Origin of the sequence: Bacillus sp. FSL L8-0199 (assembly GCF_038005705.1) — a bacterium.
Taxonomy (GTDB): domain Bacteria; phylum Bacillota; class Bacilli; order Bacillales; family Bacillaceae_G; genus Bacillus_A; species Bacillus_A cereus.
In genome coordinates, this window is sequence record NZ_JBBOTS010000001.1 from 1121449 (window position 1) to 1352134 (window position 230686).

Below are 230686 nucleotides of genomic sequence, written 5' to 3' on the forward strand. Positions count from 1 at the left end.
CAGTGTAGCAATTAATTCTATTAATAAGATTAAGCACGATACAGAGGTTGTAGTAGATGATTATCAATATTCTGCAATTTTATTAGAAGGAATGCTTCGTACACAAAATTCATTAGAATATAACTTACTAGAATTAATTACGGCATCACAAAATGAAGTGGCAAATAAAGAGGGGATAATTGATAATATTGAAAAGGATCTTAAAAAATATGATTCTTTATTAAAAGAATATGATGATGGTTTTAATTTAAGTAAGCAAGAGGATGAACTATTTCAGAAGATGAAGAAATCTTTGCCAAGTTATAAAGATACATATAAAAAATTATTTGAAAAGGCGAAGGTAACAAATGAGCCACAAATGGTAAATGAATTTCAGAAGGAATTAAAACCGAAGGGAATAGAGTTAGCTGGTTATGCAGTGGATCTAGAATCGTATGTTTCAAATTTAGCTGACCAAGTATTTAAAGATTCTCAAAAAATGATTGATCGTTCCGTTATTACCTTTATCATTCTTGTAGTAGTTACTACAATCGTTATATGTATAGTAAGTTATATTATTAGCAAGCTCATAGTTGCTCCTTTACAAACGGTTAGTCGTATGATGGAAAGAGCGAAAGAAGGAGATTTAACCGTACATGGTGATTATACTGCTAAGGATGAATTAGGTATATTAGTAAGTAATTTTAACGAGATGATTGCAGGGCTAAGAACAAATATGCAAGAAGTAGAGAATAATATTCAGCTTTTATTCCAACATGCAGACGGAGTAGTATCTGCATCAGAAGTATCTAGTAGTGCAGCGAAGAAAATCACTATGGATATTGAAGAAGTTGCAAATGGTGCAGAGAGTCAAATGCAAGCAATGGAACAAACTGCGGGTGCGATGGAAGAGTTGACGCAAGGAATGCAGAGTATAGTCAATACATCATCCTCTGTAAATGAATTATCTGCTCAATCAGCATTAGATGCAGAGAGTGGTAACAAATTAATGAAACAAATGATTCAACAGATGGATACAATCCAAAATTCGGTACATAGCGGTGTGAAACAAGTAGAGACTATGAAAGAACAATCAGAAGAAATTGTTAAAATCATTGATGTTATGCAAGGTATTACCTCCCAGATTAACTTATTAGCATTAAACGCCGCAATTGAGGCTGCACGTGCTGGTGAAAGTGGTAGAGGATTTGCAATTGTGGCAGATGAAGTGCGGAAATTAGCAGAACAATCTAGTGATTCTGCAAAACAAATTGAGAATCTTATTACTCAAGTTATGGGAACAACGAACCATACGGTACATATGATGGGGAAAGTAGATAATGAGGTACAGGCAGGTACACAAGTAGTAATGCATACAGAAAAAGTATTTGGAACAATTACAGAAAAAGTACAGCAAGTATCTGAGCAAATTCAAACGGTATCTATGTCTACAGATGAAATTGCAGCGAGTAGTGAGGAAATCTCGGCTTCTGCAGAAGACATGGCTCAAATTTCCCAAAGATCATCTGACCGAACTGATAGGGTAAAAGAGTCTATTCAACAGCAAGAAAAATCTGTTCAAGAGATTTCGGTTTCAATTGAACATATGCATAACGCAGCAGGAAAATTAAAACAAATAGTTGCCCAATTTACTCTTCAAAAGTAGTAGCATATTTGAGTGTTAATAAATATAAAAAAATCATCCTCTTTTAAGAAAAAAGGATGATTTTTTTATCCTGTTATTTGCTGGGCAGTAAGACCCCCACCTCAAAATTCAGTGAAAAATGCTACCTCTGAAATATAAACCATGAATATAGTAACCTCCATTAGGCATCTCCTTTAGGTGCCAATAAAGGGAAGTTATAAAGTGAAAAGGAGTTTATAAAGAGATTGTAGAATGTTTTAGTATATAACACCTTAGATGTGACAACTTCCTTTTTGAAAAAGAAAGAAGGGGGTATAAAGCAGAAAGGTAGTGGAAATATTTCTTCTAGAAGATTTGCATTTTATCTTACATTCACAAAAAATAGTACTCCTGAAACAATGAAGTTCATTTTATTTGAATGAAATAGGGAGAGAGGATAATGAAGAAAAAAATATTGGGTGTAATGATGATTGCGACAATGGCAGGAGGTATATTTGCAGGGGCGAATGTGACACCTGTAAAAGCGGAAGAGTATCCACAAATGATTGTGTTTGAAGATGTTCCATACGGATTTTGGGCATATGATGCTATTATGGATTTAGCGTATCATAAAATTATATTAGGGTATGGAAACGGGAAGTATGGTGTTGGCGATCTTATAACACGTGAACAAGTAGCTGGGACTATTTACAGAACACTTGAGATAAAAGAAGAAGGGCCAGTAGGGAATCCATATAAAGATGTTTCTGATAGTACAACCACTTTTAAAAAGGAAATTTTAGCGTTAACAAAACGTGGTGTTTTTACAGGGGATGGCCAAGGGAATTTTAGGCCGAAAGCACCAATCTCTAGAGCGGAAATGGCTGTCATTTTAAAACGAGCATTTAATTTTGAAACGAAACAAAAACATACATTTAAAGATATTCCAAAAGGTCACTGGGCAGAAGATGCAATTAGTGCGTTACAATCTAATAATGTTGTGAGAGGAACTGGGAATGGCATGTATGAATTAAATCGCCCTGTACCTAGAGAACAATATGCTCAGTTTATTAATAATGCGATTATTAATTATCATTTGAAAGAGGATTGGAAGTAGAGTGAAATATGAAAGCACAAATAGAAAAATTTGTGCTTTTTTGTTTGTTTAAAAAAGAATTATTATTCGTATTTATGTATTTTTATGGTTATAAACAAGCTTTATAATCAACCCGATGAAAAAGACATGATGTGTAATATGATTCACAAAACCGTCACGAAATGTGTCGGAAAATATATTGTCACTATACCATTTATTCTGTATATTTTTAAAAAAACATATACATATTGGGGAGATAATTTGATGAGCAAAAAATTATTAAAAACAGCTACAGCATTAACAATTATGGGTGGGGTGTTATTCTCAGCAGAGAGTAATAGTGTAAAAGCGGAAAGTGCACCGTTGCAAAAGGCAAATACAATTGTATTTAAAGATGTACCAAAAGGACATTGGGCATATGAGGCAATTCATGAATTAGCGGAACAAGAAATAATTTTGGGATATGGCGATGGAATATTCGGTTTTGGGGATAATGTAACACGTGAGCAAGTTGCAGCTTTAATTTACCGTGTGTTTGATATGGAAGAACAAGATGAATATGAAAACCCATATGGAGATATCGATGAAAATTCAACAAGCTTTATCGAGGAGATATTGGCTCTAACGGAAATCGGAATTTTCCAGGGAGACGAGAATGGAAACTTTAGACCGAAGGCGACGTTAACGCGTGCGGAAATGGCACAAGTTCTTACGAATGCTTTTGACCTACAGGCAAAGGGATCTCATAACTTTAATGATGTTTCAGCAAATTCATGGGCAACGAATGCAATTAGTGCAGTACAAACAAATGGTATTACAATGGGAATCGGAGAAGGTAAATTCGGTCCGTCTATGAAGGTAACGAGAGAACAATACGCACAGTTTTTACATAGAGCAATATTGCATGATATGGAACAAGGGCAGTAATAAAGTTTAACTAGTCAAAGTGAAATTCAAAAATAATACAAAAAGGTCGTTGTTGTATAACAGCGGCCTTTTTTGTATGAAATAAAGCGCGAAAGAATGGCGTTTTGAAAAAAAACGAAATGAATTTTCGAAAAAAACTTCCTTTTCTGAAGATTTGTTATATAATATAAAACATGAAATCAAATCTGTTATAAAACAGTTTAAGAAGGGGATGCTAATATGTCGACGCAAACTTCACGGGTTACACTCGTTGGAGAAATGTTACCAGCGTACAGCGAAATATTGACACCTGAGGTGCTTAGTTTTTTGAAGGAACTACATGAGAATTTTAATGAGCGCCGCATAGAACTTTTACAAAAACGTGTAGAAAAACAAAAGAGAATTGATGCAGGGGAGTTTCCGAAGTTTCTAGAAGAAACAAAACACATACGTGAAGCGGATTGGACAATTGCCAAGCTGCCAAAAGACTTAGAGGATCGCCGTGTAGAGATTACTGGACCGGTAGATAGAAAGATGGTCATTAACGCTTTAAATTCAGGAGCGCATCTTTTTATGGCGGATTTTGAAGATTCGAATTCACCAACTTGGGAAAATGCAGTGGAAGGCCAAATCAATTTACGAGATGCAGTAAAGGGAACGATTTCACATGAAAATGATAAAGGGAAAGAATATAGATTAAATGAGAAAACAGCTGTACTCATTGTACGTCCAAGAGGATGGCATTTAGAGGAAAAGCATATGCAAGTTGATGGGAAAAATATGTCGGGTAGCTTAGTAGACTTCGGCTTGTACTTTTTCCATAATGCGAAAGCTCTTTTAGCAAAAGGGAGCGGCCCATACTTTTACTTACCGAAAATGGAAAGTTATTTAGAAGCGAGATTATGGAATGATGTATTCGTATTTGCTCAAAAATATATCGGCATTCCAAATGGAACGATTAAAGCAACTGTGTTACTGGAAACGATTCACGCTTCGTTTGAAATGGATGAAATTTTGTATGAGCTAAAAGATCATTCTGCTGGCTTAAACTGCGGAAGATGGGATTATATTTTTAGCTTTTTAAAGAGTTTCCGTAATCATAATAAATTCTTACTACCAGATAGAGCACAAGTCACGATGACGGCGCCATTTATGCGTTCGTATTCTTTGAAAGTAATTCAAACATGTCACCGCCGTAATGCACCAGCAATTGGAGGAATGGCGGCACAAATTCCGATTAAAAATAATCCAGAAGCAAATGAAGCAGCTTTTGAAAAAGTGCGTGCTGATAAGGAACGCGAAGCTTTAGACGGTCATGACGGGACTTGGGTTGCCCACCCTGGACTTGTACCGGTTGCAATGGAAGTGTTTAATCACATTATGAAAACACCAAATCAAATTTTTAGAAAACGTGAAGAAATATGTGTAACAGAAAACGATTTACTAGAGGTACCGGTGGGAACGATTACAGAAGAGGGCCTTCGCATGAATATTAGCGTAGGTATTCAATATATTGCATCTTGGTTAAGCGGACGGGGAGCAGCACCCATTTATAACTTAATGGAAGATGCGGCAACAGCTGAAATTTCAAGAGCACAAGTATGGCAATGGATTCGTCATGAAGGTGGAAAACTAAATGATGGTCGTAATATTACGCTTGAATTAATGGAAGAATTAAAAGAAGAAGAATTAGCAAAAATAGAAAGAGAGATTGGTAAGGAAGCCTTTAAGAAAGGGAGATTCCAAGAGGCGACAACGTTGTTTACAAATCTCGTTCGAAATGATGAATTCGTACCATTTTTAACATTACCGGGTTATGAAATTTTATAAAAAATGAAAAGGGGATGGAACAAATGAAAAACGAAAGAATCGAGAAGTTACAAGAAAGCTGGGAATTAGATGAGCGTTGGAAAGGGATCACACGTCCATATTCGGCAGAAGATGTAATTCGCCTGCGCGGGTCAATTGATATTGAACATACGTTAGCGCGTCGTGGTGCTGAGAAGCTTTGGACATCGCTTCATACAGAAGACTATATTAACGCACTTGGCGCATTAACAGGAAACCAAGCGATGCAACAAGTAAAAGCTGGGTTAAAAGCGATTTACTTAAGTGGTTGGCAAGTAGCAGCTGATGCAAACCTTTCTGGGCATATGTATCCAGACCAAAGTTTATATCCAGCGAACAGCGTACCTGCTGTAGTAAAACGAATTAATCAAACGCTTCAACGTGCGGATCAAATTCAGCATATGGAAGGAAGCGATGATACAGACTATTTCGTACCGATTGTAGCAGATGCAGAAGCTGGATTTGGTGGGCAATTAAATGTATTCGAACTGATGAAAGGTATGATTGAAGCAGGTGCATCAGGTGTGCATTTTGAAGATCAATTATCTTCAGAGAAAAAATGTGGCCATTTAGGCGGAAAAGTACTACTACCAACGCAAACAGCAGTACGCAATTTAATTTCTGCACGCCTTGCAGCAGATGTAATGGGAGTGCCGACAATTATCGTTGCAAGAACAGATGCGGATGCAGCTGATTTAATTACGAGCGATATTGATCCTGTTGATAAAGCATTTATTACAGGAGAAAGAACACCAGAAGGGTTTTACCGTACGAATGCAGGTCTTGATCAAGCAATTGCGCGCGGTTTAGCGTATGCACCGTACGCAGACCTCGTTTGGTGTGAAACGTCAGAACCAAATTTAGAAGATGCAAAACGATTTGCGGACGCAATTCATAAGGAGCATCCAGGGAAGCTACTTGCATATAACTGCTCCCCTTCATTCAACTGGAAACAAAAACTAGATGAAAAAACAATTGCAAGCTTCCAAAAGGAAATCGCATCTTACGGTTACAAGTTCCAATTCGTAACACTTGCTGGATTCCATTCATTAAATTACGGTATGTTTGAACTAGCACGTGGCTATAAAGAGCGCGGCATGGCAGCATACTCTGAACTACAACAAGCAGAATTCGCAGCTGAAAAACATGGCTACTCTGCAACACGTCATCAACGCGAAGTAGGAACAGGTTACTTTGATGAAGTGGCACAAGTGATTACAGGCGGAACTTCATCAACGACAGCGTTAAAAGGATCTACGGAAGAAGCACAGTTTACGAAATAAAAGGAAGGGGCACCTTTTTGAAAGGTGCCCCTTGTTATTTTCTAAACGATTCGAAAAGAGAGATTGAGTTGTCGGCAAAAAACGATACTAACTTTTCTTTATTACTAAATCAACTCCACTCAGCCCTATGATCACGAATAAACTTCATATCTTTCTCATAATGCTCTAGATGTCCTTCATCGATCATTCTTTGGAAATTCAAGTCGCCTTCTTGAGCTTTTCGTTTCATATATGTACATAACCCTTCTAATCGAAGCAACACCATTCCTAAGTAATCTTCATCCATATTTTTATCATAGGACTGAACGAACAAATTCACTCTCTCTTTAATACGATCTGCATGTTGCGATGAGTCATAATGAACGGCTTCACCGGATTCAGTATAATACACTCTACTTAAAGGCACACAAGTATAGAGTGTATAAGCGATATCCCATAGTCTTGGACCAGGAGCAGCAACATCGAAATCAATAATCCCTACTGGCTTCTCATTATTAAAAATAATGTTATATATGGCAAAATCATTGTGACATAAAACCTCAATGTTATTTGGAGTATGATCCATCGGTTTCCAATCAGCTAATAACGGAAAATCACTTACAGCATCATGGTAAAGGCGGAGCATCTTTGCTATTTTTTTTAATACATCATTAGATCGCATATATTCTTTTAAAGGATAATTGCCAGCTTCTCCTTCAATAAAGGATAAAATCTCTCTATCCTTTTCATCTACACCTAAAAACTTTGGAGCATAATGAAATCCTTTGTTTTCTAAATGTTGCAATAGCTTATGAATCTTTTCACTGCCTGGCTTTAACTCTCGCCGAACAGTATTTTCAGAACGATATACGCTTGAGACGTTTCCCCCTGTTAGCCTTTCTTCTTTAGCGTAGTTTGACATGTGAAAATTCCCCCTGTGATTAAAAAATCCAATTCCAAATAGTGAATAGACCAACAACGGCAGAAAAGAGAAGGGAAGCAAGCAATGCTAGACAGCCAAAAGGAACTAGCTTATCTTTCCATGTTTCTTTATACTCATAAATTAACTCCTCTGCTACTTTCTTCTGCACTGAAGATAAAGGTTGATCTTTATACAAACCTTTTATATGGTTAGAATCGCCTTTAAACTTTAAAGCACGTGCAATATGATGAGGACTATTTCCCATTGATTTTTCAAATAATAAACATGATTCATGCATAATATCTGTTTTATGCTCTTCTAGATACCAGTAACGTCCAGCCATTTCTGGATATTGTAATTTATAATAAATATCTCCGAGTTGTTTTCGAAGATGTAATTCATTTGGGTATGTAAAGATGAGGCCATGCAACCTATCTCTTGCTTTTCCAAGATTATTATTTTCAATATCCTCTTCAATTCTTTTTAATGTTTTTCTAGGAATTTTATTGGTCATAAATTCCTCCTTATTTAGAATAGAGATAATTATATTTTATAAGAAATACTAAAAATTAGAAATTCTATTTTCGAAAAAGATTGTACATTTTATTTTAATGTGCTATGATGATGTCAGTTGAATAGTTAAATTAAGCAATCCATATGTTATCAAGTGCTGAAAACGAACGAGAAAAAGTATGTGAGAACTAGTTTATGTTTCGTATTTGATAATGTGTGGATTCTTTTTTTAGACAGGAAGACTAAAAAATTTAAAATTTGTATTTTCTTAGGAGGAAATAATTATGGCAGTAACAGGACAAGTAAAATGGTTTAACAACGAAAAAGGTTTCGGTTTCATCGAAGTTCCAGGCGAAAACGACGTATTCGTACACTTCTCAGCAATCGAAACTGACGGTTTCAAATCTTTAGAAGAAGGTCAAAAAGTTAGCTTCGAAATCGAAGACGGTAACCGTGGACCTCAAGCTAAAAACGTAATCAAACTATAATTTTATAGTTGATGATGGAAAAAAGGATGGCTAATGCCATCCTTTTTTTGTTGTGGAGAAAGTTTTTTTAGAGCCTGTTTTTATATCTAAATCTCTTTTTCGATGTTACAACTGGTAAAAAATTATCTGGAATGCGTATTAGTTTCTGTAGAAGAATTAGTTCAGCAAGAGCATTTGCTGCGTATGATAGTAAATAACTATAAATTTGTATTCTCTGTTGAAATGGGGAAATCTTTTCCAGATAGACCTTGAGTAACATCTTTTTTGTTAGCGTTGTTGTTGGAATTTTGTACGTTTTGAGATGATGTTTCTAACAGTTGTTCTTGTTCCTTACTAGGGGTATTCAGAGCATCTGAGGGAATGCTATTAACCTGCTGATTTAATGGATTTTCTTTATCCATAGTATACAACTCCTTTTTAGAATTCGATAAAAAGCAATGTAATTATAAATAGCTACTTATATATATTGTGTTTTTGAATGACATTATATACAAAACTTATATTGCAAAGTTAACTAATTAACGAATTGTTAGTGATGGATAAAGATGTACAAATTTTAATTTTTTAATAAAAATTAAAAGCGGGTAACAAGTACAAATACTCTTTCTCATGTTTTATATAAGGATCATATTACAAATCAAAAAAGATGTAGAGAACCTTGGAAGAAAATATAGTCGTTTTTTAGGGTGAAGAAGAATAAATAAAATGATACTACAAATGTAAAAAGGCATTCCATAAAGGAAGGCCTTTTATTGTTCTTGCCCTGATTTTTTCTTCTCACGTTTTTTACATTCTGGACATTTTGATTTACGAAACGGTTTGGCAAAGAATAGCAGAATGAAAAATAAACCGAATATAATACTAGCTGAGTTTTTCACGATAATGACGCTACTATTTTTCATTTGAATCGATGGTTGGATCTCTTTTTCTTCCATAGTGGCCCTCCATATATTGGATTTACATTTTAATTATAGCAAAGTTAGTTGTTGTAATGATGTGAAATGAGGAATGGATAATAAATATTTATAGGTAGTATAAATGCTGTTTTTATAACTTTAAAATTAATTAATTTCTATATTTTGATTTTGTTGTTTAACAAATGTTTGATAAATGATAAAAAATTGTAAAAAAGCGGAACTTGTAAGCTATTTCCTTTTCATAGATGCTAAAATTATATATGCAGCTGCTAATATAAATGGAAAAAAGGAGATAATGGAGTATGGAAAGTAAAGTGGAACGCTATGTCGAAAATTATGTTGTAACGAAAAATACGATGGCCTTACTTCCTGTTATTCTAAGTGAAAAGAAAATTGTTACGCGAGTCGTTGAAATGAATGATTCTTTTTTCGTATTTCAAAAACCTCTAGATATTATAGAAAGAAGTTGCCGCAAGCATGGCTCTAGTTTCTTGGGCAGAAAAGAAGGAACGAAAGAGTTAACTCATATTACACATAAAGCACCGATTGCGATTAGTCCAGCAGATCAACTTTATTTTTTCCCTACCTATTCTTACTCTAGAAAAGAGTGCGCTTGGTTGTCTCATTTTTATATTGAAAGTAATAAAGAATTAGAAGATGGAAATCTTATTATTAGATTTATAAATGGCTTTGCTGTGAAATTAGAAATATCAAAAACTAGTTTTGAAAATCAACAAAATCGTACAGCGAAATTACGTACTGAATATGAAGATCGTAGGAAAAAACAAGGGAATCCTTGTTTTAAAGAGGTCGATAAAAAAGAGGAATCAACATTAAGACCCGCTTATGAGAAGGTGTATTTTGTTAGAGAAGAAGAAGTGTAATATAGAAAAAGCTGCCTCTAGAATGTTGCTTTAAGCGGCATTCTAGGACAGCTTTTTTGCTATTTAAATATTAATAAGTTTCTTCCTTACGGGCAGCATCCATCATAATGAAGATAGCTGATAAAATATGCAAAATCATTCCTACAAACGGAATCCATGCAAGGCAAGAAGTTACAATTCCTAGCACATTACCGTTAGCGCTCATATTAGCTTTTTTAGCCAATACTAAAGTAACAATATGTAATACTAGCATGAAAAGAAGTGGTAACCAAAGTAAAGAAACAACAATAGTTCCTCCGAGTACAGGTATTCCCAGTAAAGCCTCTAAGGCACCAGTAACCCATTTTAATAATTTTACTGTGTCTTTCAAAGTATTTCCTCCTAAAAATATAAAATAAATATATTGCGATATTTAGTATAACAGATTTATGTTGTTTTTTTAATAAAAAATGTAAAAAATACTATTTTTTTATATTTAAATAAATTATTTGTAATATACTATTTTTGAAGGGATATAAGGATATTGTTGGATAGGGTGTTATTAATATGTAATATCTTGTCAAATATTGATAGATTATCATAGCTAAATAATGAAGGAATTCTTATGAAAGATATGGAAACTTTAATAAATACATCTCCGTATGTCGTATCTACCATTTCCTCTTTCATATAAGCAATGATACAGTAGGGATAGTATTTAGAGTAAAGGGGTAAAGTGTAGAATGGATTTTCAGACAATCAAAGAGTATTTTTCACCAGAAAATATGGATCATATTGTTGAGAGTTATAAAGCGTTCGGACCACTTCTTGGTATTGGTTTACCGATGATAGAGGCGTTGATTCCGGTATTACCGCTTATTGTATTTGTACTGGCGAATGCTGTTGCATTTGGCTTTTGGCTCGGTTTTCTTTATTCATGGCTTGGATCAGTAATGGGTGCATTACTTGTCTTTTTCATCATCCGCCATTTTGGTCGCAGTCGTTTCTTTTCGTTTGTAAATAAGCATGAGAGAGTACGAAAAGCAATGGGGTGGATTGAAAGGAAAGGATTCGCACCGATTTTTGTTATATTTTGTTTTCCGTTTACACCGTCAGCGCTAATAAATGTTGTCGCTGGTTTATCCCGAATTAGTGTAAAACAGTTTGGTCTAGCGTTAGCATTCGGAAAACTTGTGATGATTTTTATTTTAACGTATATCGGTCATGATTTAATGTCATTTATTCATAATCCAGTGAAATCAGTTATTGTAGGGATTGGTATTTTTATTTTATGGTATGTCGGTAAGAAAATCGAAGTAAAGTTAGAACTACATTAAGAATAGTCTTCTTTGTAAAGGAAAGCTTCAGTATTAAAGGATAAGGGGAGAAGCAGATGAAGAAAACTTTGAAAAAAGAAGGCATAGAGTGGATACGAACAATTTTAATTGGTGTATTATTAGCTGTATTTTTTCGAACGTTTTTCTTTTCAACGTATGTTGTAGAGGGGAAGTCAATGATGCCGACATTGCAAGATGGCAATATGCTAGTTGTAAATAAGGTGAGTTATCAAGTTGGGGACTTGAACAGATTTGACGTTGTGGTATTTCATGCGAATAAAAAAGAGGACTATGTAAAGCGGGTTATCGGTTTACCTGGAGATCATATTGAATATAAGCAGGATAAGTTATATATAAACGGTCAATTTATTGATGAGCCGTATTTAGAGAAGTATAAGAAAGAGATAAATGGAAGGCAACTAACAGGCGACTTTACATTAGAAGAGTTAACGAAAGAAAAGCTGGTGCCACCCGGGTTTATTTTTGTAGTAGGTGATAACCGGCTCGGGAGCTGGGATAGTAGACACTTTGGCTTTGTAAAAGCTGATACAGTTGTCGGTAAAGTTGATTTGCGATATTGGCCAATTCAAGAGGTGCAAACGAATTTTTCAAAAGGTTGATATAATGAAGTAGAAGTATAGAAAAGACAAACAACTCAGTTTGTCTTTTTTCGTGTACTATAATACAATTATAGTAGCAAACTAACGTTCGTTATGTAAGTGAAAGGTGGGGTTACATGTCACTTCGATTTGTAATTGGTAGAGCGGGAAGTGGAAAAAGTACACTTTGTTTACGCGAAGTGCAAGAAGAGTTAAAACAACGCCCGAGAGGGAAAACAATATTATATCTTGTGCCAGAACAGATGACATTCCAGACGCAGCAGGCGTTAATTGGAAGTGAGGATGTAAGAGGTTCTATTCGGGCACAAGTTTTTAGTTTTTCACGATTAGCGTGGAAGGTACTACAAGAAGTTGGCGGAGCGAGTCGTCTTCATATTGATGAAGCGGGTGTACATATGTTACTCCGTAAAATTGTAGAGTCTCGTAAAGATGGATTATCGGTGTTCCAAAAAGCAGCGGAGCAAAACGGTTTCTTTGAACATCTTGGCAGTATGATTGCAGAGTTTAAACGTTACAATGTAACGCCATCTAACGTATATGAAATGTGGCAACAATTGGATGCGCATAGTAGCAGTGCCGAACAAAAGTTACTAGCGAATAAAGTGTATGATTTACAGCTATTATACGATGATTTTGAACGTGCTTTAATTGGAAAATATTTAGATTCAGAAGACTACCTGCAATTGCTAGTGGAAAAGCTTCCGCAGTCTGAATATGTAAATGGTGCGGAAATTTATATAGATGGATTTCATTCATTCTCCCCGCAAGAGTTAGAGATTGTAAGACAGCTTATGATTTGCGGAGCGAGAGTTACGATCACGTTAACGATAGATGAAAAAACGTTAGCACAGCCAGTAAATGAACTCGATTTATTTTATGAAACGACGTTAACGTATGAAAAAATAAAACAAGTAGCGCGTGAAGAGAAAATAGAAATTGAAAAAACAATTCCACTTATGGAACAGCCGCGTTTTCATTCTCCCGCATTAGCGCATTTAGAAGCTCATTATGAAGCGCGTCCGAATGAAAAATTTAACGGTGAAGCGAGTGTAACGATTAGCACAGCTGCGAATTTACGAGCGGAGGTAGAAGGTGTTGCTCGTGAAATTCGTAAACTTGTTGCGAATGAAAAATATCGTTACCGAGATATTGCAGTGCTTCTTCGTAATGGGGAAAGTTATTACGATGTGATGCGCACGTTATTTACAGATTACAATATCCCGCACTTCATCGATGAAAAGCGCCCGATGTCACACCACCCATTAGTAGAATGTATTCGTTCTGCACTCGAGATTATTAGTGGGAATTGGCGTTATGATGCGGTGTTCCGCTGCGTGAAAACAGAGCTTTTATATCCATTAGACGTAAGAAAAGAAACGATGCGTGAAGAAATGGATGAATTTGAAAATTACTGTTTAGCGTACGGTGTACAAGGAAAGAGGTGGACTTCAGAGGATTCATGGATGTATCGCCGTTATCGTTCTCTTGATGATACGAACGGGATGATTACAGACAGTGAACGTGAAATGGAAGAGAAAATAAATAGGTTACGTGACGTTGTAAGAACACCTGTTATTCGCATGCAAAAAAGGTTAAAGCGTGCAGGAACAGTTATGCAAATGTGTGAAGCAGTTTACTTATTTCTAGAAGAGCTGGATGTTCCGAAAAAACTAGAAGAATTACGTATACGTGCAGAAGAAAGTGGAGATTTCTTATTTGCGACAGATCATGAACAAGTATGGGAAGAAGTAATGAGCCTTCTTGATACGTTTGTAGAGATGCTTGGTGAAGAGAAAATGTCTCTTTCTATGTTTACGGACGTTATGTCGACAGGTCTTGAGGCACTTCAATTTGCTAACATTCCGCCGTCATTAGACCAAGTGTTAATTGCTAATATTGATCACTCCAGGTTATCTGACGTGAAAGCAACGTTTATTATAGGTGTAAATGAGGGTGTTATTCCAGCAGCACCTATGGACGAAGGTATGCTTTCTGATGAAGAAAGAGAAGTTCTTGGTGCAGCAGGGATTGAATTAGCGCCAACGACGAGACAAACTTTGTTAGAAGAACAGTTCGTTATGTATCAAATGGTAACGAGAGCATCTGAGAAGTTATATATTTCATGCCCGCTTGCAGATGAAGAAGGAAAGACGTTACTTGCGTCTAGCTTTATTAAGAAAATAAAAAGAATGTTCCCTAATGTGAAAGATTTATTTATTACGAATGACGTAAACGATTTATCACGTTCAGAACAAATTTCATACGTAGCAACGCCAGAAGTAACGTTATCTTACGTTATGCAGCAACTACAAACGTGGAAGCGATACGGATTTGAAGGGAATTTAGACTTTTGGTGGGACGTATATAATTTCTACGTAACTTCAGATGAATGGAAACAAAAAAGTAGCCGCGTCTTATCAAGTTTATTCTATCGAAATCGTGCGAAGAAACTAAGTACAGCAGTAAGTAGAGATTTATACGGAGATATAATTAAAGGAAGCGTCTCTCGTATGGAACTATTTAACCGTTGTGCATACGCTCATTTTGCGCAGCACGGTTTATCGCTTAGAGAGCGTGATATTTTCAAGCTTGATGCGCCGGATATCGGCGAATTATTCCATGCGGCATTAAAGAAAATTGCGGACAAGTTATTGCGTGAAAACCGTACTTGGGCGGATTTATCCATAAAAGAGTGTGAGCATCTTTCTGTTTTAGTAATAGAAGAAATCGCACCGTTATTACAACGACAAATTTTATTAAGTTCAAACCGTCATTTCTATTTAAAACAAAAACTACAACAAATCATTTTCCGTACGTCAATCATTCTTCGTGAACATGCGAAGTCAAGCGGATTCGTACCAGTTGATTTAGAAGTGCCGTTCGGTATGGGTGGTACAGGCTCACTTCCGCCGATGGAATTCTCATTACCAAATGGTGTGAAGATGGAAGTTGTCGGCCGTATTGACCGTGTTGATAAGGCAGAAGATGAAAACGGGACGTTCCTACGTATTATTGATTATAAATCAAGTTCAAAAGCGTTAGATTTAACGGAAGTGTATTACGGATTAGCACTTCAAATGTTAACGTATTTAGATGTTGTTACTTCGAATGCGCAGACGTGGATGAAAAAAGGTCACGCAGCATCACCAGCTGGTGTATTGTATTTCCATATTCATAACCCAATCGTTGAGATGAAAGGTGACGCATCTGAAGCTGAAATTGAAAAAGAAATTTTAAAGAAATTTAAAATGAAAGGACTCGTATTAGGAGATGCTGACGTTGTTCGTTTAATGGATAACAAACTTTCAACAGGAAGTTCAGATATTATTTCTGCTGGCCTGAAAAAAGACGGTAGCTTTAGTGCGCGTTCAAGTATTGCAAGTGAGCAAGAGTTTAACGTACTGCAAAAATATGTACACCATACGTTTGAAAATATCGGAAAAGATATTACAGAAGGTGTTATCGATATTGCTCCTTATAAAATGGGAAATAAAGCAGCATGTACGTTCTGTAACTTCAAATCTGTTTGTCAATTTGATGAGTCACTTGAAGATAATCAGTTCCGATCGTTAAAAGATATGAAAGATAGCGAAGCGATGGAGAAAATAAGAGAGGAGGTTGGCGGAGAATGATAGAAAATTGGCCTAAAAAACCAGAAGATAGTCAATGGACAGATGACCAGTGGAAAGCTGTTGTAGCGAACGGGCGTGATATTTTAGTTGCGGCTGCAGCTGGATCAGGTAAAACAGCAGTATTAGTTGAACGTATTATTAAAAAGATTATTAATGAAGAGAATCCAGTCGATGTCGACCGCCTGCTCGTTGTAACATTTACGAATGCAGCGGCGCAAGAGATGAAAAACCGAATCGGGGAAGCGTTAGAAAAGGTATTAATTGATGAACCAGGCTCTCAACACGTAAGAAAGCAGCTGAGCCTATTAAATAAAGCTTCCATTTCAACAATTCACTCATTCTGTTTACAAGTAATTAGAGGATATTACTACATGCTTGATGTTGATCCTCGTTTCCGTATTGCGAATCAAACAGAAAATGAATTGTTAAAAGAAGAAGTGCTAGATGACATATTAGAAGAAGAGTACGGAATCGAAGATAATACAATCTTCTTTGAACTTGTTGATCGTTATACGAGTGACCGTAGTGATGATGACTTACAACGTATGATTTTAGCGCTTCATACAGAGTCAAGAGCGCATCCAAATCCGGAAAAATGGCTTGATAAATTAGTAGAAGCATATGACGTAGAAGGAAAGACAATTGAAGACTTAGTATATGCTTCTTATTTATTAGAAGATGTGAAATTCCAGCTTGAAACAGCGGAACAGCATATTCGTAAGGCAACTGAACTCGCAATGCTTCCTGACGGTCCAGCGCCTCGCATTGAAACCCTGCAAGCAGATCTAGCTTTACTTGGAACGCTATCATCAGCTGCTCATGAGTCGTGGACAAGTTTGTATGAAGCGATGCAAAACGTATCGTGGCAAACGTTAAAGCGTATTAAGAAAAGTGATTACAATGAAGATGTTGTAAAACAAGTAGACTCTCTTCGTAATAAAGCGAAAGATGAGGTGAAGAAATTACAAGAAGAGTTATTTAGCCGAAAACCTGAAAGTTTCTTACGAGATTTTCAAGATATGCACCCAGTATTAGAAAAGCTTGTTCAACTTGTAAAAGTATTTACAGAGCGTTTCCAAGCGATGAAGCGAGATAAAGGAATGGTCGATTTCACAGATTTAGAGCATTTTTGTTTACAAATTTTAAGTGAACAAAGTGAAAATGGTGAAATGAATCCGTCAGCAGTGGCGCTCCAATATCGTAACAAATTTGCTGAAGTATTAGTCGATGAATATCAAGATACGAACTTTGTACAGGAATCCATTATTAAATTCGTAACGAAAGATTCTGAGAGTGAAGGAAACTTGTTCATGGTTGGTGACGTAAAGCAATCGATTTATCGTTTCCGACTAGCCGAACCAGGACTATTCCTAGGAAAATATAAACGCTTCACACAAGAAGGATTGGGCGGCGGAATGAAGATCGACTTAGCGAAAAACTTCCGTAGTCGTCATGAAGTACTAGCAGGTACGAACTTTATCTTCAAACAAATTATGGGTGAAGAAGTCGGAGAAATCGACTACGATGCAGACGCTGAATTAAAGTTAGGTGCTACCTATCCAGAAGGTGAAGATGTAGCGGCAGAACTACTGTGCATTCAGCAAACGGAAGAAGAAGTAATAGACGGAGAAGAAGGTGCAGAAGTCGAAAAAGCACAGCTTGAAGCTCGTCTTATGGCGCAGCGCATTAAAGCGATGGTTGATTCAGGTTATGAAGTGTATGACCGTAAAAATGATAGTATGCGCCCAGTACAATACCGCGACTTCGTTATTTTACTTCGCTCCATGCCGTGGGCACCGCAAATTATGGAAGAGTTAAAATTACAAGGAATTCCAGTATATGCAGACCTTGCGACTGGTTACTTTGAAGCGACAGAAGTAAATATTATGATGAACGTATTCCGCGTTATTGATAATCCGATGCAAGATATCCCGCTTGCAGCAGTACTTCGTTCACCGATCGTTGGATTAAATGACGAAGAACTTGCGACGCTTCGTGCTCACGGAAAGAAAGGGTCATTTTATGAAGTAATGAGCTCATTCTTAAAAGGGGCACCACTTGAAGAGGAGCAAGAACTTCATGATAAATTAGAGTGGTTTTATAACTTACTGCAAGGATGGCGTGAATTCGCGCGCCAACAATCACTTTCTGATTTAATTTGGAAAGTGTACGGTGAGACAGGTTATTACGACTTCGTTGGCGGTTTACCAGCTGGAAAGCAAAGGCAGGCAAACTTACGCGTACTATATGACCGCGCAAGACAATATGAAGCAACATCATTTAGAGGATTATTCCGCTTCTTACGTTTTATTGAACGTATTTTAGAACGCGGTGATGATATGGGTACGGCGAGGGCCCTCGGTGAACAAGAAGACGTTGTTCGCATTATGACGATTCATAAAAGTAAAGGGTTAGAGTTCCCAGTTGTATTTGTAGCTGGACTCGGTCGTCGTTTTAATACACAAGACTTAATGAAACGTTTCTTATTGCATAAAGATTTCGGTTTCGGTTCGCAATTTATCGATCCGCGTAAACGAATTAAATATACAACATTATCACAGCTTGCGATTAAGCGTAAAATGAAAATGGAATTAATTGCGGAAGAAATGCGCGTACTATACGTAGCATTGACGCGTGCGAAAGAGAAGTTAATTTTAATTGGAACAGTTAAGGATGCAAATAAGGAAATGGAAAAATGGCTTGATGCGAGGGAACATAGTGAATGGTTATTACCAGATCATATACGTGCCGGGGCGTCTTGTTATTTAGACTGGATTGCACCTTCATTATATAGACACCGTGATAGTGAAATGCTTCTTGAATTAGGACAAGGAAGTATTCCGGATGAAATTTACGGGTATGACACGAGCTGGAAAGTAGAAGTTGTGGACGGTAATACGCTACTTGCACCAGAGCCAGTTCAAGAAGAGAAACAAGAATTATTAGAAGCGCTTCGTGAGAAAAAGGCTGTGCCATTACAAAGTGAACGGAAAGAAGAAGTGTACGACAGATTAATGTGGAAGTACGGATATGAGGATGCGACATCTCATCGTGCGAAGCAATCTGTTACAGAAATAAAGAGAAATTATCAATCTGAAGAAGGTAGCGATAACGCCTTTATTAAAAAACTACGTGCACCAATTAAAACACGTCCGCGCTTTATGGAGAAAAAAGGGTTAACGTACGCAGAGCGCGGAACAGCAGTCCATGCCGTTATGCAGCATGTTGATTTGAAGAAGCCGATTACGGTTGAAGTTCTTCAAGAGCAAATTGCTGGAATGGTAAATAAGGAATTATTAACATTCGAGCAGGCGGAAGAAATAGCGATTGAAAAAGTAATTTCATTCTTTGACAGTGACTTAGGCAAAAGGGTATTAGCGGCGAAAAGTGTTGAGCGTGAAGTACCATTTACGATGATGCTTGCAGCAGAAGAAGCATATCAAGATTGGAAAGGGAATAGCGGGGAATCAATCCTTGTCCAAGGGGTTATCGACTGCATGATTGAAGAGGAAGATGGCATTACGTTAATCGACTTCAAAACAGATACGATTGAAGGGAAATTCCCAGGCGGATTCGAACAAGCGAAACCAATTTTAGAAGATCGATATAAAGTGCAGCTTTCGTTATATGCAAAAGCACTGGAGAAAAGCTTACAACATCCTGTGAAAGAGAAATGTTTATATTTCTTTGATGGGAATCACGTTGTAAATATTGAAGAATAGAGGGGCTTGAAAATGGTAACGGAAAAAACGTTAAGAACTTGTGAACAGGGACACGAGTACTATAAAAGTAGCGATTGTCCAACTTGCCCAACCTGTGAGAAAGAGAGAAAACCAAAAGAAGGTTTTCTCTCTCTTCTTTCAGCGCCAGCAAGAAGGGCATTAGAACACCATGGAATTCAAACTGTAGAAGAACTCTCAAAATATAGTGAAAAAGAAATTTCAAAACTGCATGGTATGGGGCCTGCGTCTTTGCCGAAGCTTAGGAAGGCTTTGGAGGAGAGCGGGTTATCATTTAAATAAAATGAAATAGTGCCTCTTCACTACTTACTTGTTTATACCACTATTTGTGGACAGTAAAGCTCTTGCTTATTAAAATTTTATTTTAATAATTTTGAATTAGATAAAAGAAAAAAGTAGGAGATATTCTCCTACTTTTTTTACGCTGTTCCAATCTGATCTTGATCTGCCACATCAGAATCAAATGTATTCGTTGCACTAACACCGTTAAACGTATTCACGACAAACCCAACATTGGAAGCTCCAGATCCGTTATAGGCTTTCGTGTTTTCTTTCGGAGATACGTTATAAAAATCTCCTAAGTTGAAAGAGCCGTTACTGTTTTGCACGACGAGATTTCCTACAACCGAAGGCATACCATCCACCTACTTTACTAAGCTTTTTAATTACTATATGAATTATTGTGCGGAAGGTTCATCCGTAATATATTGGCGGATTTGTATAATACGAGAGTTATTAAAACCATAATCAACATTTCCAATTTGAAAGCAACCAGAATTTAAAAGTGTGCGTAATTCAACGTTATTAACTTCAATAAAAGGGCATTCATTTACAATGTTTAATTTTACATCTGTCGTTCGTTTTGGAATTGTAATGTGTTCATCTGTAAAGATTTCAAAAGCATCAAAGCGACCTTCTCCCCGTATATAAAAAGGAATTTCACGGTGGACGGCAATAGCTCTACTTTTTAATTCCATTTGGTTTGCATCTCCAACTTGAAATACAGCAGCAATCCCTAAAGAAATAATAGAAACATTTTGGACAATAGACACATGATGCAACATAATTTCTCAGTCTCCTTAACCTGGAGTAGGAGGGACATCTGTTACTAATGGTACAAATGGACCCTCTGTAACTGTTTCAAATGGTGTATCGAGAATAGAAGATAGAATGAGGAGATTTGCATCTCCAATTAAAAAGAGTGCGGACGACGATACACCGTTCATTTTAATCTGTCCGACTTTTAACTCACGGTTTACAACGTTAAGGTTCATACATACTTACTCCTTTCGGAAATTTCCCGGTATGTGCTGAATAAAGGAGAGAAAGGCTTTGTCAATATCTTGTTTCATTGCCTGAATAATGATATCTCGTAAATAATCTGGATCTGTTGAAATACCTTCATATGATTGCGCTTGTGATAAATAATAAGGGAGTCGATGCTCCATCTGTTTTTTTATGTCATCCACCATCATTTGTCGATACATTTCATCAAGCGGTGTTCGCTCTTCTTGTTCAAAATGGAGAATACGATTATATGCTTCTTCATCTAAGTATCGATGCATTTCTTGGAGGATACCTTGATAAAAGTCTGGGTTTGTTTCGGTTTCAGGGTTTACCTTCAATGTTTCTGTATCCACTTGAAGGTCTTCAATTTGTTGTCCTTTTGCTGAAAATGGGTTTAAACCAATATTTAAAGTACCATTTAAATTTTCGACTTTTAATTGATCGAATTTGTATTCCACTTTTCCTACAGAAGAGGAGGGGCGATTTTTTAATTCGTTAAGCTCTTCTTGGAGTTGGCGCACTTGATCTTCTAAATTCAGGATGGCTGCTTGTTGTGTTTGAAGAGCTTGTTGAAGTTGGTGTAAGTAAGTATATATATCTTGATTCATTTGTGAAACCTCCTTTTCAATAGGGAGGGTAAAAATATTCCTGCTATATATTTATGACAAGGATGTCTTAAGAAGAACTAGTTGATGGTTTGATAGAAATAATTTGTCCTTTCGCTTGTAATGGGCGAAGCGGCTCCGTAAATCCGCCCGTATTTGAAAATTTAGATAGGGCTTTAATACTTCCGGCAGTACCAATTTGGAACACAGAAGAGGTTGTAATGCTATCAATTTTAATGCTGTTAATGATGATGCTTTGGTTTACGTAAAAATTCAATACAATCGCCCCCTTTAAGTTGAACCAATTATCGCTTGATCGACGACATCTGAATCGTTGACAGTCGTTGCACTTTGATAATTGTAGACAGAAACGTTATCTCCAACATTAAAAGAGCCGGCCCCGGCGAAAGCACGTGAGTAACTAATAGGCCTAATCGCAAATACATCTCCAATATGAAAAATACCACTTGATCCAATATTGACGATACGAATATGTCCGACCATAGCTGGCATACAAAACACCCTTCGTTTTTAAAATTTTCTTTTCTACTATTGTATGGGCGTTTCCAATAAAATGTGTATTTTTTTGAAATAAAAGAAACACACGCATTATTGCGTGTGTGTTTTGAATGTTTGATTAGGGTGTAAATCCGTATGTACATGACAAATTACATTTAAGAGCCTGTCCAGTTCTTGGCTACAATCCACTGTTTTTTGAGAAGTCATTCCATAGCGTTCAGCAAAATAAATCATTTTTTCACGTTTTTTTTCAATCGCTTGCTCAAACATTGAAATCGGCTCCATCTCTAAATGAAATTTTTAGTATATATGTAGTACATATTATACAAAAACTTCATAAAAAAGAAATGCATTCGCTAAAAAAAGTAAAATTTCTACATTTTATGCCAAATGATAAAGGGTAACGAATAGGGTATGAGAAGAATATTGTAAAAATTAGCGTGCATGAGAAGGTTTTTTTCTTAAGGATGCGAATACAATTAAAGGGCATGAGTTTTAGGATGGAGAGTGGAAATATTGCGTTTTGTAACGGCGAAGAAAGAAGAAAAGGTATTTGTAGGTATTGTGGATGAAGAAGAAGAAAAGGTATTACACTTAAGAGAAGCGCAAAGACAAAAAGGGGAAAAGGTTACAATCCCTATTACAATGTTAGAGTGTATTGAAAGAGGGACTGAATGCTTTGAGAAAGTATGTGAAATTGTAAATTGGGCAAAAGAAAACGGGGAAGCGGCGTATTATCCGTTAACAGAGGTGAAAATATTAGCACCGATTCCAAGGCCAAGAAAGAATATTTTGTGCGTTGGAAAAAACTATCGTGAGCATGCGGTAGAAATGGGTGGAGTAGAGTCTATTCCAGAAAATATAATGATCTTTACGAAAGCACCAACAACAGTTATTGGCATAAATGAGCAAATTAATGGTCACCCTCATGCAACGGACGAACTAGATTACGAAGGAGAATTAGCTATCGTTATTGGTAAGCGAGGGAAACAAATTAAAAAAGAAAAAGCGCTTGAGCATGTTTTTGGTTATACGATTATCAATGATGTAACAGCTCGAGACATTCAAAGAAAACATAAACAGTTTTTCCTTGGGAAAAGCTTCGATACATTTTGTCCGATGGGACCGTATTTAATTCATAAATCGGTGGTTAATGCGCCGAATGCATTACACATTGAAACGGTAGTAAATGGAGAAGTAAGGCAAACTTCCAACACAAATAAAATGATTTTTTCAATAGAAGAAATTATTTCAACGATAAGTAAAGGAATGACTTTAGAACCAGGCGATATTATCGCAACAGGAACCCCGGCTGGTGTCGGAAAAGGTTTCACACCACCGAAGTTTTTACATGCTGGTGATGAAGTGGTTATTACAGTAGAAGGAATTGGTACTTTGCGAAATGTAGTGAAGTGAAGAAAAGAGCTATCTTGTTAAAAGATAGCTCTTTTTTATGGCCTTGGGTTATAGAGGTAATCAATAACGGAAAAAGTGTAAAGACCAATGAATGCAAGTGTGCAAATGCCAAATAGTATAACCGTAAGTGCGCTTTTTTCTCGTCCAAAACCAATGATAGTAAGAATAACAGCAGTCCAAAATGATGCTTTCAGTAGTGTGAATGTAGTAGGAGTTGAGTAGTGAGTAAGCCATGTTGTGGAAAGTAGGAAGCCAAAGAATGTAACTAAAATAAAAGATGTAGCTAAATAGTTAATATGTTTACCATATCTTAATAGCATATCGCACCTCCTTTACGATTTTAAAATACAGAAAATTAAAATTTCATCTTAATATAAATGAATATAAAAAGAAAGAGGTTGTCCCAACATGTCGGACAACCTCTCTATCATTACGATAATACAGCTTTAATTTTTTGGAATGCCCACTCTAAATCTTCTTCAGAGATTACTAGAGGTGGTGCGATACGAATTACGTTTTCATGTGTTTCTTTACATAGTAGACCAGCTGCTTTTAGTTGTTCACAGTAAGGACGAGCTGGCTCGTTTAATTCGATACCGATGAATAAACCTTTACCGCGAACTTCAGTGATCATTGGGTTGTCAATCTCTTTTAATTGCCCAACTAATTTTTCTCCTAATTGAAGAGAACGCTCTGTTAATTTTTCTTCTTCTAACACTTCAAGAGCTGCGATAGAAACAGCACATGCAAGTGGGTTACCACCGAATGTAGAACCGTGAGAACCTGGCTCAAATACACCTAAAATATCGCGGTTTGCTGCAACACAAGAGATCGGGAACACGCCGCCACCAAGTGCTTTACCAAGTATGTACATGTCAGGAGTTACATCGTCCCAGTCACAAGCAAATACTTTACCAGTACGGCCTAAGCCTGTTTGGATTTCATCTGCTACGAATAAAACGTTTTCTTTTTTACATACTTCAAAAGCTTCTTTTAAGTAACCAGCTGGCGGGATGTTAATTCCTGCTTCACCTTGAATTGGCTCTAAAATGAATGCTGCTGTATTTGGTGTAATTGCGGCTTTTAATGCTTCTAAATCACCGTAAGGAATTACAACGATGCCAGGAAGCATTGGACCGAATCCACGCTTGTACTCTTCGTTTGAAGACATAGAAACAGAACCCATTGTACGTCCGTGGAAGTTATCTTCACAAACGATGATTTCAGCGCGGTTTGCTTCTACTTTCTTCACATCATAAGCCCAGCGACGAACTGTTTTAATTGCAGTTTCAACAGCTTCAGCACCTGTATTCATTGGAAGTACCATTTCTTTATTAGTTAGTTTCGCAACTTTTTCGTACCAAGGACCTAATTGATCGCTATGGAAAGCACGAGAAGTTAACGTAACACGATTTGCTTGGTCAATTAAAGCGTTAATAATTTTTGGGTGACGATGACCTTGGTTTACTGCAGAATATGCACTTAATAAGTCCATATAGCGGTTTCCTTCAGGATCTTCTACCCAAACACCTTCTGCTTTAGAAATAACGATTGGAAGTGGGTGATAGTTATTTGCTCCATATGTGTCTGTAAGTTCGATAATATCCTTAGTTTGAATCATGATTGTTCCCCCTTTTGTTATTACAAGAAGTTTGTAAATACTCTAAATATTATATCATTTAAATGTAAAAAAGCGAAACATTTCCTGAAAATAAATGAACATGTTATCATATAGAGTGAAAAAGTGTGAAAAGAGGAGGTAAGGGATACGATGGTACATATGCATATTACAGCATGGGCGTTAGGTTTAATTTTATTCTTCGTTGCGTATTCACTTTATTCAGCAGGAAGAAAAGGTAAAGGTGTACATATGGGGCTTCGCCTAATGTATATCATCATTATTGTGACAGGCTTCATGTTGTACATGAGTATTGTGAAGACAGCAACAGGTAGCATGCACATGTGGTACGGCCTGAAAATGTTAGCTGGTATTTTAGTTATCGGCGGAATGGAAATGGTTCTTGTAAAAATGAGCAAAAACAAACCAACAGGGGCGGTTTGGGGCTTATTTATTGTTGCGCTAGTAGCAGTATTATACTTAGGACTGAAATTGCCACTTGGCTGGTACGTATTCAAATAAAAATAAAACCACCTTATAATCTCAAAGACTTGGGAGATAAGGTGGTTTTTATTTTTTATGTCGCATCGATATGCAACTCTTCTCCATTTACTTTCGTAAAACGGAACATATTTTTATTTGACGTAGTGTGACGGACGAAATGGTGTTGCAGTGTACAGATCATTTCTTCGTTATCAAACAAAAGAATATTTACTCCTTCGCGTGACTCCTCTTTCGGTAAGAAAGATAAATAATTATGACAATACATGCAATCATATAAAGAGTAGTGAAGTGATTGCAATGATTCAGTTAATAATGTGAAGACAGAGTCAGGTAATTCCTCGAGCCATTCATTATAGCTAAGAAGTAACTTTTTTCGAATACGTACCATTTCACCATTTTGCAAATGGTGTTGCTCGTTGGCGATTTGTAATACATCTTGTTCATAGAAACGGGCTGGTAACCAATTGTTATTATACAAAATTTCAAACCCATCTTCGGCAATATCTTCTAATAGAAACGCTTCATCATTTTCATCATCAAAGAATACCCATTCATTGTTTATATATTCTACATTACCGACTGTATGAGCACGGGGCTGGTTATATAAAATATGTTTACGTTGTATCATATACGATTTCTCCTTTATGAAAAGTAGTTATTCCTGTTATAGACAGTTCGTGCGTTCTTTATAACTAGACACATCTAGACATAGGTGGGCATACAATAAAACACGTTTTACTGAGTGAGAATGCTATTCCATATGTGGATAGTAGGTTATCGTCAAGTTTTTCATTTTTTGATCCGCACTCTTAGGGTGGGGATTACTGCACGTTCAAGAAAAGAAATAAGATGGAAGGATGATTTATATGTGCGGGATTACAGGATGGGTGGATTATAAACGCTCATTAGAAGGAGAAAGAGATGTCGTTACGAAGATGGCTGAGACGTTAGCGAAGCGGGGGCCGGATGATAATAAAGTTTGGATTAAAGGAAATGTCGCATTTGGGCATAAACGGTTAATCGTTGTAGACCCTGAGGGCGGTAAACAGCCGATGACTTGTTTAAAAGATGAAACGAATTACGCCATTTGCTATAACGGTGAACTTTATAACACAGAAGACATTCGAAAGGAATTATTAAGAAGAGGGTATACGTTCAAAGGTCATTCTGATACAGAAGTATTATTAGCTTCTTATATTGAATGGAAAGAAGAATGTGTCGATCATTTAAACGGTATATATGCGTTTGCAGTATGGGACGAACAGAAAGAACAAGTATTTATTGCGAGAGATCGATTAGGTGTAAAGCCACTTTTTTATAAATATGATAGCGGACGCTTACTATTTGGTTCGGAGTTAAAAGCGATATTGTCGCATCCAGATGTGAAGGCGGAAGTAACATTAGAAGGGTTATCAGAAATATTCGGACTCGGACCGTCAAGAACGCCTGGCCACGGTATTTATGCTGGTATAAAAGAATTACGTCCAGGTCATGCGATGACATTTTCAAAGAACGGTTTGTGTATATGGAGATATTGGAATGTAGAAAGTAAAAAACATGAAGACTCTTTTGAAGAAACAGTAGAGAAAACGCGCTTTTTACTACAAGATGCCATTACAAGACAGCTTGTTTCTGATGTACCACTATGTACCTTTTTATCAGGTGGTGTAGATTCGAGCGCTATTACAGCTATTGCGGCGAAAGAATACGAGAGATCAGGAAAAGGACAATTACACACGTATTCAATTGATTACGAAGATAATGACAAATACTTTAAAGCGAATGCGTTTCAGCCAAATTCAGATGCTCCGTTTATTAATTTGATGACAGAGACGTTTCAAACAACCCATCATCGTTGCGTCATTTCGAATGAAAAACTAGCAGAGTATTTAACGGAGGCGGTACTCGTTCGTGATTTGCCTGGTATGGCAGATATCGATTCGTCATTATTATGGTTTTGCCGCGAAATTAAACAAGATTTTGTCGTCGGCTTATCTGGAGAATGTGCAGATGAAATATTTGGTGGATATCCGTGGTTTTATAGAGAAGATGATCTACAATCGAGTGCATTTCCGTGGATGCGCTCTACAGAAGCGCGTGAACAACTTCTAAAAAAAGAATGGAGAAATAAATTAAATTTACAACAATATGTACAAAGGCGCTATGAAGAGTCGATTCAAGAAGTTCCTATTTTAGAGGGAGAAAGTCCGCTAGAAGCAAAAAGACGCCAATTATTTTATTTAAATATGGTATGGTTTATGACAACATTATTAGACAGAAAAGACCGCATGAGTATGGGGGCAAGCTTAGAAGTACGTGTTCCATTTGCGGATCATCGTCTTGTCGAATATGCGTGGAATATTCCTTGGGAAATGAAAATGTATAAAAACCGCGAAAAAGGTCTATTACGTAAAGCGTTAGAAGATGTGCTTCCACATGACATCTTATATAGAAAGAAGAGTCCTTATCCGAAAACGCATAATCCGCACTATACGAAAGCAGTCACAGTATGGCTACAAGATTTATTAACAGATAAAGGTTCAATTTTACACGAACTATTTGATAAAGAGCAGTTGAGCGGATTGATTCAGTCTGGCGGCAGTGCATTTCAATCACCTTGGTTCGGGCAATTAATGACAGGTCCTCAACTTTTAGCTCATTTAGCACAAATTCACGTTTGGTTTAAAGAGTATGGGGTAAATATTAGGGAATAAGGGAAAAGCGACTTACTTTTATGTAAGTCGCTTTTTATTAAAGAAATTGTCAAATGAAATTTAAAATCATATTAGAAAAAATACTTATTTAGAATAATTATCTTTACGTACTTATTATTGTTTGTTATAATTGGAAACAAACGTTCTTGAAAAAGATTCTCATTTATAAAATTGAGGTGTTATATAGATGACAAAGAAAAAAATAGGTTTACTCGTAATGGCGTATGGAACGCCAGAATCATTAGATGATGTAGAAGCGTACTACACACATATTCGCCACGGTCGTAAACCTTCCAAAGAGGCACTCCAAGATTTAATCGAGCGCTATAAAGCGATTGGTGGAATTTCGCCGCTTGCAAAAATTACGAAAGAACAGGCGCATAAATTAACAGATTCAATGAATAACATATTTACAGAGTATGAATTTACTTGTTACTTAGGTTTAAAACATATTGCACCATTTATAGAAGATGCGGTAGAAGAAATGAAGCGTGATGGGATTGAGCAAGCGATTAGTATCGTATTAGCGCCACATTACTCTACATTTAGCATTAAAGCGTATAATGACCGTGCTATTCGTCTTTCGCAAGAAATTGGTGGTCCTGTTATTGAACCAATTGAACAATGGTATGATGAACCGAAATTTATTTCGTATTGGGCAGACCAAATAAAAGAGACGTTTACAGAAATTGATAATAAAGAGAAAGCAGTCGTAATTTTTTCAGCGCATAGTTTGCCAGAAAAAATTATTGCAACAGGAGACCCATATGTAGAACAACTAAAGCATACGGCAGATTTAATTGCAGAAGCTGCAAATATTCAAAACTATACAATCGGTTGGCAAAGTGCTGGGAATACTCCAGATCCGTGGATTGGTCCAGATGTGCAAGATTTAACGAAAGATTTATATGAAGAGCATGGGTACGAATCTTTCGTATATTGCCCAGTTGGTTTTGTAGCGGAGCATTTAGAAGTTTTATATGACAACGATTATGAATGTAAAGTTGTAACGGATGAATTAAATGCCAAATATTTCAGACCAAATATGCCGAATGCACAATCTGCATTTATCGACTGTTTGGCTGAAATTGTTTCCAAAAAAGTGAAGGAAATAGTTGACAAAGATTTAGTTTTGAATAATAATTAATTTATAATAATTTTAAATAAATAATGATTACTACGAAAGAAAGAGGAGGATCCCCCTAGATGAATCCAAATAATCGCTTAACAACAAACCAAGGTGCTCCAGTTGGAGACAACCAAAATTCTCGTACAGCTGGTCGTCGTGGACCAGTATTATTAGAAGACTATCATTTAGTAGAAAAACTTGCGCACTTTGATCGTGAACGTATTCCGGAGCGTGTTGTGCATGCACGTGGTGCAGGTGCTCACGGTGTATTCGTAACGAAAAATAGTATGAAGCAATATACGAAAGCAGCATTTTTACAAAATGAAGGAACTGAAACGCCTGTATTTGTTCGTTTTTCAACGGTTATTCATGGTCAAGGTTCTCCTGAAACAGCACGTGACCCACGTGGGTTTGCTGTTAAATTTTATACAGAAGAAGGAAACTACGATATCGTAGGTAATCATTTACCAGTTTTCTTCATTCGTGATGCAATTAAATTCCCTGATATGGTACATTCCTTAAAACCAGCACCTGATACGAATATTCAAACGCCAGATCGTTATTGGGATTTCATGACGTTAAGTCCAGAATCTACACATATGATGACATGGGTATTTTCTGATTACGGTACACCAGCAAGCTATCGTGAAATGGAAGGTTTCGGCGTTCATTCATTTAAATGGATTAATGAAGAAGGTAAAATTGTTTATATTAAATACCACTGGAAACCACAGCAAGGTGTACGTAACTTAAATGCGAAAGAAGTGCAAGAAGTACAAGGGAAAGACTTCAATCATGCAACTCGTGACTTGTTCGATGCAATCGAGAAAGGAAATTACCCAAAATGGGATTTACACGTACAAGTTATGCAATTAGATGAAATGGACTCTTTAGACTTTGATCCACTAGATCCAACGAAAGTATGGCCAGAAGATCGCTTCCCATTAATGGAAGTAGGGACAATGACGTTAAATCGTAATCCGAAAAACTTCTTTGCAGAAGTAGAGCAAGTAGCGTTCTCTCCAAGTGCAACTGTAAATGGTATTGAGCCATCGGAAGATAAATTATTACAAGGTCGTTTATTCTCTTACCCAGATACACAGCGTTATCGTCTTGGTGCAAATTACTTACAAATTCCTGTAAACTGCCCATACGCAGCTGTTCAGAATCAACAACGTGATGGTGCGATGCAAGTGAATCAAAACCCATCTACAATCAACTACGAACCGAGTCGTCATGCAGAGAATCCAGTTGAAGACAAAGCTTACCGCGATTCAACTATGAAAGTAGAAGGCTATGTATCTCGTGAAAAAATTGAGAAACCAAATGACTTCAAACAAGCAGGTGAGCGTTACCGTTCATTCTCTAAAGAAGAGCAAGATAACTTAATTGCAAACTTAACAAATGATCTAAAAGACGTAAATGAACGCACAAAATTATTAGCTGTTTGTAACTTCTTCCGTGCAGATCAAGAATACGGTATGCGTTTAGCGCAGGCATTAAATGTTGATATTACGCAATATGTAGGAAATGCTCCGAAATAAATAGGAAAAGACGACCGGGCTTCGGTCGTCTTTTTTGTGTGTAAATTTATGCCGGGGTATTTTTCTTCTTCTTTATGTTGGAATTTGTTGGTAAATAGGTATCCTGTGTCGGAACGTCGATATATTCCTGACAGTATATTAAAAAGAGATGCAATCTACTATCGATAGATTGCATCTCTTTTTTAGTTTGCTCGCTCTGCATGTTCATAAGCCTTCTCACCATGCATTGAAATATCAAGACCCATGTGTTCTTCATGTTCATCTACTCGAACAGGGAGGAAGAAGTTGATCGCTTTAATAATGGCATACGTCATGATGATTGTGAATGCATATGTTGCGCCAATCGCTATAAGTTGTTTAAACAGTAACGCGGCGTTTCCGTAAAACAATCCGTTCGCACCATCCCCGTTTACGGTAGTAGTTGCAAATAGTCCTGTTGCAATACCGCCCCAAGTTCCTCCGATGCCGTGGCATCCAAAGGCATCAAGTGTATCGTCATACCCAAATTTTGTTTTTAAGAAGAAAACGGCGCCAAAGCATAATATGCCACCAATTGCTCCGATAAGAAGGGCGGAGAAAGGTGTAACGAACCCGCAAGCTGGTGTAATAGCGACTAGACCAGAAACAACTCCGCAAGCAGCTCCCATTGCGGTTGGTTTTGATTGGAAGAACCATTCAGAAAGCATCCAAGTTAGAGCGGCGGCAGCGGCGGCTATATTTGTATTAATAAATGCAGTTAACGCTACGTCGTTTAAGGATAATGCGCTGCCGACGTTAAAACCGAACCAGCCAAACCATAATAAACCTGCTCCTAACATTGTAAATGGCAAATGGTGAGGAGAAGAACCATTTATGTTTTTTCGTTTTCCAAGGAAAATAGCTAATACAAGACCGGCAACTCCAGAAGTGATGTGAACGACGTTTCCGCCAGCGAAGTCTAGTGCACCAAGTTCCCTTAGCCACCCGCCGACGCCCCATACCCAATGAGCGACAGGATTGTAAACGATCGTTGTCCATAGAAGGATAAAAATAAGAAAGGCAGAAAATCGCATTCTTTCAGCAAATGCACCTGAAATTAAAGCTGGAGTTAAAATGGCGAACATGAGTTGAAACATCATGAATAAATTGTGAGGAATAGTAGAGGAGTAGTCTGGATTTGGTGCGTAGGTAACTCCGTTTAGACCGAACCAATCAAGTGTACCGATAAGCCCGTGCCAATCTGGTCCGAATGATAAAGAATAGCCGATAACAATCCATTGAATCGAAACGATAGCCATTGCGCTATAACTATGCATCGTTGTGCTGAGTACATTTTTGCTGCGAACCATACCTCCATAAAAAAGTGCCAATCCTGGTGTCATCAACATGACCATTACTGTCGTTACAAACATAAAAACTGTATCTCCCATATCCATGATCTCTCCTCCTGTAATGTTAGAAAAAATATCATCTATTTGTTATGTTTCATATCATATTCGAAATTAAACTAAAAATCAACTAAAAATTCAGAAAATTATATGAATGATGTCATGAAACCTAACATGAATTATTTTGTGAGGATTAAAATCGACATATGCGTTTCATTCGGATAATTGGTATAATATTCTTACAATTAAAAAACTTGGGGGATGCGTGTGGGAAAAATACGGACTAGGAAACTATTCATTTGTTTTTGCTTAGCTATTGTTTTGTTTGTACCAATACATACTTTTGCAGACGAAAAAAGAGAGTGGCGAGATGAAGTTATATACTCCATTATGATTGATCGCTTCAATAATGGAGAACCGAAAAATGACAAACAGTTAGAAGTTGGTAATTTAGAAGGGTATCAAGGAGGGGATATAAGAGGAATTATAAAAAGGTTGGATTACATAAAAGAAATGGGTTTTACTACCGTTATGCTTTCACCACTTTTTGAAAGTGGAAAGTACGATGGATTAGACGTGCGAAATTTTAAAAAGGTAAATGAACATTTCGGGACAGACAATGATGTGAAAGAACTTGTAAAAGAAGTTCATGCAAAAGGGATGAAAGTTGTATTTCAATTTCCGCTTGGAGAAAACGAACAACAGGTAATTAACGCAATGAAATGGTGGATAAAAGAAGTTGATTTAGACGGAAGTTATGTTATACATAGTGAAAAAAAGCCGCGTTCCTTTTGGGATAACGCGCAAAAAGATATGCAAGTGATAAAGAAAGATTTTCGTATTATGACAAAGGAGGATAGCGAATACAACGAAAAAATAGTAGAGTCGTTTTCTAAAGCAGATGTATCGGTGAAATCGTTATACGATGTGAGTAAAAAAGAAGGAGAATTTGTTACGTTCTTAGATAATCAAGAAACAAAAAGATATGCGCGTATTGCAAAAGAACATATGTATTATCCGCCATCACGTTTAAAACTGGCGCTTACTTATTTGTTAACATCACCTGGAATTCCGAATTTTTATTACGGAACTGAAATTGCATTAGATGGAGGAAGTGTACCCGATAATAGACGATTAATGGATTTTAAGTCAGACGAAAAGTTTATGCAACACATAGCAAAACTAGGTGAACTTAGGCAGGCGAGACCGTCTTTACGACGCGGTACGTTTGAGCTTCTGTATGATAAGAGCGGGATGAGTATACTAAAACGAAAATATAAAGATGAAGTAACTTTAGTAGCAATTAATAATACGAAAGAAACACAAAAAGTCTCCTTACCTGCAAGTGCAATTGGTGAAAAACAAGAGTTAAGAGGATTGTTGCAGGATGAAATTATAAGAGAGGAAAACGGGAAATTTTATCTCGTTTTAAAGCGTGAAGAATCAAACGTGTATAAAGTTAAAGGAGAAACAGGTGTGAATTGGTTATTTATCTCCTTAATCGTTGGGGTGAATGTATTATTTATTGCGTTTTTAATTGCAGTTAAAAGGAAGCGTAGATGAGAAGTTGCTTTCTCTATGTTCATGTCTTCTTATTGTATTTGTAAGTTTGTTCGGCGGGGCAATAGTGTTTATTCTGTTGATATGAAATTTCTTAAGAGAAACGATGTGAGAATGAAAACGTCCCTAGTGAGAGGAGGGCTAGGTTAGGAAGGGGATTTTCTTCCTAACCTGTTTTTTGTGTTAGCACCGATGGGGAAGAATCTTTGAAACAATCAATAATTGCAACTATATTAATTTTACATTACATTAAAAGTTAGAGAATACTCTTATACTAATATAGTGCTAAATAGTAGGTGGAAAAATGGAGTTTTACGATTTGGGTATTACCATTAAAGAGCTTAGAATTAAAAAAAATATATCACAATCCGAATTATGTCATGGAATATGTTCGCAAAGTCAAATTAGCAAAATAGAAAAAGGTGTGATTTATCCATCTAGTATATTGTTATATCAATTATCAGAAAGACTTGGTATTGACCCAAATAATATATTTGCATTAACTCAAAACAAAAAACTAAAATATGTAGAAAATGTAAAATGCGTAATAAAAGATTGCTTAAAGCAAAAACAATATAATGAACTTTATGAAATCGTGAAAAAAGAGAAAGATGAAAAGAATTTCCAGGCAAAAGAAGATAAACAATTTCTCCTATGGCATGAAGCAATTGCTATATTTGAGGCGAACAGATCCATAAAAACTGCTTTAAAGCTTTTAAATGATGCATTAAAACTAACTTTAACCAATGTTGATTTTTTATCAGAAAGAGAAATAGATATTATGCAGACAATGTCTATATTTTATGCGGAAAATAAAGAATATGATAAAAGTATTACTATATTAAGAAGGTGTTTAACTAATTTTAATAAGTTAGATTTTCCGAGAGATAAAGCGATTAAATTAAAAATCATTTTTAATTTAGCGAAATGTTTAGGTATGACCTATCAATATGAAGAGGTGGTAAAATACATTGATAAAGGAATCAAATTAGCTATTAATCTAAATACTTTATACTTATTAGGTGAACTTTACTATTTAAAGGGATGGAATTTATTAAGATTTAAACAACAGAATGAAGAAGATATTGCAAATAACATGAAAAAAGCATTATTTATATTTGAACTAACAGAAAAAGAAAATCTGATAAAAATGGTTAAAGAAAAATATTTTGAAAACCAAAATGAAAAAAGCCACTCATAATTCATTTGGGGATTACTTGAAATATAATAGAACCTACAGGGAAAATCCCTGTAGGTTCTAAACTTATAAACTTTCTTCTAAAATATTAGTGTTTAATATAAATTTTTGAATAAGAGTTTACTTAGTGTACTTTTTATTTTGAAGTCTGCATCTTTATTAACGATGTATGCTTCTTTTTAAATCCATCCGAATATTATTGGTTCAAGTCGGAGGAAGGCACTTTGGGGTGTCTTTTCTTTAGACCTTTATCATTAACTATTTAATGTTTTTTTAAATGATTACATGACATAGTTTTTTTGTACCAAGCTTTGTTGATACAGTTAGACTTATCCGTTAGTGAATTCGCATTATTAGAACATCCTACAGTATTTAGGGAGAATGTGGCCAATAAAAACCAGAGTATTAATTTCTTCATATAACCACTTCTAACTCTTTTTTAATTAACATTTTTTAAGTTCCTTATTAATTTTACATTACATTAAAGGTTGGGAAATATTCTTATACTCATAAATTGTTACGTTTTGGCGGGGGAGGAATTATGAGTTACAGCGATTTTTAAGATGACTTTGGTCTAGGGTGTAGTTACTAAGAAAAGTAATTCAAATCGAAGGGGGAAACGTCTTGAGGTGTCTTTTTCTTATTTTCAATAAGGTCTGCTAAATACATGTATAAAACAAATTCTACAATAAGGCCTAGTTTAATCATACGGTCACTTGTAAAGTATGCGTATGGTTAGACCCTGTTCACTTAGCGATTTTCACCGCATATACCTTTTTCTATAGTTTGTTCTCGTAATATTGTCTCTACAAGACAAAAAAGAAAACTCCTCTAATTAAGAGGAGTTTTCTTTTTAGCGGTAGTTAATGAACTGTACGTCGATTGGTAAATCAGCGCTACGAACAGCTGCGATTACTGCTTGTAAGTCATCACGGCTTTTTGCTGTAACACGTACTTGATCATCTTGTACTTGTGTTTTTACTTTTAATTTCATTTCTTTAATGATGTTGTTAATTTTTTTCGCGTTATCTTTATCGATACCTTGTTGAAGTGTTGCGCGTTGGCGAACAGTGTTGCCAGTTGCAGCTTCAACTTTTCCGTAATCTAAGTTCTTAATTGGAACGTTACGTTTTACAAGTTTAGAAATTAGAACGTCTTTTACTTGCTCTAATTTAAACTCGTCATCAGAAGTCAAAACAAGTACTTCTTTTTCTAATTTAATATCACTTTTACTTCCTTTAAAGTCATATCGGTTTTGGATTTCTTTTAATGCGATGTTAATTGCGTTTGTTACTTCAGGTAATTCTACTTTCGAAACGATGTCAAAAGAACTATCTTTTGCCATAGTTAGCACCTCCAAATAAATTTCTAATCTTGTTATGTACTGTACATACTAAAGTATATCTGAAAACGAGTCTAGACTTAAGTGTTTTCGTACTTATATTCATGTAACCTCATTTTATTATAGTGAATTTTGGGCAGTTGGACAAATATAGGAAAAATCATGTTATAATTAACTTTTGTTTGGAATGATAAAAAAGATAATTTTATATATATAGAAGGGAATTAAAAAATATGTATTTGCAAATAGGATCGATTGAACAGGTAACTGTTTTACGCGAAACGGAAATCGGATATATGGTTGGGAATGAAGAAGAAGAAATTTTCCTACATAAAAACGAAGTAGCTGGAGAAATTGAAGAAGGCGATACGATTGATGTATTCTTATACCTTGATCACCAAAATCGTATTTCAGCAACAATGAAGGAACCAATTATTACAACTTATGATTGGAACTGGGTAAAGGTTGTAGAAGTTATTCCTAGTTTAGGTGTGTTTGTTGATATTGGTGTGTCAAAAGATATACTAATTCCAGCTGATGAGTTCCCGATTTATATGCCAGTATGGCCAGAAGTAGGCGACGAATTATATTGTACGTTAAAATTAACGAATCGTGATCGTTTAATTGCTCTTCCGGCAAGAGACAGTGATATGCAAGAAATTATCGTAGATGCAACGCCATCTATGCGTAATAAAAACGTAAATGGACGTGTATATCGTTCGCTTCAAGTAGGTTCATTCGTTTTAACAGATGAACATTTCCGTGCTTTCTTACACCATACAGAAAGAAAAGAACAAGTCCGCATCGGTCAGCGTGTAACAGGCCGTATTATTGACGTAAAAGATGACGGTACAATTAACATTTCACTTCTTCCTCGTAAAGAAGAAGGAATGGAAGACGATGCTGCAGTAATTTATGCATATATGAAAGAACGAGGCGGAGCAATGCCGTTTTGGGATAAGAGCCATCCAGAAGATATTAAAGAACGCTTTAACATGAGTAAAGCTGCATTTAAGCGTGCACTTGGTAAGTTGATGAAAGAAGAAAAGGTTTACCAAGAAGAAGGTTGGACTTACTTTAAGAAATAAGATAAAAGATTAAAAAGCACAACCTTATCTAAAAAAATAAGGTTGTGCTTTTTTAATTTCCTTGCGGAGAAACAAGAGTAAATGTATCTTTCAAATCACTATCATTTATTTTAATATTTGCCTTTTTTAATTCCTCTTGTAACAATTTTTTGCTGAATACAGGATCAGCAGTACGTTCTTCCTCTAAGTTTTTGCGAATAGAGTTTTTTACTTCATCGTAAGGTTTTAAATCTTTTTTATCAGTTAATTTAATAACGTGATAACCGTTTGATGATTTTACGGGGTTGCTAATTTGTCCAACATTTAGTTTGTAGGCAGCCGTTTCGAATTCAGGAGCCATTGTACCTGAATTGAAGTATCCAAGGTCTCCGCCTTTATCTTTTGATAGTAGATCTTGTGATTCTTGTTTTGCTAATTCTTCAAATGAAGCACCAGCATCTAGTTTACTCTTTATTTCTTTCGCTTCATTTTCGTCACTTACTAAAATGTGACTCGCTTTAATTTCTGGCTTATAGTGGTCTTTTACGTCTTTCTCTGTAATGCTTTTCTTAATCGCTTCATTCATAGCAAGTTTGAACTTAATTTGATTTTTAAAATCCTCTTCATCTTTTAAACCATTATTTTCTAATACTTTTTTGAATTGATCTCCATATTGTTTTTTTACTTTTTCTACTTCTTTATTTACCTCTTCATCAGGTACTTTATATTTTTTTGTGATGACGTCTTGTGCCATCATTTCGTATAGCATGTCTTTTCCGTAACGATCTTTCAATTGTTTTTCGAAGTTATCCTTTGTAATGGTCGAGTCTGTTGCTGTAGCGACTGTAGCTGAGCCATTTTTTTGTTCGCAAGCAGATAGCATCAATATACTTATTAGTGCAGTAATAATGAAAATATGTTTCCCTCTCATGCCAACACCTCATCCGAATATGTTATCGCTATTGTAGAATATAGAAGTGAACATGAAGTGAATTTTTAATGTTTTTTCCTTTAAAATGTAAAAAAGTACATCAACATAATTGTTGATGTACGATGGAATCAAAGGTGATCGGTCTTTTTAGAGTATGCACGTTTACCTTGCTGAATATTTTTTTGCTCTTGCTCATTTTTTTGTGTGCGTTTTGCGTTATTATCGCGTGCTTTTTTGTCGTTATCACTCGTATGTGGCATATGTATCAACTCCATTTCTAAACGTTGTACGTTTATCATTTCCTTTTTCGTAAAGACTATGTATAGCGGTGCATTTATGAAGGGTAAAGGTGGATTCGAAATGGATTTGAAGTTGAATTATACTGAACTTATAAAGAAGTTAATCGTTGTAATCATCGCAGGTTTATTAAACGCGATTGGGATGAATTTATTTTTAACGCCAGCAAAAGTGTATGCGAGCGGCTTTGCTGGATTGTCTCAATTATTATCACAAATATTAGGTGATTTTTTATCGATTCACATATCTACGGGAGTATTGTTTAGCTTATTTAATATTCCTGTCGTTATTTTAGCGTGGAAAAAGGTTGGAAAGGCCTTCACCTTTTTCAGTTTTCTTTGTGTTATATTTATGACTTTGTTTCTAGAGATCATCCCTGTTAGAGCGGTTTCGAATGATATCATATTAAATGCGATTTTTGGCGGGATTATTTCGGCAATTGGAGTAGGGATTGCTTTAAAGTGGGGTGCTTCTACAGGTGGATTAGATATTATCGCCATGATTTTATCAAAAATAAAAGATAAGCCTGTCGGTACATACTTTTTCTTTTTTAATGCAATTATCATTATTGCTGCTGGCTATGTATATGGATGGGAAAAAGCGTTGTATACGCTAGTGACTTTATATGTATCAACGAGAATTATTGATGCAATTCATACTCGTCATGTAAAGATTACAGCATTAATTGTTACGAAGAATGGGGCAGACGTAAGAAAGGCGATTCACTCGCGATTAGTAAGAGGGATTACAACGATACCAGCAACAGGTGCTTATACGAATGAAAATAAAGAAATGTTAATGATGGTTATTACCCGTTACGAGTTATACGAATTAGAGAGGATTATTAAACAAGTGGACCCAGGTGCATTTACAAATATACTGCAAACAGTTGGGGTGTTCGGATTGTTTCGGAAAGATTAAAGAGGACCAAAGTTGGTCCTCTTTTTTAATGTAAATTCGTGATGTTTTGCAATTGCTCTTGCATTTCACGGAGCTGAACTTTTTCAGCAGTTGAAGAGTTTGCGTAAGCGGATTGCAAAGCATTTTTTGCTCTATACACGAGATCTTGTTGCTCAGTACCGCTTGAACAAGATACGGCATTTTCAACAGCATCTCTAGCTTGTTGGAATAGTAAGTTCCCCATTTAAAACCCTCCAAAAGAAGAGTTACTTCTTGCTTTTTCTGCCTCAGCTAATGTACCTCTGTACGGGAATCTTGCATCATGCTTCATAACAGCATCGGCTCCTTGTTGGATAAAACGTTTTGATTTGTTCTTTTTACCCATTCGAAAAACCCCCTTTATTTAGCTGAAAACAATCGACGCAATGTCTCATGCGTCTACTTATAGTATGGACATTTGGCAGGAAACTATAAGTAGGGAATTTTTAGATTACAACCCAAGAACCTCTTCTAAATATAAAGCAATACCATCTTCTTCGTTCGTTAACGTCGTATGGTTTGCGAGTGATTTTAATTCAGGGATGGCATTTCCCATTGCGATGCCGTGACCAGCAAATTCAATCATTTCAAAATCATTATCTTCATCACCGAAAGCGATAATTCGCTCTTGTGGAATGTTGTAATGACTAGAAATTTTTTGTAATCCAACTGCTTTATTTAATCCGCTTTTCACAATTTCAATAATCGGCCAAGGTGCGCCCCATTTTCTATGGTCGATTACTTCCGCATGCATATCCGTTAAATGTTGACGAATTGCAGTAGAATGCTCGTCATGTGCGTCAATTAATAAGCAAGTTGGATGATCGTTTAAAATATTTAATAAGTCTCCGGTAAAAATCTTAGGAGAGCCGAATTCGAAAATATGTTTTTTATCTTCATCAATTTCACGAACATACACATCGTCCATTACTTCCGCGTATATATTTTTTACGCCAAAATCAAAGCAAGCTCGGACAATTTCTTGCGCTGTTGCTAGCTCAAGAGGAGAGTGATGTGTTCCCCAGTTTGAATCAAGAGGATGATGTACGTAAGCGCCGTTAAAGTTTACGATAGGTGTGTTAAGATCAAGTTCTTTATAGTAATCGTAACTAGCACGGAATGGACGTCCTGTTGAAATAACAACAATATGTCCCTGTTCCTTTGCTTTTGCAATTGTATGTTTCGTTCGAGTGGAAATTATTTTGTTGTCTGTTAATAAAGTGCCGTCTAAGTCTAATGCGATTAAATGTTGTTTGTTCATAATTTCACCTCTTATAATAATTTTTTTGTATCTATCTGTATTTCCGTTTTTAATATGCAGAAATAAGAGGTTAGACTTGGTGAAATCACCATAGATGGAAATTTCACTATATATCCATCTTACGTCTCAAAGTGCTGTGGTGTCTACTATTTATCGTTGGAAATTAAGAAAAGTCAACATCTTTTTAGAAAGTTCAAACAATGTTTCTTTCATTATGTACAAATTGTGAAAAGGGTTACATTGCTCGTGTGATGAGACATATAATGAACATGTAATCTTCTCGTATATGTTTGACTCTCCTTTGAAACTAGCCTAGGGTAGGTTGGTTTCTTTTTTTTTCTACAAGTAAGAAAGAAATCCCTGCTTACGCTTGTGTCATTCATATATATGTACAAGAATGAGATGTAGTACTGTTTCCTAAACATGACAGAAAAGCTTTCTTTTAAAATGGATATACTAATGAGGCAAGACGTCATGGAAGGAGAATGAAGATGGGACAAAATCGCAGGTTTCGTTCTGGACAAAAAGCGCCGAATGATGGCATTTACGTAGAAATTGGTGAAACGGGAAGTATGGTGAAAGATCCGCAAATGGTGAAATTAACTGCCGGTGAAAAGTTTCCGGATAACACGAATCATAACCGCCAGTGGACATATAAAAGAAAACCGTAACAGAAGCCGCAATCATTATTGCGGCTTTTTTGTCGTTACACATTGTAATTTCATTTACCGTATTTTTAGCAGTATAATGAATGCTCTCTTTTTCTTTTTCAAATAATAAGTTTGAAAATACATAGGCAAAATTATTGTATAAAAAAGTCAGTTGGCGTATAATCAAATAAAAGGTCAAAGAAAGTCAAACTTTTGGAGGGCTGTAAAGATGGACTTAAATCAAATGACAACAAAAACACAAGAGGCGATTATGAGTGCCCAATCTTTAGCGGTATCTCATCATCACCAAGAGGTGGATACTGTTCATCTATTACTTGCATTATTAGAAGAGCAAGATGGATTAGCAGTACGTATATTTCAAAAAATGAATGTTGATATAGAAGCATTAAAGCAAGGTGCTGAAAGTTTAATTAAAAAGAAACCTTCTGTAACGGGGAGCGGTGCAGAAGTTGGAAAATTGTATGTAACGAGCGCTCTGCAACAACTGCTTGTAAGAGCAGGGAAAGAAGCAGAAAAACTGCAGGATGATTACATTTCAGTAGAACATGTATTGCTTGCTTTTTCTGAAGAAAAAGGCGATATAAATCAATTATTTACAAGATTGTATATTACGAAAGATAACTTATTACAGTCTTTAATGACAGTTCGGGGGAATCAAAGAGTGACGAGTCAAAATCCAGAAGCAACTTATGAAGCGTTAGAAAAATATGGCCGTGATTTAGTGGCGGAAGTGAGAGCAGGGAAAATCGATCCTGTAATCGGCCGTGATAGTGAAATACGACGTGTAATTCGTATTCTTTCACGTAAAACGAAAAACAATCCTGTTTTAATTGGGGAGCCAGGTGTTGGTAAAACAGCAATCGTTGAAGGGCTAGCACAGCGTATTGTGAAAAAAGATGTACCTGAAGGATTGAAAGATAGAACGATTTTTGCGTTAGATATGAGTGCGCTCGTAGCAGGTGCGAAATTCCGTGGTGAGTTCGAAGAGCGTCTGCAAGCTGTATTAAATGAAATTAAAAAGAGTGAGGGCCGCATTTTATTATTCATTGATGAACTTCATACAATAGTTGGAGCTGGTAAAACAGAAGGAGCCATGGATGCAGGAAATATGTTAAAACCGATGCTTGCACGTGGTGAACTGCATTGTATTGGAGCCACAACACTAGATGAATATCGCAAATATATTGAAAAAGATCCAGCGCTAGAAAGACGTTTCCAACAAGTATTAGCAGAAGAACCAACTGTTGAAGATACAATCTCAATTTTACGTGGATTAAAAGAACGCTTTGAAATTTATCACGGTGTAAATATTCATGACCGTGCGATTGTAGCAGCGTCAGTTTTATCAGATCGATATATTTCAGATCGCTTCTTACCTGATAAAGCAATTGACCTTGTTGACGAAGCATGTGCAACAATTCGTACAGAAATTGATTCTATGCCGACAGAATTAGATGAAGTAACGCGCCGCATTATGCAGCTGGAAATTGAAGAAGCGGCTCTTGGAAAAGAAACGGATCGTGGTAGCCAAGAGCGTCTAAAAACATTGCAACGTGAATTATCGGATTTAAAAGAAGTTGCAAGTGGTATGAGAGCGAAATGGGAGAAAGAAAAAGAAGAAATTCACAAAGTTCGTGACTTACGTGAACATTTAGAACGTCTGCGTCGTGAATTAGAAGAAGCAGAAGGTAATTACGATTTAAATAAAGCAGCCGAACTTCGTCACGGGAAAATTCCAGCAATTGAAAAAGAGTTAAAAGAAGCGGAAGAAATGGGCGGGCATAATAAACAAGAAAATCGTTTATTACGTGAGGAAGTAAGTGAAGAAGAAATTGCAGATATTGTTTCACGCTGGACTGGTATTCCTGTTGCGAAACTCGTGGAAGGTGAACGCGAGAAATTATTACGCTTAGAGCAAATCTTATCAGAGCGTGTTATCGGACAAGAGGAAGCAGTAAGCCTAGTGTCAGACGCAGTTCTTCGTGCTCGCGCTGGTATTAAAGATCCGAACCGCCCGATTGGTTCTTTCATCTTCTTAGGACCAACAGGTGTTGGTAAAACAGAACTTGCAAAAACGTTAGCCCAGTCTTTATTTGATAGTGAAGAGCAAATGATTCGCATTGACATGTCTGAGTATATGGAGAAACACGCAGTGTCACGCTTAATTGGTGCACCTCCTGGATATGTAGGATATGAGGAAGGCGGTCAATTAACTGAAGCGGTAAGACGTAAACCATATTCCGTTGTTTTATTAGATGAAATTGAAAAAGCACATCCAGAAGTATTCAACATTTTATTACAAATGTTAGATGATGGACGCATTACAGATTCGCAAGGTCGTACAGTGGATTTTAAAAATACAGTTATTATTATGACTTCAAATATCGGATCTGCTCATTTACTAGATGGATTAGAAGAAGATGGTTCGATTAAAGAGGAATCAAGAGACCTTGTAATGGGGCAATTAAGAGGACATTTCCGCCCTGAATTTTTAAACCGTGTTGATGAAATTATTTTATTCAAACCTCTTACAACGAATGAAATTAAAGGCATTGTTGATAAAATTGTAAAAGAACTACAAGGTCGTCTAGCTGACCGTCACATTACAGTAGAATTATCAGATGCAGCAAAAGAATTTGTTGTAGAAGCTGGTTTCGACCCAATGTACGGAGCTCGTCCATTAAAACGATACGTACAGCGTCAAGTGGAAACGAAATTAGCACGAGAATTAATTGCAGGAACAATTACTGATAATAGTCACGTAGTTGTTGATGTAGAAAATAACGAATTAGTCGTTCATGTGAAATAAAAATAAAAAAGAGTTCGGATAAAATCCGGACTCTTTTTTTAGTGTTGTTCTACTGGCTCGTTTGGAATTGCAGCTGAAATTGCTAGTACTAACACAGCAAGAACAACTGAGAAAATAGACGCTTGGTTAAAGTCGTATGTACCGCCAGTCATAGAGCCGATTACATAGCTCATCATGTGTACAAGTAAGAACGACCAAATTAATGCCCAAATGAAACGCATATTTTACACCTCTATTCGTTCAATCTGTCCTTATTGTAACACAATTGAAAAAAGAATATAGAAAAATATTTGTAGATTTTTCAACGCAAATTTGCATTCCGTTCATACATTATAAAAGAGTACTTTTATATGTTTAGAAAATAAGGCGGGGGAAAAATGAGTATTACGGAACGTTTTTTTTACTTAGAAAAAGAACCATGTGTCATTTATTTACCGGAGAAGCCAAATGGATTTTCTGTTATGCTCCTCGGTGATTATAACTACTTTATTGAGAATGGTACAAGTTTATGGACACAACATGCGGGTAAATCTTATTTTTTACATGGTCTTATTGAACAAGGCTACACGGTCTTTTCCTCTAATTTATACGGAAGACATTGGGGAAACGATCAATCTGTTCGTCTGGCAAAACGTTTATATGATGTTGTTTTGAGAAAAGAGACGTTAAATGCGAAAATGCACATTATGGCAGATGGTATGGGAGCGCTTGTAGCACTTGAAATGATGAACAAATATCCTGAATGTATTCGTTCTGTTGTTATGCTAAATCCGTGTTTAGATTTACCGGAATATGTAAGTTTTGAGAAAGAGCATAAATTTTTTTACAAGAGACTCGTGAAGGAATTAAGTTTGGCGTATGATGCCAAAGAAGAAGAAGTAGAATCAAAAATAAATAAGAAATCATTTACGCTTCTTCCATCTTGTGTACCTGTTAAAATTTTCGTATCAACACAAGAAAAAAGAGGAAGAAAACAGCAGTTGCGTAGATATGAGAAAATGAGGCAACTAAATCAATGTGATACTTCTGTCTTGTTCCATCTGCAAGATGTGAAATATAAAATGGTTAGGCAAACGACTGATTTCTTTAAAAAATATGAAGAAGAATTATGAAGCTCCCATATACATAAATGAGGAGCTATTTGTTTCAGAGGGAAAGGGTTGGTGGTATGGAACGCGTGCTGATAATAGGTGCACTTACGTTTGTAGGTTATCACCTTGTAAATAAAATGATTGCAGAAGAAGTGGAAGTCTATGGTCTTGATTTTGATGAATTCGATAGTATGACCAAAATTAATGAAGAGAAGTTATTATTAATTGGGCGAAATGCGTTATTTACGTATTATTCGATAAGAGATGAAGATGGATGGAGATCGGTTGAGGAAGAGAGATTCGATACTGTTTATTTTTGCTTATATGAGCCAAATCAGCAAAGTGGATTTCGGAATGAAAGAGTCATATTACAATATTTAAAGCGAATTATAAGAATGTGTGAAGAACAAAAAGTGAAGTTAAATTTAATTTCTTCTATTGAAGTAGGCAGTACAGATGAATCCGAAAATAAGCGCCTATTTTTGAAAGTAGAAGAAGGATTGAAAAAAGGGAATTTACAATATAGTGTATTTCGAGTTCCAACATTATATGGACCGTGGCAACCGTCCTTTATGATGTTTCATCAGCTTATTTTATCAGAATTAGTTGAAAAAGAGTGGCGTTGTACGATTGAGGAAAAGGGGAATGATTTACTTTACGTTGAAGATGTATGTGAATACTTATGGGAACATGGAACGAACGGGGCGCATCTTGGTATATACAATTTACTTAGTGGTAAACAGTCATTATGGGAAAAAGGTATGAATCTTTTACGCGCGGATGATAAAGTAAATAAAAATAATAGCGAAGTAAGAGATGAGGCTATCGAAGTAATTTCGATAAAAAGAAATACTCCGTTAGAATACGGTTTAAATAAGCAACTGGCACACATGAAAAAATATAAAGAGTTATACGAAGGGTAGTACGCGTGTTACACTATTGTATGTGAAAGTTTTAATGGAGAGGAAGAGTATGATATGAACGAAAAAAGCATGCAGTTTTTACAAATCGCAATGAAGCATTTACCGGAAGCAAAGGCAATTTTAGATGATAATGGAATTGCACTTGATATGGAGAAGGCACAGCCGGTGTTAGAGTTGTTAATGAAAGTTATGAACGAAGCTTATGAGCTTGGGAAAGCAGATAAAGAATAAAAAACATCTTTTTAGATGGAAGAGAGGCTCGAACCGTGAACAGAAGGGTTTGAGTCTTTTTATATTTGAGAGGTATGTTTCTGTTTCTTTTAATGAAAAATAACGTGAATAATGCGTTAGCTTTCTGTTTTATGCGAAATATATTCTAGACAAAAATACATTTATGTTTTAAAATTAGTACCAAGTCATAATAATTGATATAAAACGGAGGGCTGCGATGTGAACGTGGGCATTTTAGGGATCGGAAGATATGTGCCGGAAAAAGTAGTCACAAATCACGATTTAGAAAAAATAATGGATACATCCGATGAATGGATTCGTACGAGAACGGGAATTGCAGAAAGACGCATTGCCGATGATACAATAGATACTTCATATATGGCCGTAGAGGCTGCAAAAAAAGCACTTGAAGATGCAGGGGTTAGCGGAGAAGATATCGATCTTATTTTAGTGGCGACAGTAACACCAGATCGTGCGTTTCCAGCAGTAGCTTGTGTCATTCAAGAAGCGATTGGAGCGAAACATGCAGCTGCAATGGATGTAGGTGCAGCATGCGCTGGTTTTATGTACGGAATGATTACAGCGCAGCAATTTATTCAAACGGGGACTTATAAAAACGTATTAGTAGTTGGTAGTGATAAGCTATCTAAAATTGTAGACTGGAATGATCGAAATACAGCGGTATTATTTGGAGACGGAGCCGGTGCTATCGTAATGGGAGCAGTTTCAGAAGGAAGAGGCGTTCTATCTTTCGAATTAGGAGCAGACGGAAGCGGCGGTAAGCATCTATATCAAGACGAGTATGTTATGATGAATGGCAGAGAAGTCTTTAAATTTGCCGTTCGTCAACTTGGTGAATCTTGTCTTCGCGTGCTGGATAAGGCTGGTCTTACAAAAGAGGATGTGGATTTCTTAGTACCGCATCAAGCGAATATTCGTATTATGGAATCTGCAAGAGAGAGATTAAATTTACCACAAGAAAAAATGAGTATGACAATTGAAAAGTTTGGTAATACATCAGCTTCTTCAATTCCAATTGCAATGGTAGAGGAATTGCAAAATGGACGTATTCAAGATGGTGATTTAATTATACTTGTTGGTTTTGGTGGCGGATTAACATGGGGAGCAGTCGCTCTTCGTTGGGGTAAATAAGGACTGAGAGAAAAAAAGGAGTGTATTTTGTATGGAAAAAAAGAGGGTCGTAATTACAGGACTAGGAGCTGTTACACCGGTCGGAACAGATGTTGAAACAGCATGGGAAAACATTAAAAAGGGTGTATCTGGAATCGGACGACTTACAAGAATTGATCCGGAACTATTTCCAGCAAAAGTAGCAGCAGAAATTAACGACTTTGAAGTCGAGAAATATATTGATAAAAAAGAAGCGCGCCGTATGGACCGCTTTACACAATATGCAGTAGCAGCAGCGAAAATGGCAGTTGCAGATGCAAAGCTTGAAATTACAGAAGAAAACGGACCTCGAATTGGTGTATGGATTGGATCAGGTATTGGCGGTATGGAAACATACGAAGAACAATTTAAGATTTTTACTGAGAAAGGCCCACGCCGCGTGAGCCCATTCTTCGTACCGATGATGATTCCGGATATGGCAGCAGGTCAAGTATCAATCGCAACAGGAGCAAAAGGAATTAACACTTGTTCTGTAACGGCTTGTGCATCTGGTGCAAACTCAATTGGTGATGCATTTAAAGCAATTCAGCGTGGTGATGCTGATGCAATGATTACAGGCGGAGCAGAAGCACCGCTAACAAGTATGGCATTCGCAGGATTTAGCTCAGCGAAAGCATTAACATTTAATGAAGACCCAGCAACGGCTTGCCGTCCATTTGATAAAAACCGTAGCGGTTTTGTAATGGGTGAAGGCTCAGGTATTCTAATTCTTGAAGAATTAGAGCACGCATTAGCGCGTGGTGCTCACATTTACGCGGAAATTGCTGGTTATGGTGCAACTGGAGATGCGTTCCATATTACAATGCCTGCTCCTGGTGGTGAAGGCGGAGTGCGTGCAATGCGTCAAGCTTTAGCTGATGCAGGCCTACAGCCAGAAGATATTGATTACATTAATGCGCATGGTACAAGTACGGATGCGAATGAAAAATATGAAACGATGGCAATTAAAGAAACTTTCGGTGAGCACGCGTATAAAGTAGCGATTAGCTCAACGAAATCAATGACAGGTCACTTATTAGGAGCAGCTGGTGCTGTTGAAGCGATTTTCTCTATTAAATCAATTACAGACGGAGTAATTCCGCCAACAATTAACTATGAGACACCAGATCCAGAATGTGACTTAGATTACGTACCGAATCAAGCGAGACACCAAGAAGTAAATGCAGTATTAAGTAACTCATTAGGATTCGGTGGTCATAACGCAGTGTTAGTATTTAAATCGTATAAATAATAGATGAAATAAGGAGTTTTTTCGCAATATATTGCGAAAAAACTCCTTATTTATTTTTACGCCTTTTTCTCCTGTAGCATATACATAAGAAAAAGGAGGGATAGAGATGGGGATTGTTGAAACAGCTGAATGGCTACATTTATATTATGGGCGGCCAGAAAAACTTTGTGAGAAATTTACGAAGTATATTCCGTTGCCAAAAGAAAGGTTGTATCGCTTTTTAATTTCAAAAGGGATGTATCGCCCGATCATGCGCGGAGAAAAGGAAATTAAAGAATTAGAGGAAAAGGAAATTTGGAAAGAATTGAGCCTGGAGTATGATAAACTGAAAAACTGGTTAAAAGGTCCAGATGTCCCTGTCTTTATTTTATTATCAGATTCCTATAATCGAACTGTACAAGAAGAGTATAACGGTAGGGCGGGATTATCTATGCGTCATGTTATTTTCTTATTCGTATGTGGACGGAATTCGGTAGAAGAATTAAAAGTGTTATTAGCGCATGAATATCATCACATATGCAGGTTACATCAAATTGAGACGAAAGAAACAGAATATACATTACTTGATACGATGATTATGGAAGGGCTAGCTGAACAAGCAGTAACAGAAAGGTATACAGAAAAAAACAATGCACCGTGGACGGCGTATCTTTCAAAAGAGGAGGCTATTTATTATTGGAAAAATATTGTACATGAAAGAATAAGTATAAAACGAGGAACAAGGGAACATGACATCTTATTAAATGGCTTTCACTCTTATCCGAAGATGCTTGGCTATGCGCTTGGATTTCATATTGTCAAAGATTGTGTAACTGTGGAAGGAGAAGATACACTTTCTTTATTATCTATAGATGCAAAAGAAATATTGAATAAAGCAAGTACATTTCATATATAAAAAAACAGGAGTTCTATTTCCTGTTTTTTTAGTATTAATAGAAGAAAAAATAATAATTAGAATATATTTCCTCAAGTGGAATAAAGTTAAGCAAAAATGAACATAATGATTGGTACAAACAGTAGTGAAGTGAGGGGTAGTGAATGTTATATCTACATGATGTATGGGTAAATTGGTTTGAAGGTGAAGAAAATGGGTATAACGTTTGTCATTTTTACGAATGGCGGAAAGATGATACGATTGAGCTATTAGATCAAGTGCCATTATTAAAAGTAGATGCCACATTATATCATTACATCGAGAACGAATTGTTAGAGCTTCCGCAAAAAATGCTGGAAGACGTACATCATAAGGCTTATATTCGTAAAAATCATGAACGTTTGCAGCAAGAGTATTGCTTTGTTGTTACAGATGGAAAAGGAATTATTGCGATTGACACAATTGGTTACAATGTACCAATTCGCAAAAGCAGACTTATACCACGCCAAGAGCAGATGGTATATGAGATGGTAGAAAACGTACAAGCAGAAAAGTATGAGTTCCAAGTAGAAGAAACAGAAAAAGAACATCACATTTTATCACCATCGCCTTTCGTTATGAATGGCTTGACTCGTAAAGAAAGACAGCTAAAACAATTATTATTTATGGCGTTAGATCAATTACATACAACGAAAAATACAGCAGAAATTCGCTATTGGTTCACAGAGTGGGATCCATCAGCATATGGAATGGTTCAACATATGGAATTTGAAGATATTTGGGTTAAGCTGTATGATGAAGCGAAAACAGGCTGGTCTGATAAGCATGAACAATTATGCGAGCGTCTCGTAAAAGGACAGCCATTTTTTGAAAAGTTATGGGAAATGGAAAATGAGCAAAAGGTAAATTAAAAAACCGCCAATTGGCGGTTTTTTAATTTTGTAGAAATCCAGCTCCGGCAGTAAGCTCTTCGTGTCTAAGAACCTTTCGCATAAGAAGACAAAAAGCGTCTTCTATGCGAAAGAACCTTAGCCAGTCAGAGCTGAACGAGCTACCTCCGCTTTATATGTTACCTACGTTTTCTGCTTAGTCCCATTGCGTTTTCTACTTTGCGTAGTTGTTTGAATGCAACGCGGTTTGCTTTTTCTGCACCTTTGTCTAGAATTTCGTCTAGTTCTGGTGAGTTGATTAGTTCGTTATATTTGTCTTGGATTGGACGAATTGCTTCTACGACTACTTGCGCTAGGTCGCCTTTGAAGTCGCCGTATCCTTTTCCTTCGTACATTGCTTCAATTTCTTCAACTGTTTTTCCAGAGAATGAAGAGTAGATTGTTAATAAGTTAGAGATACCAGGTTTGTTTTCTTTATCAAATTTCACAATACCTTCAGAGTCAGTAACAGCACTCTTAATTTTCTTTTCAATTGTTTTTGGTTCATCAAGCATACTGATCATTGATTTTGGATTCGGATCAGATTTACTCATTTTCTTCGTAGGTTCTGTTAATGACATAACGCGAGCGCCTACTTTTGGAATACGAATTTCAGGAATTGTGAACACTTCACGGAAGCGTTTGTTGAAACGCTCTGCTAGGTCGCGTGTTAATTCCATATGTTGCTTTTGATCATCACCAACTGGTACGATTTCAGTGTTGTAAAGTAAAATATCAGCAGCCATTAATGGTGGATACGTAAGTAATCCAGCTGGAACTGAATCTCTACCCGAAGCTTTATCTTTATATTGCGTCATACGTTCTAATTCTCCAACGTAAGCAACAGATTGCATGATCCATCCTAATTGAGCGTGTGCTGGTACTTCTGATTGTACAAATAAAGTAGCTTTTTCAGGATCGATGCCGCATGCTACATAAAGTGCAGCAAGACTGCGGATGTTTTTACGAAGTTCAACGGGATCTTGAGGTACTGTAATCGCATGTTGGTTTACAATACAGAAATAACAGTCGTGTTCATTTTGAAGCTCTGTAAACTGCTTCATTGCGCCTAAATAGTTTCCAAGTGTAATCGTTCCACTTGGCTGAATACCAGAAAAGATAACTGACATAAGTAATTCCTCCTAAAATTGAATGCGTGATGGGGGGGGAAGAGAAGGCAAACAAAAAAGCCCATTCATCCCAAAAACTATAGGGACGAATGGACCGCGGTACCACCCTAATTATTTCACTACTGTGAAATCTCTCTAATCCATAATAACGTTAGGATATAACGCCAAAGCCTACTACTTTCGGTTCGGTTTGGTGCTCAAAAGCCCATTCCATACTGTACAATTACTTGTTCACACCAACCACAAGCTCTCTGAAATTGCCTCAATATGTACTCTTCTTTATCATTGCATACATATAAATTTATTTATTGTTACTTGAGCTCTTTTAATATGAAAGAACTAAAGTTTTATAACAAAATGTTTTGCTGATTATTATATCATATGGGATAGTGTTTGCAAACTACATCAAAATAGTAAAGCTAATGAGGGTCGAGAACAACCCAAGGAAGATACCTGTAATACAAATTGGATATGTCCATTTGAATGAATATGTTTTATAAATACGTTCTTTCTTATCTGTAGGTTCCTCGACTTCTTCAATTAAAGAGTCAATCTTTTTGTTCGTACCAAATACTCTTTGGAATGCGTAAATGGTTACATTGAAAAAACCATTTTGAAATATGTATAAAAAACCGCCGATAAGAATAAAAAACAGTGCAATATAAAACAAAATGTTGACAAAGTTCAACAAAAATTGAGATGAAATGAGGAATGCACCAATACTAGAAGCAATCATCGCTATAAAAATTAGTATACAAGTATGAAAAAAAACTTTATTCAAAATATTCCCCTCCGTCAAAATATTACTAGAATTATTATACTATAAAAGCTATAATAAGTACTAGGATTAATTTTTTGAAAATTATACGCAATTAAAGGTCTGATTTTAAGATGATGGTAGCAATGTTAATGTATCCCTTTACGAAAAATTAAAAATATAAATATTTTATTAAAAATTTTAACAAAAAAACAAAAAACTATATTCACAATTGTTATATTATATGTATAATGAAAATTGTAGAAACTTGGAGATTATTCTTTCAATTCTACTTTTTAACAAGTGAGGGTACAGGAAGTGCAATTAGGGGAGGCAACACAACATGAAGAAAAAGATACCGTTATTACTTGCATCGACTTTAACTGCAAGTATGTTGCTGGGTGCGTGTAGCTACCAAAAAGATGACGCAAAAGCAAAAGGGAAAGAAAACGCTACGAGTAGTAGTAACGGAAAGCAGATTCTTAATTTAACAGAGTTATCTGAAATTCCGTCAATGGATGCATCATTAGCATCTGATTCTTCATCTTCTACAGCATTAAATAATACGATGGAAGGTTTATATCGTATTGGCAAAGATCAAAAGAGAATGCCTGGAGTTGCAGAAGATGTCGAAAAGCTAGATGATGGGAAGAAATACATATTTAAATTAAGAAGAGATGCGAAATGGTCGAATGGGGAACCTGTAACAGCTAAAGACTTTGTGTATTCATGGAAAAGAGCAGTAAATCCAGATACAAAAGCAACGTATTCATACATTATGTTCGATATTAAAAATGCAGAGAAAATTCATAAAAAAGAATTATCTGCTGACCAATTAGGTGTAAAAGCGATTGATGATTATACACTAGAAGTAGAATTAGACAATCCCGTTCCTTACTTTATCGATTTAACAGTTTATCCAGTATTTTACCCACTAAATGAAAACTTTGTAAAAGCACAAGGTGATAAATTTGGTTTAGAGGCAAATACAACATTATATAACGGTCCATTCGTTATGAGTGATTGGAAACATGAGCAAAGTTTCCAATTCAAGAAGAATCCTTCATATTGGGATAATAAAACGGTTAAAATCGAAGAAATCAACTTTAATATTGTAAAAAATACAGCAACTGATGTAAATTTATATGAGACAAACGCGATTGATCGAGCGGCTTTAACGTCTGAATTTGTTGATAAGTTTAGAAAAAGCCCAGAGTTCCAAACAAGAAAAGAGGCAGGGGTTGCTTACTTAAGATTTAATCAAAGTAATCAGTACTTAAGTAATAAAAACTTAAGAAAAGCAATTTCAATGTCCTTTGACCGTGATAACATTGCAAAAGTTATTTTAAATAACGGCGCAATTGGAGCTTACGGATTTGTTGGAAAAGATTTCGCTGAAGGTCCAAATAAAAAAGATTTCCGAGCTGAAAATGGAAAGCTAGTTGAAACAAATCCAAAAGAAGCAAAAAAGCTTTGGGAAACAGCGAAGAAAGAGCTTGGAACTGATAAAATCGAACTAGAATTCTTAAACTTTGATAATGAAGATGCTAAAAAAGTTGGGGAATTCTTAAAAGGTGAGATGGAAAAGAACTTACCAGGTTTATCAATTAAAATTAAACAGCAACCATTCGCACAAAAAAATAAATTAGAAGATTCTCAGCAATATGATATTGCGTTTGGTATTTGGGGACCAGATTTCCCAGATCCAATCTCATATTTAGATATGTTTGTTACGAATGGTTCTCAAAATAAAACAGGGTATTCTAATCAGAAATATGATGAGTTAATCCTAAAAGCTAAAACAGATACAAAAGATTTACAAGCTCGCTGGGACAACCTTCTAGAAGTAGAGAAGATGTTAATTAAAGAGGATGCAGTTATCACTCCAATCTTCCAAAAAGGTTCAGCGTATGTAGTAAAAGGTGCCGTAAAAGATATTATCCCAATTAACTATGGTGGTAAATTAACTTACAAATGGGCATCTGTTGAACAAAAATAATCTTTTTTTTCCATCGTTTACAAGGGTATATGCCTATGATGGGCATATGCTCTTATTTTAAAAAAATAAAAGTAAGAATATTTTAAACTATCTTATTGCTTTTGAGAAAAACGGGGAGGTGCTTGACTATGGGACGTTATGTATTAAAACGTTTCGTGTACATGGCTTTGACATTATTTTTAATTACTACAATGACTTTCTTTTTGATGAAATTACTTCCGGGTTCTCCGCTTAAAAACCAGGAGAAGCTATCACCGGCACAAAAAGAAATCATTCTTGAAAAATACGGATTGAATGATCCGGTACCAGTTCAATATGCACGTTACTTAGGTAACTTAGCAAAAGGTGATTTAGGGGTATCATTCCAATATGATAACCGCCCAGTAACAGACATGATTGTGGATCGTATTGGACCATCAGCCCAATTAGGTTTACAAGCGATTATATTAGGAACATTTATCGGTTTAATTTTAGGTATTGTTGCCGCACTTCGTAATAATACGTGGGTAGATTATAGTGCAACAGTTATTTCGGTACTCGGAATGTCGGTACCATCATTCGTATTCGCCGCATTACTGCAATATTTCGTAGGGGTAAAACTTGGCTGGTTCCCAGTAGCATTCTGGAAAGGACCAGAGTTTACTGTAATGCCTACAATTGCATTATCGATGGGAGTTATCGCAACAATCGCACGTTTCTCTCGTGCAGAATTAATTGAAGTTATGCAAGCCGATTACATTTTAACAGCGAAAGCGAAAGGAATTAGCCAAGGCGTTATCATTGTCAAACATGCACTTCGTAACGCGTTAATTCCAGTTGTAACAATTTTAGGACCAATGGTTGCGGCATTAATTACAGGAACACTTGTTATCGAGCAAATTTATGCTGTACCAGGACTTGGGGAACAATTCGTTAAATCGATTACTTTAAATGACTATACAGTTATTATGGGAACTACGATTTTCTATAGTGCGATCTTCATTTTAGTTATTTTCATTGTCGATATTTTATACGGAATTATTGATCCTCGTATTCGTTTAGCGGGAGGGAAAAAATGATGAAAGATGTACAAAAATTATCTCCAGATTTATTTCAACAAGCCAATCAAAATAATGTTGATAATGAAGTCATTGCCCGTCCAAGCTTAACGTTTTGGCAAGATGTAAGAAGACGTTTATTCCAACATAAAGGTGCGATGCTTGGCCTTGTATTGTTAGTTATCATTGCGCTATTAGCGATTTTTGGACCGATGGTAAGTAAACACTCGTATAAAGAGCAAGATTTAGGTCGTGCGAAATTACCACCAAAAATTCCAGTTATTGAAAATGTTCATTGGTTACCATTTGACGGTACAGATCAATATGGTGTTGACCAATATGAAAAACGTGATATTAAAGAGTACTTCTGGTTTGGTACAGATGACCTTGGCCGTGACTTATGGACAAGAACATGGGAAGGTACACGCGTATCATTATATATCGCTCTTTTAGCGGCAGCAATTGACTTAGTAATTGGGGTTGCATACGGAGGTATTTCAGCATTCTACGGCGGTAGAGTAGATAACATTATGCAACGTATTATGGAGATTATTAACGGTATTCCATACTTAATCATCGTTATTTTAATGGTAATCATTATGGGATCTGGTATTTGGTCAATTACACTTGCGATGGCGATTACAGGTTGGATAGGGATGTCGCGTATTGTTCGTGGACAAATCTTAAAGTTAAAAAACCAAGAATATGTATTAGCATCTCGTACATTAGGTGCAACAAATACACAATTAATTGTGAAACATTTAATTCCAAACGTAATGGGACCTATTATCGTAATGACAATGTTTACAATTCCATCAGCGGTGTTTGGTGAAGCGTTCTTAAGTTTCATCGGTTTAGGAATTCAGCCACCATTTGCGTCACTAGGTTCTCTTGTAAATGATGGTTATAAATCTATTCAAACGTATCCGCATATGATGTTCATCCCTGCGGTTGTCATCAGTATATTAATTTTAGCGTTTAACTTAATGGCAGACGGATTACGCGACGCGTTAGATCCAAAAATGCGTAAGTAAAAGAGGGGAGAGGCAAAGATGAAAACATTGTTAGAGGTAAAAGATTTACAAGTCTCCTTTGATACACATGCAGGTGAAGTTCAAGCTGTACGCGGCGTTACTTTTGATTTGAAAAAAGGAGAAACATTGGCGATTGTAGGAGAATCTGGTTCAGGGAAATCAGTTACTTCTAAAGCGTTAATGGGATTAATTCCGAATCCTCCTGGACGCATTAAAAATGGTGAAATCGTATTTGAAGGTCGTGACTTAACAAAATTAACAGAAAAAGAAATGCAGCAAGTACGGGGTAAAGATATTGCGATGATTTTCCAAGATCCAATGACATCATTAAACCCAACGATGACAATTGGAAATCAAATTATGGAAGGTCTAATTAAACACCAAGGGATGAGTAAAGCAGATGCACGTAAAGTTGCTTTAGAGTTAATTGACCTTGTAGGTATTCCAAATCCAGAAGCTCGTTTAAAACAATATCCTCACCAATTCTCAGGTGGTATGAGACAGCGTGTAGTTATTGCGATGGCGTTAGCTTGTAACCCGAAATTATTAATTGCCGATGAGCCGACAACAGCGCTAGACGTTACGATTCAGGCGCAAATTTTAGAACTTATGAAAGACATTCAGCAAAAAACAGAAGCAGCAATCATTTTCATTACGCATGACTTAGGTGTAGTAGCAAACGTTGCGGACCGAGTGGCAGTTATGTACGCTGGTAAAGTTGTTGAAATTGGAACTGTAGATGAAATTTTCTACAATCCGAAACATCCGTATACTTGGGGTTTAATCGCATCTATGCCAAGTTTAGATGGTTCAGAAGAAGAATTATATGCAATCCCTGGAACGCCTCCAGATTTATTGAAGCCGCCAAAGGGAGATGCTTTTGCACCACGTAATCCGCAGGCACTGAAAATTGATTTTGAAATGGACCCACCTTTATTTAAAGTAAGTGATACGCACTATGCGGCAACTTGGTTACTTCACGAGCAAGCTCCAGAAGTAAAACCGCCGGCAGTCGTTGAAAAACGCATTCTTCAAATGAAAGCAGGTGAACAACATGACTAAACAACGTGAGAAATTAATTGAAGTAAAAAATGTAAAGCAGCACTTCGACGTGAGTGGTGGTGTTGTCAAAGCGGTTAATGATATTTCATTTGATATTTACCGCGGAGAAACATTTGGTCTTGTAGGAGAATCAGGTTGTGGTAAATCGACAACTGGAAGAACGATTATTCGTTTATATGATGCAACTGCTGGTGAAGTGTTATTCGATGGTGAAAATGTACATGGTAAAAAATCACGCGCAGAGCTGAAGAAATTCAACCGTAAAATGCAAATGATTTTCCAAGATCCATATGCATCATTAAACCCTCGTATGACAGTAGGGGATATTATTGCAGAAGGTATCGATATTCACGGACTAGCGAAAAGTAAAAAAGAGCGCATGGACCGTGTTCATGAACTATTAAACACAGTTGGTTTAAATAAAGAGCACGCAAACCGTTTCCCACACGAATTCTCAGGTGGACAACGTCAGCGTATCGGTATCGCTCGAGCGCTTGCTGTAGACCCAGAATTTATCATTGCCGATGAGCCGATCTCAGCACTTGACGTATCGATTCAGGCGCAAGTTGTAAACTTACTGAAAAAGCTACAAAAAGAAAAAGGTTTAACATACTTATTCATCGCCCATGATTTATCAATGGTAAAATACATTAGTGACCGTATTGGTGTAATGTACCGTGGCCAAATCGTTGAGTTAACAACAAGTGATGAATTATATGCGAATCCAATTCATCCATATACGAAATCACTATTATCAGCGATTCCACTTCCAGATCCGGATTATGAGCGCAATCGTAAACGTATCGTATATGATCCATCACAGCATAATTATGGTAGTGAAGCACCAACAATGCGTGAAATTCGCCCAGGACATTTCGTACTATGTTCTGAAGCGGAGTACAAGAAATATAAAGAGATTTATCAATAAGAAAAAGAGCCATTCTTCTGTTATGGAAGGATGGCTCTTTTCTACTATATAAAAGAATTGTATACATTTGTCGGTCAGTCGATATATTTAAAGAATCGCCGATATAAATCTCATGTATCATTAATGGTATCCATATGCAACATTACTGAACTTGAACAGAAACATTCTCCTCTTGTTCTTCAGGTTTAACAAGGGCATAACGCTCCCACGCTCTACTTTTCCAGCGGAAGAACATAATAATGGCACGTGTCCATTCGTCGATGGCGATTGCTAGCCAAATACCAACGAGACCCATATCTAAATGAAAGGCGAAAAAGTAACCTAGTGGTAAACTCATTAACACCATAGAGAATGCACCGATTAAAACAGGATATTTTGCATCACCAGCTGCACGAAGCGAATTAATGATGACGATGTTCATCGTACGTCCCGTTTCAAGTAGTACACTTAGTAAAAGAACACTTGCGCCTAACCCGATAATGTGCGGATTATCTGTAAATAGTCCCATTAATTGTGTACGGAATATAATAACGAGAGCGACCATACATAAAGTTACACCAATTGCCCATTTTACACTTTTCCACAAGCGTTCGTATGCTTCATCCTTTTCGCCACCACCAACGAGGCGGCCAATAATAATGGCTGTTCCCATACCAATCGCAATTGCAAATAAATAAGTGAACATGGAAATGTTAGTAGCGTATTGTCTAGCAGCTAATGATTCCGTTCCTAAGTACGTTGCGTAATAAAGGAAGACGATTTGACAAGCTTGATACATCACTTGTTCAAATGCAGATGGAATGCCAATTTTTAAAATTTTCCCAATGTATTCTTTGGATAAAGTGAAGTAATATTGTAATTTCACACGATATTCCATAACGTGGTATAGTAACCAGAAGAAAACAATAAGTGCGATCAATCGACTGATAGCGGAAGAAATTGCAGCCCCTTGTACACCGAGCTCAGGGAAACCAAATTTCCCGAAAATGAGTACGTAGTTTCCAGCGATATGAATCATATTCATTCCGAGTGAAATAAACATCGCTTGCTTTGTAAAACCGTGTACACGGATAATTGCGGCTAATGAGTTAATAATAGCTTGTAGGAAGATGGCTCCTCCGACGATAGATAAGTAGTTTTGCGCATACGTTAGTACATCGCCTTGTAAGTTCATTGCGAGCATCATATGTTTCGAAAATAAAAGAAAACCAGCGCTTATAACGAGCCCAACTATTAAATTTAATGTGACGGCTAATGCTGATATTTTAGATGCTTCCATAAAGCGTTTGGAACCGAGGTATTGAGATACAACGATAGCAGCGCCGTTCCCGATGACTTCTAATACCAAAATCGCAATATGAAGATATTGATTCGCTGCACCAACCCCAGATACAGCATCGTCTGATAATGCACTTAACATGAAAGTATCAGCGATCCCCATTAACATAAAAAGAAAAACTTCTAGAAAAATAGGCCATGTTAATAAGAATAAACTTAATTTCTCAGTAGGCCCGTTTTTTGCTTGAATTGCTGCCATGTCCGTCCCCTCTTTACCGATATCTATTTTTAGCAAAATGTATCGTAACATACTTTCTTAACCTTTGCACTCATTTTAGCCTACATATTTTTATTATGAAGAGAGTGCTATTTTATGATAAAAACAAAAGGATAATTATACATAAAGTATTATGAGATATAAAATTCATTTTCATCTGATAATTTAGAATAGTGTAAAAAATGTTATTTTTAACACTTTAGTAAGAATAATCAGCAATATGAAACGTTTACAAAGGTATATTTTTCAGCGGAAAATTTTAATGAAATAGAAATATAAATATACAAAAAATATATTTGTGTGTATAATATGAATTATTAGAACATATATACATTTCTTTCTGTTTGAAAATGAAAGGGCTAACATTTTTTTTGGAGGGTGGAAGTATGAAAAAAAAGATACCAGTTTTTGTAGCATCAACAGTAGCGATGAGCATGATGTTAGGGGCATGTAGCTATCAAAAAGATGAACCGCAAGCAAACGCTAAAGGGGATAGCGGAAAAAGCGGCGCGAAGCAAGTTATTAACTTAATTGAAACACAAGAAATTCCAACGATGGATCCAGCGTTATCAGCTGATGCAGTTTCTTCAAGAGTAATGACTAATACGATGGAAGGCTTATACAGTTTAGGAAAAGATGACAAGCTAGTTCCTGGTGTAGCGAAGGAATTCAAAAAATCAGAAGATGGTAAAAAATATACATTTAAATTACGTGAAGACGCAAAATGGTCAAATGGTGAGCCTGTGACGGCAAAAGATTTCGTATATGCATGGCAAAGAGCGATTAACCCAGATACAGCTGCGAAATCAGCGTACATTATGTATGATATAAAAAATGCAGAGAAAATTAATAAAAAAGAGATGAGTCCGGATCAATTAGGGGTAAAGGCGATTGATGATTATACATTAGAAGTGGAATTAGATAATTCAATTCCATACCTTGTAGATTTAATGGTATATCCAATCTTCTATCCTGCGAATGAAAAGTTTGTGAAAGAGCAAGGTACGAAGTTTGGTTTAGAAGCGAATACAACGCTTTATAACGGGCCATTTACACTAAGTGATTGGCAACATGAACGTAGCTTTAAAATGACAAAGAGCGCGTCATATTGGGACAATAAAGAAGTAAAGATTGAAGAAGTAAACTTTAATATTGTAAAAGATACATCTACGCCAATTAACTTATATGAAACAAATGCAATTGATCGAGCGTCGTTATTAGCGGAGTTTATTGATAAATATAAAGGAAAACCAGATTTCCAAACAGTAGAAGATACATCTGTATTCTTCCTTCGTTTAAATCAAAAAGATCCAGCTTTAGCAAATAAAAATATTCGTAAAGCAATTTCACTTGCTTTTGACCGTAAGCCATTCGTGGATACATTATTAAATAACGGTTCTAAGCCAGCGACAGGATTAATTCCTGATAACTTCATTAAAGGACCAGATAAAAAAGATTTCCGTGCTGTAAACGGGGATATTGTAAAACCAAACGTGAAAGAAGCGAAGAAATATTGGGAAGCTGGTAAAAAAGAACTTGGTAAAAATGAAATCGAATTAGAATTATTAAATGAAGATGTAGAGTTATCAAAGAAAACTGGTGAATATTTAAAAGGTGAATTAGAAAAGAATTTACCAGGTTTAACAGTGAAAATTAAACAACAACCATTCGCACAAAAACTAAAATTAGAAGATGCGGGCGATTATGTCATGTCATTCTCTGGATGGAGTGCGGACTTCCCAGATCCAATTACATATCTTGATATGTTTGTAACAGATGGGTCACAAAATAAGATGAAGTACTCTAATCCAAAATACGATGAAATCATTATGAAGGCGAAAAAAGATGGAAGCGATGTAAATGCTCGTTGGAAGAACTTATTAGAAGCAGAAAAAATGTTACTTGATGATGCTGCGATCGTTCCAGTATATCAACGTGGTAGAGCATATTTACAAAGAGATTCAATTAAAAATATGTATAACCATAAATATGGCGGCGATTTAAGCTTTAAATGGGCTTCAGTAGAGAAATAAGAAAAAAAGCAGGTGATCACCTGCTTTTTTTAATACGTTCGTTTCTTATAAATGCCTTTTCCGCCAACTTGGTTCCAGCCAGATTGTACATCCAAACTTTTGTTAACAAACTTCATTTTTTCTTTTCCACCAAAGAGCTTTTCGCCGATGCTATTTGTAATGACACCAATCAATGCTGTTATTCCGATGATGAGGGCAGCAACCGTAATAAAATCAATAAAAAAAGCAATCATTTGAAAACTCCCCCTTTGCCTGTCTGTATGTTTATTGTATGAGATAAAAAATGAAAAAGAAAGAAATGTCAGAAAAATATTTAATTTACTTTAGAAATCATGTAGACAGGAGGGAGGATATTTGTTAAAATAAGAACAAATGTTCCTTTTTATTCTCATTTGTATAGTCTTACATTTCTTAATTGATTTATCAAGAAAAAGTAAGAAAACGTTCTCTTTTTCATAGGGAAGATTATAGATAAATAACTATATATTATATGAAAAATCTATGGGAAGTGAGTAGTAAAAGGGTTGAAAGTTATTGTTAAAGTACAGCTGAAATGAGCGTAATCATGTTACATAGCAGTGAAATACACGGGAGAGTTTTCTCAACTAGCAGGAAATTTACTGTATATTTCTTGCAAAATCTATTGTATAATGATTATAGAAGTTACTTATTAAAAGTAATTGTTGTTTATTATAAGTTGTTGCTTACATGAAATGTGATTTTTGTACTTTTCAATAAGACAAGTTATCACGAAAAATTGCTGAAGTTAGAAATTAAAACTGTATTTAGTACAGAATTTGTACTCTTTAAGGAGAGTGAGCTTTGTATGGTAACATTATATAGTTCTCCAAGCTGTACGTCTTGTAGAAAGGCGAAATTATGGCTAGAGGAAAATCATATTCCCTATACAGAACGTAATATTTTCTCAGATCCATTAACGATTGAGGAAATTAAAGAGATTTTACGTATGACAGAAAGCGGAACGGATGAGATTATTTCTACTCGTTCGAAAGTTTTCCAAGAATTGAATGTAAACTTAGAGTCTTTACCACTTCAAGATTTATATAAGATGATTCGTGACTATCCAGGGATTTTACGTCGTCCAATTATGATTGACGAGAAACGCCTTCAAGTTGGTTACAACGAAGACGAAATTCGTCGTTTCTTACCACGTACAGTAAGAACGTTCCAATTACGTGAAGCACAACGTCTTGTAAATTAATTATAATAATATGAAAACCTTCTACCTATTATATAGTAGAAGGTTTTTTTTAATGTTTCACATTGCGTAATCGAACTTGTTGTACAATAAAGCCGATGCATAAAATAGTGAAAATGAACAAATAAGGAATGCTTGCAGTGAAACTTGGATTGTTATGAAAAAAGGTTGCAAGTCTGTCTTCATGTGTAACCATTTTTCCTGCAGTATAGGCAAGAATTGCTGCACCGCAATAAATGAGGAATGGAAATCGCTCCATAAGTATTAAAATAAGTTTGCTGCCCCAAATAATAATCGGGATAGAAATGAGTAAGCCGATTATGACGAGTAAAAATCTCCCGTGAGCTGCACCTGCAATGGCAATAACATTATCAAACCCCATAACGAGATCCGCGAAAACAATTGTCCGCACAGCTTGAAATAAAGTTGTTTTTCCTTGAATAGAAGAAAGATCGTTGCTATTATCGGTTAATAAATTGACTGCAATTAATGTAAGTAAAACCCCGCCAATCAATTGTAGAAATGGAATGTCGAGTAAATAGACAGCTAGTATAGTAAGGACAATTCTTAGTACAATCGCTAAAAGAGTACCGATCAAAATAGCCTTATTTCGTTTCGATTCAGGTAAATTTCGGCTAGCTAGTGCGATGACGATTGCATTGTCACCACCTAATACAACATCGATACCGACAATCATTAGTACGGATGTTAAAAACTCTAAGTCCATTCGTCTGCCTCCATTTATGATGTTTTAATAAGCGAACTATATGTATGTGATGAAGAAAGTTGTTGTTAAATAATCTCTTCTAATAGAAGTTTCACTTTATTACAGTGTACGGGGGAATGTGGAAATGTATGTCCAAATTTTTTGTAAGTAAGAAATCGCTATAATAATATATTTACGTAGTTGATCGAGTAAAGATAGGCATATAACTATTTTTGTAAAATAAATCGATTTTATTTCCATTCTGGAGAATCTTATCATAAAATGAGAGTACAAGAATCTATTGATTTGTCATATGAGTGGGGAATCCCTTCATAACAATTCTAAGCAGGAAGGGAGAGTTGTATTTTGGATATTGAAAGAATTAATGATCATACGATGAAATTTTTTATTACGTACATTGATATAGAGGATAGAGGATTTAATCGTGAAGAGATTTGGTATGATCGCGAACGAAGTGAAGAGCTCTTTTGGGAGATGATGGACGAAGCTCGTGATCATGACGATTTCTTTATTGATGGACCGTTATGGATTCAAGTGCAAGCAGTCGATAAAGGGATTGAAGTACTTGTCACGAAAGCAGAGCTTTCAAAAGACGGGCAAAAGCTGGAACTACCGATAGGGGTAGACAAAATTATAGATATTCCTCTAGATGAAGGCATCGAATCATTATTCCAACAAGAATTAGTCGAAGAGGTAGAAGAACAAACAGGAACAAACTTTAATGAAGATGGTACGTTTGGCTTTTTAATTAAGTTTAATGATTTTGAAGATGTCATTTCATTAAGTCATCGTCTTATCTTTGAAGATATAAAAGATGAGCTGTATTCATTTGAGAACCGCTATTATGTATATGTGGAATTCGATGAAGTGCTACATGATGAAGAAGAAATCGATCGTATTTTAAGTATTATTTTAGAATATGGGGAAGAATCAACTTTAACAATTCATCGTGTAAGTGAGTATGGAAAACAAATTGTGAAAGAGCATGCTCTTGAAACGATTCGCAATAATTTTCCTGCTAAAACGTAGGCCGATTTCTGTAGTATGAAATCGGCTTTTTACATGAAGAATAGGAAAGCTTTCTTAGTTAGGAGGTAAGAGATGAAAAATACGTTAAAGCTGATTTTCTTTATACTGCTATTGTTCGCATTATTTGTTTCGTTACGTATGTTTATTGATGTAGCATTTTATTCAGATGTGATTGGGATAAAAGATGTTTCGATTTTAGGTATTATCAGTATTTTATTTACAGTATCTGCGTTTTTAATTGGTTGCGTTATTTTCTTAGAAAATCGACATCCATCTAAAACACTTACATGGTTAATTGTTTTAGGAATTTTTCCGGTATTTGGCTTCTTTGCTTATTTATTATTTGGACAAAATTTTCGGAGAAAAAGAATGTTCCAAAAGAAGGCGTTACTTGATGAACAGGCGTTTTTACAATATAAAGGGCATGAAGATTACGAAGAACGAATTTTACGCAATCATAAGCATCAAGAACTGTTATTTCGTTTAGCGGATCGATTAGGTGCTTTAAATATTTCATTTCAAACTGAAACGAGGACATTAACAAATGGAGATGAAACGTTTCGGGCTATTTTAAATGGGTTAAAACGAGCGAAACATCACATTCATATGGAATATTACATTGTGCGTGATGATAAGTTAGGAACAGAAATTAAAGATATTTTAATACAAAAATCGAAAGAAGGCGTTGTTGTTCGCTTTTTATATGATGCGGTTGGAAGTTTTAAGTTATCGAAATCGTATATTGAAGAATTAAACGATGCAGGTGTAGAAATGATTCCATTCTTTCCTGTGCGCTTTCCGATTTTAAACGATAAAATTAATTATCGAAATCATAGGAAAATTGTTGTGATTGATGGGAACGAAGGGTTTGTAGGCGGTTTAAATATCGGTGATGAGTATTTAGGGAAAAATAAATATTTTGGCTTTTGGCGAGACACACATTTATATTTGCGTGGTGAAGCTGTACAAAGTTTACAGCTTATTTTCCTTCAAGATTGGTTTTATATGACTGGGGAGGCTGTGCTAGCCCCTGAATATTTACAAGCAAAAGCAGTTGAGGGTGATCATTGGGGAGGAGTGCAGCTAGTTGCAGGTGGCCCCGATAATAAGTGGGAAACGATTAAGCATTTATATTTTGCAATGATCGCTTCTGCTCGAAAATCTATTTGGATTGCAACGCCGTATTTTATTCCGGATGATGATATTTTATCCGCATTAAAGGTTGCTGCACTTGCTGGTATTGATGTTCGTTTATTAATGCCGAGTAAACCGGATAAGCGGACTGTCTTTTATGCATCGAGATCGTACTTCCCAGAACTTTTAGACGCAGGAGTAAAGATATATGAATATGAAAAAGGTTTTCTTCATAGTAAAGTTGTCATCGTCGATTCTGATTTAGCTTCAATTGGGACAGCTAATATGGATATGAGAAGTTTTCATTTGAATTTTGAAGTAAATGCCTTTTTATATGATACAGAGAGCATTAGAAGACTTGTTCAAGACTTTAAAGATGATTTAGAAGAATCAAGTGAAATTCATGTTGATCATTTTCATAAAAGACGTCTTCATAGACGAATTGTTGAATCAACGTACCGCTTATTATCACCTTTATTATAAAAAGAGATGTCCGAAATTGGGACATCTCTTTTTTTAAAAGGAATTTGTAACAAATTGTAGAATATAAGGAGCTGAAAGGGTGTGATTACGATATTTATCGCTAAAAGAGAAAACGGAGAAAAAATTCATTTACTCTATAATTGTAATGAAGAGCTTTTGCGCCGTATGCGTCAACAAGAACGATTCTTTTGTGTAGCTTGTGGAAAGGAAGTGCAAATGAAATTAGGGAAACAAAAAAGTTGGCATTTTGCTCATAAAAAAGTGAATGCATGTCTTGCCTTTTATGAAGCGGAATCAACGTATCATATGCATGGTAAAGAATTGTTATATAGATGGTTTAAGCGTCAAAACTTTCAGGTGGATATAGAGTACTACCTTCCAGAAATTAAGCAACGACCAGATGTTTTTGTAGAGAGGGCGGGCAGAAAAATTGCAATTGAATACCAATGTGCAAACCTCGCTATAGAGCAGCTGTACAAAAGAACATATTCGTATTGGCAAGCTGGTATACAGGTCATTTGGATCGTTGGTGGAAATCAATTAAAAAGGCAATCTGCATATTGGATGAAATTTTCCTCACTTATGGCTTTCTCCTTACAATCTTATCCTCAGCCACTTCTTATTTTCTTCTGTCCGAAACAAAAATCATTTATGAAATGTGCATTTGTCACTCCCTTTTCTACAAATGTCTTTTTCTCACATACTATATATTTACCAACTGATACGACTACTTTTGAAATTCTTTTTTCTCCCGTGCCTTTCGGGAAAGAAAGATTGGGTGAAGAGTGGAAGAAGAGAAAGAACTACTTCCGCAAAAATGCCCTGCCGATTTGGAATTATAATTATAAGTCATTATTACGCCTCTTATATCAATTTAAATGTACCCCAGCAAGCTTTCCTTCTGAAATTGGTGTTCCACTCCCTTCTGCATTTGCTTTACAAACAAACCCATTTATATGGCAAGCTTTCCTATATATGAAGTGTGTAGGGGAGCTTGCAGTAGGAGAGTGTATTTCTCTTCAATACGTGTGTAGTTATGTAAAAAGGTATACGAAAAGGCGGATACTTCCGTACTTTTCAAAGCACATATGGAAAGTGGCAGTTACTGAATACATGACATTTTTATGCTATATAGGTGTTTTGCGTAAAGTGGGAACTTATACATACCGGAAAATAAGGGATATCGTGATGTTAAAAACAGAGGAGGAAATTATGAAACATGATGAGATTTGCTTAATACATGCGCTATCTTTATTTGAGGTGAATTTTAACATGAGAGGAGGAAAAGGGGATATAATAAAGAATGATTGTGAAGGAATTACATAAGAAAAAAACGAATTGTACTTAAGTAGAGATATTTAAAGGAGGGCTTAAAGAATGTCTGAACAAAACAAAGCGAAAGCATTACCAGATCGCAACGAGATTGAAGAAGCAAGTACGTGGCGATTAGAAGATATTTTCCAAACGGATGCAGAATGGGAAAAAGAATTCCAAGCTATTAAAGAGCTATTGCCGAAGTTAGCTGAATTTAAAGGGAAACTTGGTGACTCTGCGGACAATTTACTTGAGGCATTGCAATATGAAGATGAAATTTCAATGCGATTAGGTAAGTTATATACATATGCTCATATGCGTTACGATCAAGATACAACAAACTCTGTATATCAAGCATTAAATGATCGCGCAACAAATTTATATTCACAAGTATCTAGTAGTACAGCATATATTGTGCCTGAAATTTTATCGATTTCAGAAGATACACTGCAAACATTCTTGAAGGAAAATAGAGATTTAAGTGTATATGAACATGCATTAGAAGAAATTACACGTCAACGCCCGCACGTATTATCAGAAGCTGAGGAAGCTTTATTAGCGGAAGCATCTGAAGTAATGAGTTCATCAAGCAATACATTCGGTATGTTGAATAACGCGGATTTAAAATTCCCATCTATTAAAGGGGAAGACGGAGAAGAAATAGAAATTACACATGGCCGTTACATTCAGTTTTTAGAAAGTGATGATCCTCGTGTTCGCAAAGATGCATTTAAAGCTGTATATGAAACGTACGGAAAATTTAAAAACACATTCGCGAGTACGTTAAGCGGAGCAGTAAAACGTAATAATTTCAATGCGCGTGTTCGTAAATATGATTCTGCTCGCCAAGCTGCACTGAGCAATAATAATATTCCGGAAGCAGTATACGATCAACTCGTTGAAACAGTAAATGACAACTTACATTTATTACACCGTTACATCGATATTCGTAAGCGTGCACTAGGACTTGATGAGCTTCATATGTATGATTTATATACACCACTTGTACCAGAAGTGAAAATGAATGTGAAATACGAAGAAGCGCAAGACCTTTTATTAAAATCTTTAAACGTACTTGGTGATGAATATGTTGATATTTTGAAAGAGGCATATGAAAATCGCTGGGTAGATGTGTATGAGAATAAAGGAAAACGAAGCGGTGCATATTCATCTGGTGCATATGGAACAAATCCGTATATTTTAATGAACTGGCATGATAATGTAAATAATTTATTTACACTTGCTCATGAGTTTGGTCATTCGGTGCATAGTTACTATACAAGAAAAACACAACCGCACGTATATGGTGATTATTCCATCTTCGTAGCAGAAGTGGCATCTACTTGTAATGAAGCGCTTCTAAATGATTATTTATTAAAAACGACAGAAGATAAGAAAGAGCGTCTATATTTATTAAATCATTATTTAGAAGGGTTCCGTGGTACTGTATTCCGTCAAACGATGTTTGCAGAGTTTGAACATATTATTCATAAGAAAGTACAAGAAGGACATGCTGTTACGCCAGACATGCTAACGGAAATTTACTACGATTTAAATAAGAAATATTTTGGTGACGCTTTAGTAATCGACGAAGAGATTGGTTTAGAATGGTCTCGTATTCCACACTTCTACTACAACTATTACGTATATCAATACGCAACAGGATTTAGTGCAGCGACAGCTCTATCTAAACAGATTTTAGAAGAAGGACAACCAGCAGTAGAACGTTATATTAACGAGTTCTTAAAAGCAGGAAGCTCTGATTATCCAATTGAAGTGCTGAAAAAAGCAGGAGTAGATATGGCATCTCCTGAACCAGTAAAAGAGGCGCTACAAGTATTTGAAGAGAAATTAAATGAATTAGAAGCATTATTATTTGAAGAAAAGTAATGAAAAAAGACGAGGGATTGTATCCTCGTCTTTTTTGTTGAATAGATTTAATGTCGATATTTGTTGAAGAGAAAGGTGGATTTCTTTGTTTTTTCTAACTGAAAGGATAGCTTTACGGCTGATTTTTGAAATTAAAACCCTTTGAATCGTTTTTTATAATTGAAATAAGAGAGTGTGATAACGATGATTCCGAATAAAAGAGGTAAGGCAATAATTTTAGGAAAAGCTTGTAGTAGAGAGAGGATGTACAAGAAAAAAGAAACGATGACAGCTAGAAAGAGAAGAGCAATATAAGATTTTTTCATAAATAAACCCCCTAAATGACCTTTTTTATAGCTTATTCAAAAATGAAAACGTTTAGAATGTGACAAAAGTGTGAAATTCGACAAAAGGGGTTGTCATCTGACGTCGAATCTTGTAATATAATAAGCGTGAACGAATTCACATACAAACATATACCCCTTTGTTTGAACGTGAAAATTTCTCCCATCCCCTTTAATATTTTTATAAGCCGTAAAGAAGAAGACCTGGTGTTTACACCAGGTCTTTTTCTTTTGCTATCCATTTCCAATAACGTTCGCATTTTACTTCTATCATTTGTACTTTTCGTTTCAGTTGTAATTTTTTTAGTTCGCGTTCAATTTCTTGTTGCGGACAGTCATAAATAAATGCTACTTCTTTTGAAGATATAAATTGTGTTGCTTCTAGTAGCACTTCTAAAGGTGGTAATGGTTCTGGCTCAATTTCACATTTTACAAGTTCTTTCAATAATTGTACGTATACATCGTAGGAATAATTTCCAGCGATTTTAATACCTTCTTCATCTGAGTTCGCATGAAAAAAGACGAGGGAAGGTATTTCTGTAATATGCATTTCATTCGTGAATTTCAAGTCACATTGGAAAGCTTTTTTTGCACTAGCAGAATGTAGATCTTTTTTAAATTCTTCTACATCAATATTGCTATCTCTCGCACATGCAAGTAATAGTTCGCAGTCAGGGTTTGATACATTTTCAAGGAAAATGTATTCTTGGAGTTTTCGCAAAAACTTCGAACCTGCTTTTCGGCCTTGCAACTCCGCTGCCTTAATTGCCATCGAAACTAAATATGGTGTTGACGATGCTTCTTGCATATGTACCTTTCCATCACATGAAAAACCTTGTAAACTGGTTGTCTTTTCCCACACAAATCGAATATTAGCAGGTTTATTCCATTTGTGTGAGGAAGCGTTCGTTCCATCCACTTTTCCTGTTACGATATGACGAATAGAGAAGTATTTCCCGTATTCAAGCCATAGTTTAATAATAAAAGGCTCAATTTCCCAGCAATCTTTACAAAGTGGATCAATAAATAAATATGCTTCTACAGACTTATGCTCACATGCGGAAGGAGATGGCATATTTATATGCTTTGCTTCCTGCTTATCCATTACACTTCACCTGTTTCGTTTGGAGTATTAACCATATGCTGAGCGGTTAATGCTAAACGTTCAAAAACAAACTCTCTTATATGACCATGCACTCCAGTATCATCCATTGCTTGCTCCATACATGATAGCCAAGCCTCTGCTCGTTTCGGGGTAATCTCAAACGGGAGATGGCGCGCTCTTAACATAGGATGACCATGTTCTTCAGTGTACAAATTAGGACCACCTAAATATTGTGTTAAAAATTGCTTCTGCTTCCTAGCGGTTTCTGTTAAATCTTCCGGGAAGATGGGAGATAAGTCAGGGTGTTTACTGACATAGGAATAAAATGTATCTACTAATATTGCAATGCATTGTTCACCGCCAATTGCTTCAAATGGTGTCATCGGTTGCTTGCTCATCCTTTATAAACTCCTTTTTCCATGAAATGTATATCTATTGTAGCAATGGAATGTTCGAGAGGGCAAATAAACAGCCTTCTCAAAGACTCTTTGCTTATTCTACGGGTGTAAACTTTTTTAGTGAGATGTATCCACTAGTGAAACATATTCACTAGTGGAATTTTCACTTTAGCGTGCTTTGTTTTGTTTGGCAAGGAAAAAGCGTTTTACTTTGTTATTTGTATGGCGAATAGGTATGTTATGTTGCGTTAATAAATCAATAAATGCAGCTTTTCCTGTTTCTTCATCTTGCACTTCAAATTCAATTTCATAATCATCGTGATTGTAATAGAAACTATGATCAAAGACAAGCGTTCCGCCTTTAAATAATGTTTCTGCTCTTTCTGTTGTTAAACTACCCATATATGTTAAAGCAGAAACAGGAATTTGTAATTTGTGTAATTGATCTACTACTGCTCCTTGAATGATTGTGTTTGTTTCCATCATCATTTTTGCTTCGTCTTCTGTTACGACTTGATGCGTTTCTAATAAACCGATTTCTGCAGGTTGTTTCAACGTTAACGTATAAGTTTCTCCTTTATGACGAATACGAAGTGCAGAGCCAGCTTCTTTTAACGAGAAGTCAGGTGTTTCAAAGTAGTGATTCACTTGTTTTGTAAATGCTTCAATAGAAAACGATTTACATAATGTATCGAATTCTTCTTTTGTAACGATATTTTTGAATTCAATTTCAATTTCTTGTGTCATTGTATAATCTCCTTTTGAAAAATAATTCTTTACACATTATCGCTTTTTCATAAATTTGGTTCAATGTTTTATTTGTTTGCGTCCATGTTATGATACAATAATACTGTTAAGTAAGACAGGAAGTTGAGATGGAGGAGTTAGAGCATGCAAAATAAAATCCAAGTTAAGAGCGTAGAAAAGAGAGAGAATGCTCTTATTTTTTGTGCGGAAAATAGTGAAATAGAGGTAAAGGAGTTAAGTGCGCGTAATCACGTACTTGTAGACTCAGACAATTTATCATTTTTATATATCTTAGAAAATGAATCATCTTTCATTTATGTAAGTATTCCGCACACATGCTGGGAAGCAATGCATGAAGCGATGAATAACGATGTGGTTATGTTCGTTTGCGTGAATGACATTGAAATGGAATTAGAAGGATTAAAAGAAGAAGTAGAATATTTAGTTGAAAATATTGAAGGTAATGCAAATTACGGAGAAGAACTAGTAACTGCTGTAGAAAAAGTATTTCTATAAGCAAATGGATTGATTTTGGTGGTGGTTGAAATGAATCGAAATTGGGAAGAATTTTTAGCACCTTACCACCAAGCGGTGGCAGAGCTGAAAGTGAAACTAAAAGGAATGCGTACTCAATTTGCAATGTTAACAGAGCATTCTCCAATTGAGTTTGTAACAGGAAGGGTAAAGTCGGTTGCAAGTATTATTGATAAAGCGGAGAAGAGAAATGTACCGCTAGACCGATTGAGAGAAGATATGCAGGATATTGCTGGGCTTAGAATGATGTGTCAATTTGTTGATGAGATTAAGCCTGTTGTAGAATATCTTCGAAAACGAAATGACTTTGAAATCGTGGAAGAACGTGATTATGTTACGCAAAAGAAAGATAGCGGTTATCGTTCTTATCATGTTGTCATTAGTTATCCTGTTCAAACGATTCAGGGTGAACAAAAAGTATTGGTAGAAATCCAAATACGCACGCTAGCAATGAACTTTTGGGCAACAATTGAGCATTCTTTAAATTATAAATATAGTGGACGTTTTCCTGAAGATATTAAAATAAGGTTGCAACGTGCAGCTGAAGCGGCGTTTTTATTAGATGAAGAAATGTCTTCTATTCGTCTTGAAATTCAAGAAGCGCAAAAGGCTTTTTCAAGAAAGCAAGAAACGAAAGATTCTGAATCATAAACTAAAGGGTGTTGGGCGATGAAATTTACAATTATGTCAAAGGGAGATCAATCATCAGATACACTGGCAAGCACGATGAAAGAGTACTTGCTAGATTTTGGATTTATAATGGATGAAAAGGAACCCGATATTGTAATTTCTGTTGGGGGAGATGGAACGCTTTTATATGCGTTTCATCGTTATTATAATCGATTGGATGAAACAGCATTTGTTGGTGTACATACAGGACATCTAGGTTTCTATGCAGATTGGTTACCGACAGAAGTAGAGAAATTAGTAATTGCAATTGCGAAAACACCATTCCAAGTGGTGGAATATCCGCTTTTAGAAGTTATTATTCGCTATGTGAATGGAAGTAAAGAGTCACAGTATTTAGCGATGAATGAGGCGACTGTAAAAAGTGCAGAAGGTACATTAGTAACAGAAGTGGAAATACGCGGAGAATATTTTGAAACATTCCGCGGAGACGGCCTTTGTATCTCTACTCCTTCAGGAAGTACCGCGTATAATAAAGCGCTTGGCGGAGCGATTATTCACCCATCTATTGAAGCGATACAAATTGCAGAAATGGCGTCCATTAACAATCGTGTATTTCGTACTGTAGGATCGCCGCTCGTATTGCCGAAGCATCATACATGTGTGTTAAAGCCAGCTGCAGGAATGAACTTACAAATCACAGTGGATCATTTAACGATGGTTCATCAAGATGTGAAATCAATCCAGTATCGCGTTGCAAACGAGAAAGTACGATTTGTTCGTTTCCGTCCATTCCCGTTCTGGAAACGAGTTCGTGACTCGTTTGTTGCAGATAAATAGAAAGGGTTATATATTTGAACAGATTTACATTGAAATGGGATATAGGGCCGGCTGAAGAGGGAACTTTAGTTAGGGAATTTTTGAAAACGAAAGGTATTTCTAAAGCCGCTTTAACGGATATAAAGTTTCACGGCGGGGCAATTGAAGTAAATGGTCACCATGCGAGTGTTCGTCATCAGTTGCGTGCTGGTGAAGAATTACGTGTCTTTTTTCCAGTTGAGGAAAGAAGTGAAGGGATGAGGGCAGAAGATATCCCTTTAAGCATTGTATATGAAGATGAAGCGGTTCTTATCATTAATAAAGAGGCGAACATGTCAACGATTCCGTCTAGAGAACATCCGACAAGGAGTGTTGCCAATGCGCTTTTATCTCATTATGATAAGCAGCACCTTGCAAGTACAGTGCACATCGTAACACGTTTAGATCGTGATACTTCGGGGCTTATGCTTATTGCAAAAAATCGTTTCGTACATCATCTTTTATCGAAGCAGCATCAACAAAAAGCTGTGAAACGAACGTATGAAGCAATTGTTCACGGAAAGATTGTAGAACGAGAAGGAATGATTGATGCACCAATTGGTCGAAAATCTGATAGCATTATTGAGCGAACGGTTTGTGAGGATGGACAAAGGGCAGTTACTCATTTTAAGGTAATTGATAGTACATATTATAAGACACATGTAGCGCTTGAGCTTGAGACAGGAAGAACGCATCAAATTCGTGTGCATATGGCTCATATAGGGCATCCGTTACTTGGTGATAGCTTATATGGAGGGGGAAGGGATGACATGAAACGGCAAGCACTTCATAGTAAATCTTTGACGTTTTATCATCCTATTTTAGAGAAAGAGATGTCTTTCACTATAAAGCTTCCAAGCGATATGCAAGAAGTGTTGCGGCATACTTAAAAAGGGAACAAAATTCTTATATTATAAAGAATTTTGTTCCCTTTTTTCTTAGCGGAATAATATTAAAATTTGATTTTCACCCGTACGCTTTATAACGAAAAATCCATTTTCGGCTTTTGTAGCAATGCCATTGTCATTTGGACGACAATATCCATGTGCTTCGCAAGTGCCGTCATCACGTACTAACATTTGTCCAATTAATCCGACAGGAAGCCACTCGGCGCGATCCTTTCTTGCTACATATTTGCAAGTTGGATCCCATTCTGTATTTAAAAGAGGTTGTATTTCTTCGGCTTCCGTCCATACATATTGGCGTTTTCCAAAGTTATCTGTTTTATAACGTTTTTGCCAACTTAAAGCCCCGCTATTTCCTATAAGGGCAGGGGTTGCACTAGATATTCCTAAAATGAACGAATCGTGTGAAGTAGCTATCCGAATTTTTTCTTCGCTACTAAATGTAACGAAATAACCGACATCAATAGGTTTATGACCTTCGGTTTCAAACATTTGTGCAAAATCCGTTCCGCTTGCATTGTAAGACGCGCCCTCAATGTACATTTCTCCATTATGAGCAAGCCATTTAGCCCCGATATTATGGTCGGTGTCGCTTACACCATTTGCAATAAACCAAGAATAAGCTTCTTCTGCAGTGCCGAAGCGCCCCATAATATGGCTACCTGCAAAATGAGCTGTTGATGTATGATGACCTTCCGCATGAGAAGAGGATCCGTTAGCGATAGTTGCGGTTCCTTCTGCGTGTGCTGCTTCGCCTAAAGCAATCGTCTGTTTACCCTCCGCATGAGAATAAGCCCCGCCTGCTGTCGTTTCACTTCCCTCACTATGTGAACTATGTCCAGTTGCTTTTGAGTTTGATCCTTCTGCATGAGAGAAAGAACCTTTTGCGTGTGTTAATAAGCCTTCCGCATGTGCTGCCATGCCCTCCGCATGAGAGTGAAGCCCCTCTGCATATGCATATCGGCCGCCCCTTTTAACTTTTGTATTTTCAGGTGTAGGTGTCTCAATTATGAGTGGTTTTTCAATTTGTATATCATTCGATGAAGCTAATGCTTCTTTTATTTTTTTTACTTTGTTTATAATAGCAGCTGGAATTTCTGGTTCCACTTTTTTATTCATTGCTACAGAAATATTTTCTTCCGTCTTTTCTTCTGTTTGGTTAGAATGTAGTATCTGTTCATCTTGATTTGAAAGCTGTTTATTTTTTTGTTGCATCTTTATTTTTCTGCGATCGATTATGCGGCTCATCACAGCATTTTCTAAAGAGACATATGTTGGTTTTACTTTGCTTTTTTTTGATGACTCTTGTTCTTCCAGTTCTTCTATCGCTGCAGCCCGAATACTACACCAGTTGTTAATTCCGTACATGGGCAGATATAAAGGGGGGAATTTTCTTTTTTGTTTAGAAGATTTTTTCTTCATTCTGTCACCTCCTGCGACATTATATGTAGGGTAATTAAAAAAAGATGCACTTTATTGCATCTTTTTTTAATTACTTTACCTAGTTTTATATGAAATCTGCCTAAATAATGCTAAGTAAGGTAGTTATGAAATTGGACGGAATTTCTCAGCGACAAAAGGTAAAGAAGAAGGGACAGAGATAGTCTCCATTTCAGGATAACGTAATCCGGTTAATTTGCCACCAAATACAGCACCAGTATCAATATTGACTGTCTGATTGACGAATCGAGGTTCTGCTACTGGTGTATGTCCATATACAATCCAAGCTTGTCCCTTGTATTCTTGCGCCCAATCGCGACGGACCGGTGAGCCATCGGCATGCTTTTCTCCTGTAATATCGCCATATAATACAAAGGTTTGTACTTTTTTATCTCGTCTTCCTATGTAATCTTGCCGAATCCCAGCGTGACATACGATTACTCTTTTTTCGTCTAGTATGTGGTAGAGTGGTGATTGTTCATAAAGAGTGATAAACTTTTCTTTTATAATGTTTTGCTTATGAGAAGGAAGTGCCTCATATTCAGCAACAGTTGTTTCAAGTCCGTGAGCGACTGTTACATTACGCCCAAGGAAAAATCGATATAGTTTATTACAGTGATTTCCAGGAGCGTAATAAGCTTCTTTTTTATGTATGACAAGTTCCCATACAATTTCAATCATACGTAATGAATGAGGACCACGGTCTGTAATATCGCCAACGAATGCAAGTTTGCGTTGGTCAGGGTGAACCGGTAGACCGCTACTCCAGTTATATCCTAGCTTCTCTGTTAAATTTTGAAACTCTTGGAAACATCCATGAATATCTCCTATAATGTCATATTTCATATTTAAACCTCCATCGTATTTTTCATTAGTATATCTAAAAAAGGATAGAGATAAAAATATAGCGTTTTTGTGTTGTTCATTTAAACATAAAGATTTTCGTTCTTGAGCGAACATTTAAAATGAACCCAATCGCAATCATGTATGTAAGCAGTGAACTTCCTCCGTAGCTCATAAGAGGTAATGTTATCCCTGTAATGGGAAGTAATCCGATTGTCATCCCGATATTTTGGAATACTTGGAAAGTAAACATTCCGATTGTACCAGCGCAAATGTAACTACCAAAAGGGTCATTACTTTCTAAAGCAATATGAATCATTCGAAAAATGAGTAAGAAAAAAAGAGAAATAATGACACTTGCGCCTAGAAATCCAAATTGTTCAGCGACATTAGTAAAAATAAAATCTGTATGTGGTTCTGGAAAATATACTTGTCCATTTTCCCACCCTTTTCCTTGCATTTCTCCGGATCCAGTCGCTAAGAATGCTTGTCTTAATTGATATCCTTGTGCATCATATTTGTAAGGTGCTAACCATCCGTAGAAGCGATTTAATTGATATTCTTTTAAAATATGTGCTTTAAAGAAATCTGTGTGAGTAAAAAAAATATATATTAATGTAGATCCAGCCACGAAAGTAGCTGAAACTAATCCGAAAATAAAACGCCATCGTATGCCAGAAACTAGTATCATTGCTGCAAGCATCGCTGAAATGACCATTGTATTTCCTAAATCTGGTTCCTTTGCGATGAGTAGTAGTGGTGGCAAACTTGTTGCAAATATTTTTCCAAGTAGTAAAAAATCGTCATGTATTGTTTGGAGAAAATATTTCTCATTATGGTTTGCTATAATTCGTCCAATGACGATAATTAAAAATAATTTCATAATTTCAGAAGGCTGAAAATTTCCGATGCCTGGGAGCCTGTACCAAGCTGTAGCGCCTTTAATTGTAACGGCACCTGGTACTTGAAGTTCTAGTCCAATAAGTAGTACCATTGCAAAGCTGTACAAATACCAAGCGATTTTTTGATAACGGTCGAAATCGATAATCATAATAACACCAATGGCTATAAATCCAATGAAATACCATTGGATTTGTTTTAGTACAAAATTGACGTTTTGTAAAAATGGCGGTAAAGAGGCTTGCGCACTTGCAATAGCACAACAACTAACAATCCCAATGGCAAATAAAATAAATAGTAATACGTAGTCTATTTGATATTGAGAATTTGGATCTTTCAATGTAGGTATTCCTTTCTACTGCTCTTTATAGTAATGGATTTTATCCCGCATTAATGGGCAGTAAGACCCCCACCTCAAAATTCAGCGAAAGCGAAGAAGTTCGGTGGGGGATCAACTGCCCGTAAAAGCCCGATTGGTGAGAGCTGATTAAAGTTTCACTTTATAGTATGAGAAAGAATGTATGAACTATACAAATAATTCACATATAGTCCATACACTTTTGATTTTGCAGAGTAGTTTAATTGTTTAACTCTTTAATAATTATATCCAAACAATGGGAAAGACGTACATGTGCGTCAGGAAAAATATCTAGTTGATGAAGATAGTATTTTAAGGAACTTTTACACCATTGGTAAGCACTAAGTAGAGCTGCTCTATAGTCCGTAGTATTTTGTAAAAAGCCATATTCTTTTGCTGTTATAACAAGGTGTGTGAAATCTTCACAACCTTGAAGGAGCTTATTGTGTATTTGTTGTCCAGCATGGTAGCGAAATTGACTTAAAGGCTCAGAAATGTATATTGCATTTCCTTTAGAAAGTAAAGAAATCCATGAGGCCATATCAACACTACAAGAATATTGTCGCTCTTTAAGGGTGCCAAAAGGTTCAGTGAGCAATTCCTTTCGGAACAAAGTAGTTGTAGGCTCACCGATAATGTTGTGTCCGCCCTTTAACATCCAATTACCTAAAAATATCCCGTTTAATGGGGTATCTTCACTATATAACCTTTGTGTTGGATGGGAATCACCTATTAGATTTCCATGATCATCAATACGTACTCGATAAGAAGTAACAAGAGCAAGGTTTTTATTGGGATCTTGCTCAAAATAGGCCATCATTTTTTGTATTTTATGCTTATAAAACACGTCATCGTCCATTAAAAAATTTATATACTCACCATTTGATTTTTCTATGAGCATAAGGTCATTGTGAAATTGTCCTAGAGTAGGGATATTTCGAATGTATGTTATATTTTTATAATTTGGTAAGTATTGTTCACGTATTAAAGTTGCTGTTTCATCATTTGTACTATCATCTCCGATGATGATTTCAATATTAGAATAAGTTTGTGCCAATGCACTTTCTAGAGCAATTTTGAAATAATGAGGCCGATTATAAGTGGGAATAAGGATGGAAACGAGAGGTGGATTTTTTTCATTTATCATACATAACTTCCTTTCAGAAGCTTTTTTTTGTAAGAACAATATCTTGGTAACTTGTATATTCATGTCTGCCGCACCATAAACCGTAATGCGGCTTATTGATTATTTCTAGGCCGTACTTATTCAATAGATTGCAAATATCTGTCTCAGGATAAGCAACTGCGAAATTCGGAATATCTTTATTTACAACGTAGCAATTTTCGATTCGATGATAAAAACCTAGTGTACTTTGTCCTGCATTTAAATAATAGGACGATTCAGGATTTATAAGAAAGAATGTAATGAAACATCTCCCGTCTTTTTTTAATACACGTACAATTTCAGATACGTAATGTTCTAATTCTTTTGGGAGAAGATGCGTAAATACAGAAGTTAAAAAGATAAAATCGAATGTCCCGTCTTCATAGGGAAAACGATATTGAGAGGCATCTTCTTTTCCTTCTGGATTATAGAATTGATTGTATATGTCAACATGTTCAAAGTGAAAATTATTACGCATAGTTGAAATGTTATTTTGACACCAAGTAATTCCATCTTTAAACAAATCAAATCCATAATACGCTCCATCATCATGTAAGTAATTCAATAATGGTACAGCCATTCGGCCGACGCCGCAGCCTACATCTAATACTTTTTCATTTGGTTTTAAAGCGCCAATTTGAATAAAATGCTTTAGGAACTCTTTTCCAACTTTTTTGAAGTCGCCACCTACATATTGGACGAGTTCAGGAGGGGGGAGTAAAGTCATTTCTTTGTTAAGTTCGCTCATGAGTATACCCCTTTCTTGTATGAGAAGATGCAGTAAATCTATTAATAAAATTTTCAATTTGTAGTGAGAGAACACAGGAAAACAATTGTTATATGTAGGGAGATTCCGAAAAAGAATACTTAATTGGATTAGAAGTAAGAGAAGAATGAGTGAAAATGGAATCTCCTATAGATTAAATCTTTTTTATTCTTTTCTCCAATAAACACCAAATACATCAATTTTAGTAATAGGGGCTTTTAAATTCCGTTGATTTCTAAAGTCTGTCACAGCCTCAGCGCATGGTGGTAGCCCGTAGTCATCGATAATTATATAGCCACCTTTAGAAACTTTATCATATAAGTTCACGAGACCATCCATTGTAGATTCATACATATCACCATCAAGCCGTGCAATTGCAATTTTTTCAATTGGTGCTGTTGGTAAAGTATCTTTAAACCAGCCTTTTAAAAATTTCACTTGATCATTTAGTAAATCATATTTTTTGAAATTCTCTTGTACTTGTTCTAAAGAGACGCGTAAGTAATCGAATGTGTGTAAATAATCACCGTAATCTTTTGGATATTGTTCTAGATTCGGTGCTGGCAAACCTTCAAATGAATCTGCAACCCACACATTACGATCCGTAATGTTGTTTGCTTGTAAAAAACCATTCATAAAAATGCATGATCCTCCGCGCCATACACCTGTTTCAATAAAATCACCTTCTATATTTTCACGAACAACGGTTTCCATCGCCTCTTGTAATTGGTTCATACGTTCTCGACCAATCATGCTATGTGCTGCTCTTGGCCAATCCATTCCATCATGGCGTTCACTTTTTGAAACATTTGGTTTTACAATTTTTAAGTTATGGTTTTCAGCATATTGCTTAATGAATAAAGGGAGGGGGACTGTAACTGGTTCGAATTCTGGTTCTTTCGAAATATGTAGAGATGCGGGTAAGTATGCCTCATATTCTAACCATATTTCAAATAAAATTGTCTTTTTTAGCAATTCGAGGTAAAGCTGAACAGCAGATTTACTTTCCATATTTGTGCCTCCTGCAAAATGTCATACAACAATATGATTATGTACATAATGAACGTTTCATGATTGAATTTGAAATTGAAAAAGCAGTAAAACTGATATCAGTTTTACTGCTAAGTAAAAAATTAAGCAATTTTTTCAATAATAATGGATGCACTCGTGCCAAGAGCTAATGATAACCCAAGTCCTGTAACAATTACTTCAACTAATGATGGAGTTGTCGTAATTTGCGTAATGGCTTGAACAACGATAGGTGATCCAACTGAAATTAAACTCGTTCCAGTACCTGGTACAGGTACTCCGTTCACTTGGATTGTAAGACCTCCTAATAGACTTACTGCTGCAGTGTATACGATAACAGTAATTTTATAGAATCCAGTTTCACTAATTACGAAAGTATCAGCATCTAATTGAGAAATTGCTGTACCAAACTGAGATCCAACAGTATTAAATGGTACTGGAGCATTAAGTCCAAGATCCAAAGAAATCCCAGCGGAGTTAAATGCATATAGTCCTGCTGGAAGTCCTAGTCCTGATGGTCCAGTAGGTCCAGTAGGTCCAGTAGCCCCAGTAGGTCCAGTAGCTCCAGTTGGTCCAGTAGCCCCAGTGTCACCAGTCGGCCCCGTAAGTCCAGTAGCCCCAGTGTCACCAGTCGGCCCCGTAGGTCCAGTAGCCCCAGTGTCACCAGTCGGCCCCGTAGGTCCAGTAGCCCCAGTGTCACCAGTCGGCCCCGTAGGTCCAGTAGCCCCGGTGTCACCAGTCGGCCCCGTAGGTCCAGTAGTCCCAGTGTCACCAGTCGGTCCCGTAGGTCCAGTTGGCCCAGTCGGCCCAGTCGGTCCCGTAGGTACAGTCGGCCCCGTAGGTCCGGTCGGTCCCGTAGGCCCGGTCGGCCCAGTCGGAAGGGTAAACGGTGGTATCGGTGGTAATGTAGGTCCTACAAGATTAGGGTCAAATGCACTAGCTGATAAAGATTCATCGGGATTTAATCCATTTGAATAATTATTATTTGACATAAATTCACCTCCATAAAGCGTTCATTATATAGTAGATGCAAAACCGAAAGAAAATGACACGGACATTTGAATTATTGAAAAGAAATCTTAAACTACTTGAACAATTTAAAAAAATGGAAAGTTTAGTATATGTATAACATATGATTGATTTGGAAGAGGGTGATTATGTTGAACAAGCAAGGAATTACAATTAGTTTATGTATGATTGTTCGAGATGAGGAGGAGACAATAGCCCGTTGTTTAGACACAGTTGAAAAAATTGTGGATGAAATTATAGTGGTTGATACAGGCTCCGTCGATCGAACGAAAGAAATCGTAGAGAAATACACTTCTAACATATATGATTTCCAGTGGATTGATGATTTTGCAGCAGCAAGAAATTTTTCTTTTTCAAAAGCGACGCAAGAGTATATATTGTGGCTAGATGCAGATGACGTCTTATTAGAAGATGCTCAAGAAGCATTGAAACTTTTAAAAAGAGAATTAGATCCTAAAATTGATGCTGTTTCGATGCCTTATCACCTTGCAATGGATTCTAACGGGAAACCTTTATATTGTACAAAAAGAAATCGACTTGTAAAGCGTGAAAAACAATTTCAATGGTTTGGAAAGGTTCATGAGTATTTAGCTATTTCTGGTGAGGTTTTTAGTAGTAATGTTGCTATTACACATAAAAAAGAAAAAAAAGTAACAAATCGTAATTTGAAAATTTTTCAAAATACTGTAGCGGCAGGTGAAGAATTAAGTCCGAGAGATTTATTTTATTACGCAAATGAATCTACGGATAACCAAAAATATGATGATGCAGTTCTTCTATATGAAACATTTCTTAATCAAGACGAAGGATGGTATGAAGAGAAAATTTATGCATGTGGTAAGTTAGGAGATTGCTATGCAAAGCTCGGAATGTGGGAGAAGGCAATCGAATCTTGTGTGAAGTCGTTTCGGTATGACGTCCCTAGAGGAGAGAATTGTACAAGAATAGGATATATATATATGGAACAAGAAAAATATAATGAAGCGATATTTTGGTTTAAACTTGCTACGGAAGTACCAATGGCAACGGAAAGTCCTTTCCATAGTCCAGCTAGCTACACATGGCTACCCTATTTACAAATGTGTATTTGTTATAGCAGGTTAGGAGAGCAGGATAAAGCATATTATTACAATGAATTAGCAGCTTCTTATGTTCCGAATAATGCTGCAATTGAATATAACCGTAAATATTTTCGTGGAGTTTTTGATAAACCATATAAAGCGTAATAGGTTTCGTTTTTTGTAGAAATGATTTATCGTTATTCTAACTCTAATAGATTGGTTATATATTAGAGTATCAGTAACGTAACCAATATAGATAAAAAATTTTATACTGCTATTTGCGGACTAATAATCAATGGGGAGGAACAAAAACTGCACTTTATAGAATTCATATGAGATTTATATTTCTAATTCAATTTGCATAAGGAGTGTGTGAAATGAATCGCGAAAAAAGTTCTTTATATGAAGAAAAATCCGAACATTATTATAATGCAGCGAATCCGAATTTATTAAAGCATATAAAAAAGGAATGGAAAGAAGTTCTTGATATTGGTTGCTCGAGCGGTGCATTGGGAGCGGCTATTAAAGAAAATGGTACACGTGTATCAGGAATTGAGGCGTTTCCAGAGGCGGCAGAAAAAGCGAAAGAAAGACTAGATCATGTTATTTTAGGGGATATAGAAAAAATAGAACTTCCTTATGAGGAGGGGCAATTTGATTGCGTCATATTTGGGGATGTATTAGAGCATTTATTTGATCCGTGGGCTGTAATAGAAAAAGTAAAGCCATATATAAAGCAAAATGGTGTGATTTTAGCAAGTATACCAAACGTTGCTCATATTTCAGTATTAGCTCCCTTACTTGCTGGAAATTGGACGTATACAGAATATGGTTTATTAGATAAAACACATATTCGTTTCTTTACATTTAATGAAATGCTAAGAATGTTTTTAAAAGCAGGATATGTTATTAGTAAAGTAGATCGTGTATATGTTGATCATAAAATGTATGAACCGCTTATTGAGGAGTTATATGGAATTTGTAAAAAATATCGTCTTGGAAGTGGCTTCATGGCTGAGACAGTTGTATTTCAGTATATTATTGAAGCTGAAAAATCACAATTATGAGTGCTGCAGACAAAACAATATTATTTGTTACATGTATAAATGATCGGAAATTGTATGCAAACTGCGTGCGTCATATATTGCAATTGTTAGTACCGCCAGGGTATATTGTACAATTTATGCCGATTCGAAATGCGAAAAGTATGACGAGTGGATACAATCAAGCCATTTCGCATCCAGCGAAGTATAAAGTTTATTTACATCAAGATGTTTTTATTATAAATAGGGCTTTTTTATACGGATTACTTCAATTATTTGAGGAACATGAACACCTTGGGATGATTGGGATGGTTGGAGCGCAATATGTTCCTCCGACTGGCGTATGGAACGAAGGGCGTGGAATTGTAGGAAAGGTCATTGGTTATATGAATGATTTGTTTTATATGGCAAGTTTAGAACAACCGTATCATGAATCAAAAACATTTATTCCTGTAGAATGTATTGACGGTTTATTAATGGCGACACAATATGATGTTCCGTGGCGAGAAGATTTATTTGACGGATTTGATTTTTATGATGTATCTCAATCATTTGAATTTAAAAAAGCAGGATATACAGTCGGTGTACCTGTACAGCGCGATGCTTGGTGTATCCATTATCATTTTGATGTGAATATGACGAACTATGAAAAGTATCGGAAAATATTTGTGGAACACTATATGTCAGATGTAAATAAGGAAGAATAAAAGGGGGGACAAAAATGAAAGATCATACAATATTAGTCGTTGTTTGTGTAAATAATGAGGAGCTTTTCAAACAATGTGAGAGCCAAATAAGAAACATTTTTGTTCCCCCAGGTTACACAGTACAAATTTTTCCGATACGAGATGCACAAAGTATGGCAAGTGCTTACAACCGAGCCCTTTCATATCCAGCGAAATACAAAGTGTATATACATCAAGATACATATCTTATTAATCGAGACATGTTTTCTACACTTATATCTCTTTTTAAAGAAAATGAAAAGCTTGGTTTAATAGGAGTCGCTGGGGCTCAGTTTTTACCGAATAACGGGATATGGTGGGAAGGGAAAAATTTAGTAGGGAAAGTGATTGAGTATAGAAGACGGAATTATCAATTATTAAATTTAGATCAGGTTTTTTATGGCAATCAACCATTTTTGTCAGTTCAGGCAATTGATGGTTTATTCATGGCAACGCAGTATGATATTCCGTGGCGAGAAGATTTGTTTCAAGGGTTTCACTTTTATGATGTGTCACAGTCTTTAGAGTTTCAAAGGGCTGGTTATTTAATCGGTATCCCAAATCAAGCAAATTTATGGTGTATTCATTACAACGGGGATGAGTTTGATGCGGATACATATGAGAAGTACCGGAAAGTGTTTGTAGAACATTACAAAGATATATTATCTCCATCATAAAGGAGAGATGCAAAGTGAAAGGAATTATTTTAGCAGGTGGTACTGGATCGAGATTATATCCAATAACGAAAGTAACGAATAAACATTTACTTCCTGTTGGTCGGTATCCGATGATTTATCATGCGGTATATAAGCTAAAACAATGCGATATTACAGATATTATGATTATTACAGGTAAAGAGCATATGGGGGATGTTGTTAGCTTTTTAGGGAGTGGTCATGAATTTGGAGTGTCCTTTACGTATCGTGTGCAAGATAAAGCGGGCGGGATCGCACAGGCGTTAGGGCTTTGTGAAGATTTCGTCGGGAATGATCGTATGGTAGTTATATTAGGGGATAATATTTTTTCAGATGATATTCTTCCGTATGTTGAAGAGTTTGCAAACCAAAAAGAAGGTGCGAAAGTGCTATTGCAATCTGTAGAAGATCCCGAAAGATTTGGCGTAGCACATATTCAAAACCGAAAAATAGTTGAAATTGAAGAAAAGCCGAAAGAGCCGAAAAGTTCTTATGCGGTTACGGGAATTTATTTGTATGATTCGAAAGTCTTTTCTTATATTAAAGAATTAAAACCTTCTGCACGGGGGGAACTTGAAATTACAGATATAAATAATTGGTATTTAAAGCGAGGGGTACTTACTTATAATGAAATGAGCGGCTGGTGGACTGATGCGGGAACTCATGCTTCGCTTCAAAAGGCGAATACGTTAGCACGGGATATTAATTTTGGGAAACAGTTTAACGGAGAATAGGTGAGAATATGAAAGTTGTAGAAACAAATTTTACCGATGCAAAATTGTTAGAACCGAGGTTGTTTGGAGACGATCGTGGCTTTTTTTCAGAGAGCTATAATAAGCAGGTGCTAGAAACATTAGGGATAACGTATTCATTTGTACAGGATAACGTATCTTATTCGGCTAAGGCAGGAACGATTCGGGGACTACACTTTCAAAAAAATCCGAAAGCACAAACGAAACTCATTCAAGTTATGCAAGGGGCAATTTATGATGTTATCGTTGATTTACGAAAAAAATCACCGACATTTAAACAATGGAAAGGATATATTTTAAGTGCAGATAACCATCGGCAATTACTAGTGCCAAAAGGGTTTGCACATGGATTTTGCACGCTTGTCCCGCATACTATCGTTATGTATAAAGTAGATGAATATTATAGCGCAGAGCATGACTCAGGATTACTTTGGGAAGATAAAGATTTAGCAATTCCTTGGCCAGTAACCGATCCTATATTGTCCGATAAGGATCAGATATTACCATTACTAGAGGAATATGAAGATAGTTTTTAAGTAGGAGAGTTGTTTATGAATATATTAGTAACAGGTGGGGCTGGATTTATTGGAAGTAATTTCGTTCATTACATGCTACAAAGTTATGAAACATATAAAATTATTAATTACGATGCATTAACATATAGTGGGAATTTAAATAACGTAAAATCTCTTCAGGATCACCCGAATTACTCTTTTGTAAAAGGAGAAATTCAAAATGGAGAGCTATTAGAACACGTTATAAAAGAGCGAGACGTACAAGTGATTGTAAATTTTGCAGCTGAATCACATGTGGACCGTAGTATTGAAAATCCGATTCCTTTTTATGATACAAATGTAATTGGAACGGTCACTTTATTAGAACTAGTTAAAAAATATTCGCATATAAAACTTGTGCAAGTGTCAACGGATGAAGTGTATGGCTCTTTAGGAAAAACAGGGAAGTTTACAGAGAAAACACCGTTAGCTCCAAATAGTCCATATTCTTCAAGTAAGGCGAGCGCGGACATGATAGCTCTATCTTACTATAAAACATATCAATTACCGGTTATAGTAACGCGTTGTTCTAACAATTATGGACCGTACCAGTATCCTGAAAAATTAATTCCATTAATGGTTACGAATGCACTAGAAGGAAAAAAACTACCGCTATATGGTGATGGTTTAAATGTAAGAGATTGGTTACATGTAACGGATCATTGCAGTGCGATTGATGTTGTTCTGCATAAGGGACGTGTCGGAGAAGTATATAATATAGGTGGAAATAATGAAAAAACAAATGTAGAAGTTGTGGAACAAATTATTACTCTTTTAGGAAAAACAAAAAAAGACATTGAATATGTTACAGATCGTTTAGGGCACGATCGTCGTTATGCGATTGATGCAGAGAAAATGAAGAATGAATTTGATTGGGAACCGAAATACACGTTTGAACAAGGATTACAAGAGACGGTGAAATGGTATGAAAAGAATAAGGAATGGTGGAAACCACTAAAAGACCAGTAAGGGGCATGTTAAATGAAAGAGAGGGTTATCATAACAGGAGCAAACGGTCAATTAGGAAAGCAACTATTTGAAGAGTTAGACTCTGAAGAATATGATATATATCCATTTGATAAAAAGTTATTAGATGTGACAAATATATCCCGAATACAACAAGTGGTACAAGAAATAAAACCACATATAATTATTCATTGTGCTGCCTATACGAAAGTAGATCATGCGGAGAAAGAACAGGATTTTGCGTATAGAATAAATGCAATCGGAGCTCGAAATGTAGCGGTTGCTTCACAATTAGTAGGGGCGAAGCTAGTTTATATTAGTACTGATTATGTATTTCAAGGTGCCAGACCAGATGGATACGACGAATTTCATAGTCCAGCGCCGATAAATATATATGGGGCCTCTAAGTATGCGGGGGAGCAGTTCGTCAAAGAGTTACATAATAAATATTTTATCGTTCGCACATCGTGGCTATATGGTAAATATGGAAATAATTTCGTGAAAACGATGATGCGATTAGGAAAAGAAAGAGATGAAATATCCGTTGTAGCGGATCAAGTTGGCTCTCCTACGTATGTGGCGGATTTAAATATGGTTATTAATAAGCTCATTCATACTTCTTTATACGGTACATACCACGTATCAAACAGTGGTTCATGCTCTTGGTTTGAATTTGCACAAAAGATATTTTCGTACGCCAATATGAAAGTGAATGTATTACCTGTTTCAACGGAAGAATTCAGGGCTGCAGCTGCGAGACCCAAATATTCTGTTTTTCAACATAACATGCTACGATTAAATGGTTTTTCACAAATGCCGTCTTGGGAAGAAGGATTAGAGCGGTTTTTTATAGAAACCAAAAGTCATTAACAAATTTCTGTTAATGACTTTTTTGTTTGCCTTTAAGCGGTTTTATGGTACTATAATTATAGTATCAGGTACTAATAACAAGTATAAGTATTTCTGGGAGGATATATCATGGAACTATTACAAGGGAAAACATTTGTTGTTATGGGCGTTGCGAACCAAAGAAGTATTGCATGGGGAATTGCTCGCTCTTTGCATAATGCAGGTGCAAAATTAATATTCACATATGCAGGAGAACGTTTAGAAAGAAACGTTCGTGAATTAGCGGACACATTAGAAGGACAAGAATCACTTGTATTACCTTGTGATGTAACGAATGATGAGGAACTTACAGCTTGCTTTGAAACAATTAAACAAGAAGTAGGTACTATTCACGGTGTAGCACATTGTATTGCTTTTGCAAATCGTGATGACTTAAAAGGTGAGTTTGTAGATACTTCTCGCGATGGATTTTTACTTGCACAAAATATTAGCGCATTCTCTTTAACAGCTGTAGCAAGAGAAGCAAAAAAAGTAATGACAGAAGGCGGAAATATTTTAACGTTAACATACCTTGGCGGCGAGCGTGTTGTGAAAAATTATAACGTTATGGGTGTTGCGAAAGCTTCATTAGAAGCGAGCGTGAAATATTTAGCGAACGATTTAGGTCAACACGGTATTCGTGTTAACGCTATTTCTGCAGGACCAATTCGTACGTTATCTGCAAAAGGTGTAGGCGATTTTAACTCAATCTTAAGAGAAATTGAGGAGCGCGCACCACTTCGTCGTACAACAACGCAAGAAGAAGTTGGCGATACAGCAGTATTCCTATTCAGTGATTTAGCACGCGGTGTAACAGGAGAAAACATTCACGTTGATTCAGGGTATCATATCCTAGGATAAATATAATATTAATTTTTAAAGGACAATCTCTAAATGCTGAGATTGTCCTTTTTATTTGTTCTGAGAAAGAACGATTTTTAACGAAAGTTCTTACTACGTAATGAATATAACTATAATAGTACACGATTTATTCAGCTACGTATGGAAGTGGGAGGGACGAGTGTGAAGAATAAAAATAAAAGTTCAACAGTTGGAAAACCGTTGTTATATATCACGCAAGTAAGTTTAGAACTTGCTGCACCGAAAATCAAAAGGATTATTCTGACAAACTTTGAAAATGAAGATCAAAAAGAGAAAAGTAATGGACATGAAAATATTGTAAGCAGTGCTGTGGAAGAGGTAATAGAACAAGAACAACAAGAAGAGCAGCAAGTGGAAGAAAAAATAGAAGAAGAAAAAGAAGAACACATAGAACAAGAAGAGCAAGAACCAGAATCAGTAAGAACTGTCCCGTATAATAAATCATTTAAGGATATGAATAATGATGAAAAAATTCATTTTTTACTAAACCGCCCTCATTACATTCCGAAAGTAAGATGCAGAATAAAAACAGCTACAGTCTCATATGTTGGATCGATCATATCGTATCGTAATGGCATTGTATCTATTATGCCGCAAAATAGTATGAGAGATATTAGGTTGTCTATAGATGATATCCAATCGATTAGTATGGCCGGTTTTTAAATATGTAAAGGTGGTAGAAAGCTTCTACCACCCCAATAGTTTTTTAGTTTACTTTACGATAGAAACGTCGCGTAAGCATTGAATCGCACAGAAACAGCTTAAATCAACAGTAATGCAAGTAGTTGTAGATATTAATCTTGCATTTGGTACAGCTAAAAACGTACAAATTGGATCGTCACCAGGTGGTACCGGAGAACTGTCACCTAATACTACAGTTAATACACGTAGCACAGCACAGCTATCATCATCTACACTTTCCACACGGAAAATTGGAGATCGGCAGCTAGTAAGGCTTGCTGATGGTGCGAATGCTTCAAAAGGTTCTCCAGTTTTTGTGTATAAAATAAAAGGGCGTGTATTTGCTACTGATGCAGTATTGTGTGCACCTAAAAATGGGATTTCACAACCAGATCCACATGTTGTTGTAGAACAATCTTGTAATTCATTGATGAATTTTACAACGTCAACTACACAATGAGAAGAGCCATGGTGTTTATTTTCGTTACAACTCATTAATGTCACTCCTTATCTTCTTGTTTGTATTTACATTAATAAGATATTGGAGTCGAGGAGATTTGGTCACAATCTCAAGACCTTTTTTTTTAAATAGGCGAAAGAGGATAAGGGAAGGTGAAATTATGCTGTTTACAAGCTGGCTTTTATTTTTTATTTTCGCGTTAGCAGCTTTTAGGCTCACTCGTTTAATTGTATATGATAAAATAACAGCCTTTTTGCGAAGACCATTTATTGATGAATTAGAGATTACGGAGCCGGATGGAAGTGTATCAACGTTTACAAAAGTGAAAGGTAAAGGATTAAGAAAGTGGATTGGCGAATTATTAAGCTGTTATTGGTGTACAGGTGTATGGGTTAGTGCTTTTTTATTAGTTTTATATAATTGGATCCCTATCGTTGCGGAGCCGTTACTTGCATTATTAGCTATTGCAGGTGCAGCAGCAATCATTGAAACGATTACAGGATATTTTATGGGAGAATAATATATTTTCATAATACGAGAAAAAGCGGAGTTTAAAAGAATGAGGGAACGGAAATAAAAAGTTGTTCATATAGTAAATAGACAGAATTGACAGTAGAGGAGATGTTTGCTGTGAGCAATAATCCAAGGCAAAATTCATATGACCTGCAGCAGTGGTATCAAATACAGCAACAACACCAAGCACAACAACAGGCATATCAAGAACAATTACAACAACAAGGATTTGTGAAGAAAAAGGGATGCAATTGCGGGAAAAAGAAGAACACAATAAAACAATATGAAGAATGAAACACTCATGCTACTGTGAGTGTTTTTTATTATGTATAAAAAGCGGTATTTCTGTATTAGAAATACCGCTTTTTACTAGCTAATTTGTGCAACTGTTAATGCTGCCGCACGGATGTCTACAGTTCCAATTAACTCAACTGGCACAATTTGAATTAAGTCACCAGGATTTAAGTTAATAAGAATGACACCACTGGATACATCTACTTCACCAGTACCAATAACGTTAGAACGAACTGCTGTACCTGATCCAGGAATAATATTAGCTGGTGTATTTAATGATAAGAAGAAACGACCAGCTTCTGGTGCAGTAGGTACGTTATCAAGACTAATTGTTAATGTATAACTAATTTGATAAATACCAGCTCGTAGAATTCGAATGCCATCTCCGACACTTACTGTATCGTTGATTACAGGAACAGTAATATTTGGGTTTGGACTTACACTAGGTAATAGTAGTGGTGTAAATAGTGAAGCGAACTGAGGTGCAGAAGCATTGAAAGCAAAACCAAAGGCAGGTAGTGTACTAGCTGGTTTTGCCTCGCAATCGATTTTAGTAAATTCGCAATCAGAAGAGAACATGTTTTTCACTCCTTTATCTGTTTCTACTTTCAGTTAATGAAAAGGACAGGTTCTATGTTCTAGACAAGTTCCCAATTTTAAGAAATTTACATAAGAATACTCTTTAAGCATGGATTGGGTGGCAGAATTATCTGCCACCCAATCCATGCTTAACTCATTATTTAGTTTTAAATAGAAACATCACGTAAGCATTGAATAGCGCAGAAGCAACTTAAATCAACAGTAATGCAAGTGGAGGTTGATATTAGTCTTGCATTTGGTACAGCTAAAAACGTACAGATTGGGTCGTCACCAGGTGGTACAGCGGTACCATCACCTAAAACTACAGTTAATACACGCAATACAGCACAGTCGTCATCATCTATACTTTCTACGCGGAAAATGGGAGATCGGCAACTAGTAAGGCTTGAAGATGGTGCAAATGCTTCGAAAGGTTCTCCGGTTTTTGTGTATAAAATAAAAGGACGTGTATTCGCTACTGATGCATTGTTATGTGCACCTAAAAATGGAACTTCGCAACCAGATCCACATGTTGTCGTTGCACATTCTTGTAGTTCATGTATAAAACGAACGACATTCGATACACAGTTGAAATCACACTCATGTTGATGATCTTCATTACAATTGCAGCTCATTATGTTCACTCCTTCTCGTGAGTTCTGACATACACTATTACAATATGAGTGGGATATGGCTGATATTACGTTAATTCTCACGATAAAAACAAGGAATTTATATAGGAGGGATGTACATAGCGTGATATAAAAAAAGACATCCTTATTTAGTGGATGTCTTTTCAGGTAAATCTTTTCGCACAGTATATAAAAAACGAGATATATCTAATTTCTTTCCTCTGAAAAATTGCGGAGAAGAAATGTAAAGTTCTTCTTTCGCACGTGTAATGGCGACATACAGTAACCGGCGTTCTTCTTCTAACGCTTCAGAAGTTTCCGTAACACGATCATTTGCATCTTTTAAAGAAGAAGTATGGGGCAGGATTCCATCACTCGCTCCAAGTAAAAAGACACATGGAAATTCAAGGCCTTTTGCGTTATGAATTGACATAAGTGAAACGGCATCTTTTTGCGGCATTGTTTTTAATGCTTCCATTTCTTTTTGACCTTGAATCGCCTCGTCGATAAATTGTAAATAAGCTGGAATATCGGTGAAACGAGTGGCAGACTCCATTAATTCTTCCAACATTTCTTCTTGTATGTCTTTATGCATTGTAAAGGAAGAACGATCGTTACTTTGCAAGTACTCTAAATATTTTCCTTTACCATGAATGATTTCTTTTAATGCTTTTTTCGGTTCTAATTCTTTAATAAACTTAATAAAATCGATGCGCTCATTTACCTTTTTCACTTGAAAAGGTTTTAAGCTTGGATTTAATAGTAAGAAATGAAGAAGAGAAGGGAAGCGCCCCTCACCATATTTCCATTGTTCACGTTCAATAAATGAAATACAATCATCACGTCCGATATACATCGTCGGCAATATGTTTGAAAGGGATTCTAGTCGAAACGGCTCAATCACGAGTCTTAAATGATCTAATACAGGCTTAATTAAAGAATGTTCATAAAATGATTGGCTCGCCCCGTGTTTAATAAACGGGATTTTATGAATGGTAAGCTGATCAAGTAACGAACGACTTACAGAATGTGTGCGATACAGTAAACAAAAATCTTTATAGTTTCGTTCACCGCTATCTACTTTTTCTTGAATGAGCTGTAAAATTTGATTTGCTTCATCAAGAGTCGTAGCAGGTCTTGAATAAAAAGGTTGTACACCTTCCTCACGAACGGAGTATAGCTCTTTATTAAAACGTTCTTGATTTAATTTTATAACTTCATTTCCAAGCCCGACGATAAAGGGATTGGATCGATAATTCGTATTTAGTGCAATGATTGTTGTGTTATCAAATTCTTTTGGAAAAGATAAAATAATTTGGTGACTTGCTCCTCGCCAGCCGTATATCGCCTGGTCGTCATCACCTGCGATAAATAAATTATTTCTTGGCGTGGCTAACAATTTTACAATTTCATATTGTGCATAGGATGTATCTTGAAACTCATCTACTTCAATGTAGTGAAAACGTTGTTGTAATTGAGTTAGTAAAGGAGCATTATTTTCTAACATATAATATGTTTCCAATAAGATGTCATCGAAATCAATATAATTGTATCTTTGTTTTACCTCTTCAAAACGTTCGTATACTTCTTTAAATTCTTGTTCGACTGGTGTTTTCGCTTTTACATCTTTCGGACGATTTAATTTGTTTTTCTCAAGTGAAATCATCGCGAGCATCGTTTCCGCATCGTAATCGTCTTTTAAACGCAATTCTTTTAAAATTTTTTTTATCATAATTTGTTTATGTTTTTCATTTGCTAAAATTTGCTGATTATACCCTTGACTACGAAGCAATTTTAAGAAAACAGAGTGGAATGTACCAGCAACAACGTAGCTACTTGCTGCATGATTCATACCTGGTAACTTCGCAACACGACTTCGGATTTCTTCAGCTGCTTTTTGTGTAAATGTAAGTAATAAAATATTTCGTGGATGAACTTGTTTTACATTTACTAAATAACCAACGCGAGTTGTTAAAACAGATGTTTTCCCGCTTCCGGCACCAGCTAGTGTAAGAACAGGACCTTCTGTTGTGCGCACGGCTTCTAATTGTTTTTCGTTTAAAAAAACATTTTGTTGCTCGAGAGCGCGGAAATAAGCCGCATCTACATCTTCTTCCATAATTAAATGGGTAGATGTTTTTGGAATATGAAATGTCGCACGCGGAATATCAGCGTGTGTTAACGATTTTTGTGAAAATTTTTCTTGTGTCATATGTTCACCTTCAAAACTATAGCATCAACATTTAACTTTAGCGGAAGAAAAAGAAAATAGCAATGTAAAAAAACAGGAGGGGTCACCTCCTGCTTTCAAATTACAATTCTTTTATCATTACGACGTGCGGGATATTTGCTTCCATAAATACATCAGAACTTGTTACATATCCAAGTTTTTTATAGAAATCTTCAGCATGTGTTTGAGCGTGAAGTTTCAATTTCGGTAGCGAATTTTCTTTTGCATACGCTTCAAGCGAATCCATAACAATTTTTCCGATGCCTTTTTTACGATGGGAATTTAGCACGCAAATGCGTTCCATTTTTCCGATACCATCAAGGGTGCGAAAACGTCCAGCACCAACTGGAACATCATTGTCATATATAACAACGTGTGTTGAAGTTTCTTCAAACTCATCGTACTCTTCTTCAGCAGAGACACGTTGTTCATTTACAAACACTTGTTTACGTACAGAGAATGCATCTCTTAGTTGTTCGTCCGTTTGTACAATCTGTGCGTGCAAATTAGTTGTTCCCCTTTCCAAGACGGAATGTTTCGTGTACAGTCCATGTTCCATTTTCTAATTGATATAGAAGATGGAAACGATCAATTGGTTGTTCGTAATAGAAATCTTTCATACGTAATCGGCCCAACACATCAGCATGCTCTGCATCTGATAAGCCTTGTCCGATTGTTAAATGAGGTACGAAAGCATATTCGCGTTCTTGCGTGAATAACCCGCTATGCATTTCTTCATTTAAGAAAGTAAGTTCAGGTGTTTTTTCTACTTTAAAGTAAAGGACGTTATTAACAGGTGCGAATGAACCAACTTTCCCAACATGAAGGGTGAAAGGGTTCGTTTTACTTGCGATTGTATGTAACTCGTTTACAATCGACTCTAATTGTTCATCTTGCGCCTCAAAGGGTGTTTTCAATGTAATATGTGGCGGAACTAATGCGTAGTGCGGGTCATAACGTTTACGCAATCCGTTCGCTTTATCTTGAATCATTTTAGATGGAAAAATTACAATGCCTAATTTCATGTTCCAATTCCTCCCTTTGTAAGTCTAGTTAGATTTTGAGATAAATAAATCTCTTTATCTATTATATCAAATTATTCTGAATACTGCTCTCTATTATTTCATTGATAGAATATGAGAGAAGGCTTTCGGTAAATCAGTCTGCCAATATTTCCAAGTATGATTGCCTTCAAATTCCTCGTAATGCGTGATGAAGTTTCTAGCTGTAAGAAGCGTATTTAACTCACGGTTCGGCCCTACGAAATCAGATACTTGTCCATCAGTACGCTTTACAGCCGTTTCTTCTGTACCGATGACGTGATACAGTTCTAATGCCTGTGGATCTTTGAATTCTTTTGCTAAGTTCATCACTGTCTCATCCACAAATGGTGATTGCATAACGACTTTACCGAATGTATGCGGATACATAATTGCAGTCATAAAGGAAACTGTTCCGCCAAGAGAATCACCAATTAACACACGACCTTTCCCCATTTGGTACGTTGGATAATTTTCATCAATATATGGTGCAAGCTCGTGAGCAAGGAAACGAATATATGCAGCATTTTTTACTTCATTTGGGAAATATTTTTCTTTACGATCATGTACATTTTTATATGGAATACCGACAATAATTGTACGGTCAATTTCTTCGGTTTCACGAAGGCGCTCAATTACACGGTGCGCTTTACCGAGCTGAAAATAATCTCTACCATCTTGTGCAATTACAACTGTATGTTTGTGCAGTGGTGTGTAATTTACTGGTAAATAAACGAGAAGTGTAACGTCTTCTTGAAGTGATGCGCTATAAAATGAAATTTCTTCAATTCTCCCTATTGTTTGACTCATGTAGATCCCCCTAAATAAAAATTTACTGTAACGATTGTAAGAGCGACGCTTGTAGTGAAAAGGAAAGAAATATTCACTAATTGGTGCCTTAATTTCTATTTTACCATAATGGTACGAAGAATCTAAAAAATTAGTATTTAAGTTACGAAAGAAAACGGATATAATGAAGTGGGATTTTTGACAGGTGAGAGGGGAGACAGGATTTGAAACAAGAAAAATCAATCGCACTACCATTGGCTATTTCTATAATTGCCATTTCCTTTGCAGCAGTTTTTGTAAAGATGTCCTCAGCACCATCTTCAATATTAAGTATGTACCGCTTATGGATTATTGTACTTATTATGCTGCCTATCGTATGGAAAAAAAGAGAGGAATTTAATAAGATTCAAATGAAAGATTGGGGCTTTTTAATTGGATCTGGTTTCTTTTTAGCACTTCATTTTCTTTTATGGTTTGAATCTTTAAAGCATACAACAGTTGCTAGTTCAACAATTATTTTGGCACTTCAACCGATCGTATCTTTAGTTGGAGGTTTTTTTCTATTTAAAGAAAGAACAACATATTCAGCCATTGCAACGATGGGAATCGCTATTTTAGGAGTAATGTGCATTGGTTGGGGAGATTTAGGTTTAAGTAAGCAAGCAATTTATGGTGACATATTATCCTTTCTAAGTGTAATAGCAGTTGTCGGTTATTTATTTATCGGGCAAACGACAGTGAAGAAAGTATCACACTGGATTTATAGCTTTACAGTCTTTGCGTGCGCAGGTCTTTTTATGGGGATTTATAATGTCATATTACAAGTACCCTTTACAGGTTATACGAAGTGGGATTGGACTGTTTTTCTTTTACTTGCGGTTGTGCCGACAGTGTCACATGTAATTAATAATTGGCTGTTAAATTATGTGAATGCAACGACAATTTCAATGAGTATTTTAGGAGAACCTGTTGGAGCATCTATACTTGCGTTCTTCTTACTTGGAGAAAAATTAAATGCAATGCAGATTATCGGTAGCATGCTCGTATTGTTTGGTGTATCTGTTTTCTTACTGCAGCAACAAAAGCGAATAGCAAAAAATGTCGTAAATGAGCCAGTGTATACACAGGAATTATAATGTTGGAGAAGAAAAGAGAAGTTATGATACTTCTCTTTTTGTTTTATAGAAATGCGGGCGTAGAAGGGGGAGGAAAATGGAAGAGATAGTAAAGAAGTATATGAATAGATTTACAACACTAAGTGAAGAAGAGTAGCAAATGATCCTCAGTGAATTACAAATTGAAGAATATAAAAAAGGAACAGTATTCCTAAGACAAGGAAATGTTTCGTTAAAATGTTATTTTGTATTAAAAGGATGCGTTAGGCAACATAGTATAGATCAAGCAGGGAAAGAAGTTACATCAAATTTTTATACAGAAGAACAGGCAATTTCGAATTTCAACCATCATAAACAAGATAAATCTTCATCTTTTTTTATTAATCTTGTAAAAAGTAAAAACTCAAATATTGAAATCAAGTAAAAGAGTGGCTACGAAGCCACTCTTTTACTTTGGATTTGTCATATAAGGTTGTACATGAATGACACATAGGTCACGGAATTTGCCTTCAGCAGTTGTGACAATTACGACTGCTTTACCTGCACTTTTTCCAGTAATCGTTACGGTGTCATCTTTTGGATATATGGTGATGATATCAGAATTCATATTTGACCAAATAAGCTCTTTATTCGTTGCTTGTATTGGTAAAATGGAAGCTGATAACACAATGTTTTGTCCCGTTTTTATTTTTAATTTATGTTTTTCCATATGAACACCGATGACTGAAATAACAGAAGGAGCAATTGAAATTTTAGGCGGATTAGGTTGCATGTTTAAACAAGACGCAGAAGTATTTGTGATAGGTGAAAATTTTCGTGTTTGTTGTTGCTGGAAAGCTGCTAACATGTTGGAGTCCCCTTTCTGTATAAATGCTGATACTCATACTATAAAGGAGTAGTGTTATGTTAAATTTAACGAAACATAAAGAATTTGTTAAATTTGATAAGAAGATTGTCGAACTGTAAAAAATCTCTGCTGTTATGATAACAGCAGAGATTTTTTTATAAATTATGAAGATGTTGTTTTTCGAAATCCTCAAATTGCTCTTCAACTTCTTTTGAAGGTTGTGTTAGTAAACTAACAATTACGATGGCTAGTAAACTAATAGCGAAGCCTGGAATCATTTCATATAAGAAATCTTTTAAGAATTTGAATTGAGTCCATATAATAACAGTAGCGGCACCAGAAATCATACCGGCAAGTGCGCCCCATTTCGTCATACGTTTCCAATATAAGCTTAATAAAATAGCAGGTCCAAATGAAGAACCGAACCCAGCCCAAGCGTATCCAACAAGAGCTAAAATTGTATCATTTTGTTTAAATGCTAAAGCGCATCCAACTAATGCAATAACAAGTACAGCCATACGACCGACAAATACAAGCTCTTTATCAGAGGCAGAGCGTTTAAAGAATGTACGATATAAGTCTTCCGTTACTGCACTTGAAGTAACGAGTAACTGAGATGAGATTGTACTCATAATCGCTGCTAAAATAGCGGCTAATAAGAATCCAGTAATAAGTGGATGGAATAAAATTTTTCCTAGTTCAAGGAAAATTGTTTCCGGGTTAGATAATGTTAACTCTTGTTGTGAATAGTAAGCAATACCGATAAGACCAGTAAACATAGCTCCGACAACAGAGAAAATCATCCAGCTCATACCAATTCTTCGTGCGCTTTTCAGTTCTTTTACGGACGAAATCGCCATAAAGCGTACGATAATATGAGGTTGTCCAACATAACCAAGCCCCCATGCGAATAAAGAAATCATTCCTAAAGTAGAGGCACCTTTAAAAATATCTAAACGTGTTGGATCTACAGAGCGGATTGTATCAAATGCAGGTCCAAGTCCATTCGAATTCATAATTGTTACGATAGGAACAAGAATAAGAGCGACTACCATAATGATTCCTTGCACGAAGTCTGTCCAACTTACTGCTAAGAACCCACCAAATAATGTGTAAGCTACAACAACGCCTGCAACAATGAATAATCCAACGTGGTAGTTCATACCAAATGAATTTTCAAATAATACAGCGCCTGAAACTAATCCTGAAGCTACATAGAAAGTAAAGAAAATCATAATAACAAGTCCAGATACTAAACGTAGCATATGAGATTTGTCGTGGAAACGGTGTTCCAAAAATTCTGGAATAGTAATAGAGTTATTTGCAATTTCTGAGTAGGTACGTAAGCGAGGAGCAACATAAAGCCAGTTTGCGTATGCGCCTAGTGTTAGGCCGATCGCAATCCAACTACTACTTAATCCAACGCTAAACATTGCACCTGGTAATCCCATTAAAAGCCAACCGCTCATATCGGATGCTCCAGCACTTAATGCCGTTACTGCGGGGCCTAGTGTACGCCCGCCAAGCATATAATCTGTTAAGTTGGACGTTCGTTTATAGGCGAAATAGCCGATTACTAACATCCCGAGCATGTAAATAGAGATTGAAGTTAAAGTTAACATCTGCGTACTCATGAAGTTCCCCTTCCTTTTGTCATGTCTTTTGATGCGTTAATACCTGATTGATTAAAGTTTCACTTTATAATCTATCATGATTATTCTGAAAAATCCATATAGAAATACGAATTTTCAGAAATGTAAGCGTTTTTTGATGTTATTTTACTTTTTTAATATATAATATTCATACAAAAAACCTTATTTTTAATAGAGTATTTATTATATTTACATAAAAAGAGGTTGTTTTGTCAATATAATATTGAAAGGAAAGAAAAATAAAATTTTTAAAAAAGTATTGACTTGTAAAAAAAGTCAGGTCTATAATGAGTGCAACTTAAAAAAATGCAAGCGTTGATGAAGAAGAGTACACATGATGAACATGTCAGAGAGCTGATGGTTGGTGCGAATCAGTATGGAATTGATGTGGAATGGGCTTCGGAGCTTCCAAACCGAAACGAAAGAAGTAGGCTTTGGCGACATGATCTCATCGATACAAGAGACACGTATTGTTTTTGATACGGTAAAGTGCGTTACATTTGTAACGAATTAAGGTGGCACCACGGGAGTACCCGTCCTTTCTATAGGATGAGTACTCCCTTTTTGTGTATAAAAAATTAAATAAATGAAATCGTTTAAGTAAGAAGAGTACGTATATTGGAGACGTTACAGAGAGCCGGGAATAGGTGGGAGCCCGGTACGGTGCCATATACGGAATGGGCTTACGAGAGGTATGCTGAACAATTATTTTCAGTAGGCAACCCGGGTTCCGCCGTTACAAGGATAAGGTATAAATTTTGTACCTGAACAAAGCGGGATGCTTTTGCATCCAACACGAGGTGGTACCGCGGTATATTTATCGTCCTCTACATATTTTCGATATGTAGGGGACTTTTTTATTTTTCAGGGTGAGGTGAAGGACATGATGACGAAAGAAGAATTTATAAAACAAAAAAGAGAGAGAAAGACATTTTTAGTAATCACTGAAGAAGAAGGAGATAGCATTACGCCAATTTCTTTATATAGACGTATGAAAGGGAAGAAGAAATTCTTATTAGAAAGTTCACAGCTTCATCAAGATAAAGGGCGTTATTCTTACTTGGGATGTAATCCTTATGGAGAAGTGAAAAGCGTTGGTACGGAAGTGGAACGAACGATTTACGGCCGGGCAGAAAAGTTACAAGGTAACGTACTGCAAGTGTTAGAAGAAGTAATCGTACCATCACAAGTAGACAGTCTATTTCCATTTTGCGGAGGAGCAGTTGGTTATATTGGATATGATGTCATTCGGCAGTATGAAAACATTGGAGCGGATTTACACGACCCATTAAATATTCCGGAAGTACACCTTTTACTATATCGTGAGTTTATCGTTTACGATCATTTACGCCAAAAGTTGTCGTTTGTATATGTATGCAGGGAAGATGATTCAACAGATTATGAGGAAGTATACGAAAGGCTACGAGTATACAAAGAGGAAGTGCTACAAGGAGAAGAAGCTGAAGTAAATGCAATACAATCCACATTATCATTCACTTCTTCTATAACGGAAAAAGAGTTTTGTGAGATGGTAGAAATTGCGAAAGAATATATAAGAGCGGGAGACATATTCCAAGTCGTACTATCACAGCGTTTACAAAGTGAATGTATTGGGGATCCATTCTGGTTATACCGAAAACTTCGAATTGCAAATCCATCACCATATATGTTCTATATCGATTTTCAAGATTATGTTGTACTCGGTTCTTCGCCGGAAAGTTTACTATCAGTAAGGGAGGATAAAGTGATGACGAATCCAATTGCTGGTACAAGGCCGAGGGGGAAAACGAAGAGGGAAGACGAGGAAATCGCAAAAGAACTGTTAGGCAATGAGAAAGAGCGAGCAGAGCATATGATGCTTGTAGATCTTGGGCGAAACGATATTGGTAGAGTGAGCGAAATCGGCTCGGTTACGATAGATAAATATATGAAAGTAGAAAAATACTCTCACGTTATGCACATTGTATCTGAAGTTTACGGAACATTGCGAAAACAAATGGGCGGATTTGATGCGTTAGCGTATTGCTTACCAGCAGGAACGGTTTCTGGAGCTCCGAAAATTAGAGCGATGGAAATTATAAATGAACTAGAGAATGAAAAAAGAAATGTATACGCTGGTGCAGTTGGATACGTTAGTTTTTCAGGAAATCTTGATATGGCGCTCGCTATTCGAACGATGGTCGTAAAGGATGAAAAAGCATACGTTCAGGCAGGAGCAGGAGTCGTTTACGATTCAGATCCAGTAGCTGAATATGAAGAAACATTAAATAAAGCGAGAGCGCTTTTGGAGGTAATGAAATGATTGTACTTATCGATAATTACGATTCGTTCACATATAACTTGTATCAACTGTTAGGCGAACATGAAGAAGAAATTGTAGTTGTAAGAAATGATGAAATAACGATAGAACAGTTAGAAGAGATGAATCCAAGAGGAATTGTACTTTCACCAGGACCAGGAAAACCAGAGGATGCTGGCATTTGTATCGACGTCATCCGTCATTTTTATAAGAACGTTCCCATATTAGGGATTTGTCTTGGTCACCAAGCGATCATAGCTGCATTTGGAGGAGACATTGTTAGAGCAGAACGTATTAAACATGGAAAAACATCGCGTGTGAAACATAACGGAATGTCAATCTTTTCATACGCTACACAGCCGTTAACGGCAATGCGCTATCATTCCCTTGTTGCAGAGCAAACGAGCTTGCCAGAGTGTTTTGACATATTAGCGACAGCGATGGACGACGGAGAGATAATGGCAGTCCGTCACAATTATTATCCGCTCTTCGGATTACAGTTTCATCCGGAATCAATCGCAACAGAAGAAGGCGGAAAGTTAATACGTGCCTTTTTAACAGAAGTAAAAGAGGAGGAAAGAGTATGAATAACTATCTTCGTAAATTAGTGGAGGGTCAACATTTAACAGAAGAGGAAATGTATAAAGCAGGACTACTTTTATTAAGTGAAAACATATTAGAAAGTGAAATTGCAGCTTTCTTAGTCTTACTGAAAGCGAAAGGTGAAAATGCAGAAGAAATATACGGTCTCGTTCGAGCTCTTCGCGAAAAGGCACTACCATTTTCGAACCATATACAAGGAGCAATGGACAATTGCGGGACGGGTGGTGACGGTGCTCAAACGTTTAATATTAGCACAACATCAGCATTCGTACTGGCAGGAGCTGGCGTAAAGGTTGCAAAACATGGTAATCGTGCTGTTTCTAGTAAAACAGGAAGTGCAGACTTATTAGAAGAACTAGGTGTAAATATTAGTAGTACGCCAAACGAAATTGATTATTTACTAGAGCATGTGGGCATTGCATTTTTATTTGCACCAGTGATGCATCCAGCACTAAGGCGCATTATGAAAATAAGAAAAGAGTTAAACGTGCCGACGATCTTTAATTTAATTGGTCCTTTAACAAATCCAGTGAATTTAGAAACACAATTTGTCGGTATTTATAAACGAGATATGTTATTACCAGTTGCACAAGTATTACAAAAGTTAGGCCGGAAACAAGCGCTTGTCGTAAATGGAAGTGGTTTTTTAGATGAAGCGTCATTACAAGGGGAAAATCACGTAGTCATTTTAAAAGATAATGAAATAGTAGAAATGAGTATTGATCCAGAAAAGTATGGTTTTTCAAGAGTGAAAAATGAAGAAATTAGAGGGGGGAATTCAAAAGAAAATGCAAAGATTACAGTCGGCGTATTGAGCGGAGAAAAGAGTGTTTATCGTGATACCGTTTTATTAAATGCAGGTCTAGCTCTTTTCGCAAATGGAAAAACGGAAACGATTGAAGAAGGAATTAAACTCGCGGCACATAGCATTGACTCTGGAAAAGCATTAACCAAATTAAACTTATTAATTGCAGCAAGCAACGAAAAATTAGAAAGGGTGAACTAAAGTGGGGACGATTTTAGATAAAATTGTAGAACAGAAGCGAAGGGAAGTTGCGGAGTTGTATGAAATATATACACCAGTAAAAACAAAAAGAAAGACACATTCACTTGTAGAAGCGTTACAGCAGTTTACTGTCATTGCAGAAGTAAAGCGAGCATCACCATCAAAAGGAGATATCAATTTACACGTTGACGTACGAAGACAAGTGCAAACATATGAGAAATGTGGTGCAGGAGCAGTCTCTGTTTTAACAGATGGTCAATTTTTTAAAGGATCGTTTCACGATTTACAAACAGCAAGAGAAGAAAGTAACATTCCGCTTTTATGTAAAGATTTCATAATAGATAAGATTCAAATCGATAGAGCGTATGAAGCGGGAGCAGATATTATTTTACTAATTGTAGCAGCGTTAACGAAAGAGAAGTTAAAAGAGTTGTATAGCTACGTGTTAGAAAAAGGATTGGAAGCGATTGTTGAAGTTCATGATGAACAGGAATTAGAAACTGCGATTGTATTAAATCCGCACGTTATTGGTATTAATAACCGTAATTTAAAAACGTTCGAAGTAGATTTAAGCCAAACTGAAAAGCTTGGAAAAAGATTGAATGAGGAGAAATTACTTTGGATTAGTGAAAGCGGGATTCATTCAAAAGAGGATATTATTCGTGTTAAAAAAGCCGGAGCAAAAGGTGTATTAATTGGAGAGGCACTTATGACATCATCTTCTATTAGTAACTTTTTTGAAGACTGTAAGGTGAATATATGAAAGTGAAAATTTGCGGCATCACTGATATGGAAACAGCAAAACGTGCTTGCGAATACGGTGCAGATGCACTCGGATTTGTTTTTGCAGAAAGTAAGCGAAAAATCACTCCAAAGAGAGCGGAAGAAATCATTCAGGAGCTTCCAGCCAACGTGTTAAAAATCGGTGTTTTCGTAAATGAATCAGTAGAAGTGATCCAGAAAATTGCAGATGAGTGCGGGTTAACACATGTACAACTACATGGAGATGAAGATAATTATCAAATTAGAAGATTGAATATTCCGTCTATAAAATCACTAGGAGTAACTTCAGAGAGTGATATGAAAAACGCTCAAGGGTATGAAACGGATTATATATTATTTGATAGCCCGAAAGAAAAGTTTCATGGAGGAAATGGAAAGACATTTTCATGGGAACTACTTGGGCATATGCCAAAAGAATTGCGAAAGAAAACGATATTAGCTGGTGGATTAAACGCTCTTAATATAGAAGAAGCAATTCGAACTGTTCGGCCTTATATGGTCGATGTGAGCAGCGGAGTAGAGACAGAAGGAAAGAAAGATGTAGAGAAAATAAAACAATTTATTATAAAAGCGAAGGAGTGTTCCAAATGAACTACGCATATCCAGATGAAAAAGGACATTACGGTATATACGGAGGACGATACGTTCCAGAAACGTTAATGCAATCTGTACTAGAACTAGAAGAAGCATATAAAGAAGCGATGCAAGATGAAGCATTTCAAAAGGAATTAAATCATTATTTAAAAACGTACGTCGGAAGAGAAACACCGCTATATTATGCTGAAAATATGACGAAGTATTGCGGTGGTGCAAAGATTTATTTAAAACGTGAAGATTTGAACCATACAGGAGCTCATAAAATTAACAATACAATCGGTCAGGCACTACTTGCAGTGCGAATGGGCAAGAAAAAAGTTGTCGCTGAAACAGGAGCCGGACAACACGGAGTTGCAACAGCTACTGTATGTGCTCTTCTCGGGTTAGAATGTGTTATTTTTATGGGAGAAGAAGATGTGAGACGTCAAAAATTAAATGTGTTCCGAATGGAATTACTCGGAGCGAAAGTAGAAAGTGTAGCAGCAGGTAGCGGCACATTAAAAGATGCGGTGAACGAGGCGCTTCGTTACTGGGTTTCACACGTGCATGATACGCACTACATTATGGGATCTGTTCTCGGACCGCATCCATTCCCGCAAATTGTCCGTGATTTCCAAAGTGTAATTGGGAAAGAAACGAAAAAACAATATGAAGCGTTAGAAGGGAAAGTACCAGGGGCAGTCGTTGCATGTATTGGTGGTGGTAGTAATGCGATGGGCATGTTTTATCCGTTCGTACACGATGAAGAAGTCGCTCTTTACGGCGTAGAAGCAGCTGGGAAAGGTGTTCATACAGAAAAGCACGCAGCTACTTTAACGAAAGGAAGCGTTGGTGTTTTACACGGATCGATGATGTACCTTCTGCAAAATGAAGAAGGACAAATTCAAGAAGCGCATTCTATTTCAGCGGGACTCGATTATCCAGGTGTTGGGCCAGAACATAGCTTGCTAAAAGATATTGGCCGCGTTTCTTATCATTCGATAACAGACGAAGAAGCGTTAGAAGCATTTCAATTATTAACGAAAAAAGAAGGGATTATTCCGGCGTTAGAAAGCTCACATGCTGTCGCATACGCATTAAAATTAGCGCCGCAAATGAAGAAAGACGAAGGACTTGTCATTTGTTTATCTGGCCGCGGGGATAAAGATGTAGAGAGTATAAAACGTTATATGGAAGAGGTGTAAAAAATGGGAGTAGAAAAAATTAAAGCAGCGTTTGAAAATGGTAAGAAAGCATTTATTCCGTACGTAATGGGCGGAGATGGTGGCCTTGAAAAATTAAAAGAAAGAATTTGTTTTCTAGACGAAGCAGGAGCGAGTATCGTTGAAATCGGCATTCCGTTTTCAGATCCAGTCGCAGACGGTCCAACGATTCAAAGAGCAGGGAAACGAGCGCTAGATAGCGGTGTAACATTAAAAGGTATTTTTCAAGCATTAATAGAGGTAAGGAAAAAAGTACAAATTCCGTTTGTACTCATGACATATTTAAATCCAGTACTCGCATTCGGAAAAGAACGATTCATCGAAAACTGTATAGAAGCAGGTGTAGACGGTATGATCGTTCCGGATTTACCGTATGAAGAACAAAATATTATTGCCCCGTTACTTCGAGAGGCAAACATTGCGCTAATTCCACTCGTTACAGTAACGAGCCCAATTGAGCGAATTGAAAAAATTACGAGTGAATCAGGAGGGTTCGTTTACGCTGTTACAGTAGCGGGCGTAACAGGAGTACGTCAAAACTTTAAAGAGGAGATTCATAGTTACTTAGAAAAAGTAAAATCACACGTCAACTTACCAGTAGTCGCAGGATTTGGTATTTCAACAAAGGAACATGTAGAAGAAATGATTACAATATGCGACGGAGTTGTCGTTGGAAGTAAGATCATTGAGCTTTTAGAAAATGAAAAGCAAGAAGAAATATGTGAATTAATATATGCAACAAAACAAAAAGAAGAGGCGTAGTCTCTTCTTTTTGTTTTGCGTAATAAATGTTAAAATATACAGAAAATACATATAATTTAGAGGGTGAGAAGGCATGCTAAGACGTAAACTACTATATCTATTTTTAACTGTACCGCTATACGCTTGGCTTATTAGCATGACGAAAATAGAGTTAATGGCTCTATTTTTAGGGTATGTATTCATCTTTTCCAATTTAAATCGCATTCAAGAACAGTCTATTTTAGAAATATGTCTATTTTCGATTAGTATAGAATTATTTAGTATCGTTTCGATTGTATTATTAAACGAATTATTTCTACGGATTCATTCATTTGCATTAATGAAATTTTGGAATATTATATTGCAAGCAATATGTACTTACATTGTGTTTGTTGTGTTGAAAGAAATAGTCGGAAAGCAGACAGTTTTTCAGGATAATAGAAAATGGGAGTGAATAAAAAGGAGCCGTTTGGTTCCTTTTTTGAATCTGTTGTAAAAACAATTGAAAATTATGACATCTGTTATATAATAGTTAAAAATTGTATTTTTAATGAAAAGAGATGATAACATGGCCATATTGTTGGCACTTATCCCAATTATGATGATTTTCATTTGTTTATTTTTATTTAAACAAACGTCATTAAGGTCCTCGTTAATTTCTTATGCTGTGTCTGTTGGAATTGTTTTACTCTCGCCAATGTTTCAATTAGGGATAAGTGAAACTGTGCACGCAACGATTAAAGGATGGTTAATTTGTTTTATTGTCGGGTACGTTTTATTTTTCGGTATTTTTTTATTTCACCTCATGAACAAAATGGGGTACATCGATCAAGTAGCACGTTTTCTAGAAGCAGTTACTCAGGATCGCTTATTACAAATGCTGCTTATGTGTTTTGGCATTTGCCCGCTTATTGAATCAGTAAGTGGATTCGGTATTGGCTTCATGGTTGCAGCACCTATTTTTCTTTCACTAGGATATAAACCATTTCAAGCTGTACTACTCTCATTCATCGGCTTACTAGCTAGTTCATGGGGCGCAATGGCAACTGGTACGATTATCGGTTCGCAGCTAATAAATATGCCTCTTACAACACTTGGCACAAATACAGCGCTATTAAGTATTCCGATGTTTGCTTACTTCGTTATTCTTTCTTTACACGTTGTTGGCGGCTGGCAAGCGGTTATAGAAAAGTGGAAAGAAGGAGTAGGGTTCTTTCTATTATTTTCTCTCGGAATCTATCTTTCTAATGCGTACGTAAGTGTTGAACTAGCCGGGATATTAAGTTCTATCGTTACGATTACCTTTGGCTTTTTTATCATTAAATTAAAAGGAAAAAGTGGGCAAAATCTTATAACAGAACATGCGGCTGCAACGGAGAGAGAAGTATCCATTATAAAATTTATTAGCCCTTATATATTTCTAACAGTTTGTATTTTACTTTCTCGCCTCGTTCCAGCATTACATGATTTGTTCAGATCATATGCGGTTCTTGATTTGAAATCATACTCTTACAAACTAGAGTTACTATATTCACCAGGATTTTGGCTCGGTATGACTTGCTTATTTACTATTATTTTCTTCCGCATCCCGCCTAATATTATTAAACAATCACTCTCACAAACGATAAAACAATGGATTCCATTTGCTATTACGACGACAATGTTTATCGCCATTTCAGAACTAATGGGTGCATCAGGCATGCATTCATTACTCGCAAAGACAGCTGGTGAAACATTTGGAACCTTTTTCGTTTTCGTTGCTCCGTTTATTGGCGCTATTGGTGGATTTTTAACAGGTAGTAACGCAGGATCAAATGCAATGTTTATAAAACTACAAATGCAAACCGCACAAAACGTAGCACTCCCGTGGCAATATGTCACAACACTTCAAAACACTGCATCATCAGTAGCTACAATCGCTTGTCCATCACGGATTACACTAGGTGCTTACTTATGTAATATCCCTTACCGTGAAAATGAACTATTAAAGAAGACGACGTTAATGATCTTTGGTGCGGTTTTGCTTGTAGTGGTAGAAGTTATTGTTTGGTATATGTTGAGAAATTAAAAATCCTCCTAACATAGGAGGATTTTTTTTATGAGTGGATAATGATTTAAATATGAATAGCTTCTACTAAATGAATAGGAGATGAAATGTATGCCCCTAAAAAACTACGGTGTGTTAAAAGGTACAGTTATACAATCAAAGATTGGAAAAGGGAAAACACCTCATTATCAAGTTCATTTACAGGGCGAGACAGGAGTAGATTATCGTATTGCAATTAACGTAAAGTCGCAAAGTTATCCATCAGAAGTTTTATATTTTGCGAGTAACAATATTAAGTCAGAGGCGATTCATATTTTACCGACATTACCATTCGGTTTTACAGAAATAAAAAACAATGAACCGAAAGTAGCTTTAGATTATGTAAGAGGAAATCTATTTGACTCAAATCAAATGATTCCTTTACCTCCCGAAAAAGCAGGAACAGATAATGATTTAAATGAAAAAATAGAACGTTATATAAAACGAGCAATAGAAGAAAAAGCAATTATTTACGCGTTTGGTGAAAGATGGGGACCAGAAGAAAATACACCAGATTCCTATTTTCATTTCAAACCAGGAAACGGTATACATGATATTCATATGAATCAAGGGAATGTAGAAAAATGGCAAGGTGATGATGGCATATGGCAAGACGGAGGAATACTCATTCACTTTGAAAAGGAAGAAGAATGGATTGGTATCTTTCTTGCATTCCAATCACAGTCATGGTGTACCGATGAAGAAGGGCATGCTCGCGTTCCGGTTGAGCATTGTGATTATAAGGGGAATAATTAATAAGAAGAGGGCGTTTAAAAAGAACGCCCTCTTCTTATTTTATAAAACGAAAAACTAACAAGTGTAGAAATACAAGAGAAAAGCAGTGCTACACTAGAAAACGCAATGAGATACATATTATATTTCATAACCTGTCCAATTAGCTGGTTACTGTCGTATTGAAACAGTCCCGCGATGATGTTGAATAAAAATAAAACGATAAACATGACGATAACACCGTCTATTGATCCTTTAATGTCTGGTTTACTTAAAGCGATATGTGCGGAAATGCAAATGGCGATAAATAAAAATAACCAAAAGGAAGGATTCAATAAATTGCCGATTGTAAATAAGCTTTTCAATAATACAAACGTCGACAAGAGCATGTTTTGGATCATTTCTACATTAATAGAAGTAGAAGCAATCGTTTTTTCGAGAGTTGTATTAAATAAAAAATATGATTCTGGTACGAAATAGCGCATTAAAAGGATTAGTGCAGTAATACCAGAAATAATAGGCCCAATGCCGATGAAGAAATTCCCAATCCGTTGATACACACTTTTTTGATTGTATTGATGTTGTACGTAACCTAAAGCCCCTTGACTTGTATCTGTCGGGAAGAACTGCGTTGCTACAATCTTATGACGGAACAGCACGCACATAATGGCATGTCCAAGTTCGTGAATAGGAACACCAATCCAAGCCGTTAATAGGAATCCTTTTCTTCCAAAAGCTCTCGACCAATACATGCGTGTGAGAGATTCTAAATAGCCTAATAGAAATCCAATTACAATGATAACGCCAATTAAAGATAATAATTGGATTACGCTTGTAAGGAGTATTTGAAAAATTGAGTTTACCAATTCCATTGCCAGTCATCCAATCTGTTAAAAATATTATTTATTCTGTTTCATAATAGCATTTTTTTTCAAGATTGCTAGCACATATATTTCTTTCAAAAGAAGGATTTCAGAATCTTTTTCTTGTAGTCATGTTTTATGTACAAATTCATATATTGAATTTGTAACACCCTATACGGTATATCCTTAAGGAGGGATAAGAGAATGAAATGTCCGTCATGTCATACAGAAAATGCATCAGAGGCAAAGTTTTGCGGGAATTGTGGACATTCGTTAACGGAAGAAGTAGTGGCAAGTAGTGGCCAAGAAGAAGGGCCGGAACAAGCACGTGCGGCACCAGCAAAGGAAGCTCGGCCAAATGAAACGGTAGAGCAAGCGAAGCGGTTTGCGAGCGGCTATTTTCAATTTTTTAAACATGCATTACAAGCACCGACAGCGATTATGAAAAGTGGCGCTATTGAAGTGCGAAATGGAATTGTAAGTCTTGTTCTTATTTGTTTTTTAGGAGCATGTATTTTTTATAGAATGATGAGTGCAGCATCAGCAGTTACGAGAACATTTGCACCAGATATATCTACTCCCACGTTTTTTGGAGAATCTATAACGGTCTTTTTCTTTTTATTAATTTTAACTTTATTTGTCGGATTTATTATTTTTGTAAGTGGTAAGATGATGAAATCATCTTTTTCATTTCTTGAAGTATTCGGTATATGGGGAACGATAGCGACGCCGGCTATTGTCATATTAGTCCTTTCTTTTCTTTTTAGTTTCTTATTAATTTTTTTCTTACCGATATTATTATCGGTAGCTGCAACTTATATAGGGATTAGTATAACTGTAGCCGTATTAAAGCTAGACAATGGCGGATTAGATCTCGTTTACACACTTATTATTGCAAATGTTTTAATTGGAATTGCAACATTCATTGTACTTTGGTCTTACATTAGCACGATAATTCAAGCCTTAACACAGGGAATAACTGGCTTCTAATGAAAAGGTGGTTGACTGGATGAATGTATGTACAAAGTGCGGAATTCAGTTTGAAGATGGTGTGCAATTTTGTCAAAACTGCGGGACGAAGAGGAGACGTTCTGTAGTAAAGAAGAACATGAGCGGTGGTGCAAAAGTTGGCATTACACTGTTAGCGCTATTTGTTATAGCAATTATTGGATTGTATTTGTACGGATCGTCGTATTATACGCAGGTGGCACAAGTAGACCGGATAATTACGATTTTACAAGAGAGGGACGGAGAGAAATTAGCTGAGATCGTTACGGCAGATGATCCATCGGTTATGATAACGAGAGAGAGTCTAACGCCTCTATTTTCATATATAAAAGAAAATCCATCTTACGTAAATGAATTAAAACAATATTTGAGACAAGGTGAAAAACAACGGGACGGAATAGAAAAAGCTGATTTTTCATTAACGAAAGACGGAAAGTATTTCTTTATATTTGATCGATATAAATTGAAAGCAAAGACGTACTATACAACTTTGCTTACAAATGAAAAAGACGTATCGTTAAAAATGAACGGAAAAGAAATTGATAAGACAGATGACAAAAAGTTTGAGAAGCAATATGGGCCATTTCTTCCGGGAAATCAAGTGTTTCAATCAGAGTATAAAAATGACTACGTAAAATTATCTCGTGAGGAAAAGGTTGTACTTATGAAACAAAGCCAAAATAACGTAACGATAGATTTAACGTTGCAAGGTCAATATATTACAGTTCAAACGAACGCGCCTGGTGCAACATTGTATGTAAATCAAAAACCGGTTACAGCGCTGGCAGGAGAAGAAATTACATGGGGGCCTGTAGCGACTGATGGAAGTGCGACGGTTTATTTAGAACGAAATGGAGAAAGTGGACGAGAAACGACAAAAGTAGAGACGGTAACGGCACTTTCGTCTTATAATCTTCCATTTCAAAAGAAAAGTACAGAAAAAACAGTTGTTTATAATGTTACTCCAACGCCCGCGACTGGGTATGTATATAATGGTTTCATCTTTCCTGATAGTGATATTCGAAAATTAACGAGCGCAGATTTAACATATTTATCGAAAGAGCAGTTGAAAATTGCTAGAAATGAAATATATGCAAGGCATGGACATATTTTTCAAACGAAAGATATGCAAGCATATTTTGCAAAACAGCCTTGGTATAGAGAAAATCCTTATTTTAAAGGAACGTTAACAGATATCGAAACTTATAATATTGAACTAATCAAATCAACAGAATAGAGCGCTTGAAAAAGGTACAGTGTATATTGCTGTACCTTTTCTATCGTTATTTGGCTGGAGCAGGTTCCCTAGAGAAAAAGATATGAAAGAGAAATGTGACTTTACTTGCCCCTCCTGATGTACTGGCTTGCACATCAGATAAAGAACTAGACGTTAAAGCAGCTTCAGAATGTGGAGGGACGATTATTTTAAGAGCATCTTCTGATTCCGATGATATAGTAACCGTTATTGTATCATCAGAAACATTTACAATTTTAACAGTACCGACTGGGAAGATGGACCTACCAGCGTGTGATGCAGAAGCGAAGCGGGTAGCTTTCCAAATAGTTTGAGAGAAAGTGTCATTGTCTGATAACCAAGCGCGAGCACTGTATAATGTTGCATTAATGGTAAATTCTTGTTCAAGCGGGAGGGCGGCTTTCGGTTCTTTCGGTTCCTCTGGAAACTGAGCGAGAAGACCAGCGCACATGTATGTTTCACCTACTTTCAATAGTTACTGTTATAGCATATTAAACATGTTGTTTATAAGACACGACAGTTACCTATTCATACATAAGTTTGTGCACCAAATTTGAAGATGAAATTCTCTTTCTTTACAATGGAAGTAGGTGTTATTTCTATAAAATATGGAAAACGTAAAGAGTATGTAAAAAAGAAGGAGTGGTAAAGTGAACTATGTCATTATTGGCGGAGATGCAGCTGGTATGAGTGCAGCGATGCAAATTATTAGAAACGATGAAAATGCAAATGTTGTAACTTTAGAAAAAGGTGAAATTTATTCGTACGCTCAGTGTGGATTACCGTATGTCATTAGTGGTGCTATCGCTTCAACTGAAAAGTTAATCGCGCGCAACGTGAAGACGTTTCGTGAGAAATATGGAATTGATGCGAAAGTGCGTCATGAAGTAACGAAAGTAGATACGGAAAAGAAAATGGTGTACGCAGAGCATACAAAGACGAAAGATGTCTTTGAATTTTCGTACGATCGATTATTAATTGCGACCGGGGTACGTCCTGTTATGCCGGAATGGGAAGGACGGGAATTACAAGGCGTTCATCTTTTAAAAACAATTCCGGATGCTGAGCGTATATTAAAAACGCTAGAAACGAATAAAGTTGAAGATGTAACCATTATTGGCGGTGGTGCAATCGGACTGGAAATGGCAGAAACATTCGTCGAACTTGGTAAGAAAGTAAGAATGATTGAGCGAAATGATCATATCGGTACGATTTACGATGCAGATATGGCAGAGTACATACATAAAGAAGCAGATAAGCATCATATTGAAATTTTAACGAATGAAAATGTAAAAGCGTTTAAAGGGAATGAACGAGTAGAAGCAGTCGAAACGGATAAAGGTACGTATAAAGCAGATCTTGTTTTAGTGTCGGTTGGAGTGAAACCAAATACTGATTTTCTTGAAGGGACAAATATACGTAAGAATCATAAAGGAGCAATCGAAGTAAATGCATATATGCAAACGAATGTGCAAGACGTATATGCAGCTGGTGATTGCGCAACACATTACCACGTTATAAAGGAAATTCATGATCATATCCCGCTCGGAACGACTGCCAATAAACAAGGGCGACTTGCTGGGCTGAATATGCTTGATAAACGAAGAGCATTTAAAGGCACGTTAGGCACAGGCATTATTAAATTTATGGATTTGACGCTCGCAAGAACAGGCTTAAATGAAAAAGAAGCGAAAGGGCTACACATCCCGTATAAAACAGTTAAAGTAGATTCTACAAATATGGCGGGCTATTATCCAAATGCAAAACCACTTTATTTGAAATTACTATACCGTTCTGACACGAAACAATTATTGGGCGGGCAAGTAATTGGAGAAGAAGGTGTAGATAAACGTATTGATGTGATTGCGATGGCGCTTTTCAATAAAATGAGCATTCATGATTTAGAAGACGTCGACTTAAGTTACGCACCACCATATAACAGCGTGTGGGATCCAATTCAGCAAGCGGCAAGGAGAGCAGAATAGCACTTTTTAAAGTGCTATTTTTTTTTACAATGAGGGAGTAAATAAAGTTTCACTTTATTTTGAATATACCGTTCCCTCTTGAAAACATAGTACGTATCGCTTATATTTTCATATAGTATTTATTTTTTAAACGAAGCAATGAACGAACCAGGGGGCGCAGTATGGCAATTAACATGAAAACAATTGAAGAATGGATTGCTGAATCAAATGCAAGACATGAAGAAGACTTTGGACACGTTGTGGAAGAAATGAAAGAAGTATGTGTCGGACTTGATAACGCGACATTAATTTATACGAAAAATGTATTTTGTTTCGGTAAAAAAGTAGAAGTATTTTTCTTCTTCCAAGACCATGTCGTGATTGGACAAGAAAAAGACGAATATGTTGAGATTGAAAAATTAAAGTATGATGACATTACAAATAGTAACTTAAAAACAAATGACAAAAATACTACGTTAGAATTAAAGTTTGCTAACGGACAATCTATTAATTTAGATAGTTTAAATGATAACTACGGTACGAAAAATTGGTTATTTGCTAGACAAATTAAGAGTATCTTTAAATTAATCTAGTAAAAAAGCACGCCGTCCATCGGCGTGCTTTTAACTATGCAAAGCCCCCTTTAACCAATTCCGCGCCCGATACGCCCCGACTGGAACTTGAATAAGAGACGTTTCATTCCCAGCATCAATACCGTACAATTGATCACATGAATTTGTATCAAAACTTAGTAACGGATGCCCGCCCATCCCCATAGCAGTTGCAGCAAAAACGAGTTTATGAACGAGCATACCTGCTTCCATTTGGTGAATACGGTATCCTCTATAGCCTAATGCACGTGTATAGTAATCTTTCTTTCCGACTACATGTAAGCAAAGTGGTACTTGAAAAAGGTTTACGTTATCCATCGTCATACTAGACTGAAGTGGGTAGCGAAGGTCTCCATATCGAATTGGTTGTATGGAATGTGTTTTACTGTTATAAGCGTAAGCCCCGTTTTCAATATTTTTCACGTTATAAAAACATCCATATAAGGAGACGCGTGCATTTTCATTTGCATACTTACCGTCAAGGTCGTTGTAATAGGGGAAGGAGAGGCTCGCTTCTTGTAGTAAAGTAGCGAGCTCAGCTGCATCCCATTTCGTTAAAATAAAGTCCGCATCAGGAGAATATCGTTTTTTACAAAGTTGTAGGAAATCATACGATAACCGTTCTACTTTCGGTAGCTGTACAGCGTACGCATTATGTTGATAGTGCTCTTCATGATGTAGTGTTTGGAAGTTTGCTGTCGATTCGATCATAGAAGCTTCATTTATTTTTGTTATCATCGGATATTCATCTACATGTTTTGAGCGAACGAAATGTTCATGTGCGAGCGGCGGAATTTGTTGCAACAACTCATGAGAAGTAACTATTTTATTTTCACGGTAATCATTGTGAAACCAATTAGTTTCTGGCTCTGTACTTAAAGGAATAACGGCATACACACTCTCTTCACCTTCTGACAATCCGAGTAAATGGTTCAGTGCACGGTCTAGAAATTGAAAGTATACGCCGTTCGTATAACCGAACTGTTTTGCACATTCTAGCAATTGTCCAATGAGAACCCCGCTATCTAATCCTTGCAGTCGATATGAAAAGTTATTGTATTTAAAGAAGTTTTTCCAAAACATAGTGGATACGAATGCAGCACCGAAACAATCATGTATATTACAGCGATTACCGAGTGCGTCTTCTAAATAAGCATCGAAATTTCCTTCGCGAAGTAAAATAAGTCGGTGATGCGCGGCGTCATAATGGTAAATGCCGTCTGGGTAATCGTCAATCTTTAAATAGATATACAATTCATTCGGGTATAAGGCACCGCCTGAAGGAATGGATCTACGTAATACATTTCTCTCGCTATTTAGCTGACATAATTGTGTTACACCAAATGAATACCAAAGGTAGTGACCAATCTCATTTAGAGTAGGTGTAGTAGAAGAGTTCGATAAAGATAACGGGATTTCTAAGGAGAGCGGGATGGTAGGTACATTTCGATATAATTTATAAGGAAGCGGTGCGTCTTTCCAGTCCACCTCATGATTCGGCATAATTTCATCGATAGAGAAATGGAGATGATGTAAAAAAGTATCTAGCTGCATGAAATCCCTCCTTTACTATGGAAACGGATGTGGATGTGGATTTAATTTTTCATTCGTTAAAGGTTCGTCTGTATATCCAAGTGTCATCGGTACGGTATATACCCGGTCTAGTCCTGTAACCCGAGTAAGATGGTGTCCGAACGTCATTGGTAACATGCCTGGAATAATAACTTTTACACAGTATAGTCCGTTCTTTTCTATAAGGGGAACGGTTTGATCTACTACGATTATTTCAAGATTAGATTGATGCAAACGATTTAAAAGTTGGTGGAGATCGGATGTTAAATCCATATCAAATGATTGTGGTACATTCATTTCTTGGAACGTTTGCACCGGTGCATCTTCTCGTAAAAGGAAGTGAAGACGTTCTTCCGTTTCTTTCAATCCATACAGCATACTATGGTCTTCCATTTTATTAACGAAATAAGGATCTTGTAAGCATTTTTCGTAGTATTCTCTTTTGTGCTCGAGCTCATCGTCTGTTATAAGTAACATGCCTGCTATTTCTTGAATGGCGCTTTTTAAGGCTCGAATAGGTTCTAAATGAGCGCCTCCTGCACAAACAACGTTCATTCCATTTTCACGCGTATTTTTTGCAATTACCCATAAGCTCGGGATGCCGTGTTCCATCGTCGCATTAAAAGCGTGTAATTCGTACCCGGTAATCGTACGTAACCGCTGGATCATTAATTGTAATTCTGTATCATTTGCTGAATTAAGATCCAGGCGGGGAAGAGATAATTCGGCATACCAAGTGAGTAAGAAGGCATCACGCTCTACAATTTCTAAAATGCCGTGAAAAATCGCTTCTTCTAAACTACCGCCAATTGCACATCCATTTGATGTTTCATACACGAAAGCATCTCGATGACCGAGGCTATAATAAGCAATTGATTCAGGAACTAAAAGCGGTCTGTTTTGTGATAAAGAATATCCCCATACCCAGTTTTGCTCATAATCAGGATCAAACGGTTTAAATGGAAAACCATCACGATTATAATGTTCATTGGTATGTACACCGAGCGAGAGGGGATTTAGTGCATGTTCCTCTAAATCATGAAAACTACCATGCACATTTGTCTTTTTCCCTCGAGGTGACATACCACAATATCGTTCTAAACCTTCTAAAATAGCAGTTGCTTCACTTACTGCAAATGAATGGGTTCGGCCTGCAACACCTTCATTTCCAAACATCAATGGCATGTTTATAATGACGTCAGCGAATGGTAATACAGAATGCTGCATTTTGCCGTTCAACATACCGACCCGATAATCTAAATAGTCTCTCGTTAAAAATGTGTTTAATTCATGAATGGAACGGCAGCGATACGTTTCGGTGCTTACTTTTAAACTTGGTTGTAAAGAAACTTCCGCCGCATCCGCAGTATCATCAGGTAAATTACTACATACAGGACAGAGAGGATCTGGAAGAAAAGAATGCCGCGTACATTGTAATGTTTGTAAGTTTAGTAAAATAAGTTCATTTTCTAAAGAAGAATGGTTATAAGTTAATATTTTTTCTGTTTCTGCGCAAATAAGATGGCACATTTGCAACATTCCATTTTGGGTGGCACGTACATCACGTCTCGTTACATTATCTGCTTTAAAGGCATATTTCCGCTGTAGTTCCCACATTTCTTTTTGATCAAAGCCAGCGATAAAACGGCGTCCATCAGAACAATGGGAACATCCGGGCGTAAGAGGATGAATGTAAGGACCGATAATACCTTCACCAAATGAAGTAAAACCACGTAGCCACGGAATATGATTTGAACGAAAAATTAGCTCAGCATCATGATGAATAGTAGAAGGAGATCCATCATGTAATACGAGAGCGAGATGAATATTTTCAGGAAGTTCTTCTGTAAGAGTATGCTGACGAATGATGGAATATTGTTTGCATAATTGATCATGTACATAGTCTGCAAGAAGGCCATCTCCTATAAGCAATATATTTTGAATCATAAACCGTCCTCCTTTGCAATTAATACCCCATACACACCGTCTAAGTTTTCTTTCAAAAATGGTTCAATCGCTAAATCAAATACGAAGGGGTAAAAATTATGTTCTTCTAAATGTTGTAAGGCGAGTTGTAAAGATTGTACGCTTGGAATTTCTTCTTCCGCTTGTATTTCCACTCTAAAAGAATACGTGTCATATAAAATAATAGAGGATTCAGGCAAGATATTAGCTCTGTAAGGAATTTCTTCATTTTGAACGTGAAAGAGTGATAGTTGTAGTGCGTTTCGTAACGCTAACGTCATATTAATATTAGATGCACCGTACCATCTATCATTTATACCAACCCAAACGACTGGAAAACTGAGAATCTCTTCACTCATTGCGATTTTAGGCGTTTCATGGATTGTAGAGAGAGCATCGTAATAAAATCTACAATGTTTATCTTGAATATCAGTTAACTCAACAGTTGTAAGTTCCTCTAGCATATGTGACTGCCGCTCATACAGTTTATTGTTTAAATGTTGTTGCAGTGCGCGGTAAAATCCTTCTGTCATCGTTTCTCCAGCACCGATACCGATATTGTTATGTTCAGGAATAAGGCGGTGAATGATTTCTGCTACATATGTTTCAATTCCTGTTAAACCAGCTTCTCGGCGTGCTTCATTATGAGTCAATCCACTGCGAGTCATAAGAGGCAGAAGGGAAGCTGGGCCATCTGATAGTGGAGTGGCTACTTGAATATAGCATTGTGATAACGGTAATTGATATGAATCTTGTTCATCCCATACATGGAATATACCGGCTTCTTTAGAAGTTAATGAGTCGAAAAAGCGGAATACATCAGTTGAAGTATGTTGGCCATACCGATGCTCAAGTTTTTCAGAAAGATTTTCTATCGTATCAATTGTAAAACTTTCATCAGTTGCAAGAGGGTGTTTTATAAAAGGATGCCACGTTCCTTCAAGTGTTTCATAGTTTAATAAAAAGAATTGTGATTCTTTTTCACGATATGAATCATCCGCGACATGTTTAAATAATTCAAAAACGATTACATTTGCTAACATGGCAGATGTAATTGGTGAGACGGAATCCGATGAATTTTCATTTTGCAAAGTCGTTTCATGTAGCCGATGCCATGCGGATTCCCAGCATTCATCACGATTTTCTGTTACGACAGGTCCAGCTATACCGAGTGTTGATAAACAAATAGCTGGTATGAAATTCTTTTTCGTTTCTCTACAAATAGTGTGAACTGTTTTTAAACCGTCAATGTCTCCGTTTTGAGAAACATATAAAATCCAATCAAAAGGTTCGAATACCTCATGTAAGGGACGGTCAATTGTAGTATCGATTTCTTGAAGGAGTACACTGTTATCAACTTCATATGCACGTTCTATTAGCTCATGTATTCTGTCATAGTTTGTTTCATCCCGATCTGTAACGAGGTAATGAAATGTAGGTAAACCAGATTCTAATAAAGAAGAAACTAAGGAAGTAAGCATATTACCAGAACCAATTATAAGGACATTTGCCGCGCGATACGTTTCGAATTTTAGAGCACCTGAATGAGAATCTGCTTCTAAAAATTCAATTTGCGAAGCATATCTATCAAGTAATGCGCTGTTTAATTCATGAGGTGCATCTTGACTTACATCACGGACAAATCCATTTGTATATAAAATCTCTCCAATTTCAAGTACACGATTTTGATAGGGAAGAGGGAGACCATCCGTTATTTCTGCTAAAGAATAATTACCGTCAAACATCGGCATTAATTTTTCAATCCAGTTATAAATTCCGTCACCGTCCATACGAAATGAACTGGCGTTATTTCGAAAATAGACACCCCCGTTTGAATCGGGGAGGAAGAAAGTATCCTTATTTACTTTAAGTTTTGCATGAATTGGAAGGTTATTCATTTTAATCCTCCTTACGTTTAGGCATACATTATTACCTTATGTCATGAAATTTGTCCCGTATGAACACAATAAAAAAAGGCTGTAGAATGAATCATTCTACAGCCTTTAATAGATTTTTAATCTATCAACCTTCTAATAATAATGACTTTGGATCTTCAAGCATATCTTTAACAGCAACAAGGAAGCTAACTGCTTCTTTACCATCAACAATACGGTGATCGTAAGATAAAGCAATGTACATCATTGGGCGGTTTTCCATACGCTCGTTATCAATTGCAACTGGGCGTACTTGGATTTTATGCATTCCTAAAATACCAACTTGTGGGCTATTTAGGATCGGTGTTGACATTAGAGAACCGAACACACCACCGTTTGTAATTGTAAATGTACCACCTTGTAGTTCTTTTAATGAAAGTTTGTTGTCACGTGCTTTTTTACCTAATTCACGAATTTCACTTTCAATTTCAGCGAAATTTAATTGGTTAGCATCGCGTACAACTGGAACAACTAATCCATCTGGAGCTGCTACTGCAATACCGATATCATAGAATTTTTTAATGATAAGCTCGTCACCTTGAATTTCAGCATTTAATAATGGGAATTGTTTTAATGCTGCAACAACTGCTTTTGTGAAGAATGACATGAAGCCAAGACGTACATCATGTTTTTTCTCGAAAGCATCTTTGCGTTCTTTACGTAATTCCATGATCGCACTCATATCAACTTCGTTAAATGTTGTTAACATTGCAGATGTTTGTTGAACTTCTACAAGACGTTTTGCAATTGTTTGACGGCGGCGGGACATTTTCACGCGCTCAACTGGTTTTTCGAATTCCGTTTTTGCAACTGGAGCAGGAGCTGGACTCTTTGGAGCAGCTGGTGCTTCTTTTGGTGCTGCAGCATGAGCTTGTACATCATGTGGTCTCACGCGTCCAAGTGGATCTGTGCTACGTACGTCGTTTAAGTCGATTCCTAATTCGCGAGCCATTTTTCTAGCAGCTGGTGATGCGATAGGACGGTTTGTATTTGGTAACCCTTGTAGTGTTGCAGTTTGCTCAGCATTTGGTGCCGCAGCTTTCGGTGCTTCAGTCGTTTCTTGTTTTGGTTGCTCAGCCACTGGTGCAGGTGTACTTACTGCAACTGGTGCTCCATTAGCATCTAAAATTGCGATAGTTGCGCCAACTTCAACTGTATCCCCAGGTTCGCCTAGTAACTTCGATACAATACCTGAATCTTCTGCAATGATTTCTACATTGACTTTATCAGTTTCAAGCTCAACAACGCTGCCACCTTTCTCAACTTTGTCGCCTACGTTGATAAGCCATTGTGAGATAGTTCCTTCAGTAATAGATTCTGCAAGCTCAGGTACTTTAATTTCGATCATTTTAAATGTCCTCCCCTTATTTGCCTAACGGTGTGTTTTTTCTTCTTTTGTTTTCGGTAATCTCCATTTGTTAGCCTGCCCCTGGGCAGAATATCTGCCCAAGGAACAAGCTAGAAACTTTCATTGTTACTTTCTAGTTGCTGAAAACTTCAATTTCTTGTTTATCTTGACGGAAGTTATACTTCACATCTAAAGCGTGTGAAACAATTAGTTCTTGCTCAGCTTTGTGAGCGAATGGATCGCCACCAGATGGGCTAGAGCGATCTGGGCGTCCAATATAACCTGTTTTCACTTTATCTCCAGCTAGTTCGAACAGAATTGGAGCCATGTAATGCCATGCGCCCATATTACGAGGTTCTTCTTGAACCCAAATAATTTCTTCTAAGTTTTTAAAGCGTTTAATAATAGATTGAATTTTCTCAGCAGGGAATGGGTATAGCTGTTCAATACGAACGACATGAATTTCATCTAAGTTGTAGTCATGTTTACCAGACTCGATTTCTGCTGCTAAGTCAATCGCCATTTTACCTGTGCTTAAAACAAGGCGTTTTACTTTGTTTGGTTTCGTGCCAAGGTTTTCTTGTTCTAAAGCAGGTTGGAAACGTCCTTCGCTTAACTGACTAGCAGTTGAAAGCGTAAGCGGGTGACGTAATAAACTCTTCGGCGTCATCAGTACTAATGGTCGAACAGCTTCTGTTCCTAAGATAGATGCTTGACGACGCAGGATATGGAAGTATTGTGCCGCACTCGTTAAGTTGGCAACTGTCCAGTTATTCTCAGCAGCTAACTGTAGGAAACGTTCAGGACGTGCACTAGAGTGCTCTGGTCCTTGACCTTCATAACCGTGTGGTAATAGAAGAACTAAACCAGATTTTTGACCCCATTTTGCTCTTCCTGCTGAAACATATTGATCAAATAATGCTTGCGCAGTATTTGAGAAGTCACCATATTGCGCTTCCCACATAACAAGCGTTTCTGGAGCGAATACGTTATAACCATACTCGTAACCAACAACAGCAGCCTCTGATAACGGACTGTTATGAACAGAGAATGAAGCGTTAATGTTTGGTAAGCGATGTAATGGTGAATATGTTTCATTTGTATCAGTATCGTGTAATACGATGTGACGATGAGCGAATGTACCACGCTGTGAGTCTTGACCAGTTAAACGAATTGGCGTACCTTCTTGTAAAATAGAAGCGAATGCTAATGACTCAGCAAGTGCCCATTCAATTTTACCGTTCTCTTCAAGAGCATCTTTACGGCGTTCAAGAATTTTCTTCACTTTCGGATATACGTTAAAGCCTTCTGGCCAAGATAGTAGACCTTCATTAATTGCACGAAGTGAGTCAAGCTCAACACCAGTATCAATTGACTGAATGCCCTTTGCAACAACATCTGGCACTTTAACGTGAATTGTTGCATCGCTCGTATCAGCTGGTGGTACTTGTGCATAGTCAGATTTTAATTGTTCTTGTGTAAACTGAGTAATTGTTTCAATCTCATCTGCATTTAGAACACCGGCAGCTTGTAATTGATCTGCATAAATTGCTCTTACAGTTGGGTGATTCTTAATCTTTTTGTACACTTGTGGTTGCGTAACTGCTGGGTCATCCATTTCGTTATGACCGTAGCGGCGGTAACCAATTAAATCGATTAAGAAATCTTTTTTGAACAACATACGATATTGAATCGCAAGGTTAGCAGCTGCAAGACAAGCTTCCGGATCATCAGCGTTCACGTGAACAATCGGAATATCGAAACCTTTTGCAAGGTCGCTTGAATATTTCGTAGAACGAGAATCATAGCTATCAGTCGTAAAACCAACTGCATTGTTTGCGATAACATGAATCGTTCCGCCTGTTTGATACGCGTTCAATCTGCTTAAGTTGAGCGTCTCAGATACAATACCTTGACCAGGGAATGCAGCATCACCATGAACTAAAATTACGAATGATTTTGAAGTATCTTGATCTGGAAGACCAGATTTTTTACGATTCTCTTGAGCCGCACGTGCGAAACCTTCTACTACAGGATTCACGAACTCAAGATGACTCGGGTTATTTGCTAATGTAACGCGAGTGCTAACTTCTTCGTTACTAACGACTTGTTCTCTACCTAGGTGGTATTTCACGTCGCCAGTCCAGCCAGAATTAGCTACTGCGCCTTCTATTTTTGCATGTTTGAACTCAGCAAACATGTGGCTATATGGTTTTTCTAATACGTGAGCAAGTACGCTTAGGCGACCGCGGTGAGCCATACCAATCATGACATCCTCTACGCCGTTCTTAGCACCTTCTAGAACAATTTCATCTAAAACAGGTACAAGCATATCAACGCCCTCGATAGAGAACCGTTTTTGCCCAACGAATGTTTTATGCAAGAATTGCTCGAAACCTTCAACAGCTGTTAAACGTTTTAAAAGAGCAGTTCGTTTTTTATTTGATAGTGGTTGACGCAATGAATTTGATTCCACCATTTGATGCAACCACGCGCGTTCTTCACTATTTTGTATATGAGAAAATTCATAAGCTAAAGATTTTGTATAAACGTCTTTTAATCTATGAATTACATCAAGTGCAGTGTGAATACCTTCTGGTGCATCTGGCCATACTGTTTTCGCTGGAATCGCTTTCAAGTCAGCATCGCTCAGTTCGTTCATTGCTTTCTCAAGAAGAGATTGTCCATTTGCAGCATCTTCCATCGGGTTGATGTGAGCCAACGTGTGCCCGAAAGAACGAATCTGTTCAACAAGTTGAACGACTTTAAGAATTTTTTCAATGTTACCTGTGTTTTGAGGAGAAAAATGTGTTGCTGTGTTGTCCCCTGTTACGACATCATCTTGAAACGAAGGAGCTCCAAAAATTTCAAAAAGCTCTTGTAATTCCGGATCAACAGAACCTGCTCCAGTTACGTAAAGATCATACTGCTCAATAACATAACCAAGGTTCGGACCGTGGAACTTGGCCCAAGGGTTTGTCGTTGTATTCTTCCTCGTCATTTGTTTAAACCTCCCAATGCATATAATCCTTTTCCATACAAAGGTGCATTTTGCTCTTTTTCAATAAGTAATGAATCAATAATCAATGTAAATGTTTTCTTTACTCTTATGTTATTACAATAATTTACATAATACCAAACACTATTACTTATCTGTTTTGTAAAAAAACATTCACAATAACTTATCACCCAAGTTAATCTTTCATGTTATAAAGTAATTTTACAGAAAAATGGGGTGGATATATTTGGTATGCCTATACTAATAGCTATAATTGCTGTATTTAAATATAGGTATAATAGTTAGAATGTTTCGATAAAAATAGTTTGAATTATGTATATTGAAATAATAAGCGCTTTCATAGGTATTATACAACAATATAACGGAATATAGTATAAAAAATAAAAAATTATGAATTTATCGTAAACTTTATTTAGATAGTGTTAAATATTGAAAGGAAAGTGAAGGATTTCTACAAAAAAAGTTGCTAAACATAAAAAATGCTCCATAAACAGTTAGTTTCTATAAATATGACGAAAAACACCGTAAAACAAATAACGCATTTCGTGAAATAAAGAAATAAATGAAATATTTTAAAAGGATAAAACAAATATGGAGATATTAAATTTTAAAAAAAGAAGTGAGGAGATATAGTAACATTTATTTATAGTGTTCCGTGTTTCGCTTCAAAATAGACGTGCTGAAATTTAAAAAAGTTTCTTCTATATTATTGAATATACTTATGGCACTTACAATGAGTACCGTCTTTATCTCATTTGTTGTTTTGGCAAAAAGATATTAAGATGGAGGAGAGAAAGGAAGATTAACATATGCAAATGATGTATGCTTTTGGCATTGGGCTTGTATTATTTTTAGCCGTATTCTTATTTATTCGTAAAGACGTTCAAGGCGGGACGTTAACGAAGCGAGGATTTTATAAATTAATCGGCTGTTTAGTTGTTATGCTTATAGCAATTATTGTAATGATCGTATTAATTAATCAGTCACTATAGAATGTAAAAACGGAACCTTACTTCGGTAAGGTTTTTTTTATTATTAAACCTAAAAATTACCACCAAATCCATTTACCGTAAATAATTTGTGTTATATAATCCAATGAAATGATAGATAAGGAGTGTAGTATATGAATAAAAGAACTATCTTCTATTTATTAACTTGTATACTACTGGTAGCTAGTACTACTTATATAATATGTAACAAAAGAGAACAAGTGCCACCTATATTAGTATGGGACGAACAAGAATACTATGTTACGAATGAACCTGCCAAAGTAGAAGAAGTTGGGCAAAAACTTGGCGAAGTAACAAAGAAAATTAAAACAAGTAAAAAACCTACTAAAAATAGAGAATCTAATACATTACAAGAGAAAACAGAAGTATTCATAATGATTCAGGAAGAAAAAAGTGATTACCCGCCTTTAATCATAAAGGAAGCTTATAGTGATGAATATAGGGTAGTGAGACCGATGTTGAAGCAAGTATTATGATGAAAAGGGGATTCATATGCAGACAGTAACTTTGTATCCGTAGTCGTTAAGAAAAATATTTGTCTTTTTCCTCCTATCGGTGCCGCTTACATTTTGATGAATAGAGGAGCAATACAAAAGAGAGATTTCATTTTATATTTATTATTTGCTACTATGAATATATCGCGTTGGTTATCGCTTATGATTTTTGATTGGAGTATGTGGATGGTATTAGATAGTAGGGAACAGAAAATGTGGTTCATTTGTGCTACGGATACAGATTGATATAAGAGAGGCCTTGTAGGAATGCTGCAAGGCCCTTTACCTTTTGGGAATTAATAGAAAACGAATCATATAAATGCTATACTAAAAAATGTTTGTAATGTCAGTTTCATAATATTGTATGATGCTGACTTACTAGAAAAGATAAGAGGAGAATGAGCGTGCAAAAGATAAAGAGATTATTGCTATTAATGATGGTAGTAGGATTAACAGCAGGTGTTTTAGCAGGGTGTGCAAATCCGAAAGATACTACAGAAGAATTTTTAACAGCGATACAAAAAGGTGATGTAGAAAAGGCTCGTACATTTGTTGAGAGTGACAAGGAATTTAATAAACTAAATGAAAAAACAGATGATGCTGAGGCAAAAGCAATGCTGAGTGCAATTACGAAAAACTTTAAATTTGAAAAGCTAGAAGAAGTATCGAAAAAGGATGACAAAGCAGAAGTGAAAGTGAAAATTACATCTGCAGATCTATCCGTTGCTGTAACAAAAGCAGTGGGAGAAGTTATGCCAATGGCCTTCGCTAGCGCATTTAGTGAAGACAAAGAACAATCTGAAAAAGCGATCGAAAAAACAATGACCTCAACTATCATCAAAAACTTAACGGATAAAGATGCAGCAATGGCAACTCGCGAAGTTACATTGAACTTAAAGAAAGACAAAGATGGCGACTATAAAATCGTTGCTGACGATAACTTGAAAGAAGTATTGTTTGCCAATGCGAAGTCTTTGGAGAAGATGTTTGGTGGAAAGTGATTGAATTAGATAAAAAGAGACACCATATCACGTAGAAGGTTGATATGGTGTCTCTTTTTTATGACCCCGGAGAGGCTCGAACTCACGACCTCCACCCTGTCAAGGTGGCGCTCTCCCTGCTGAGCTACGGGAAGAGTGTTGATTTAAAGGCATTTTCACGAGTTTATATAAATGGAATTCTACTAAAAAAGCAATGGTTATTGTAAGTTCTGTGACCATTTGTGACCACAAAATTATGTTCTTAACTGTCTGTATAATGGTAAAGGGAATGAGATGACTCATTCCTTTTTTGCGTAGAGGGGGGGCTATTTTCCAAACTCTCTAGCCCTCTTATCAGAGAAGGGATACATAGCCCCCTAATTCACACGATATTATGTATAATTCATATCCGACACGAATGAATTTTTAATAATGACGAACTCGGACAGGTTCGAACGGTGGTACAAGGTGAAGATGTTTGGTTTGTAGCTAAAGATGTGGCAGAAGTTTTAGGATACAGCAACACTTCAAAATCTATTCAAATGCATGTCGATGATGATGGGAAATCTGACCTTCCAATACGGGATGGCAGACAAACTAGAAAACAGAAAGTAATTAACGAATCCTTAATTCTTTCAAGTAAGTTACCAAACGCTAAGAAATTCAAAAAGTGGGTAACAAGCGGAGTACCCCCTCAACAATCCGCAAACATGGAGCAGACAAGACAGATAGTACATTAGAAAAGGCGTTAACAAGCCCAGACTTCCTTATCGAACTTGTTACTAACTTAAAGTATGAGCAGGAAGCCAGAAAATTAGCTGAGTCGAAAGTCGCTGAGCAAAAGCAAGTAATCGAAGTGCTTGAACCGAAGGCATAGTACCATGACGATGTGCTAGACAGCAAGAACTCATACAAAATCACAGAGATTGCTCACGATTTGAATATGACAGCACGTAAACTTAATTCCCTACTTAATCAATTAAGAGTTCAACGTAAGGTGGGAAGCGCATGGGGACTATATGCTGAACATCAAAACAAAGGTCATCTATTTTTTGTTTTATAGTGTGTTACTAATACACTAGCACACTATATAATAATCAAAATTTAATTATATGAAAACAAGTATATGGATGATAAAAATGGACATACTAGAAATAGTAAATTTAAAAATGGGTGATTTATTAAAGGATAATTGGGGTATTAGAATCGCTATGAGTACATTGTTGACTTAGGGGATGAAAATTTTGATTATCTCAGAAATGGTTAAAGTTAAATGGAATGCGAGAAATAAAAAAAGATATGAAGAACTCGGTTATAGGTTTACAAGGATTGGTGAAGAATTTGATGTAAAAGTAGAACATCTTTCAAGAGGGAGTATTGCAATAGTTAATGTTAGATGTGATTATTGTAAGAATAAGTACTTTATTATGTATCAAACATGGGTGGATATTCAAAAGAAAACAGTTTCAAAAAAGGATTGTTGTAGCAATCCCCCTTGTATTGATAAAAAAATAATGGAATCAAATGTAATTAAATATGGTGTTAACCACCATATCAGAGCAGATTCAGTTCAGAAAAAGATTAGTGAAACCCTTATCAAAAAGTATGGGGTGAAAAATGTATTTCAATTAGAAACAGTAAAAGAGAAAAGTAGAGAGACGAGTATGGAGAAATATGGTTCGGAATGGTATACACAGACAGAAGAACATAAAAAAAGAGTAAAGAAAACTTCATTAAAAAAATATGGATATGAAAATCATATGCAACATCCTAAGTATAGAGAAATGTTTAAGGGGGAAAACTCCCCTGTCTGGAAAGGTGGAGTTGCGTATCATAGGATTGAAAGAGCGACGGGTGAATATCAGAATTGGAGAAAAGCGGTTTTTGGCAGGGATAAATACAGATGTCAATGTTGTAGAGCGAAGCAGGGAGAAGTCGATTTCCAAGTAGAATTACATGCGCACCATATTATAAATTGGAAAGTTTGCAAAGAGCTTAGATATAATGTTTATAATGGAATTACATTTTGTCATGATTGTCATATGAAATTTCATTCTATATATGGAAAAAAAGAAAACAACGTGGAACAGGTTAATGAATTTATAGCTAATCTGGGTGAAAAAATATGTAGAACTAGCAAATAGTAGTTTTTTGTTTGTAGTTAGGAAAGTAGGTGCTTTTGATATTTTATAGAGTTCCTGTTATGAACAGAGGGGACAGCACCTCATCTTACACGATATGGTGTACAGAAAATCTTCGAGACGAGACGGATATTTAATGCTTTTTATCCAATAAAAATACCTTAATAATAAGTATTTCTAAAGTAAATGTCGAAGCGTGTATACATCATTTGTTCATGTCGACACTTTTTATTTTAGGTATCAAAGTAGTTTTGTATCGATGCTACTATTGTAAGTAGCTCTTGATGCAAGAGTTGATGAGAAGATGCTAATTACAAATCCTTTAAAAGGTTATGATGGATATAAGAAAGAAATTTTTATCAAATTGTTGATAGAATCTATTGCGTTACACTGGTAATAGTATTTTAATAATATTAATAATTGAATGAAGCGTTAAATAAACTATAAAAGGAGAGAGTTTACATGCACCCACCTCAATAGGAGGCACACTTATTTCTATTATTTATTACGTACTAAAATAGATAGGATGTTTCATGTCTATAACGTGGGATAAGGGTGTTTTCTTCGAGGTCGGAGTATGTAAATTCATCCCTTTTTTTGTGCTTCTTGGGGTAGGATATAGGATATATCCACTCGTACTAATCTTATGAGTGCTTTTTTTATCCGTACACAGCTTGTTGGCGGCTATTTAAATTTTGAGTTTATATGCTTCAAACCCTTGTGGTTCTAAGATTCGGAAGAAACTCCCTAAAAAAAGGGGAGTTTTTTCTAAAGTTGGAGGGTAAACTCCCCAAAAAAAGAGGACTTCGTTCCAGACCTTTGGGAAGAATTCCTCAAAAAAAGGGGAGATAACGGGTCACTAAACAGAAGACGAATTATAAATAGAAGATAAAGATAAAAAAGAATATATGTAACGCCCCCGCAAGCGAGTATGGGACGTTACGGACTTAGGTGATTTCTGCTTTTTTTATGGAGGCTAAAGTTCTAGATAAAGCAAAAGAACTACCAATGCCCTCCAAAGCGTAGTGGTCTAAAGATAAGAAAAATAATCTATGAGCCAATCGCCTTTGTAGGCATTTAAGTCAGATAGTTTTCAACCCTTGTCAGCTTCTTAGTTGTGAAATGATACTAATGTAGAGGGGCAAAAAAGTTGATAAATGCTGATAACTTTTGGGGTGTGAGATGATACTAAATTATGAGAGCATACGAACTTTTTAGTTGTAATATGAAAAAAATATACCACTTACTACAATTCCTCATCAGAATCACTAGTAATTTTCAAACAAATCTGCTATAATAATATTTTTGATAAATTTTGATATTATATTGCATCTGTGATATAATAGACTTACAGTTAAATAGATGTACTCGCATTCTTGTCCAACGGACATAGTGTTATTTTGCGACTTAGTTCTATTGCAGAACTGACGACTTAGGCACAGAAGAGTCTATCAATCCATTAATTTGGGTCGGTAGCTTTTCTGTGCCTTTTTTGCGTTGACTTTTTAGTAACGAAACTACGTTAACAGAAGGAGAATGTGGATGAACAAGACTTACTATTGCTACTCAAAACAACTTAAGGATTTCTTGAAAATGAATAATTTAAGATATGCCACCACTGGAAAGCACAACAATGGAAACATCTATTGGTGCTTTGAACGTGGTGAAAAATTAGACAGTGCTTTAGGTAAATGGAATGAACTTAAAGCACTATTGAAAAAGTGAAAAAATTACTGCTAGTGAAAAAGGCTTCTTCATACTAAGCCAACGGAGAAGATTAAAAATTTTAAGTAAAAGAAGGAGAATTACAGTGATTAAATACGTTGAAGTTGATAATAATTTTATTTGGAATATTAAAGAGTACAACTGCAAGGAGCGGTTTATTACAGTTCTATTAAGAACCTTGAGTATGAATCCAATGGGTTCAGCTAGAGTAGGGGTTAACAGCTTGCTACAGATGCTTTCATTGAGTGAGGATAAGAAGAATAAAGCATCTTTAAAAGAAACCCTTGTAGCAATGGAAAAGAAGGGTATGATTATTATCTTTGAAGATTTCATAAAGATGAATCAGATTCAAGCAGAAGATATGAAGTATGCGAATGATTACTTTATTGAAGTATCTGATATTTCTGATGCTAAAACAACTTTTGGAGAGAATGCTGAAGGTAAAGTCAAGAACAACTTCACTAAGATTTCATTTGATGTGATGATGAAGCTTATTGCAATGAAAGAGCGTAATAAGTCAATTGCATTCGCAGTTTACTTCAATATTGTGCATTGGATTTGGGAAGGGGTTTCAAATTGGAGTGTGTCAAACCCCACAATTGAAAAGCTTGCAGAAGCTACTGGATTAGATAAGAAGACAATCACTAAGTATGTGAAAGTGCTTATGGAAAATGAGTTAATCTACTTTGAAACTATCAGAGAAGAATACGATAAAGAGAAGAACTACTACTGTAAATGGGAATATAGGGAATCATTTAAGGCAGATGTTAAGGCTCTTCAAAATTATTATAAAGAGAAAGGTGGACAATAGAGTGAAATATTATTATATTGAGGGACAAATAGAGTTGCGTATTGACAAGAGAGGGAATATCGTTTTTAGTCCTATAACAGGAATGTACGCTAAGGGTAAAAGCGTTGGTGAAATGCTTGATAGCTATGACTTAGAGATAATTCCCAGTAACAAAAAGATAAAAGAAGAAATGGGAATAACAGAAGAAGACATGAGCAGGTTCAGTTTCCCAAAGATAATCAGAAAAAAACTTGTAAAGGATTGCCGTCCGATACAAGTCAAAGAAAATAAAAAATTAATTAGTTAATGACATTATAAGATATAAACAGATAAAGGTCATCCCTTTAATAATGGTGACTCTACGATAAAGTATCACAAATAAAAGAAAGAGGTAATTTTAATTAATGGAAAATTTAAAAGTATTTGAGAACGGCGAATTTGGTAATTTAGGAATTTTAGATGTTAATGGCAAGTTAATGTTCCCTGCGACAAGATGTGCAGCTTTGTTAGGATACAAAAACAAACATGATGCAATAGGAAAACACTGCAAGAAAGATGGGGTCGCATTTTGCGAGGTCACCGATTCTCTAGGAAGAGGTCAGAAAGTAAAGTTTATTACAGAAGGTAATCTTTATCGATTAATCGTTAGTTCTAAATTAGAAGAGGCTGAACGGTTTGAAAGTTGGGTGTTTGATGAAGTTATTCCTCAAATTAGACAAACTGGTGGGTATATTCCTGTAAAAGAAGAAGAATCTGAAGAAGAAATATTGGCTAAAGCATCATTAGTTGCTAAAAAGACGTTGGATAAAAAAGACGAAATTATCAAACGACAACAGCAAAAAATCAAAGAGCAGGAAGATATTGTTCAATCATACAACAGAATGATTGCATTGGATGGAATATTCAATATGAAAGAAGTTGCTCAGTTATTAGACTTTGAGATTGGTAGAAATAAATTATTTGCACTTCTACGAGATAAGAATGTCTTAGATAATCACAACCTGCCATATGAAATGCATCGTAAAACAGGGAGATTTAAGGTTAAATTGTTTGAAATAGATGGAAAAACGGTTACTACAACAATGGTTACATCAAAAGGTGTCGATTATATTAATAGATTGATAATGAAAAATGGAAGATATAAACCTCGTAAGGAAGTCAGCTAAAAGAAGTATCAGAGGGAAGAGGAAGACTCTTAATTGAGGCTCTCCTTTTTTGTTATTGGAGCTGATGATAGAACGTTGGGCGTAATTCATGGTATTGTTACGGATATTAATAAAATCCGTCTTTTATATTGTTGGCTTCAAAATAAGATATAACGTGTCTGGTACTTCGAATCTGGATGGTTAACTTTAATAGAAAGAGAGTTAGACACCCCAGTAAATAATAAGCTAAGTTCAAATTGGAATTTTCACATAAATAATACAGGTAAAAGGTAGCTAATTAGAATAGCTACCTTTTTTAGATAAGTACTTAATGATTTAAATATACTTAACTAAAAAAATATGGTGGATAATAGAAAAATTTTCTAAATTTAATTATTTGAATTATAATTATTTTATATACGGAGGCGATTAAGTTGTTAGATAATTATGACTATATTGAAACGATTATTACGGACTTAAGAGGTACAACAGATATAAATTTTCAAATGAAAGTAGGTGAAGTCTTAAAAGTTTATTGTAAGTCGAAAGAATTAACATATGAGATGCCAAATTCTTCAGGTGGAGATGATAAAAATGATGGTTGGATTGTTGAACTTAAAAGGTTCTACCAAATTTTTTCTCCACAGCAATTAAGAGATTCCTTAAGAAAAGATATCCAAAAAAAATTTACGAAAGACTTAGAGAAATTGTTAGAACTCTTATATGTTACAGGAAAATGGAATGGAGAAATTAAAGATTTTATTTTTATAGTTAATACGATAGACAGAAATCTTCCTCATGATAGTGAGAGATACTTTGAAAGCGAAAGGCTGAGGTTTGAAGGTAAGTATAATATTTCCTTTAATGCGGAAGTAGTAAACGTGGATTACATAAGAGATTTATTAGAAGAACTTAACATAGACGAATTAAGCGGTCTAAGTGCAAGATTGAAAGTGAAATCAATTATCGATTATAATGCTATGAACTCTAAGCTATTCTATGAGTTTATAGATATATTAAATGAAAGTATTCAAAATAAATTTAGGGGTAAAATAAAAACTAATAGCTCAGATTATAAACGAATCTCATCACCTTTTAAAATAACGAAGAATCAATTAGATGACGTTGTAGATGAAATTGAAGATATAATGTTAGAATTGCACCTTTTAGAAGATATAGTGAGTACAGTGTACCAAGACATCAATTACACTGATAAATTTGAGCGTGTTATTTCATATATTATTCAAGAATATGAAGACCTTTCTAAAGAGAACAAAGGAGTAGAGCTTTATAAAAAAATTATTGAGAATCTAATAGAGTTTTTGGAATATAAAAGAAGCTTTGAATTTCCAGCGAAAATGTTAGTGGTATATATATTTGATAAATGTGATATTTTTGAAAAAGAGGAAGTGAGTTGTTGAAGTAATGATTTTACCTAATAAATATGTATCTAATTCAGAAAGTCTAATAGGTTTAGGTGCATTAATATTAAATGTAATAGGAAAGAAATCCATTCCTTTAGATAAATTGTGGAAGGCGTTTGAAAAAAAATATATTGTTAATAAATTAAATAATCCTCCGACGTATCAAAAGTTCATTTTAACATTAAATTTAATGTTTATGTTGGGGATGATTGGGTATACTGACGAAGGAGAAATTTATAATGAAAATATTAAAACTGGTAATAAGTAATCCAAATGGCGAAAAGGTTAGAGATATTCAGTTTGAGAAAAAAGGGATATCAGTTATTTATGGTAAAGTGAACAAACCTGAAGATGAAAAAGAAACATCTAACAGCATAGGTAAAACATTATTATTAAAGTTTATTGATTACATATTCGGAGCTAACGAAAATGCAGAAATGGTTAAACCAAAAATTCATGACTGGTATTTAGAAGCAGTAATAGAGTATGAAGAAAAAGAATTCAACGTAAAACGAATACTAGGAAAATCTGAGTTTATAGTTGATGGGGAAAAATATGAGTTAGGTGAATATAAAGAACGCTTTAAAATTGATAGAAAACTATACAATAAACAAGTTTTTTTAGCTCAAAAAAATCATTTGATTAGTAGTCGGAGTGATGCGAGTCTAGATGATTATACGTCCTTATTTTATTTGTTAGATTTGCAAAATTTATCAGATGAATCGATAGAATACTATGAAATCCAAAATAAGATTAAAGAATTAACAATGCTTGAAAAAAGAGTAATTCAGTTTTTTGAGGGAATTGATTTATCTCAAATTGAAGAGAAGATTTTCTTAATTAAGAAATCCATTAAAGAAAAAGAAAAAGAACTGAAATTATTGGATGAAAGAATAACTAATATTCAAATTAGAAAAGAAAAATCTGAGATAATGGATGAATACGCTGATAAAAACTACAAATTGAAGTTATTGCAGGTGGACTACCAAAAATTAAATCTTGAATACAAAAGATTATCGCAATCATTAGATGATTTTAAAAAAATAGATATTTCAGCTCAAGACATAAAAAAATTGTACGATAGAGCCAAGTTTGAAGTTCCAGATTTGATTAAAAAAAGGTTAGAGGAAGTCGAGGAATTCCAAAGAAATGTTTATTCAGATAGAAAGAATCTAACCGAAGAGAAATTAAATGAAGTAGTAAATGAAAAGTCAGTTATAAAGAAAGATATTAATAACCTAGAAAATGAGATAGAAAAACTTGCAAATATCATATCTCAAAATGAGATTTATCAAGAATCCATGGCAATATATAAGGAAAAAAGTATGGAATTACAGAATCTTATGTATAAACAAGGAGAATTATCAAAAATCGATGGAATAATAAAAGAGAGAAAAGATGAGGAAGACAAATTGGCAACAAAGTATAGTGATGTGAAAAGTGCTTATACAACTTATAAGGAGAATATAGATAAATACAAAAACTTTATTTATGAAATGGTTCATAGTATATATACGGATAAGGTGGAAGCGTATTTCTCAATCAAGTTGAAAAATCGTCATAAAAGAAATAGACCTTTTGCTATTGAGTTGAATTTAACAGGTGATACAGGTGAGGGTGTTGGAGAAGTACGTAAGTTATTAATAGACTTATTGATTCTTAGATATAATAAGTATTTAGATATTCTAATACAAGACTCAGCATGTTTTTCGGGAATTGATAATAGACAAGTTTCTAATTTGATTAAATTAGGACACAAAATAGGTGAAGAAACTGATAAGCAATATATTATGTCGATAAATGATTATCAACTTAATAAAAAAGATGAAGAGTTAATGAAATTAATTAAGGATTACACAAAATTAGAATTAGATGAAAATGATAAATTACTTAAGTTTGGTTTCTAAAAAATAATATTGTATCTCTCTATTCTTATAGAATGGAAAGAGTATAGATTCATGTAGCAAAAAAGTCAAAGTCGAACTAAAGGGGATGGATTTAATGGAGTCTATTAATACAGATGAACCTGTAGAAATAAATGATTTGGAGCAAATGAGTCTTAAACAATATCAAGACTATATTAAAGGTCAATTACAAGAACTGTATCAACAAGAAGAAGTTGAGACAGAATGGAATGCAATGAGAGGGGAAAGAGAACTTAATATATACTCACCTAGAATTGATGTAGCGGTAGGACCTTTTGCATTTAATCAAAGATATGAATCAAGATACGATGACATGGTTAGAGATTTTAAATCAAGAGAATTTATTGAGAAGCTGATAAGATTTAATCACGAAAATCTCACTCGCCATGGTAATTTTGTAGAACCATATACATATCAAGAGATAATTTATCAAAATCGAAATGCAAGATGTTTCATGGCAATAGAAATTGAAAATAAGGTTAGTAGAAAACACTTGATGGGTGGAGCTATCAATTCGTCAGCCCTAGCAAGGATAGGTGTCGTAATTCCTTGGACTGATGATAAGTTGAATGCTTTTGTTAGACTAGTTCGATACTTACATTATTTAAAACGTGCAGAAAAGAATACTTTTGGTACAACTAATCTATTAATAGTTACAAAAGAGCAATTTTGGGATGCTTTAAACTATTAATTTTAGTTAATAGTTCAAGCTATAAATTGGTAAATTTTATATTATTGAAATGAAGAGGGAGGACAAAATGGATAAGGTTAAAGTAGAGATTACGAATTGTTATGGTATAAATCGTTTAGAAGCTGAATTTGATTTCACGGGTGCTAAGTCTACGCAAATTATCTATGCTCCAAATGGAGTAATGAAAACATCACTTGCTAATGTTTTTAATGATTACAGTAAAGGTTTTGAGTCAAAAGACCTGATATTTCCAACAAAAGACTCTCTGAGTGTTATTAATGATAGTGCTGGTGAGGCTGTTAATCCCGAATCAATATTTGTAATTAGACCTTATGAGAAATCTTTCAAATCAGATAGAATGTCCACGTTATTAGTAAAGGATGATTTAAGAAGACAATACGATGAAATTCATGAAAAAATTAATATAGAAAAAATTAAGCTGTTGCAAGTTTTAAAATCGGTAACAGGATTGAAAAATAAGATTGAAGAAGCTATGTGCACTTCTTTTGGTGCGGATTTAAATAGTTTTCTACAAGTTTTGAATCGACTTGAAGGTTGGGTTAAAGATGAAAGCGAATTGCCATATGGTCATATTATTTATGACAAAATATTTAATGAAAAAGTAATTGCTTTTTTAGAGACAGGAGATTTTAAAAATCAAATAAAAGAATACATAGAAAAATATGAGGAATTGATTAATAAATCTTCATTCTTCAAAAAATCGTTTAATCATTATCATGCTACAACAGTCCATAAAAATTTAAAGGACAACGGTTTCTTCAAAGGTGGTCATTCTATTAACCTTAATGTAAATGGGGAGAAGCAGGAGATAACTGACCAGAAGGAATTTTTAGAGTTGATAAAGGGTGCGAAAGAAGAAATCCTACAAGATAGTACTTTACAGGAGATTTTTAACAATATTGATAAGAAGATTTCTAATGCTCAATTAAGGGAGTTTAGGGAATATCTATTTGAAAATCAGGAAATTTTGACCGAATTAGCTGATTTGAGTATTTTTAAACAAAGGTTATGGGTGGCGTATTTAAAAGACAATAAGGATGTATATGATAATCTTTTAAGTGAATATAAAAAAGGGCAAGATGAAATCAAGGAGATTCTCGATAAAGCAAAAAATGGTGCAACGGATTGGGAAAACGTAATGAAAATCTTTAATGGAAGGTTTTATGTTCCATATAGATTAGGTATTAAAAATAAAGAGGATTCAGTTTTAAAAGATGTAGCACCAAGCATTGAGTACTATTATAAAGAAAGACCGGAAAATATAGATGAAGATTTATTATTAAAGGTATTAAGTCAAGGAGAAAAAAGAACACTATACCTATTAAATATTATCTTTGAAATAGAATCTAGGAAAAAGCAGGGGATAAAAACCCTTTTTATCGTAGATGATATTGCTGATTCATTTGATTATAAGAATAAGTATGCAATTATTGAATATTTAAAAGAAGTCTCGGAGCATGAAGATTTCTTCTCAATTATTTTAACTCATAATTTCGATTTCTTTAGAACGGTACAGGAAAGAATTAGTGGGAGTAGTAAGTATGCAGGCTCATTTATGGCAGTTAAAGAAAAAGATTATATAAGATTAGAGAATCTTAAGTATAGATATATAAGCAATCCGTTAAAGGATTGGAAACAGGATTTGTCAGACGATGCTAAGTTAGTAGCTTCGGTTACGTTCGCTAGAAATATTGCAGAGTATATTGGAGATAATGAAAATTTTAATAAATTAACATCGATTCTACATATGAAGGAAGAAACAACAGCTTTGACAATTAAGGATTTACATGGAATTTATAAGAGCATTTTTAGAGATTTAAGTGAACTTGAACTAGCAGATACTGATAAGAATCTGTATAGTATGATTTTTGAAGTAGCAGACCAGATTGTTAGTTCAAATTCGGAGTCGGTAGCTAATCTTGAAAATAAGGTTGTTTTATCAATTGCAATTAGATTAAACGCCGAGCTATATATGATAAAAAAGATTAATGATGATGAGTACGTTAGTGGGATAAAAAACAATCAAACTGGGAAATTAGTTGGTAAATTTAAGAAGTGCTTCCCAGAGGAATTAACAAGTATAGAGGTTCTTGAGAAAGTAAATATTATGACTCCAGAAAATATTCATCTAAACTCTTTCATGTTTGAGCCTATATTAGATATTTCAGACCATCATTTAAAACAATTATATAAAGATGTTCAGGATTTACTGGCTGACATAGAAATTACTGAGGCAATAGGGCAGGTTGCATCTGCACAATCTGACGAGTAAGAGATATCAATATAAACAGCACCTATCCATTAAAGTATTGCTATTTATTGCTTACTGAAATGGATAGGTGTTTTATATATGCCATTTGAGTTGTTTTTTATAATTATATTGATGCGGCATGGAAATTCTAGTCTATAATACTAAGATTATGAGTTATAATAAAACTACCATATACAGCACAGTTAAGGACTCCAAGGAGGCTCTTAACAATGAATGGAAGCATCAAAAAAGATAAGAAAACAGGAAAGTATTTTTATATTGTAGATATTGGTATTGACCCTTTAACAGGTAAAAGAAAGCAAAAGAAGAAAAGGGGATTTACTACCAAAAAAGAAGCAGAAAATGCTTTAACAAAGCTGCTTTCAGAAGTTCATACTGGGACATATGTAGAACCTAGTAAGCTACTTTATGGTGAGTATCTTGAGAGTTGGTTTAATACGAAAAAGCACAGTGTTGGTATGCAAACAGCAAAAGTGCTGAGAGGGTATTTAAACAGTCGTATTATTCCTTCACTAGGCAATATCAAATTAGCTAAGCTAACATCGTTGCATATGCAAAACTACGTTAATTCACTGCGAGACGAAGGTTTAAAGCGAGGAACAATTGAGAAGATAATCAAAATCATTCGGAACTCTCTTGAACATGCAATAGATTTGGAGTTAATCACCAAAAATGTTGCAGCTAAAACCAAGTTGCCTAAAGGTGATAAGGAAGAGTTAACTGTGTGGAACGAACAGGAAGTAAAATTGTTCTTAAAAGCTACACAGGATAGCAGATATTCCATTGTCTTTCATATGGCTCTTGTAACTGGAATGCGACAAGGTGAATTACTAGGGTTGCGGTGGAAAGATGTTGATTTAGAAAAGGGACATCTAACTATTAGCCAAACGTTAAGTCATGATGGGAAGACGTTCTTGGTTGGAGGAAAGACGAAATCAAGTTTAAGAAAGATACTACTACCTGCATCAACAGTATCAAAGTTGAAGAAGCATAGAGCAGTCGTATTGAAAGAGAAGCTGAGTCAAGGTGAGGAATACCAAGACAATGACTTGGTAATGTGTACTCCTTCTGGAACACCAATCAATCCTGCTAATGTTAGAAGAAGTTTAAACGCTTTGATTAAGAAAGCAGCTGTGCCAAAGATTCGATTTCACGATTTACGTCATACACATGCAACTCTGTTATTGGCTAAAGGCGTGAATGTGAAGGTAATTTCTGAACGGTTAGGGCACAGTAACATCAAAATAACACTAGACACTTATTCACATGTATTACCAACAATGCAAGAAGATGCAGTTAATAAAATAGAAGAGATTTTGTAGGGAATGTGACCAATTCTGTGACCACTGGTGTTGTAGAGTATGAGAGTACACAAATAAAAACCGCATCAAACGCTAATTTGACACGGTTTCTACAAATATGACCCCGGAGAGGCTCGAACTCACGACCTCCACCCTGTCAAGGTGGCGCTCTCCCTGCTGAGCTACGGGATCCCAACTATAAATATTACGACCAGCAATATGTTTTCATTCATATAATAAGATAATTTTTATAATTTATTGAATATTGTAACATTTGGTGTATTCCTATAATAGCAACAAACTTCAATAGTGTAAAGATGAAATTTTCGTAATATTAATGCTCGAATTTTTATATAAAAAATAAGCCCCGAAGAGCTTATTTTAATAATAATATCACCGCAATTATCAATGATAGTATCAAAAATACAATCATAAATAATGCAACTCAGTCATGAGCTATCGCCCTGTAACTGTCATTCCTGCTGTGTAAATTGTATCAATAGAACCGTCAGCGCCTTTTATTTCGACTTTATAACGATATGTTCCATCCTCATAAATATCATCGCCATATCCTGTGAAAGTTGCAATTTCATCATTGCTTCCAGCTGGGACCCATTGATTTTGCCAACGGAAGTTGGTTTCAAATTCTCCCCATCTATCGCCATATTTCTTTTCAAGGCTGACATTGTAATGAATTTCTTCAGCTCGGTCATTTGTAATTCTTGCAATTACGCTGTTACCAAAAGTAACTTGTGTAGAGTGTACCTGAACTGTAACACCGTTCACCGTTTCACCAGGACCACAAATGTAATGACAACCATCCCATTCGTCAGCATGTGCCTTCGGTGTATCAATGTTCATAGCTGTTAAACCGCCTAAAGCTAAAGCGCCTGTTAATAATACCTTACTAAATGCGTTCACTTGAAATTCCCCCTAAGTATATTCTCAATTCGTTCGATAGATATCACATTAATCTAATCGAACGTTTTTTCCTTAAGTGTATTCGCTATGAATCTTTCATCTTGTAGTAATCTAATCACTACATAAAATTTCATAGTTTTGATTCCATATATGTATCATGATTTATATAGAACAAATCTGTTAATAGGCTTTGGTTATTTACTTATTCCACTACTTCTTATTACCTTTTATTGGTAAAATGTTGGTTTTATTATATAACATTATTATCTATTTACAAGAGAAAATAATACTGTATGCAAAAATGCATAATAAAAAACACTGCTTGTATTCTAGATTACAGATTAAATGGAGTGTTGGGTTTCAATTAATATTTGAGTGGAACTTAATGCTAATTTTTATGCTTAACAGTATGCATATATCATCGTTTATTAAAGGCATAATTGATAAACCTTGTTCAGGGGACGCTCTTCCTGCTGAGCTAGAGAATCTTCAAAAGGGAAAGTATAAGCGATTATGCTAGTAATGTATGAAGGAATAATGATGAGAAGCGAATTTAGTAGAAAGTAGTCTTTGGATGTAGTGGTTATATTATTTACGATACCAATCCGAAGGACCTTCAGCACTCAAATCAACAAGAAAAGGGAGTAAGAAATGTAAAGGTAAGCTTATAAGTTCTGGCATAGCGTTCACCGTTTTCTTTGATAGATATTGTCTCATAAAACAATACGGACAATCCTTTTCAAATGTCACGAGTATTGCCCATACATCTTTTATTGTCCACTTCGTTTTACAATACGTACAACGCGTCATGAGGTTCCTCCTCATTTGAAGTTTTCTTCTAGTATACTCCATTCCATTGTAAGAAAGTCATTTGTATTTGGTGTGGTAAAATGTAAGTTATTTTATTTTTATGTGAATCTATTTAGTCATTTATGATCAATTACATATCATTTGATATTTTTGCAGAATGATAGATTTTCAGTTTCAATATGCCAATTGGCCAATATATCCTTTTTACAATTTACTGAAAATCATGTATAACAGAGATACATGATTATTTTATCTCGCTATTTGCGGGCAGTAAGATCCCTTACCTCGAAATTCAGCAAAAGTAAAGAAGTTAGGTTCGGGTCGGAATGCCCGTAAAAGTCCGATTCGTGAGGATTGATGAAAGTTTCACTTTATAAATATTCAGAAGTAGAGGGAGAAAAGTTGTAATGGTAAGAAAAACGTTCAAGATGCGCGTGTCTAAAAATAGAACGATTTCGATTAATGGATCGATTCTTGATGTGGATGTTACATATGATGAATTTTTACAAGAGTTTGTTGAGTGGGTTGATTCTAAAGGTTGGTCGTTTATGGGAATAACAGATGAGATTACGCCCGAGGAAGCTAGTCAAAAGTTAATAGATTCGTTGATTGATGAGAAGGATAAGAAAGAGTAATTCCTTCTTATTTTTATTGTATATTTATGTTCTTTATCGTAAAAGTATGATATAGTAAAAAATAGTGAAAATTCTTCCAATATAATACAAATTACATATGATTGGTAGATTTATTATTTTGTTAAGGAGTAAATGGAAAAGGGAGAGTCATATGGTAAATTTTAAGAAAATTTTGGTTTTTATTACAGTTATTTGTTCGTTTTTTTTGACGCCCATAACATTGCGTGCTGAGACGAATATTGGAGTAAATCCAGAACAAGTTGCACCACCACCTGCGGAAGGACCGAATGTTTTTAGTCAGTTTGCAACGACAATTGATGCAAAAACAGGAGATGTTTTGTATGACAAAAACGCATATCACCGCGCATTTCCTGCTAGTACGACGAAGGTGTTAACAGCGATTTTACTCATGGAGCATACAAAGCCAGAGGATCAATTTACATTTTCACAATTAGCATTAGATCAAGAGAAGAGTAATTATCAAATTGAGTTTCAACCTGGAGAGACAATTAATAGAAATACTGCGCTTATGATTTTAATGGTGCTGAGTGCGAATGATGTGTCGTATGCGATTGCGGAGCGGATTGGCGGGAGTGTTGAGAATTTCGCTAATATGATGAATGAGAAAGCGAAGCAATTGGGGGCGAAAGATAGCCACTTTGTAACACCGAATGGATTGCATGATCCGAACCATTATACGACGCCGTATGATATGGCTATGATTACGAAGGGTGTGCAAAAGTATCCTGAAATTTTACAAGCGATGAATACGAAAAGAACGACAGTTACGACGTCTAGGCAGACGGTGTCTATTTTTAATAAATCTAATTTTTTTGAAAATCCATATAGCATTGGCGGTAAGACAGGGTTTACGAATGAAGCACGTAATACACTTGTTTTATTAAATGAGAAAGATGGAAATCGTATTATAAGCGTAGTAATGGCTTCTCAAAGACCTGAAATTTATGAAGATTTGAAGCAGATGGCGGAATATTCTTTCGGTCAATTTACGAAGCAAATGGTGCTTGATAAACATAATTGGCATCAAAAAACAACATATTTAAATAAAGATGTTAATTCTGAGTTGGAACAAAGTGCGGAGCTTATGCTTAAGAAAGATGAAGGGAAAAATGTGAAAACTATTTTCCGGGCGGCTTCATTAGATAAAGAATCTTTATATCATAAAGGAATACATCGTGGTGAGGTAGTTGGTGCAGTTGATATTACGAAAAATAATCAAACAATTGCGACGGTAAATGTTCTTTCAACAGAAGATGTCACTTTTACGATGCCTAAAAAAGATACAACTATGCCTGAAGTAAAAGACTCAAATGTGAAAGTAATAAGTGTTGGGATAGGTGCGATTATATTATTTGGAGCAATTTTATATGTAGTGTTGCGCCGAAATACAAAAGGAATGAAATCAGAAGGTAAATAAATTACTAATAAAAAGACTGTGTAAAATTTTGGCACAGTCTTTTTTCTATATTTTAAATAACTAATAATTGTAAATTTTCTTATTGCAATAACTTAAAGTTCGTTATATCATTTACTTGTGTTCTTGTTAAAGAACAAAGTGGATATTGCATACTTCAAATAATATAAAACAACGGAGAGGGAGAGAGACGATGAAATTAATATGGAAGATAATTAGCAACGCGATCTCATTTGTTTTATTTGCATTGATGGTTTTTTTAGCTTTTGTAGTTATTTCTTCAAAAGCAAGCGGTGGTGATCCGACAGTGATGGGATATCAATTTAAGAGCGTTCTTTCAGGATCAATGGAGCCGACGTTTTTAACAGGATCAATCATTGCAATAGAACCAAACAAAGATGGTTCTAAATATCAAAAAGGTGATGTTATTACCTTTAAAGAGAAAGATCAAAAAATTATCACTCACCGTATTATCGGTGTGAAAGATACAAATGGAAAAGTAATGTATGAAACAAAAGGGGATAACAACAACGGACCAGATTTAGAGCCAGTACTTGCAGAAAATGTAGTTGGAAAGTATGCAGATATTACAGTTCCGTATGTTGGTTATTTACTGAATTATGCGAATTCAAAAGCGGGAGCAGCATTGCTTCTTATTATTCCAGGAGTCTTTTTACTTGGTTATTCCGCGATTTCTATTTTTGGCGCTATTCGTAGCATTGATGGAGAAAAGAAAGATAAAAAAGTAGAACAATCCGTCTAGTTCGTTTGGTTATACTTTCCTTTTAGGAAGTTAACAAATATATATTAAGGGGATATGGACATGACTTTAAAGAAAAAATTAGGAATGGGTATTACATCAGCAGTATTAGGAGCAGCGTTAGTTGGTGGAGGAACATTTGCATTTTTCAGTGATAAAGAAGTGTCAAACAATACATTTGCGGCTGGAACACTGGATTTAGCATTAAATCCATCAACAGTTGTTAACGTATCGAATTTAAAACCTGGGGATACAATTGAAAAAGAATTTAAACTAGAAAATAAAGGCTCTTTAAATATTAAAAAGGTTCTACTGAAAACAGATTATAATGTAGAAGATGTAAAGAAAGATAATAAAGATGATTTTGGTAAACATATTAAAGTAACATTCTTAAAAAATGTAGATAAGCATGAGACAATTGTGAAACAAACTACTTTAGATAAATTAAAAGGTGACACACTTACAGCTGTAGATAATGATTTATCGGCTTGGTTCTGGGATGAAAAAGGTATTTCAGCAGGTAAATCTGATAAATTCAAAGTGAAATTTGAGTTCGTTGATAATGGAAAAGATCAAAATCAATTCCAAGGCGATAAGTTACAATTAAATTGGACGTTTGATGCACAACAAACAGCAGGTGAAGAAAGATAATAAGAAAAAGGGCTATCACATGGATAGCCCTTTTTCTATTTTTCTAGTATTTGTCTATCAATTTTAATAGTTCTTTACTATAATATAGATAATGTTCTGTATAAAGAACGCAATGTTCGATGGGAGAGATTAAGATGCTGAAAAGACCGCGTAATTTTAAAAAGATGCTTATATTGCCGTGTATGTGTTCTATTACGTTTTATTTAGGATCTCAAATTATGACGCATACAGAAGCGGCGTTCATTCATGAAACGAAAGTAGAAGCGACGCTTTCTACAGCAATCATATTTCCGAAAACAGTTAATACGTTAAAAGAGCAATCTGAGAAACATAAACAGTTTATTGAGCGTGAGTATGGAACGATGAAGGGAAAATCGAAAGCAACTTCTATTGAAGAAATAAAACAGGCGATTTCTGTATGGCAACAAGGGCGTGAGAAAATTGTTGCTGAGAAGGAAGCCCTGCAAAATGTATATACTGAAATAGAAGCTCCTTACAATCAAATACAAGAAGAATTAAAGGTAAATAAAGATGAGTCGATGCAGCAAGTGTCCATATATGTAAATGAAGGCTTCCGCAGTATCAAAGAGAAGCGTGACTATATTGAGAAAGAAATTAGCTTGAAAGCTATTGATGAGCAAATTCAGGCTCTTCAGCAACAATTAAACGTTGCAATTGAAGCGGAAGGACAAAAGAAAGCAGAAGAACAGAAGAAAGCCGAAGAACAAAAGAAAATAGAAGAACAAAAGAAAATAGAAGAACAAAAGAAAATAGAAGAACAGAAGAAAATAGAAGAACAGAAGAAAGTAGAAGAACAGAAGAAAATAGAAGAACAGAAGAAAGTAGAAGAACAGAAGAAAGCAGAGGAACAGAAGAAAGTAGAAGAACAGAAGAAAGCAGAGGAACAAAAGAAAGCTGAAGAACAGAAAAAAGTAGAAGAGCAAAAGAAAGCGGAGTAACTGCTTTAGTGAAACAGCCGGAAAACAAGAATGTGGTGTAAGAGAGAGTGAACGAATAAGCAAGACTAGTAATATTTATACGAGTGTGAGGGAACGTTAGCCCTCACCTCTTTGTTTTTCTTTTTTCTTATAGTATTAAATGATTTGAGTGTGAAAAAAGTTATAAATTACCATTGTTTTTTTTTCTGAAAAGTCTAAATGATATTGAGAAATAAAAATAACTGAAAATATTAATAAATATGTGTTGTGTTTATATAGGGTTGTTCGTTATAATGAACATAAGGTTTTTAAAAAAGAACGCATATTAGCTAAGCTAATATAGTTTTCTTTACATCTCTTATTGAAAAATAAGTGATAAAAATATAAAAAAAAGCTAGGGGGAATTGATTGTGAGTCTGAAAAAGAAATTAGGTATGGGAGTTGCATCAGCAGCATTGGGGTTAGCTTTAATTGGTGGAGGAACATTTGCATTCTTTAGCGATAAAGAAGTATCAAACAATACATTTGCAGCTGGGACGTTAGACCTTACATTAAACCCTAAGACGCTTGTAGATATTAAAGATTTAAAACCAGGGGATTCTGTTAAGAAAGAGTTCTTATTACAAAACAGCGGTTCGTTAACTATTAAAGACGTTAAATTAGCAACAAAGTATACTGTTAAAGATGCAAAAGGTGATAATGCTGGTGAAGACTTTGGTAAGCACGTTAAAGTAAAATTCCTTTGGAACTGGGATAAACAAAGTGAGCCTGTATACGAAACAACTTTAGCAGACTTACAAAAAGTTGATCCAGATCTTTTAGCTAAAGATATCTTTGCTCCTGAGTGGGGAGAAAAGGGTGGATTAGCAGCTGGTACAGAGGATTATCTATGGGTACAATTTGAATTTGTAGATGATGGAAAAGACCAAAATATCTTCCAAGGTGATACATTGAATTTAGAATGGACATTCAATGCTAACCAAGAAGCTGGGGAAGAAAAATAATAAAAAAGCGGGTATTCCCGCTTTTTTTTATAAAGAAAAAGAAGTGCTGGTTGTAAGCACTTCTTTCTATTATTATTTTTGATTTTGCTTCCACTTTGTAAATTCAAGAAATTCACGAAATTGTTCTTTGGAGACACCAGAGTTCATTGCATCTTTAACGAGTTGTGTCCATTCGGAGTCTAGGTTAGTTTCCTTTGTTGTTTCATCATGAAGTAAAGTATCAACTGGAATTTGTAGAACTGCTGCGATCTTTTCAAGAAACTGAATGGAAGGGTTTTTTTGTAAATTTCGTTCTATAGAACTAATGTAAGATTTAGCAACGCCAGCTTTTTCGGCAAGTTCAGTTAATGAAATCCCTTTTTGTAAACGAAGGCGTTTTATACGTTCTCCAATCATATTTGCGCACCTTTCTATCAATATGTAGTTGTCTTATGATGTCATTATTATAACATAAACTTCGTTAAAAAGAACAAACCTATTGAGCCTGACTGGATGGCTTCATACGTTGGAAAAATTGCTCGATGTCTTGCATGGCGATACCAGCATCTAGAGCTTCAAGTATTAAATCAATCCATTCTTGATCCAGTGCGTCTGTCTTATCTTTGTACAAATGTAATTCCTCCCTAATTATCGGTCATAATTGCTGCTACAGAATACGTGATAATGCAATCCGCTTTTGTGTTTTATATAGTGAATTATCAAATATTGTGTAGATGAAACAAAGATAAAATCCCCATTAAACTCCCTCTATGGAAATTATAAATTGTTCGATAAAAACTTTCAATATTTTCAGAAAACATTGTTGAATTGTGATATATTCGTATGCTAACTATGAAATTTTTACAAATATATTAAAAACATTACATAATATGACTAAATATTGAAAAAATATTGAATTTTTAATAAAATTCAATTTGTAATACATATTATTTATTAGGGGAGGAAATAAGGGATGAACAAGAAACCGTTCAAAGTTTTGTCATCAATCGCATTGACAGCTGTATTAGGCCTTTCATTCGGAGCTGGCACTCAATCTGCATATGCTGAAACGCCTGTGAATAAAACAGCTACGAGCCCAGTTGATGATCATTTAATTCCGGAAGAACGTTTAGCAGATGCATTAAAAAAACGTGGGGTAATTGATTCGAAGGCTTCAGAGACAGAAACAAAGAAAGCAGTCGAAAAGTATGTAGAGAACAAAAAGGGTGAAAATCCTGGGAAAGAAGCAGCGAATGGGGACCAACTTACGAAAGATGCATCCGACTTTTTAAAGAAAGTGAAAGATGCGAAAGCAGACACGAAAGAAAAATTAAATCAACCAGCAACAGGCACACCTGCAGCGACAGGCCCAGTTAAAGGCGGTCTAAATGGTAAAGTACCAACTTCTCCAGCGAAACAAAAAGACTATAACGGTGAAGTTCGTAAAGACAAAGTACTCGTTTTACTTGTAGAGTACGCTGACTTTAAACATAATAATATCGACAAAGAGCCTGGATATATGTATTCTAACGATTTTAATAAAGAACATTATGAAAAAATGTTATTCGGCAACGAGCCATTCACATTAGATGATGGAAGTAAAATCGAAACGTTTAAACAATATTACGAAGAGCAATCTGGTGGTAGTTACACAGTGGACGGAACAGTTACAAAATGGTTAACAGTTCCTGGTAAGGCGGCTGATTACGGTGCAGATGCTGCTAGCGGCGGCCATGATAATAAAGGACCAAAAGGGCCACGTGATTTAGTAAAAGATGCTTTAAAAGCAGCTGTAGATAGTGGTATTGATTTATCAGAGTTCGACCAATTTGATCAATACGATGTAAATGGTGATGGAAATAAAAATCAACCAGACGGTTTAATCGATCACTTAATGATTATTCATGCGGGTGTTGGACAAGAAGCAGGCGGTGGTAAATTAGGCGATGATGCAATTTGGTCGCACCGTTGGACAGTTGGACCAAAGCCATTCCCAATTGAAGGTACACAAGCGAAAGTACCATATTGGGGTGGAAAGATGGCAGCATTCGACTACACAATTGAACCAGAAGATGGAGCGGTTGGTGTATTCGCACATGAATATGGTCACGATTTAGGTCTTCCAGATGAGTATGATACACAATATAGTGGTCAAGGTGAGCCGATTGAAGCTTGGTCTATTATGAGTGGCGGAAGCTGGGCTGGTAAAATCGCTGGAACGACGCCAACGAGTTTCTCACCACAAAATAAAGAGTTTTTCCAAAAAACAATCGGTGGTAACTGGGCAAATATCGTAGAAGTAGATTACGAGAAATTAAATAAAGGTATCGGTCTAGCGACATATTTGGATCAAAGTGTTACGAAATCTAACCGTCCGGGTATGATTCGTGTTAACTTACCAGACAAAGATATAAAAACAATTGAGCCGGCATTTGGAAAACAGTATTACTACAGCACAAAAGGTGATGATCTTCATACGAAGATGGAAACACCACTGTTCGATTTAACAAATGCAACGACTGCAAAATTTGACTTCAAATCATTATATGAAATTGAAGCAGAGTATGATTTCCTTGAAGTACACGCTGTAACGGAAGATGGTCAACAAACGTTAATTGAAAGACTTGGTGAGAAAGCAAATAGTGGAAATGCAGATTCGACAAATGGAAAATGGATTGACAAATCATATGATTTAAGTCAATTCAAAGGCAAGAAAGTAAAATTAACATTTGATTACATTACTGATGGTGGTTTAGCATTAAATGGATTCGCTCTTGATAATGCTTCATTAACAGTAGATGGTAAAGTAGTATTCTCTGATGACGCAGAAGGTACACCACAATTAAAATTAGATGGTTTCGTTGTATCTAACGGAACAGAGAAGAAAAAACATAACTACTATGTTGAGTGGAGAAACTATGCTGGGGCAGATAACGCGTTGAAATTTGCTCGCGGTCCAGTATTTAACACTGGTATGGTTGTATGGTATGCAGATTCAGCTTATACAGATAACTGGGTTGGTGTACATCCAGGACACGGTTTCCTTGGTGTAGTTGATTCTCATCCAGAAGCAATTGTTGGTACTTTAAATGGTAAACCAACAGTTAAGAGTAGTACACGATTCCAAATCGCTGATGCAGCGTTCTCATTCGACAAAACGCCAGCTTGGAAAGTCGTATCTCCAACGCGTGGAACATTTACGTATGATGGCTTAGCAGGCGTACCAAAGTTTGATGATTCTAAAACGTATATTAATCAACAGATTCCAGATGCAGGACGTATTTTACCGAAGCTTGGTTTGAAATTTGAAGTAGTAGGACAAGCTGATGATAATTCTGCAGGTGCTGTTCGTTTATATCGTTAATACAGTAAAACTACCGAGAGATTTTCTTTCGGTAGTTTTTTTGTGAGCAATGAATTTTATATAGCTGAAAAAGTCATATATAATGTAACCTTAAGAATAGAGATTTGTTATATATGAAGTCTATATAAATAATGAAAGAATTGGATAAAAATAGTGGGAGAAGGTGAGTGAATGAGTATTTCCTCTATTGTAAGTAGGCAAAAGGAATATTTTTTAAAAGGGCATACGAGAAGCATCGAAATGAGAAAGAATAATTTGAAGAAGCTTTATGAAGGCATTCAGCGTTTTGAAGAAGAAATATTTCAGGCATTGAAATTAGATTTAAATAAGTCAGTTCACGAGTCGTTTACAACGGAAGTTGGATATGTATTAAAAGAAATTTCCTTTCAATTGAAACATATGTCATCGTGGAGTAAACCGAAACGAGTTCGAACAGCACTCACTCATTTTGGATCAAAAGGAAAAGTAGTGCCAGAACCGTATGGTGTGACGCTTATTATTGCACCGTGGAACTATCCTTTTCAATTAGCAATTGCACCACTTGTAGGAGCACTGGCAGCTGGAAACACAATCGTTTTAAAGCCGTCAGAGTTAACGCCAAGCGTTTCAAAAGTGCTTAAGAGAATGTTAGATGAATTATTCCCAGAAGAGCTTGTAGCGGTAGTAGAAGGTGGCGTTGAAGAGAGTACATCTTTGCTGAGGGAACCGTTTGATTATATTTTCTTTACTGGTAGTGTTGGAGTTGGAAAAGTTGTAATGGAAGCAGCAGCGAAACAGTTGACGCCGCTCACTTTAGAACTTGGCGGGAAAAGTCCTTGTATTGTACATAAAGATGCAAAGATAGAGATGACAGCAAGAAGAATTGTTTGGGGTAAGTTTTTAAATGCAGGGCAGACGTGTGTAGCGCCTGATTATATGTATGTGCATTCTTCCGTGAAAGAAAAGCTAATTGAGGCACTGCGACATGAAATTACAGAGCAGTATAGTAAAGAACCTTTGCAAAATGAAAATTATGTGCGTATTGTAAGTGAGCGTCATTTTGAACGATTATGTGGATTTTTACAAGATGGTCAAGTCGTAATTGGTGGAAACTATAAGAAAGATACATTACATATTGAACCGACAGTACTAGCGGATATTACATGGAAAGATACTGTTATGGAAGATGAAATTTTTGGTCCGATTTTACCAATCATAGAGTACGACAACATAGAAGATGTAATTGGCACAATCCAGCAACATCCGAAGCCGTTAGCGTTATATGTATTTTCTGAAGATAAAGAAGTACAAAAGAAAGTGACGTGTAATATTTCATATGGTGGAGGCTGTATAAATGATGTTGTCTATCATCTTGCCACGCCATATTTACCTTTTGGTGGTGTTGGAAGTAGTGGATTAGGGGGTTATCATGGGAAAGAAAGTTTTCGGACTTTTTCACATTATAAAAGCATTTTAGGCCAATCTACAGCATTCGACATGAAAATTCGTTACTCTTCTACAAAAAGTGCTTTAAAATTCATACGAAAGTTGTTAAAATGATGATGGTGTTTATCAGTAGGCGTAGCCGTATGATAATAGCCCCTTCGCAATGGAAGGGGTTTTTCTGTTCGACGTTATGTATCATGCGAAAATGAATCCAACATACTACATAAAGAATAGAAACGAACGCTTGTTAAATAACCATTTTTGTTTGGATCGAAACAAAAAATAGTCTATAGAACATAAATATTTATTCATGAATATAAAAATTAAAAATTTAAGGTAGATAGGACGGGAAAATGAAAAAGATTATTAAAGTTGAAGCAGTTGAAAAACATTTTGGAAATCAAGTGATTATCCCACCTCTTTCTTTAGATATTAAAGAGGGAGAGTTTTTAACAATTTTAGGGCCGAGTGGCTGCGGGAAAACGACTTTACTTCGTATGATCGCAGGATTTGAAACTCCAACTAAAGGGAATCTTTTATTAGATGATGAAAGAATTAACGATTTGCCGCCATATAAGCGTCATATGAACCTAGTGTTCCAACATTACGCACTATTCCCACATATGACAGTAGAGAAGAATATTTGTTTTGGTATGAAAATGCAGAAAGTATCAGCAGCAGAGCAGAAAGAGCGTGCTGAAGAGGCAATGCGTTTAACGCAGTTACTTGAGTTCCGTAATCGTAAACCTGCGAAGCTTTCTGGTGGACAACAGCAGCGTGTTGCAATTGCAAGAGCGATTGTAAATAATCCGCGTGTATTACTATTAGATGAGCCACTTGGAGCGCTTGACTTTAAGTTACGAAAAGACTTGCAACGTGAATTGAAAAACTTACAACGTAATTTAGGAATTACGTTCATATACGTAACGCACGATCAAGAAGAAGCAATGAGCATGAGCGATCGTATTGTAGTTATGAATAAAGGACATATCGAACAAATCGGAACACCGAAAGAAATTTATAATAAGCCGAAAACATTGTTCGTTGCGACATTCATCGGTGAAAATAATATTGTGAAAAACGGGGAAGGCTATGTAGCAATTCGCCCTGAAAATGTAAAAGTACGTTCGGTTGAAGAGTCAATTTTAAAAGAATACCATCTTGGACATATTGAAGATATCGAGTTTGTCGGAAATATGGAGAAGCTTTATGTACGTGATGAGAAAACATCAGAATTACTAATGGCATATCAAACTGCTGAAGAGGCAGCGCAGTGGAGCATTGGAGATAATGTATATGTAGGCTGGGAGCAAGAGGACGAGGTGACCTTAAATTGAAAAAAGGGAAATTACTCGCACTACCTACAGTCGCGTGGCTGTTAATTTTCTTCCTAATCCCGCTCGTATTCGTATTAGGATTCGCCTTCATGCAGCGCGGAGCTTACGGGACAGTAGAAATGCAATTTACGCTGGAGAATATATCCCGTGTGTTTGATCCATTGTACTTAGGAACGTTATGGGAAACTGTTAAAATCGCAGTTATTACAACAGTAATATGTTTATTAATTGGCTATCCGTTTGCGTATACAATTACAATTGTTGACCGCAAATACCGCTCTATTCTTTTATTATTGGCAACGATCCCGTTTTGGATTAACTTTCTTGTTCGTTCATACGCATGGATTGTTATTTTACGTTCACAAGGTCTTGTGAATACGTTGTTATTAAAGCTTGGCATTATTAGTGAACCGTTAAATTTATTATATAATACTCCTTCTGTAATACTCGGAATGGTCTATTCTTTATTACCATTTATGATTTTACCAGTGTATGCAGCAATTGAGCAGCTGGATAAGCGTAAGCTAGAAGCGGCTTATGATTTAGGAGCAACACCAATAAAGGCATTTTGGAATATAACAGTGCCGATGACGATGTCAGGAATTGCGACTGGTTCTATTTTAGTATTCGTTTCTTCTATCGGAATGTTTGTTGTATCAGACGTGATGGGCGGATCGAAAGTAGCATTAATCGGAAACGTTATTCAAAATCAATTCTTAGGTGCACGTGACTGGCCGTTTGGATCTGCGTTATCGATTATCGTTGTTCTATTCTCTGTTCTGTTAATTTACTTATATTATCGTGCAACGAAAGTATATAAATATAATGAGAACGGAGGGGAATAGGCAAAGATGAAGAAGTTTTTAGTTTCTTATTCTTGGTTAATTTTGTTATTCTTGTATTTTCCAATGATGGTTTTAATGGTCTATTCTTTCAACGACTCTCGCATTAATGCGGAGTGGGAAGGTTTTACATTCCATTGGTATACAGATTTATTTCAAAAACAAGATGTTATTGATGCATTTGTAAATAGTATTACGATTGCAGTTATAACAACGATTGTGACAACGGTACTTGGTGTATTCTTTGCAATTGCTTTACATCGTTATAAATATCGTTTCGAAGGGGCTATTAATGGCCTTGTATATTTACCAATTTTAATTCCTGATATTTTAATGGGATTATCTTTACTAATTCTTTTCAGCCAGTTAGGAATGGAACTTGGACAAACAACGATTATTATTGCACATATTACATTTAGTATTTCGTTTGTTGTTGTTATTTTAGCTGCGCGTCTTTCAAGTATGGGACGTGACTTAGAAGAAGCTGCAAATGATCTAGGAGCAACGCCTTGGCAAACGTTTCGTTATGTAACGTTCCCAGCAATTGCACCGGGAGTTATTTCGGCAGCATTATTAACATTCACATTATCAATTGATGATTTTGTAATTAGTTTCTTCGTATCAGGACCAGGATCAACAACATTGCCACTATACATTTACAGTATGGTTAAGCGCGGAGTATCACCAGAAATTAATGCTCTTTCTACAATTTTAATTGTTGCTATCGTAGGATTAATGGTTCTATCTGAAATCTTCCGGAACAAAGGTGCAGATGGTGAAGAAAACTCTGGAGGACACCTTCCTTTATAATACGAACGATATAGAAAGTACAAGGGGGTAATAAACCGATGAAATTAATGAAAAGAATAGCTGGCGCAGCAATTAGTTTTAGCCTTGTTGCTGGTGTGCTTGCTGGTTGTGGTGAAAAGAAAGAAGAATTAAATATTTATAGTTGGGCTGACAATTTTGATGAGCAAGTGCTAAAAGATTTTGAAAAGAAATATAATGTGAAAATTAACTATGACAAGTACGCAAGTAATGAAGAAATGCTTGCGAAATTACAAGCTGGTGGCGCAAAGTATGACTTAATCCAGCCGTCGGATTACATGGTTAAAACAATGGCGAAAATGGACTTATTAGCGCCGTTAGATAAAAAGAATATCCCGAATATCGAAAATATGGTTTCTAATTTCAAAACACCTGCGTTTGATCCAGAGAATAAATATTCTTTAGTGTACACTTGGGGTGTAACAGGGATTGCATACAATAAAAAGTATGTGAAAGAAGCACCTACAAGCTGGGCGGACTTATGGAATGAGAAATATAAAGGACATGTAACGTTACTGAACGATTCTCGTGAAGTATTAGGAGTGGGTCTTAAGAAGCACGGGTTCTCAAACAGTACGAAAGACGATGCACAATTAAAGACAGCAGCAGATGATTTAAAGAAGCTGCTTCCAAACTTATTAGCATTTGATACAGATAACATTAAACAAAAATTCATTACAGAAGATGCTTGGATCGGAACAGTTTGGTCTGGAGATGCAGCATTTATCGCAAAAGATAATAAAGATGTAGAATATGTTGTACCGAAAGAAGGCGGCACAATTTGGGCTGATACGTTAGCAATTCCAAAAGGTGCAAAACATAAAGAGCTTGCTGAGAAATTTATGAACTACTTACTAGATGAAAAAGTAAGTGTGAAAAACTACGAGTCAATTGGTTACAGTAATCCAAATGAAAAAGCTCATCCTCTTCATAGTAAAGAATACCGTGATAATCACATGATTTTCTTAACGAAAGAAGAGTTAGATCGTACAGAATGGCTTGTTGATGTAGACGATAAGTTAAAAGACTATGATCGTTACTGGACAGAGCTAAAAACAAAAGGTAAATAAGTAAGGAAATGCGGTTTCTAAAGTAGAAATCGCATTTTTTCATAGTAGGAGGAAATCGTTTGAATAAGAAGTTACATCAGTATGAGGTAATGTGTATCGGTTTGTTATTTGCTGTATTTGGTATTGTTGCTTGGCGCGTACATGCAGGTGGCGTTACAGTGATGGATACATATGTCCGTGGATTAGTAAGAGGGCTACAAACGGAAAGTTCTCTTATATTTTTCTCGTACTTTACAAAATTGGGATCAGCAATTGGGATAGTCGCTACGCTCGTTATAAGCTTGCTTGTTTTTTGGAAGAAGCGTTATTATGCTGTGATGATTGTATATCCAATGGGAATTTTAATAACACATCTTGTGAATAAAGGGATAAAAGAGATTGTAAAGAGAGAACGTCCGTCATTAAATGAAGCGCTAGATGCACTTGGATATAGTTTTCCTAGTGGACATGCAATGCTATCGATTATGACATTTGGATTTCTTACTTATATCATTGCTGCTAATTTGAAAAGCGTAGCTGGGAAATGTGTCACAACGATTTTGATGGGTATAGTAATTCTATCGATTGGATTAAGTAGAGTCATTTTAAATGTACATTACCCAACTGATATTTTAGCTGGTTACTGCGTAGGTGGTATTTTGTTAATTATCGCGATTTACTACCATCGTTTACTTACTGAGAGATTAGGGCTTAATAAAGAGAGATAGAAAAACGTCTGGCAAAACTATTATTATAGTTTTTCCAGACGTTTTTTGTTTATATCAAGATGTGATACAGTATAAGTGACAATTGAATTATTTAAAGTAGGTGAAAATGTGTGAAGACAAACGTACATAAAGTTGATAAGTGGGGGAAGTTAGGAGCCTTTTTGTATCAGTTTCGTTATACAGTAATTGTAGCGTTACTGTTGCTCGCAATCGCACTTGGGATTTTTGCTCCAAAGCTACCGGGAGTATTAGGTGGTGACGGTTTCCAAACGGCAGGCGACTATCAAAAAACAAAAGAAATTTTAGATCAAGATTTTAAGAAGTCTCAAGATACGCTTCTGCTCGTTTTTGAGAAAAATAAAGATGCTTCGCATGAGGAATTTAAAAAGCGAATAGATGAAATTGTAAAGAATGTTCAAGAGAAAGAGAGCTATGAATCTTTCCATCACCCAATCCAAAATAAAGAAATGCTACAAGATGACATCGGTTATGCGACAATTTTATTTTCCGGGAAAACAAATAAAGAAAGAATGGAAAAGACATTACAATTTGCTGATGAGATTGAGAAAGAAAGTAATGTAGCATTAAAAGTAACACCTACAGGATTTCCGAAAATTAATCAAGAGATTAATGAAAGAACGCAAAATGATTTAAAAGTAGCAGAAATGATTGGATTACCAATTGCGTTTCTTGTATTACTATTTTCGTTTGGTAGTCTTTTGGCATCAATTTTACCGATTTTGAATGGGGCGCTTAGTGTTATTAGTACGATGGGGATATTGTATTTCATCGGTGTTGATAAAGAACTATCTATTTTCGTGTTAAACGTTGCACCGATGATTGGACTTGCATTATCTATTGATTTTGCGCTATTATTTGTGAACCGTTTTCGAGAGGAAGTTGCTAAACGAACGGTAAAAGAAGCGATAGCAATTACATATCAAACGGCAGGACGTGCGATTGTATTTTCAGGATTATGCGTATTTGTTGGGTTATCCGGTTTGTTTTTCTTTAAGATAGATTATATTCAATCTGTCGCGATTAGCGGAATGATTGTTGTCATTATGAGCATTTTATTCTCACTCACACTTCTTCCAGCACTATTATCGTTAATAGGTAAAAGAATATTAAAAAAGAATCAAGTAGCACATACGCCGGCAAAAGCATGGCGTAAATTTGCACAATTTGTGATGAAACATCCAATTGCAATGATTATTGTTGTTACAACATTTATTGTTATTTGCTTATTACCATTACGTACAGCGAATTTGCAGTTCCCTGGTGTTGAAGCTTTACCTGAAAAGAGTGATACAAGGATTGCATATGAAAAGTATGAAGAAGCATTTAATGAAACTTTCAAAACACACGCTGATGTTACGTTAGTTGTAGAGACGAAAAAAGATATGAAAGAAAAAGAAAGTCTACAAAAGATAGAAGAAGTCGTTCAAAAGTTAAAAGATGATAAGAAAGTACATGAAGTAAGAAGTTTATACGACGGGTTAACTGGAATGAAAGCAGATCAAGTTGTTGGAATATTGCAGTCGCCAGAATCAGCGAAACTAACTCCTGTATTTGAAGCATACACGCAAGGGAATAAGACGACGATAGAAATCTTTTTGAAAACAAAACCACGTACAGAGACTGCAAAACAGTGGGTACGTGACTTTAAAAAGAACTATAAAGAAACGGATGTTACGTATTATCTAGGCGGAATGACGACGTTTCAACAAGAATTAGAAGATGAAATTAAAGATAAAGTTGTAATTGGTATGTCTGTTATATTTGGATCGACCTTTGTTATATTATTATTTGCATTCCGATCTATACTCATTCCAATTAAGGCAATTGTTATGAATATACTTAGTTTAAGTGCAACCATTGGAATTGTTGTTTGGTTATTTGAAGGTGGTCATTTCGGTTTAGAAGCGAGTCCGGTTCTGTTTGTCTTACCAATCTTCATTTTTGGCCTCGTATTTGGGCTTAGTATGGATTATGAAGTATTTCTTATTTCACGTATTCATGAGCTCTATGAAGAAACAGGAGATAACGATCAAGCAACGTTAGAAGGGCTCGTTTCAACAAGTAGAATCATTACATCAGCTGCTTTAATAATGATTGTTGTAACTGGTGCATTCGCATTTACTGATATTTTACCAGTAAAGCAGATGGGGCTTGGCGTTGCATTAGCAATATTTCTTGATGCAACAATTATTCGTCTTATGCTCGTACCAAGCTTAATGAAGTTATTTGGAGACTGGAACTGGTGGTTACCATTTCGAAAAAAACGAGAAAAATCATCATAAAAAATGCTCATCATATTGATGAGCATTTTTTATGAATAGCAAAGCCTACATTTTGCAAATAGTATGTGATAAGAACATTACATAATAAGTAGGTGAAGGCAATGTTTCGTTATTTTAAGTTTAAGTTAAATGATACAGTACAGTTTGCCGAGAACGATGGGCATATGTATCGCATTGTCGGTTATCGGTTAGAAAAAGGATTTTATCCAAAAGATGAATGGACTCATATCATTTATGAACTACTTAGAGAATTTGACGGGTATACGATGGATGCAGAAGAGGAAGAACTTGTAAAGGTCGTTCAAGTAGAGGATGAGTATTACAAAATACAAGAAGTATCAGGTTATCGCTATCCAGTAAAAATGAAACAAAAACAACAAGTGATGAAAATAGAAAAGATGGACGATTTATTAGATGCTTACAATGATTATAAAAGGTTGGCGGATTTCTTTAAAGATTTATCGTATGAACAAAAAGCTGAAGAAGTATTGTTAGAAATGAAAAGACTTAGAGCTTGAGGGGCAGTCTATTATAAGACTGTCCTCTATTTTTGGCAGTGCATCAAAGTGTGTTTTCCGTTACAATGAGAGAATCAATAGAAATAAGGTGATAAACAGTATGGAAACAAAGAAAAAGGGCGAATGGTGTGAAATTATCGTTCCAGCTAAATGGAATGGTATAAGTATTGAATCGGTATTAAAAGTAGAATGGGAAATACCGAAAAAGCTATTACATCAGCTTCGTATGGAAAAAGGTGTTACAGTTAACGGGGAACAAAGAAGATGGAATGAGCTTTTAAAAGAGAACGATAAGTTACAAGTCCATATGTTTGCGGAGGAAGAGTACGGTGTAGATCCAGAATATGGTGAATTACATGTAGTATACGAAGATGATCACGTACTTATCGTAAATAAACCAGAGCAAATGGACACACACCCTGCTGAAAAAGGTGGAACCGGGACGCTTGCAAATCTTGTTGCTTTTCATTTTCAAATGCAAGGTTTAGAGACGAAGGTGCGTCATATTCATCGTTTAGATAAAGATACGACAGGTGGTGTCGTGTTTGCTAAGCATAGAATTGCTGGTGCAATTATGGATCGTCTATTAATGGAAAGAAAAATTAAAAGAACGTACGCAGCGCTCGTTGAAGGGAAAGTAAAGAAGAAACAAGGAAAGATTGATGCTGCTATCGGAAGGGATCGCCATCATGCTACAAGGCGTCGTATTTCTCCAAAAGGTGACCAAGCTATCACATATTATAAAGTAGAAAAGTATTTTAAGAAGCAAAACACGACTTTCGTAACGTTACAATTAGAAACGGGTAGAACACATCAAATTCGTGTTCATATGAGTCATAATGGTAATCCACTAGTTGGGGATGTATTATATGGTGGACAAACAAAATATATGTCCAGTCAAGCATTGCATGCGATGAAGATAAATTTCTTGCATCCAATTACGAAAGAAGCAATTGAAGTTGATGTGCCGTTTCCTACAAAGTTAAATAATAAAATAAAAGAATTTCAAAAAGAAAATGCGTAAAGTATAAGTTTTAACTTGAAAAAAGTAGATTTTTGCAGGGATTTCTCTAAAAGAAGCGAAGCCGTTAAGAGAAAAGAGAGGTGAGAATCACTTGATCAAATATAAGTATGTACTTGGAATATTTTTCGCTTGTCTTTTACTTACTCTATTTCTCTATCCCTATTTACCAAATCGTATGGCAGTACATTGGAATGTAAATGGTGAGCCAAACGAGTTTATGAGTAAACAAGTTGTTGTAGCATTTATTCCTTGTTTTATTATTTTTTCATATGGATTTTTGTATATTATTTCACATAATATATTTAAGTTTAATGAAAGAGAGCATGGTATTATAGGCGGATTTATAAAGAAAATTACGTTATTTATGTTGTTTATTCATATGCTTATCCTCTTTATTAATTTTGGGGAGTTGATATCCTTTCAAACAGGATTAACGATTGGGATTAGTATGTTTCTTTTTATGCTGAGTAAAGAATTTAAGAAAATAAAAGGCAAAGAAAAAGATCCAATTAAATTACAAAAAATTCGTTTAGTAAGTAGACGAATTTTTCAAGTGATGGCATGTGGCATATTGTTTTCATTGTTTTTGAACTTAGAGTGGGGATTTTATGTATTGCTTAGTGTAATAAGCTGTGGATCTATGTTGTTTATGTTATATATTTTCTATTCATACATAATAGAAAGCTATGAAACTTAAAAAAGAGTCTTCTCATGAGAAGACTCTTTTAATCTATTTATTTCGTAATAAATTGTTGTGTCCAGTAGTTGCCGCTTTCTACATAGCCAACACCGATGTGAGTGAAGCCGTTATTTAAGATGTTTGCACGGTGTCCAGCGCTGTTCATCCAAGCTTGTACTACTTCTTCAGGTGTACGTTGGCCTTGAGCGATGTTTTCACCTGCAGATGTATAAGAAATACCAAATTTCTTCATCATATCAAACGGAGATCCGTATGTAGGACTGTTATGATCAAAGTAGTTGTTTTTTTGCATATCTTCAGACTTAATACGTGCTACTTTACTTAATTCAGTATCGATTTTTAGTGCTGGTAAGCCTTGTTTTGCACGCTCAGCGTTTGTTAATTCAACAACACGTTGTTCAAACTCGCTTAAAGATTTTGCTTCTTCAGCAGGCTTTTGCTCAGCTGGTTTTTGTTCAGCAGGTTTTTGAGTATTGTTGTTTTCAGCAGGTTTTTGAGCTTCTGGTTTTTGAACTTCTTCAGCAGGCTTTTGCTCGGCTGGTTTTTGTTCAACTGGCTTTTGAGTTTCTGGCTTAGCTGTTGGTTGCTCAGTTACAACATTTTCAGTAGGTTGTTGACCAGGAATGAAGCAGTTTGGTTGGAAGTTTCCTTGTTGCCATTGTGCTAATGATTCAACTCCCATAGATTGTAAGAATGCTTGTAATTCTTGTTGGCTCATTTGTTTCATCATCACTTTTGAATGCTGAATATTTTGAACCTTTACGTTAGATGGTTGTACTGTTGCAGCTTGTGCATCTAGAGAAGATACTCCTAAAGTAAGAGCTGTTGCAGCAGCTACAGATAATAAAACACGCTTTTTCATGATGTGTGTCCCCCTATATAAAGTTTTAATTTGTTTTCACACGATTTGTTTTTGACAGCCTGTCTGACTGACAAATTCATCGTAGCATACAATTTGCGAGAAAAAAGATGGAAAAAAATTCATAGACTTTAAAATTACCTAATTTATCCTAAGAGAAGAAGGGAGCAAAAATAAGAGAAATATAGAGTATAAAAGGAATTTATAGTGTTTTTATACTTGGTTTTAAGAGGGGATTTTTGGATAAAGTTACCTAAATAGAAAATGAAGAATCCTATTGTATCAATGGTTTGAGCGATTTTTTGAGGAATATAATGGATTGATTTTTACAAAACTGTAATGTTTCTGTTGTTCTTTTTTATAATAAAGTAACATATTTTTAATGTTGTAGCAGACAAAAAAGCGGCTATCTCTTTACATAGACGAAGGAGATAGCCGTTTTCCTATTATTACGTATGTTACGAGTTATTACGAGTTAGTTTCAATTGCTTCTAATAATAAATCCACAATGTGAATTCCTCTCATCTTATGAGAAAGCCCTTCTCGCTCAATACCCAATTTCATTTGTAATAAACAACCCGGATTTGCAGTAACAATGGTTGCTGCTTCTGTTTCATGCACACGGTCCATTTTGTAATCTAGAAATTCCATTGATAACTCTGAATGAACAATATTGTAAATACCAGCAGAGCCACAGCAACGATCGGCATCTTTCATTTCTCGATATGTTGCACCTTGGATAGCCTCTAGTAACATACGAGGTTCAGAAGATGTGCGCATAACATTGCGTAAATGACAAGAGTCTTGATACGTAATAACTTGCGGCGTGAGTCGTAAGTCAGTTCGCTTATGGAAGTCTAGTTCTACTAGTATAGCAGTAATATCTTTAATCTTAGAAACAAACTGCTTAGCACGTTCAGCCCAATCCGGATCATCCTTTAAAAGATAATCATAGTCTACGAGGTAAGCTCCGCAACCACCTGCATTCGTAATAATATAGTCGATGTTTAAGTCTTCGAATGCTTTTATATTGCGCTTTGCTAATTCTTTTGCTCCACTCTTTTCACCAGCATGTCCATGCAATGCACCGCAGCAACTTTGTGTTTTCGGAATAACGATATCACAACCAGCTAATTGAAGAAGTTTCATCGTTGCGTTATTTGTTTCTAAAAACATCGTATCCATTAAGCAGCCTGTGAAGAATGCAACTTGTTTTTTCTTTGTACTTTCTGCAGGTAAAAATGAAGGACGATCTTTCATCGCTTTCATTTTAGGGACTTTTGGTAAAATGAGATCCATCGTTGCAAGTGTTTCGGGGAATAACTTCATAATCCCTGTTTTATGTGTTAGCGTTTGTAAACCAGAACGTTGATAAAATCCGATTAGTCCAGTTAATGTTCTCATTCGATTTTGATGGGGGAATAATCCTTCAAAAACGACTTTTCGAACAGCTTTCACTGGCACCGAGAATTTTTTATTTTGATTAATAATATCACGAGCTTCTTCTAATAAATGCCCATAATTTACACCAGATGGACAAACAGGCTCACAAGCACGGCAACCAAGACAAACGTTTAATGTATTCTCAACATCTTCATCTGGTTCGATTAAACCATCAACGACAGCTTTCATTAATGCGATACGTCCGCGCGGTGAATGTGATTCTTTATATCCGGATTGAATGTAGGTAGGACAAGTAGGTAAACAAAAACCGCATCGCATACAGTTTAGTAATTCATCTTCACTTAATCGTTCTTTAAATTCTTTTTGAATATTTTCTTTATTCAATGTCGTCATCGCTCAACCACCACTCTTTTTCGGGTGTCTTTCGCGAACATTTTTCCAGGATTCATAATGTTATTTGGATCGAAAGCTTGCTTTATTCCTTGCATAGCTGCAATACCTTCTTTACCTAATTTCATTTCTAAATATGGAGCTTTCATCGCACCAACACCATGTTCACCAGTAATTGTGCCACCAAGTTCAATTGCTTTCGCAAATATTTCAGCAAAAGCTTGTTCAGCTCGGTGCATTTCTTCTGCATTACGAGCGTCTGTCATACAAGTTGGATGTAAGTTACCATCACCAGCGTGTCCAAACGTACAAATAGGAATATTATATTTTTTTGCAATGGTATTAATTGCTTCAACCATTGGAGCTATTTGTGAACGTGGTACAGTTGCATCTTCTAATATTGTAGTAGGTTTTAATCGTGCGAGCGCTGATAGGGCACTACGGCGAGCGGTACGAAGCGCATCTGCTTCCGTCTCATCTTTTGCAACGCGAACATCAACTGCATTCATAGAGTGACAAATGTTAGCCATTTTTTCAATATCTCGATTGACTACTTCGGGTGGACCGTCTTGTTCGATTAATAAAATTGCTTTTACATCTGTAGGTAAACCGATTTGTGCAAACTCTTCTACTACTTCAATTGTCGGTTGGTCTAAAAACTCCAGTGTTGCTGGAATGATTTTATTTGCAATAATAGAAGAAACAGCACGTGCAGCTTCATTAATATCTTCATATAATGCAAGCATTGTTTTCTTTGTTTCAGGCATAGGAACAAGTTTTAATATGGCTTCTGTTACCACGCCAAGTGTTCCTTCAGAACCGATAAATAAACGAGTTAAATCGTAACCAGCTACATCTTTTGCTAATTTACCACCAGTGCGAATAATATCACCATTTGGTAAGACAAGTTCAAGCCCCATTACATAATCACGTGTTACGCCATATTTCAAACCGCGTAATCCACCTGAGTTTTCATTAATATTACCGCCGATTGTAGAAATTTTCATCGAGCTTGGATCTGGTGGATAAAATAAACCTTTTTCTTCTACCGCTTTAATAATATCAAGTGTAATGACACCAGCTTGTACAGTAATTGTTAAGTTTTCTTCATCAATTTCTAAAATATTGTTCATATGGCGGAAAATAAGGACGATACCGCCTTCAAGTGGACATGTTCCTGCGCAAAGATTTGTTCCAGACCCGCGCACATACACAGGAATTTTGTGAGTGTTACATACTTTTAACACTTCAGCTACTTCATTTGTATTACGAGGAGCAATGACTGCATCAGGCATTGCTTGGAAGTTTGGAGTGGCATCATAACTATAAGTTAAACGCCCCATATTGGATGTATCTACATTATCTTCGCCAACAATAGATACGAATGAATGAATAATTTGTTTTTCTAACATTGGAAATCCCCCTCAAACTGTTAACGTGTTTAGTTATAATAAACAACGTGGTAACAGTGCTTTCATTATAATGATAAAAAAGTCGAGGGATTCTTTCTATGTATAATCATCTAAAGATTAATCTGTTTTATCGTTCTTTTTTGTATGATTATCTAATAGGAGGAGTGCGAAGTATAAAACGTTTAAGTCTTTGAATTGTTTTGGATCAAGTCCTGTATGTTCTTCAATCTTTTTTAGCCTATAATGTAAGGTGTTAATGTGTATATGTAATTGTTTAGCTGTCTGTTTATAAGATTGGTTATAATCGATAAATAAGCGTAAAGTGTGCATAAGCTCAGGAGATGATAGTAAGCTTTCGATGGTACGCTCTAGAAATTGTTCACGCGTTTTGGCAGAAATATCTTGTAAACACATTTCTAAACGTAAATCTTCATTAAATACAATTTTTTTCGTTTCCAATGATACAGAAAGAGCACGTAATGCTTGTTCGTAACATATGTTCATATTGTTTGGGGTAACTGTTTGCCCAATCCCGATATATAAAGGAATAGAAAATAAAGCTTCGCAGTCTTGTTTTAACCGTTTTAAAAACTGATAAGTTTGTTCTTTGGAGCTCATCGCTGTAAATAAAATAAAACGATCATTTCCCCAGCGAACAAATAGATGCTCTTTTGTTAAAATATTTCGTACATGTTGCCATATTTTACGCTGGAGCATTGTGTCATTTTTGCCAATAGAAAACAAAACAAGTTGTTTTTTCTTATATAAATCAATGCCAAGTGTTTTGGCACGATCAAGAAAACTCGGGGACCACTCTGTATTTTGAAGCCAATCAAAGACAAAAGCTTCATAAGAACGGTGCTCAAGTTCTAATTGCTCTAAAAAGTAGTTTTCATGAATTAATAATTCGGTCATCTTACGCAATATTTCTCCGTAGCGTGAAATATTTTCAGGTTCTCCGGTAATCCCAATGACACCAATTACTTCATCATGAAATAATAGAGGAAGATTCATCCCAGCCTTTACACCTTGCAATCGCCTTTCATCTTCTTTTGTAATGATGACGGTTTTCTTTTGTTTAGCGCAGCGGAGTGCACCTTCATGAAATTGGCCAATTCTTTCTGTATCTGTACTTGCGATAATAACGCCTTCTATATTAATGATAATTATATTTTCTGTAATTAGTCTGCGTACTTCTCGTACAATTTTATTCGCTAAATCAGGAAATAGCATAATTGACACACCTCAAATTCTATTTGTTGTACATTATATATGTAAATTGAGTAAGAAAGGGAAATTTCACACTTTCCACACATTTATTTGTTATTTTACAATTATAACGAAATCATCTGAAGATGGAGGGAATCTTTTGAGAAAGTATGTTTTTCTTCTCTGTTTTTTATTTCTATTAGTAGGGTGTCAAGGAAGTTCATATACACCAATTGCTAAAGATAAAAATGTTATTATAACTACGAATATAAAAGAAGGCAGTATTAGTTTTATTGATAAAAAAGATAAAAAGTTAATTACGACATGGGAACTAAATGAGCCAATGGCCGGAATCACACTGCTTCCAAATGGCGATGAAATACTTGTATACGGTAAGCAATTAGAATATATGTATGTATATTCACTAGCGGAAGGAAGGCAAGTGGAAAAATATAAAACTGGAAAGGGCATTGTAAATGTGGTCGTATCAGCAGATAAAAAACAATTATTTGCTGCTGATCAAAATGTTCAAAAGGTAAGGTTCTTTACGATAAATGGGAAAGAGACAGGAAATGTTTCAACAGGAAAAGGGCCTATAACGATGGTAGAGTATCAGAATCGGTTATCTGTACTAAACTTTTATGATACGAAACTAACGACAATTGATACGAAGAAAAAAGAAGTTGTTCAATCCTTTATGATTCCGCCAGCATCAACAGGAGCGACGATTAGTCCTGATGGGAAAGAAATATGGATTGGCGGGCATGGTGATGGAAATCAAGTGAATGAGAAAGTATTAGTGTATTCTTTACAGAGCGGTGAAATGGTACGTTCTTTACACGCTCCATTTATGCCTGTGAACATAACGAAAGATAATAAGTACATATATGCATTAAGCCACGGTTCGAATATGCTTAGAAAATTTGATATTAGTACGTATAAAGAGGTAGCTTCCGTTGAAATAGGCTCAAATCCATTTGCATTTTTGAAAAGCGGAGCAGAAGGATATGTAGCAAGTTATGATAGTGATGAAGTGTGCGTCATGGATATGAAGAGTATGAAAATAAAACAAACAATTAAAGTCGGAAAAGGACCGTTTCAACTCATAGAGAGGGAAGGGAAGGACAATGAATAAATATAGAGTGCTAGTTGTAGATGATGAAAGTGATATGAGACAGCTTGTTGGAATGTATTTGGATAACTTTGGATATGAGTGGGGAGAAGCTGAAAATGGAAAAGAGGCTCTTAAAAAACTAGAAACGGATCATTATGATTTCGTTGTATTAGATATAATGATGCCAGAAATGGATGGACTTTCAGTTTGTAAAGAAATTAGAAAAACGTCAGATGTGCCGATTATATTTTTAACCGCAAAAGGTGAAGAGTGGAATAGGGTGAATGGCTTACGTATGGGAGCAGATGATTATATTGTAAAACCGTTTAGTCCTGGTGAATTGGTTGCCCGTATGGAAGCTGTACTAAGAAGATATACAAAGCAAGAACAGCAAGAAGAGATTCAATTTGGACCAATTCTTATCAATGAAAAAAGCAGACGAATTGAGGCGAATGGTGAGTCGATTTCTCTTACTGTAAAAGAGTTTGATTTACTATATTTTCTTTGTCAGCATACAGGACAAGTATTTAGCCGGGAGCAATTACTTGAAAAGGTATGGGGATATGATTATGCCGGAAGTACAAGAACAGTAGATACGCACGTGAAAACGATGCGCTTGAAGCTTGGAGAAAGTGGAAACTACATTCAAACTGTTTGGGGTGTAGGCTATAAATTTGAGGTGTAACATATGTTTACGATGGTACAAAAACTTTGGCTTACAGTAGTATGTGCAGTATGTGTAACAGTGTCCTTTCTTTATTTCGTATCTTTATACTCGTATGAAAAGTTATACGTTGATAATTTAAAAGCTTCGTTAGTAATGGAAGGAAAAAGTCTTGCTGCTCAATATGATAAGCGTGAAGGAATATCAACTTTTGAAGAGAAAGTAAGATCGTTTGATCAAATATCTAGTTCGGACGTTATTTTCGTATCTAATCCGCGTGATTTAAGCGCATGTTTGCCTTTTGATGTGCATCATCATTCTCTTATAAGTGAAGGAGATAGGCAAACGCTATTAGATGGGGAAACTGTGACAAAAATAGGATATGAAGAACATTTTGACCGTAATATTATGGGGGTTGTCATTCCTGTATTGGAAAATAAAAAATTAGTCGGAATTGTCTATTCGTATATTCCTTTAAAAAGTATAAAAGATTTAATCTATGATATGGGTCTTATTTTAGCACCGTTAGCAATTGCTATGATTTTAATTACGATATGGGTTGGAAGAAAAATTATAATTGCAATTACGAAGCCACTTTCGCAAATGGAGCGGGTTGCAAATCATTTGGCTACGGGAGATTTTTCGGAGCGGATTACAGTTTCTTCAGAGGATGAAATTGGACGATTAGGAAAAGCATTTAATAAAATGGCAAATTCATTAGAAACAGAAGATGTAAAGCGTAAGGAATTTTTAGCAAATGTTTCGCATGAACTTAGAACACCACTTAGTTATATAAAAGGGTATAGCGAGGCTATTTTAGATGGTGTTGCAAAGGGAGCTCAGCAGGAAAAAGTAACTCAGCTAATTCATAAAGAAGCAGGTCGTATGCAGCGTCTCGTTCATGACTTGTTAGACTTAGCACAATTAGAAGGTGAGCACTTTCCGTTAAAGAAGCAACCTATCGTTTTTTCACAGCTGATTGAAGACGTATTAGATACGTATGAGATTAAGTTTATAGAAAAGGAAATTCATATTTCAACCAATTTAAATCCAGAGGTCATTGTCATGATTGATGAGGATCGTATGCAACAAGTGCTTCATAATGTGTTAGATAATGCGATACGATATACAAATCAAAAAGGAAATATCGTTATAACTTTAGAGCAAATCGATGATTACTGTGAATTAAAAATAAAAGATACAGGAATTGGCATTGATATAGAGCATTTGGAGAATCTTGGGGAACGCTTTTACAGAGTTGATAAAGCGAGAAGTCGTCAACATGGTGGAACAGGTTTAGGCCTTGCTATTGTGAAACAAATTGTTCATATACATGGTGGACAGTGGAAAATTGAAAGTGAAAAAGATAAGGGAACAACGGTTATTATTAAACTGAATGTACAGGATGAGGGGGGCATGTTCTAATTTTTAGGGCATGTTCTTTATATTGAAGAAAATATTTATCCCGCTATTCGCTGGTCAGTAAGACCCTCACTGATTAAAGTTTCACTTTATACGTAAAAATATAAATTAATATGTAATAAATATCGAAAATTTGACTATTTTATGAACAAAACATTTGTACTTCTTATCAATTCGGTCTAAAATAGTTATGATGCAAAGTTCTTATAAATCGTTTCAATTGTTGTTTGGAAGATACTGAGGTGATTTAACTGGAGTACAAATCTATTAAACCGAAAAAAATTTACGAAGAAGTATCTGAAGCTATTTTAACAATGATTAAAAATGGTACGTTAAAACCTGGTGACAAACTACTCCCTGTGCATCAATTAGCTGAGCAGTTTCAAGTTGGCAGATCTGCTGTTCGTGAAGCGCTAAGTGCGCTAAGAGCGATGGGCTTAATTGAGATGAAACAAGGAGAAGGTACATATGTGAAGAACTTCGATTCTTCTTCATTAACGAAATCATTAAACAATAGATTATTAATGAAGAAAGAAGATATTTTGAATTTATTAGAAGTACGAAAGGTGCTTGAAGTGGGGGCAGTTCGAGTAGCGGCGGCAAAACGTACGGAAGATAATTTACAAAATATGAAACATTGGTTAGATGAAATGGCAAAGAGCATTGGAGATGAAAAGGCTGGCGAAAAAGCCGATTTTCAATTTCATATGGGAATTGCAGAGTCTTCGCATAATAGCATTTTGCTTGAGCTCATGAATCATGTTTCAGAGATGATTGCTGAAACGATTGGTGAATCAAGACGCATTATTTTATATGGTGAACAAACGACATCAGAACGACTTATAGAAGAGCATCAAGTTATATATGATGCGGTGTTAAAACAAGATGTAGAATTAGCGCAGCAAGCAATGCTAGATCACTTAACAAATGTAGAACATATTGTCACAGGTAAAAACGATATAAATTCGTAATTTAATCTTTTAAAAATTTAATTTTCTGATAAAATAGAGAAAGATTAAGTAAGCGTTTTCTTTAGAAGAGGGAGAGGATAGGCCATGGTTGAGCCTATTTCTTCTCTGCTAAGTCATCTGATGACCGTATGTTTGTTGGTGAAGTTGTAAAAAGGGGGAGTAATAGTTATGAAAGTTACTTTATTTGTTACTTGTTTAGTCGATATGTTTGAAACAAATGTCGGCAAAGCAACGGTTGAAGTGTTGGAGCGTTTAGGTTGTGAAATTGAATTTCCAGAAGCGCAAGTTTGTTGTGGTCAGCCTGCTTATAATAGCGGCCATGTAGAAGCAGCAAAAGAAGCAATGAAACATATGATTGAAACTTTCGAAGATGCAGAATATATTGTTACGCCATCTGGTTCTTGTGCGACAATGTTTCATGAGTATCCACATGTTTTCAAAGATGATCCAAAGTGGGCTAAACGTGCACAAAAAGTTGCTGATAAAACTTATGAATTTACACAGTTTATTGTGGATGTTTTAAAGGTTACTGATGTTGGTGCAAGTTTACCAGGGGTCGCTACTATTCATAAATCATGTCATATGACACGTATGCTTGGAATAAAAGAAGCACCAGGAATTTTATTATCAAATGTAAAAGGATTAACTGTGAGAGATTTGCCAAACGTGCAAAATTGTTGCGGGTTTGGGGGAACGTTTTCAGTTAAGATGACTCCAATTTCTGAGCAAATGGTAGACGAAAAAGTAGATAGTGTAATGGAAACAGGTGCAGATTATTTAATCGGTGCAGATTGTGGGTGTTTGTTAAACATTGGCGGACGTATTGAGCGTTTAGGAAAAGAAGTAAAAGTAATGCATATTGCTGAGGTACTGAATAGTCGCTCATGAAGGGGGAACATAAGCTATGTCTATGAAAATCAGTGAGAAAAAATTTAATGATCGCGTTGGTGATGGAATTCAAGATTCGTTTATGCGCGGAGCAGTATCTTCTGCACAAACGCGTTTATATACGAATCGCGTAAAAGCCGCAGATGAACTAGGAAACTGGGAAGAGTGGCGTGAACTAGGTGAACAAATTCGTCAACATACGTTAGAAAACCTTGATTATTACTTAATGCAGTTAAGTGAAAATGTATCAAAAAGAGGCGGACACGTGTACTTTGCGAAAACGAAAGAGGAAGCAGCAAAGTATATTCAAGACGTTGCAAAAAAGAAGCAGGCAAAAAAGGTAGTAAAATCAAAGTCGATGGTAACAGAAGAAATTAGTATGAACCATGCGCTTGAAGAGATTGGCTGTGAAGTGTTAGAGAGTGACTTAGGAGAGTATATCTTGCAAGTAGATAACGATCCACCTTCACATATTATTGCACCTGCACTTCATAAAAATAGAACGCAAATTCGCGATGTATTTAAAGAAAAGCTAGGCTATGAAAATTCTGATGACCCGTATGAAATGACAAAGTTTGTTCGTAAACAACTTCGTGAGAAATTTATGGATGCAGAAATTGGTGTAACTGGTTGTAACTTTGCTGTTGCAAATACTGGCTCTCTTTGTTTAGTAACGAATGAAGGTAATGCAGATCTTGTTATGTCAATTCCTAAAACACAAATAGCGGTAATGGGTATGGAACGTATGGTTCCGACAATGGAAGAATTAGATGTTTTAGTTGGTTTACTATGTCGTAGTGCAGTAGGTCAAAAATTAACAAGTTATGTAACAGTAGCGGGGCCAATTCAAGAAGAGGAAGTTGATGGACCTGAAGAATTTCATTTAGTTGTTGTTGATAATGGTCGCTCTCAAATTCTTGGATCTGAATTCCGTTCAGTATTACAATGTATTCGTTGCGCTGCTTGTGTTAATGTATGTCCTGTATATCGTCACGTTGGTGGACATTCATATGGATCGATTTACTCAGGACCAATCGGTGCGGTATTAACACCGCTTCTAGGTGGATATGATGATTACAAAGAGCTTCCTTATGCATCTAGTTTATGCGGAGCATGTACAGAAGCTTGTCCAGTAAAAATTCCATTGCATGATTTATTATTAAAACATCGTCAAGTCATCGTTGAGCAAGAAGGTCGTGCACCACTTGCAGAAAAACTGGCTATGAAAATGTTTAGTATGGGTGCTTCTTCAGCTGCTTTATATAAAATGGGTTCAAAAATGGCACCAGCGGCAATGAGTCCATTTACATCTGGTAATCGTGTATCAAAAGGTGTTGGACCACTTAAAAACTGGACGGATATTCGTGAATTCCCAGCTCCAAGTAAAGAACGATTCCGTGATTGGTATAAAGATCATAAGAAAGGCGGGGATAAATAATGACAGGATTAATTCAAAACCGTGATGCCTTTCTAGATAACATTGCAAAAGAACTTGGGCGCGCGCGTAAAACAGAAGGCGTAGAGCGTCCAGTATGGAAAAGTAATGTGAATATAGAAACGTTAAAAGATTATTCACAAGAAGAATTACTAGAAGTGTTTAAAGAGCAATGTACAAACATTCATACAACTGTAGTAGAAACGACAAACGACCGTTTAGGTGAAGACCTTCAAAAAGTAATCATGGAAAACGGCGGGGGACCTATTTTATTATCAGCAGATGCGCGTTTTGATGCATATGGTTTAACATCTTTATTTAAAGAAGAACTTCCAAAGCGAGATGTTGAAGTAAATGTATGGGATCCAGAGAGAAAAGACGAAAATATGCGTTTAGCTGAAAAAGCGAATATTGGTATTGCATTTAGTGATTATACATTAGCTGAATCTGGTACAATTGTTGTACAAAGTCATAAAGGTCAAGGGCGTTCTTTACACTTTTTACCGACTGTATATTTTGCTATTATTCCACGTGAAACACTTGTGCCTCGTATTACACAAGCAGTTCAGGATATGAACTCACGCGTAGAAAATGGGGAGACAGCGGCATCTTGTATTAACTTTATTACAGGGCCAAGTAACTCGGCTGACATCGAGATGAATCTTGTTGTCGGAGTACATGGACCATTAAAAGCAGTTTATTTCATCGTATAAAAGAGGGGAAAGCAGGCCAGGAAATGGCCTGCTTTTTAGTAGAATAAAGGATAATATGAAGTAGAAGTTCTCTCCTTTTTTTGCTATGTTTTTTGGGAAAGGAGAGGAAGGGATGTTCACTTATTTATATGCACTGTTAGCAGGGATGGTGTTTGGTTCTTTTTTTATGCTAGTTGCGATGAGGGTTCCATTAGGTGCTTCTATTATTACCCCGCGTTCACATTGTGATTATTGCAAATATGTGCTAAGGACAAAAGAACTAATCCCTATCATTTCATTTTATATACAAAGAGGCTGTTGTACGAATTGTAAGAGGAAAATTCCAATTATGTATGTAGCATTTGAATGTATAACAGGAGGTATATTTCTTCTTACAGTGTATATGATTGGAATAGAACGAGAGCTTATTATTATTTTATCCCTTTTTTCGCTACTTCTTATTATTTCAGTTACAGATTACTTATATATGTTAATTCCTGATTGTATTTTAATTTCGTTTGCCTTTTTACTCATTCTCGAAAGTGTTTTTGTACAATTAGTTACTTGGACAGATAGTATAGCTGGTAGTGGTGTTATATTTATTTTGTTATATTGCATGCAAAAGATATATCCAGAAGGGCTTGGCGGAGGAGATATAAAACTACTTTCGTTACTTGGATTTATAGTAGGAGTGAAAGGAGTTTTTATCGTTTTATTTTTAGCATCTTGTTTTAGTCTTTGTTTTTTCGGGATTGGTATCGGATTAAAACGTATAGAAGTACGAAAGCCAATTCCATTTGGTCCTTTTATTAGTCTCGGGGCAATATGTTATGTATTGGCCGCATATTCAAATTAGAGAGGGAATCGAAAATGAACGTATATATGGATGATCAAAGAAGTTGCCCGTTCGGGTATGTGCCCGCAACTACAGTAGAATGTGCTTTGCAAATGGTTCGGGATTATGATGTGAATATTCTTTCTCTTGATTTTAATATGGGATGGGGAGCGAAAAATGGACTGGATTTTGTAGAAGCTTTTTGTACAGAGGGGCTATATGTAAATGAAATTCACTTTCATACGAATGATGTTATCGGTATGCACAAGATGAAACAGAGAATGGATAAGGGAAAGGAAGAAGGAGAAATTACTCCTCACCTTGTTGTTAAATACGTGGGAAGCTAAAAACTCCAAAGTAAAACTTTGGAGTTTTTAATGCTTCATATGGGCTTGTAAAGGAATAATCTCTTCTTGTTGAGCTGTTGCGATTTCAGTTTCTTCCTGTTGAACTTCAGGCGTTTTCTTTGTTAAGTAGTGGTATACCATACCGACAAATACTGATCCGCCAATAATGTTACCAATTGTAACAGGAATTAAGTTATGAATAGCACCTGAAAAAGAAATTGTCTCAGGATGCGGTGAAACTAAAGATAAAGCAAAGAGTGATAAGTTTGCAATACTATGTTCGTAACCAGATAAGAAGAATGTGAAAACAAGTAGCATCATGACCATTATTTTTGCTGTGTCACCTTTAACCTGAGAAGGTAAGAAGCAAGCAAGACATACGAGCCAGTTACATAAAATGGCTTTAAAGAATAACTGCATTGTAGGTGTATTCATCTTTCCTTCAACGACTTTACTCATTAAGTGACCGTGATCAATTGCTTCAAAAATTCCAGTTGCGTAAAATAGTAAGGCAAAGAATAATGCGCCGGCTAAGTTACCTGCATAACAAGCAACCCAGTTACGAAGTGTATCAGAAATCGTTGTTTCTTTTCTTAAAGTTGCTACAGTAAAGTACATTGTGTTTCCAGTAAACAATTCAGCACCGCCATATATAATAAGTACGAGAGCAATCCCGAAAAACATAGAGGCAGATAAATAAGTTGCTGGTGAATCTGCAATGTGAAAAAAGTTACCTAATTTAAAACATAGTACAATAATAAAACCGATATAAATCCCCGCAAGTGCAGCACGAATGAAATATTGCATTGGGTTTGTATCTAGTATTTTCTTTTTGCTTTTAGCCAGTTTGACAACATAATCTAGTCCTTGTTCTAGCATGAGTAATACGCTCCTTTAGTAAATCTTCTATAAATACTCCTTATATGAATAAAGTACATGGAATTGTTCCTACTTTCAATGAGTTTGTGCAATGTTTCACAAAAAGGACATACATACATTAAGAAAACGTTTACAAAAGGTAGTATAATGGAATTTTTTCTGGACATTGCGAGGAAGAAAGGAAAAAGAAAAAGCGCTGTAATTACAGCGCTTTTTCGTCTAAATTCTTTTCCACTTTTACTTCTACTTCTTTTGAGAAGAACCAACCACCAACTGCGATTCCGACTAATACAATCCAGAATGTAAGCTTCCACGGAGTGGATTCTGGGAATGAATGTGGAATTACATTTAATGCAGGGTGTGCTAACGTATAAACTGCTAGCTTCACACCAACCCAACCTACAATTAAGAATGCTGCAGTTTCAAGCCCTGGTTTACGTTTTAAGATTTGTACGAAAGCAGTTGCTGCAAATCGCATAATGATTAATCCGATAAGTCCACCTACAAAGATAACAACGAATTGTCCAGTATCAAGACTACCAATTGTACCTAGTCCTGTTTTTGGTAAAGTCATTGCTAGTGCAACAGCAGCTAAAATTGAATCAACTGCGAAGGCGATATCAGCAACCTCAACTTTAAATACAGTCCACCAAAAGTTCTCTTGTTTTTTCTTTGCTTCTTTTTCTTCTGTTTCTTCATCTGTATTCTTTTTAACATATGTTTTAAATAAGTGATTACCAGCGATAAACATAAGGTAGATGGCACCGATTGCTTGCACTTGCCATACATCGACTAAGAACGAAATCATAAATAACGATCCAAATCGGAAAACGAATGCCCCCGCTAATCCGTAAAATAGTGCTTTCTTTCGTTTTTCTTCTGGTAAATGTTTTACCATAATTGCAAGAACAAGAGCGTTATCAGCCGCTAAAATCCCTTCAAGTGCAATTAGGATGAGTAATACCCAACCATACTCCAATAATAATGATACATCCATGTACATTCTCCTCTCATCTCTATAACTTCTAAATAAGTGAAGAATTTCCCCACTATTTAGTTTCCCCATACTCCTGCCTATTAACTTTGGAAGAATCTGGAAATGAATGCAAAAAAGACCTCTGCCGTTAATAGGCAAAGGTCTTGCTAGACATATGTAATAAAAATGCCAACAAAGCCGGAAGAACTAAGTTCTACGTAATGACGACTTTGTTTCCAAGATATATTCTTGGACGCTACTCCCCTTTGGAGATATGTTATTGTATTCTCATTATATGGATAATTTATACGGTTGTCAACCTGTTAAAATATCTTCATTCGGATATTTTATTTTTCGGTTCTTTTTACGAGCAAATGAAAATGCCAATGTTAAAGGACCCATTTTCCCAAAAAACATCATAAAAATAATAATCGCTTTTCCAATTATAGTTAAGTGGGGTGTTAAGTTCATACTGAGGCCAACAGTCCCAAATGCTGAAAATACTTCGAAAGCACTCATCAATAGAGGAACTCGTTCAGTAATACTCAAAATTAAAATAGCAAAAAAGATAAATGAAATAGAAATAATAGTAATGGTTAATGATTTGACAATGAGAGTATCTTTAATGGATTTTTTAAATACGACAATATCTTCTTGTTCTTGTAAAAATTTAAATACGCCAAAAAATATGATTAAAAATGTTGTTAACTTAATCCCCCCACCCGTTGAAGCACTACCAGCACCAATAAACATAAGTAGCATCATTAATAGCAGGGAAGGTTTTGACAATGTAGAAATATCAACTGTATTAAACCCGGCAGTTCGCGTTGAAATTGCTTGGAAATAAGAGGCCATTCCTTCTTCAAATGGGGTAAAACCTCTCATAGAAAGAGAGTTATGGAACTCGAATATAAAAATAAAAAGGGTAGCAATAATGTTGATGATTAGAGTAGAAGAGAGCATAAGTTTTGAATGTAGTGTAAGGTTTTTAAAGTTTTTCTTTCTTTTTATGTCTACGATCACTGTAAAACCAATTCCACCTAAAATGATGAGAGAGGAAATGACGAAATTGACAATAATGCTATGAGAATGGGACATTAAATTATCGCTCCACACAGAAAAACCAGCATTGTTAAAGGCTGAGATTGAATGGAAAAAACTATAATAGATCCCTTTGGTAACCCCGTATTTTGGTACCCACTCAAAAGAAAGAATTAAAGTAGCGATACATTCGACTGTAAAAGAGAATAAAAATAATGCTTTGGCAAGACGGATGACGCCGCCTATATTCGTTTGATTTAATGCTTGTTGTAATAAAATACGGTTTTGAAGACCGATTTTTCTGCCGAGCATAATCGCAATTAAGACAGCAAAGCTCATAATACCAAGTCCGCCAACTTGTATAAGCGTTAAAATGACACATTGTCCAAACAAAGTAAATACTTTTCCAGTGTCCACAACACCAAGCCCTGTAACCGTACAGGCAGAAACTGTTGTAAATAAAGCATCGAGCCATGAAATAGACGTTGTTGTAGCGATTGGAAGCTTTAATAAGCATGTACCTATAATTGATAACATGATAAAAGACAAAGTAAGAACGCGGGGAGGACTCATACGAATGTTAATCCGTTTCATGTTATATATCGTTCCTTTCTGTTTGCTCTTACTAGTATGTGAAAAAGTCCGATTATGTATGTGAAAAATAGAAAGAGGCAGAGAATATCTGCCTCTAAGCCATATGTTATATTATTATCCGCGTAATTGTTGTTGAGCTAAAGAAACAAGACGTTTTGTTACTTCACCGCCAACTGATCCGTTAGAACGAGATGCTGTATTAGACCCTAAGCTTACGCCGAATTCTTGTGCAATTTCATATTTAAATTGATCAAGTGCTTGTTCAGCACCTGGAACTAGTAATTTGTTTGTTTTTGCCATGATGATACACATCCTTATGAGTAATCCAGTCCAGATAAGTACTTATCTGAATTGGTACTGTTATTTTATGTGGAACCGGCGTGCTCATACGCGGAAGTAATCGGTGTGATTAGAAGTTATTGGATAGAAAAAAGAGTAGCAAATTTGCTACTCTTTTTTTAGTATTGTCGCTGTACCTTCCACGACAATATCATCCGATTGATTATATATATTTGTTTGCAACGTAATGATTTTTTTATCGTCACGCTTCTTAATAACCTCTGCCACAACGCGAAGTGTATCACCGATTTTGACAGGGGCACGGAATGAAACATTTTGGGATAAATAAATCGTATTTTTGCCTGGGAGTTTCGTTCCAAGGATGGTAGAAATAAAACTCGAAACGAGCATACCATGGGCAATGCGTTCTTTAAACATTGTCGTTTTTGCAAAAGAGTCTAAAATGTGAATAGGATTCACATCCCCAGTCAATTTTGCAAAATTGATAACATCTTCATCTGTAATTGTTTTTGTAAGGGATGCTTGATCACCGACTTGAATCTCATCATAACGAAGCTCCGGGACGGTTTGTGCTTCTTGAAATGGATTCATTTTGTCCTCCTTCTTTTCCATATCGAAAAATGCCAGCCATCTTGATGTAGTAGGAGGAAGAAAGAGTTTTGTTTGTGCTGCAGTTAGCTCCCACATTTTTCTTACTTGATGGAAGTAAATAGATTTTTTGAGTTTTCCTCGAACTTTTTTGCGAGTTCCAACTGTTTTGACTTGAACTCTTCCAAAAAACCTTCTAACTGTTTTTGAGCCTCTTCACGTTGTAATTGTTGTTGCTCAATAAATTGTTTTGTTGTTTCTTCAAATTGACCGCTTGTTTGTGTAAGAATTGACAAAGATGTTTTTGTAGGAGAAACAGTAAGTTGATGCATATGAGCAGAAAGTTCCTTCCATTTGTCCTGCCACTCGTTAATTTGATCATTTAAGGAGTTTCCAGTTAATTGTTTCACGTAATCTGTATATTGGTTGTTGAACTGAGCAGTGAGTTGTTGTAGTTCTTTTTCTAGTTCATCTACTCCTGATGTTAATTTATGCAAAGCGTCTTGTTGTTGTTTTAATGTTTCTAAAGTAAGCTGCTCTAATTGTTTCCCAGCTGAAGAGAAAAGGGAAAGTGATTGAGACCAGTTTTTCCAAAATGCATCGACTAATTCGTATGGTTTAGTTTCCATTATTTGACCCCCAAATGTTTTTTTGCATATTGTGAACGCAGATTACTCTGCTGTACCACCAGGTGAAGATGAAGAATCCTTTTCATCCTTTTCTGGAGAAGTAGAAAATGGAAAGAATGCATTGGTGTATAACGTGAAAAACGTTCGCAACATATTTTGATAATGTTCAAAAGAAGTCGCACATGTTGTTAAATATTGCTCTCCATATTCAGTTAAAGAATAAATTCTTTTTGCCGGCCCTCCATCGCTTGTATCCCAAGTAGAAGAAATAAGGTTTTCTTTTTCTAATTTGCGTAGTGTTCTATAAACATTACCTTGGTCAACAGAAGAAAAGCCGATATCCATTAGCATTTGAATAAGTTTGTAACCATGAAGACTCCAGTCTTTTAGACATAGAAGTAAGAAGGGAACTAAGAAGTTTTTTGGCATGGAGTTTGGTTGTTTCGCTTGGTTGCTCTCCAAACTTTCGCGTTGTTCTGGTTCATTTTGTAGCATGATTGTGCATCACCTCATGAATCAGTTAGATGGAATTTTTTGCTTATAAGTGCAATTTACACCTATCTGTTTTTAAAGTCAACACATTTGTTAGAAAATAGAAAAAAATAAAATATAGACTTGAAGTTTTATTCAGAATATTAGAAAATAGTGAATAGGTTGAATTGTTTCAAAAACGAAAAAAGGAGTGTAGGTAAAGTGATTGATCAAAAATTCGATCCACTACAAGCATGGAAAAATGCTTATGAACAAACCGAAACATTTTGGGGAAAAGCGCTCAATGAAACAATTAAAACAGAAGAATATTCTGCTTGGATGGGCAGCGTTCTAGATTTGAATTTGTTTTATCAAAAAGCATTAAATGATACGACAAAAAACTATTTAGAACAAGTAAATGTGCCGACGAAAGAGGATATCGCAAGAGTGGCTACGCTTGTTATTAACTTAGAAAATAAAGTAGATAACATTGAGGAGTTTCTAGAGGAGAAAGTCGATTCTTTAGGACAAGCTCCTACATTAAAGCGTGATGTGACGAAAGTGAAACAAGATATTCGTACGCTTGAAACAAAAGTAGATCAAATTTTAGAATTGCTAGAAAAGCAAAATGCAGTACTAGCTAAACTACAAGTACCTGTAAAAGAAGAGGTAAAGCCTACGAATAAGCCAGAAAATAAAAAATGATAAAAGCGCTTGTTTATAACAGATAAAAGAGAGAGGGAGAATCTCTTTTCACGTATAAACAGCGAAACATAATTATATATGGACTCTATAGTATGAGTACCAAAATGATTCATAACAATCGTTCACAAATTCATTTAAGGGGGAAAAGAAATGGTTCAATTAAATGGAAAAGTAGCAATCGTAACAGGTGGAGCAAAAGGAATTGGAAAAGCAATTACAGTAGCATTAGCACAAGAGGGAGCGAAAGTAGTTATTAACTATAATAGCAGTAAAGAAGCAGCTGAAAATTTAGTAAATGAATTAGGAAAAGACGGACATGATGTTTATGCAGTGCAAGCGGATGTTTCTAAAGTAGAAGATGCAAACCGACTTGTAGAAGAAGCTGTGAATCATTTTGGTAAAGTTGATATTCTTGTTAATAATGCTGGTATTACAAGAGATCGTACATTCAAAAAGTTAAATCGTGAAGATTGGGAGCGCGTAATTGACGTGAATTTAAGTAGCGTATTTAATACGACAAGCGCTGTTCTTCCATACATAACAGAAGCGGAAGAAGGAAGAATTATTAGCATTTCTTCTATTATTGGTCAAGCAGGTGGATTTGGCCAAACAAACTACTCAGCAGCAAAAGCAGGTATGCTAGGATTTACAAAATCGTTAGCGTTAGAACTTGCAAAAACAAATGTCACTGTAAACGCTATTTGCCCAGGATTTATTGATACTGAAATGGTAGCAGAAGTACCAGAAGAAGTACGTCAAAAAATCGTTGCAAAAATCCCGAAAAAACGTTTTGGTCAAGCTGATGAAATTGCAAAAGGTGTAGTATACCTATGCCGTGACGGTGCGTATATCACAGGTCAACAATTAAACATTAACGGCGGATTATATATGTAATGAAGCAAGAAAAAAGTGCATATCCATAGCAGGAATGCACTTCTTTTTTTTAGAAGGAAATCGACCAAAAAGGAGATAGAAAAATGACTACATTCGCAACAGAATGGGAAAAGCAATTAGAGCTATACCCAGAAGAGTACCGAAAAGCATACCGCCGAGTGAAAAGGGCGAGTGAAATTTTATTACGTGAACCAGAGCCGCAAGTAGGATTAACGCCGAAAGAGGTTATTTGGACGAAGAATAAGACGAAGCTTTATCGCTACATTCCAAAACAAGAAAAAACACAAAGAGTTCCAATTCTGTTAATATATGCTCTTATTAATAAACCATATATTATGGATTTAACTCCTGGAAATAGTTTAGTGGAATATCTAGTGGATCGTGGTTTTGATGTGTATATGCTTGATTGGGGCACATTTGGTTTAGAAGATAGTCATTTGAAATTTGATGATTTCGTGTTTGATTATATTGCAAAAGCCGTAAAAAAAGTAATGCGAACTGCGAAATCGGACGAGATTTCTTTACTTGGTTATTGCATGGGTGGAACGCTAACTTCTATTTATGCAGCGCTTCATCCGCACATGCCAATTCGTAACCTAATCTTTATGACAAGTCCTTTTGATTTCTCTGAAACAGGATTGTATGGTCCTTTATTAGATGAGAAATACTTCAATTTAGATAAAGCGGTTGATACATTTGGAAATATTCCGCCAGAAATGATTGATTTCGGAAACAAAATGTTAAAGCCAATTACGAACTTTGTTGGTCCATATGTTGCTTTAGTAGATCGTTCAGAGAATGAACGCTTCGTCGAAAGCTGGAGATTGGTTCAAAAGTGGGTTGGTGATGGTATTCCGTTCCCAGGTGAATCATACAGACAGTGGATTCGTGATTTTTATCAAAATAATAAATTGGTTAAGGGTGAACTCGTTATTCGCGGACAAAAGGTAGACCTTGCAAATATTAAGGCGAATGTCTTAAATATTTCTGGGAAACGTGATCATATCGCTTTGCCATGTCAAGTAGAAGCATTGCTAGATCATATTTCTAGCAATGATAAACAATATGTATGTTTACCGACAGGACATATGTCTATCGTTTACGGTGGAACAGCTGTAAAACAAACATATCCGACGATTGGAAATTGGCTTGAAGAGCGTTCTAATTAAAGATAAAAAATCCAACTAGCCTATGTTAGTTGGATTTTTTTATGAAAAATAACAAAACATAGAAAGGAGAAATTTATATTTTAGGAGTATAATTATGAAACTTATGATGGGTAAGTTGTTTTGGAATACAGGAGTTTCTGTACCTTGTTATCCACTGTTAGAAAATGATATGATATGTGATGTGCTCGTAGTCGGAAGCGGCGAAGCCGGTGCTCATATAGCGCATTCGTTAGCGAAAATTGGCATGAGTGTTACACTTATTGAAAAAAGAGCCATTGCATGTGGTAGCACAGCTGCTAATACAGGTTTACTACAATTTCTTCATGATAAATCGTTAACCTCTCTTATCCATACATTTGGTAAAGAAAAAGGGGTGCGAGCATATAAGCTTTGTTATGAAGCGCTAAGAACAATGGAAGCGGTAATACCGACTCTTGATATTAATCCCCATTTTATTCTGCGAAATAGTTTATATTATGCAAGTAAAAGTGAGGATGTCTCATTTTTACAAGAGGAGTACAATACGTTACAGAATTATGGATTTCCTGTTGAGTATTTTACAGCATCTGATATTAAGGAGCGTTATCCTTTTATAAAACAAGCGGCATTATATACACACGGTGATGCTGAGGTAAATCCGTATTTATTAGCACATAGTCTTTTGCATAAAGCAAACCAAATGGGAGCTAATATATATGAACATACAGAGGCAATACATATAAAAAAACGCAAAAATGATTTAATTTGTTACACGAAAACAGGGAATCAAATTGTAGCAAAGAATATTATTATGGCGACAGGTTATGAAGCGCTTTTTGGAAAGAAAGAAAAAAATACAACAGTAGACACCTCTTATGCAATTGTAACAAATGAAATAGATCAGTTTGAAGGCTGGCATGAGCGATCGTTAATTTGGGAAACGGCACGGCCCTACTTATATTTTCGAACGTATCAAAACCGCATTATTGTAGGCGGATTAGATGAAGCGATGCAAATTCAAACAATCGGTGATACGAAATTATTGCATAAGCGTGATATCCTTATTAATATTGTAAAAGAGATGTTCCCGCAGTATAAAAATATACAGGCAGACTACTATTGGGCAGCTGTATTTGGTGGTACTCATGATGGTCTTCCCATTTTAAAAGAAGATGAAAAGATACATAATTTATTTTACGCATTGCCGTATGGAGGTAATGGAACTGTATATGGAATGGTCTTTGCCAAATTATTTGAGCAGTTATTTACAAATAAAGAAAGTAAAGATTTTTCTTTATTTAATCGATAGAAAAAAGGTAGCGAAGTGATGGAATGAGAGATATAAAAAAGTTTTTACAAAAATTACGTCCTGTACAACTCATCGTTTTGTTTTATTTATTAGCGGTAGTTGTATCGGTGATATTGCTTAGTTTCCCGTTTGTTACGAAGCCCGGTGTGAAATGGACATTTATAGATGCTCTTTTTACATCGGTTAGTGCGGTAAGTGTTACGGGGCTGTCTGTTATTACGATTCCAGATACGTTTACTACGGCAGGAATTATTGTTTTAGCTCTTATTTTACAATTAGGCGGCTTAGGAATTATGGCGCTTGGTACATTTGTTTGGATCATTACGGGGAAAAAGATTGGTTTGCAAAGAAGAAGATTAATTATGGCAGATCATAATCAAGGAAATTTATCGGGTCTCGTAGAATTGATGCGTTCTATTTTAATTGTAATTATTTCGATAGAACTTATTGGAGCAATCTTATTAGGTACAAGATTTTTACTTTACTTTCCGACTTGGCAAGAAGCTTATTTTCACGGTTTCTTTGCAGCTGTTAGTGCGACTACGAACGGCGGATTTGATTTAACAGGACAGTCATTAATTCCGTATAAAAAAGATTATATTGTTCAAATGATTCATATGTTACTAATTATTTTAGGAGCGATTGGTTTCCCTGTGCTAATGGAAGTAAAGCAATTTCTTAGTAAAAGGCGACAACAATTATTCCGTTTTTCATTATTTACAAAATTGACGACAACAACATTTTTCGCACTCGTTGTTGTGGGTACAATTATGATTTTTTTACTGGAGAGAAATCATTTTTTAGTAGGAAAATCATGGCATGAAACTGTATTTTATACATTATTTCAATCTGTGACGACGCGAAGTGGTGGACTTGCAACAATGGATATACGTGAATTATCACAACCGACGCTTTTATTTATGAGTATATTAATGTTTATAGGGGCATCTCCAAGTTCGGTTGGGGGCGGAATACGTACAACTACATTTGCTGTTAGTATATTGTCACTATACACCTTTGCAAGGGGCGGTAGAACAGTTAGAGTCTTCAAACGTCAGCTACATGAAGAGGATGTACTGAAAGCATCTGTCGTTATGACGATGGGGATTTTGTTATGTGCTACTGCGCTATTCATTTTATCTATTACGGAAAATGTACCGCTTATGAGCTTAATTGTTGAAGTTTGTTCTGCTTTCGGAACGACGGGACTATCAACAGGTGTTACGCCTGATTTAACAACTGTTGGGAAACTTGTACTTATTGTGCTTATGTTTATCGGACGCGTTGGTATTTTAACATTTATTTTAGCTAGTGGTGGAAGGGAACAACCACCTCGCTATAAATACCCGAAAGAGCGGATTATTATTGGATAGTATGAAACCATTCTACCTACGTTAGGTAGAATGGTTTTTTAGTCGTTAATGCCAAATTGTGGATGCATAAAAGCTTCATTTTTATTATCCACTTCGTTTTTTAGTAACTCTTGATTTTCTTCTGAAATCCACCCAATATCATTTGTCGGATGGATCCACTCATCGCCAGCCATAATGGCAGGATCTACTTCATCACTCCAATTGTTAAGCGGACTGTTCTCGGAATTATATTTACTGTCTCCAATTACAACATTATATTGATTCACAAAAGGTTGTTGCATCGTTTTTCCTGTTCCTTTAAAAGATGGAAAATTCATTTGATGCGGGAGCGTTTCGTCTAAAATGGGTGATTGAATCTTTTCTTTTTTCTTCAAAATTATCGCTCCTTTTTATAATGATTTCTTCATATGTAGTATTTCCATCTAACGCCTCTTATGTACTTGTTAACACTTGCCAGTAATAATTATTTTAAGTTGTTTCAAACTAGAGTAGAAAGTGATTTCTTGAGAGCAGGTGAATGTATTGGTAAAAAGAAAAGTGAAACAAAATGCGGCAATCAATAATAATAAAACTCCGAAAGAAAGCTTACCAGATGCAGAATTTGCATTAGAGTATGAAGGAGAAAATAGCGCAAAGTATGCGAATCGTAATTCAAAAAAAGGGAAACAAAAATGAGGCGTTTTTTACAAACGCCTCATTTTTTTGTGGGATTATAAAGGTTTTTTTAATTATTTGTAAATTTAGTGTTTTCTATTAGCGGAAAAATGCGAAAAAACATAGAAGTAGCAACGTATTACACAAAAACAAACAACAAACAAAAGATTAATGTTGGTTTAATACTGCTTTTACACTAGTTGTTTATATTTGAGTTGTACATAAGATTTGTAAAAGGAGAGAGAAACAGTGAAAAAAACAATCTTTAAAGCTGTAGCGACTGGAATGGTATTTTCGTTATTAATGGGGTGTGGTGTAAAGAAGGAAGAAAGTGCTGGAGCGAAAGTGAAAGATGACAAATTATCTGGATCATTAACTGTTTACACAGCAATTGAAGAAGAACTTGTACCAATTTATCTTGATTCCTTTAAAAAGAAATATCCTGATGTGAAATTGAACATTGTACGTGATTCAACAGGAGTTATTACTGCGAAATTGCTAGCTGAAGGGAAAAATACACAAGCAGATGTTGTATGGGGAACTGCGGCATCAAGTCTATTAGCTTTAGATAAAAAAGATATGTTAAAAGGATACTCTCCAAAAGGAGCAGATCGTGTTCTTCCACAATTTAAAGATGATAAGCAACCTGAAAAATGGGTAGGAAATACTGCATTTATGACGGGGATTGCTGTAAATAAAGAAGAGTTAAAGAAGAAAAATTTACCGATGCCAGAATCATATGAAGATTTAACGAAACCAGAGTATAAAGGAACACTTGTTATGCCACATCCAGCATCATCTGGAACAGGATTTTTAACAGTTTCTGCATGGCTACAAATCATGGGTGAAGATAAAGGCTGGGATTACATGAAGAAACTTCATGATAATATGGCAAGTTATACGCATTCAGGATCAAAACCAGCGAAATTAGCAGGAGCGGGTGAATATCCAGTTGGCGTATCAATGGTTTATAGTGCTTTGAAAGAGAAACAAAAAGGTGCACCAGTTGAAGTTGTATTGCCGAAAGAAGGATTAGGTTGGGAAGTAGAAGCGAACGCACTTATTAAAAAAGATAATGCAAAAAATGAAAAATTAGCGCAAGCATTTTTAGATTGGGCGATTACTGATGATGTAATGAAGTTATACTTCGAGAAAAATGGATTTGCGACAATTAAAAATGATTATAAACTTCCAGATGGATTCCCTAAAGATGTAACAGAAAAGTTATACAAAAAGAATGACTTTAAGTGGGCAGCAGAAAATCGTGACAAAATTTTAGAAAAATGGGAAAAAGAGTTTGGCCAAAAAGCAGAACCGAAAAAGTAAGTGAGTGGGAGAGAGAAAAAATGAGCGAATATTTATCAATTCAACACATTCAAAAACAGTTTGATGCATTTACAGCGTTAAAAGATATTTCTTTTACTGTGAACAAAAATGAGTTTGTATGTTTATTAGGCCCAAGTGGTTGTGGGAAAACGACATTGCTTCGAATTTTAGCAGGTCTAGAAGAGGCAACAACAGGTAGTATAGCTGTGAATGGAAAAGATATTACAGCATTACCTCCTGGAAAGAGAAACTTCGGAATGGTGTTTCAATCGTATGCATTATTTCCGAATTTAACAGCACTTGAAAATATTGAATACGGCTTAAAGACAAAAAAATATGGAAAAGCAGAAGTAAAAGAGAAAGCGCTAGAGGCGTTAAAACTTGTAGATTTACTGAATGTAAAAGATAAATATCCTGCTCAAATGTCTGGTGGACAACAGCAGCGAGTGGCACTTGCACGTGCGCTCGCTCTGTCTCCAGATATTTTGTTACTTGATGAGCCGTTATCTGCTTTAGATGCGAAAGTACGTGAAAAGTTACGTAGAGAAATGCGTGATTTGCAAGAGAAAGTAGGAGTAACAACTATTATGGTCACGCATGATCAAGAAGAGGCATTAACGATGGCTGATAAAATTGTTGTAATGAATCATGCGGAAATTATGCAGATTGGAACACCAGAGGAGATTTATCAAAGACCAGCCAATCCGTTTGTGGCAGATTTTATTGGTTCTATTAATTTCTTTTCGAAAAATAACGAAGAGCATGCAATTCGTCCTGAACATGTAACAATTGTACAAAAGGACGGTATTAAAACAGTTGTGGAAAGTATGGAGTTTCGTGGATCTGTATATCGGACGGAAGTGCGAGTCGTAGAAGAAAACACATACCTTTATAATGAGAAAATTGTAGTGGATATATTAGCATCAGAAGTAGAAGTAGCTGATATTAGAAAAGGAAAGCCGATTCAAATCTCTTTCTCAGAAAATCATATGTTGTCATATGGAAAGAAGGTCATTGTATAGATGGAGATGTTAGAAAACTACAAGGTAGAAAGTGCGAAAAAAAAGATTAAGAGAAGTATAGGGAAAGAGGAATGGATCCAAAGGCTTGTAATTATTGGTATGATTCTTTCCTTCCTTATCATACTTGTATTACCACTATTACAACTATTTACACAAGCTTTTTATAATAAAGATGGAGTTTTCATTGGTTTAGCGAATTTCAGTAAATATTTCACAACACCGACTTTAGTTCAGTCTTTACAAAATACGGTATGGATTTCGGGCGCAACAACAATTATTTCAGTTTCAATTGCATTCGTTTACGCATATGCGATTGCCCGTACGAATGTTTTTGGAAAGCGTGTATTTCAGTATGTAGCGTTATTACCATTGTTTGCACCAACGATGATGCACGGTATAGCACTTACATATTTATTTGGTAATCAAGGGCTAGTAACGAAAGGAATGTTTGGGTTATTTGAAGGTATACAAATCCCTTTATATGGACCAGTAGGAATTGTAATAGCTGAAGTTATGTATACATTTCCGCAAGCCTTTCTCATATTACTAATTGCCTTTCAAGGATCCGATTATCGTTTATATGAAGCTTCTAATATGCTAGGGGCGAGTAAAACAAAACAATTTTTCACGGTTACTTTACCTAGTGTAAAGTACGGATTAATTAGTGCAATGTTTGTTGTGTTTACACTTAGTTTCACTGATTTTGGGGCACCAAAAATTGTTGGTGGACAATATAATGTGCTTGCTACTGACGTATACAAACAAGTAATTGGACAGCAAAATATGTCGATGGGTGCAACAGTTGGAATGATTTTATTAATCCCAGCTATATTCGCATTTGCAGTTGATCGTATTACGCAAAGAAAGCAGGCGAATTTCTTATCTTCAAAAGCAGTACCATACAGAATAATAGCTAATAAGAAAAGAGATGTCATCTCATTCATATACTGTAGTGTGATTACATTTATGATCATTTTGTTATTTGTGGCAGTTGGTATTGCTGCAAGTGTGAAAGTATGGCCATATAATATGAGTTTTACATTTGAGCATTTTAATTTTTCGAGTTTAACAGGAGATGGACTTGAAGCATTTAAAAATAGCGTAATTGTTTCAGCAGTTACAGCAGTTATTGGGGCGATTTTAACATTTGTATTTGCATATGCAATTGAGAAAATAGACCAGCTACAATTCTTCCGAAAAACAGGTTACTTTTTCTCTATCGTTCCTTTAGCCATACCAGGTTTAGTACTCGGATTAGGATATGTCTTTTTCTTTAGTCAACCAACGATTCAAATTTTGGGACTATCAGTAACGAACCCGTTTCATTCTTTATACGGAACAATCGCTGTGTTAGTACTAGTAAATATCATTCATTTTTATTCTGTAACATTTGTCACGGCAACGACTGCTTTAAAGAAATTAGATCGAGAGTTTGAGCTTGTTTCGCAGTCGATGGGTATTCCGTTTTATAAAACATTCTTTAGAGTAACGGTACCAATGTGTTTACCAGCAATTTTAGAAATGGTAATGTACTACTTCGTAAATTCAATGGTAACTGTATCGGCAGTTGTATTCCTATATGCAGCTGATTTTAAACTAGCTGCCGTATCAATCGTAAATATGGATGATGCAGGAAATGTGGCGCCAGCAGCTGCAATGAGTGTGCTTATTGTTGTTACAAATATTGTAGTAAGAGTTGTATATGAATGGGGAACGAAAGCACTTCGTAACCGAACTTCACAATGGCAAAAAAGATAAGTAAGAAAGGTGATGGACAGAATGAAAATTGAAGCAGTTATTTTTGATTGGGCAGGGACAACAGTTGATTACGGATGTTTTGCACCACTAGAAGTATTCATGGAGATTTTTCATAAACGGGGTGTAGCAATTACAGCAGAAGAAGCTCGTAAGCCAATGGGGTTATTAAAAATAGATCATGTAAGGGCACTTACTGAGATGCCTCGTATTGCGAGTGAGTGGAATCGTGTTTTCCGACAATTACCAACAGAAGCAGACATTCAGGAGATGTATGAAGAATTTGAAGAGATTCTCTTCGCTATTTTACCGCGCTATGCTTCGCCGATTAATGGAGTAAAAGAAGTGATTGCTTCTTTACGTGAAAGAGGAATTAAAATTGGTTCAACGACTGGTTATACGAGAGAAATGATGGATATTGTAGCAAAGGAAGCAGCGTTACAAGGATATAAACCTGATTTTCTTGTTACGCCAGATGATGTTCCAGCAGGCCGTCCATATCCATGGATGTGCTATAAAAATGCAATGGAACTTGGTGTGTATCCGATGAACCATATGATAAAAGTTGGGGACACAGTATCAGATATGAAAGAAGGTAGAAATGCTGGAATGTGGACAGTGGGTGTAATTCTTGGCAGTAGCGAGCTCGGTTTAACGGAAGAGGAAGTGGAGAATATGGATTCGGTAGAACTTCGTGAAAAAATAGAAGTAGTTCGCAATCGTTTCGTTGAAAATGGGGCGCACTTTACGATAGAAACGATGCAGGAACTCGAAAGCGTAATGGAACATATCGAGAAACAAGAACTTATTATTTCATAAAAGGGGAATAGGATCATGACTGAAAATCACTACTTATTATTAACACCAGGACCATTAACGACAACAAAATCAGTAAAAGAAGTTATGCTATACGATTGGTGTACGTGGGATGATGAATATAATACGATGGTGCAAGAAGTAAGAGCTAAACTTGTATCGTTAGCGACGAAGGAAGAAGAGAAATATACAACAGTGTTAATGCAAGGAAGCGGTACGTTTTCAGTTGAAGCAGTAATTGGTTCTGTTATTCCGGCAAATGGGAAGCTTCTCGTTTGTACAAATGGTGCGTACGGTAAGCGCATTGTGCAAATGGCAGAGATGTTACAGATTGATGTAGTGGTCAGTCAAACAGAAGAGTGGGAACCTACTAATATTGTAGAAGTAGAGAAGTTATTGCAAGAAGATAAAGAGATTACGCATATTGCAGTTGTTCATTGCGAAACGACGACAGGCATTATAAATCCAATTGTAGATGTATGTAAATTAGGAAAACAGTATGGAAAGGTTACAATTGTTGATGCGATGAGTAGTTTCGGCGGGATTGAAATAGACATTGCTGATTTACAAATTGATTTTTTAATTAGTAGTGCGAATAAGTGTATTCAAGGGGTTCCTGGATTCGGATTTGTAATCGCAAAACGTGATGAATTATTGAAGTGTAAAGGGCAAGGACGCTCTTTATCTCTTGATTTATATGATCAATGGGAAACGATGGAAAAACAAAATGGGAAATGGCGTTTTACTTCACCTACACATGTTGTACATGCTTTTTATCAAGCACTACTTGAACTAGAAAAAGAGGGAGGAGTAAGAGCGCGTTACAATCGATATTACAACAATCAAAAACTACTAGTAAATAGAATGGGAGAAATCGGATTTAAGCCACTAGTAGATGAGGAATATCAATCTCCTATTATTACATCTTTCATTTATCCAAAAGAGGGATTCGAGTTTCAACAGTTATATAACGAATTAAAGCGTTATGGATTTGTTATTTACCCTGGAAAAATTTCGAAAGTAGATACGTTCCGCATTGGAAATATCGGTGATGTACATGAAGAAGATATTAATCGCTTAGTTGATAGTATTGCTAAAGGAGCTGTTATTGGGTGAAAGTATTTTGCTTAGGTGGAGCAGGTAAAATTTGTCGCGAAGCTATTTTGGATTTAGTTCAATTTTCATCTTTTGAGACAATTACAGTAGCTGATTTTAACGAGGTAGAGGGCCGTAAAGTAGTAGAATGGCTCAACGACCCTCGTGTTGATTTTGTAAAAGTAGATGTAAAGAATCACGAGGATACGGTTGCAAAAATGATTGGTTATGACATTGTAATGGACGGTACGACGATAAAGTTAAACAGATTGTCGACCCGCTGTATTGCAGAAGCAGGCTGTCACGGTGTGAACTTAAATGGATTTGGTGAAGAAAATGAATCGCATGCTATATTTGTTGAAAATGAAAAGATATGTTTACCTGGATTTGGCATGACGCCAGGTGTAACGCAAATGATGGCAATGCATGCAGCAAATCAATTGGATACTGTAGAGTCTGTCCATGTAAGTCACGGTTCGTATCGTCCGATTGCTTTTTCTGCATCAATTACAGAGACAACGACATATGAATATGATCCATATTTACCATCGCGTACAGTGTATGAAGATGGTGAATTTAAGCAAGTACCTCCGTTTGCGCGTCCGAGAGAAATAGAATTGCCAGAGCCTTATGGTAAGGCAACGCAGTATATCATTCCGCATTCTGAAACGATTACGCTAGCAAAGGCATTAGAAAATAAAGGTGTCAAACTGATAGAGACGAGAGGAACTTGGCCACAGCAAAATATGCAACTTGTACGTGCTTTATATGATTACGGCATATTGCGTAATGATCAGATTGAAATAAACGGGAAAGAAATAGGCATTATGGATTGTATTTCACAGTATTTATTGCAATCGAAAGAAGGGCAAGAAACAGAGCTTTATGGTTATGCACTTCATGTAGAAGTAATAGGTATGAAAAATAATGAGAAGCAAAGACATGTGTTATATCATACACATCCGTTATCTGATGGTTCTGTTGTAGGATGGGAAAAATTAAGAGCGTATACGAGAAACGTCGGTATTCCATTTGGGATTGCTGCAGAGTTAATTGCAAATGGAAATGTAAATAGGGTGGGTGTTGTTACGCCTGAAGAAGCCTTTGAAAATCCACAATTGATTTTTGATGAGCTAGCAAAGCGCGGTATTCATATTCATGAAGAAGTTTCTACTTATAAAGAAAATTATAGCTTTGTATAAGTAAGGAAGTTTATAAGGGAGATATAAATGAGGTGAAGCTATGTCTGTAGTAGGAGAAGAAAGAAAGCGAACCATTCTTGAAAAGGTAGAATTTAAAGGGAAAGTAAAGGTTTCAGAATTAGCGAGAGAATTTGCTGTATCAACAGAAACGATTCGTCGATATTTAGAAGAATTAGATCGTGAAAAGAAGCTGAAAAAAGTGTATGGTGGAGCTGTTCAACTTCCAGGCGCTGGAGTAGAGGCACCAATGTTAGAAAGAGAAATGCTACATATAGAAGAGAAGAAAAGAATTGGTTATAAAGCAGCGACATTTGTAGAAGACGGTGATGTCATTGCAATTGATGATGGAAGTACACCGCTTCAAATGGTTCCATACCTTGTTCATCGTAAAAACTTAACGATTGTAACAAGTTCATTTCCAGTCGCAACACAATTAATTTCTTCTATTAATAAAAAGATGTTTCACGGTGAAGTTTTATTTATAGGTGGAAAAGTATCTCCAAAGCATTCGCGTGTATCAGGGTCTATTTCTCAGCAAGTCATACAGCAATTTCATTTTCATAAAGCGTTCGTTTCGATTGATGGGTTATTACCTAGTTTTGGAGTTTCCAGCTTTGAATTAGAGAAAGCGAAATTGTCAGAGGCGATGATGAAATTAGCTGAGAAAACATATATTTTATGTGATCATACGAAGGTAGGAGTGAAAGGGAATTATCGTATAGCAGCAATTTCGCGTATTCAACACGTAATTTGTGATAAAAAAATGCCATATAGCTTTGAAGAAGAACTTAAGAAGCATAATATTCAGTGGACAGTTTGTTAAATACAGTGAAAGCACATAAACTCCCGCCTAATTTTTAGGAGGGAGTTTTATTATCTGTAAATCGTAAAATAAAAGATTTGCAGTTATGCAAAAAGTGGACACATTTTCTCACCTCTTTCATATAATTTACCAATACAAAAAAAGTTGGTCGAAGGAAAGAAGGGAGAACATGTCAGAACGAATATATAATAAACTTGTATTGTACGCGAATATTTTGCAAAAAATCGGTGTCATCAATGAGAAGGAAAAAAGTGAAATTCTTCATACGATAGGTAAAAAAGCCCTTTGAATAAAGGGCTTTTTTATTTTTTTATCTTTAAAAATATAAATTTAATGTAATATTCTCATTGACAATGATAATGATATTCATTATCATTTATTTGTAGATAATTGATAATACTTATCAATTGTAAAGATTATATATGATAGGGGATATTATTTTGAAAAAAAATTACATGAAGGCGCTAGTAGTAGCGACAACATTAGCAATTCCATTTGCTACGTACTCTACTCCAGCATTAGCGGCATTAAAAGTTGAAGCAAATCAATCGGTAGCAGCAGCGAGTGATCGCACGTATGATACTGAGATTAAAATATATAAGGACCAAAAAGATGAGCCATCTATGGTTTCTCAATATATAAAAGATCCTAAAGTAACGATTGCAGCTGGCAAAAAAATTGTCACTGTAACAATGCAAGATAGTGATTATTTTCAATATCTTAGAATAGAAGATAGAAACCGACCTGGTGTATTTCATGATGTGAAGGTTTTGTCAGAAGATAAGAGGAAGAATGGGACGAAAGTAGTTCAATTTGAAATTGGTGAGTTTGAGAAGAAGCACAATATGCAAATGCATATACTTATTCCAGCTATTGGATATGATCACAAATATCAAGTTCAATTTGAAATTAAAGATCCAACTGTAGGTAACAAAGAAACAGAGAAACCAGATGATAACTCTAATTCAGGCAATACGGAAACGGATAATCCAGTTGATAATCAAAATATGATAACAGATAACAAATTAAGAGAACTTGTGAATAAAAAAGTATTTAATAGAAAAGATTTAAATACACCAATTACGAAAGAAGAGTTATTACAAGTAAAGGATTTGTTTTTAAATACGAATGAGATACTTGATTATAGTGCATTAAAATATATGCCAAATTTAAAATCTTTAACAGTTGCGAATGCGAAGATAAAAGATCCGTCGTTCTTTGCGAACTTAAAGCAATTAAGTCATTTAGCTTTGCGTGGTAATGAATTTTCAGATGTAACGCCACTTGTTAAGATGGATAATTTAGAATCTCTTGATTTAAGTAATAATAAAATTACAAACGTTGCACCACTAACTGAAATGAAAAATGTAAAAAGTTTATTTCTATCAGGCAACCAAATAGAAGATGTAACAGCATTAGCGAAAATGGAACAACTAGATTACTTGAATTTAGCAAATAATAAAATTACGAACGTTGCTCCATTAAGCGCTTTGAAAAATGTAACATACTTAACTTTAGCAGGTAATCAAATTGAAGATATTAAAGCGTTATATTCATTACCTTTAACAGACTTAGTATTAACACGTAATAAAGTTAAAGATTTATCCGGCATTGAGCAAATGAAGCAATTAGAAGAATTGTGGATCGGGAAAAATGAAATAAAAGATGTTACTCCTCTAAGTAAGATGACACAGTTAAAACAATTACACTTACCTAACAATGAGTTAAAGGATATTACGCCATTATCAAGTTTAGTAAACTTACAAAAGCTTGATTTAGAAGCGAATTATATTTCAGACTTATCACCAGTTAGTAATTTGAAAAAATTAGTATTTCTAAGTTTTGTTGCAAATGAAATTCGTGATGTCCGACCAGTTATAGAACTAAGTAAGACGACTTATATTAATGTCCAAAATCAAAAAGTATTTTTAGAGGAAACAGAAGTAAATAAAGAAATAAAAGTACCTATATATGAAAAAGATGGTGAAGTTTCTACGAAAATCCGTCTGAAGAGCGATAATGGTACGTATAGTAATGGCGTAGTGAAATGGAGTACACCAGGTGAGAAAATATATGAATTTGGTGTGAAAGATCCATTCGCGGATACAGGAATTTTCTTTACAGGGTCTGTTATTCAAAATGTAGTAGAAAGTAAAGACGGTAATACGTCTAAAGAAGATGAGAAAACAGAAGTGGTAGAATTTAAAGATGTACCAAAAGGACATTGGTCAGAAGAAGCAATTAATTACTTAGCGAAAGAAAAATTATTTATAGGCTATGGAAATGGTGAATTTGGATTTGGTGATAACATTACTCGTGGACAAGTAGCTCTTCTAATACAAAGGTATTTAAAATTAGAAAATAATCTAGTACCAAAAACGGCATTTACAGATACGAAAGGAAATATGTATGAAACGGCTATTGATGCAGTGGTTCAAGCTGGAATTATGACAGGCTATGGAAATGGTATGTTCCGTCCAGATGGAGTATTAACCCGATATGAAATGTCAGTAGTATTACAAAGAGTATTTCAGTTAAAAGAAAATGAAAATAGTGCAGAGAATTTTAAAGATATACCAAATGGCCATTGGGCGAAAGGATATGTGAAAGCTTTAGTGGATAATAAAATATCAAAAGGCGACGGGGAAGGGAATTTTTTAGGAGATAATTTCGTAACACGTGAACAATATGCACAGTTTTTATATAATGCAATAAAGAAATAAAGTGAAACTTTAATCAGTGGGGGGTTTGTTCATTCCCCACTGATTATTAGCCCTCACTAATCGGGCTGCCCGTTAATGCGGAATAAAAAATGAGGAAAATACGCTATTCTTTAATTAAAGAGTAGCGTATTTTTTATGTACAAAATGAAATAGGAAATAGATAGGAGTATAGACATATGAATAGCCTATTTTAAAGAAGAACCACGAAACTATATTGACAAAAAAGCGTTCTCATGTGATAATTCAATTAATTTTTAGAATAATCAAAAAATACTCCTTTTACATAGAAAGGATTCGAACCTTATATGAATATTATGCCGGGGGTGACGAAATGTTATTTTTTCTGAAGAAATGGAATGAATTAAAAGATGTGAAATCTGAATTGGCACTTCGTGATTGGTTTTATGGTACCAAAATTAGCTTATCGCTATGTACGTCAAAAGAGCCGTTAACATTCTTAGTAAATGTTGAGGGAAGAGATAAAGGGCTATTTTCGGAAGAAGATTTTATTGTCGTAAATTGCATGTGCGAGTCAGTATTTGAAAATGAAGAAAAACCAGCTGCAGAGTCATTTATGCATGCGGATATTTATAAAAAAAGTAGTGCAGGATGTATTTTACAAGTGCAGACTGTAGATAGTCATTTAATATCAGAGTTATATGGGGAAGAAGGAGAAGTAACGTTCGATAAACGCAGTGTGGAGCGTGTTTTCGGAAAAGAAGGTATAACAGAAATGACAATTCCAATTGTAGAAGATGAAAAAAAATTCGCTGATTTATTAGAAAGGAATGTTCCGAATTTCATTGAAGGTGGAGGAGTAGTTCTTGTTCATAATTACGGCATGATTGTGTGGGGAAAAACGCCAGAAGAGGCGAAAAAATGGCTAGAGGGTATAGAATATTTAATGAACTATCATGTAAAGTTATTAATGATTAAGGGGGCAAGGAGCTCTGTTATATAAAAATGGATGTGATATAGCTACAAGTTAATAAATAAATGAAAGCGTTTTAAAAATAATTTCACTCATAAAATATAGGTCTCCTTATTATATATAGATTACATGTTGACATGTAAGGAGGAACATATTTTGCGAGTTAAATATCATTTTCTGCCAAAGCAGCAAGTAACATTTTGCAAAATAAATGATTCTGGTGAAGAGGCACTGCAAATGATGAACGAAACGGGATTTCGAGCCATCCCGGTATTAGCAGAAGATGAGAAGAAATTCACAGGGATTATTTATAAAGTAGATTTATTAGAAAAAAAATGCAATAGCGGATTAGAGCATGTAAGTGCAGGAGATATGCTCGATGATTCTAATGCATTTATTTTTGAAAAGGATTCCTTCTTCAGAGCTTTTTATGTAATTCGTCGGCTTCCGTTTTTAGCCGTGCTAAATGATTATAATGAATTTGTCGGTATGTTAACGCATTCGAATATATTTGATGTTATTGAAGATTCATTTGGTATGCGAACAGGTGGTTATATATTAACAATTGCAACACAAGATTGTAAGGGAACGATTAAAGAGCTTGGGACATTGTTAAAAGCATATAATATCGGTGGCCTATTTACGCTAGATAACGGTGATCAATATATCCGCCGCGTTATTGTAAATATATCAGATGAGTTAGATGAAACAAAATTAAAGCAATTAATCGGAAAAATAGAGAAAAAAGGATTCAGAGTGAGTCATGTAGATTATATTTAAGTTAAAAAGAAAAGTACCTATCTGTTATATATAGATAGGTACTTTTTTGTCCCGCTATTTGTGGGCAGTAAGATCTTCGCCTCAAAATTCAGCGCAAGCAAAGAAGTTAAGTGGGAGCGGACTGCCCGTAAAAGCCCAATTGGTGAGGGCTGATTATATGTGAGTAATGAACTTTATTTTGAAACAGGAGGCGGGGATAATGCTAGATCAGATAAGAAAATAAAGTCTGCATGCTCACGAATTTTAGGGATAGAAGTTTCAATAACGCGTGATGTAATTTCACCTGGGGGGCCCACATGCCCGATAGCTACCATAATAGGTTTTTCTTGAATTTTTTTGATGAGTAATTGGGCTTGTTTTGAAATATGCCCTGCTGTATATACATCATCAAAAAATAGTTGGTTTTCAATAATAGGAACTCCTAATTCTTTTCCGATTTTTGGGACGACACTATTAGGATTCGTTTTACTATCTAAGTAAAATAAACCGTGTTTTTTACAAGCAGCAAGTATAAGGCGAACAATTCTTTCATCCGCTGTTACTTTTGACCCCATATGATTGTTCATTCCAATTGCATGCGGTACTTCTTGAATCGCTTGTTCAAGTCGGTTGTTTATTTCTTCATCGCTTAAATCAGTTGTAATTGCTTTCGGCCCAAGCCATTCTTTTTTACCTTTTATAGGTTCCATTGGCATATGTATAATAACTTCATGTCCTTTCTTATGGGCAGCTATTGCGTCTTCTTTTGTGGAAGGAAGAAAAGGCATAACAGCAACAGTGAGTGGAATGGGAAGTGATAACATTTGATTAGTCCCCTTCATATTATTACCGAAATCATCAATGACAATAGCAACTTTATTCGTATGAGCATTTGCTTGAATAGGAAATAAGAAAGACGGTAAAAACAAAACAATGATGAATAATGCAATCGTATATTTTCGCATATAAATATTTCCTTTCTATTGTTATCCTGCTATTTGTGGGTAGTAAGACTCCCACCTCAACATTGTGCTGGATAGGTGGGAGATTCACTGCCTACCCGATTGGTGAATGCTAATTATCAGTGGGGGCTGAACAAAAAAACACTGATTAAAGTTTCACTTTATCAATCATCATTATGTTTTGCTTTTTTATATAAATTAAACAAAAAATGTCGAAGAAAAGTAGGTGGAAAATTAAGAATCCCCGGTTTACGTAGAATTTATAAAAAAAGAAGATGAAAAAAATGTCTATTATTGCGAATGTATTTACAAAGATAGAATAATTTGTAATAATTCTCAAAGTGAGGGTAAAGATTTGTAAATTACAGGGAGAAAATGTTAAATTTTCTGATTCTTCAAATTTGCATATGATTAAGTAGTTAAAAAAAGTCAATGGAGAAGTGAAGTTAAGAGCATGGAAGTATAATAAGGGGGATATGGATGTTTACTGTAAAAAGGAAGTACACATTAGAAAAGCTTTCACGTGATATTCATATGAAACGTGAAGAAATGATTCAACTAGGATTAACAAGTGGGCTAAATAGTAGGGAGACAATTCAAGTTAGTCAAGAATTGGACAAGCTTATTTTACAATATCAATGTTATAAAGAAAAACAAACACCGAAATGGTTTTCAATTATAAAAATACCTATTTTCCAAATCGGGTATGAAGGAAAATCAAATAATTTTTGGCGAATGCTTGTGGCTGGTTTTATGAAATAAGTATAATTACCCTTATAGGATAAGGATAATTATACTATGTGTAACGGAATTTCGATATGAACTGTCGTTCCTTCGTTTTCTGTACTGTCGATAAAAATATGCCCATTATACATCTCTACAATTCGTTTACATATGACAAGTCCAAGACCTGTTCCAGTATCTTTATTAGTAAAGAACGGATGAAAGAGGTGTTTTTGAATATGTTGCGGAATCCCTTTTCCAGTATCTGTAATATGCAGTTGTGCGTGTGTTTCATTGTTTTTTACTACAATGGTTAGTGTATCATTAGAAGTCATGGCCTCAATTGCATTTTTGGTAATGTTTAAAACCACTTGTTTCATATGGTCTTTCGAACAACGGATATGAACAGGATGGTCTGGCAAATGTAAATGGAATACAATGTTATGTAAATTCGCCTCAGATTGAATAATTAATGCTACCTCATTTAGAATTGTTCTTACATCATATGTTTGTTCGATGATGGCGGTTGGCTTTCCTAGAATAAGAAATTCACTTACAATTTCATTGATTCGCTCTATTTCTTGTTCAATTACGGAAAAGTAGAACTGATCTTGTTCATCTTTATATTTCTCTTTTAATAGAGCGACGAGTCCTTTAATTCCAGTAAGAGGATTACGGATTTCGTGTGCTGTACTCGCTGCAAAAGTTCCAACTAATTCAATTTTCTGTAGCTCATTTTGTTGTCTTTCAAGTTTTGTTTGACGTTTTAACAACATATATTGAGCAAGCAAAAATAAAATAGACATTAAAAATAAAGTAGCTATACACTCTATTGCAACCCACTGGTATAAGGTTTTTTGATGAATGGGTAATGGAGAAACAGAGACCTTCCAATTCAATCTTTGGAGTGGGGTAGTAAGCATATTAGAATGCGTATCACTTGTGTCGTTATTATCATCGGTTAGAAAAACTACATCATGTTTATCAGTTACCTCAAAATGGTATTGTGGTTTAATGGCATTTAAAGAAGAGGAAATGTAATCAAAGCGTAAACTAGCTAATAATAATCCTGAGAGCTCCTTCTGTTTATTAAATATGGGGGCAGCAATCATAATAGCTTTATGTCCAAGAACGCGATCAGTAATGACTGATGATACGGTGGTTTTTTTAGTTTGGAGCGCGTCTTGAATATATTTACGGTCTGAAACATCTATAGGCTTTGATTCATCTTCAGATGCGATTGTAATGACTCCTTCTGGTGTAGCGTAATATAGACCAGAAAAGCGTGCATCGTTTCCATCTGTATCATGTACAATTTGTTTAATGCCATTTATATTACCAGTCTCGGTGCCTACAACTTTTGCAAGCATGTCTAAAGCAGAAATTGCTTCACCAAGATGATGATCCAAATAATCTCTATATAAAAAGAGAACTGTATGAGCAGATAATTTGTTTTCCTGTTTCATTTTATATGTATGATACGAATAAAATGTAGCACCAATCCCTATTGTCGGTAGGATAACAAGCAATATATATATAATTATGCTTTGGAATTTGACTTTCAAATGTGGTACTCCTTCTTTTTTTATTATCATTATATATAAACTATGTTAAAATTGTCATGTTTTTATTCAAGAATGATTTTTAATATATTAGGGGAGAAGAAATGGATGAGTGAATGCTCATTCGGAATTCACATGAAGTATGAAGTGGTATTTTCTTTTTATTGCTGAGAATTTAAGTGAAGGGTTGAAAGTTGTATGACATCAAATAATGAACGAGAAGATATTTCTCAATCTTTAAAAGTATTTATTGCATTATCTCGTGTACATCGTTCTGTTATGGATACTACAAATAAATCTATACAAAGTAACGGGTTAAATCCAACTGAATTTGCTGTATTAGAACTGCTATATCATAAAGGCGGTCAACCACTCCAGCAAATTGGTGAGCGCATTTTAATAGCTAGTGGCAGCATTACATATGTTGTAGATAAGTTGGAGAAAAAGGGATTAGTAAAGAGAATCCCATGTCCGAATGACAGACGTGTTATTTACGCGCAATTAACTGAGTCTGGCGAGAACTTTATTGCTTCTATTTTTCCGGGGCATGAGGAAGTTATACATCAGTCTTTTGAAATGTTAACGAAAGATGAAAAAGATGAATTACTTGATTTATTAAAAAAAATTGGGAAGTATGAAAAATAATATGTTCCAAAGGAGCTTTGGATAAATAAATCCAAGGCTTTTTTATTTGTAATGAACTCAGGGCAGTCACTGCCGAAATTTGTTGAAAATTAAGAGGGGATTCGAGAATACGTATTGAATTATAATAAAGGTATGTAATGGAGAGGAGGCTCGTTCATGTCATTTAAAGACTATGAATATAAACGCCCAAATATTGAAGAGTTAAAAGAGAAATTTACTGTTGCTTTAGAGAAGTTTGATAACGCAAAAACTGTAGAAGAACAAAAACAAGTCATTCATTCAATTAATGAGATTCGCAACGATTTTGGTACAATGGGAAACCTTTGTTACATTCGCCATTCTGTTGATACGACGGATACTTTTTATAAGGAGGAGCAGGATTTCTTTGATGAATTCTCTCCAGTTGTACAAGGATATGGTACAAAATATTATAAGGCACTCATTAATTCTCCATTTCGTGAAGAATTAGAGGCGTATTATGGAAAACAATTATTTGCTCTAGCAGAATGTGATTTAAAAACATATTCAGATGAAGTCGTGAAAGATTTACAATTAGAAAATAAATTATCATCGCAATATACACAGTTATTAGCATCTGCAAAAATTGACTTTGCTGGAGAAGAAAGAACGTTATCGCAACTGATTCCGTTTATGCAAGGAAAAGAAAGAAGCGAACGTAAAGCAGCAAGTGAAGCATACTACGGATTTTTAGCTGGAAATGAGGAAGAACTAGATTGTATTTATGATGAGCTTGTTAAAGTGAGAACGAAAATCGCAAAATCTTTAGGTTTCAAAAACTTTGTTGAACTTGGATATGCAAGAATGTACCGTACAGATTATAATGCGGAGATGGTGGCTAATTACCGTCAGCAAGTGCTGGATTATATCGTTCCTGTTACAACGGAATTAAGAAAGCGACAACAAGCACGTATCGGTGTAGAGAAGTTAGCTTATTACGACGAAAATTTTGAGTTTGCTACAGGTAATCCAACTCCAAAAGGAGATGCGGATTGGATTGTTGATCATGGAAAGACGATGTATAAAGAGTTATCGGCTGAAACAGATGAATTTTTCAATTTCATGCTAGATAATGATTTATTAGATTTAGTTGCGAAAAAAGGAAAAGCTGGCGGCGGATATTGTACATATATTGAGAATTATAAAGCGCCATTTATTTTCTCAAACTTCAATGGAACATCTGGTGACATTGATGTATTAACACATGAAGCAGGTCATGCTTTCCAAGTATATGAAAGTCGTAAATTTGAAATTCCAGAATATAATTGGCCAACATATGAGGCATGTGAAATCCACTCTATGAGTATGGAATTCTTTACATGGCCATGGATGAAGCTATTCTTTGAAGAAGATGCAGATAAATATTACTTCTCTCACTTAAGTTCAGCACTCCTGTTTTTACCTTATGGTGTATCTGTTGACGAATATCAACATTATGTATATGAAAATCCTGAAGCATCACCGGAAGAGCGTAAGACAGCATGGCGTAACATAGAGAAGAAATATTTACCGCATCGTGATTATGAGGATAATGATTATTTAGAGCGCGGTGGTTTTTGGCAACGTCAAGGACATATTTATAGTTCGCCGTTCTATTATATTGATTACACGCTTGCTCAAATTTGTGCGCTACAATTTTGGAAACGTGCAAGAGATAATAGACAAGAGGCTTGGGAAGATTATGTGAATCTGTGCCAACAAGGTGGAAGTAAATCGTTCTTAGAATTAGTAGAAGTTGCAAATTTAACATCACCATTTGCTGAAGGCTGTGTGAAAAGTGTTATTACAGAAATTGAAGCATGGTTACATGCGATTGACGACACAAAATTGTAAAAAACATGCGCTTTTTTTCACATGTTTAACATCGACATAATGGGAAAATGATGAGATAATAAAAGAAAATTCAGAATACTGAAGAGGTGTTTCTAATAAGGAGCACCTCTTTTCACAAACAAAAGGGGGGAACAAGTATGCTTCAATCTAATATGGATGTAAGTTTAGAAAGTTTAGTAAACTCATTACAGTCTACTCGAAGCACGCTATTATCAGAAATTGAAATGTTAAATGACACAGAAGTGAATGTAAAGCCACGCCGTGATAAATGGAGCATTATTCAAATTTTACACCACTTGCATTTAGTTGAACAATCTGTCACGTCTGCCCTTGTATATGCTTTACAAAAAAAGGAAAGAAACATGACTCCATTTAAAGACCTCCAACTTACGCTTGATCGCACACATAAACGAGAAGCTCCTCAGCAAATGCAACCAACAGAAACTTTAATGAAAAAACAGCAAGGAATTCAATTGCTAGAACATTCACGCCAAGAACTATTACACGCGCTTCATAGTGTTATAGATGAAAAAGATTTATTTGAAAATGGATTAAAGCATCCTGTTTTTAATGATCTGAATTTGTATCAATGGGTTCAATTTCTTGATTTGCATGAACAAAGACATCTTACGCAGTTAAAAGAGGCGAAACATGCAATTTTGCAACGCTAAAGTGGAAGAAGTGGGAAACCACTTCTTTTTTGATACGTGCATAGTTTTCTTTCTTATTTTGGAATACTACATGGAGAAAGAAAAGAAGGAGCTGAAAAAACATGTCTAAAAAGAAGCGAGAAGAAGAGCGCGCCTGGAAAGCACGTAAAGAAAATCAACAACCGCACGGAAAAGTGAAAGCTTTTGCTGAATTAGTTGAAGGAACAGAAAAAACGTGATGATTATTTCATCACGTTTTTTGTATGAGTGGAAAAGTTAATAAAAAGGTTGTACCGATTCCTTTTTCACTTATAATATCAATTTTTCCATTCATAGCTTGAACAACACTGAATACGACCATCATTCCAAGTCCAGTACCTTTTTCTTTCGTTGAATAAAAAGGAGAGCCAAGACGTTTTACTTGTTCTGAATCCATACCGACTCCTGTATCTTTTATATATAACTGAATATGCTTATGATCAGGAACTAATGTGAAATAAAGGTCACCGCCTTTTGGCATAGCCTCAATGCAATTTTTTAAAATATTTAATAAACATTGATTTAGTTTTTGCTTTTCACCAGCGATAAAAAAAGAAGTGCTTTGCTTTATATAATGAGTACGTACATTTGTTAAATTAGCAAGCGGTGTAATTAACGACAATGCATGTAGTAATTCTTCTTCTAACTGTAATGTTTGTTCTTTTTCAATGCTTGGTTTAGCAAAGGTTAAATAATCTGTAAGAACATGATTTGCTTGTTCGATGCCGTTAATGGCAATGTCGATATATAATTTTCGTTCCTGCTCAGTACAGGTATCTGATTGTAACAGTTGTAAAAACCCTTTCGTTGAAGTTAATGGATTGCGAATTTCATGAGAGATAGACGCTGCCATTTCACCAATTAAATGAAACTTTTCAGCATTTATAAGTTCGTTTTGGAGACGAACTTGAGTTTGTAATATGTGTAGTAAATATAGAATTAGAATCGTACCAAGCATTGAACATAACTCATACACAATAATATGCGGTATATAATCAGTCTTATTTGTAACCTTTGAAAGGAAGAAGGGTATCCAAATAAATCCGTATGTGAGACTGTAGATAATAGCAAGTGTTATTTTTATACGATTAGAAGTTCGATTAAAAAATTTATATGTTAATAGTAGAACAATAAATAGAAGAACAGAACCGATAAGAGATGGGAAAACACCTACCCCCCCTAATAATAAGCGATATATGTTTAATACAACTAAGATAGAACCACCAGCAATAGGCCCTCCCGTTAATGTACCGACAATTAATACAATATGGCGCATATCAAATTGAAAACCATTATTTGTTTTTGCTGCAAATGTAATACAGAGTACGGTAGCGAGGCAACAGAGTACAATGAATATAGCTGAATTTAATTTAGGAGAGCGTTTCCCTTTTTGATTCCAAAATAAATGATATACGAGCATTGTAATCAGGATGAATAATATATTTAAAAAGAGATAAATAATAAAGGATTTCAGTGGGATGCCTCCTCTCTTCTTAGATTAAATTAATCATACTATAAAATGAAAGAAATGAAATAATAAATAGCAGAAAAATCAGAAATTTTTACGCTAGTATACAATATGTTACAATAAGCTGTGTCAATGAAAGAAGAAATTCCGTGCACCGCGCGGGAGAGGTTCGCGAACTCCCTCTATAAAAAACTATGGAAACAACAATATCCTTAGGTATTGTTTTGTTTTTTTATTGTGACAGTTCAAGAACGTTCTTTCTTCTTATTTATAGTAGAGAAGGAGAATGAGTGAAATGAAAAAAGAAAAAGCAGTTGTTGTTTTTAGTGGAGGACAAGATAGTACGACATGTTTATTTTGGGCAATAGAGCAGTTTGCAGAGGTAGAAGCTGTAACGTTTAATTACAATCAACGTCATAAGCTAGAAATTGATTGTGCAGTGGAAATTGCAAAAGAGCTAGGAATAAAGCATACGGTACTAGATATGAGTCTATTAAATCAACTTGCTCCAAATGCGTTAACGAGAACGGATATGGAGATTACACATGAAGAAGGTGAATTGCCATCGACATTTGTAGATGGACGAAATTTACTCTTCTTATCATTTGCTGCTGTATTAGCAAAACAAGTTGGAGCACGTCATATTGTAACGGGTGTATGTGAAACTGATTTCAGTGGTTATCCAGACTGCCGTGACGTGTTTGTGAAATCGTTAAACGTTACTTTAAATTTATCTATGGATTACCCGTTTGTTATTCACACGCCACTTATGTGGATTGATAAAGCTGAAACATGGAAATTATCAGATAAACTTGGAGCATTTGAGTTTGTTCGAGAAAAAACATTAACATGTTATAACGGAATCATTGGTGATGGTTGCGGTGAATGTCCAGCATGTCAACTTCGTAAAGCAGGGTTAGATACGTACCTACAAGAACGCGAAGGAGCGAATAACTAATGGATAACTTTTTTGGATTTCGCATCGTAGAGAATTTGCAAAAAATGGACAAGGATATTCAGCGTAAACAACTCAAATACCATAATAAAAGAGTAATGGTCAGCAAGGAATTTACATTTGATGCAGCACACCATTTACACTGTTATGAAGGGAAATGTAAAAACTTACACGGTCACACATATAAAGTTGTATTTGGAATTAGTGGATATGTAAATGAAATAGGTCTTGCAATTGACTTTGGAGATATAAAAGAAATTTGGAAAAATGAAATCGAAATTTATCTAGATCATCGTTATTTAAACGAAACGTTACCTGCAATGAATACGACTGCTGAAAATATGGTCGTTTGGATTTATGAAAAGATGGCAGAAGCACTAACAAAAGAGAATCGAGTGAACGAATATAAAGGAGCTCGCGTTGAATTTGTTCGTCTATTTGAGACGCCGACTAGTTATGCGGAAGTAAGACGGGAGTGGATGCTCGATGAGTAAAATCCCTGTCTTAGAAATATTCGGTCCGACTATTCAAGGTGAAGGAATGGTTGTAGGGCAAAAAACAATGTTTATCCGTACAGCTGGTTGTGATTATAGCTGTGCTTGGTGTGATTCTGCTTTTACGTGGGATGGATCAGCTAAAGATCAAATTAGACAGATGACACCAGAAGATATTTGGGATGAGCTTGTTGCAATTGGAGGAGAAAATTTTTCTCATGTTACGATTTCAGGTGGAAATCCGGCATTACTGAAAAATATTGAGTTTCTTCTTTCTATATTAAAAGAAAATGGAATGCGAACGGCAATTGAAACGCAAGGGAGTAAATGGCAAGATTGGTTACTTCAAATTGATGAGGTAACAATTTCTCCAAAACCACCAAGTTCAACGATGAAAACAGATTTTCATAAGTTAGATGCTATTATTCAGAAACTAGCAGGAAAAGATATTAGTTTAAAAGTAGTAGTATTCGATGATCATGATTTTGAATATGCAGTTAAGATGCACGAACGTTATCCAAAGGTACCATTTTTCTTACAAGTAGGAAACGATGATACAAAAACAGTGGATGATGCGATGCTTATTAAAAAATTATTAGATAAGTATGAGTGGTTGATTGATAAAGCTGTAAATTGTAAAGAGATGAATGATGCAAAAGTATTGCCTCAGCTTCATGCGTTAGTATGGGGAAATAAACGCGGCGTATAATGAGAAGGGATGTTTAAAATGACAGGAAGATTAGATGAAGATTTGAAAGATGTAACATTATTAGGAAATCAAAATACAAAATATTTATTTGAATATAGCCCAGAAATATTAGAGGTATTTGATAATAATCATCCAAACCGTGATTATTTTGTAAAGTTCAATTGTCCTGAATTTACAAGTTTATGCCCGAAAACAGGACAACCAGATTTTGCAACAATTTATATTAGCTATATTCCAGAGCAAAAAATGGTAGAGAGTAAATCTTTAAAGTTGTATTTATTTAGTTTCCGCAATCATGGTGATTTCCACGAAGATTGCATGAACGTTATTATGAACGATTTAATTAAATTAATGGATCCGCGTTATATTGAGGTATGGGGGAAATTCACACCACGTGGTGGCATTTCAATTGATCCATACTGCAACTACGGTCGCCCAGGTACGAAGTATGAACAAATGGCTGACTACCGCATGATGAACCACGATCTATATCCGGAAACAATTGATAATCGTTAATAGAAAGAAAGGGCCTGTATACTATATAGGCCCTTTCTTTCTATTATATTATGCATTTTGATTAATGACAGTATAGTTTTTATGACTTACAACTGTAAGAGGTTCCATATCTAGTTCTCTAAAATTCTTCATAATTGTTATATCAACAATAACAGAGTTTTGATTTACTTTTTGAACACGGCCTTGCATTCCACCTTTAAATTCGATGATATCTCCAGTTTCTGCGATCTGCATAAGCAACTCTCCTTGTTACAGTTTTCCCAAAAAAAGAATAAATTTGGGTTTTTTTATTTCCTCCTATTTTGAACCATATTTCCTACTTTGTAAATGTTTCCAAAGTAAAAATTCGAAAAATATTCACTTTTTGTAAGAAAATATGTAGAAAATCCATGTTTTTTAGAAAAAATAGCAAAAATGCGAGAATCTTTATATCGAGGTATAATGAAAAAGTAGAATAACCTGCTGAAGTGGGAGAAATTAGAGGCGGTAAAATGATGTTTGAATTTGTGGGGAGTGTTATAGCTTTAGTTTTATTTTTATTTTCTTATATGCATTTAAAAAAGATTCGTCAATATGATACGAGTACATATTTTGATGGGATGGATGGTATCCATGCTTCGATAACACATGATAGTGGTGGGGAGATGTAAAGGTATATAACTTTATTTTTTTGCGTGGTATGATGTTTAGAACTAGTGCATAATAGAGTTCATAAGTGATGAATGGAGAGTGAAAAGAATGAAGATTTCTTTTATTCGTCATGGTTGTTTAAGTCGTATAAGAGAACCGATGACAATTAATTCATTTCACGAATGGATGAAACAGTATGATTCCGAGTCAATGATACAAAAAGCTAAAATACCGATAGAAACAATAGAGGCAATTGAAGCAGCGAAATTTGTCTTAACAAGTGATCAAAGGCGTGCTGTACAATCAGCAGCTGAATTGACGGATTCTTTATCTTTTATGCAAAATTCTCTTTTTAGAGAAGCTGAAGTTCCTTCATGCTTTTTTGCTCCGAAGTGGTTGAAATGCACAATTAAGGTATGGATGTTCATTGGACGAACATTATGGATACTTGGCTACCATAAAGATGTTGAGTCTTATAAGGAAGTAAGAGAGAGGGTAAGGCAAGCGGCTTACCTGTTACATCGTTATGCTCTCGTACATGGAAGTATAGCTCTTGTAGGTCATAATTATGTGAATGTAATGATTGGTGCCGAACTGAGAGCGATGGGATGGTCTGGTTCTCCTATTTTGCACAGAGAGCCATGGGGATGTACAACATATACGTTTCACGAGGCGATGGATGGAAATATATTAAATACAAATTTAACATAAAAGCACACGATTTATATAAATCGTGTGCTTTCTTTTTAAGATATAGAAATTTTGACGTTTAATGGTTTTACGAGATGAGCATAAGGTTCCCCTACTAGCATAACAATTTCATCTTTTTTATAACCTAACTTTTCGTATAGTGAATAGGCGCGTTTGTTTTCTAAATTAACAAGTAAAGCGATTTTTTTATGCCCTTTTTCAGTTGCATAGATTTCGGCAGCTTCAATTAATTTAGAACCTATACCTTTTCCGCCGTGTGCACTTGAAACTGATAATGTATCAATGTAATACTCATCAAGCTCAGCTTCTTTTTCTAACGTAATTGATTCATCTTTATGTAATGCTCTTAAGTGATGTACAATTGGTGCGTCAAGCTGTGTTGCTTCACTACCGTGATAAGCGACAATAATTCCAACTGCACTCTCGTCTTGTTCATAGACAAAACAGTTTTCGTAGCTCAGACGGTTATTTTCTTTTGAGAACCATGTCTCAAGTCCTAGTAATACTTCTGCTTCAACTGTGCTACCTGTGATTTTTTCAGCAATTTCATGCAGAGCATTATACAATAAAGGAGCTATTGCCATTGCATCTGTCTTTTTTGCTTTCCGAATCATAGTATCCCTCCTAGTTCTATTTGTATATTGTAGCATAGTGGTATGGAACTTTGCATAATTGAATGCCGAAATGTTTGATATAGAGAAGTAGCTATGTTAGTATATGATATTTAGTGGACATATAGTAAAACAATATTGTTTGCGAAATAACGAAAATAAAATCATGGCATAACAACGAGATAAAGTGAAACGTTAATCAGTAAGATTTTTTGTTCATTCCACGACTGATTAGTAGTCAACACCAATCGGACTACCTGCAAATAGCGGGATAAATTTACAGTTGTTGACCTATAGAATATAAGATAAAATAAAATATTGCAGAGAGGTGAAATACATGGATAAAGAATTAGCAAATACAATTTTAGATCAGCTAAAAAATGGTGAAATAAAGGAGTATGTTGTTACGAAAGATGTATTTTATACGTTCAGAGAAGTTGTTGTAAATAGAGAAGACTTTAAGCATTTCATTGGTAACGCACAGCGAGGCGGGCAAGTGATTTATACATATTCAGAAACGCCACGTTCATAAGGGGGAATTTTGATCAGCAGGGCATCTCTCACTGATTAGTAGCCTTCACCAAACGGACGTTTCATGCGGGATAAATAAAAGATAAAGGAGAGGGGAATTATGGGCGATTTTAAACAAGGCATTTTACCACATTGGGATTATATGTGGAAAGATAGAGCCGGCAATCGATTTATGGGAATGGTTATGTATCCAGAGAAACGAAAATGTTCAGCAAAAATGCTTCAGAAAATAAAAAGAGCATATGAAGAAGCAATAGAAATTAAAGTAACTGTACAAGTTCAACATACATATCAGTACGTAGAAGGACTGATTGTATACTTTGATGAAGAGGCTCCTGTATGTACAATGATTGATAAAGATGAAAATCCACATCATATATTTGTAAAAGATATTTTGCGCATTGAGTACTCTGAATAAACTTTTCATAAATAAATTGAAGTTCCATAATAATAATCTTTTTCTATAATAGTTATCTTTTAGTATGTAACGAAAAACGAAAGTATATGTATAATATATTTAATAAGGTAAATTTGATAAATGTAATCGTTTTTTAGAGCAGATTATCGTTTCATATCTGTTCTTTTTTTGCGTGATGCTGGAGAAATATATTTCTTCAGCATCTACCGTTTTATGACAAAATATATTATTAACTTTTTTAAAAATAAGGTTAAATTCGTTGACAACTTTTTTGAAAAGCACTTTATTGACATGAGTTTTAGAATGTTGTTTCATAGTCATTGTATTGAAAAAAAACGGCTATCATGTCGAAAAGTAAAAGTTAAAAAAAGAAAGAATTTATACATATATCTTGTGTCTTATTTTGAAACGTAATACAATATATAGAGAAATCAAGAACGACATATAGAGAATATAGATTTGAGAGGGAGGGTCGGAAATGTTAGTTGCATATGATTCTATGACAGGAAACGTGAAGCGTTTCATTCACAAATTAAATATGCCGGCCGTTCAAATTGATGAAGATCTAGTAATAGATGAAGACTTTATTCTTATTACGTATACAACAGGTTTTGGAAATGTACCAGAACGTGTTTTAGACTTTTTAGAGCGCAATAATGAAAAATTAAAAGGCGTATCTGCAAGCGGCAATCGTAACTGGGGAGACATGTTCGGTGCAAGTGCTGACAAGATTTCTACTAAATATGAAGTGCCTATTGTATCAAAATTTGAGTTGTCTGGAACAAATAACGATGTAAAATATTTTAAGGAAAGGGTGCGGGAGATTGCGACACATTGAACTGAATAATGAAATCACGCAAATGCAGGACGGTTTTTATCAGCTTCATAAAGATAAAGAGGCATTAGAAGTCTTTATGGAAGAAGCTAGAGAGAATACCGTTCCTTTTAATAGCGTGGCAGAGCGAATGGAGTATATGAAAGAACATGATTACTATTACAACGTTCTGGACGAGTATAGCTTGGAGGAAGTAGAGGAAGTATATAACATCGCTTATGGTGAAAACTTCGAGTTCCAATCTTATATGGCAGCATCTAAGTTCTACAAAGATTATGCGTTAAAAACGAATGATCAAAAACAATACTTAGAAAGCTATGAAGATCGTGTAGCAATTGTGTCATTATACTTAGGACGCGGTGATGTTTCGAAGGCAAAACAATTCGCAAGCATGATTGTAAAACAAAACTACCAACCAGCGACACCAACCTTTTTAAATGCGGGAAGAAGCAGAAGAGGAGAAATGGTGTCTTGTTTCTTGTTAGAGATGGACGATAGCTTAAATTCAATCGGCTTTAACATTAATACAGCAATGCAATTATCGAAAATCGGCGGTGGAGTAGCTTTAAACTTATCTAAGCTACGCGCACGTGGTGAGCAAATTAAAGGTATCGACAACGCTGCAAGTGGTGTAGTACCTGTTATGAAATTGCTTGAAGATTCGTTTTCATATGCGAATCAGCTTGGCCAACGAAAAGGTGCCGGCGCAGTATATTTAAACATTTTCCATTGGGATATTATTGAATTCCTTGATACAAAAAAAATAAATGCCGATGAGAAGAGCCGTATTCAGTCTCTATCAATCGGAATTATCGTTCCAAGTAAGTTCTTTGAGCTTGCTGAGAAAAACGAACCTTTCCATGTTTTCGCGCCTTATACGGTTTATAAAGAATATGGCAAGCATTTAGATGATATTGACATTGATGAAATGTACGATGAATTAATGAGCAATCCGAAAGTGAAGAAGAAGCCACTAGATATTAGTGCACGTGATATGCTTATTAAAATCGCTATGATTCAGCTTGAGTCTGGTTACCCATACTTAATGTTTAAATCAAATGCAAATAATCAACATCCATTGAAGGATATTGGAACTGTGAAGATGTCGAACTTATGTACAGAAATCTTCCAGCTTCAAGAAACTTCAGAAATAAATGATTACGGTACAGATGACATTATCCGTCGTGATATTAACTGTAACTTAGGATCGTTAAATATCGTAAACGTAATGGAAAATAAAGAAATTCGTGAAGCAGTTCATGCGGGAATGGAAGCTTTAACAGCTGTTTCTGATATGACGATTATTCCGAATGCACCAACTGTGAAAAAAGCAAATGACGAGCTTCATTCAGTTGGACTTGGAGCAATGAACTTACACGGATATTTAGCAAAAAATAAAATCGCTTATGAAAGTGCAGAAGCGAAAGAATTCGCTCGTACATTCTTTATGATGTTAAATTACTATTCTATTGAGAAAAGTATGGAAATCGCTACAGAAAAAGGCGAGACATTTAAAGACTTCGATAAATCTGATTATGCGAATGGCACATACTTTGAAAAGTATGAAACGACAGATTACAGTCCTGTAACTGAAAAAGTTCAGCAACTATTTGAAGGAATTCATATTCCGACAAAAGAAGATTGGACAAGTTTAAAAGAGCAAGTGCAGAAGAATGGTTTATACAACTCATATCGTCTTGCCATTGCTCCAACACAATCAATCAGTTACGTTCAAAATGCAACTTCAAGCGTAATGCCGATCGTAAGTCAAATCGAATCAAGAACATATGCGAATGCGACAACATATTATCCAATGCCGTATTTATCAAAAGATACGTTCTGGTACTATAAATCTTCTTACGATATGAATCAGTTTAAATTAATTGATTTAATCGCAGAAATTCAAGAACATATTGACCAAGGAATTAGTACAATTCTTTACGTTAATAGTGATATTTCAACACGTGAATTAGCACGTTACTACATCTATGCACATAAAAAAGGCTTAAAGAGTCTGTATTATACGAGAACACGTAAATTAAGCGTGGAAGAGTGTGTGGCTTGTACCGTTTAATGGCATATTGCCATACTAAATGAATAACCCAATAGTATGAGCAGGGTTATGAACCCTGCTCATACTTGGTTTGTTCTACTAAACGGTTAGCTTTTCATTGTTAGATGGAAATTTAACCGTTCAGTAGAACAATAATAGATATAGGGGTGATTCAATGCGCGCTGTTAACTGGAATAAAAAGGAAGATGATTTCAGTTTAATGTTTTGGAAGCAAAACATCGCTCAGTTTTGGACAGAAGAAGAAATCGCGGTTTCGTCTGACAAAAATACTTGGGTGCAATTATCGAAAGAAGAGCAAATTGCTTATAAGCGTGTATTAGGTGGTTTAACACTTTTAGATACGAAACAAGGTGGCGAAGGAATGCCACTTGTACTTGTTCATCTTGAAAATTTACAAGCGAAAAGTGTATTAGCTTTCATGGGAGCTATGGAAGAAGTACATGCGAAAAGTTATAGTCACATTTTCACAACATTAGCTACAGAAGAAGAAATTGATGATATTTTTGACTGGGTAGACAATCATCCGTTACTTGAGAAAAAAGCTGGTATTATTACTAGTTACTATCGTCGTTTATTAAAGCCTGAAGTAACGAAAAAAGAGTTATACATGGCAATGGTAGCAAGTGTGTTCTTAGAAAGTTACTTATTCTATAGTGGATTTTTCTATCCACTTTACTTAGCTGGTCAAGGTAAACTGACGGCAAGTGGTGAAATTATTAACCTTATTATCCGTTAACTTATGGCGGCTTTTGGTAGAGATACCAATTGAAAAACCCTTTTAATTGCTGGGACCCCCTATTGTAAATTTATCTGTATTATTATTGATGAATATATGCATTCAGGTTATTCTCTAACTATCAATAGATGGAAAGGAGAATAGCTGATAGGGCAATCAGCAGCGAAGCCTTTATCTAGCGATAACATGTACGGAATTTACTATTTAAAAATCAATGGGAAGTATTATATTGGTAAAGATGTGAACGTTTCAAATTTAAAACGAATTAGGGAACATATGTGGATGTTAAAGAGTGGTACACATTATAATAGGTATTTACAAGCAGTATACTGTAAATATGAATCCACTTTAGAATATGGAATTCTAGAGGAAGTAGAATGTTCATTGGAAGAATTGAGTGAGATTGAGCAACAGTATATTTGGCTGTATGATTCTTATAATAATGGCTATAACTTGACGTTAGGCGGAGAAGGATTGGGTGGAATTAAATTCACTGAAGAACAATTAGAGAAGAAAAGGCAACGTGTTATAGGTGAAAAAAATCCACAATCAAAAATTACAGATGCACAATTTTTTGAGATTGTAGAACTACTAAAGTGCGGAAAGACAAATCCAGAAATTGCTGATATGTATAATCTTCATCCTAATTATGTATCTTTAATTCGACATAAGAAACGTTATAAATATCTTTGGGGAAAAGTGCAAAATTATATGCCGGTTAAATCTGAACACCAACTGAAAACAAGGGGACGTGTGACTCTTGAAATGTTTTTGGATATCGTTCAGATGCTACAAGCCGGTGAATCTAATGCATCCATTGAAAGAAAACATGGGTTATCGAGCGGCACAGGAAGCCGTATCAGACATCGAAAACTGTATAAACAGTGGTGGGTGCGATACGTAGATAAAGGAACGTTCAACGACTATCCCAATGGCGGTGAAATTCCGCAAGAGGAGTAGGGCCAAGCGGTGGGTGAGAATCCCTTAAATCGAAATGGAGGGCTACCTGAGAAGGTAGATGATATAGTCTCTTCTTACAGGAAACTGTAAGCTGTATAAACGGCATAGGAGTAGCGAACTTATGTGAAGGTAAAGGATGAGTCAATTCACGGCGTATTCGTCGGTATTTTAGCACAACAAATCTTCGCAGAACTTTCTGTAGAAGAGCAACAAGAAGTGCAAAAAGAAACACAAGAGTTATTAATGGAACTATATGAAATTGAAATGGCCTATACAGAAGAAATTTACACTTCTATCGGTCTTGTAGAAGATGTAAATCGTTTCGTTCGTTACAATGCAAATAAAGGGCTTATGAACTTAGGACTTGAGCCGAAGTTTGAAGAAGAAGAAATTAACCCAATCGTTTTAAATGGTTTACGTACAGATACGAAAAACCATGATTTCTTCTCTGTAAAAGGAAATGGTTACGTAAAAGCAACGAACGTTGAAAAGTTAGCTGACGATGACTTCGTGTTTAACTTTTAATATAGGATTATAAGGAAAAGCTGTCTTATTGATTAATAAGACAGCTTTTCTTTATAATTTTGTTTACATAACACTATTATTTTTGTATAGCGATTTATATTTGGGAAGTTCTATTCGTTTAACGGATAGAACTTTTTTGTAATTAAATGGGTATTTACAAACCTTTTGTATCAGTGTATTATTTAACTAGTACACCGATACAAAAGGAGGGAAGAAATGAAAATAGAGTTTTCTCCAAATACACCAATTTACATTCAGGTAATGGAATACATAAAAAAAGAGATCGTAACAGGACATTTATTGCCTGGTGATAAAATTCCCTCTGTCCGTGAATTAGCGAGTGAATTACAAGTGAATCCAAATACGATTCAGCGTACATTTCAAGAGCTAGAACGGGATGGAGTTGTTGTCACACGTAGAGGAATGGGACGGTATGTAACGAATGAAGGGGAGAAAATTATGGAGCTGCGAAAAGAGATGGCGAAAGAATTACTTCATTCTTTTATAGATGGAATGGACAATTTAGGTTTTTCAGAAGAAGAAATTCTTACAATTCTTCGTTCTTCATTACATGATAAGAGGGAGGAGAGCCAATGACAGAGCTATTGAAAATAGAAAACTTATGGAAGAGATACGGATTAAAAGCAGTGATCCGTGAATTAAACATAGAGATTACGGAAGGGAAAATCGTTGGGCTTGTTGGAGATAACGGGAGCGGGAAAACGACGTTATTGAAAATGATTGCAGGCTTGCAACACCCTTCTGAAGGTAGTATTACAATAGACGGCAAAAAGGTAGGATTACAGACGAAAGAAATCGTTTCATTTATGTCCGATAAGCCAGTCTTTGATGATTGGATGACTGTAAAAGATGCTTTATTTTTTTACCGAGATTTTTATAAAGACTTCGATATTCAAAAAGCGGTAGATACGATTGCAGAATTTAAAATACCGTTAGAAGAAAAAATTACAGCATTGTCAAAAGGTATGGTTGAGAAGCTGCAGATTATTTTAACGTTTTCTCGAAAAGTGAAGCTATACGTACTGGATGAGCCGTTGGGCGGGATAGATCCTCTTTCTAGAGAACATGTATTGGATCTAATTCTACAGTTCTATAGGGAAGATTGTACGATATTAATTTCCACTCACTTAATAAATGAAATTGAAAATATTTTTGATGAAGTGATCTTTTTAAAAGATGGAGAAATGGTTCTATATGAAAATGTAGAAGAAATTCGTTTTCAGAGAGGAAAAGCAGTTCATGAATTGTTTAAGGAGGTGTTTAGTAAGTGAAGTCAGTACTTTCCTATTTATGGAATGTAAATAAGAAAAGATATATTGTTACTTTTTTACTCTTTGTGCTAATTGAAGCTGTGTTATTTTCACAAATGATTGTAAGAAAAAGTGATGCGGCTATCAGTAGACAAGAGGGTATATTTGGAATCATTATGATTATATTTTTCTTTTATATTGTTTATATGTTTATACAAACAATGAAATCATATTCACGCTTACTGACTAATCCAATGTTACGACTTACAGCAATATCTGGGAAACAATATGTAATTTCTATGCTTATTTTCTCATTTATTGCAATGGCTATATGGTATGGGATATGTGGAATTCTTTTCTACGTAAGTTATGTATTAGCTTTTCCTAAGACTTCTGTATATGTAGAGGCAAAAGAGATTATGCAAGTAGGCATAATTAATAATTTAATATATATGATAAGTGATTTATTTGAGTTTTTGTTTAGTGTGTTACAAATCATATTAGTAATTACTCTAGTTAAGTTACTTACGAAAAAGAAAAAGGCGCAAAATATACTAATTGTTATTATTTTTCTAGTAATAAATATAGCGATTACTTTAGCGACAACCTTGCTAGGAAAATTAGCTCCAGCTTTCCAAGTATTGCGAAGAGTAGAATATCATAGTGAAAGCAAGAGTCTATTTATTAATATGTTTCAAGAAAATGGATTTAACATTTTTAATATAAGTTTCATGGTAATGGTTAGTGCTCTAATAATATATGTAATTGCTTATATTATCGATAAAAAACTAGAAGTCTAAAGGAGGAATCAGCATTGGGAAACGTAGTAGTAAAGTTAGAGAATGTTCGAAAAAAGATTGGTGGAACGGAAATTATTCGTGGTTTATCATTTGAGGTTCGTGAAGGAGAAGTATACGGATTCCTTGGGCCGAACGGTAGCGGTAAGACGACGACGATCCGTATGATGACAGGTCTTATTTCAATGACAGAGGGCGATATTACAATTTGTGGACATAGTATTCGCTCGGAGCGTGAAAAGGCACTAGAGCAAATTGGAGCGATTGTAGAAAATCCTGAACTATATGATTATATGACAGGAATGCAAAACTTAAAGCATTTTGCGAATATGGCCATTACACCAATTAGTAAAGAGCGCATTGCTGAGATTATAAAGCTTGTTGAGTTAGAGCATGCGATTCATAAAAAGGTGAAAACATATTCACTTGGCATGAAACAACGTTTAGGAATTGCACAGGCATTACTTCATCAGCCGAAAATCTTAATTTTAGATGAGCCGACAAATGGATTAGATCCAGCTGGTATTCGCCAAATTCGTGATTATTTACAACGTTTAGCGAAAGAAGAGAATATTGCTGTAATCGTATCAAGTCACTTATTGAGTGAAATTGAATTAATGTGTGATCGCGTTGTTATTATTAAACAAGGTGAGTTTGTACAAGAGTACAACTTACATGAAAAAGTGAAACATGATGAGGCAGTCGTTGTAGCGTTTGAAGTAGATGAAGTTCAGAAAGCAAATGAAATCATTAAAGGCAAAGCAAAAGGGAATGTAATTGTAGCATCTGTAACAAAAGACAACATTCCACAACTTGTAAAAAAACTTGTTCATGCTGATGTGCTTGTATATGGCGTTACTGTTCAAAATAAAACGTTAGAGGATGAGTTCTTAGCGATTACTGGGGGAGTGAAAGCGTAATGTTTAAATTAATTCAAAATGAATTTTTAAAGTTGCATGCGAAAAAAGGTATGTATATTTTAATTGGTGTCATTGCGGCACTCGAAATTTTAGGTACTTTAGCAATGTTGAAGTGGGGAAAAGGTGATGAGTTTAAGGGGTCATATTTAGATTATGCAAACTCAGAGATTGGCTTAATTGTTTTATTTACAACGATTTTTGGGATTACACTTGCTGCCCGTACTCTTACTGATGAGTTCCAAAAAGGTACAATTAAACAATTGTTAATCCGTCCAAGAAAAAGACTTGCAGTTTTATTTTCTAAATATATTACAGTGTTATTAGCAATGTTATTTATCGTATTAGCTGGTATGCTAATTGCAATGATTATTGGCGGTATTGTAATGGATGGTAGTAAAACAGAATTAACATTAGGAATCGTAATGAAGTCCACTTTATATCAACTACTTTCACCGTTCTTTTTTGCAACACTTGCATTTTTCCTAGCAAATGTCTTTAGAAAATCTGTATTACCATTAATTATTACGATGTTCCTATTCTTCTTACAAGGTGCAATTAATATGGTATTAATAATGTTTGCAAAAGGTGTAGCGAAGTTTGTAGTATTCAACCATTTGGATTTAAGAGCTTACGATAGTAATAAATTAATCAATGGTGGAATGGAACCAACATTTACAGAATTTACGTTTACAACTTCATTATTACTTGTAGCTGCATACTTTGTTGTGTTACTTGTAGCATCAAGTGCATTATTCCAAAAACGTGACGTATTATAATAAAAGAAATCCCCGCTTGTAAAAACGGGGATTTTTATTACATAAATTTCTCTTAGATTGCAACCTGAAGAACAGCGATATGTTATTTTAAGAGATATGCTGTTTGAAATGATTTGAGAAAAATAGGAAGAATTTCAACTATATTCATATTATAATTTAGTTATCCTGCTATTTATAGGGAAAGGATTGCCTATAAAGTATTGATTAAAGTTTTATTGTATTTTTACTATCTTTGGGGGTGTTCTATATGCACTATGCATTTTCACGTATAAGGCTACGTAGCTTTTTTGGATGGATGATTATAGGGGTGCTCCTTATAATCATCCCATTAGGTCTAGCAAATGTTTCTGAGAATACGATGGAGGTTATTTCACAAATAACTGTATTTTTTGTATTTCCGTTACTTTGGCTATACGTAAAAACAAATAAAAATAATATTGTATTTAACAGTTTTTTTTATAAGCCAGGACATTTACCTTGGGGATTAATTGTATTAGCAACGATAATGGGAATGATTTTTTCAGTTGGCATATCTCAGATTCAATTTTACATATTAGCACATACGTTACCGAATTTCTTAGTTACTATGCTAGAAGACGGAAATGTTATTAATACGAGTAACGTATATATGACGATATTTACTTTCATTTCAGCATGTGTGTTAGCACCTATTATGGAAGAGGTTATTTTTAGGGGATTTTTCTTACAGCGAATGGCTTATAAATGGGGAATTAAAAAAGCTGTAATTATATCTTCAATTATTTTTGGCTTAGGACATTTTGATGTTATTGGTGCGTTCATGTTTGGTGTCGTTATGTGTCTTTTATATATAAAGACAAAAAATATATGGACGAATATAGCTGTGCACGCTCTAAATAATTTGATTGCAACAAGTATGCAATTTTTTGGTGGAGAAGAAAGTGGTACAATCTCAATTACTGAATTACAAGCGCAAAGTAATTTATGGATTGGTATCGGTCTTACAGTTGTTGGATTACTTTGGTTAATTCCTTATGTTTGGAAACAATGGCGTACAGTAAAAGAAGTTGGCGTGCCACCAGTACGTTTTATAAATGAGCAAAAAGTAGTGAGTTCATCACAAGAAAATGAAGTGTATAGTCAAGTGATCGTAACCGATAGATTGATGGCCATAGAGTTACCAGATGTGGCTGTAAATAAGCTTCGGTTAGAAGAAAATGATTATGTAACAGTATCTGTAGAAGAAGATAAAATCGTTATAAAGAAAGCACATAATAGATAATTAAAAAGTAGCTCCTTAAGAGCTACTTTTTAATTTGTAATAATTTCCACACGAAAATTATTACCGTTCTTTACATATTTAATATCTGTAACAGTGCGGACTGTTTTTAAAATCTCAACTTTTTCACCAATTCGTGGGATGGTTGGAACATTGTCCCAAATACCAAGCAAGTCATCTAATTGTGCCGTTTTTTCATAAAACCAGATTTTCAATGTAAAGCCCCTTTCTCGAACTTTATGTATTTTAATACATAATATATTATTTTTATTCTTATTGTAAGGGGTTTTTCGATATTTTATGAATAAAAATAAATTAATCTTCTGGGAAGATATGTTCAATATCAGGAGTAAGAGATACTTCTGATAATACGATATGAGAAACTGTCGTTGCATATGAAGAAACATCATTGATAAATTCTTCAAGTTCAACGAGTGAAGGAACAGAAATTTTTACAATGTAGCATAAGCTTCCTGTTACTCGGTAACAAAAACTTGCAGATGGATAAGACTGAATAAACTGTTGCATACGTGTTGTATCACCATTTTTTAAAGTGATTTCTAAAATACAATCTAAAACGAGTCCTGCTTTTTTATAATCAATATCGATTGTGTATTTTTGAATAACACCTTCGCTTTCGAGCTTACGAACACGTTCTGAAGTAGACGGAGCAGATAAGTTTACTCGTTTCGCCAATTCACGCATAGAAAGGCGACTATCATTATATAATTCATTTAAAATTTTTCGATCAACACGGTCTAGTTGCATTTGTAAATATACCTCCAGTAAAATAATGATTTTTGTAAAGGAAAAATATAAATTAAGATTCATATGAAATGTAAAGTGAACGTTATTTATTTTACAATAAAACAGAAGGAAATAGGAGGGGAAATAATGGAGAGAATTTCATTATCAAATGTAGGAGATACAAAGTTTCAAAAGTTATTAGGGCATAATTCGGATATATTACATTCGTGGATTACGTTAGAAGATACACTGTACAATAAAGGAACTCTTTCAGCAGAGTTGAAGGAGCAAGTGAGAAGAATATTAGCGTATGGGAATGAATGTCCGTACTGTATGGCAAAAGGAAGACCTGATGATGTGCAAAAGGCAGAGGAGATTGGTGTAGCTGTTATTTTTGCGCATACATTTGTTCATGACCGAAAAGCAATAGATGATACTATGTTTCACGTATTAAAACAATATTGGACAGAAAAAGAAATTGTAGAGCTTTGCGCCTATGTTTGCTTTATTACTGCGTCACAACAACTTGGTTTTCTATTTCAATTACAGCCAAATTAAGGGGGAAATGATGACAAATCAAATAGCACTTATCATAATCGATGTACAAAAGGCATTTCAATTACCAGATTGGAGCGAGAGAAATAATATTTTTGCTGAAGAAAACATGAGAATTTTGTTAGCAGAATGGAGAAAAAGGAAACGACCAGTTTTTCATATTCAACATGTAAATAAAGAAAATGCGCAGTCAATGTTTTATGAGAGAGCGGAAACGGTAAACTTTAAAGAAGAAGTGCAACCACTACCTGGGGAAGTGGTTATTCATAAATTCGTTAATAGCGCGTTCATTGGGACAAATTTAGAAGAGCAATTAAGAGAGAACAAATGTAATGCAGTAGTGGTTGTAGGATTAACGACAAATCACTGTGTGGAAACTACGACACGAATGGCAGGGAATTTAGGATTTACAACATATTTAGTGAGTGATGCAACGGCTACTTTTAACCGTAAAGGTTTAGATGGTAAGGAGTATAGTGCAGAAGATATTCACAGTATGACACTTGTAAATTTACATGAAGAGTTTGCTACGATTGTGACGACAAAAGAAGTATTAAAATTATTTTAAGAAAATAATTACAAATTATGTAGAAAAAAATAAGAATATTTCGTATAATCTAAGTACAATCATTTTGAAAATAGGGGTGGCATCATATGGAGCAAATTTCAGTAAAGAAATTAGAAGAGGTACTTGTTGTAGCAGGGGATGATAAACAGAAGCAAAAGGAATTTTATGAATTGCTCTTATCTACTGAGTTTTATGTTGCTGGTTCACTAGAAGCAGAGGACGGGGCAACAGAGGGAATACTTCGTTTGCGTCATTTCCAAGGAGAAGGTAGATGGATCGTTCCGTTCTTTACACAAATGGAATTTGTAAAAGATGTGTTGCCAGAAGGAACGCCCCTTATTACGATACGTGGGAAAGAGTTATTTGGTAGCATTGAGAAAGATGCTACAGCTGTATTAAATGTTGGTACTGATATAAGTAAAACATTTATTCCAGAAGAAATTGCAGATATCGCATCTGGACGAATTTTTAATTATTATAAGTAAAAGGAAAAGCGTAATCGCTTTTCCTTTTTAATTTGAATATGGAGTGGCTATACCGGAAGAAATAGAGACTGTTTTATTATTCGTGTTTATTGTCGCTGTAGCTCCAAGTGGAATACCGATGTTTGGATTTATATGTCCAATTGGTAAACCGAATAGGACCGGTATATGATATGGTGCGAAATATTCATATAATATTGTTTGCAATGATTGAGATGGCTTTGAAGGAGTGCAGTCGTGACAACTTGTGAAAATAACGCCCCTACATTCATTAAACTTTCCAGATAAAAGTAGCTGATTTAACATACGGTCAATGCGGTACGGTTCTTCACCAATGTCTTCAAGTAATAAAAGTGTATTGTCCGTATTTATCTCGTAGGGCGAGCCAATTATACTTGTTAACACAGCTAAATTTCCTCCAACTAACGTACCTGTAACTGTACTGTGAGAGCTAGGTACGATACATTCTGATGCAGATAAAATGGTTGAATACGGATGGAATAGCTGATTGAAAGAAGATAAAGAAAGAGAATCTACACCTTTCCCTAATTCTTCAACCATTGGGCCATGAAATGTCACAAGCTTTGCATAACGTGAAACAGCAGTATGTAAAGCTGTAATATCGCTATATCCCCAAAAGATTTTAGGGTTTTGCCGAATGATTTCATATTGAATGTGAGGGAGGAGACGAGCACTTCCGTAACCACCTCGTGCACAGAAAACGGCCTTCACTTCATTATTTATAAATGCTTCATGTATATCGTCAAGCCGAACTTGATCACTTCCGGCTAAAAATCCATATTTCTCGTAAACACTCTTCCCGATTATTACGGATAACCCCATCTCTTGTAATATATTCACACCTTTTAATACATTTTCGATTGTAGGTGGACCAGATGGTGCAATGATCATTACTGTATCACCTTGTTTTAATGCATTTGGATAAATCATTAAGCTCAGCCTCCTTCTCTTTCAATATATTCGCTTCATATGAAGTTCAACCCTTGCAAAAGCAGGGGAAAGCTTATCAAATAAAGAAGATATAAAGGAAATAGGAGGGGAAATGATGTTTACAAGTCGAGTAACAGACATATTAAAAATTGAGTATCCCGTTGTTCAAGCCGGTATGGCAGGCGCGATTACGACGCCAGAACTTGTTGCAGCAGTAAGTAATAGCGGAGGATTAGGGACGCTTGGAGCGGGCTATATGAGCCCAGAACAAATTCGTGAAGCGATTTATAGAATAAGAGAACTAACAGATAAGCCTTTCGGTGTTAATTTACTTGTAACGAAAGAGATACAAATAGAAGCAGAGAAGGTAAATGAGGCGAAAGTATTACTAAGCGGAGTGAATAGAGAATTAGGTATAGAAGTAGAAGGAACGTTAAAGCTTCCAAAAAGCTATAAGGAACAATTACAAGTGCTATTAGATGAAAAAGTACCGGTCGTTAGCTTTGCATTTCAAACGTTAGAAAAAGAAGAAATAAATGATTTAAAAAGAAGTGGAATAAAAGTTATCGGAACAGCTACCCATGTGAAGGAAGCGAAAGTACTTGCTGAGCTAGGAGTAGATATTATTATTGGGCAAGGTAGCGAAGCAGGAGGGCATAGAGGAACGTTTATTGGGAAAGAACGAGATGCTATGATTGGTACTTTTGCGTTAATACCTCAGTTAGTAGGGGTTATTCCGCATATCCCAATTGTCGCAGCAGGTGGTGTAATGAACGGACAAGGGCTTGTTGCGGCATTGGCACTAGGAGCAGAAGGTGTTCAAATGGGATCGGCCTTTTTAACAAGTGAAGAGAGTATTACGCACGATGTGTATAAAGAAGCGGTTTTACATAGTACAGATACGAGCACAACTGTAACTCGTGCGTTTTCTGGGAAATATGCGCGGGGTATTCGGAATGAATTTATAGAGAGACATGAAGGAAAAGAAGAAGGGCTGCCGATGTATCCAGTGCAAAACGTATTAACTTCTAAAATACGCCAAGAGGCAGCGAAGCAAAATAAGGAAGAATATATGTCACTTTGGGCAGGACAGGCAGCATCATTAGCTCGAATCGAATCAGCTCAGCATGTAGTGGAGCGAGTTATGAAAGAAGCAGAGAATGCAATCGAACAATTACAAAATATATACAAAAAGACCACTTGAGTAATTCAAGCGGTCTTTTCATTAGTTTGCTTTATAAAATTGTTGGATGGCTTCGTCGATGTAAACCCAGCCTTTCCAACCTAAGTGCATATGATCTTTTAAGAAGTATTTATCGTATTCATGATTTGAGAAGTCGGCAATTGGATAACCAGCTTTTTCAATTTGCTCATGAACTTTCTTATAGTATGCTTCGCGGCGTTCTTTTGGGAAGCCAGCGTAGTCGTACCAAGGACCTTTGACAGGAACAGAAATGAAGAGTGGTTTTGCACCAGATTGTTTTAATAAATCAAGTACAATTTGTAAATCTTCATATTCTGGCGATTGGTCATAAGCATCATTTTTTAAGTAACCTTCACGTTGCTTTAATTTTTTCTTAATTTTGCTATTG

At 35.5% G+C, this 230686-nt stretch carries 237 protein-coding genes, 1 tRNA gene, 6 pseudogenes, 2 riboswitches and 3 other annotated features (2 of these 249 running past the window's edge); of the genes and pseudogenes, 163 read left to right on the forward strand and 81 right to left on the reverse strand.

Features of this window, described 5'->3' with window-relative positions:
- The 6 genes and pseudogenes from NST86_RS34810 to aceA all read left to right on the forward strand — a co-directional run.
- A pseudogene (locus tag NST86_RS34810) lies at window positions 1-697 on the forward strand (MCP four helix bundle domain-containing protein); its annotated part reaches 83 nt to the left of the window's first position; the annotation flags it as partial.
- A gap of 156 nt (window positions 698-853) precedes the next feature.
- Window positions 854-1645: a methyl-accepting chemotaxis protein gene (locus NST86_RS34815; protein WP_404978265.1), complete on the forward strand. Its 792-nt coding sequence runs from the start codon at window positions 854-856 to the stop codon at window positions 1643-1645.
- 418 nt (window positions 1646-2063) lie between these two features.
- On the forward strand, window positions 2064-2720 hold the full coding sequence (locus tag NST86_RS05860) for an S-layer homology domain-containing protein (protein ID WP_000727096.1): 657 nt from the start codon (window positions 2064-2066) through the stop codon (window positions 2718-2720).
- Between the two features lie 138 nt (window positions 2721-2858).
- A complete protein-coding gene (locus tag NST86_RS05865; protein ID WP_114159535.1) occupies window positions 2859-3626 on the forward strand; it encodes an S-layer homology domain-containing protein in 768 nt (255 codons plus the stop codon).
- A gap of 219 nt (window positions 3627-3845) precedes the next feature.
- Entirely contained in the window at window positions 3846-5435 is a 1590-nt protein-coding gene (aceB, locus tag NST86_RS05870) for a malate synthase A (RefSeq protein WP_000107347.1), read from the forward strand.
- Window positions 5436-5458: 23 nt separating this feature from the next.
- The gene (aceA, locus tag NST86_RS05875) at window positions 5459-6736 is read left to right on the forward strand and encodes an isocitrate lyase (RefSeq protein ID WP_000787346.1); all 1278 of its coding nucleotides are present in this window, start codon (window positions 5459-5461) and stop codon (window positions 6734-6736) included.
- 109 nt (window positions 6737-6845) lie between these two features.
- On the opposite strand, the gene NST86_RS05880 is transcribed toward aceA, so the two are convergent.
- Together NST86_RS05880 and NST86_RS05885 are read right to left on the reverse strand one after the other, a co-directional pair.
- Entirely contained in the window at window positions 6846-7637 is a 792-nt protein-coding gene (locus tag NST86_RS05880; protein WP_000073796.1) for a phosphotransferase, read from the reverse strand.
- 19 nt (window positions 7638-7656) lie between these two features.
- Window positions 7657-8151 (reverse strand): DUF6584 family protein, encoded by a 495-nt coding sequence (locus NST86_RS05885; protein WP_000182391.1) that lies wholly within the window; start codon window positions 8149-8151, stop codon window positions 7657-7659.
- Between the two features lie 283 nt (window positions 8152-8434).
- Between NST86_RS05885 and cspA the strand changes: the two genes are divergently transcribed.
- Window positions 8435-8638, forward strand: a complete 204-nt coding sequence (cspA, locus tag NST86_RS05890) for an RNA chaperone/antiterminator CspA (protein WP_000301518.1) — start codon at window positions 8435-8437, stop codon at window positions 8636-8638.
- Window positions 8639-8835: 197 nt separating this feature from the next.
- Here the strand turns inward: cspA and NST86_RS05895 are convergent, their stop codons facing one another.
- Window positions 8836-9039 (reverse strand): hypothetical protein, encoded by a 204-nt coding sequence (locus tag NST86_RS05895; protein WP_000356922.1) that lies wholly within the window; start codon window positions 9037-9039, stop codon window positions 8836-8838.
- A 348-nt stretch (window positions 9040-9387) separates the two neighbouring features.
- Window positions 9388-9573 carry a hypothetical protein gene (locus NST86_RS05900; protein WP_000391373.1) on the reverse strand — a complete coding sequence of 62 codons (186 nt, stop codon included), beginning with the start codon at window positions 9571-9573 and terminating at the stop codon, window positions 9388-9390.
- Between the two features lie 284 nt (window positions 9574-9857).
- Between NST86_RS05900 and NST86_RS05905 the strand changes: the two genes are divergently transcribed.
- Complete coding sequence (locus NST86_RS05905) at window positions 9858-10439, forward strand: competence protein ComK (RefSeq protein WP_000444440.1); 582 nt, start codon at window positions 9858-9860, stop codon at window positions 10437-10439.
- 70 nt (window positions 10440-10509) lie between these two features.
- On the opposite strand, the gene NST86_RS05910 is transcribed toward NST86_RS05905, so the two are convergent.
- Complete coding sequence (locus NST86_RS05910) at window positions 10510-10809, reverse strand: hypothetical protein (protein WP_000655757.1); 300 nt, start codon at window positions 10807-10809, stop codon at window positions 10510-10512.
- Window positions 10810-11161: 352 nt separating this feature from the next.
- Between NST86_RS05910 and NST86_RS05915 the strand changes: the two genes are divergently transcribed.
- The 5 genes from NST86_RS05915 (at window position 11162) to NST86_RS05935 (ending at window position 20029) form a co-directional block, all read left to right on the forward strand.
- A complete protein-coding gene (locus NST86_RS05915; protein WP_000347520.1) occupies window positions 11162-11755 on the forward strand; it encodes a TVP38/TMEM64 family protein in 594 nt (197 codons plus the stop codon).
- A 56-nt stretch (window positions 11756-11811) separates the two neighbouring features.
- Window positions 11812-12375, forward strand: a complete 564-nt coding sequence (gene lepB / locus NST86_RS05920) for a signal peptidase I (RefSeq protein WP_000751910.1) — start codon at window positions 11812-11814, stop codon at window positions 12373-12375.
- Window positions 12376-12491: 116 nt separating this feature from the next.
- On the forward strand, window positions 12492-16007 hold the full coding sequence (addB, locus tag NST86_RS05925; RefSeq protein WP_000058603.1) for a helicase-exonuclease AddAB subunit AddB: 3516 nt from the start codon (window positions 12492-12494) through the stop codon (window positions 16005-16007).
- Window positions 16004-19729, forward strand: coding sequence for a helicase-exonuclease AddAB subunit AddA (gene addA / locus NST86_RS05930; protein WP_044796120.1), 3726 nt, complete (start codon window positions 16004-16006; stop codon window positions 19727-19729). The genes addB and addA overlap by 4 nt, the downstream gene beginning before the upstream one ends.
- Window positions 19730-19741: 12 nt before the next feature.
- On the forward strand, window positions 19742-20029 hold the full coding sequence (locus NST86_RS05935; RefSeq protein ID WP_000255724.1) for an RNA polymerase alpha subunit C-terminal domain-containing protein: 288 nt from the start codon (window positions 19742-19744) through the stop codon (window positions 20027-20029).
- Between the two features lie 137 nt (window positions 20030-20166).
- Here NST86_RS05935 and gerPF read toward each other — a convergent pair whose 3' ends face one another.
- The 7 genes from gerPF to NST86_RS05970 form a co-directional block, all read right to left on the reverse strand.
- The gene (gene gerPF, locus NST86_RS05940; RefSeq protein WP_001141566.1) at window positions 20167-20382 is read right to left on the reverse strand and encodes a spore germination protein GerPF; all 216 of its coding nucleotides are present in this window, start codon (window positions 20380-20382) and stop codon (window positions 20167-20169) included.
- Between the two features lie 42 nt (window positions 20383-20424).
- Window positions 20425-20811: a spore germination protein GerPE gene (locus NST86_RS05945; RefSeq protein ID WP_000902319.1), complete on the reverse strand. Its 387-nt coding sequence runs from the start codon at window positions 20809-20811 to the stop codon at window positions 20425-20427.
- 15 nt (window positions 20812-20826) lie between these two features.
- On the reverse strand, window positions 20827-21021 hold the full coding sequence (gene gerPD / locus NST86_RS05950; RefSeq protein WP_001052807.1) for a spore germination protein GerPD: 195 nt from the start codon (window positions 21019-21021) through the stop codon (window positions 20827-20829).
- Window positions 21022-21027: 6 nt separating this feature from the next.
- Window positions 21028-21642: a spore germination protein GerPC gene (gene gerPC / locus NST86_RS05955; protein WP_001070762.1), complete on the reverse strand. Its 615-nt coding sequence runs from the start codon at window positions 21640-21642 to the stop codon at window positions 21028-21030.
- 67 nt (window positions 21643-21709) lie between these two features.
- A complete protein-coding gene (gerPB, locus tag NST86_RS05960; protein WP_001012508.1) occupies window positions 21710-21916 on the reverse strand; it encodes a spore germination protein GerPB in 207 nt (68 codons plus the stop codon).
- A gap of 14 nt (window positions 21917-21930) precedes the next feature.
- Entirely contained in the window at window positions 21931-22152 is a 222-nt protein-coding gene (gerPA, locus tag NST86_RS05965) for a spore germination protein GerPA (RefSeq protein ID WP_001111188.1), read from the reverse strand.
- 96 nt (window positions 22153-22248) lie between these two features.
- On the reverse strand, window positions 22249-22428 hold the full coding sequence (locus tag NST86_RS05970) for an aspartyl-phosphate phosphatase Spo0E family protein (protein WP_000462841.1): 180 nt from the start codon (window positions 22426-22428) through the stop codon (window positions 22249-22251).
- Window positions 22429-22674: 246 nt separating this feature from the next.
- Here NST86_RS05970 and NST86_RS05975 point away from each other — a divergent pair, with 246 nt between their 5' ends.
- Window positions 22675-23574 (forward strand): fumarylacetoacetate hydrolase family protein, encoded by a 900-nt coding sequence (locus NST86_RS05975; protein WP_001213075.1) that lies wholly within the window; start codon window positions 22675-22677, stop codon window positions 23572-23574.
- Window positions 23575-23609: 35 nt separating this feature from the next.
- Here the strand turns inward: NST86_RS05975 and NST86_RS05980 are convergent, their stop codons facing one another.
- Window positions 23610-23894: a hypothetical protein gene (locus NST86_RS05980; protein ID WP_000926864.1), complete on the reverse strand. Its 285-nt coding sequence runs from the start codon at window positions 23892-23894 to the stop codon at window positions 23610-23612.
- A 110-nt stretch (window positions 23895-24004) separates the two neighbouring features.
- Window positions 24005-25195, reverse strand: coding sequence for an ornithine aminotransferase (gene rocD, locus NST86_RS05985; RefSeq protein WP_000616657.1), 1191 nt, complete (start codon window positions 25193-25195; stop codon window positions 24005-24007).
- A 150-nt stretch (window positions 25196-25345) separates the two neighbouring features.
- Here rocD and NST86_RS05990 point away from each other — a divergent pair, with 150 nt between their 5' ends.
- A complete protein-coding gene (locus NST86_RS05990; RefSeq protein WP_000233495.1) occupies window positions 25346-25714 on the forward strand; it encodes a YisL family protein in 369 nt (122 codons plus the stop codon).
- 55 nt (window positions 25715-25769) lie between these two features.
- Here NST86_RS05990 and NST86_RS05995 read toward each other — a convergent pair whose 3' ends face one another.
- Window positions 25770-26324 (reverse strand): DUF2777 domain-containing protein, encoded by a 555-nt coding sequence (locus tag NST86_RS05995; protein ID WP_000616050.1) that lies wholly within the window; start codon window positions 26322-26324, stop codon window positions 25770-25772.
- Between the two features lie 238 nt (window positions 26325-26562).
- Here NST86_RS05995 and asnB point away from each other — a divergent pair, with 238 nt between their 5' ends.
- The 3 genes from asnB to katB all read left to right on the forward strand — a co-directional run bounded on the left by asnB (window position 26563) and on the right by katB (window position 31083).
- On the forward strand, window positions 26563-28410 hold the full coding sequence (gene asnB / locus NST86_RS06000) for an asparagine synthase (glutamine-hydrolyzing) (protein ID WP_000334002.1): 1848 nt from the start codon (window positions 26563-26565) through the stop codon (window positions 28408-28410).
- A gap of 187 nt (window positions 28411-28597) precedes the next feature.
- On the forward strand, window positions 28598-29557 hold the full coding sequence (hemH, locus tag NST86_RS06005) for a ferrochelatase (protein ID WP_016117412.1): 960 nt from the start codon (window positions 28598-28600) through the stop codon (window positions 29555-29557).
- A 59-nt stretch (window positions 29558-29616) separates the two neighbouring features.
- A complete protein-coding gene (gene katB, locus NST86_RS06010) occupies window positions 29617-31083 on the forward strand; it encodes a catalase KatB (RefSeq protein ID WP_001069181.1) in 1467 nt (488 codons plus the stop codon).
- 182 nt (window positions 31084-31265) lie between these two features.
- Here the strand turns inward: katB and NST86_RS06015 are convergent, their stop codons facing one another.
- On the reverse strand, window positions 31266-32498 hold the full coding sequence (locus tag NST86_RS06015; RefSeq protein ID WP_000367131.1) for an ammonium transporter: 1233 nt from the start codon (window positions 32496-32498) through the stop codon (window positions 31266-31268).
- A gap of 213 nt (window positions 32499-32711) precedes the next feature.
- Between NST86_RS06015 and NST86_RS06020 the strand changes: the two genes are divergently transcribed.
- Window positions 32712-34013, forward strand: coding sequence for an alpha-amylase family glycosyl hydrolase (locus tag NST86_RS06020; RefSeq protein ID WP_227593269.1), 1302 nt, complete (start codon window positions 32712-32714; stop codon window positions 34011-34013).
- A gap of 301 nt (window positions 34014-34314) precedes the next feature.
- Window positions 34315-35211, forward strand: coding sequence for a helix-turn-helix domain-containing protein (locus tag NST86_RS06025; RefSeq protein WP_227593268.1), 897 nt, complete (start codon window positions 34315-34317; stop codon window positions 35209-35211).
- A gap of 850 nt (window positions 35212-36061) precedes the next feature.
- Here the strand turns inward: NST86_RS06025 and NST86_RS06030 are convergent.
- The gene (locus NST86_RS06030) at window positions 36062-36553 is read right to left on the reverse strand and encodes a YajQ family cyclic di-GMP-binding protein (RefSeq protein WP_001040149.1); all 492 of its coding nucleotides are present in this window, start codon (window positions 36551-36553) and stop codon (window positions 36062-36064) included.
- Window positions 36554-36783: 230 nt separating this feature from the next.
- Here NST86_RS06030 and NST86_RS06035 point away from each other — a divergent pair, with 230 nt between their 5' ends.
- Complete coding sequence (locus tag NST86_RS06035; RefSeq protein WP_227593267.1) at window positions 36784-37638, forward strand: CvfB family protein; 855 nt, start codon at window positions 36784-36786, stop codon at window positions 37636-37638.
- Window positions 37639-37690: 52 nt separating this feature from the next.
- Here NST86_RS06035 and prsA read toward each other — a convergent pair whose 3' ends face one another.
- Window positions 37691-38548, reverse strand: coding sequence for a peptidylprolyl isomerase PrsA (gene prsA / locus NST86_RS06040; protein ID WP_001214202.1), 858 nt, complete (start codon window positions 38546-38548; stop codon window positions 37691-37693).
- Between the two features lie 128 nt (window positions 38549-38676).
- Window positions 38677-38808 (reverse strand): DUF3941 domain-containing protein, encoded by a 132-nt coding sequence (locus tag NST86_RS06045; RefSeq protein WP_001120851.1) that lies wholly within the window; start codon window positions 38806-38808, stop codon window positions 38677-38679.
- Window positions 38809-38908: 100 nt separating this feature from the next.
- Here NST86_RS06045 and NST86_RS06050 point away from each other — a divergent pair, with 100 nt between their 5' ends.
- On the forward strand, window positions 38909-39766 hold the full coding sequence (locus NST86_RS06050) for a YitT family protein (protein WP_000364431.1): 858 nt from the start codon (window positions 38909-38911) through the stop codon (window positions 39764-39766).
- A 25-nt stretch (window positions 39767-39791) separates the two neighbouring features.
- Here the strand turns inward: NST86_RS06050 and NST86_RS06055 are convergent, their stop codons facing one another.
- The 3 genes from NST86_RS06055 to NST86_RS06065 form a co-directional block, all read right to left on the reverse strand.
- Complete coding sequence (locus NST86_RS06055; protein WP_000527407.1) at window positions 39792-39989, reverse strand: DUF3813 domain-containing protein; 198 nt, start codon at window positions 39987-39989, stop codon at window positions 39792-39794.
- A complete protein-coding gene (locus tag NST86_RS06060) occupies window positions 39990-40130 on the reverse strand; it encodes a competence protein (protein WP_227593266.1) in 141 nt (46 codons plus the stop codon). It lies immediately after the preceding gene.
- A gap of 105 nt (window positions 40131-40235) precedes the next feature.
- Window positions 40236-41045 (reverse strand): Cof-type HAD-IIB family hydrolase, encoded by an 810-nt coding sequence (locus NST86_RS06065; RefSeq protein WP_001041232.1) that lies wholly within the window; start codon window positions 41043-41045, stop codon window positions 40236-40238.
- 491 nt (window positions 41046-41536) lie between these two features.
- Between NST86_RS06065 and NST86_RS06070 the strand changes: the two genes are divergently transcribed.
- Entirely contained in the window at window positions 41537-41716 is a 180-nt protein-coding gene (locus NST86_RS06070; protein ID WP_000531421.1) for a YjzC family protein, read from the forward strand.
- 208 nt (window positions 41717-41924) lie between these two features.
- Entirely contained in the window at window positions 41925-44525 is a 2601-nt protein-coding gene (clpB, locus tag NST86_RS06075) for an ATP-dependent chaperone ClpB (RefSeq protein ID WP_000365407.1), read from the forward strand.
- Window positions 44526-44563: 38 nt separating this feature from the next.
- Here the strand turns inward: clpB and NST86_RS06080 are convergent, their stop codons facing one another.
- Window positions 44564-44746 (reverse strand): YjzD family protein, encoded by a 183-nt coding sequence (locus tag NST86_RS06080; RefSeq protein WP_001211116.1) that lies wholly within the window; start codon window positions 44744-44746, stop codon window positions 44564-44566.
- A gap of 156 nt (window positions 44747-44902) precedes the next feature.
- Here NST86_RS06080 and NST86_RS06085 point away from each other — a divergent pair, with 156 nt between their 5' ends.
- The 7 genes from NST86_RS06085 to NST86_RS06115 all read left to right on the forward strand — a co-directional run bounded on the left by NST86_RS06085 (window position 44903) and on the right by NST86_RS06115 (window position 50977).
- Window positions 44903-45637 carry a hydrolase gene (locus NST86_RS06085; RefSeq protein WP_000028692.1) on the forward strand — a complete coding sequence of 245 codons (735 nt, stop codon included), beginning with the start codon at window positions 44903-44905 and terminating at the stop codon, window positions 45635-45637.
- 29 nt (window positions 45638-45666) lie between these two features.
- Entirely contained in the window at window positions 45667-46539 is an 873-nt protein-coding gene (locus NST86_RS06090) for an NAD-dependent epimerase/dehydratase family protein (RefSeq protein WP_016109546.1), read from the forward strand.
- Between the two features lie 54 nt (window positions 46540-46593).
- Entirely contained in the window at window positions 46594-46770 is a 177-nt protein-coding gene (locus tag NST86_RS06095; protein ID WP_001986215.1) for a ComZ family protein, read from the forward strand.
- A 219-nt stretch (window positions 46771-46989) separates the two neighbouring features.
- Window positions 46990-47922: a beta-ketoacyl-ACP synthase III gene (fabH, locus tag NST86_RS06100; protein ID WP_001100533.1), complete on the forward strand. Its 933-nt coding sequence runs from the start codon at window positions 46990-46992 to the stop codon at window positions 47920-47922.
- A gap of 31 nt (window positions 47923-47953) precedes the next feature.
- Window positions 47954-49192, forward strand: coding sequence for a beta-ketoacyl-ACP synthase II (gene fabF / locus NST86_RS06105; RefSeq protein WP_000412656.1), 1239 nt, complete (start codon window positions 47954-47956; stop codon window positions 49190-49192).
- A 106-nt stretch (window positions 49193-49298) separates the two neighbouring features.
- Complete coding sequence (locus tag NST86_RS06110) at window positions 49299-50087, forward strand: DUF2268 domain-containing protein (RefSeq protein WP_044795520.1); 789 nt, start codon at window positions 49299-49301, stop codon at window positions 50085-50087.
- A gap of 143 nt (window positions 50088-50230) precedes the next feature.
- Entirely contained in the window at window positions 50231-50977 is a 747-nt protein-coding gene (locus NST86_RS06115; protein WP_044795518.1) for a YjbA family protein, read from the forward strand.
- A 158-nt stretch (window positions 50978-51135) separates the two neighbouring features.
- On the opposite strand, the gene trpS is transcribed toward NST86_RS06115, so the two are convergent.
- Together trpS and NST86_RS06125 are read right to left on the reverse strand one after the other, a co-directional pair.
- The gene (gene trpS, locus NST86_RS06120; protein WP_044795514.1) at window positions 51136-52125 is read right to left on the reverse strand and encodes a tryptophan--tRNA ligase; all 990 of its coding nucleotides are present in this window, start codon (window positions 52123-52125) and stop codon (window positions 51136-51138) included.
- A gap of 78 nt (window positions 52126-52203) precedes the next feature.
- Window positions 52204-52420 (reverse strand) — a binding site (T-box leader).
- A gap of 105 nt (window positions 52421-52525) precedes the next feature.
- Window positions 52526-52906, reverse strand: coding sequence for a DUF3899 domain-containing protein (locus NST86_RS06125; protein WP_001044997.1), 381 nt, complete (start codon window positions 52904-52906; stop codon window positions 52526-52528).
- Between the two features lie 319 nt (window positions 52907-53225).
- On the opposite strand from NST86_RS06125, the gene NST86_RS06130 reads away from it, so the two are divergent.
- The 5 genes from NST86_RS06130 to NST86_RS06150 all read left to right on the forward strand — a co-directional run bounded on the left by NST86_RS06130 (window position 53226) and on the right by NST86_RS06150 (window position 58942).
- A complete protein-coding gene (locus tag NST86_RS06130) occupies window positions 53226-54881 on the forward strand; it encodes a peptide ABC transporter substrate-binding protein (RefSeq protein ID WP_086392107.1) in 1656 nt (551 codons plus the stop codon).
- 128 nt (window positions 54882-55009) lie between these two features.
- Window positions 55010-55939, forward strand: coding sequence for an oligopeptide ABC transporter permease (gene opp3b, locus NST86_RS06135; protein ID WP_000534172.1), 930 nt, complete (start codon window positions 55010-55012; stop codon window positions 55937-55939).
- Window positions 55936-56952: an oligopeptide ABC transporter permease gene (gene opp3C / locus NST86_RS06140; protein WP_000974106.1), complete on the forward strand. Its 1017-nt coding sequence runs from the start codon at window positions 55936-55938 to the stop codon at window positions 56950-56952. Before opp3b ends, opp3C begins: the two co-directional genes overlap by 4 nt.
- 18 nt (window positions 56953-56970) lie before the next feature.
- Window positions 56971-58014 carry an ABC transporter ATP-binding protein gene (locus NST86_RS06145; RefSeq protein ID WP_000854346.1) on the forward strand — a complete coding sequence of 348 codons (1044 nt, stop codon included), beginning with the start codon at window positions 56971-56973 and terminating at the stop codon, window positions 58012-58014.
- Window positions 58007-58942, forward strand: coding sequence for an ABC transporter ATP-binding protein (locus tag NST86_RS06150; protein ID WP_000166348.1), 936 nt, complete (start codon window positions 58007-58009; stop codon window positions 58940-58942). Before NST86_RS06145 ends, NST86_RS06150 begins: the two co-directional genes overlap by 8 nt.
- Before the next feature lie 142 nt (window positions 58943-59084).
- On the opposite strand, the gene NST86_RS06155 is transcribed toward NST86_RS06150, so the two are convergent.
- Complete coding sequence (locus NST86_RS06155) at window positions 59085-60530, reverse strand: MATE family efflux transporter (RefSeq protein WP_140159084.1); 1446 nt, start codon at window positions 60528-60530, stop codon at window positions 59085-59087.
- A 353-nt stretch (window positions 60531-60883) separates the two neighbouring features.
- Between NST86_RS06155 and NST86_RS06160 the strand changes: the two genes are divergently transcribed.
- Window positions 60884-62530, forward strand: a complete 1647-nt coding sequence (locus tag NST86_RS06160; RefSeq protein ID WP_086423834.1) for a peptide ABC transporter substrate-binding protein — start codon at window positions 60884-60886, stop codon at window positions 62528-62530.
- A 29-nt stretch (window positions 62531-62559) separates the two neighbouring features.
- Here NST86_RS06160 and NST86_RS06165 read toward each other — a convergent pair whose 3' ends face one another.
- Window positions 62560-62763, reverse strand: a complete 204-nt coding sequence (locus NST86_RS06165; protein WP_000559971.1) for a hypothetical protein — start codon at window positions 62761-62763, stop codon at window positions 62560-62562.
- Between the two features lie 593 nt (window positions 62764-63356).
- On the opposite strand from NST86_RS06165, the gene spx reads away from it, so the two are divergent.
- Window positions 63357-63752, forward strand: a complete 396-nt coding sequence (gene spx / locus NST86_RS06170) for a transcriptional regulator Spx (RefSeq protein WP_000258267.1) — start codon at window positions 63357-63359, stop codon at window positions 63750-63752.
- Window positions 63753-63801: 49 nt separating this feature from the next.
- On the opposite strand, the gene NST86_RS06175 is transcribed toward spx, so the two are convergent.
- Window positions 63802-64476, reverse strand: a complete 675-nt coding sequence (locus tag NST86_RS06175) for a TerC family protein (protein WP_000362615.1) — start codon at window positions 64474-64476, stop codon at window positions 63802-63804.
- 345 nt (window positions 64477-64821) lie between these two features.
- Here NST86_RS06175 and mecA point away from each other — a divergent pair, with 345 nt between their 5' ends.
- The 4 genes from mecA to pepF all read left to right on the forward strand — a co-directional run bounded on the left by mecA (window position 64822) and on the right by pepF (window position 70326).
- A complete protein-coding gene (gene mecA / locus NST86_RS06180) occupies window positions 64822-65505 on the forward strand; it encodes an adaptor protein MecA (protein WP_000350716.1) in 684 nt (227 codons plus the stop codon).
- A gap of 72 nt (window positions 65506-65577) precedes the next feature.
- Window positions 65578-67122, forward strand: coding sequence for a cardiolipin synthase (locus NST86_RS06185; RefSeq protein ID WP_000799195.1), 1545 nt, complete (start codon window positions 65578-65580; stop codon window positions 67120-67122).
- 81 nt (window positions 67123-67203) lie between these two features.
- Window positions 67204-68448 carry a competence protein CoiA gene (locus NST86_RS06190; protein WP_086423835.1) on the forward strand — a complete coding sequence of 415 codons (1245 nt, stop codon included), beginning with the start codon at window positions 67204-67206 and terminating at the stop codon, window positions 68446-68448.
- A gap of 51 nt (window positions 68449-68499) precedes the next feature.
- A complete protein-coding gene (gene pepF, locus NST86_RS06195) occupies window positions 68500-70326 on the forward strand; it encodes an oligoendopeptidase F (RefSeq protein ID WP_086423836.1) in 1827 nt (608 codons plus the stop codon).
- Between the two features lie 131 nt (window positions 70327-70457).
- Here the strand turns inward: pepF and NST86_RS06200 are convergent, their stop codons facing one another.
- The 4 genes from NST86_RS06200 to NST86_RS06215 all read right to left on the reverse strand — a co-directional run bounded on the left by NST86_RS06200 (window position 70458) and on the right by NST86_RS06215 (window position 72899).
- Complete coding sequence (locus NST86_RS06200; RefSeq protein ID WP_000750355.1) at window positions 70458-70631, reverse strand: hypothetical protein; 174 nt, start codon at window positions 70629-70631, stop codon at window positions 70458-70460.
- 229 nt (window positions 70632-70860) lie between these two features.
- Window positions 70861-71754 carry a ClpXP adapter SpxH family protein gene (locus NST86_RS06205; protein ID WP_000360656.1) on the reverse strand — a complete coding sequence of 298 codons (894 nt, stop codon included), beginning with the start codon at window positions 71752-71754 and terminating at the stop codon, window positions 70861-70863.
- Window positions 71754-72152, reverse strand: a complete 399-nt coding sequence (locus tag NST86_RS06210; protein WP_000043386.1) for a globin domain-containing protein — start codon at window positions 72150-72152, stop codon at window positions 71754-71756. The genes NST86_RS06205 and NST86_RS06210 overlap by 1 nt, the downstream gene beginning before the upstream one ends.
- Before the next feature lie 168 nt (window positions 72153-72320).
- Window positions 72321-72899, reverse strand: coding sequence for a CYTH domain-containing protein (locus tag NST86_RS06215; RefSeq protein WP_061664359.1), 579 nt, complete (start codon window positions 72897-72899; stop codon window positions 72321-72323).
- A gap of 144 nt (window positions 72900-73043) precedes the next feature.
- Here NST86_RS06215 and NST86_RS06220 point away from each other — a divergent pair, with 144 nt between their 5' ends.
- Genes NST86_RS06220 through NST86_RS06235 form a run of 4 tightly spaced genes read left to right on the forward strand, consistent with a single transcriptional unit; the run spans window position 73044 to window position 75808 of the window.
- Window positions 73044-73415, forward strand: a complete 372-nt coding sequence (locus tag NST86_RS06220) for a UPF0738 family protein (protein ID WP_086423837.1) — start codon at window positions 73044-73046, stop codon at window positions 73413-73415.
- 30 nt (window positions 73416-73445) lie between these two features.
- Window positions 73446-74084 (forward strand): GTP pyrophosphokinase, encoded by a 639-nt coding sequence (locus tag NST86_RS06225; RefSeq protein WP_001081482.1) that lies wholly within the window; start codon window positions 73446-73448, stop codon window positions 74082-74084.
- Window positions 74085-74102: 18 nt separating this feature from the next.
- Window positions 74103-74900, forward strand: coding sequence for an NAD kinase (locus NST86_RS06230; protein ID WP_000673190.1), 798 nt, complete (start codon window positions 74103-74105; stop codon window positions 74898-74900).
- 14 nt (window positions 74901-74914) lie between these two features.
- Complete coding sequence (locus NST86_RS06235; protein ID WP_016117420.1) at window positions 74915-75808, forward strand: RluA family pseudouridine synthase; 894 nt, start codon at window positions 74915-74917, stop codon at window positions 75806-75808.
- 48 nt (window positions 75809-75856) lie between these two features.
- Here the strand turns inward: NST86_RS06235 and NST86_RS06240 are convergent, their stop codons facing one another.
- The 7 genes from NST86_RS06240 to NST86_RS06270 all read right to left on the reverse strand — a co-directional run bounded on the left by NST86_RS06240 (window position 75857) and on the right by NST86_RS06270 (window position 83316).
- Window positions 75857-77245 (reverse strand): peptidase G2 autoproteolytic cleavage domain-containing protein, encoded by a 1389-nt coding sequence (locus NST86_RS06240; protein WP_044795511.1) that lies wholly within the window; start codon window positions 77243-77245, stop codon window positions 75857-75859.
- 123 nt (window positions 77246-77368) lie between these two features.
- Window positions 77369-78109, reverse strand: a complete 741-nt coding sequence (prpE, locus tag NST86_RS06245) for a bis(5'-nucleosyl)-tetraphosphatase PrpE (RefSeq protein ID WP_000872698.1) — start codon at window positions 78107-78109, stop codon at window positions 77369-77371.
- 76 nt (window positions 78110-78185) lie between these two features.
- Window positions 78186-79346 (reverse strand): FtsW/RodA/SpoVE family cell cycle protein, encoded by a 1161-nt coding sequence (locus tag NST86_RS06250; protein ID WP_000654697.1) that lies wholly within the window; start codon window positions 79344-79346, stop codon window positions 78186-78188.
- Window positions 79347-79584: 238 nt separating this feature from the next.
- A complete protein-coding gene (locus NST86_RS06255; RefSeq protein ID WP_001999321.1) occupies window positions 79585-80511 on the reverse strand; it encodes a glycosyltransferase family 2 protein in 927 nt (308 codons plus the stop codon).
- A 13-nt stretch (window positions 80512-80524) separates the two neighbouring features.
- Entirely contained in the window at window positions 80525-81277 is a 753-nt protein-coding gene (locus NST86_RS06260; RefSeq protein WP_001292836.1) for a class I SAM-dependent methyltransferase, read from the reverse strand.
- Window positions 81278-81460: 183 nt separating this feature from the next.
- A complete protein-coding gene (locus NST86_RS06265; protein ID WP_000444389.1) occupies window positions 81461-82306 on the reverse strand; it encodes a TylF/MycF family methyltransferase in 846 nt (281 codons plus the stop codon).
- 122 nt (window positions 82307-82428) lie between these two features.
- Window positions 82429-83316 (reverse strand): BclA C-terminal domain-containing protein, encoded by an 888-nt coding sequence (locus NST86_RS06270; protein ID WP_086423838.1) that lies wholly within the window; start codon window positions 83314-83316, stop codon window positions 82429-82431.
- Window positions 83317-83481: 165 nt separating this feature from the next.
- On the opposite strand from NST86_RS06270, the gene NST86_RS06275 reads away from it, so the two are divergent.
- The 10 genes from NST86_RS06275 (at window position 83482) to NST86_RS06320 (ending at window position 91582) form a co-directional block, all read left to right on the forward strand.
- Window positions 83482-84579 carry a glycosyltransferase gene (locus NST86_RS06275; RefSeq protein ID WP_000932907.1) on the forward strand — a complete coding sequence of 366 codons (1098 nt, stop codon included), beginning with the start codon at window positions 83482-83484 and terminating at the stop codon, window positions 84577-84579.
- A gap of 212 nt (window positions 84580-84791) precedes the next feature.
- Window positions 84792-85481: a class I SAM-dependent methyltransferase gene (locus NST86_RS06280; RefSeq protein ID WP_086423839.1), complete on the forward strand. Its 690-nt coding sequence runs from the start codon at window positions 84792-84794 to the stop codon at window positions 85479-85481.
- Window positions 85478-86164, forward strand: a complete 687-nt coding sequence (locus NST86_RS06285; protein ID WP_001271183.1) for a glycosyltransferase family protein — start codon at window positions 85478-85480, stop codon at window positions 86162-86164. The genes NST86_RS06280 and NST86_RS06285 overlap by 4 nt, the downstream gene beginning before the upstream one ends.
- Window positions 86165-86178: 14 nt before the next feature.
- The gene (locus tag NST86_RS06290) at window positions 86179-86859 is read left to right on the forward strand and encodes a glycosyltransferase family protein (RefSeq protein WP_000651520.1); all 681 of its coding nucleotides are present in this window, start codon (window positions 86179-86181) and stop codon (window positions 86857-86859) included.
- Between the two features lie 14 nt (window positions 86860-86873).
- Window positions 86874-87611, forward strand: a complete 738-nt coding sequence (locus tag NST86_RS06295; protein ID WP_000676160.1) for a sugar phosphate nucleotidyltransferase — start codon at window positions 86874-86876, stop codon at window positions 87609-87611.
- 8 nt (window positions 87612-87619) lie between these two features.
- Entirely contained in the window at window positions 87620-88165 is a 546-nt protein-coding gene (gene rfbC / locus NST86_RS06300; protein WP_000869413.1) for a dTDP-4-dehydrorhamnose 3,5-epimerase, read from the forward strand.
- A gap of 15 nt (window positions 88166-88180) precedes the next feature.
- The gene (rfbB, locus tag NST86_RS06305; RefSeq protein WP_001024171.1) at window positions 88181-89152 is read left to right on the forward strand and encodes a dTDP-glucose 4,6-dehydratase; all 972 of its coding nucleotides are present in this window, start codon (window positions 88181-88183) and stop codon (window positions 89150-89152) included.
- A gap of 12 nt (window positions 89153-89164) precedes the next feature.
- Window positions 89165-90019: a dTDP-4-dehydrorhamnose reductase gene (rfbD, locus tag NST86_RS06310; protein ID WP_086423840.1), complete on the forward strand. Its 855-nt coding sequence runs from the start codon at window positions 89165-89167 to the stop codon at window positions 90017-90019.
- Window positions 90020-90127: 108 nt separating this feature from the next.
- A complete protein-coding gene (gene fabI, locus NST86_RS06315) occupies window positions 90128-90898 on the forward strand; it encodes an enoyl-ACP reductase FabI (RefSeq protein WP_000421886.1) in 771 nt (256 codons plus the stop codon).
- Between the two features lie 162 nt (window positions 90899-91060).
- The gene (locus NST86_RS06320; protein WP_016117424.1) at window positions 91061-91582 is read left to right on the forward strand and encodes a spore coat CotO family protein; all 522 of its coding nucleotides are present in this window, start codon (window positions 91061-91063) and stop codon (window positions 91580-91582) included.
- Window positions 91583-91630: 48 nt separating this feature from the next.
- Here NST86_RS06320 and exsY read toward each other — a convergent pair whose 3' ends face one another.
- A complete protein-coding gene (gene exsY / locus NST86_RS06325) occupies window positions 91631-92095 on the reverse strand; it encodes an exosporium assembly protein ExsY (protein WP_001277740.1) in 465 nt (154 codons plus the stop codon).
- A gap of 125 nt (window positions 92096-92220) precedes the next feature.
- On the opposite strand from exsY, the gene NST86_RS06330 reads away from it, so the two are divergent.
- Window positions 92221-92580, forward strand: a complete 360-nt coding sequence (locus NST86_RS06330; protein ID WP_000899662.1) for a DUF1360 domain-containing protein — start codon at window positions 92221-92223, stop codon at window positions 92578-92580.
- 101 nt (window positions 92581-92681) lie between these two features.
- A complete protein-coding gene (locus NST86_RS06335; protein WP_033682795.1) occupies window positions 92682-92867 on the forward strand; it encodes a hypothetical protein in 186 nt (61 codons plus the stop codon).
- A 75-nt stretch (window positions 92868-92942) separates the two neighbouring features.
- Here the strand turns inward: NST86_RS06335 and exsF are convergent, their stop codons facing one another.
- The 6 genes from exsF to NST86_RS06365 all read right to left on the reverse strand — a co-directional run bounded on the left by exsF (window position 92943) and on the right by NST86_RS06365 (window position 98158).
- Window positions 92943-93446: an exosporium protein ExsF gene (exsF, locus tag NST86_RS06340; protein WP_000492942.1), complete on the reverse strand. Its 504-nt coding sequence runs from the start codon at window positions 93444-93446 to the stop codon at window positions 92943-92945.
- Between the two features lie 167 nt (window positions 93447-93613).
- On the reverse strand, window positions 93614-94081 hold the full coding sequence (gene cotY, locus NST86_RS06345; protein ID WP_001277719.1) for a spore coat protein CotY: 468 nt from the start codon (window positions 94079-94081) through the stop codon (window positions 93614-93616).
- Between the two features lie 142 nt (window positions 94082-94223).
- A complete protein-coding gene (locus NST86_RS06350; RefSeq protein ID WP_086423841.1) occupies window positions 94224-96290 on the reverse strand; it encodes an ATP-dependent helicase in 2067 nt (688 codons plus the stop codon).
- Between the two features lie 100 nt (window positions 96291-96390).
- Complete coding sequence (locus NST86_RS06355) at window positions 96391-96813, reverse strand: GNAT family N-acetyltransferase (RefSeq protein WP_000543307.1); 423 nt, start codon at window positions 96811-96813, stop codon at window positions 96391-96393.
- A gap of 1 nt (window position 96814) precedes the next feature.
- On the reverse strand, window positions 96815-97333 hold the full coding sequence (locus NST86_RS06360; RefSeq protein WP_000765863.1) for a YjcG family protein: 519 nt from the start codon (window positions 97331-97333) through the stop codon (window positions 96815-96817).
- Between the two features lie 93 nt (window positions 97334-97426).
- The gene (locus NST86_RS06365) at window positions 97427-98158 is read right to left on the reverse strand and encodes an alpha/beta hydrolase (protein ID WP_000084008.1); all 732 of its coding nucleotides are present in this window, start codon (window positions 98156-98158) and stop codon (window positions 97427-97429) included.
- Window positions 98159-98361: 203 nt separating this feature from the next.
- On the opposite strand from NST86_RS06365, the gene NST86_RS06370 reads away from it, so the two are divergent.
- Together NST86_RS06370 and NST86_RS06375 are read left to right on the forward strand one after the other, a co-directional pair.
- Window positions 98362-99273, forward strand: a complete 912-nt coding sequence (locus NST86_RS06370) for a DMT family transporter (RefSeq protein ID WP_000806934.1) — start codon at window positions 98362-98364, stop codon at window positions 99271-99273.
- Between the two features lie 76 nt (window positions 99274-99349).
- Window positions 99350-99622: pseudogene (locus tag NST86_RS06375) on the forward strand (Crp/Fnr family transcriptional regulator); the annotation flags it as partial.
- A gap of 78 nt (window positions 99623-99700) precedes the next feature.
- Here NST86_RS06375 and NST86_RS06380 read toward each other — a convergent pair.
- Together NST86_RS06380 and putP are read right to left on the reverse strand one after the other, a co-directional pair.
- Entirely contained in the window at window positions 99701-100099 is a 399-nt protein-coding gene (locus NST86_RS06380) for an Ig-like domain-containing protein (RefSeq protein WP_000878733.1), read from the reverse strand.
- A 155-nt stretch (window positions 100100-100254) separates the two neighbouring features.
- Complete coding sequence (gene putP, locus NST86_RS06385; RefSeq protein ID WP_016117426.1) at window positions 100255-101733, reverse strand: sodium/proline symporter PutP; 1479 nt, start codon at window positions 101731-101733, stop codon at window positions 100255-100257.
- Window positions 101734-102057: 324 nt separating this feature from the next.
- Window positions 102058-102295: a binding site (T-box leader), on the forward strand.
- Between the two features lie 42 nt (window positions 102296-102337).
- Window positions 102338-102582: a binding site (T-box leader), on the forward strand.
- 52 nt (window positions 102583-102634) lie between these two features.
- On the opposite strand from putP, the gene trpE reads away from it, so the two are divergent.
- The 10 genes from trpE to NST86_RS06435 all read left to right on the forward strand — a co-directional run bounded on the left by trpE (window position 102635) and on the right by NST86_RS06435 (window position 111824).
- Window positions 102635-104053 (forward strand): anthranilate synthase component I, encoded by a 1419-nt coding sequence (gene trpE / locus NST86_RS06390; protein WP_061662859.1) that lies wholly within the window; start codon window positions 102635-102637, stop codon window positions 104051-104053.
- Window positions 104050-104637, forward strand: coding sequence for an aminodeoxychorismate/anthranilate synthase component II (locus NST86_RS06395; protein ID WP_000636317.1), 588 nt, complete (start codon window positions 104050-104052; stop codon window positions 104635-104637). The genes trpE and NST86_RS06395 overlap by 4 nt, the downstream gene beginning before the upstream one ends.
- A complete protein-coding gene (trpD, locus tag NST86_RS06400) occupies window positions 104634-105659 on the forward strand; it encodes an anthranilate phosphoribosyltransferase (protein WP_001067356.1) in 1026 nt (341 codons plus the stop codon). The genes NST86_RS06395 and trpD overlap by 4 nt, the downstream gene beginning before the upstream one ends.
- 1 nt (window position 105660) lies before the next feature.
- Entirely contained in the window at window positions 105661-106422 is a 762-nt protein-coding gene (gene trpC, locus NST86_RS06405) for an indole-3-glycerol phosphate synthase TrpC (protein WP_016117427.1), read from the forward strand.
- The gene (gene trpF / locus NST86_RS06410; protein WP_000865118.1) at window positions 106419-107033 is read left to right on the forward strand and encodes an N-(5'phosphoribosyl)anthranilate isomerase; all 615 of its coding nucleotides are present in this window, start codon (window positions 106419-106421) and stop codon (window positions 107031-107033) included. The genes trpC and trpF overlap by 4 nt, the downstream gene beginning before the upstream one ends.
- Window positions 107030-108223, forward strand: coding sequence for a tryptophan synthase subunit beta (trpB, locus tag NST86_RS06415; RefSeq protein ID WP_086423842.1), 1194 nt, complete (start codon window positions 107030-107032; stop codon window positions 108221-108223). Before trpF ends, trpB begins: the two co-directional genes overlap by 4 nt.
- A gap of 3 nt (window positions 108224-108226) precedes the next feature.
- The gene (gene trpA, locus NST86_RS06420; protein WP_086423843.1) at window positions 108227-109003 is read left to right on the forward strand and encodes a tryptophan synthase subunit alpha; all 777 of its coding nucleotides are present in this window, start codon (window positions 108227-108229) and stop codon (window positions 109001-109003) included.
- A gap of 73 nt (window positions 109004-109076) precedes the next feature.
- Window positions 109077-109436, forward strand: a complete 360-nt coding sequence (locus NST86_RS06425; RefSeq protein ID WP_000946130.1) for a DUF4029 domain-containing protein — start codon at window positions 109077-109079, stop codon at window positions 109434-109436.
- 114 nt (window positions 109437-109550) lie between these two features.
- Entirely contained in the window at window positions 109551-111050 is a 1500-nt protein-coding gene (locus NST86_RS06430; RefSeq protein WP_086423844.1) for an L-lactate permease, read from the forward strand.
- 90 nt (window positions 111051-111140) lie between these two features.
- Window positions 111141-111824: a DUF2278 family protein gene (locus tag NST86_RS06435; RefSeq protein WP_001128606.1), complete on the forward strand. Its 684-nt coding sequence runs from the start codon at window positions 111141-111143 to the stop codon at window positions 111822-111824.
- Between the two features lie 14 nt (window positions 111825-111838).
- Here NST86_RS06435 and NST86_RS06440 read toward each other — a convergent pair whose 3' ends face one another.
- Window positions 111839-112672 carry a hypothetical protein gene (locus NST86_RS06440; RefSeq protein ID WP_000424529.1) on the reverse strand — a complete coding sequence of 278 codons (834 nt, stop codon included), beginning with the start codon at window positions 112670-112672 and terminating at the stop codon, window positions 111839-111841.
- A 195-nt stretch (window positions 112673-112867) separates the two neighbouring features.
- On the opposite strand from NST86_RS06440, the gene NST86_RS06445 reads away from it, so the two are divergent.
- On the forward strand, window positions 112868-113653 hold the full coding sequence (locus NST86_RS06445) for a zinc ribbon domain-containing protein (protein WP_044795491.1): 786 nt from the start codon (window positions 112868-112870) through the stop codon (window positions 113651-113653).
- Between the two features lie 19 nt (window positions 113654-113672).
- On the forward strand, window positions 113673-114908 hold the full coding sequence (locus tag NST86_RS06450) for a TcaA 3rd/4th domain-containing protein (protein ID WP_086423845.1): 1236 nt from the start codon (window positions 113673-113675) through the stop codon (window positions 114906-114908).
- Window positions 114909-114954: 46 nt separating this feature from the next.
- Here the strand turns inward: NST86_RS06450 and NST86_RS06455 are convergent, their stop codons facing one another.
- On the reverse strand, window positions 114955-115377 hold the full coding sequence (locus NST86_RS06455) for a hypothetical protein (protein ID WP_000332392.1): 423 nt from the start codon (window positions 115375-115377) through the stop codon (window positions 114955-114957).
- A 199-nt stretch (window positions 115378-115576) separates the two neighbouring features.
- On the opposite strand from NST86_RS06455, the gene NST86_RS06460 reads away from it, so the two are divergent.
- Together NST86_RS06460 and NST86_RS06465 are read left to right on the forward strand one after the other, a co-directional pair.
- The gene (locus NST86_RS06460) at window positions 115577-116911 is read left to right on the forward strand and encodes a CoA-disulfide reductase (RefSeq protein WP_001110192.1); all 1335 of its coding nucleotides are present in this window, start codon (window positions 115577-115579) and stop codon (window positions 116909-116911) included.
- A gap of 161 nt (window positions 116912-117072) precedes the next feature.
- Complete coding sequence (locus NST86_RS06465) at window positions 117073-117483, forward strand: DUF3908 family protein (RefSeq protein WP_000996783.1); 411 nt, start codon at window positions 117073-117075, stop codon at window positions 117481-117483.
- Between the two features lie 30 nt (window positions 117484-117513).
- On the opposite strand, the gene NST86_RS06470 is transcribed toward NST86_RS06465, so the two are convergent.
- The 5 genes from NST86_RS06470 to odhA all read right to left on the reverse strand — a co-directional run bounded on the left by NST86_RS06470 (window position 117514) and on the right by odhA (window position 127321).
- Window positions 117514-119055 carry a SagB family peptide dehydrogenase gene (locus NST86_RS06470; RefSeq protein WP_086423846.1) on the reverse strand — a complete coding sequence of 514 codons (1542 nt, stop codon included), beginning with the start codon at window positions 119053-119055 and terminating at the stop codon, window positions 117514-117516.
- A 15-nt stretch (window positions 119056-119070) separates the two neighbouring features.
- Entirely contained in the window at window positions 119071-121020 is a 1950-nt protein-coding gene (locus tag NST86_RS06475) for a TOMM precursor leader peptide-binding protein (protein ID WP_086423847.1), read from the reverse strand.
- A complete protein-coding gene (locus NST86_RS06480; RefSeq protein WP_001061570.1) occupies window positions 121017-122936 on the reverse strand; it encodes a putative thiazole-containing bacteriocin maturation protein in 1920 nt (639 codons plus the stop codon). The genes NST86_RS06475 and NST86_RS06480 overlap by 4 nt, the downstream gene beginning before the upstream one ends.
- 124 nt (window positions 122937-123060) lie before the next feature.
- A complete protein-coding gene (gene odhB / locus NST86_RS06485; protein WP_000569926.1) occupies window positions 123061-124320 on the reverse strand; it encodes a 2-oxoglutarate dehydrogenase complex dihydrolipoyllysine-residue succinyltransferase in 1260 nt (419 codons plus the stop codon).
- A 133-nt stretch (window positions 124321-124453) separates the two neighbouring features.
- Window positions 124454-127321 carry a 2-oxoglutarate dehydrogenase E1 component gene (gene odhA, locus NST86_RS06490; protein WP_086423848.1) on the reverse strand — a complete coding sequence of 956 codons (2868 nt, stop codon included), beginning with the start codon at window positions 127319-127321 and terminating at the stop codon, window positions 124454-124456.
- Between the two features lie 724 nt (window positions 127322-128045).
- On the opposite strand from odhA, the pseudogene NST86_RS34820 reads away from it, so the two are divergent.
- The 19 genes and pseudogenes from NST86_RS34820 to NST86_RS06570 all read left to right on the forward strand — a co-directional run.
- Window positions 128046-128120, forward strand: a pseudogene (locus NST86_RS34820) (permease); the annotation flags it as partial.
- A gap of 28 nt (window positions 128121-128148) precedes the next feature.
- Window positions 128149-128331, forward strand: coding sequence for a DUF3976 domain-containing protein (locus NST86_RS06495; protein WP_001178294.1), 183 nt, complete (start codon window positions 128149-128151; stop codon window positions 128329-128331).
- A 131-nt stretch (window positions 128332-128462) separates the two neighbouring features.
- Window positions 128463-128825, forward strand: coding sequence for a hypothetical protein (locus NST86_RS06500; RefSeq protein ID WP_086423849.1), 363 nt, complete (start codon window positions 128463-128465; stop codon window positions 128823-128825).
- Window positions 128826-128921: 96 nt separating this feature from the next.
- Window positions 128922-129108: pseudogene (locus tag NST86_RS06505) on the forward strand (hypothetical protein).
- A gap of 139 nt (window positions 129109-129247) precedes the next feature.
- Window positions 129248-129844, forward strand: coding sequence for a DUF4878 domain-containing protein (locus NST86_RS06510; RefSeq protein WP_001169495.1), 597 nt, complete (start codon window positions 129248-129250; stop codon window positions 129842-129844).
- Between the two features lie 476 nt (window positions 129845-130320).
- Window positions 130321-130563 (forward strand): BRO-N domain-containing protein, encoded by a 243-nt coding sequence (locus tag NST86_RS34825; protein WP_445661332.1) that lies wholly within the window; start codon window positions 130321-130323, stop codon window positions 130561-130563.
- On the forward strand, window positions 130494-130700 hold the full coding sequence (locus NST86_RS06515; protein ID WP_340933379.1) for a hypothetical protein: 207 nt from the start codon (window positions 130494-130496) through the stop codon (window positions 130698-130700). Before NST86_RS34825 ends, NST86_RS06515 begins: the two co-directional genes overlap by 70 nt.
- Before the next feature lie 12 nt (window positions 130701-130712).
- Window positions 130713-130886: a phage antirepressor KilAC domain-containing protein gene (locus NST86_RS34830; protein WP_445661326.1), complete on the forward strand. Its 174-nt coding sequence runs from the start codon at window positions 130713-130715 to the stop codon at window positions 130884-130886.
- Between the two features lie 181 nt (window positions 130887-131067).
- Window positions 131068-131967, forward strand: coding sequence for an HNH endonuclease (locus tag NST86_RS06520; RefSeq protein WP_340933381.1), 900 nt, complete (start codon window positions 131068-131070; stop codon window positions 131965-131967).
- A 1539-nt stretch (window positions 131968-133506) separates the two neighbouring features.
- A complete protein-coding gene (locus NST86_RS06525) occupies window positions 133507-133689 on the forward strand; it encodes a hypothetical protein (RefSeq protein ID WP_340933383.1) in 183 nt (60 codons plus the stop codon).
- Between the two features lie 85 nt (window positions 133690-133774).
- Window positions 133775-134500 (forward strand): hypothetical protein, encoded by a 726-nt coding sequence (locus NST86_RS06530; RefSeq protein ID WP_340933386.1) that lies wholly within the window; start codon window positions 133775-133777, stop codon window positions 134498-134500.
- 1 nt (window position 134501) lies between these two features.
- Window positions 134502-134786 carry a hypothetical protein gene (locus NST86_RS06535; protein ID WP_098361232.1) on the forward strand — a complete coding sequence of 95 codons (285 nt, stop codon included), beginning with the start codon at window positions 134502-134504 and terminating at the stop codon, window positions 134784-134786.
- Between the two features lie 97 nt (window positions 134787-134883).
- Window positions 134884-135645 carry a BRO family protein gene (locus NST86_RS06540; protein ID WP_340933391.1) on the forward strand — a complete coding sequence of 254 codons (762 nt, stop codon included), beginning with the start codon at window positions 134884-134886 and terminating at the stop codon, window positions 135643-135645.
- Between the two features lie 413 nt (window positions 135646-136058).
- Window positions 136059-137045 (forward strand): hypothetical protein, encoded by a 987-nt coding sequence (locus NST86_RS06545; RefSeq protein WP_340933393.1) that lies wholly within the window; start codon window positions 136059-136061, stop codon window positions 137043-137045.
- A 4-nt stretch (window positions 137046-137049) separates the two neighbouring features.
- Window positions 137050-137316 (forward strand): ABC-three component system middle component 6, encoded by a 267-nt coding sequence (locus NST86_RS06550; RefSeq protein WP_098854185.1) that lies wholly within the window; start codon window positions 137050-137052, stop codon window positions 137314-137316.
- On the forward strand, window positions 137288-138955 hold the full coding sequence (locus NST86_RS06555; protein ID WP_340933398.1) for a DUF2326 domain-containing protein: 1668 nt from the start codon (window positions 137288-137290) through the stop codon (window positions 138953-138955). The genes NST86_RS06550 and NST86_RS06555 overlap by 29 nt, the downstream gene beginning before the upstream one ends.
- A gap of 94 nt (window positions 138956-139049) precedes the next feature.
- Window positions 139050-139664 (forward strand): hypothetical protein, encoded by a 615-nt coding sequence (locus NST86_RS06560; protein WP_340933400.1) that lies wholly within the window; start codon window positions 139050-139052, stop codon window positions 139662-139664.
- A 67-nt stretch (window positions 139665-139731) separates the two neighbouring features.
- A complete protein-coding gene (locus NST86_RS06565) occupies window positions 139732-141957 on the forward strand; it encodes a hypothetical protein (protein ID WP_340933402.1) in 2226 nt (741 codons plus the stop codon).
- 209 nt (window positions 141958-142166) lie between these two features.
- Window positions 142167-143279, forward strand: coding sequence for a tyrosine-type recombinase/integrase (locus NST86_RS06570; protein ID WP_340933405.1), 1113 nt, complete (start codon window positions 142167-142169; stop codon window positions 143277-143279).
- 98 nt (window positions 143280-143377) lie between these two features.
- On the opposite strand, the gene NST86_RS06575 is transcribed toward NST86_RS06570, so the two are convergent.
- From NST86_RS06575 to NST86_RS06585, 3 genes are all read right to left on the reverse strand, one after another.
- Window positions 143378-143450: transfer RNA gene (locus NST86_RS06575), tRNA-Val, on the reverse strand.
- 264 nt (window positions 143451-143714) lie between these two features.
- Entirely contained in the window at window positions 143715-144179 is a 465-nt protein-coding gene (locus tag NST86_RS06580; RefSeq protein WP_000991074.1) for a hypothetical protein, read from the reverse strand.
- A 588-nt stretch (window positions 144180-144767) separates the two neighbouring features.
- On the reverse strand, window positions 144768-144989 hold the full coding sequence (locus NST86_RS06585) for a hypothetical protein (RefSeq protein WP_000196289.1): 222 nt from the start codon (window positions 144987-144989) through the stop codon (window positions 144768-144770).
- 407 nt (window positions 144990-145396) lie between these two features.
- Here NST86_RS06585 and NST86_RS06590 point away from each other — a divergent pair, with 407 nt between their 5' ends.
- From NST86_RS06590 to calY, 6 genes are all read left to right on the forward strand, one after another.
- On the forward strand, window positions 145397-145624 hold the full coding sequence (locus tag NST86_RS06590) for a hypothetical protein (protein WP_340933409.1): 228 nt from the start codon (window positions 145397-145399) through the stop codon (window positions 145622-145624).
- Between the two features lie 151 nt (window positions 145625-145775).
- Complete coding sequence (locus tag NST86_RS06595; RefSeq protein ID WP_000247029.1) at window positions 145776-147062, forward strand: D-alanyl-D-alanine carboxypeptidase family protein; 1287 nt, start codon at window positions 145776-145778, stop codon at window positions 147060-147062.
- Between the two features lie 190 nt (window positions 147063-147252).
- The gene (sipW, locus tag NST86_RS06600; protein WP_000767792.1) at window positions 147253-147822 is read left to right on the forward strand and encodes a signal peptidase I SipW; all 570 of its coding nucleotides are present in this window, start codon (window positions 147253-147255) and stop codon (window positions 147820-147822) included.
- Between the two features lie 60 nt (window positions 147823-147882).
- A complete protein-coding gene (locus tag NST86_RS06605) occupies window positions 147883-148470 on the forward strand; it encodes a CalY family protein (protein ID WP_000172854.1) in 588 nt (195 codons plus the stop codon).
- A gap of 134 nt (window positions 148471-148604) precedes the next feature.
- A complete protein-coding gene (locus NST86_RS06610; protein ID WP_140159085.1) occupies window positions 148605-149429 on the forward strand; it encodes a DUF4047 domain-containing protein in 825 nt (274 codons plus the stop codon).
- A 389-nt stretch (window positions 149430-149818) separates the two neighbouring features.
- The gene (calY, locus tag NST86_RS06615; protein WP_000053713.1) at window positions 149819-150412 is read left to right on the forward strand and encodes a biofilm matrix protein CalY; all 594 of its coding nucleotides are present in this window, start codon (window positions 149819-149821) and stop codon (window positions 150410-150412) included.
- 72 nt (window positions 150413-150484) lie between these two features.
- Here the strand turns inward: calY and NST86_RS06620 are convergent, their stop codons facing one another.
- Both NST86_RS06620 and NST86_RS06625 read right to left on the reverse strand, forming a co-directional pair.
- A complete protein-coding gene (locus tag NST86_RS06620; RefSeq protein WP_000578885.1) occupies window positions 150485-150808 on the reverse strand; it encodes a helix-turn-helix domain-containing protein in 324 nt (107 codons plus the stop codon).
- Between the two features lie 79 nt (window positions 150809-150887).
- Window positions 150888-151022, reverse strand: coding sequence for an anti-repressor SinI family protein (locus NST86_RS06625; RefSeq protein WP_000276219.1), 135 nt, complete (start codon window positions 151020-151022; stop codon window positions 150888-150890).
- A gap of 342 nt (window positions 151023-151364) precedes the next feature.
- On the opposite strand from NST86_RS06625, the gene inhA1 reads away from it, so the two are divergent.
- From inhA1 to NST86_RS06680, 11 genes are all read left to right on the forward strand, one after another.
- On the forward strand, window positions 151365-153755 hold the full coding sequence (gene inhA1, locus NST86_RS06630) for a M6 family metalloprotease immune inhibitor InhA1 (RefSeq protein WP_016117439.1): 2391 nt from the start codon (window positions 151365-151367) through the stop codon (window positions 153753-153755).
- 171 nt (window positions 153756-153926) lie between these two features.
- Complete coding sequence (locus NST86_RS06635; protein ID WP_016117440.1) at window positions 153927-155294, forward strand: aldehyde dehydrogenase; 1368 nt, start codon at window positions 153927-153929, stop codon at window positions 155292-155294.
- A 239-nt stretch (window positions 155295-155533) separates the two neighbouring features.
- Window positions 155534-156517: a spermidine/putrescine ABC transporter ATP-binding protein PotA gene (potA, locus tag NST86_RS06640; RefSeq protein ID WP_000720336.1), complete on the forward strand. Its 984-nt coding sequence runs from the start codon at window positions 155534-155536 to the stop codon at window positions 156515-156517.
- Window positions 156514-157362 (forward strand): spermidine/putrescine ABC transporter permease PotB, encoded by an 849-nt coding sequence (potB, locus tag NST86_RS06645; protein WP_000715500.1) that lies wholly within the window; start codon window positions 156514-156516, stop codon window positions 157360-157362. Before potA ends, potB begins: the two co-directional genes overlap by 4 nt.
- Before the next feature lie 6 nt (window positions 157363-157368).
- Entirely contained in the window at window positions 157369-158169 is an 801-nt protein-coding gene (gene potC / locus NST86_RS06650; RefSeq protein ID WP_000714192.1) for a spermidine/putrescine ABC transporter permease PotC, read from the forward strand.
- A gap of 38 nt (window positions 158170-158207) precedes the next feature.
- Entirely contained in the window at window positions 158208-159257 is a 1050-nt protein-coding gene (gene potD / locus NST86_RS06655) for a spermidine/putrescine ABC transporter substrate-binding protein PotD (protein ID WP_000772485.1), read from the forward strand.
- 59 nt (window positions 159258-159316) lie between these two features.
- The gene (locus NST86_RS06660) at window positions 159317-159964 is read left to right on the forward strand and encodes a phosphatase PAP2 family protein (RefSeq protein WP_140159086.1); all 648 of its coding nucleotides are present in this window, start codon (window positions 159317-159319) and stop codon (window positions 159962-159964) included.
- Window positions 159965-160074: 110 nt separating this feature from the next.
- Entirely contained in the window at window positions 160075-162267 is a 2193-nt protein-coding gene (locus NST86_RS06665; protein ID WP_016117441.1) for an MMPL family transporter, read from the forward strand.
- 101 nt (window positions 162268-162368) lie between these two features.
- Window positions 162369-162785 (forward strand): hypothetical protein, encoded by a 417-nt coding sequence (locus NST86_RS06670; protein WP_000490301.1) that lies wholly within the window; start codon window positions 162369-162371, stop codon window positions 162783-162785.
- 100 nt (window positions 162786-162885) lie between these two features.
- Entirely contained in the window at window positions 162886-163809 is a 924-nt protein-coding gene (locus NST86_RS06675; protein ID WP_000448321.1) for an RluA family pseudouridine synthase, read from the forward strand.
- Window positions 163810-163900: 91 nt separating this feature from the next.
- A complete protein-coding gene (locus tag NST86_RS06680; RefSeq protein ID WP_000598996.1) occupies window positions 163901-164506 on the forward strand; it encodes a DUF1648 domain-containing protein in 606 nt (201 codons plus the stop codon).
- A 37-nt stretch (window positions 164507-164543) separates the two neighbouring features.
- Here NST86_RS06680 and NST86_RS06685 read toward each other — a convergent pair whose 3' ends face one another.
- From NST86_RS06685 to NST86_RS06700, 4 genes are all read right to left on the reverse strand, one after another.
- Window positions 164544-165371: a CAP domain-containing protein gene (locus tag NST86_RS06685; RefSeq protein WP_000747596.1), complete on the reverse strand. Its 828-nt coding sequence runs from the start codon at window positions 165369-165371 to the stop codon at window positions 164544-164546.
- A gap of 465 nt (window positions 165372-165836) precedes the next feature.
- Window positions 165837-167165: a (Fe-S)-binding protein gene (locus NST86_RS06690; RefSeq protein WP_086423851.1), complete on the reverse strand. Its 1329-nt coding sequence runs from the start codon at window positions 167163-167165 to the stop codon at window positions 165837-165839.
- The gene (glcD, locus tag NST86_RS06695) at window positions 167162-168574 is read right to left on the reverse strand and encodes a glycolate oxidase subunit GlcD (protein WP_000890753.1); all 1413 of its coding nucleotides are present in this window, start codon (window positions 168572-168574) and stop codon (window positions 167162-167164) included. The genes NST86_RS06690 and glcD overlap by 4 nt, the downstream gene beginning before the upstream one ends.
- Window positions 168575-168691: 117 nt before the next feature.
- On the reverse strand, window positions 168692-169816 hold the full coding sequence (locus NST86_RS06700) for a CdaR family transcriptional regulator (protein WP_136986210.1): 1125 nt from the start codon (window positions 169814-169816) through the stop codon (window positions 168692-168694).
- A gap of 127 nt (window positions 169817-169943) precedes the next feature.
- On the opposite strand from NST86_RS06700, the gene NST86_RS06705 reads away from it, so the two are divergent.
- From NST86_RS06705 to NST86_RS06745, 9 genes are all read left to right on the forward strand, one after another.
- On the forward strand, window positions 169944-170918 hold the full coding sequence (locus NST86_RS06705; protein WP_001234145.1) for a YncE family protein: 975 nt from the start codon (window positions 169944-169946) through the stop codon (window positions 170916-170918).
- On the forward strand, window positions 170911-171582 hold the full coding sequence (locus tag NST86_RS06710) for a response regulator transcription factor (protein WP_001046400.1): 672 nt from the start codon (window positions 170911-170913) through the stop codon (window positions 171580-171582). Before NST86_RS06705 ends, NST86_RS06710 begins: the two co-directional genes overlap by 8 nt.
- A gap of 3 nt (window positions 171583-171585) precedes the next feature.
- Entirely contained in the window at window positions 171586-172986 is a 1401-nt protein-coding gene (locus NST86_RS06715) for a sensor histidine kinase (RefSeq protein WP_000494794.1), read from the forward strand.
- Between the two features lie 278 nt (window positions 172987-173264).
- Entirely contained in the window at window positions 173265-173954 is a 690-nt protein-coding gene (locus NST86_RS06720; RefSeq protein ID WP_254904472.1) for a FadR/GntR family transcriptional regulator, read from the forward strand.
- A 168-nt stretch (window positions 173955-174122) separates the two neighbouring features.
- Entirely contained in the window at window positions 174123-174842 is a 720-nt protein-coding gene (locus NST86_RS06725; protein ID WP_000869150.1) for a (Fe-S)-binding protein, read from the forward strand.
- Window positions 174843-174858: 16 nt separating this feature from the next.
- On the forward strand, window positions 174859-176280 hold the full coding sequence (locus tag NST86_RS06730) for a LutB/LldF family L-lactate oxidation iron-sulfur protein (RefSeq protein WP_086423853.1): 1422 nt from the start codon (window positions 174859-174861) through the stop codon (window positions 176278-176280).
- Window positions 176280-176990 (forward strand): LutC/YkgG family protein, encoded by a 711-nt coding sequence (locus NST86_RS06735; protein ID WP_000147183.1) that lies wholly within the window; start codon window positions 176280-176282, stop codon window positions 176988-176990. The genes NST86_RS06730 and NST86_RS06735 overlap by 1 nt, the downstream gene beginning before the upstream one ends.
- A 112-nt stretch (window positions 176991-177102) precedes the next feature.
- On the forward strand, window positions 177103-177825 hold the full coding sequence (locus tag NST86_RS06740; RefSeq protein WP_000495716.1) for a prepilin peptidase: 723 nt from the start codon (window positions 177103-177105) through the stop codon (window positions 177823-177825).
- Window positions 177826-177839: 14 nt separating this feature from the next.
- Window positions 177840-178151: a cyclic-phosphate processing receiver domain-containing protein gene (locus NST86_RS06745; RefSeq protein ID WP_001103761.1), complete on the forward strand. Its 312-nt coding sequence runs from the start codon at window positions 177840-177842 to the stop codon at window positions 178149-178151.
- 27 nt (window positions 178152-178178) lie between these two features.
- Here NST86_RS06745 and NST86_RS06750 read toward each other — a convergent pair whose 3' ends face one another.
- The 7 genes from NST86_RS06750 to phaQ all read right to left on the reverse strand — a co-directional run bounded on the left by NST86_RS06750 (window position 178179) and on the right by phaQ (window position 183653).
- Entirely contained in the window at window positions 178179-179030 is an 852-nt protein-coding gene (locus tag NST86_RS06750) for a formate/nitrite transporter family protein (RefSeq protein ID WP_000893029.1), read from the reverse strand.
- Window positions 179031-179232: 202 nt separating this feature from the next.
- Complete coding sequence (locus tag NST86_RS06755) at window positions 179233-180027, reverse strand: TerC family protein (RefSeq protein ID WP_000383326.1); 795 nt, start codon at window positions 180025-180027, stop codon at window positions 179233-179235.
- Between the two features lie 82 nt (window positions 180028-180109).
- Window positions 180110-180283, reverse strand: a riboswitch (yybP-ykoY riboswitch).
- A gap of 38 nt (window positions 180284-180321) precedes the next feature.
- Complete coding sequence (locus NST86_RS06760) at window positions 180322-181641, reverse strand: TrkH family potassium uptake protein (RefSeq protein ID WP_000822339.1); 1320 nt, start codon at window positions 181639-181641, stop codon at window positions 180322-180324.
- 114 nt (window positions 181642-181755) lie between these two features.
- Complete coding sequence (locus NST86_RS06765; RefSeq protein ID WP_001140707.1) at window positions 181756-181941, reverse strand: alpha/beta-type small acid-soluble spore protein; 186 nt, start codon at window positions 181939-181941, stop codon at window positions 181756-181758.
- Between the two features lie 147 nt (window positions 181942-182088).
- Window positions 182089-182532, reverse strand: a complete 444-nt coding sequence (locus NST86_RS06770) for a MaoC family dehydratase (protein WP_001067916.1) — start codon at window positions 182530-182532, stop codon at window positions 182089-182091.
- Between the two features lie 101 nt (window positions 182533-182633).
- Window positions 182634-183158 (reverse strand): polyhydroxyalkanoic acid inclusion protein PhaP, encoded by a 525-nt coding sequence (gene phaP / locus NST86_RS06775; RefSeq protein WP_000448594.1) that lies wholly within the window; start codon window positions 183156-183158, stop codon window positions 182634-182636.
- Window positions 183159-183200: 42 nt separating this feature from the next.
- The gene (gene phaQ / locus NST86_RS06780) at window positions 183201-183653 is read right to left on the reverse strand and encodes a poly-beta-hydroxybutyrate-responsive repressor (protein WP_000939955.1); all 453 of its coding nucleotides are present in this window, start codon (window positions 183651-183653) and stop codon (window positions 183201-183203) included.
- Window positions 183654-183851: 198 nt separating this feature from the next.
- Here phaQ and phaR point away from each other — a divergent pair, with 198 nt between their 5' ends.
- The 5 genes from phaR to NST86_RS06805 all read left to right on the forward strand — a co-directional run bounded on the left by phaR (window position 183852) and on the right by NST86_RS06805 (window position 189058).
- On the forward strand, window positions 183852-184334 hold the full coding sequence (phaR, locus tag NST86_RS06785; protein ID WP_061662870.1) for a polyhydroxyalkanoic acid synthase subunit PhaR: 483 nt from the start codon (window positions 183852-183854) through the stop codon (window positions 184332-184334).
- 150 nt (window positions 184335-184484) lie between these two features.
- Window positions 184485-185228 carry an acetoacetyl-CoA reductase gene (locus NST86_RS06790; protein WP_000250407.1) on the forward strand — a complete coding sequence of 248 codons (744 nt, stop codon included), beginning with the start codon at window positions 184485-184487 and terminating at the stop codon, window positions 185226-185228.
- Window positions 185229-185311: 83 nt separating this feature from the next.
- Complete coding sequence (gene phaC, locus NST86_RS06795; RefSeq protein WP_000206333.1) at window positions 185312-186397, forward strand: class III poly(R)-hydroxyalkanoic acid synthase subunit PhaC; 1086 nt, start codon at window positions 185312-185314, stop codon at window positions 186395-186397.
- A gap of 94 nt (window positions 186398-186491) precedes the next feature.
- Window positions 186492-187685 carry an NAD(P)/FAD-dependent oxidoreductase gene (locus NST86_RS06800; protein ID WP_016117447.1) on the forward strand — a complete coding sequence of 398 codons (1194 nt, stop codon included), beginning with the start codon at window positions 186492-186494 and terminating at the stop codon, window positions 187683-187685.
- 23 nt (window positions 187686-187708) lie between these two features.
- Window positions 187709-189058 carry a TrkH family potassium uptake protein gene (locus tag NST86_RS06805; protein ID WP_016117448.1) on the forward strand — a complete coding sequence of 450 codons (1350 nt, stop codon included), beginning with the start codon at window positions 187709-187711 and terminating at the stop codon, window positions 189056-189058.
- Between the two features lie 38 nt (window positions 189059-189096).
- Here the strand turns inward: NST86_RS06805 and NST86_RS06810 are convergent, their stop codons facing one another.
- Window positions 189097-189432, reverse strand: coding sequence for a DUF3905 domain-containing protein (locus NST86_RS06810; protein ID WP_000726028.1), 336 nt, complete (start codon window positions 189430-189432; stop codon window positions 189097-189099).
- Window positions 189433-189580: 148 nt separating this feature from the next.
- On the opposite strand from NST86_RS06810, the gene NST86_RS06815 reads away from it, so the two are divergent.
- The 11 genes from NST86_RS06815 to cbpA all read left to right on the forward strand — a co-directional run bounded on the left by NST86_RS06815 (window position 189581) and on the right by cbpA (window position 202185).
- A complete protein-coding gene (locus tag NST86_RS06815; RefSeq protein ID WP_000240799.1) occupies window positions 189581-189733 on the forward strand; it encodes a hypothetical protein in 153 nt (50 codons plus the stop codon).
- Window positions 189734-189961: 228 nt separating this feature from the next.
- Window positions 189962-191038, forward strand: coding sequence for a putative 2-aminoethylphosphonate ABC transporter substrate-binding protein (locus NST86_RS06820; RefSeq protein ID WP_061662871.1), 1077 nt, complete (start codon window positions 189962-189964; stop codon window positions 191036-191038).
- Between the two features lie 20 nt (window positions 191039-191058).
- Window positions 191059-192060, forward strand: coding sequence for a putative 2-aminoethylphosphonate ABC transporter ATP-binding protein (locus NST86_RS06825; protein ID WP_000006191.1), 1002 nt, complete (start codon window positions 191059-191061; stop codon window positions 192058-192060).
- Complete coding sequence (locus NST86_RS06830) at window positions 192061-193818, forward strand: putative 2-aminoethylphosphonate ABC transporter permease subunit (RefSeq protein WP_000425514.1); 1758 nt, start codon at window positions 192061-192063, stop codon at window positions 193816-193818.
- A gap of 21 nt (window positions 193819-193839) precedes the next feature.
- On the forward strand, window positions 193840-194634 hold the full coding sequence (gene phnX / locus NST86_RS06835) for a phosphonoacetaldehyde hydrolase (protein WP_000687366.1): 795 nt from the start codon (window positions 193840-193842) through the stop codon (window positions 194632-194634).
- Window positions 194635-194649: 15 nt separating this feature from the next.
- Window positions 194650-195747 carry a 2-aminoethylphosphonate--pyruvate transaminase gene (gene phnW / locus NST86_RS06840; RefSeq protein WP_000138231.1) on the forward strand — a complete coding sequence of 366 codons (1098 nt, stop codon included), beginning with the start codon at window positions 194650-194652 and terminating at the stop codon, window positions 195745-195747.
- Window positions 195744-196928, forward strand: a complete 1185-nt coding sequence (locus NST86_RS06845; RefSeq protein WP_061662872.1) for a saccharopine dehydrogenase family protein — start codon at window positions 195744-195746, stop codon at window positions 196926-196928. The genes phnW and NST86_RS06845 overlap by 4 nt, the downstream gene beginning before the upstream one ends.
- A 40-nt stretch (window positions 196929-196968) precedes the next feature.
- Window positions 196969-197751, forward strand: a complete 783-nt coding sequence (locus NST86_RS06850; protein WP_000117667.1) for a DeoR/GlpR family DNA-binding transcription regulator — start codon at window positions 196969-196971, stop codon at window positions 197749-197751.
- A 422-nt stretch (window positions 197752-198173) separates the two neighbouring features.
- A complete protein-coding gene (locus tag NST86_RS06855) occupies window positions 198174-200474 on the forward strand; it encodes an NEAT domain-containing leucine-rich repeat protein (protein WP_061662873.1) in 2301 nt (766 codons plus the stop codon).
- 331 nt (window positions 200475-200805) lie between these two features.
- On the forward strand, window positions 200806-201435 hold the full coding sequence (locus NST86_RS06860) for a class II aldolase/adducin family protein (protein ID WP_000896005.1): 630 nt from the start codon (window positions 200806-200808) through the stop codon (window positions 201433-201435).
- Between the two features lie 126 nt (window positions 201436-201561).
- Window positions 201562-202185 carry a cyclic di-AMP binding protein CbpA gene (gene cbpA, locus NST86_RS06865; RefSeq protein ID WP_001264207.1) on the forward strand — a complete coding sequence of 208 codons (624 nt, stop codon included), beginning with the start codon at window positions 201562-201564 and terminating at the stop codon, window positions 202183-202185.
- A 173-nt stretch (window positions 202186-202358) separates the two neighbouring features.
- On the opposite strand, the gene NST86_RS06870 is transcribed toward cbpA, so the two are convergent.
- Window positions 202359-203129, reverse strand: coding sequence for a divergent polysaccharide deacetylase family protein (locus NST86_RS06870; RefSeq protein WP_001234107.1), 771 nt, complete (start codon window positions 203127-203129; stop codon window positions 202359-202361).
- Between the two features lie 477 nt (window positions 203130-203606).
- Here NST86_RS06870 and NST86_RS06875 point away from each other — a divergent pair, with 477 nt between their 5' ends.
- Window positions 203607-203888 carry an aspartyl-phosphate phosphatase Spo0E family protein gene (locus NST86_RS06875; RefSeq protein ID WP_000495536.1) on the forward strand — a complete coding sequence of 94 codons (282 nt, stop codon included), beginning with the start codon at window positions 203607-203609 and terminating at the stop codon, window positions 203886-203888.
- A gap of 29 nt (window positions 203889-203917) precedes the next feature.
- Here the strand turns inward: NST86_RS06875 and NST86_RS06880 are convergent, their stop codons facing one another.
- The gene (locus tag NST86_RS06880) at window positions 203918-205414 is read right to left on the reverse strand and encodes a DUF3149 domain-containing protein (RefSeq protein ID WP_000865053.1); all 1497 of its coding nucleotides are present in this window, start codon (window positions 205412-205414) and stop codon (window positions 203918-203920) included.
- Window positions 205415-205609: 195 nt separating this feature from the next.
- On the opposite strand from NST86_RS06880, the gene NST86_RS06885 reads away from it, so the two are divergent.
- The 4 genes from NST86_RS06885 (at window position 205610) to NST86_RS06900 (ending at window position 208796) form a co-directional block, all read left to right on the forward strand.
- A complete protein-coding gene (locus NST86_RS06885) occupies window positions 205610-206056 on the forward strand; it encodes a MarR family winged helix-turn-helix transcriptional regulator (protein WP_086423855.1) in 447 nt (148 codons plus the stop codon).
- A 156-nt stretch (window positions 206057-206212) separates the two neighbouring features.
- Window positions 206213-207907 (forward strand): M3 family oligoendopeptidase, encoded by a 1695-nt coding sequence (locus NST86_RS06890; RefSeq protein WP_086423856.1) that lies wholly within the window; start codon window positions 206213-206215, stop codon window positions 207905-207907.
- A gap of 137 nt (window positions 207908-208044) precedes the next feature.
- Window positions 208045-208578, forward strand: coding sequence for a DinB family protein (locus tag NST86_RS06895; protein ID WP_000941970.1), 534 nt, complete (start codon window positions 208045-208047; stop codon window positions 208576-208578).
- A 101-nt stretch (window positions 208579-208679) separates the two neighbouring features.
- The gene (locus tag NST86_RS06900) at window positions 208680-208796 is read left to right on the forward strand and encodes a DUF6254 family protein (protein WP_000038355.1); all 117 of its coding nucleotides are present in this window, start codon (window positions 208680-208682) and stop codon (window positions 208794-208796) included.
- A gap of 11 nt (window positions 208797-208807) precedes the next feature.
- Here NST86_RS06900 and kinB read toward each other — a convergent pair whose 3' ends face one another.
- Complete coding sequence (kinB, locus tag NST86_RS06905) at window positions 208808-210016, reverse strand: sporulation sensor histidine kinase KinB (protein WP_000964153.1); 1209 nt, start codon at window positions 210014-210016, stop codon at window positions 208808-208810.
- A gap of 206 nt (window positions 210017-210222) precedes the next feature.
- Window positions 210223-210266, forward strand: a riboswitch (PreQ1 riboswitch).
- Between the two features lie 93 nt (window positions 210267-210359).
- Here kinB and queC point away from each other — a divergent pair.
- From queC to queF, 4 genes are read left to right on the forward strand one after another with little or no spacing between them, the layout of a single operon-like run.
- Window positions 210360-211022 (forward strand): 7-cyano-7-deazaguanine synthase QueC, encoded by a 663-nt coding sequence (gene queC / locus NST86_RS06910; RefSeq protein ID WP_000711604.1) that lies wholly within the window; start codon window positions 210360-210362, stop codon window positions 211020-211022.
- Window positions 211022-211513, forward strand: a complete 492-nt coding sequence (gene queD / locus NST86_RS06915) for a 6-carboxytetrahydropterin synthase QueD (RefSeq protein ID WP_000368414.1) — start codon at window positions 211022-211024, stop codon at window positions 211511-211513. The genes queC and queD overlap by 1 nt, the downstream gene beginning before the upstream one ends.
- Window positions 211506-212222: a 7-carboxy-7-deazaguanine synthase QueE gene (gene queE / locus NST86_RS06920; protein ID WP_000036297.1), complete on the forward strand. Its 717-nt coding sequence runs from the start codon at window positions 211506-211508 to the stop codon at window positions 212220-212222. Before queD ends, queE begins: the two co-directional genes overlap by 8 nt.
- A gap of 18 nt (window positions 212223-212240) precedes the next feature.
- Window positions 212241-212738: a preQ(1) synthase gene (gene queF / locus NST86_RS06925; RefSeq protein WP_001986050.1), complete on the forward strand. Its 498-nt coding sequence runs from the start codon at window positions 212241-212243 to the stop codon at window positions 212736-212738.
- Window positions 212739-212786: 48 nt separating this feature from the next.
- Here queF and NST86_RS06930 read toward each other — a convergent pair whose 3' ends face one another.
- Window positions 212787-212972, reverse strand: coding sequence for a YkvS family protein (locus tag NST86_RS06930; protein WP_001165082.1), 186 nt, complete (start codon window positions 212970-212972; stop codon window positions 212787-212789).
- Between the two features lie 260 nt (window positions 212973-213232).
- On the opposite strand from NST86_RS06930, the gene NST86_RS06935 reads away from it, so the two are divergent.
- Together NST86_RS06935 and NST86_RS06940 are read left to right on the forward strand one after the other, a co-directional pair.
- Window positions 213233-213388, forward strand: a complete 156-nt coding sequence (locus tag NST86_RS06935) for a hypothetical protein (RefSeq protein ID WP_016117452.1) — start codon at window positions 213233-213235, stop codon at window positions 213386-213388.
- 88 nt (window positions 213389-213476) lie between these two features.
- The gene (locus tag NST86_RS06940) at window positions 213477-214079 is read left to right on the forward strand and encodes a phosphoglycerate mutase (RefSeq protein ID WP_000703097.1); all 603 of its coding nucleotides are present in this window, start codon (window positions 213477-213479) and stop codon (window positions 214077-214079) included.
- Window positions 214080-214114: 35 nt separating this feature from the next.
- Here NST86_RS06940 and NST86_RS06945 read toward each other — a convergent pair whose 3' ends face one another.
- On the reverse strand, window positions 214115-214693 hold the full coding sequence (locus NST86_RS06945; RefSeq protein ID WP_000619548.1) for a GNAT family N-acetyltransferase: 579 nt from the start codon (window positions 214691-214693) through the stop codon (window positions 214115-214117).
- 334 nt (window positions 214694-215027) lie between these two features.
- On the opposite strand from NST86_RS06945, the gene NST86_RS06950 reads away from it, so the two are divergent.
- The 13 genes and pseudogenes from NST86_RS06950 to NST86_RS07010 all read left to right on the forward strand — a co-directional run bounded on the left by NST86_RS06950 (window position 215028) and on the right by NST86_RS07010 (window position 225794).
- Entirely contained in the window at window positions 215028-215222 is a 195-nt protein-coding gene (locus NST86_RS06950) for a hypothetical protein (RefSeq protein ID WP_000356684.1), read from the forward strand.
- Window positions 215223-215321: 99 nt separating this feature from the next.
- The gene (locus tag NST86_RS06955; RefSeq protein ID WP_000502196.1) at window positions 215322-215639 is read left to right on the forward strand and encodes a hypothetical protein; all 318 of its coding nucleotides are present in this window, start codon (window positions 215322-215324) and stop codon (window positions 215637-215639) included.
- Window positions 215640-216117: 478 nt separating this feature from the next.
- Window positions 216118-216477 (forward strand): class Ib ribonucleoside-diphosphate reductase assembly flavoprotein NrdI, encoded by a 360-nt coding sequence (gene nrdI / locus NST86_RS06960; protein WP_000959448.1) that lies wholly within the window; start codon window positions 216118-216120, stop codon window positions 216475-216477.
- Complete coding sequence (gene nrdE, locus NST86_RS06965; RefSeq protein ID WP_001215835.1) at window positions 216464-218548, forward strand: class 1b ribonucleoside-diphosphate reductase subunit alpha; 2085 nt, start codon at window positions 216464-216466, stop codon at window positions 218546-218548. The genes nrdI and nrdE overlap by 14 nt, the downstream gene beginning before the upstream one ends.
- A 154-nt stretch (window positions 218549-218702) precedes the next feature.
- Window positions 218703-219281, forward strand: a pseudogene (locus NST86_RS06970) (ribonucleotide-diphosphate reductase subunit beta); the annotation flags it as partial.
- A 189-nt stretch (window positions 219282-219470) separates the two neighbouring features.
- Window positions 219471-220244, forward strand: coding sequence for a GIY-YIG nuclease family protein (locus NST86_RS06975; protein ID WP_025967045.1), 774 nt, complete (start codon window positions 219471-219473; stop codon window positions 220242-220244).
- A 129-nt stretch (window positions 220245-220373) separates the two neighbouring features.
- Window positions 220374-220769: pseudogene (locus tag NST86_RS06980) on the forward strand (ribonucleotide-diphosphate reductase subunit beta); the annotation flags it as partial.
- A gap of 216 nt (window positions 220770-220985) precedes the next feature.
- Window positions 220986-221366 carry a GntR family transcriptional regulator gene (locus NST86_RS06985; protein ID WP_000687512.1) on the forward strand — a complete coding sequence of 127 codons (381 nt, stop codon included), beginning with the start codon at window positions 220986-220988 and terminating at the stop codon, window positions 221364-221366.
- Window positions 221363-222061 (forward strand): ABC transporter ATP-binding protein, encoded by a 699-nt coding sequence (locus tag NST86_RS06990; RefSeq protein ID WP_061662875.1) that lies wholly within the window; start codon window positions 221363-221365, stop codon window positions 222059-222061. The genes NST86_RS06985 and NST86_RS06990 overlap by 4 nt, the downstream gene beginning before the upstream one ends.
- Window positions 222058-222840 (forward strand): hypothetical protein, encoded by a 783-nt coding sequence (locus tag NST86_RS06995; protein WP_016117455.1) that lies wholly within the window; start codon window positions 222058-222060, stop codon window positions 222838-222840. The genes NST86_RS06990 and NST86_RS06995 overlap by 4 nt, the downstream gene beginning before the upstream one ends.
- Window positions 222841-222854: 14 nt before the next feature.
- Window positions 222855-223757 carry an ABC transporter ATP-binding protein gene (locus tag NST86_RS07000; protein WP_000528786.1) on the forward strand — a complete coding sequence of 301 codons (903 nt, stop codon included), beginning with the start codon at window positions 222855-222857 and terminating at the stop codon, window positions 223755-223757.
- Window positions 223757-224533 carry an ABC transporter permease gene (locus tag NST86_RS07005; protein ID WP_000475427.1) on the forward strand — a complete coding sequence of 259 codons (777 nt, stop codon included), beginning with the start codon at window positions 223757-223759 and terminating at the stop codon, window positions 224531-224533. Before NST86_RS07000 ends, NST86_RS07005 begins: the two co-directional genes overlap by 1 nt.
- A gap of 247 nt (window positions 224534-224780) precedes the next feature.
- A complete protein-coding gene (locus tag NST86_RS07010; RefSeq protein ID WP_061662876.1) occupies window positions 224781-225794 on the forward strand; it encodes a type II CAAX endopeptidase family protein in 1014 nt (337 codons plus the stop codon).
- A 29-nt stretch (window positions 225795-225823) separates the two neighbouring features.
- Here NST86_RS07010 and NST86_RS07015 read toward each other — a convergent pair whose 3' ends face one another.
- Complete coding sequence (locus NST86_RS07015) at window positions 225824-226006, reverse strand: DUF3913 family protein (protein WP_000707107.1); 183 nt, start codon at window positions 226004-226006, stop codon at window positions 225824-225826.
- A gap of 100 nt (window positions 226007-226106) precedes the next feature.
- Complete coding sequence (locus tag NST86_RS07020; RefSeq protein ID WP_001175505.1) at window positions 226107-226559, reverse strand: Lrp/AsnC family transcriptional regulator; 453 nt, start codon at window positions 226557-226559, stop codon at window positions 226107-226109.
- A 126-nt stretch (window positions 226560-226685) separates the two neighbouring features.
- Here NST86_RS07020 and NST86_RS07025 point away from each other — a divergent pair, with 126 nt between their 5' ends.
- The 3 genes from NST86_RS07025 (at window position 226686) to NST86_RS07035 (ending at window position 228146) form a co-directional block, all read left to right on the forward strand.
- On the forward strand, window positions 226686-227096 hold the full coding sequence (locus NST86_RS07025; RefSeq protein ID WP_086423857.1) for a carboxymuconolactone decarboxylase family protein: 411 nt from the start codon (window positions 226686-226688) through the stop codon (window positions 227094-227096).
- 10 nt (window positions 227097-227106) lie between these two features.
- Window positions 227107-227661, forward strand: coding sequence for a cysteine hydrolase family protein (locus NST86_RS07030; protein ID WP_016117458.1), 555 nt, complete (start codon window positions 227107-227109; stop codon window positions 227659-227661).
- A gap of 86 nt (window positions 227662-227747) precedes the next feature.
- Window positions 227748-228146: an SseB family protein gene (locus tag NST86_RS07035; protein ID WP_000435265.1), complete on the forward strand. Its 399-nt coding sequence runs from the start codon at window positions 227748-227750 to the stop codon at window positions 228144-228146.
- A gap of 27 nt (window positions 228147-228173) precedes the next feature.
- On the opposite strand, the gene NST86_RS07040 is transcribed toward NST86_RS07035, so the two are convergent.
- Window positions 228174-229094 (reverse strand): S66 peptidase family protein, encoded by a 921-nt coding sequence (locus NST86_RS07040; RefSeq protein WP_044795441.1) that lies wholly within the window; start codon window positions 229092-229094, stop codon window positions 228174-228176.
- A gap of 115 nt (window positions 229095-229209) precedes the next feature.
- Here NST86_RS07040 and NST86_RS07045 point away from each other — a divergent pair, with 115 nt between their 5' ends.
- Complete coding sequence (locus NST86_RS07045) at window positions 229210-230298, forward strand: NAD(P)H-dependent flavin oxidoreductase (protein WP_016117461.1); 1089 nt, start codon at window positions 229210-229212, stop codon at window positions 230296-230298.
- A 21-nt stretch (window positions 230299-230319) separates the two neighbouring features.
- On the opposite strand, the gene dltD is transcribed toward NST86_RS07045, so the two are convergent.
- Window positions 230320-230686: the 3' end of a D-alanyl-lipoteichoic acid biosynthesis protein DltD gene (gene dltD, locus NST86_RS07050; protein WP_001030268.1), read on the reverse strand. 809 nt of this gene lie beyond the right edge of the window; the window shows 367 of its 1176 coding nt (coding positions 810-1176); the start codon falls outside the window, past its right edge; it ends in the stop codon at window positions 230320-230322.

What these genes read in the sequence shown, in the direction of transcription:
- NST86_RS06540 (WP_340933391.1), top strand. Translation starts at nt 134,884, where the DNA reads ATGGAAAATTTAAAAGTATTTGAGAACGGCGAATTTGGTAATTTAGGA.
- NST86_RS05860 (WP_000727096.1), top strand. Translation starts at nt 2,064, where the DNA reads ATGAAGAAAAAAATATTGGGTGTAATGATGATTGCGACAATGGCAGGA.
- trpE (WP_061662859.1), top strand. Translation starts at nt 102,635, where the DNA reads ATGATGACGAAAGAAGAATTTATAAAACAAAAAAGAGAGAGAAAGACA.
- NST86_RS06745 (WP_001103761.1), top strand. Translation starts at nt 177,840, where the DNA reads ATGAACGTATATATGGATGATCAAAGAAGTTGCCCGTTCGGGTATGTG.
- NST86_RS05935 (WP_000255724.1), top strand. Translation starts at nt 19,742, where the DNA reads ATGGTAACGGAAAAAACGTTAAGAACTTGTGAACAGGGACACGAGTAC.
- queE (WP_000036297.1), top strand. Translation starts at nt 211,506, where the DNA reads ATGAGTAAAATCCCTGTCTTAGAAATATTCGGTCCGACTATTCAAGGT.
- NST86_RS05880 (WP_000073796.1), bottom strand. Translation starts at nt 7,637, where the DNA reads ATGTCAAACTACGCTAAAGAAGAAAGGCTAACAGGGGGAAACGTCTCA.
- nrdI (WP_000959448.1), top strand. Translation starts at nt 216,118, where the DNA reads ATGTTAGTTGCATATGATTCTATGACAGGAAACGTGAAGCGTTTCATT.
- phaQ (WP_000939955.1), bottom strand. Translation starts at nt 183,653, where the DNA reads ATGCTACAAAATGAACCAGAACAACGCGAAAGTTTGGAGAGCAACCAA.
- rfbB (WP_001024171.1), top strand. Translation starts at nt 88,181, where the DNA reads ATGAATATATTAGTAACAGGTGGGGCTGGATTTATTGGAAGTAATTTC.
- NST86_RS06365 (WP_000084008.1), bottom strand. Translation starts at nt 98,158, where the DNA reads ATGAGTCAAACAATAGGGAGAATTGAAGAAATTTCATTTTATAGCGCA.
- NST86_RS06825 (WP_000006191.1), top strand. Translation starts at nt 191,059, where the DNA reads ATGAGCGAATATTTATCAATTCAACACATTCAAAAACAGTTTGATGCA.
- NST86_RS05980 (WP_000926864.1), bottom strand. Translation starts at nt 23,894, where the DNA reads ATGCTATTAAGATATGGTAAACATATTAACTATTTAGCTACATCTTTT.
- NST86_RS06215 (WP_061664359.1), bottom strand. Translation starts at nt 72,899, where the DNA reads ATGACACAAGAAATTGAAATTGAATTCAAAAATATCGTTACAAAAGAA.
- NST86_RS06690 (WP_086423851.1), bottom strand. Translation starts at nt 167,165, where the DNA reads ATGACGACATTGAATAAAGAAAATATTCAAAAAGAATTTAAAGAACGA.
- NST86_RS06770 (WP_001067916.1), bottom strand. Translation starts at nt 182,532, where the DNA reads ATGAATCCATTTCAAGAAGCACAAACCGTCCCGGAGCTTCGTTATGAT.
- exsF (WP_000492942.1), bottom strand. Translation starts at nt 93,446, where the DNA reads ATGTTCTCTTCTGATTGCGAATTTACTAAAATCGATTGCGAGGCAAAA.
- aceA (WP_000787346.1), top strand. Translation starts at nt 5,459, where the DNA reads ATGAAAAACGAAAGAATCGAGAAGTTACAAGAAAGCTGGGAATTAGAT.
- sipW (WP_000767792.1), top strand. Translation starts at nt 147,253, where the DNA reads ATGAAATTAATATGGAAGATAATTAGCAACGCGATCTCATTTGTTTTA.
- NST86_RS06085 (WP_000028692.1), top strand. Translation starts at nt 44,903, where the DNA reads ATGAGTATTACGGAACGTTTTTTTTACTTAGAAAAAGAACCATGTGTC.
- NST86_RS06985 (WP_000687512.1), top strand. Translation starts at nt 220,986, where the DNA reads ATGAAAATAGAGTTTTCTCCAAATACACCAATTTACATTCAGGTAATG.
- NST86_RS06060 (WP_227593266.1), bottom strand. Translation starts at nt 40,130, where the DNA reads ATGGGTAAAAAGAACAAATCAAAACGTTTTATCCAACAAGGAGCCGAT.
- NST86_RS06670 (WP_000490301.1), top strand. Translation starts at nt 162,369, where the DNA reads ATGTTTCGTTATTTTAAGTTTAAGTTAAATGATACAGTACAGTTTGCC.
- NST86_RS06610 (WP_140159085.1), top strand. Translation starts at nt 148,605, where the DNA reads ATGCTGAAAAGACCGCGTAATTTTAAAAAGATGCTTATATTGCCGTGT.
- rfbC (WP_000869413.1), top strand. Translation starts at nt 87,620, where the DNA reads ATGAAAGTTGTAGAAACAAATTTTACCGATGCAAAATTGTTAGAACCG.
- NST86_RS06070 (WP_000531421.1), top strand. Translation starts at nt 41,537, where the DNA reads ATGGGACAAAATCGCAGGTTTCGTTCTGGACAAAAAGCGCCGAATGAT.
- NST86_RS06975 (WP_025967045.1), top strand. Translation starts at nt 219,471, where the DNA reads ATGTACGGAATTTACTATTTAAAAATCAATGGGAAGTATTATATTGGT.
- asnB (WP_000334002.1), top strand. Translation starts at nt 26,563, where the DNA reads ATGTGCGGGATTACAGGATGGGTGGATTATAAACGCTCATTAGAAGGA.
- NST86_RS07010 (WP_061662876.1), top strand. Translation starts at nt 224,781, where the DNA reads ATGCACTATGCATTTTCACGTATAAGGCTACGTAGCTTTTTTGGATGG.
- NST86_RS06480 (WP_001061570.1), bottom strand. Translation starts at nt 122,936, where the DNA reads ATGAATAACCTTCCAATTCATGCAAAACTTAAAGTAAATAAGGATACT.
- NST86_RS06760 (WP_000822339.1), bottom strand. Translation starts at nt 181,641, where the DNA reads ATGAAACGGATTAACATTCGTATGAGTCCTCCCCGCGTTCTTACTTTG.
- NST86_RS06730 (WP_086423853.1), top strand. Translation starts at nt 174,859, where the DNA reads ATGTCTATGAAAATCAGTGAGAAAAAATTTAATGATCGCGTTGGTGAT.
- NST86_RS06445 (WP_044795491.1), top strand. Translation starts at nt 112,868, where the DNA reads ATGAAATGTCCGTCATGTCATACAGAAAATGCATCAGAGGCAAAGTTT.
- gerPF (WP_001141566.1), bottom strand. Translation starts at nt 20,382, where the DNA reads ATGCCTTCGGTTGTAGGAAATCTCGTCGTGCAAAACAGTAACGGCTCT.
- NST86_RS06740 (WP_000495716.1), top strand. Translation starts at nt 177,103, where the DNA reads ATGTTCACTTATTTATATGCACTGTTAGCAGGGATGGTGTTTGGTTCT.
- NST86_RS06525 (WP_340933383.1), top strand. Translation starts at nt 133,507, where the DNA reads ATGAACAAGACTTACTATTGCTACTCAAAACAACTTAAGGATTTCTTG.
- NST86_RS06380 (WP_000878733.1), bottom strand. Translation starts at nt 100,099, where the DNA reads ATGTTAGCAGCTTTCCAGCAACAACAAACACGAAAATTTTCACCTATC.
- NST86_RS06935 (WP_016117452.1), top strand. Translation starts at nt 213,233, where the DNA reads ATGTTTGAATTTGTGGGGAGTGTTATAGCTTTAGTTTTATTTTTATTT.
- NST86_RS06470 (WP_086423846.1), bottom strand. Translation starts at nt 119,055, where the DNA reads ATGCAGCTAGATACTTTTTTACATCATCTCCATTTCTCTATCGATGAA.
- NST86_RS06715 (WP_000494794.1), top strand. Translation starts at nt 171,586, where the DNA reads ATGTTTACGATGGTACAAAAACTTTGGCTTACAGTAGTATGTGCAGTA.
- NST86_RS06435 (WP_001128606.1), top strand. Translation starts at nt 111,141, where the DNA reads ATGCCCCTAAAAAACTACGGTGTGTTAAAAGGTACAGTTATACAATCA.
- NST86_RS06885 (WP_086423855.1), top strand. Translation starts at nt 205,610, where the DNA reads ATGACATCAAATAATGAACGAGAAGATATTTCTCAATCTTTAAAAGTA.
- fabI (WP_000421886.1), top strand. Translation starts at nt 90,128, where the DNA reads ATGGAACTATTACAAGGGAAAACATTTGTTGTTATGGGCGTTGCGAAC.
- trpA (WP_086423843.1), top strand. Translation starts at nt 108,227, where the DNA reads ATGGGAGTAGAAAAAATTAAAGCAGCGTTTGAAAATGGTAAGAAAGCA.
- NST86_RS06115 (WP_044795518.1), top strand. Translation starts at nt 50,231, where the DNA reads ATGTTATATCTACATGATGTATGGGTAAATTGGTTTGAAGGTGAAGAA.
- NST86_RS06550 (WP_098854185.1), top strand. Translation starts at nt 137,050, where the DNA reads ATGATTTTACCTAATAAATATGTATCTAATTCAGAAAGTCTAATAGGT.
- katB (WP_001069181.1), top strand. Translation starts at nt 29,617, where the DNA reads ATGAATCCAAATAATCGCTTAACAACAAACCAAGGTGCTCCAGTTGGA.
- NST86_RS07005 (WP_000475427.1), top strand. Translation starts at nt 223,757, where the DNA reads ATGTTTAAATTAATTCAAAATGAATTTTTAAAGTTGCATGCGAAAAAA.
- NST86_RS07035 (WP_000435265.1), top strand. Translation starts at nt 227,748, where the DNA reads ATGGAGCAAATTTCAGTAAAGAAATTAGAAGAGGTACTTGTTGTAGCA.
- NST86_RS06945 (WP_000619548.1), bottom strand. Translation starts at nt 214,693, where the DNA reads ATGATTCGGAAAGCAAAAAAGACAGATGCAATGGCAATAGCTCCTTTA.
- inhA1 (WP_016117439.1), top strand. Translation starts at nt 151,365, where the DNA reads ATGAACAAGAAACCGTTCAAAGTTTTGTCATCAATCGCATTGACAGCT.
- NST86_RS06500 (WP_086423849.1), top strand. Translation starts at nt 128,463, where the DNA reads ATGAATAAAAGAACTATCTTCTATTTATTAACTTGTATACTACTGGTA.
- NST86_RS07020 (WP_001175505.1), bottom strand. Translation starts at nt 226,559, where the DNA reads ATGCAACTAGACCGTGTTGATCGAAAAATTTTAAATGAATTATATAAT.
- NST86_RS06855 (WP_061662873.1), top strand. Translation starts at nt 198,174, where the DNA reads ATGATAGGGGATATTATTTTGAAAAAAAATTACATGAAGGCGCTAGTA.
- NST86_RS06440 (WP_000424529.1), bottom strand. Translation starts at nt 112,672, where the DNA reads ATGGAATTGGTAAACTCAATTTTTCAAATACTCCTTACAAGCGTAATC.
- hemH (WP_016117412.1), top strand. Translation starts at nt 28,598, where the DNA reads ATGACAAAGAAAAAAATAGGTTTACTCGTAATGGCGTATGGAACGCCA.
- NST86_RS06765 (WP_001140707.1), bottom strand. Translation starts at nt 181,941, where the DNA reads ATGGCAAAAACAAACAAATTACTAGTTCCAGGTGCTGAACAAGCACTT.
- NST86_RS05990 (WP_000233495.1), top strand. Translation starts at nt 25,346, where the DNA reads ATGGTACATATGCATATTACAGCATGGGCGTTAGGTTTAATTTTATTC.
- NST86_RS06735 (WP_000147183.1), top strand. Translation starts at nt 176,280, where the DNA reads ATGACAGGATTAATTCAAAACCGTGATGCCTTTCTAGATAACATTGCA.
- NST86_RS05915 (WP_000347520.1), top strand. Translation starts at nt 11,162, where the DNA reads ATGGATTTTCAGACAATCAAAGAGTATTTTTCACCAGAAAATATGGAT.
- NST86_RS06035 (WP_227593267.1), top strand. Translation starts at nt 36,784, where the DNA reads ATGTATTTGCAAATAGGATCGATTGAACAGGTAACTGTTTTACGCGAA.
- NST86_RS06830 (WP_000425514.1), top strand. Translation starts at nt 192,061, where the DNA reads ATGGAGATGTTAGAAAACTACAAGGTAGAAAGTGCGAAAAAAAAGATT.
- NST86_RS06895 (WP_000941970.1), top strand. Translation starts at nt 208,045, where the DNA reads ATGCTTCAATCTAATATGGATGTAAGTTTAGAAAGTTTAGTAAACTCA.
- phaP (WP_000448594.1), bottom strand. Translation starts at nt 183,158, where the DNA reads ATGGAAACTAAACCATACGAATTAGTCGATGCATTTTGGAAAAACTGG.
- NST86_RS06030 (WP_001040149.1), bottom strand. Translation starts at nt 36,553, where the DNA reads ATGGCAAAAGATAGTTCTTTTGACATCGTTTCGAAAGTAGAATTACCT.
- NST86_RS06620 (WP_000578885.1), bottom strand. Translation starts at nt 150,808, where the DNA reads ATGATTGGAGAACGTATAAAACGCCTTCGTTTACAAAAAGGGATTTCA.
- NST86_RS06430 (WP_086423844.1), top strand. Translation starts at nt 109,551, where the DNA reads ATGGCCATATTGTTGGCACTTATCCCAATTATGATGATTTTCATTTGT.
- NST86_RS06185 (WP_000799195.1), top strand. Translation starts at nt 65,578, where the DNA reads ATGAAAAATACGTTAAAGCTGATTTTCTTTATACTGCTATTGTTCGCA.
- NST86_RS06210 (WP_000043386.1), bottom strand. Translation starts at nt 72,152, where the DNA reads ATGAGCAAGCAACCGATGACACCATTTGAAGCAATTGGCGGTGAACAA.
- cspA (WP_000301518.1), top strand. Translation starts at nt 8,435, where the DNA reads ATGGCAGTAACAGGACAAGTAAAATGGTTTAACAACGAAAAAGGTTTC.
- NST86_RS06465 (WP_000996783.1), top strand. Translation starts at nt 117,073, where the DNA reads ATGGCAATTAACATGAAAACAATTGAAGAATGGATTGCTGAATCAAAT.
- fabF (WP_000412656.1), top strand. Translation starts at nt 47,954, where the DNA reads ATGGAAAAAAAGAGGGTCGTAATTACAGGACTAGGAGCTGTTACACCG.
- prpE (WP_000872698.1), bottom strand. Translation starts at nt 78,109, where the DNA reads ATGAAATATGACATTATAGGAGATATTCATGGATGTTTCCAAGAGTTT.
- NST86_RS06110 (WP_044795520.1), top strand. Translation starts at nt 49,299, where the DNA reads ATGGGGATTGTTGAAACAGCTGAATGGCTACATTTATATTATGGGCGG.
- gerPD (WP_001052807.1), bottom strand. Translation starts at nt 21,021, where the DNA reads ATGAACCTTAACGTTGTAAACCGTGAGTTAAAAGTCGGACAGATTAAA.
- NST86_RS06045 (WP_001120851.1), bottom strand. Translation starts at nt 38,808, where the DNA reads ATGCCACATACGAGTGATAACGACAAAAAAGCACGCGATAATAACGCA.
- phnX (WP_000687366.1), top strand. Translation starts at nt 193,840, where the DNA reads ATGAAAATTGAAGCAGTTATTTTTGATTGGGCAGGGACAACAGTTGAT.
- NST86_RS07030 (WP_016117458.1), top strand. Translation starts at nt 227,107, where the DNA reads ATGACAAATCAAATAGCACTTATCATAATCGATGTACAAAAGGCATTT.
- NST86_RS06590 (WP_340933409.1), top strand. Translation starts at nt 145,397, where the DNA reads ATGGTAAGAAAAACGTTCAAGATGCGCGTGTCTAAAAATAGAACGATT.
- queD (WP_000368414.1), top strand. Translation starts at nt 211,022, where the DNA reads ATGGATAACTTTTTTGGATTTCGCATCGTAGAGAATTTGCAAAAAATG.
- NST86_RS06900 (WP_000038355.1), top strand. Translation starts at nt 208,680, where the DNA reads ATGTCTAAAAAGAAGCGAGAAGAAGAGCGCGCCTGGAAAGCACGTAAA.
- NST86_RS06570 (WP_340933405.1), top strand. Translation starts at nt 142,167, where the DNA reads ATGAATGGAAGCATCAAAAAAGATAAGAAAACAGGAAAGTATTTTTAT.
- trpF (WP_000865118.1), top strand. Translation starts at nt 106,419, where the DNA reads ATGAAAGTGAAAATTTGCGGCATCACTGATATGGAAACAGCAAAACGT.
- gerPC (WP_001070762.1), bottom strand. Translation starts at nt 21,642, where the DNA reads ATGAATCAAGATATATATACTTACTTACACCAACTTCAACAAGCTCTT.
- odhB (WP_000569926.1), bottom strand. Translation starts at nt 124,320, where the DNA reads ATGATCGAAATTAAAGTACCTGAGCTTGCAGAATCTATTACTGAAGGA.
- NST86_RS06395 (WP_000636317.1), top strand. Translation starts at nt 104,050, where the DNA reads ATGATTGTACTTATCGATAATTACGATTCGTTCACATATAACTTGTAT.
- NST86_RS06205 (WP_000360656.1), bottom strand. Translation starts at nt 71,754, where the DNA reads ATGGATAAGCAGGAAGCAAAGCATATAAATATGCCATCTCCTTCCGCA.
- NST86_RS06015 (WP_000367131.1), bottom strand. Translation starts at nt 32,498, where the DNA reads ATGGATATGGGAGATACAGTTTTTATGTTTGTAACGACAGTAATGGTC.
- NST86_RS06290 (WP_000651520.1), top strand. Translation starts at nt 86,179, where the DNA reads ATGAAAGATCATACAATATTAGTCGTTGTTTGTGTAAATAATGAGGAG.
- NST86_RS06585 (WP_000196289.1), bottom strand. Translation starts at nt 144,989, where the DNA reads ATGACGCGTTGTACGTATTGTAAAACGAAGTGGACAATAAAAGATGTA.
- opp3C (WP_000974106.1), top strand. Translation starts at nt 55,936, where the DNA reads ATGATGAAAGATGTACAAAAATTATCTCCAGATTTATTTCAACAAGCC.
- NST86_RS05895 (WP_000356922.1), bottom strand. Translation starts at nt 9,039, where the DNA reads ATGGATAAAGAAAATCCATTAAATCAGCAGGTTAATAGCATTCCCTCA.
- lepB (WP_000751910.1), top strand. Translation starts at nt 11,812, where the DNA reads ATGAAGAAAACTTTGAAAAAAGAAGGCATAGAGTGGATACGAACAATT.
- NST86_RS06055 (WP_000527407.1), bottom strand. Translation starts at nt 39,989, where the DNA reads ATGGGGAACTTACTATTCCAACAAGCTAGAGATGCTGTTGAAAATGCC.
- NST86_RS06335 (WP_033682795.1), top strand. Translation starts at nt 92,682, where the DNA reads ATGTTTGCTGTGAGCAATAATCCAAGGCAAAATTCATATGACCTGCAG.
- NST86_RS06595 (WP_000247029.1), top strand. Translation starts at nt 145,776, where the DNA reads ATGGTAAATTTTAAGAAAATTTTGGTTTTTATTACAGTTATTTGTTCG.
- NST86_RS06475 (WP_086423847.1), bottom strand. Translation starts at nt 121,020, where the DNA reads ATGATTCAAAATATATTGCTTATAGGAGATGGCCTTCTTGCAGACTAT.
- NST86_RS06955 (WP_000502196.1), top strand. Translation starts at nt 215,322, where the DNA reads ATGGGCGATTTTAAACAAGGCATTTTACCACATTGGGATTATATGTGG.
- NST86_RS06175 (WP_000362615.1), bottom strand. Translation starts at nt 64,476, where the DNA reads ATGGACTTAGAGTTTTTAACATCCGTACTAATGATTGTCGGTATCGAT.
- NST86_RS05865 (WP_114159535.1), top strand. Translation starts at nt 2,859, where the DNA reads ATGATTCACAAAACCGTCACGAAATGTGTCGGAAAATATATTGTCACT.
- NST86_RS06165 (WP_000559971.1), bottom strand. Translation starts at nt 62,763, where the DNA reads ATGATTGCTTTTTTTATTGATTTTATTACGGTTGCTGCCCTCATCATC.
- NST86_RS06255 (WP_001999321.1), bottom strand. Translation starts at nt 80,511, where the DNA reads ATGATAAATGAAAAAAATCCACCTCTCGTTTCCATCCTTATTCCCACT.
- phnW (WP_000138231.1), top strand. Translation starts at nt 194,650, where the DNA reads ATGACTGAAAATCACTACTTATTATTAACACCAGGACCATTAACGACA.
- NST86_RS06495 (WP_001178294.1), top strand. Translation starts at nt 128,149, where the DNA reads ATGCAAATGATGTATGCTTTTGGCATTGGGCTTGTATTATTTTTAGCC.
- trpB (WP_086423842.1), top strand. Translation starts at nt 107,030, where the DNA reads ATGAACTACGCATATCCAGATGAAAAAGGACATTACGGTATATACGGA.
- trpS (WP_044795514.1), bottom strand. Translation starts at nt 52,125, where the DNA reads ATGTCAGTTATCTTTTCTGGTATTCAGCCAAGTGGAACGATTACACTT.
- NST86_RS05970 (WP_000462841.1), bottom strand. Translation starts at nt 22,428, where the DNA reads ATGTTTGAGCAAGCGATTGAAAAAAAACGTGAAAAAATGATTTATTTT.
- putP (WP_016117426.1), bottom strand. Translation starts at nt 101,733, where the DNA reads ATGAGTACGCAGATGTTAACTTTAACTTCAATCTCTATTTACATGCTC.
- NST86_RS06790 (WP_000250407.1), top strand. Translation starts at nt 184,485, where the DNA reads ATGGTTCAATTAAATGGAAAAGTAGCAATCGTAACAGGTGGAGCAAAA.
- NST86_RS06725 (WP_000869150.1), top strand. Translation starts at nt 174,123, where the DNA reads ATGAAAGTTACTTTATTTGTTACTTGTTTAGTCGATATGTTTGAAACA.
- opp3b (WP_000534172.1), top strand. Translation starts at nt 55,010, where the DNA reads ATGGGACGTTATGTATTAAAACGTTTCGTGTACATGGCTTTGACATTA.
- NST86_RS06240 (WP_044795511.1), bottom strand. Translation starts at nt 77,245, where the DNA reads ATGAAGAAAAAATCTTCTAAACAAAAAAGAAAATTCCCCCCTTTATAT.
- aceB (WP_000107347.1), top strand. Translation starts at nt 3,846, where the DNA reads ATGTCGACGCAAACTTCACGGGTTACACTCGTTGGAGAAATGTTACCA.
- NST86_RS06675 (WP_000448321.1), top strand. Translation starts at nt 162,886, where the DNA reads ATGGAAACAAAGAAAAAGGGCGAATGGTGTGAAATTATCGTTCCAGCT.
- potA (WP_000720336.1), top strand. Translation starts at nt 155,534, where the DNA reads ATGAAAAAGATTATTAAAGTTGAAGCAGTTGAAAAACATTTTGGAAAT.
- NST86_RS06940 (WP_000703097.1), top strand. Translation starts at nt 213,477, where the DNA reads ATGAAGATTTCTTTTATTCGTCATGGTTGTTTAAGTCGTATAAGAGAA.
- NST86_RS06990 (WP_061662875.1), top strand. Translation starts at nt 221,363, where the DNA reads ATGACAGAGCTATTGAAAATAGAAAACTTATGGAAGAGATACGGATTA.
- NST86_RS06560 (WP_340933400.1), top strand. Translation starts at nt 139,050, where the DNA reads ATGGAGTCTATTAATACAGATGAACCTGTAGAAATAAATGATTTGGAG.
- NST86_RS06350 (WP_086423841.1), bottom strand. Translation starts at nt 96,290, where the DNA reads ATGACACAAGAAAAATTTTCACAAAAATCGTTAACACACGCTGATATT.
- NST86_RS06275 (WP_000932907.1), top strand. Translation starts at nt 83,482, where the DNA reads ATGTTGAACAAGCAAGGAATTACAATTAGTTTATGTATGATTGTTCGA.
- NST86_RS06260 (WP_001292836.1), bottom strand. Translation starts at nt 81,277, where the DNA reads ATGAGCGAACTTAACAAAGAAATGACTTTACTCCCCCCTCCTGAACTC.
- clpB (WP_000365407.1), top strand. Translation starts at nt 41,925, where the DNA reads ATGGACTTAAATCAAATGACAACAAAAACACAAGAGGCGATTATGAGT.
- NST86_RS06020 (WP_227593269.1), top strand. Translation starts at nt 32,712, where the DNA reads ATGCGTGTGGGAAAAATACGGACTAGGAAACTATTCATTTGTTTTTGC.
- queC (WP_000711604.1), top strand. Translation starts at nt 210,360, where the DNA reads ATGAAAAAAGAAAAAGCAGTTGTTGTTTTTAGTGGAGGACAAGATAGT.
- rocD (WP_000616657.1), bottom strand. Translation starts at nt 25,195, where the DNA reads ATGATTCAAACTAAGGATATTATCGAACTTACAGACACATATGGAGCA.
- spx (WP_000258267.1), top strand. Translation starts at nt 63,357, where the DNA reads ATGGTAACATTATATAGTTCTCCAAGCTGTACGTCTTGTAGAAAGGCG.
- NST86_RS06280 (WP_086423839.1), top strand. Translation starts at nt 84,792, where the DNA reads ATGAATCGCGAAAAAAGTTCTTTATATGAAGAAAAATCCGAACATTAT.
- NST86_RS06285 (WP_001271183.1), top strand. Translation starts at nt 85,478, where the DNA reads ATGAGTGCTGCAGACAAAACAATATTATTTGTTACATGTATAAATGAT.
- odhA (WP_086423848.1), bottom strand. Translation starts at nt 127,321, where the DNA reads ATGACGAGGAAGAATACAACGACAAACCCTTGGGCCAAGTTCCACGGT.
- NST86_RS06605 (WP_000172854.1), top strand. Translation starts at nt 147,883, where the DNA reads ATGACTTTAAAGAAAAAATTAGGAATGGGTATTACATCAGCAGTATTA.
- phaC (WP_000206333.1), top strand. Translation starts at nt 185,312, where the DNA reads ATGACTACATTCGCAACAGAATGGGAAAAGCAATTAGAGCTATACCCA.
- cotY (WP_001277719.1), bottom strand. Translation starts at nt 94,081, where the DNA reads ATGAGCTGCAATTGTAATGAAGATCATCAACATGAGTGTGATTTCAAC.
- exsY (WP_001277740.1), bottom strand. Translation starts at nt 92,095, where the DNA reads ATGAGTTGTAACGAAAATAAACACCATGGCTCTTCTCATTGTGTAGTT.
- NST86_RS05945 (WP_000902319.1), bottom strand. Translation starts at nt 20,811, where the DNA reads ATGTTGCATCATGTGTCTATTGTCCAAAATGTTTCTATTATTTCTTTA.
- NST86_RS05995 (WP_000616050.1), bottom strand. Translation starts at nt 26,324, where the DNA reads ATGATACAACGTAAACATATTTTATATAACCAGCCCCGTGCTCATACA.
- potC (WP_000714192.1), top strand. Translation starts at nt 157,369, where the DNA reads ATGAAGAAGTTTTTAGTTTCTTATTCTTGGTTAATTTTGTTATTCTTG.
- NST86_RS06330 (WP_000899662.1), top strand. Translation starts at nt 92,221, where the DNA reads ATGCTGTTTACAAGCTGGCTTTTATTTTTTATTTTCGCGTTAGCAGCT.
- NST86_RS06155 (WP_140159084.1), bottom strand. Translation starts at nt 60,530, where the DNA reads ATGTTACGATACATTTTGCTAAAAATAGATATCGGTAAAGAGGGGACG.
- queF (WP_001986050.1), top strand. Translation starts at nt 212,241, where the DNA reads ATGACAGGAAGATTAGATGAAGATTTGAAAGATGTAACATTATTAGGA.
- NST86_RS06870 (WP_001234107.1), bottom strand. Translation starts at nt 203,129, where the DNA reads ATGCGAAAATATACGATTGCATTATTCATCATTGTTTTGTTTTTACCG.
- NST86_RS06265 (WP_000444389.1), bottom strand. Translation starts at nt 82,306, where the DNA reads ATGGAAAGTAAATCTGCTGTTCAGCTTTACCTCGAATTGCTAAAAAAG.
- NST86_RS06710 (WP_001046400.1), top strand. Translation starts at nt 170,911, where the DNA reads ATGAATAAATATAGAGTGCTAGTTGTAGATGATGAAAGTGATATGAGA.
- NST86_RS05905 (WP_000444440.1), top strand. Translation starts at nt 9,858, where the DNA reads ATGGAAAGTAAAGTGGAACGCTATGTCGAAAATTATGTTGTAACGAAA.
- addB (WP_000058603.1), top strand. Translation starts at nt 12,492, where the DNA reads ATGTCACTTCGATTTGTAATTGGTAGAGCGGGAAGTGGAAAAAGTACA.
- NST86_RS05885 (WP_000182391.1), bottom strand. Translation starts at nt 8,151, where the DNA reads ATGACCAATAAAATTCCTAGAAAAACATTAAAAAGAATTGAAGAGGAT.
- NST86_RS06950 (WP_000356684.1), top strand. Translation starts at nt 215,028, where the DNA reads ATGGATAAAGAATTAGCAAATACAATTTTAGATCAGCTAAAAAATGGT.
- NST86_RS06750 (WP_000893029.1), bottom strand. Translation starts at nt 179,030, where the DNA reads ATGCTAGAACAAGGACTAGATTATGTTGTCAAACTGGCTAAAAGCAAA.
- NST86_RS06565 (WP_340933402.1), top strand. Translation starts at nt 139,732, where the DNA reads ATGGATAAGGTTAAAGTAGAGATTACGAATTGTTATGGTATAAATCGT.
- NST86_RS06065 (WP_001041232.1), bottom strand. Translation starts at nt 41,045, where the DNA reads ATGAACAAACAACATTTAATCGCATTAGACTTAGACGGCACTTTATTA.
- pepF (WP_086423836.1), top strand. Translation starts at nt 68,500, where the DNA reads ATGTCTGAACAAAACAAAGCGAAAGCATTACCAGATCGCAACGAGATT.
- NST86_RS07040 (WP_044795441.1), bottom strand. Translation starts at nt 229,094, where the DNA reads ATGATTTATCCAAATGCATTAAAACAAGGTGATACAGTAATGATCATT.
- NST86_RS06805 (WP_016117448.1), top strand. Translation starts at nt 187,709, where the DNA reads ATGAGAGATATAAAAAAGTTTTTACAAAAATTACGTCCTGTACAACTC.
- potD (WP_000772485.1), top strand. Translation starts at nt 158,208, where the DNA reads ATGAAATTAATGAAAAGAATAGCTGGCGCAGCAATTAGTTTTAGCCTT.
- NST86_RS07045 (WP_016117461.1), top strand. Translation starts at nt 229,210, where the DNA reads ATGTTTACAAGTCGAGTAACAGACATATTAAAAATTGAGTATCCCGTT.
- trpD (WP_001067356.1), top strand. Translation starts at nt 104,634, where the DNA reads ATGAATAACTATCTTCGTAAATTAGTGGAGGGTCAACATTTAACAGAA.
- NST86_RS06635 (WP_016117440.1), top strand. Translation starts at nt 153,927, where the DNA reads ATGAGTATTTCCTCTATTGTAAGTAGGCAAAAGGAATATTTTTTAAAA.
- NST86_RS06860 (WP_000896005.1), top strand. Translation starts at nt 200,806, where the DNA reads ATGTTATTTTTTCTGAAGAAATGGAATGAATTAAAAGATGTGAAATCT.
- NST86_RS06230 (WP_000673190.1), top strand. Translation starts at nt 74,103, where the DNA reads ATGAAATTTACAATTATGTCAAAGGGAGATCAATCATCAGATACACTG.
- addA (WP_044796120.1), top strand. Translation starts at nt 16,004, where the DNA reads ATGATAGAAAATTGGCCTAAAAAACCAGAAGATAGTCAATGGACAGAT.
- glcD (WP_000890753.1), bottom strand. Translation starts at nt 168,574, where the DNA reads ATGTTAGAAAAACAAATTATTCATTCATTCGTATCTATTGTTGGCGAA.
- prsA (WP_001214202.1), bottom strand. Translation starts at nt 38,548, where the DNA reads ATGAGAGGGAAACATATTTTCATTATTACTGCACTAATAAGTATATTG.
- kinB (WP_000964153.1), bottom strand. Translation starts at nt 210,016, where the DNA reads ATGCTCGTATATCATTTATTTTGGAATCAAAAAGGGAAACGCTCTCCT.
- NST86_RS06450 (WP_086423845.1), top strand. Translation starts at nt 113,673, where the DNA reads ATGAATGTATGTACAAAGTGCGGAATTCAGTTTGAAGATGGTGTGCAA.
- NST86_RS06080 (WP_001211116.1), bottom strand. Translation starts at nt 44,746, where the DNA reads ATGCGTTTCATTTGGGCATTAATTTGGTCGTTCTTACTTGTACACATG.
- NST86_RS06455 (WP_000332392.1), bottom strand. Translation starts at nt 115,377, where the DNA reads ATGTGCGCTGGTCTTCTCGCTCAGTTTCCAGAGGAACCGAAAGAACCG.
- NST86_RS06890 (WP_086423856.1), top strand. Translation starts at nt 206,213, where the DNA reads ATGTCATTTAAAGACTATGAATATAAACGCCCAAATATTGAAGAGTTA.
- NST86_RS06755 (WP_000383326.1), bottom strand. Translation starts at nt 180,027, where the DNA reads ATGGATGTATCATTATTATTGGAGTATGGTTGGGTATTACTCATCCTA.
- NST86_RS06360 (WP_000765863.1), bottom strand. Translation starts at nt 97,333, where the DNA reads ATGAAATTAGGCATTGTAATTTTTCCATCTAAAATGATTCAAGATAAA.
- NST86_RS06875 (WP_000495536.1), top strand. Translation starts at nt 203,607, where the DNA reads ATGTTTACTGTAAAAAGGAAGTACACATTAGAAAAGCTTTCACGTGAT.
- rfbD (WP_086423840.1), top strand. Translation starts at nt 89,165, where the DNA reads ATGAAAGAGAGGGTTATCATAACAGGAGCAAACGGTCAATTAGGAAAG.
- NST86_RS06130 (WP_086392107.1), top strand. Translation starts at nt 53,226, where the DNA reads ATGAAGAAAAAGATACCGTTATTACTTGCATCGACTTTAACTGCAAGT.
- NST86_RS06270 (WP_086423838.1), bottom strand. Translation starts at nt 83,316, where the DNA reads ATGTCAAATAATAATTATTCAAATGGATTAAATCCCGATGAATCTTTA.
- NST86_RS06685 (WP_000747596.1), bottom strand. Translation starts at nt 165,371, where the DNA reads ATGAAAAAGCGTGTTTTATTATCTGTAGCTGCTGCAACAGCTCTTACT.
- NST86_RS07025 (WP_086423857.1), top strand. Translation starts at nt 226,686, where the DNA reads ATGGAGAGAATTTCATTATCAAATGTAGGAGATACAAAGTTTCAAAAG.
- NST86_RS06160 (WP_086423834.1), top strand. Translation starts at nt 60,884, where the DNA reads ATGAAAAAAAAGATACCAGTTTTTGTAGCATCAACAGTAGCGATGAGC.
- NST86_RS06025 (WP_227593268.1), top strand. Translation starts at nt 34,315, where the DNA reads ATGGAGTTTTACGATTTGGGTATTACCATTAAAGAGCTTAGAATTAAA.
- NST86_RS06555 (WP_340933398.1), top strand. Translation starts at nt 137,288, where the DNA reads ATGAAAATATTAAAACTGGTAATAAGTAATCCAAATGGCGAAAAGGTT.
- NST86_RS06220 (WP_086423837.1), top strand. Translation starts at nt 73,044, where the DNA reads ATGCAAAATAAAATCCAAGTTAAGAGCGTAGAAAAGAGAGAGAATGCT.
- NST86_RS06095 (WP_001986215.1), top strand. Translation starts at nt 46,594, where the DNA reads ATGAACGAAAAAAGCATGCAGTTTTTACAAATCGCAATGAAGCATTTA.
- NST86_RS06225 (WP_001081482.1), top strand. Translation starts at nt 73,446, where the DNA reads ATGAATCGAAATTGGGAAGAATTTTTAGCACCTTACCACCAAGCGGTG.
- NST86_RS34815 (WP_404978265.1), top strand. Translation starts at nt 854, where the DNA reads ATGCAAGCAATGGAACAAACTGCGGGTGCGATGGAAGAGTTGACGCAA.
- NST86_RS05900 (WP_000391373.1), bottom strand. Translation starts at nt 9,573, where the DNA reads ATGGAAGAAAAAGAGATCCAACCATCGATTCAAATGAAAAATAGTAGC.
- NST86_RS06050 (WP_000364431.1), top strand. Translation starts at nt 38,909, where the DNA reads ATGGATTTGAAGTTGAATTATACTGAACTTATAAAGAAGTTAATCGTT.
- NST86_RS06200 (WP_000750355.1), bottom strand. Translation starts at nt 70,631, where the DNA reads ATGAAAAAATCTTATATTGCTCTTCTCTTTCTAGCTGTCATCGTTTCT.
- NST86_RS06150 (WP_000166348.1), top strand. Translation starts at nt 58,007, where the DNA reads ATGACTAAACAACGTGAGAAATTAATTGAAGTAAAAAATGTAAAGCAG.
- NST86_RS06800 (WP_016117447.1), top strand. Translation starts at nt 186,492, where the DNA reads ATGAAACTTATGATGGGTAAGTTGTTTTGGAATACAGGAGTTTCTGTA.
- NST86_RS06850 (WP_000117667.1), top strand. Translation starts at nt 196,969, where the DNA reads ATGTCTGTAGTAGGAGAAGAAAGAAAGCGAACCATTCTTGAAAAGGTA.
- NST86_RS06145 (WP_000854346.1), top strand. Translation starts at nt 56,971, where the DNA reads ATGAAAACATTGTTAGAGGTAAAAGATTTACAAGTCTCCTTTGATACA.
- gerPA (WP_001111188.1), bottom strand. Translation starts at nt 22,152, where the DNA reads ATGCCAGCTATGGTCGGACATATTCGTATCGTCAATATTGGATCAAGT.
- NST86_RS06930 (WP_001165082.1), bottom strand. Translation starts at nt 212,972, where the DNA reads ATGCAGATCGCAGAAACTGGAGATATCATCGAATTTAAAGGTGGAATG.
- NST86_RS06425 (WP_000946130.1), top strand. Translation starts at nt 109,077, where the DNA reads ATGCTAAGACGTAAACTACTATATCTATTTTTAACTGTACCGCTATAC.